Source organism: Pseudochrobactrum algeriensis, from assembly GCF_018436245.1.
GTDB lineage: Bacteria > Pseudomonadota > Alphaproteobacteria > Rhizobiales > Rhizobiaceae > Pseudochrobactrum > Pseudochrobactrum saccharolyticum.
Genome location: NZ_CP075360.1, coordinates 173,015 through 403,700 on the forward strand (window position 1 = coordinate 173,015; position 230,686 = coordinate 403,700).

Here is a 230,686-nt window from a genome sequence, read left to right on the forward strand (position 1 = left end):
CTTATCATGTGGAGCGCGCAAAGGCGGGCGTGGCGCTGACCATGACTGCCGGTTCGGCAACTGTCTCGCGCGATAGTCCGCCGGTCTTCAATAATGTGCTCGCCTATAAGGACGAGGTGGTGCCGTGGATGAAAGCACTGGCTGATGAATGTCATGAGCACGGTGCAGCGGTGATGATCCAGCTCACCCATCTCGGCCGCCGTACGCGCTGGGACAAAGGCGACTGGTTGCCAGCTGTCACCTCGTCTCATGAGCGGGAAGGGGCACACCGTGCTTTTCCAAAACGTCTTGAAGACTGGGACATTGAGCGGATTATCAAAGACTTCGGCGATGCGGCAGAGCGTATGCAGGCGGCCGGTCTCGACGGGATAGAGTTGCAGGCCTATGGCCATCTGATCCAGCAATTTTGGTCACCGGTGACCAATGATCTCGATAATGCCTATGGCGGTTCGCTGGATAATCGTCTGCGCTTTACCTTTGATGTGCTGGCAGAAATCCGCAAACGGGTGGGGCCGGAATTTATTGTCGGTATCCGTTATACCGGCGATGAAATGATGGAAGGCGGCCATGATAAGGAGGAGGGGATCGAAATTTCCCGCCGTCTTAAAGACAGTGGCATGATTGACTTCCTGAATGTGGTGCGCGGCCATATTGATACTGACCCGGCAATGACAGACCTTATTCCTATTCAGGGTATGGCGAATTCACCACATCTCGATTTTGCAGGAGAAATCCGCGCAGCCACGAATTTTCCGACTTTCCATGCGGCGAAGATTCCGGATGTGGCAACTGCCCGCCATGCCATTGCCTCCGGCAAGCTCGATATGGTGGGGATGACCCGCGCACATATGACCGATCCGCATATTGTGCGTAAAATTATTGAGGGAAGAGAAGAAGATATCCGTCCTTGTGTTGGTGCGAATTATTGCCTCGACAGGATTTATCAGGGCGGTGCCGCCTATTGCATCCATAATCCGGCAACTGGGCGTGAACTGACCATGCCGCACACGATAAGCAAAGCGCCGGTGAAAAAGAAAATTGTAGTTGTCGGCGCGGGGCCTGCCGGTATGGAAGCCGCCCGTGTTGCCGGTGAACGCGGCCATAAAGTCGTGGTTTTTGAAGCCGCGGACAGGGCAGGCGGGCAAATCCGTCTCACCGCACAATCACCGCGCCGTCGTGAGATGATCAGCATTATCGACTGGCGTATGGCACAATGCGAACGCTTTGGCGTACAATTCCGTTTCAATACATGGGCAGAGCAGGCGGAAATTGGTGCCGAAAACCCTGATATCGTGATTATTGCCACTGGTGGTATGCCACATGTTGAAATGCTTCCCGAGGGCAATGATCTTGTTGTTTCCGCATGGGATATTCTCTCCGGTGATGTCAAAGCGGGCAGCAATGTGCTGATTTTTGATGATGCGGGCGACCATGCGGCTTTGCAGGCGGCAGAAGTGCTGGCAAAAGCAGGAGCAAAAGTTGAACTCATGACACCTGACCGCAGTTTTGCGCCGGAAATCATGGCGATGAACCTTGTGCCTTATATGCGGAGTCTGCAGAAAGACGGTGTAACTTTCACGGTGACCTATCGTCTTGATAGAGTTTCCCGAAACGGCAATAGCCTCACGGCACATATCGGGAGCGATTATGGCGGCGTGGATAAACAGCAAGATCATGATCAGATTGTGATTAATCACGGTACAAGACCGCTGGATGATCTGTATTTTGAACTCAAGCCGCAGTCCAGAAATCTCGGTGCGGTCAATTATGATGATCTGATCGCCGGGCAGGCACAGCAGGTTAATAAAAATGAGAGCGGCCGCTATCAGCTTTATCGTATCGGCGATGCTGTTGCCGCGCGTAATACCCATGCAGCGATTTATGATGCGCTGCGTCTGATGAAAGATATCTAGCCCTTAAACAGGGGAGGGCTTTGATAAAAGATGCCCTTAAAAAACTTACCCCCTCCCCTTCCGGTCAGAAGGGGAGGGGGTAATTATTAAGCCGGATAAAGACAGATCAGCCTTTTTGAGCAGCCAGAGCCTGCTCACGCATCGCGCTCAGGCTCATTTTCGGTGTAATCGCTTCCTGATCAATTCGGATTTCAATCAGTGCAGGCTTGCCTGAAGCTACGCAACGTTCAAAAGCCGGTACAAATTCATCCGTTGCTGCAACTGTTTCACCATGCAGGCCATAGGCTTGTGCCAGCGCTGCAAAATCCGGATTAGCGAGACCGGTGCCGGAAACGCGACCCGGATAGGTGCGTTCCTGATGCATACGGATGGTGCCATACATGCCGTTATTGACAACGATGAACACGACACGGGCATCATATTGCATGGCTGTTGCCAGTTCCTGACCATTCATCAGGAAACAACCGTCACCGGCAAAAGCAATGACAGTGCGGTCACGGTCGGTCAGTTTGGCAGCAATCGCCGCCGGTACACCATAGCCCATGGAGCCGTTGGTTGCGCCGAGCTGGGTGCGGAAGGTCTTGTACTGATAAAAACGATGTGGCCATGCAGTGTAGTTACCTGCACCGGTGGTCATAATCGTATCTTCAGGCAGATTTGCACGCATCCACTGCATGATTTCGCCCATCTGCACATCACCCGGAATTGGCGCATGTTGCAGATTATCATTGTAATTCTTGTTCAGCTCAGCTGTCCATGATGCCCATTTATCAGAACCGATCTTGCCAAGACCGCGCAACTGCTTGGCAAAAGCAGCCATTGTCGCATTGATCGGCAGGGTAGGGTAATAGACGCGTCCCAGTTCTTCAGCGCCGCTATGCACATGGATCAGTTTCTGGTTTGGCACCGGAATATTGACCATTGTATAGCCGGCACTGGTCATTTCACCAATCCGCGCGCCGATGACCAGCAGCAAATCGCTGTCTTTAATGCTTTGCAGCAGTTTCGGGCTTGCGGATGTGCCAAGCTCGCCGGCATAATTAGCCAGCGCATTATTATAGAGATCCTGACAGCGGAATGATGTGGCAACAGGCAGATTATTCGCAACGCAGAAGGCTTCCGCATCGGCCACGGCCTGTTTATTCCAGCCGCTGCCGCCGAGCATGACTACAGGGCGCTCTGCTTGTTTCAACAGATCAGCCAGTTCCTGCAATTGCTCTGCACCGGCAGAGATTTCGATCTTTTTATGTGCCGGAACGTCAGCAACACTGGCATGGGCGGTCAGCATATCTTCCGGCAGTGCCACAACAACAGGGCCCGGACGACCATTCACTGCGCGGTGAAATGCCTGAGATACCAGTTCCGGAATACGGGCGACATCATCAATCTGCACAACCCATTTGGCCATCTGGCCGAACATGCGGCGATAATCCACTTCCTGAAAGGCTTCACGCTCAACCTGATCGCTGGCAACCTGTCCGATAAACAGGATCATCGGGGTGGAATCCTGAAATGCCGTGTGCACACCGACAGATGCGTTGGTTGCGCCCGGCCCGCGGGTGACAAAAGCAATTCCCGGCTTGCCGGTGAGCTTGCCATAGGCTTCCGCCATATAAGTCGCACCGCCCTCCTGACGGCAGACAATCAGCTCAATATCCTCTTTTGCATCATGCAATGCATCCAGAGCCGCCAGATAGCTTTCACCCGGTACGCAGAAAGCTCTGTCCACGCCATTGATGCGCAAAGCATCAATCAGGATCTCTCCGCCTGTCCGGTGATTATTTTTATGATTCATAGCCGACATTTCCTCAATAATGTTCGCCTGCAGTGACTGTAACCGCACCGGTATCCCCCCGGATAACCTTGTTTGCGGTTAACTGCCGTCCGGAGCATAGCGTGCTCCGGTTTTGTTTTGCATGCCGGTGCCGAATAACCATGTTCCGGTTTTTCGCAGCATGCTCCTAATCCGTCTCCCACGGATATAAGATCACAGAAATACAGTTTGAAAATTGAGCTTAGTCAACAACAAGCACAATCATTTGTGATGAATAGTAATCACATTGTGCTGCTTATTCATCATTTGGCCGGAGAGCGGCTGCAAAATGACGGATGAAGCGGAAATTTAGCGATTTAACGGGCTTTGACGCGAGCATGAAGGCGCAGGGCAAAAACCGCCGCCAGCAGCGAAAACCAGACCTGTCCGCGCGGAGCAAAGAACGGCGATTCCAGAGAGGCATAGAGCATCATAAAAACCCAGATGCGCAGATACATGACTGCGAGTGCCGGATCATTGCCGGATTTCTGGGAGCGATGATAATCCAGAAGCGGACAAAACAGCATCCAGACAATGAAAAGCGTGATGCCGATCAGTCCTGTTGTCATCATCAGGTTAATATAACCGTTATGCGCATGACCGGCTCTTGATGCCCAGGTCTCTATTTCATAGCCGCCATTGATCAAATGGGACATATTCCAGAATGTATCAAAGCCGAAACCGACCCACGGATGCGCACGCAATTGCTCCAGTGCGAATTTCCAAATTTCGGTGCGCCCTGTAAATGTCGGGTCCGAAATCAGGCCTGTAACAAAATCCTGCACAGGCAGGCTCACAACCGTGCCGACTGTGAGCAGCAGCATCAGCCCGACAGGTATGATCGCAGCGAGATATTGCAGCGGCAGCAATCGCACAAAACGAATAGTCTCGGCCACGAGAAGAGCGATAACAATCAGACCGATGGAGGTTTTATTGTTTGAAAAAATCAGGAAAATCGTAGCCAGAACAATATTCAGAGCCGGTATCAGATAATCATCTTTGCGCAGCAGATACAGATTATAGATGATCAGCACGATCATCGCAGGACCTGCAATATTCTTATGAGAGAAATGCCCGCGCCACGAACCGGCATTAATCAGTTCCAGCACCTCAGCTTCATTATGAATGGAGACTTCCGGCATGAATATCACGCCGAAATAAGACAATCCCAGAATAAACAAGCTTAGATATTTCAACATGCGCTGAAAATGCTGCTGGTTCTCAGGCAGAATGACCCAAGCCATTGCGGTCACAATCACCGTTATACTGTAGACATAACGGCGGAAGGATATACCGGAATAATCAGACGTGAAGACTGTAATGAACTGCCAGAACAGCAGGATAATCAGCAATGGCGACAGCATTTTGAGGGCAATTTGCCAATTTGCCAGCAAATAAAGCGCAGAGATAAAGAACAGTGACAAAGACACAAGCTGCTGGAGCGCATTGCCCTGTTCCTGTGCGAGCAGCACCGACGGATCACGTAAATCCATAAAAGGTGTCAGCGTGACCCAGAACAAAAGAAAAATCAGTACAAACAGGAGCGTCTTACCTGTCCGGTTCACTAATTTTTCCTTTCAAAATCATTATCTATTTAAATAGCACTAATATAGTTCATTTTGAACTTATTTCATTCTAGCACTTATGTATTTAAACTTCTATAATCTTGAAATTATGTCTGATTTTTGACTGCACTTTATATCCAGCGCAGCTCGGCCTCCATACCCATACGATCTTTCCGGTTGCGCAAGTTGAAAAGCACACCGACACGTTTAGCGGCCGTTTCCACAATGGTCAGCCCCAGTCCGGTGCCGGTCTGGCTCTTATTGCTGCCGCGATAAAAACGTGTGGTCAGCAACGGGATTTCTTCCTCCGCCACGCCGGGCCCGCAATCTTTGACGACAATGCCGCTGCCGGTTGGCAGGCTTTCCCAGCTGATAGTTTCGTTCTGCGGTGAATAATGCGTGGCGTTTTCATAAATATTGCGCAGCATCAGTGTGAGATTATGCCGGTCAGTCTGTATCACTTGTTCATAAAGAGCCGGATCAATGTGGTTCTCGATTTTTCGTCCGCTGACCGGATTTTGAGCAATGATTTCCTCAGCCAACTGACCGAGATTGACCTTCTCACTCACTACGGGAGAGGCATCGGCATCCAGCTTGGCCAAAGCCAGCAATTGGCGGACAAGACGGGTTGTCCGGTCAACGGACAACAGAATTTGCTGCAGTGCGCCTTCTTTAATAGCCGGATCGGTTGCCGCCAGTGCAATTTGTGCCTGTGTTTTCAAACCGGCGAGGGGGGTGCGCAATTCATGGGCGGCAAAAGCCGTTACCTCCCGTTCATGGCGCCGTGCGGCTTCCACTTTGATAAACAGCCCGTTCAGAGCATCGGCCAGCGGCCGGACTTCGGAAGGGATATTCGCTGCCTGCAACGGCCGCATATCATCCGCATCTTTTTGCCGGACTTTATCCGCCAGTTCATGCAATGGCCGCAGGCCACGGCCGAGACTGACCCAGATCAGGAAGCCAAGCAGCGGCAGGATCAGAATAACCGGAGCGAGAAGCCCTTTAACCAGATCGCTGACGAGACGGTCACGCAAAGCCAACCGGTCTGCAACGATAATTCTTACGCCTTTTGCAGGATCAACGATTGTATAGACACGCCATAATTCACCCTCAACCACCTCATCGGAAAAGCCGGTGCTGTTGCCTGCTATTTTAATGTCCGGTGCGCCGGTTGAACTGCCGACGAGTTCGCCGTCCAGTGACCAGATCTGGCAGGAAAGATAGCGTTCATAGCTGCCATGCTCATGCGGGAGACTGATGGCTTTGGTTGTGTTCATGCCGGTGGAAGCATTGCCCAGCAGCGAATGCACCATGCGTGCGGCTTCCTGCAGACGTGTGTCGAGTACTTTTTCCAACTCATTGCGGCTGTTGAAATAGGTCCATGCGACAGCACAGGCCCAGATAATGCCTGTGGCTGTGACGAGGATAATAAACAGTCTTTTATGCAGAGAAGTCATTATGTTACCCGCATCCGGTAGCCGAGGCCGCGCACGGTTTCAATGGCATCCCGCCCGACTTTATTGCGCAGATTATGGATATGCACTTCGACAGTATTGCTTTCCACTTCTTCCTGCCAGCCATAGAGCCTTTCTTCAATATCACTCTTGGAGCGGATAATTCCGGGTCTTTCCATTAAAGCAGCCAATACGGCAAATTCTCTGCGTGACAGCGGAACCCGTTCGCCTTTGACTTTTGCATTGAGGCTGGAAGGATCAAGCTCTACATGACCGGCAATCATGACTGCGCGGGCGCGTCCGGCACCGCGGCGGGCGATGGCTCTGACCCGCGCCGCCAGTTCATCGAGATCAAAAGGTTTGCCCATATAATCATCGGCACCGCTGTCCAGACCCGTAATTCGGTCTGCGGTTTCATCCAGCGCAGTCAGCAATAAAACCGGTGTCTGATCTTTATCAGCGCGTATTTTCTTCAAAACATCAAGGCCGGAACCGTCCGGCAGCATCAGATCCAGCACAATCGCGTCAAAGCGTGTGCACGCCAATGCGGCCAGCGCATCTGCACAGGTAGCAACCTGATCCACGGTTGCGCCGGTCAGACCCAGCCCGACCTTCAGGCCGTTGGACAAAACCGGATCATCTTCCACTACCAAAACACGCATCTTATTCTCCGGAACATTCTTGCTTTCGGGCCCTCTTTCAGGCCGCTTAGGAATGCACTTTAACCATCAATATTGTTCCGCTTAACTTTTGCGGTCTATTATCTGCAAGACTGGCTTTTCTGCCTTAAGGCTGACTTAAGGTCATAAGATAGTATGGACATTATAACAGGCATCCGCCTATCTGTGTGATATTCGGGCGTCTTATTAGGGTATCGCATACAAAATTCTAGTTCTCGCAGGATAATATGATCCGACATTTTTACCGACAGCTTTTCAGTCTGCTCTTTTTCAGCATTGTATTATCTGCTGCTTTTACACCTGTGACCGGTATTCAGGCTGTTGCGCAAACCATGCGCAGCGCTGAAGAAGTTATGCAATTGAGTGTCACGCGCGATGAGAAAAACGCGCTGCAATTTCAATGGAATATTGCGCCTAAAATTTACATGTATCGCGACAAGATACAGGTCGAAAAACCGGACGGTACAGTACTTCCTGCCGATGTCAGTGAAGGTGTCATCAAGGATGACATGAATTTCGGCCGTACTGAAGTTTTGTATAACCGCGCTTTTGCACAGGTGCCTGAAAATGCGCTGCCGAAAGAGGGGCATGTTCTGGTGCGCTGGCAGGGATGTGAGGAAGACAGTATCTGCTATCCGCCGGTAACACGCTCGCTTGATCTGCAAACACTGGAGCTTTCCAAAGTGGCGCTGGGTCTGGGAGGTCTGTCACAGACGGAACTTGCTGCCCCAGATTTATCACTGACCGATGATACTGCGCCTGCACAGGAACCCGCAGCACCGGCTGAAACCGGTCTGATTGCAAGCCTCACCGATGTCAGCACGGAAGAAGTAACGGCGTGGCTTGGCTCCAATTTCGCTTTCATGCTGGCCGGATTTTTTGGCTTCGGTCTGTTGCTGGCACTGACACCCTGCGTTTTCCCGATGATTCCGATCCTGTCGGGAATGCTGGCAAAATCCGGTGAAAAACTGTCATCCGGCCGCGGCTTTGTCTTGTCATCGGCTTATGTGGTGGCGATGGCTGCAGCCTATGCCGTGCTTGGCTTTGCCGCATCCTGGTCGGGCTATAATTTGCAAGCCGCATTGCAAACACCCTATGCGCTTGGGTTTATGGCATTGGTGTTTGTCGCGCTCGCTTTGTCGATGTTCGGCTATTATGAATTGCAACTACCGCAAGGCTGGACAAATTTCTTCAGCCGCAACACATCCGGCAAAGGCGGTGCAATCAGCGGCGCTCTGATACTGGGTTTTGGTTCCGCGCTGATTGTCGGGCCTTGTGTGACCCCGCCGCTTGCCGCTGCATTACTCTATGTTGCGCAGACCGGCGATGCCGTGCGCGGTGCCTCTGCTCTGTTCGCTCTGGGACTGGGTATGGGTGTGCCGCTGATTATTTTCGGCACATTTGGTGCAAAATATCTGCCGAAATCCGGCCCGTGGCTCAATACAATCAAACAGATTTTCGGCGTCGTCTTTCTGGGACTGGCAATCTATATGATCCTGCGCCTGCTCTCCGATGAGAATGCGATGCTGTTGCTGGCGCTCACAGCACTGGCTTGTGGTGTTTTCCTCGGTGTGTTTGACCGCCTGAGTGCTAAAAGCACCGCATGGATGCGCCTTGAAAAAACCACCGGTATTGCCGCACTGATTTACGGAATATTGCTGATGGTCGGTTTTGCAGGCGGTTCAACGGATCCGTGGCAACCATTGGGCTTTTTACAGGGCAGCACCCAACAGATTGCACAGACGGCTACAACCCAGCCGGTCAGAATTGTAAAAACTTCAGCTGAATATGATCAGGTGCTCAATCAGGCAATTGCGACAGGTAAGCCGGTGCTGGTGGACTTCACCGCAGACTGGTGCACAACCTGTAAGAGCAATGAAAAAGTGATGAAAAATCCGGAATATGCAGGCCGTCTGGGCAATCTCACGCTGATTAAAGCGGATATCACTGATTATAATGATGCCAGCCGTGATCTGATGCAGCGTTTTAATGTTGTCGGGCCGCCAACGCTGATGTTCCTTGAAGCACAAACAGCCAAAGAACAGACGCAAAATCGTATCATTGGCGAGCTGACACCGGACAAGCTGGACAATCGTCTTCAGGCACTCGGCCTCTGAGCCGCGCCAACCTTATTTACCTATTGCATTGCAGGAGAACCATATGCAACGCCGCCAGTTCCTTCAACTCTCATCCGGTATTGCGCTGAGCACTGCTTTTCTGTTGAACAGCCAGCAGGTTGCTTTTGCACAGGAGGTTGATGTCAACGGGATTCTCTATGATCCGGAAGCGCCTGCCGGCGGCAATCCCAAAGGTGATCTGACTATTGTCGTCTTCACCGATTATAATTGTATTTACTGCAAAAAATCCGGTGTTGATCTGGCGCGTATCGTTAAGGAAGACGGAAATATCCGCCTTGTTTATAAAGAATGGCCGATCCTGACGGAATCTTCAGTCTATGGTTCCCAGCTGGCACTGGCAGCGCAATATCAGGGCAAATATGAAATCGTTCATAAAGCACTGATGTCCATTCCGGGCGGCAAAGTGTCTAAAAAGGCGATGCTTGATGCGGTTAAAGCCTCCGGCATTGATATGCAGCAATTGCAGGCTGATCTGAACAAAAACAACGGTAAAATCACTGCGCAGCTGAAGCGTGTCATGGCGCAGGCGGAATCGATCGGCGTTGAAGGCACTCCAACGCATCTGATCGGCCCGTTCCGTGCGATGGCACTGGATTATAACGGTTTCAAAATGGCGGTGGCTGATGCCCGTGCCCGTGAGAAGGCGGCGAAATAACAAGACAGGGCGGTAATGCCAATATTACCTGTAACACGATCGACTTGAAGGTCGTCGTTCTCTGACCGGAGTTTTATGATGAATGATCCGCTGACCCATAATCGTTATAGCAAGTCCGGTGAACAGCGGGTCGTTTATCATAATAATGGTGCTTATATAAATGCCACAGCGGCTGAGGCAAAAGCTTATATGGCGGCATTGCTCACATCCCTGACCAATCATGTGCAGGCATTATCTGCAGGATGTGAATCAAAACTGGCTTTTACCATCCGTGTGGTTTGCCACGGCGCGGGTCTGGATTTGTTTCAGATTGCGGAAGCCGACGATATTCTGAAAAAACGTTTTGATAATTTATGCGAACAGGGCGTTCGTTTTCTGGCTTGCGCCAATACAATGCGCGCACGTAATCTCGAGATTAAAAATCTGTATCGTCTTTCAGAGGATGATGTGGTGCCAAGCGGCGTTGCAGAACTTGCATATCTGCAAATACAGGGCTTTGCCTATATCCATCTTTGAGTGTTGAAGACCAAAAACTGGTTGCCGAAAAAGTAAACGCCCGACGCTGGGAGGAGCATCGGGCGTTACAATGAATGACCGGTTGGGAGGAGGGAGACCGGTCTTCGATCAAACCTGAGTTGGGAGGAGGAGGGAGGCTCAGGTTTGATATCTCTGTAATTCTTATTAGCGCTGAGCTGCCTTGCGAGCTACAAACGGAATTTCTGCAGGCAGGATGCCGAGATCGTTCAGTTCGCGGGTTGAGAGGCGGTTCAGTTCGTTTACTGTGCTGCGGTAACGGCGCCAGTTGTTGTAAGAGCGGATCAGGTTCATGTTTCTCACCTAGAAAATTTTATGTCGTTGTTTGTTGAGTTGTATATAGCCCTAATGATCTGAAATGAGCAGAGACAAATTTGCATAGCTGCGTTGCTTATTCGGATTGGGAAAACGCTCCGTCAGGCATTAAATTGTCATAATCATCATTTTAAGTAAAAAACTTGCCGCAAAAGCGCTCAGCGCAGCCCTGAAGCGGCCACAATCCCCCTGAAATTCGGATAAGACCTGATTTTTCTCGGAAAGACGCGCATAGCTATGCAGAGCTGGTGGGAAACTGATCCAGTTTAATGGGGCTGAAAAGACTTTACCGCTCGATGCGGGTGGAGAGAATAATAGAAGACATGGTGCGTTCAACACCTTCCAGTGCGCCGATCTGATCGAGCACACTGTCGAGTTCGCCGATTGACGGTGCCTCAACAATAACAATCATATCAAAATTGCCGCTGATCGAATGAACAGATCGCACGGACATCATGGTTTTGAGGCCGACTTCAACCTTTGGTGAAAATTTCGGCAGGGCTGTAACCAGCACATGCGCACGCACCAGATGGCTTTCATGTTCTGAAGACAGTTTAACGGTATAGCCGGTAATGATGCCGCGTTTTTCCAGCCGGTCGATACGGCTCTGAACCGTTGTACGGGAAACGCCGAGCCGTCTGGCAAGTGTTGCTGTCGATGCGCGGGCATTCTCGCGTAAAAGAGCAATCAGGGCCATATCGGCTTTCGTCGTCATTTTGAACCTCGCTAGCGTCACTTCGTTCAAATATATAGCGTCATTCCGTCATTTTAGATACTTCTTTTTGACGAAAATTCTGCGACTCTATGCCATCATTTCCTGAGGCTGAATCAAGTCCTCGGGAAATAATACAGTATTATTAAAGTGTTACATTTTCCTTGTTGCGCAGGCACAGGCAGTGGCACTCAGGCAATATAATAAAGGGTCAGTCATGAAAGACGTCGTCGTCGTTGGTGCCGGTAAGATCGGTGTAACAATTGCACAGCTTCTGGGTAACACCGGTGATTATAATGTAACGGTAACAGACCGTGCGGAAGAGCAGCTGAAAGCGCTTGCCGGCAAAAAGAACATCACAACTAAAGTTGTTGATATTGCTGATGAAGCCGCTCTGGCAGCCGTTCTGGCCGGTAAATTTGCTGTTCTCAGCGCTGCGCCTTACCAGATGACAATCCGTATTGCTGATGCAGCTGCAAAAGCAGGCGTTCACTATCTCGACCTGACCGAAGACGTTGCAAGCACACGCCATGTTAAAGAACTGGCGAAAACCGCTAAAACCGCCTTCATTCCACAGTGCGGTCTGGCTCCTGGCTTTATTTCGATCGTTGCTTACGATCTGGCCAAGAAATTCGACAAGCTGGAATCCATCGGCATGCGCGTCGGCGCTCTGCCACAGTTCCCGACCAACTCCATCACCTATAACCTGACATGGAGCACGGACGGCGTTATCAACGAATATATTGAACCATGTGAAGCCATCGTCAACGGCAAGCTGACACTGGTTCCTGCTATGGAAGAGCGCGAAGAATTCTCGCTCGAAGGCGTTCAGTACGAAGCGTTCAACACTTCCGGCGGTCTCGGCACTCTGGCTGAAACCCTTGAAGGCAAAGTTCGCACCCTGAACTACCGCACCATCCGTTACCCTGGCCATTGCGACATCTTCAAGACCCTGCTGAACGACCTCGGCCTGCGTCATCGCCGCGATGTATTCAAGGACATTCTTGAAACTGCAGTTCCGGGCACCCAGCAGGACGTTATCGTTATCTTCGTAACCGTAACCGGCTACAAAGACGGTCGTCTGACTCAGGAAACTTATGCGAATAAGGTTTACAACCAGACTCAGGATGGTCTGGAAATGACCGGTATTCAGGTTACCACTGCTTCCGCTATCTGCGCTGTTGTTGATATGCTTGCTGATGGCAGCATCCCTGCACAGGGCTTCATGAAGCAGGAAGATATTGCGCTGGATAAGTTCCTCGCAAACCGCTTCGGTAAAGTTTACGCTTAATGGCGGGATGAATACGTATCTACATGATGCGTATTCAGAATATCTTGATGAAATGAGAAACGGGGCAAGGGCTTTCCTTTGCCCCGTTTTTCTGTTTAGCTGCCCTCGGAGAATGATTTTCACGACATAATGAGGGAACTATGCGTAAATCAGTTTTATTTGCAGGTATGGTACTGGCTGCTATTGCGACATCGGCGGGCGCAAAAGAATGGAAAGAAATCCGTATTGCCACAGAAGGTGCTTATCCTCCGTTCAACTTTGTTGATGCTGACGGTTCGCTGAAGGGCTTTGACGTTGATATCGCCAATGCTCTTTGCGAGGAAATGAAAGCCAAATGCACCCTCGTTGCCAATGATTGGGACGGTATGATTCCGGGCTTGCAGGCGGGCAAATTTGATGCGGTTATCGCATCGATGAGCATTACCGAAGAGCGCAAGAAACAGATCGACTTCACCAATAAATATTACTCCACGCCTCTGGCGATTGCTGTGCCGAAAGACAGCCCGATTAAAGATGTGAAACCGGAAAGCTTCTCCGGCAAAACAATCGGTGCGCAGGGCGGCACAACACAGGCGATTTATGCGGAAGATGTGCTGGCTAAAGCCGGTGCTGAGGTCAAACTCTATGTGAGCGCCGACGAAGCCAATGCGGATCTGAAGACCGGCCGTCTGGATGCAATGATCTCCGACAAATTTCCTGTCGTTGACTGGCTGAAGACGGAAGCCGGAAGCTGCTGCCATATTCTTGAAGACGTGCCGGGCACACAGACAGAAACCGGTATTGCTTTGAAACAGGGCAATGATGATCTGAAAGCCCAGTTCAATGCGGCGATTGACGGTATCCGCAAGAACGGCACCTATGACAAGATCATGAAGAAGTATTTCGACTTCGATATTTATTGATCGTAACGGCTGTTAAAACCGTTTGATGAGCGCGCAACTTTGCGCGCTCATTGTCTTAATCCTGTAATTTCAGTCCTTCGTGGCAAACTGCCGGCCGGAATTTTTCTGCCTGTAGTCATGACCCGTATTTTCCGGCCATACCATGCGTAAATTCGATACAATCATTCTGGGTGCAGGCATTATCGGTGTCAGCACTGCTCTTCACTTGCAGGCACGCGGCCATGCCGTTTGTCTGATCGACAAAAAAGATCCGGGTGAGGGGACGAGTTATGGCAATGCCGGTCTGATTGAGCGCTCAAGCGTTATTCCTTATTCATTTCCGCGCGGGCTCGCCAATCTGATTAAATATGGTCTGAATAACCGTACGGATGTGCGTTATGATCTGGCCTATATGCCAAAACTGGCACCATGGCTGTTTCAGTTCTGGCGTCATTCTTCCGCGGACGGATTGGCAAAAGCAACAAAAGCCATGCTGCCGCTTGTGGAGGCCAGTGTGACCGAACATAATTTTCTGATTGATCAGGCCGGTTGCCAGAATCTGGTGCAGGACAAAGGCTGGCTGGAAGCGTTTTGCAGTGAACAGGCTTTTGATGCTTTTGTGAAAACTCTGCCGTCGCTGGATCGCTTCGGTCTGAATTATAAAGTGCTCGACAACACCGGTTTTGCGGCAACGGAACCATCCATGCGCAATATTGCCGGTGCCGTTCATTGGCTCGACCCGAAAACCGTGAGTGATCCTTCGGCTCTGGTCAAAGCCTATGCTTCTCTCTTCACACAACGCGACGGCGTGTTCCTGCACGGCGATGCTTCGACCTTGCAACAGCAAAGTGATGGCTGGTCGGTGCGCGCAAGTGAACCTGTGACGGCACGTAATGTTGTGGCCGCGCTCGGACCTCAGTCCCATCTCATCTATGACAAGGCCGGAATGAAACTGCCGATGGCAGTCAAACGCGGTACGCATCTGCATTTCTCGCTTGATGATGGTGCAGCGCTCAATCATCCCGTGGTTGAAGTAGAAGGTGGCTATGTGCTGGCACCGATGCGTCAGGGCATGCGTCTGACAACCGGTATTGAATTTGCAGCGCCGGATGCACCGGCTAATCGTATCCTGCTCGATCGGGCAGAAAAACGTGCGCGTAAAGTATTGCCGTCATTGGGTAAACCGGTTGAGGCACAGCCATGGCTGGGTCTGCGCCCTTGCATGCCGGATATGCGTCCGGTTATCGGTCAGGTGCCAAACAAGCCGGGCTTGTGGATGAATTTTGGTCATGCCCATCATGGTTTGACGCTGGGACCTGCATCCGGCCGGTTGCTGGCAGAGCTGATGACGGGAGAGAAACCGTTCATTCCCGCAGAGCCATATTCTGCAAGTCGCTTCATGTAAGATGCAACTTCGTCAACTTTGACAACAATAGCAAGCTTGACAACCAGTCTGTGCAGTATCATCTTTAAGTTCAGGAGATGAAAATGGTACAGACAACGCAGAATACACCGAAGGCTGAGAAAGCACGGCAGTCCCCTGCAGCAAAGGCAAAGCCGCGCGGCAATACAAATGCGCGTGCCATTGCGAAACGTCAGCCTGTCCATAAAACTGCTGCAACGGCTGTTGCCAAAGAGGCCTATCAGCCGGATGCGCGCGCTCTGGCTTTGCTGCGTGGTGTTGAAATCGCCCAGCAGGATCTGCGCGAGGCAGGTGGCGCCTATACGCTGGAGCAGGTGCGCCTGTTATTGCAGGGTATTTCCCGTCAGGCCGTTGATAAACGTGTGCAGGATGGCTCATTGCTTGCAGTTCCGGGCCCCGGCAACCGCCGCGCCTATCCGACGATCCAGTTTCTCAATGACGGCAGTATTGTTGCCGGACTGAAAGCTGTGCGTCAGGCACTTGGCAGCGCTAATCCGTGGTTCCTGCTGAATTTTCTGAGCAGACCGGATGAACGTCTCAACGGCAAAAAGCCGATTGAACTGCTGCGTCGTGGTGAAACAGACGCAGTGCTGGAAGCAGCACGACTCAATGGTCTGCAAGGCGCGTGAGCGGGCCGCAACCACCAGAAAATTTGGCTTCCCGACAGCCTGAGCTGATCACTCTGGCTGCGGGAAGCAAATTATATCGTTTTTATACAGCTGCTTTTGAACCCGTCTATTTCGACCGCTCCGATATGGGCAGGCTGAATGCGCCGGATGCATCCTATGGTGTGCTTTATACAGCCGCTGCACGGGAGGGTGCTTTTGCTGAAACATTCTTACGTGAACCCGGTCGCAGCCTGATTGATTTGGGGCTTTTACAGAAGAAAGCGCATGTGGTGCTGGAGCTGACGGCTCCGTTAAAATTGGCCAAACTTGCAGGGCGCGGACTTGCTGTCGTTGGTGCAACGGCAGAGGTTCTGCATAGCGGTCTGCCTTATGACACTGCACAACACTGGTCACGAGCATTGCATAATCATCCGGAAAATTTTGATGGCATTGCCTATTATGCCCGCCATGATGACGAGCAGCTTTGTTATGCGTTGTTCGATCATTGTTCTGAGCATATCAGTATTGCCGAACGACAGACTGATCTTGATGCAGACTGGTTCTGGCAAATTGCCAATCACTATAATCTGGGTATTGCCCCGTACTAAATAATTATAAGGGAACTGAAATCATGCCGGACAAAACTGCCAAAATCCTGATTACGGATCATCTGGAGTTGCGTCTTGATGCGCAAGGTAAGCATCAATGGCATGAAATCCGCCATTATATTGAAGAAAAAGGCGGGGTCTTTCACAGTCATGGTTTAAAAACAGGGCAGGAACTCGCAGCCGGTAAGCTGCATTTCTTCTATTGCCCTGATCTTAGCACTGAAGAAGAGCTGATAGGCGTTGCGGGGCAGGGGCAATATGATGCGGTGATTGCAGCCGCCACCCGTATCCCGCCGCAATGCCTGTTCGCCGAGGGTGGTGTGCGTATCGGTGCAGGCACTGGCAATATGCAATCGCAATCATGGGTTTCCGGCACAGCGCCTTTGATGAATACACCGGGCATTAATAGCCGTATTACCGCGCAAATGGTGCAGAAAGCGCTGTTACAGTTTCGTCCTGATCTGGATACGGCAACACTTTATACGCAGGTGCTGGAGGGTAAATTTGATACCGGCCGCGATCTGGCGCGTTTTCCAAGCACTGGTCTTGAAGGGCGTAAGTTTGCAATTCTCGGTAGCGGTAATATCGGCATGGAAGTGGCAAAGCTAGCCAAAGCCTTTGCTATGGATGTGGTGATCTATGCGCGCGAACATCATCGCTCATGGATTGAAAGCCAAGGTTATACTTACGCGGCGACACCGCAAGAGGCAGCACAAAATGCTGATATATTGAGTGTGCATATCGGGCTTGGCGCGCTGAACAGCGAGACAGGACGCTATAGCAATCAGGGTCTTGTCGGTCACGATGTTCTGTCGGCAATGGCGACAAGCGCAATGGTCATCAATTACGATCGCGGCGAGCTGGTGGATGTTGCCATGCTTGAACCGCTGATGCAGAGCGGACATATCCGCAATGTTGCAGTGGATGCCGACCTGTTTGAAAAAGACGGCACTCTGTCTGGGCCGCTGGCGCCTTATTTGCCATTGGCAAAAAAATATCCGCAACGCATGCTACTGCTACCTCATGCAGCAGCTGATACCGATCATCCGTCACGCCTAGTTGGGGCAAAACAGGCCGTTGACCAGATATTTGCAGCGATTACGGAGCGCCGTGTCATTAATGTGGTAGGGGACGTTCCTGACGGTTACAGCGATGGTGGCAGCCAGCTGCCGCAGGGTATCGGGCGCCCGCAGGCGAAACTCAAAAAAGGGCAGGAGCGGCAATTCCTCAAATCCTTGTTTGAAACAGCCGTGCAGGCAGCTGATCCGCTGCATTGTCTCAAACCATATTTACCGCCAGCACCAAAGGGCAAGACAATCGTGATCGGTGCAGGCAAAGGCGCTGCGCAAATGGCGCAGGCTTTTGAGACTTTATGGGTTGAGGCGGGCAATCCTGCGCCGCAAGGTGTGGTTGTCACACGCTATGGCTATGGCGCGGAATGCCGTTTTATCAAAGTGCTGGAAGCCGCGCATCCGGTGCCGGATGCAGTCGGACTGGAAGCAGCAAAACAGTTGAAAGCTGCGTTGAAAGACTTGCATGAAGACGATCTGGTGGTGGCATTGATCTGCGGTGGCGGCTCGGCTCTGTTGCCTGCGCCACCGGAGGGGCTGACACTGGCCGACGAGCAGGCAGTCAATGCGGTGCTGCTCGCCAGTGGTGCGCCAATTAGTGTCATGAATGCCATCCGCAAACATGTCTCCACGATTAAAGGCGGCAGATTGGCTGCCCTCGCAGGATCTGCCCGTATGGTCAGCCTGATTGTCTCGGACATTCCGGGTGATGATCCGGCACTGATCGCTTCAGGGCCGACAATTGCCGACCGTGCAACCCGCCATGATGCGCTGAAATATATTGAACATTACAAAATGCAGTTGCCGGAAAAGGTGATGGCGCATTTACGAAGTAAAGCAGCCGATGCGCCGCTGCCTGATGATGCGGTGTTTGCGCGGCACAGTCACCATATTATTGCCAGCGCAGCGCAATCCCTGAAGGCGGCTGCAAAACTGGCTGAGGAGCAGGGCGTTGAAACGCTCATTCTCTCGGATTCCATTGAAGGGGAGGCGAAAGATATTGCGCTGATGCATGGGGCATTGGCGCAATATCAGGCACGCAACCGCACATCCGGCCAGCCGCTTCTGTTACTTTCCGGCGGTGAGACAACGGTAACGCTCGGTTCCGGTTCAAAAACAGGCAAAGGCGGGCGTAACAGCGAATTTATGCTGGCGCTGGCGCTGAATATTGCAGTTAATGCTAATATTCACGCTTTAGCTGCGGATACGGACGGTATTGATGGTTCGGAGAATAATGCCGGTGCTTTTGCTGACGGCAACACAATTCAGCACATGACGGAGCTTGGTCTTGATGCGAAACAGTTTCTCGCAGGCCATGACAGCTGGAGTGCATTTAATGCCAGTGGTGATCTGTTTGTAACGGGACCGACCGGTACAAATGTCAATGATTTCCGTGCCATATTAATCAGCTGAACACGCCCAAGTGGTGGACAGCTGCATTTCGCTCTGCCATAATGATGATGAGAGACAGGGGCGCCCGGATCATACCGGCTGAGAAGTACCCTTTGAACCTGAACCGGATAATGCCGGCGGAGGGAGTCAGATCAAAGGGCGGCTTTTCGCAACAGCGACGATAACGGCACCCCGCGTCAGACCCTCACCGTTGCGGAGGGCTGATATGAAAGATCTACCGGATTTCGGCGTGATGCTGGAAACCATGCGACAGCGCAAACCCCTCATACAATGCATCACAAATTTTGTGGCGATGAATACGGCTGCCAATGTGGTTTTGGCTGCCGGTGCATCTCCGGCTATGCTGCATGCGCAAGAAGAAGCGGGGGAGTTTGCCAAGCTCTGCGGCGCGGTCACAATCAATATCGGCACACTATCGCCGCTCTGGGTGCAGGGCATGATCGCTGCGGTTACATCTGCCAATGCGCATAATATTCCGTGGGTTTTTGATCCCGTTGCGCATTTTGCCTCAACATTTCGCCGTGACGCTGCGCAAAAATTGCTGGCACTGAAACCAACAATTATTCGCGGCAATGCATCGGAAATTCTGACGCTTGCGGGCTTTTCCGCGCGCGGACAGGGTGCAGACAGTGGTGATGATGCCGGTAGCGCGCACCACGCGGCTCAAAAACTGGCGCGGGAGCATCAATGTACGGTCGCAGTCACCGGCGCTTATGACCTTGTCACCGATGGTCAGATAACTTTGCGCGTTGACGGCGGCTCGCCACTGATGCCGCAAGTCACAGCTTTGGGCTGTGCATTGACATGTCTGACCGGTGCTTTTGTCGCCGCACATAAAGTCTCTGCTCTCGAAGCCTCTGCCGCAGCTCTGGCTATGTATGCCGTGGCCGGAGAGCAGGCGGCCTTGCAGGCAAAAGGTCCTGCCAGCTTCCAGATAGATTTTATTGATGCGCTTTATGCGCTCTCTCCCGCACAATTCCAGTCTCAGGCAAAGGTACAATTTTATGAAACAGTTTGATCTGTCGCTCTATCTCGTTCTCGACCGCGAGCTTTGCGGTAGTTTGGGTATGGTGGAAACCGCAATCGCAGCGGTGCGTGGCGGTGCCACAATGGTGCAGTTGCGTGACAAAGATGCTAACCAGCAGGAGATGCTTGAAACTGCCAAAGCATTGAAAGCGGCGCTTGAAGGCACTAATGCCAAGCTGATTATCAATGACAATATTGAGGTTGCCATTGCTATCAATGCTGATGGTTTGCATATCGGCCAGCATGATGGCTCACCGGAACAGGTGCGGACAAAAATCGGGGCGGATATGATCCTCGGTCTGTCGGTGCAGACCGCGGAAATGGCCACTAAAGCGGATAGTGCTGTGGTCGATTATCTCGGCATCGGCCCAGTTTTCCCGACCGCTACCAAAAAGAACTGCGCACCTTCCATCGGTTTTGACGGGTTGAAACGGGTTTACTCGCACAACGGCCTGCCAGCTGTGGCAATCGGCGGCATTAAGCTGCCGCATGTGGAGGATGTGCTGGCGACCGGTGTTGATGGTCTGGCTGTGGTGTCTGCAATTTGCGGTCAGGAGAGTCCTGAACAGGAAGCGCGTGCCTTCAATGCGGCGATTGCTCATTTCCGCGCTTCAAAGGGCTAAGCGATGAAGAATGTTCTTTCTCTTGCCGGCTCTGATCCGTCCGGTGGTGCCGGTATTCAGGCTGATCTGAAAACCTTTGCTGCGCGCGGCACTTACGGCATGGCGGCGCTGACTGCGTTGACCGCACAAAATACACAAGGCGTTTCCGGTGTTTTTCCCGTACCGGCAGATTTTGTTGCCCAGCAGCTAAGCATGATTTTCAGTGATGTGCGGGTCGATGCGGTTAAGATCGGCATGATCGTCAATGCGCAAATTTCTGACCGCGTGGCGCAAGTTTTGCAGGAGCAGCTTGTCAAACAACCGGATTTGCAGATTGTGCTTGATCCGGTTATGATTGCCAAAGGTGGTGCAGCATTGCTCGACCCGCAGGCGGTGGAAAGCCTGACGCAGAAATTGCTGCCGCTGGCAACTTTGTTGACACCGAACCTGCCGGAAGCGGCAGCATTGCTCGGACAACCGGTCGCGGAAAACCGCGAGGAGATGGAGCGACAAGGCCGTGCTTTGCTGGCTAAAGGTTGCAAAGCTGTGCTGATGAAGGGCGGGCATATGGCAGGCGAATTCTGCCCCGATCTTTTGCTGAGCAACACGCATACAGAATGGTTTGAGGCCGCGCGAATTGAAACGCCGGATACCCACGGCACCGGCTGCACGCTCTCCAGCGCTTTGGCGGCGGAACTGGCAAAAGGCAATATATTGCCGGATGCAGTGCGCGAGGCCAAAGCCTATCTGTTACGGGCGATTGGTGCTGCACATCAACTTGAAGTCGGCATGAAAGACGGAAATGGCCGATCAGTAGGCCACGGCCCTGTGTTTCATTCGATTGATCAAATCAGAGCGCCGTGAGCCATATTTGGCTCACAAAGGTCGCTCTGACACTTTAAAATAGCTGATGGCGAGGGCTTCCTGAAAAATCAGGAAGCCCTCACTTTGCGGGCGATCAGCATGCCGACTATCATGGCCGGTACAAAGATCAATGTTCCGGTTGCGGCTAAACCTACTGTGGTAATCGCAGGCCCCGGACAAATGCCGCCAAGCCCCCAGCCGATGCCGAACAGGATTGCCCCTGTCATCAGGGATTTGTCGGCTTTACGGTTTGCAGGCACATCAAAATCAATGGCGCAGAGCGGTTTCTTACGGGCAAAAACCACGCGATAACCGATGAAAGTTGTAACCACTGCCGCACCCATCACCAGAGCCAATGACGGATCCCAGTTTCCGGTAATATCGAGAAAATTCAGCACTTTCTCAGGATCGGCCAGACCGGAAACCACCAGTCCCAGCCCGAAGATCAGACCGATAATAAGATTAATCAGAAATGACATGATCGACCTCCTTTAGAGCGCCGTGTGCCAGACTTGGCACACAAAGGTCGCTCTAACACTTTAAAATTAGAGCATAATTTTATCTTAAACTTATCCAAGTTTTAGGAATTATGCTCTATCCGACGAGATGGCGCATGATGAAGACGGTGATGAAACCGGCTGCCATGAACAATGTTGTCGCTAGCAATGAGCGGGGCGAGAGGCGGGAAATGCCGCATACACCGTGACCGGATGTGCAACCGCTGCCCAAGACCGCGCCAAAACCAACCAGCAGACCGGCACTCATCATTAGGACCGGATCGGATGCGACTGTGATTGCAGGCAGTGCACCGGTGAAGAGCAGATAGAGAAAAGGCGCAGCCAGTAATCCCAGCACAAAACCGGCGCGGGATAAAAAACGACTGTCGCTATAGGGCGGGAATAGTCTGCTGACGATACCGCTGATACCGGCAATCCGGCCTTCAAACAACATCAGCAAGACCGCAGAAAGCCCGATCAGCAATCCGCCGCCAAGAGCAGACCATGGGGTGAAATTTTCCATGATGTTATGTCCTTATATCCGGTGCACAAAACAGTTGATGCATGGTGGCGATGAAGATTTTCACCCGCTCATCGGCCAGAGAATAAAACACGGCTTTGCCTTCTTTACGGGCGCTGATCAGTCCGGCAGCGCGCAATTCTGCCAGCTGCTGTGACAGGCCGGGCTGGCGGATGCCGAGCATATCTTCAAGCTGGCGCACCGACAGTTCACCCTCAACCAAAGCGCAGATCACCTGCAAGCGGTCGGGATTGGACATTTTTTTCAGAAAGGCGGAAGCCTCATTCACCCGTGCGCGCAGCTCATTGGCGTCAGGTGCTGTGACTTCAGTTGGCATCATATCAGACATTGTTCACTCCCACGGCGCGCCGTCAAAACGCCCGAGCGGGATTTTGATATAGCGCTGTCCGTTATCTTCCGGCTCCGGCAAACGTCCGCCGCGAATATTCACCTGCAAGGCATGGAGCATCAGTTTAGGGATCGGCAAAGTCGCATCCCGTGCCTGACGAGCGGCCACGAAACTCGCCTCATCACAGTAGCGGCTGAGATGAATATTATCTTGCAATTGTTCACCAATGCGGGATTCCCAACGGGCTTCGCGGCCGTTCGGCCGGTAATCATGACCGGTAAACAGACGCGTATCTTCCGGCAATTGCAGAATGGCCTGAATACTGTTCCACAGTGCCGTGGCATTGCCGCCCGGAAAATCGGCGCGCGCTGTGCCGCCGTCTGGCATGAATAATGTATCATGGATGAAAGCGGCATCGCCGATCACATAAGTGACCGAGGCCAGCGTGTGGCCGGGGGAATGGATCACGCGGGCATCGAGATTGCCGACTTTAAATGTCTCACCATCTTCAAACAAATGATCCCATTGCGAACCGTCACAGGCCAGATCCGGCCAGTTATACAGCTCAGACCAGATTTTCTGCACTTGTCTGACTTCTGCACCGATAGCAGTCGGTGCACCGGTGCGGGTGTGCAGATAATGGGCGGCAGAAAGATGATCGGCATGGGGATGCGTGTCGAGAATCCGCACCAGCCGATAGCTGCGGCGTGCAATATAATCCAGCATCTTATCAGCATGGTTGGTGGCAGTCTGGCCGGATTTTTCATCATATTCCAGCACGGGATCAATAATCACGCAGTCCAGTGTTTCAGGGTCTGCAACAACATATTGAACGGAACCGGTACGCTGATCGTAAAATGCGGCAATGTCTGGTTTCTGCATTTTCTACCTGCTTTCATTATCTTTTTAATTAAATATATTCGATTGCAAAAAAATGCAATCATTAAAGTATAAATATTTAAAGGTAATAAAAAAAGCCGCCCTGAAATTCAGAGCGGCTTTTCTTAGTTCATCAATTAGAGCGCTTATGCTGCCTGAATTGCAGAAAGTTTCCACTCTTCAATGCGGCCATTGGCAGGACGAACAAAAGTCCAGACTTCGGTGCTTTCCGAAATCTCCATGCTTTCGCCTTCAGCCAGTTCGCCGGTATTGCGGTCTGCAAGATAGTCGATGCTTTCATAACGAATGGCAACGGTGGCGTAATCTTTGCCTTCTTCGCTCCAGCCTTCCGACACATCGCCCTGCAGCAATTTCACATCGCTGACATGGTTGCGCAGGCCGTTGGTAGCGTTTTCGCCCAGTTCTTCGGCCAGATAAGACATAGCTTCCGGTGTTGTCAGCTGACGCAGCGTACCGTAATTTTCCTGACCATAGGCTGTCTGGACTTCGGTCAGCATTTTTTCAAAATGCTCCAGATCTTCCTGCGTAACGGTCAGTGGCTTTTCTTCTACAGCAGGCTGCATCATGCTTGCAGCTGCACCCGAACTTGTATTGGCGCCAAAACCGGCTGATGGTACAGAGGTTGAAGACCGTGCATGTGTGTTGTTATCGCGCTTGCCAAACTGCGCACCCAGATTCTGCATCGGGTTCGCACGGTTCGCGCCAGCATTACCGGCTCCGGCAGCAGCCGTTGCAGGCTTATTACGGTTGGCGAAAAAGCGCATGGCCAGCATGGCCAGACCTGCGAACAGGGCAACCTGCAGGATCAGGCCGAGGAAACCGGCCATACCGCCGAGACCATTGCCCAGCAGCATACCGATCAGACCGCCGACCAGCAGGCCACCCAGCATGGAACGGCCGAAATTATTGAAGAAACCAGGCTTTGCTGCATTGGCAGCCGCCGCACCCTGTGCAGGGCGTGTCTGCGCACCGGTATTCGGGGTCATGGAGCGTTCAATCGGCGCAGCAGTATTTGGCGCAGTCTGCGTTGGTGCAGGTGCCTGATAGGTCTTGCTGCCGCGGCTGCCGAAGCTGCTGCCACCACCCGCACGTCTGGCATCGGCAATATCCATCGCCGAAAGCGATACAACGAGCGCCAGTCCCAATGCGACTGTGAACTGACTTAAACGTGAGGTGGCACGCAACATATGTGTCTCCTGAAAAAAGTGCTTTGGCTGCATATAGGAACGGGATTTTTCAATTGTAAGTGTTTGCCATAAGAAAATCCTATGATTTACAAGAATTTATTCAGTCAGGTGAACACAGGCAGCTATGCACTTTTAAAATGCGGTGCTGCATTGATTTTTGTAACCGGCCCGTCGCATAGTCAGCGCAAAGACTTTAACCTGACTTTTCAGGAGCTGATTTGACCTATCGCTTCATTCACGCGGCGGATATCCATCTGGATTCACCGCTGCGCTCATTGGCCTTGCGCAATCAGGAACTCGCGGTGCTGATCGGCAATGCGACCCGCCGTGCTTTTGAACGCATTATCGATCTGGCGTTGAGTGAACGCGTGAATGCACTGCTGATTGCCGGTGATCTTTATGACGGCGACCAGACTTCGATGAAAACTGCACGTTTTCTGGCAGAACAGCTGCGCCGTCTGGATCAGGCGGGGATTGATGTTTTCATCATTCGCGGCAATCACGATGCGCTGTCGAAAATTACCAAAGAGCTGACCCTGCCGGAGCGGGTGCAGATTTTTGACCGCAAAGCCCGCGCGATAACTGTTTCAGCGCCGGATTATGCTCAGCCGGTGGTTATTCACGGGTTGAGTTTTGCCAAACCCCAAGCGGAAAACAGTCTGCTGCCCAATTACGGATTGCCGGTCAGCGGTGCGGTGAATATCGGGCTGATGCATACCAGTCTCAATGGCGCTGAAGGGCATGACCTTTATGCGCCGGTCAGCGTTAATGATCTGCAATCGCATGGTTTTCATTATTGGGCACTTGGTCATATTCATAAGCGGGCGGTCTATGCACCGACCAGTCATTATAACAGCACGGTAGTAATGGCGGGTAATCCGCAAGGGCGCGATATTAATGAGGCCGGTGCGAAATCCGTAACGCTTGTCACGGTGAATGATGATGGCACTGTGCAGACAGAAGAGCGACTGACGTCAATCGCGCAATTTGAGCGAGTGAATGTTGATGTCTCGGCTTGCGAGGATTGGCGTGCTGTGATTGCGGCAGTGCATGAGGCGCTGGAAGCTAAGCGCGAAGCGACGGCCAGCGAACAGCTTGTCGCCCGTCTGCATCTGACCGGCACCACGCCTCTGGCATGGCAGATGCGCCGTGACCATGATCTGCTGCTGACTGAGGCCGAGGACAGGGCAGCACAAACCGGTGATTGCTGGATTGAAAAGCTCGAGCTTGAATGCACCCCGCCACGCAAAATACAGAAAAGCGAAGGTGCTCTGACCGTTGATCCGCTGTTGGAACTGGGCAGGCTGATTGCCGATGAGCTGGCCGCCTCTAACCATTTCCAAAGCGGTCTTGCAGAGCAGATGGATGCTCTGGTGAGAAGACTGCCTGCTGAGATGCGCAATGTTTTCGGTGGCGATGAAGCACAGGCGCAGGCACTGATTGCTGATTTATTGCAAAAAGGCAGTGAGGATGTGCTGGCAGAATTGAGTGCGGCCGCACAGGCAGAGGAACAGGCATAATGCGGATTAATCGTCTGGATCTCACCCGCTATGGCCGTTTTACCGATCATGTGCTGGATTTTGGTGCAGCAGATCAGGGCAAACCTGATTTGCATATTATTTACGGGCCGAATGAAGCGGGAAAATCAACCACGTTTTCGGCGCTGCTCGATCTGCTCTTCGGTATTGAGCATAAGAGCCGCTATGATTTTCTGCATTCTTATTCAGCAATGAAAATCGGCGCTTCTCTGCAATTGCAGGGCGCAACGCAGGAACTGGTGCGTATCAAAGCGCGTAATAACAACCTGAGTGATCCGGCTGGCAGCGTTCTGCCGGAAACGCTGATTTCCGACGAATTAGGCGATATTGATCGCAATGCCTATCGCATGATGTTCTCGCTGGACGATGACACATTGGAAGAAGGCGGCGATGCGATCCTTGCCAGCAAGGGTAATCTCGGTGAATTGCTGTTTTCGGCCAGTGCCGGTCTTGCGGGTATCAGCCAGAATCTCAACTTGCTGCGCAGCCGCGCAGATCAGTTCTATCGTTCCGGTGCGCGTACAGGCGGGCTGGTTGATCTCAATGTGCAATTGAAAGAGCTTGAAACCGCGAAAGCCGAGCTGGATGCGAAAAGCTCGGCGCAAAGCTATGGCAAATTGAGCGACAGTTTCCGGCAGGCCGAGGCGGAATATCAGCAGGCGCTGACTGCGCATGGGCAGATAAGAGGCCGCATTGCTGAGATTGAGGCCATGCTCAATGCATTGCCGCATTATCACCGGCTGCATCGCCTGCGTGAAGACCTGACTGCTTTTGCAGATATTCCGGCGGTGCCTGCCGGTTTTGCCGATGAACAGCCGCGATTGATGATCGATGATGCGGAGCTGCGCGTTCGGGTTGAAAATCAGTCGGCAGAGATCGCGCGGCTTGAACGGGAAATTGCTGAAATTCACCCTGATGAAAATGCGCTGAATCTCGCCACTTCTGCCGGACAGTTACAAGCATTACAGGCACGATTTGTAACAGCAGAGAAGGATTTGCCGGAGCGGGAAGCTGCGCTACGTGCTGAGCAACATAAAATTGAGGCGCTGCTGATCCGTCTGGGACGGGATATCAAAACTGATCCGCGCACATTGCTTATCAATATTCAGACAGAAACGGCATTGCGCAGCCTGATTGAGCAGCGCTCCGGTATTACGGCAGCTTTGCAAATGACTGGCAAGGAATTGGCTGTTGCGGAAGAACGGCTGAAACTTGCGCAGGATAAGTTGAAGCAAAGCGGCATCACGCAGGCACATTACGATCCTGTATCAATGCGTTACCTGCATGATCTGCTGAACCGTTTACGCAGTGAGGATTTGAGCAATTCTTTGCGACTGGCCGATCAGGCTGCACGGGAAGAAGAAGCACAACTGCATGAAATCTGGCAGGTACTGCCTTATCGTCAGGATGATTTTGAGACTGATCTGAAACTACTCGCCACCTTGGCGGTGCCTGATGTTGCGGAAGTGGAAGCAGCAGGGCGGGATATACAAACTCTGCAAAACCGCTGGCAACAAACACAGGATAATCAGGCCAAAAACACCGATGAAATGGTGCAATTGCGCGCGCAATTGCAGGCTGTGCAGCAAAATAGTCTGGTTATCACGCAGGAACAGGCCGCGGAACTGCGCCAAAATCGCAATGCCGCATGGCAGCAGCATCGTAAGAGCCTGAGCAGTGAAAGTGCAGATGCGTTTGAGCAATATCTGACGCAAGACGATCAGGCCGTGCATAACAGGCTGACACAAGCGGCGGAATTTGCCCGCGTCATGCAATTGCGGGAACGGCTTGCTGTGCTTGAGGCACAGAACCTGCATCTTAAAAATTCTGGTGCCGCGGCGCAAGCGGATTTGCAGGCGGTGGAAGCGCGTCTCGCTATATGGCAGCAACAGCTTGTACCAGCCTGCAAAGAGAAATTATCTGCAGGTAGTTTATTGCGTTGGATGGAGAGACGCGAAGCTTTACTGCAAAAGCGTCAGCTTTGGCTGCGAGCCTGCCGGTCACGTGATGAGAAGCTGGCACAAATCAGACAGGCGGAAACTGATCTGACCTCTGCATTACAACAGGTCGGTGTAGCTGCTGCGGAAACTGGCTTAAGCGCACTCCAAACGCAAGCCGTCACTCTGCATGACAGTTTTCAGCTGTATGCCGGTTTGCAGGCAGAACTGGCGGAGCGGGAGCAGGAACTGCGCCGTCGTCGCAAAGATGCCGACGAGATTCAGGCGCAGGATGCGCAGTGGCAACAAGACTGGGCAAGCACTTGTCAGGCTACATGGCTGGGGCAGGCAGATGTTGTTCCGGCGCTGGATGAGGTGCGTGAAATTCTGAACCTTACCGCAGAGCTGGCTCCGGCGCTGGAGCGCAGTCATGATCTGGCGCAACGTATCCATGCGATGCACGATGATCAGGCAGCCTATCGTCGTGAGACGGAAGCTTTAGCGAAGCGTCTTGGTCTGCCAGTGCAGAAATCGGCGGGTGAGGGGATACCGGTCGCCGAGCTTGCTATGTATAGCGCGCAGCGCATTCGCAAAGCAGAGGAAGAACACAAAAAACTGCAAGAGCTGCAAGGTCGTCTGGCGGAAGCGGAACAGCACAGGCTGCAACTGAACCAGAAAACCAGTGAGCTGAATGCCAGAAAGCAGGCAATGCTCACGCAATTGCAGGCGGATACGCTGGAAGATGCCGGTTTTAAAATTCAGGCGGGTGCTAAAAAAGCGCAGCTGGAACAAGTGCTTGCGGATGAAGAGCAAACGATTATTCATTTGCTGAAACTTGCACATCCGGCAGAAGCTGAAGACCTGATGGCGCAAACCGATAGTGGTGAGCTCAAAGAACAATTGCTGGTTCTGCGTGAACAGGATGAAGCACAGGACCGGCATAAGCAGGAACAATATCGCCTGAAAATGCAGGCTGAGCAGCTTTTGCGTGAGGCGCAGGCCGGTGATGACAGTGCTGCAAAGCTGGATGAACAGCGCCGTACCTTATTGCTGGAGATTGAAGAAAAATCGAAACAATATTTGCGTCTGCGTTTTGGTATCAGCGCGGCGGAACAGGCTTTGCGCCTTTATCGCGATCAGCATCGCTCATCCATGATGGCGCAGGCATCGGCGGCTTTTGCCGCGATCAGTCAGGGCAGTTATCGCCAGCTGACAACGCAGACCGACAAGGACAGTGAAATTCTGATTGCAGTGGCTGCCGATGGCAGTTCAAAAACGGCAGATCAATTGTCTAAGGGCACACGGTTCCAGCTTTATCTGGCTTTGCGTATCGCCGGTTATTATGAATTTGTATCGCGCCGTCCGATGCCGTTTATCGCCGATGATATTATGGAAACATTTGATGATGACCGTGCGCGGGAAACTTTCCGGCTTTTCACACAAATGGCCGGTCAGGGGCAGGTGATCTATCTGACCCATCACCAGCATTTATGCGAGATCGCGCAGGATGTGTATCCGGATGTGCGTCTGCATCAGCTCTGATGTGTAATGAAGATACAAAAAAAGCCTGCATCCGGAGATGCAGGCTTTTTGTTTGATATGTATTTTATTTGTTGGCTTCGACTTTAACGCCAAGCACTGACCAGAGTTTTTTCGGCTCAGCCATACCAACTGCTGTCAGAATGCCGAAGGTCACCGGATTTTCAGGCTGGATTTTCAGGCTGAGGGATTTCGGTGCGTCCAAATATTCACCCAGAGCTTTCACAGCGTCGACTACAAGCGGCTCATTCTCAAAATAAACAACGCCGAATTGCAGCTGGTCTTTCATTTCTTTTACGAGTTCTTCACGGGTGATACCGCGTTCTTTTGCCTGATAGTCCAGCACTTTGCCGAAGAAATTCGCATCATCATAACGCATCTCCATATTTTTGATGGAGAGGTTCTGCAACATGCCCACGGCTGCAATCTGCATGGAAGTGTTGTCGCCGCCGTCTTCCATCACACTGGTCAGCAGATCCTGCACAGCTTTGATGAATTTCAGATTATAACCGCCCATTGCGAGCTTATAATTATAAGTACCGATATTCTGACCGCTAATGGTCATCTGATCGACAGTATATTCGCCGCTATAAGGTGACCAGGTGCCTTTGCCATCCATGGTCAGGTGAATTTTTTCCAGTCCGAGCGCACGGATTGCGTCCATGTCGAGGTCACTGGTATCTTCTGCCAGTTCTTCCGCGTCGCCGCTGTCTTCAATCGCCTCGTCAGTATTGTCGGTGGCAATATCTGTATTCGCATCGGCTTCAACTGCAGCATCAGCCTTGTCAGCAGGGGCTGCATCATCGGTTGCCGGTGCAGCATTTTCAGTGGTCGCTTCCGCAGCATCTGCTGATTCCTGTGCAGCTTCTTCTGCCGCCTTCGTGGCTTCCTCTACAGATTTCTGAAACTCAGCGGCTTCTTTTTTCTTCTTTTCCTGATCGATGCGGTTCGCTTCTTCAAGATCAACCTTCAGCGCCTCAATGCCCCAGCTATAATTGCTGGCTTTTTCTTTGCTAAAAGGTTCCTGCGCGAAATGTACGCCGTTCAGTTCAAAAACCGGCTTGCCTTCGACCGTGACACTGATGGCACCGAGATGAAAGCTTTCGGCATATTGCATACGGCCGAGCAGATCGACTTTCGGGTCTTTGGTCAATTTGACATTGTTGAAGCGGATATCAGAGGTGGTGAAAACGCTGTTGTCTTCAACGATTTTGACATCATCAAATGCGGCTTTTTCAACGAGATAAACATCGCCTTCGCCCTCGGTAATATTGCTCAGCGTAATCTTGCCGAGGTTTACAGGAGCGTTGTCTTTCTCGTCCTTTTCCACTTCTTCTGTTTCGTCAGCCGAAGTTTTTGGCATAGCAATCTGTGCTTTTGCATCATGCAGAATGACATTTTTGCCATCGGTTTCTGCTTTGGAGAATGTCAGTTCCACCATCTGTTCTTTGAGCAGAGCCTGCAGACGCTTTGCAACATCATCACCTGTCCATGCCAGTGCAGTGCCAGCCCAAAGCGGCGCGATCACAGCAGTCAGAACGAAAGTTTTGGCAAAAGCAGAGCGGGACATATTCAATGGCATGAGAAACCTCAGTAAAAAGAACGGACAATATTAATTTTGACCGCAGGATGATTGCTGCCGAACTTATTAAAAAACAGAACGACCTGAAGCGTAATAATTTTGTAAATCCCTATAACAATTCAGAGCCAATTCCAATAAACATAATCTCACAAATCAAGGGGAATGAAATGCAAAGCGCTTCTGTCCGGCAGTTACTGCTGGAAAAACTATCCGGTCTTCTCGGTAAAGACATTCAAACCGGTTCTGATCTTGATATTTCGCATCTGAGTGACTGGAGCGATGAACAGGGCGGCACACCGCTGGCTCTGGTTCTGCCACGGGATACACAAACTGTTTCTGAAATTCTGAAACTCTGCAATGAATACCGTATCGCTGTTGTTCCGCAGGGCGGACTGACCGGCCTTGCCGGCGGCGCAGTGCCGGTACAGGATTGTGTGTTGTTGTCGCTGCGCAATATGAACCGCATTGAGACGATCAATGCGCAGGCCGGAACGATGATTGTCGAAGCCGGTGCCATTCTGCAGAATATTCAGGACGCAGCGCGCAATGCAGGCATGAATTTTGCGCTGGATCTGGGCGCGCGCGGTTCCTGCCAGATCGGCGGCAATATCTCCACCAATGCGGGCGGCAATCGTGTAATCCGCTATGGTATGACCCGTGATCTGGTGCTGGGTCTGGAAGCGGTGCTGGCAGACGGCACAATTCTCAGCATGATGAATGAAATGCCGAAAAACAATGCGGCGCTGGATATGAAGCATCTGTTTATCGGTGCGGAAGGCACAATGGGCGTTGTGACCCGTGCCGTGCTGCGTCTGCGTCCGGGGATTGGCGGTGCCAATGCCGCAGTCGTTGCGCTTGAGAATTTTGAGAATGCCCTGAATTTGCTGAATTATGCGCAAAAGCGTCTTTCCGGCCGTGTCAGTGCTTTTGAAGCCATGTGGGGCGACTATTACAATATGGCTGCGAAATATGCCCGCGCACCGCTTGAAGGCAGCTATCCGCTTTATGTGCTGATGGATATGCAGGGCGCTGAACCGGATGCGGAAGCGGATTTGTTCCAGTCGGTTCTGGAACATGCCTTGGAAGAGGGCTGGATTGCCGATGCTGCCATTGCGCAGTCCCATCGTGAAGCCGAAGAATTCTGGACAATGCGCGATGCCATTGCAGAAATCATGACCCATGAAGGCCCGTGTATCGGTTTTGATGTCTCAGTCCCGCAAACACAGATTGGTGCGGCAGTAGATGCTATTCAGGCAGCATTGCAGAACCGCTATCCGGGTATGACCAGCCTGTTTTTCGGCCATGTCGGTGATTGTAATTTTCATATTGATATTACGAAATACACGGATTTCACCGAAGATGACCGCGCGGTTGAAGATATTGTCTATGACATTATCCGCACATTTAAAGGCTCGGTTTCAGCGGAACACGGTATCGGCCTGCATAAAAAACCGTGGCTGCATTACAGCCGCAGCGCTGCCGAATTACAGACTCTGAAAACACTGAAAGCGGCGCTTGATCCGCATAATATTCTTAATCCCGGTAAAGTACTGGATTAAAAATAAAAGGCCGGACTTTAAGCTCCGGCCTTTTTGATCTTTACGCTCCGAAGCGTTTTTCGCTCATGGAAGCCTGCATCAGCGCTTTGGTATAATCCTCACGCGGTGCATCGAAAATCTGCTCGGTCTGACCTTCTTCGACGACCTTACCGGTTTTCATCACCAGAATATAATCGGAAAGCGCACGCACCACTGCCAGATCATGGCTGATGAAGAGATAGGACAGGCCGTATTTTTCCTGCAGATCACGCAGCAAAGTCACCACCTGTTTTTGCACCGAGCGGTCAAGCGCACTGGTTGGTTCATCCAGCACAATGACTTTCGGCTTCAGGATCATGGTACGTGCAATCGCAATACGCTGACGCTGGCCGCCGGAAAATTCATGCGGATAGCGGTTGCGCATTGAAGGCTCAAGGCCAACCTCTTTCAGTGCTTCACCCGCACGGATATCCCGCTCTTTGGCGGAGAGTTCCGGCTCATGGATCAGCAGGCCTTCGGTGATAATCCGCCCGACAGTCATGCGCGGGCTGAGCGAACCGAACGGATCCTGAAACACCAGCTGTAATTCGCGCCGTTTCGGGCGCATTTCCTGCGGGTCTGTCGGTAGCTCTTTGCCCAGATAGGCGATACGCCCGTCCGATTTCAGCAGGCGCAGAATAGCACGGCCGAGTGTGGATTTGCCCGAACCGGATTCCCCGACAATGCCGATGGTCTGCCCCTGTTTGAGGTTGAGCGAAATACCATCCACCGCGCGCAGATAGGTTTGCGGTTTCAGCCAGCCTTTTGCCAGATTGAACGTGACAGACACATCATCTGCCTCAATCAGCAAAGGGGCGGTCGCCGGTGGCGCGGCTTTGGTGCCTTCCGGCTCTGCATCAAGCAGCATCTTGGTATAGGCATGCTCGGGAGAGGAAAAAATTTTCTCCGTTGCACCGCTTTCAACCACTTCACCGGAGCGCATGACGCAAACCTGATCGGCAAAACGTTTCACAATCCCCAGATCATGGGTAATGAAAACGATAGCCATGCCAAGACGCTTCTGCAAATCGGCCAGCAGTTCCAGAATTTGCGCCTGAATAGTCACATCCAGCGCCGTTGTCGGCTCATCGGCTATCAGGATATCCGGATCATTCGCCAATGCCATGGCAATCATCACACGCTGGCGCTGACCACCTGATAACTCATAAGGATAGCTGTCGATGCGGCGTTCCGGTTCGGGAATGCCGACCAGTTTCAGCAGTTCCAGAATGCGCGGACGTGCCTGCGCCTTGCTCATGCCACGGTGAAAACGCAAAGGCTCGGCCAACTGATCGCCGATTTTATAGAGCGGATCAAGCGAGGTCATCGGTTCCTGAAAAATCATGGTGATTTTGGCACCACGGATTTTATTCAGCTCTTTGTCGGACATGCCGACCAGATCCTGACCGCGATAAAGCGCCTGACCGGTCGCTTTACCATTCGACGATAGCAATCCCATGATCGCCATGGTTGTCTGGCTTTTGCCGGAACCGGATTCACCGACAATAGCGACGGTCTCGCCGGACTTCACATCAAGGCTGATACCGCGTACCGCATGAACCGGCCCGTCATTGGTTTCAAATGTCACGCGCAGGTTGCGTACAGATAAGACTGTTTCTGCTGTCATCTTAACGGTCCTTCGGATCAAGGCTGTCACGCAGGCCGTCGCCCAGGAAGTTCAGCGCAAAGAGAATGAGTGTCAGGGTGACTGCAGGGAAAATCAGCTGCCATGAAGCACCGCGCATATTCTGCGCCCCTTCAGAGATCAGCAGGCCGAGCGATGTCATCGGATCCTGAACACCAAGACCGAGGAAGGACAGCAAGCTTTCGAGCAGAATGGCTTTCGGTACCAACAGGGTAACGAAAACAATCACCGGCCCCAGAGCATTCGGAATAATATGACGGGTGATGATACCTCGTCGTGTTGCACCGAGCGCTTCTGCCGCCTGCACAAATTCCTGCCGTTTGAGGCTCAGGGTCTGACCGCGCACAATACGCGCCATATCCAGCCATTCCGTTGCACCGATGGCGATGAAGATGATGATAATCGACCGCCCGAAAAACACCAGCATCAGAATGACGAAGAAGATGAAGGGCAGAGAATAGAGAATATCGACAATACGCATCATAATATTGTCAGCACGCCCGCCGAGATAGCCGGAAATAGCGCCATAGCTGACGCCAAGAACAAGCGCCATAACGGAAGCCAGTAGGCCGATCGCGAGAGAAATACGCACACCGATAAAGGTACGGGTCATCATATCGCGGCCGAGATTATCGGTGCCGAAGAAGAAGTAATTCCGTGCCACATCCAGCGAGAGCTTGCCGCTCAGCTTGTCTGCAGCCAGTTCAAGGCTCGGATTACTGAACAGATCGGAACGTTCGAAATAACGCAGAACGCGCTGATCCAGTTCACGTCCCGCACTTGAGGTCACGTCAACTGTGAGCTTTGAACCGGCAAGTTCCGGTTCTCCGCCTTTCAGGCGGGCACGTGCCATTTCCCGCTCAAGGCCGGGAATAATCGTATCCGCACGCGGGTAAGCTTCAAGGCTTGGTGCCACGCGCACAAATTGCGGATAGATTTTTTCATAAGGATGCGGGCTGACCATCGGCCCGAAAATACCGACGAGCGACAGGAAAATCAGCACAACGGCACTGGCAACAGCGGCGCGGTTACGGCGCAGTCTGATCCATGCATCCTGCCAGAGGGAACGGCCGGCAACGGCTGTGTTGCCTTCCGGTGCGCCGTGAGACGGCATATTTGTTGAGATATCAGTCATAGCGCACCCGCGGATCAAGATAAGCATAGATCAGGTCAACAACGAGGTTGAACAGCACGACAAAGACCGAGATGACGACAACTGTGCCCATCACCAATGTATAGTCGCGCCCTAATGCGCCCTGTACGAAATAACGCCCGATGCCCGGAATACCGAAAATGGTTTCCACAACGACCGAACCGGTGAGCAAAGCTGCAGCTGTCGGCCCCAGATAGGAGACAGCAGGCAGAAGAGCGGCACGCAATGCATGAACACCGACGACGATGCGGGCAGGCAGACCATACGCACGGGCGGTGCGCACATGGTTGGCACGCAGGGCTTCAATGGTTGAACCGCGAACCAAACGGGCAATCACCGCTACCTGCGGGAGCGCCAGTGTGGTGATCGGCAAAATCCAGTAGGTGAAATTGGCGGAAGACCAGCCACCGGCAGGCACCCAGCCAAGAATAACGCCGAAGAACAGGCTGAGCAGCGGTGCGACAACGAAATTGGGGGTGGTGATGCCGAATGTTGCAACCGCAACAATGGTATAATCCAGCCATGAATTCTGGCGCAGGGCTGCAAGTGCACCGAGCAATGTGCCGAGAATGGCGGCAAGTGTGAGGGCCAGACCACCAAGCATGATGGAAACCGGCAGACCGGAAGCGAACAGATCATTGACCGTAAAGTCACGGCGGGCAAAGCTCGGGCCCAGATCACCCTGAAGCAGATTGCCTAAATAAATCAGATATTGCTGCCATAAAGGCGCATCCATATTATAGGCTTTTTTCAGGTTTTCGAGGATCAGCGGATCAATCGGGCGCTCAAGATCAAACGGGCCGCCCGGAACAAGCCGGATCATGAAGAAGGTCAGCGTGATGATGATAAATATCGTCGGGATCGCGCTGGCCAGCCGCCGCAGCGTATAGCTCAACATATAATTTTCCTGACTGCAGCCTTCATAAAAATAATGGCTGCGGCAAAGTTAAAATAGTTTGATATGCAACAGGCTGCATAGGTGAATATGCAGCCTGCCAGTAAAAATACTTACTGTTTGAGCGACAGCCAGCGGGTTGCGTGTGCATCCATCAGGTTGTCATACCAGCCTTCGATATTTTCGGAGACCAGAGCGCGTGATGAATAATACAGCACCGGAATAACGGCTGTTTCTTTGAGCAACAGACGTTCCGCATCGGCAAGAATTTCCGCACGGGCTTTAAGATCTGTTGTTGCTTCAGCTTTAGCCATCAGAGCATCGTAGTCTTTGTTTTTCCACTTGGAATAGTTAAAGCTAACGTCGCTCTGGGTCAGGAACAGGAAGTTCTGCGGATCATTATAATCGCCGATCCAGCCTGCGCGGGCGATGTCAAAAGGACCGTCTTCACGCAGGAAGTTGAAATAGGTTGCGCCTTCGGTTTCATTGAGCGTGGCTTTGATGCCGATATTGCTCAGCATATCCGCAATCGCAGCCATCGTGTTCTTGTGGTTTTCGGATGTGTTATAAAGCAGCTCGATTGAGAGGCTGCCTGGCTCAACACCGGCTTCTTTCAAAAGCTCTTTAGCTTTATCTTCACGTTCCAGCATGTCTTTGTCGGCATATTCAGCCTTCACACCGCCTTCAACATAATTGGCAATGCCCGGAGGAACGACGGAATAGGCCGGAAGCATAGTGCCCTGCCAAACCTGTTCTGCCATGAATTCACGGTCAATCGCCATCGAAATGGCTTCACGAACACGCGGGTCTTTCAGTTTACTGTCGGCAACTTTACCTTTAACCGGCAGATAATAGGAGCCGAGATAAGGGGCAATACGGAATTCTTTAGCCAGTTTGCTCTTCACATAGTCCATCTGTTCGGACGGAACGTCGGAGCAGACCTGCACTTCTTTGGCTTCAAAGCGGCGCATGCAGCTGGCACGGTCTTCGAAAGGAATCCAGTTAACAACGTCGATCTGGACTTTATCCGCGTCATAGAAGTTTGGATTCTTCTTCATGACGATTTTGTCGTTTGGTGTAAAGCTGACCAGCTGATAGGCACCATTGGTTACCATTTTGCCCGGCGTTGTGAATTTATCGCCGTTTTCTTCAACGCTTTTCTTGTTCATCGGCAGACCGGTCTGGTGGGTCAGCAGCTCAAGAAAATACGGTGTCGGGCCTTTAAGGGTGATTTTGAGGGTTAGATCATCGACCGCTTCAACGCCCAGATCTTCAAGCGGTTTTTTGCCGGCAACGACATCTTCAGCATTTTTGATCGGGAACAGCATGCTGGCATAACCGGCAGCAGTTTTAGGATCCATAATACGGCGGAATGTGAACAGGAAATCACCGGCAGTTACCGGATCGCCATTCGACCATTTGGCATCATCGCGCAGGTGGAATGTGTAAACCAGACCGTCTTCGGAAATATCCCAGGACTTGGCGGTGGCAGCAACAGCTTCGCCTTTGGCGCTCTGACGGACAAGACCGTCATAGAGATCGGCCATGATACGGCCTTCGGAAACGGTGGATGTGCGGTGATGATCCAGTGTTGCCGGATCGGTGTCGTTACCACGGTTCAGAACGACTTCAGCGGCAGCAGCACCGGCAAAAGCGCCGGTCAGTGTGAGTGCGCAGACACCTGCGAGCAAAATTTTACGATACATATAACCCTCCCTGTTAAAGTACAGAGCCGGATTCTAGTATGTGTTTTTCAGGCAGAGTCAAATATCTATTTTCAGTTCTCAGCCATACGCCTTTAGTCGAAGGAGATTATTTTAAAACAAAAGAGAAACTTTGTTATTTTTAGCAATATTATTGGCTAATTCTAAAATTTTATTACAAAGAACGAAACTAAAACAAATTGCCAGAAAATCATATTATTCAATGGGATAAAATATTTTATCAACACTGATAATTTAAGTAAAATACAATAAATATGGCTGATGAAAAAAATTTGTCTTTATGTGGGTAAAAACCCCGCCATTTTAGCGGGCAAGACCTTCATTCTGAAGGCAAATCAGCCAAATCACGAGTCAGTTTTGTAACAGCAATATGCCGGCATCTGATTTATCATATAATCAGCCAACAAAAAGGCCGCTGAAAACGGCCTTCTGAAGTGCAGTTTTTGGTTATTTTTCAGAGTTCAATTCTGCCAGAATTTCTTCCGTATGTTCTCCGAGACGCGGTGAACGCAGGCCGGTTTTCAGTTCTGCATTGGAGAATTTCAGCGGCGTGCGCAGTCCCGGAACACCTTGATTGTCCACGCGCATCTGGCGGGCAATAAATTGCGGGTCGCTGAACACATCGGCAATGGTATTGATCGGTCCTGCCGGTACAGCGAGCTTTTCCAGTGCGGCCAACAGATCATCGCGCAACCATGCAGATGTTTTTGCTTCAAGCTGAGCTGTCAGTTCATCACGGTTTTGTACGCGAGCCGCATTGGTGCGGAATTTCTCATCCTCAGCCAGTTCCGACAGCTCCAGCAAACCTGCCAGTTTGGCGAATTGTCCGTCATTGCCGCAGGCGATGATGAAATAACCGTCTTGCACTGGCAATGTCTGATAAGGCGCAATATTCGGATGCGCATTGCCGAGACGTTTCGGCGCTACGCCGGAAGCGAGGAAATTCATTGCCTGATTGGCGAGAACGCCGGTCATGCAATCAAACAGCGACATATCAATATGCTGGCCGAGGCCGGTCACTTGGCGATGCAGCAATGCCGACTGGATACCGATGACACCGTAAAGACCGGTGATAATATCGACCAGTGCCACGCCGATTTTCTGCGGCTCACCTTTTGGATCGCCGGTAATATCCATAATGCCGCTCATGCCCTGAATCATGAAATCATAACCGGCACGGGCTGCATAAGGCCCGTCATGGCCGAAGCCGGTGACGGAGCAATAGATCAGACGCGGATTGATTTCTTTCAGGGTTTCATAATCAAGGCCGTATTTTTTCAGGCCACCGAGTTTGAAATTCTCGATGACAATATCGGCATCTTTGATGAGTTTGAGAACGGTCTCACGCCCTGCATCTTCACGAAAATCGCAAGTGATTGAGCGTTTGCCGCGATTGCAGGCATGGTAATAGGCGGCTGACTGTTCCGCACCGTCGTCAATATAAGGCGGGCCCCATTTGCGGGTATCATCGCCCTCAGGGCTTTCTACCTTAATGACATCGGCACCGAGATCCGCCAATGTCTGGCCGATCCACGGCCCTGCAAGAATACGTGCCAGTTCAACGACTTTAATGCCTTCCAACGGCGCCTGCATCAGATTTGCTCCGGATATGAAAAACCCGCTTCCATCAGTTATGCCGCTGAAAAATCAGCGCCATACAGAGGGAAGCGGGCGATTATCAGTTATTAAAAGAATGCCTGAAGACCGGTCTGCGCACGGCCGAGGATCAGCGCGTGAACGTCATGGGTACCTTCATAGGTATTCACTGTTTCCAGATTCTGCGAATGACGCATCACGTGATATTCGATCTGAATACCGTTGCCGCCATGCATGTCGCGAGCCTGACGGGCGATGTCGAGCGCTTTACCGCAATTGTTGCGCTTCATCAGCGAAATCATTTCCGGTGCGAATTTGTGATCGTCCATCAGACGGCCAACACGCAGCGAGCCCTGAAGGCCGAGCGTGATTTCTGTCTGCATATCGGCCAGTTTCTTCTGGAAAAGCTGTGTCTGCGCCAGAGGACGGTTGAACTGCTTGCGATCCAGACCATATTGCAGCGCACGGTGCCAGCAATCTTCTGCCGCACCGAGAACACCCCAGGAAATACCATAGCGGGCGCGGTTGAGGCAGCCGAACGGACCTTTAAGACCGGAAACATTTGGCAGCAGCGCATCTTCGCCGACTTCCACGCCGTCCATTACGATTTCACCGGTGACGGATGCACGCAGGGAAAGCTTGCCGCCGATTTTCGGTGCGCTCAGACCTTTCATGCCTTTTTCAAGCACAAAGCCACGGATCTGGTTGTCATGGGCAACAGACTTCGCCCAAACGACGAAAACATCGGCGATCGGGGAGTTGGAAATCCACATTTTCGAGCCGTGCAGCTTGTAGCCGGTCGCGGTTTTTTCCGCGCGGGTTTTCATGCCTGCAGGATCAGAACCGGCATCAGGCTCGGTCAGACCAAAGCAGCCGATCAGCTCGCCGGATACCAGACCCGGCAGATATTTGTCTTTCTGCTCTTCCGAACCATAAGCAAAAATCGGGTAGATCACGAGTGAGGACTGTACGCTCATCATCGAACGATAGCCGGAGTCGATGCGCTCTACTTCGCGCGCCACCAGACCGTAGGAAACATAATTGGCTTCAGCCGCGCCGTATTTTTCCGGCAATGTCACGCCGAGCAGACCGGCCTGACCCATCAGGCGGAACAGCTCAGGCTGCACAGCTTCTTCAAGATAGGCTTCTTCAATGCGCGGCAGCAATTCGCTCTTGGCAAAAGCCGCAGCGGAATCGCGGATCATGCGTTCATCATCAGACAACTGATCATCGAGCAGGAACGGATCGCTCCATGAAAATTTTGTCATGTCACTCATTTACTATCTCCCGAAAAATTTGGCTCATTCTCAGACGACTACCCCAAAACTGCAAACCCTTATTTGCACTTTAGTCATGAATTCTACGCATCAACTCGGCAATGCCCAGCTTTGATATGTGCGGTTTCATCAGGCTGTTCGGGAGAAACGAGCCTGAATTTCCTGACAATAATGCCTGCCAGCCCTTATCAGTGCTGAAAACGCGCTGCCAGTTCCAGCCATGCACGCGCGGCATGAGGCAGATAAGCGCCACGCCGCCAGACCCATGCCATGTCCCATGAAAGATCCGGCTCACTGAGGGTAATATGGCGGACACCGTCGCGCACCCGTTGTTCAGCAATCAGACGCGGGAGAAAGCCGATACCAAGCCCTGCATAAACCAGCTCGATGATGAAATTAATCTGGCTGGAGCGTGCGGCAATGGAGGGCGTGAAGCCCTGACTGCGGCAGGCATTCAGAATAATCGGATTGAGCGCAAAGGCACTGTCAAACAGGATAAACGGCATATCCTGTAATTGTTTCAAGGGAATAAAAGGTTGATCGGCCAGCGGGTGCGAAGCGGGGATCAGCACATCAATCGGCTCTTTGCGGACATTCTGCCAGTCAAATTCATCAGGCGCAGGCAAGAGGGAGGCACCAAGATCGACTTCACCGTCGCGCACCATATCTTCGAGTTTTTTACTACCATGTTCAACAAGATGAATATCAATACCGGGATAAAGACGACGGTAAATCGCAAACATCGGTGCGAACAGCGCGTCACTGCCGATTGGCGGTAATCCGAGCCGTAGCACACCTTTGGTCAGCCCCTGTAATTCTGCCAGTTCGGTTTTCAGATCATCCTGTTCTGCCAGCATACGTAAGGCGCGCTGGAATACCACTTCTCCGGCATCGGTCATCACCGATTTATGACCGTTGCGGTCAAGCAGGGTCACGCCGAGTTCGTCTTCAAGCTGACGCACGGCTTTGCTGACAGCTGACTGAGTAAGGAAAACAGTTTTGGCAGCCTGTGTGAAACCGCCTTGGCGGACAACCTCGGCGAATATCCGTAATGTACGCAGTTCCATTACTATTCCATTTGGGACTTAATTCTATTCAATCAATTCATTTTTATCATGAATACGGATGGCGTATAAAGGAGAAAATTAATTTGCATGAAAAGAGTGCCATAAAATGTCTCCAGCTCAAATGTCGGGAGGAGTCCGCCATTGGGTACAAAACAGCCGGATCGGCCAGATCGCTTTGATCGCCGGTTTCTGGGCTTTGGGGGAGGGTATCGCCAGACTAACGCATCTGCCGGTGCCGGGCAGTGTCATCGGCTTGTTCCTGTTATTCATACTTTTGATGACCGGCGGTATGAACCTGCTGACCGTGCGCCGTGGTGCGCAATGGTATCTGGCAGAGATGCTGCTGTTCTTTATCCCTGCGGTTCTTGCCGTACTCGATCACCATGAGTTTTTCGGTCTGCTGGGCTTGAAAATTCTCGCGGTTATTCTGCTCGGGACGGTCATTGTTATGATCTCCACCGCATTGGCAGTTGAAGCAGGTTTGCGTCTGAGCCGTCATTTGCAGAAAATGAGACATTCATCATGAGCGGGTTAGAAGGTTATTTAACGCCTGCGCTTTGGATGATGTTGCTCTGGTCTGCGGCAACAATCCTGTTTTATGTGCTGGCGAAAAAGCTTTACCGCCGCTGGCCGCGGGTATGGTTTTCACCACTCATTGCCGCGCCGGTTTTGCTGATTGCAGCGGTTCTGCTGATGCGCACCAGCTATGCGGAATATAATAGTGCAACACATTGGCTGGTGATGCTGCTCGGCCCTGCAACCGTTGCCTTTGCTGTGCCGATTTATGAGCAGAGAGCGACAATCCGGCAATATTGGCCGGTTTTGTTGTTCGGTGTGCTGGTCGGCAGCAGTGTTGCCATTCTCTCGGCATGGGGGCTGGCTTCGCTGCTCAGTCTTGACGGGAGTCTGCGCCTCAGTCTGATCCCGCGTTATGTGACCTCGCCTTTTGCCATGGCTTTGTCGGAAGATATTGGCGGCATTCCTAATCTGACGGCTTTGTTTGTCGTGGTGACCGGTGTGATTGGCGCCGCACTCGGCGATACAATCTTGCGTTTTCTGCCGTTGAAATCCGGCCTTGCCCGCGGTGCCCTGTTCGGCATGGGCGCGCATGGAGCAGGCGTGGCCAAAGCCCAGCAACTGGGTAAAGAAGAAGGCACCATTGCCGGTTTGGTGATGGTGCTGGTCGGACTGGTCAATGTCTTTGCCGCACCGCTGATACGCTGGATTTTGTTGTAATAAAAAAGGCCACTCCGACGAGTGGCCTTTTCAGTTTTTATGCGCTTTTTTTGCGCATGAAGAAATAGATCACGCCGAGCAGGACAAACCATACCGGTGTAATCAGCAGTGCCTGTGCTGTGTCAGCCTGCTGTGCCAATGCCCAGAGGATGAAAGCAAAGAACGCAAACACCATAATGATGGCTGCATAACCGCCCGGCATTTTGAAGTTTGATTTTGCATGGAGATCAGGGCGCTTACGGCGATATTGCACATAAGATGCCAGAATGATCGACCAGACAAAGATAAACAGCAGAGCCGAAATCGTGGTCACAATGGTGAAAGCTTCAATAATGCTCTGCCCTGCGTAAAGCAGCACAACACCTGCAAGCAGGAATGTGCAGGAGAAGAACAGCGCATTCACCGGCACATGACGGTGGTTCAGCTTGCCCAGTGTTTTTGGTGCCAGAGCATAGCTTGCCAGACCAAAAATCATACGCGATGTCGAGTAAATACCGGAATTGGCGCTGGAAGCCGCAGAGGTCAGTACCACGAAATTCACCACATGCGCGGCAATGCCGAGGCCTGCGAGCGAGAACATGGCGACAAACGGACTGCTCGACGGGTCAACCTGGTTCCAAGGCATCACAGTCATGATGACAAAGAGCGATCCGAGATAGAACAGCACAATACGCACAGGGATCGAGTTGATCGCCTTTGGCAGATTGCGCTCCGGATTTTCGGTTTCAGCAGCGGCTGTACCAACAAGCTCAATACCGACAAAAGCGAAAACCGCGATCTGGAAACCGGCAACAAAACCGAAGAAGCCATTCGGGAAAAAGCCGCCCTGATCCCACAAATGGGTAATGGAAGCCGCAGTACCGTTTGGTGATACATAGCCGGAGCTGAGCATGACAACGCCGGTAATAATCAGCGCAACAATGGCAACAATCTTAATCAGCGCGAACCAGAATTCGATTTCACCGAAATTGCGTACATTCGGCAAGTTCAGCGCAACCAAAACCACGATCAGGCCAAGGGCGGGAATCCACAAGGCCAACTCAGGGAACCAGAACGACATATAACCGGCAACGGCCACAACATCGGCAATACCGGTAACAATCCAGCACAGCCAATAGGTCCAACCGGTAAAAAACTGAGCCCATGATCCGAGATAATCACCGGCAAAATCAGCAAAAGAGCGATAATTCAGATTGGACAGTAACAGCTCGCCCAAAGCGCGCATCACGAAAAATAGCATGAAGCCGATAATCGCATAGACCAGCAGGATTGACGGGCCTGCGAGCGAGATTGTTTTGCCCGAGCCCATGAAAAGGCCGGTACCAATAGCGCCGCCGATGGCGATCAGCTGTAAATGGCGGTTTTTGAGATTACGGGCAAGATGTGGCTCTTCCTCTTGGGAATGCGGGTGCCCCGATGCAGTATCCATTCAGTATGCCTCACAATTCATCTGCCAGCGGATTTTCCCTCCTGAAATCCAAGAAAATACACTGGTTAGTTTTCTGCATGCTTCGCCGGTGCAGGATGATTCCACAGCACTGGCAAACACCCTGAGCGCTTACTCCCCCGCTTTAAGAGGGAAAGTAAAATTTGCATGAGGTTAGACTAATGTCGCATAAGGCGGTGCCGTGGTTTGTCGGGCAAAAGAAAAAGGCCCTGATTTTCATCAGGGCCTTTTTGATTGTTTTAGTCTGTGTAAGCATCCATCGGCGGGCAGGAGCAGACCAGATTGCGGTCGCCGCCTACGTTGTCGATACGCGATACCGGAGCCCAATATTTGGAAGCCGGATCCATATTTTTCGCAGGGAAGGCTGCTTCCTTACGCGAATACGGATGTTTCCAGTCGTCGAGCATGGTGTCTGCAACAGTATGCGGTGCATTCGCCAGCGGATTGTCATCCTGCGGCCATTCACCGGCTTCAACCTTAGCCGCTTCCTTGGCGATGGAGATCATGGCGTCGCAAAGACGATCCACTTCAGCCTTGGATTCGGATTCAGTCGGCTCAACCATCAGCGTACCGGCAACCGGCCATGACATGGTCGGCGCGTGGAAGCCGTAATCGATCAGACGCTTGGCAACATCTTCAACGGTCACACCGGCTTTGTCTTTCAACACGCGGGTGTCAACGATGCATTCATGCGCAACGCGATTATTCGCACCGGTATAAAGGATCGGATAATGATCCTTCAGGCGCTCAGCAATGTAGTTGGCATTGAGAATGGCCACTTCTGTTGCATTTTTCAGACCGGCGCCGCCCATCATACGGATATACATCCATGTGATAACGAGGATAGACGCACTGCCGAATGGTGCAGCGGAAACCGCATTGTCGCTGCCTGCATTGACATGACCTGGCAGGAATGGTGCCAGATGTGCGCCAACGCCGATCGGACCAATGCCCGGGCCGCCGCCGCCATGCGGAATGCAGAAAGTTTTATGCAGGTTCATGTGGCAAACGTCAGCACCGATATCGGCCGGACGTGCCAGACCAACGAGCGCATTGAGGTTTGCACCGTCGAAGTAAACCTGACCGCCATTCGCGTGAATGATTGTGCAGATTTCACGGATGGTTTCTTCAAACACACCGTGTGTGGACGGATAGGTAATCATCAGCGCCGACAGCGTATCGCGATACTGTTCTGCCTTGGCTTTCAGATCGGCCACATCAATGTCACCGTCTTCGAGACAGTTGACGACAACCACTTTCATGCCTGCCATCTGCGCACTGGCCGGATTGGTGCCGTGTGCGGAAGACGGGATAAGGCAGATATTGCGGTTCTCGTCACCATTGGCGCGGTGATAGCGGCGGATTGCCAGAAGACCGGCATATTCGCCCTGACTACCGGCATTCGGCTGCAGGGATACAGCGTCAAAACCGGTCACTTCGCAAAGCCATGCTTCGAGATTGTCGGTCAGAACTTTGTAGCCTTCCAGATGCGCCTGTGGTGCAAAAGGATGCAGACCGCCGACTGTCGGCCATGAGACCGGCATCATTTCGGCAGCAGCGTTCAGCTTCATGGTGCAGGAGCCGAGCGGAATCATCGCACGGTCAAGCGCCAGATCCTTGTCTGCCAGCTTACGCAGGAAACGCATCATTTCGGTTTCTGAACGATAGCTGTGGAATGCAGCCTGCGTCAGGAAATGTTCGTCACGCGGCGCATCCGGCAACAGACGGGCAGCTTTTTCAACAGGCTTCGCACCAAACAATGCAACCAGAGCCAGATAATCATCTTCCAGCGAGGTTTCATCGAAAGTGACAGACACAGTATCAGCATCAATGACGCGGATCAGGCGGTCGCCTGCCAGAGCTTTGTCAGCATAATCCTGTGCTTTGCCTTTGACCGTTACGGTCACTGTATCAAACAGCTGTTCACCGGCGAGTTCAAAACCGGCAGCTTTCAATGAGGCTGCAAAGCGGGCAGTGATCGCATGAACGGCATCAGCAATAGCCTGAAGGCCTTTCGGGCCGTGCCAGATTGCATAAGATGCAGCCATATTGGCCAGCAGTGCCTGAGCGGTACAGATATTCGATGTCGCTTTATCACGACGAATATGCTGTTCGCGGGTTTGCAGCGCCAGACGATAGGCCGGACGGCCATGCGCATCGAACGACTGACCGACGATACGGCCCGGAATGATACGGGTGAGGTTTTCTTTCACGCCGAGATAAGCAGCGTGAGGACCACCATTGCCCATTGGCACGCCGTAGCGCTGCATGGAACCGACAGCAATATCGGCACCCCATGAGCCCGGAGACTGGGTGATGGTCAGTGCCAGAGGATCGGCAACGGCTACAACCAGAGCGCCGGTCTGTTTGGCGCTGGCGATAATACGGGTGAAATCACCGTAAACGCCGCGTGTATCCGGCCAAGGAATGATCACAGCAGCGGTTGTGGTATCCACTTCGCCGCCAACTTCAATGATCATGCCATGCGGTTCTGCACGGGTGTTCAAAACATCCAGAGTCTGCGGGTGCAATTCACCGGCAATCACCATTTTCGGACGTTTTTCGCGGTGATGGCGGTAAGCAATGCCAACAGCTTCAGCAACAGCAGTTGCTTCATCCAACAGCGATGCACAGGCAACCGGCAGGCCGGTCAGTTCTGTCACCAGTGTCTGGAAGTTAAACAGCAGTTCAAGACGACCCTGACTGATTTCAGCCTGATACGGTGTATAGGCTGTGTACCAAGCCGGATTTTCAAACAGGTTGCGCTGAATAACCGGCGGCACATGGGTACCGTGATAGCCCGCACCGTAGAAGCTTTTGGCAACCACGTTGCGACCCATAATGCCGGACAGTTCACTGAGAGCTGCGGCTTCATCGAGCGGAGCAGGCAGGTTGAGTGCGCGCTCAAGACGAATTGACTGCGGCACTGCCTGACTGATGAGAGCGTCCAGCGACGGCAGACCAAGCGCCGACAGCATTTCCTGCTGTTCACTGGCGCGAGGGCCGATATGGCGCTCTACAAACGGAAGAGATGATGATGCCATGATTTAGCCAACCAGTGCCTGATAGCCGGCAGCGTCGAGCAGACCTTCGAGCTGAGCTGCATCGGAGATTTTCATCTTCCACAGCCAGCCTTCGCCTTCTGCCGCGCTGTTGACGAGCGCAGGATTGCCATTCAGTTCTTCATTGATTTCAATGACTTCACCGTTAAGCGGTGCATACACATCGGATGCAGCTTTCACAGACTCAACCACAACAATGGCTTCGCCTTTTTCCACGACGCGTTCAACTTCAGGCAGTTCTACGAAAACGAGGTCGCCGAGCTGTTCCTGAGCGTGGTTGGTGATGCCGACAGTTGCAATGTCGCCTTCAACGCTGAGCCATTCATGATCTTCGGTAAAAAAGATTTTAGGCATGCGATTATCCTTTGTGATAGCGAGGTTGGGTAAATGGAAGTGTATGGACGTCTACAGGCACTTTATTGCCGCGGACTTCCGCAAAAAGACGTGTGCCCGGCTCTTTCAGATCGGCTCTGACATAACCCATGGCAACAGGGAAACCGGCTGAAGGGCCGAAGCCGCCGGACGTGATTTCACCGACTTCGCTGCCGGCTTCATCAAACAGTTTGGTACCGGCACGAACCGGCTGGCGGCCTTCCGGCTTGATGCCGACGCGGCGCTTTTCAGGGCCGTTGGCAATCAGTTCCAGAACTTTAGCGGCGGCAGGGAATGCGGCGGTTTCGCGCACAGCTTTGGTGATTGCCCATGTCAGACCGGCAGAAACCGGATCGATGGTTTCAGTGATGTCCTGACCATGCAGGCAAAGACCGGCTTCAAGGCGCAGACTGTCGCGGGCGGCAAGGCCGATCCATGCAACGCGGGAATCGCCCAGCAGAGATTTCGCCAGTGCCTGTGCATCGCTGAGCGGTGCGGCAATTTCAAAACCGTCTTCACCGGTATAGCCGGAGCGGGTAACGAACCAACCCTGTTTAGGCTCAAAACCATGCATGAATTTCAGCTCTTCAACGCTGAAACCGAGATCAGATGCGAGGCTCTTCATTACATCAGCAGCCTGCGGGCCCTGAATGGCAAGCAGAACGCGGTCAAGCGGGGTTACTGTGCAGTTGAGACCTGCAGCACCTTTTTGGAAATGCGCAATATCAATATCGGCATTACCGGCGTTGGCAACGATCATGAAACGCTCGTCACCCAGACGGGTCACGATCAGGTCATCAATGATGCCTGCGTCATCATTCATCAGGAATGTATATTTCGACTGGCCTTCATTGAGTTTGGTGACATCAATCGGGCACAGCTTTGCAAACAAAGCGGCAGCATCGCTGCCTGAAACTTCGATGAGTTTCATATGCGAGATGTCGAACAGACCAGCCTGTTCACGTGTATGAACATGCTCTTTCATCACGCCAAGCGGATAAGTCAGCGGCATGTTCCAACCGGCAAAGCCGCCGAAACGGGCACCGGATGCAATATGTAGTTCTTCCAGCGGAAGCGTTTTTAAAGAAGATGTATCGCCCATTTTTCACTCCAGAGACACACGTCCGCCTTCCGCAAAAGCGGAAAGCCATGATGTACCCCTCTGTCGGAAGCCTGAGAGACTCGCAAGCCTGTTGAGGCTTACTTACACCTTCGGCGCGGGGTTTCCCCCGACTTTCCAGAGTTGCCTTGCTTTTCTGCGGTTCTTGGTACCTGAGAGATTTCGGGCGATTTCCCCTTCGGTGGCCGTTACCGGCACTCTCCCGCAGACAAACAGGAATCAGGATATGATCCTCTCCTCGACATGCGTGCCTTTTATCGCAGCTGACTGGTGAAGTCATCTGGAATTATTATAATGCGGCTCTTTGCGCAGTGATTGAATGTCGCGTCTTTGGAAAACGCGGTTTTGGCAGCGATACAGAATGCACAATATAAGACGTACGAATTTTTCTATGCTGTCAAAACCGCGGGTGAGAATTTTCAACATACGGATTCGGGTGATTCACATCTGTTTTTCATCTGCGAAGCAGCGGATTTGTGTGATTTTGAGTTGAGTGCGGGAGTTTTCAAAAGAAAATATCCTTTAAAAATCAAGGAAAATCGGGCTTTTTGAAAATAATTGCCGGTTCGCTGCATAATTTCTGTTCAGGGTGCTGGACAGGCAAAAATTTAATGCTATAAAGCGCTCACATCAGACGGACACCAACACCGTCACGCTGGCCAGACAGGCTCGCAGGGATGCCCGGATAGCTCAGTTGGTAGAGCAGCGGATTGAAAATCCGCGTGTCGGCGGTTCAAATCCGTCTCCGGGCACCACTTAAAAATCAAATAAAATCAAATATTTATAGCAATAACAACAGCGATGATCGTACTGTTTACGTGTTGCATTGTGTTACATGCCAAAACGCGCATTTCTAGGGTTTTCAACATGTTACAAATTACTCCATGCAACACGGATGCAACATATTGAAGCGTTAAAGCCGCCTATCATGGCGGCTTTGTTATTTTGTTAGGTCAGCTATTTTGGTTGACATGAATCACACTGCTTCTTGTTGAGCGATCCAGTTAATAATTGTGGATTTTCGCGCGCAGAGTAAGTCACCGGCTTTAAAGTGGGGGAATGAGCCCTTCGCACATAGATGATAAATTGTTCGCTCAGGAAAGCCGCTGAACTTACTAATCGACTTTGCGCCAATTAAAATGTCGTTTGATAGATTTTCAGTCAATCCTTCCCTCCTTCCGGTGCAAGTGGTGAGGCGTTGAAAACTTGGCGCTTCAACTCTCGGATTTTCCGCCTTAGCCGGATGATATTCGTTTCATCGGTTGCAATTTTGAATTGCTCTTGTTTGTCTTCAGCCTTCAATAGTCCTATCTGAACAATCAGCTCATCCCTTGTCATACGGCTGTGCCCCCCCCAATAGCCGGATCTGATAATGATTGCGCTGTAGGATTCTTATTTTTGAGGTGCTTCCTGTGTCTGAAAGCCGATATGATATGAAGCAAGATGTGAATGGTACTTGGGCTATTATTGATAGAGCTACCGGATTCATAACCATGGTCGATGGCTCTCTGCAGGTTGGTCTTGATAGAGACGCCGCCGACGGTATGGTTGATTTGCTTAATAAGCTTGATCGGGAGCTGATGGGCAGCAGTAAACATTAAACTATCTGTCATTGCATGCGCTCCTGTGGCTGGATTGGCTCGTATAGTGAGCGACGCTTCTGAACGATTTTTGTGAGTGCTGGCCTTGGTTGCTTCCGGCCTGCCAGTGCAGACTTTGCTCGTAGAGCGCCGCTGGCCTTGTCACGCTGCCGATCAGATTTTCTGACGCGCCGAATATCGTCAGCCGTCTTTTCAAGATGGCAGACACGGCAGAGCAGGCGGCCATTGGCTACGGTTGCCTCGCCACCAAGAGCGCAAGGTAAAATGTGATCGACTTCGCCTTCACTGGCTTTTAGTTTGGCCGAGCAATTTTCACATTTGCCGTCTGCACGGGCTTTGATCAGTCCTTTGATCTTGCGGGTGAATTCTATGCGCTTCGTCATTTTTAACACCACAAAAATTGGAACGTATTTGTCTTTTGTGGGTTGAGTTTTTGAGAAGGAGCAAATTTATGACTCACCCAAAAACTACTGGTAAGAACAAAACTACGAATCTGAATATTGAGACCGTGGAAGAGCCTGCAAATAGTACTTTGAATAAGGAGGGGCAAATTCCTCCCAAAGGACCAAAGGTTGAGAAGCGACTGAAAGAAGCGGTGAATGCCCTTGATGCCCCGACGAAGAAGTAGGTGTTTGCTCATAGCATCACCTCGGTTTCATCAATCTGGGCGATGTCACAGGCATGCTTGATCGCATCCGCAACTTCCATTTCTTGCTTGCACACTGCTTTAAAGTGCATGGCGATTGTTCCCGCTTTCTTATTGGCATACTCAGAAAGAGGATATCCGCCTGCTAGAAAAGCGTTGCATGTCATGCCGATTACAGCCGGGTCATCACCGACGGCGGCCTTTAAGCGAGTAATCAGCTCCCGCAGTGAAGCCTTGTCGTGATCGGTTAAATGATCAATTACGCTGGAATTGTCGAGGGTGGTGGCTGATGGGGACTGCTCACCACCCTCTGTACCGGCATCGGACAGGGGAGTATCTGCCGGTATTTCTTGTTCTGTTCTTTCATTGAGTATTTCACCATCAACAGTAGTTGTTTCTGCTGTGGCGATTGGTTCGTCCGACAGCGGGTCTGCAATCACTGTTTTGACCTGCGGGGATACATCTTTCATTCGGTCGTACTCGTCCGGTTCCATGATGCCGGAAAAGCCGAATGCATATCGTGCTGCTTGAATTGCAGCTTTGTGGCGCAGCATTCGGTTAGGCCATTTCTTCCACGGATCAGTTTGGCGGAAGCATTCAGACATGTATTCGATTACGGATACCGGTCGTGCACGGTCTTTACGGTAAATGCGGCATTCAACTGAGTACAGTTTCCCATCATCGCCGTTGCTGTCCTGAAACTCCATGCCGTCGAATTGCGGGTGCGAATTGATCAGGTTCATCCAGCCGTCAATCGAAACGATAGGCTGAATGCCGCCGCGATCAGGAAAGGCGTAAATCTCTTTGGTGAGAGGGTTGAGCTTATATTCCTTCGCAACCATAAGGAAGGCTGCAAATTGCTCGTTTGAGCAATCGCCTTTGATTACCGTTGCTTTAATGGCCGAGACGAACGCCGCAGGCTCCATGTCGTAACGGGATGCCATGCTGTCCACGAGGGAACGTTTTTGTGCTGGTACGAGCTGGTTCATAATTACGATCCCGTCATAAGGCGCTGCTGGTACCAAACCGGCAGGTCAGTTTCGTCTAATTCTTCAAGTGGAGTGGACGGCACCCATGCTGTTTCAGTGCCGAATTCGGCCAGATAGGTGCGGTAATTATCGACTGCCTGCGAAATCATGCTTCGGGCATAGCTGAATAGAGGATTGCCGGGGGAAAGCTTGATGCCGTGCGAGATAGGAGCGCCGTCTTTCTGCCAAAAGACAAAAACAAAGGCGAAAACCTCGTTTGCTGCGACCTTTGCCAGCCACTCCGGATCATGAGAGCCGAACACGCGACCTTCATTCAGTAGGCGTTTAAGCTGGCGGCGGCCTTCGGTGTAATGCTCTGCGGAAATGATGTAATCATAACTCGCAACAGCATCGCAGCAGGCTTTGGTGAATTCCTTGTCGGTGCGATTGGCAATGGATTTCAGGTCGGTAATCGCATTCAGCTTGAGATAGTCAAACCGCGCTTTGAACCGTACACCGTCAGCAGTCCAGAATACGGACACTTCGGGCTGACCACCTTCAAAGGCATTGGACAGTGTTGTGTTCGCCTTGATGAAAGCCGATGCAGCAAGGATTTTTGCATAGTCCTTAAACTTGATAAGCTCTTTGCCGGATTTTTGTGCGAGAATGAGTACTTCATCAAATATCGCAGGGCAGTCAGGAAATTGTTTGGCTCGAGCTATTAACTCTGCTTTTGAGCCTGATTTGGATGCCTTTTTTTTAGATAGAAAATCGCGCAGATCATCGGCAGTTTTCAAGCAGCCCTGATAATTGTCAAAGATTGGTTCTGGTGCGTATTTAGCAATAAACTTATCTCGACCTTCCAAAACACATAGGTGCAACTGACGGCCGAAGACTTTAGCAGGCGTATCGTCGTTTTCTTCACGTGCCGGGTTCATCCAGCTTTCCCACCAGAAGTCAGGCGCATTGCCGACAAGCTTTTTCAGGCCTGTGGAACCGAGAGCCTTATCCGCATGATAAACCGCATCGGACATGCCAAAGTAAATTCCATCCGGATGCTCAATGAAGCCTGCTTTTTCAGCGGCTTTCTGCACGACCTTGACAGACAGGTCACTAATCGACTGAAACTCGTCACAATCAATCTTGATATCCATCACGCGGCCTCCAATCGGCGCGAATCTGCGGCTTGCAATTCGGCTTCAAGTTCAGCGCAGAGCTGCGTCAGGCGTTCGATTTCGACATGAGCGGTAATCAGAGCCTGCTTGGAATCTTCCTGAACAACCTCGACAACGCGCTCCAGTGCAAGTTTGGTGTTGCCCTGATCCCAATAGGCGTCCCAGACGCGATCCATGATTGGTGCGGTCATAGTCACCACCTCACAGAGCTACTTGAGCGAATGAGCGCTCATGGGCTGCAAATTCACGGTTTGAACGGCGCTCAGCTGCAACGATGTTCCCGAAGCTGACGGAATGGCGAAGCCACAACGGCGGGTTGTCCAGAACATCGCCAATGAAATGCAAAGACACTTCATCGGTAATGTCAGACACGCGCATTGTCTGCTCGTCGAACCGGTAAATCTCAATGGCATCGTAGTCACCAGCCGCCTTGATAACGTCCGCATAGGTTGCGCCATTGATCAGACGGGGATCGGCATATTCGTAACCGGAGAATGTCGGGACTTTGAGCATGATGCGCTCGGCGGCATTCAGAGCAATCTTGTTCATTTCATAAAACCCCATCGTGAAAAGCAGATCAGCCTGTGGGCTTCTTCGTGCTGTTGATAGGGTTATGAAAGCATAACTTTCAATTTCATGCAAGTGAAAAGAAAGTATTGCTTTCAATTCGGATGAGAGGTATGCCTTTGATGCTTTCAATGAAAGTGGCGACAAGGGTGCAATTCCCTTTTCTGGTGCAGCCACAAGCGCGGGGGTCGAAAGTCCTACGGTGCTGCCAGAAACTGAGGACGGATTACTGAGAGGTGTCCTGCCAGAACGACCGACCGCGATGACGGATCAAGTCTGTGGCATACGATCTCCCACCTTTAGGAGGACTTTTGTCTTTCTGGGGTAGGGGGGTCTTTGCTTTCCTCCCTCCCTTAAATCTAGATCAATATCAGTAAAAACAATAGGTTAGATATGTAATACAAATCCTTAATTTGTCTATTTTATAGTTTACACTAGATTACTCAGGAGCAAGTTTCATGGCTGAAACATCGATCGAATGGACAGACGCAACGTGGAATCCGGTTGCAGGTTGCAAGATTTATTCTGCAGGCTGTACCAATTGCTATGCGATGCGAATGGCTGCTCGGCTTGAGGCTATGGGCGTTGAAAAATATGCCGGCTTAACTCGAAAATCCGGTGGCCGTGCGAAGTGGACTGGCAAAATCACGCTGGATTATAAGTCGCTTGATATTCCGACAAAGTGGGCGAAGCCACGCCGCGTGTTTGTAAACTCAATGTCAGACTTGTTCCATGATGATATACCTGTCGATTTCATCAAGGATGTTTGGAATGTGATGGCGCAAACAAAACGCCATACCTATCAAATTTTGACCAAGCGTCCGGATAGAATGGCTGACGTTCTCTCGAACAATGACATCGCTGTTTTGCCAAATGTGTGGCTGGGAACTAGTGTTGAGGACGCAAGGGTAATTCATCGATTGGATGAGTTACGTAAAGTTCCAGCGGCTATCCGTTTTGTTTCCTATGAACCGCTTATCGGTTCTGTAGCTGGTGCAAGCTTGAAAGATATTCACTGGGCAATTGTTGGTGGTGAATCAGGACCAAATGCAAGGCCATTAGATCCGAAATGGGTCGACGAGATATTTGACCAATGTACAGATGCAGATGCGGCTTTTTTCTTTAAGCAGTGGGGCGGCAAGAATAAAAAGGCAACCGGGCGCGTTTATAGACAGCAAACATGGAATCAAATGCCCTTACATATTTGAGTTATTTTTGGTGGAAAGCTGGATGAGGTCAGAGTCAATCGGCGTCCGCCTTTTTGATTTATTGGCTTTCCAAGATTCAATTATTTGGCCAGATTTACCCAATTGAGCACATATATCTTTCACGTCAGTTATTCGAAGAGTATGCTCTTGAAGAATGGCAGGCCAGAGGTCTCCAAATCGAATTGGTTTTCCCATGCGCGCAAGTTCCGCACATAGCCATTCTGTGACTCTCTTTTTTGTCGTATCAATCTGGTGTTCGAATGAAATATTGGATAGCTCAGCGGCCATGAAGAGATTTGATTGCCCAGTTGCCTCCATTAGTTTGGATGCCTTGGCTTCAATGCGGCGCATGCCATGCTCTTTTAGAGCTGAGTATTCAACATTTCTATAGGTCTCAAGTCCTTTAAGACTTCTCGTGCCATAAACGATATAAAAGTGGGTTCTCTTATCAGATATTTTTTCAATAGGAGTGTGTAGTACCCATTCGAAGTCTGCAGTCTGTTGAAACTCAGTAGAAAATAACCGAAGAATTTCGTTTTCCCGATTTGCTGTGACATCCATACGGGATTGCCAGTTTTGTCCCAATATCCCATCAAATGATTTCAGTATTCGCTCGTCACTCGATGCCGTGAACCTATTGATGAAGTTGAACATAAAGTTGACAAGTACCTCACTTGGTGTGTGTTCCAAGATGGGTTTTATTTTAGCAAATTCGTAACCTGTCCATCCGGTTGGGTCGATAAATGTCAATGCAAATGTTCCACGCACAAAGCTCTGGATCTGTGCGGTTGCATCTTCAAAGCGTCCGTTAAATGTTTCAATATGAAAATCATTCTTTGGGTCATGGTGTTGCATAACGGTTGCATGTAACTCGGCGTAGGATGTGGGGTTTTGCTCTACAAAAAAACACTTGATCCTATGGCGTCGCCCTTGCAATCGTAGATTTTCTTGAACACTTTTAAGTGCTTTAATTGCTATCATAAATGAGGAGTCAGAGTGATCACCTGTACGGGTTTCCCAAGGCCCTGAAAACCCATCAATATAAGTAAGCGTTGAATAGCCTCCTAAAAGTAATTTAAAGGCCAGAGTTTCAAGATAGCGCTTTAGTATGAAGTGTTTTGCTGCCGTTTGCTCACGGTCTATATATACATCCAAATCGCCCCCTCTTACCCGCCCCCCGGGTTACTCTTTGGTTTTTACAAATTCTTCCAGCGTTAGAGCCGCTTCCAATACTATTTTAGCGTGATCAAGATAGGTCTTCTACATTGTTCGACCATCGAATTGAGTATCCTCAGCTGCGCCTTGTGCCGGCAAAAGCTCTTGCTCTACGTTCAGGTGGTGGTTTCGACTTTGGTATGCTGACTCATCAAACCAACCCAGCGTTATGATATGCACTGACACAACGCTCTCACAAGCCGCTAAAATAGCTGACTTCAAGAGTACATAGTTTGACGCGCTTCTCTAATATCAATCTTTGCATTGTAACCATGCTTCTCAAGAAGATGTAGTAAGTTTGAGCCTGATAGAAGTGTAATAGGTTTTTCTGATGCAAATTTATACGCGTCCGGTCCATAGTCGGCAGTGGTTACAAGAATGCCTCGGGAGGCGCCTTCATGTTGCATGGTTCCGAATAAGTCTCGTACGGCAGAAACACCGACTGTTCTGGTGTAGCGCTTTGCTTGTATGACAAATTTACCGCCAGTGATCGGATCGGGATCAAAGGCTACCGCGTCGACACCCCCATCACTGCTTGACTGTGTAACTTTGACTTCACCGCCACGGGATGCGAACTCTTTTTCGAATAGCTCGCGTACAAGATGCTCAAAATCACCCCAATCCATCGCAGCCAAATTGGTTGCATAATCAATTGCATCAATTGTGTTGCGGCCTTCAATAAAGCGGCGATCATCTCTATTCATTTCAATTACTGGCGGGATTGCAGCGAGGGCAGCTAGTGATGCAGCTGAAACGCCCTTTAAATTTTTGAAGCAGGCCTTTGGATCAATTCTGCCCAAATCGATGCTCATAAATTTTTCACGATCAACAAGTACAGACATAATGCAGGCGGTTGCATCTTGGCCGGTCGTTCGATCTATATAACTAGTTGTTCCATTAAACAGAATTTTTTGAATGTTCTCATTCTCGTCTGCTTCAAACAACTCATGAATTGTACGTAAGCAGATTTGATAGCAGACAGCATCAAAATTATTTTTTTTCTCGCGATCAGAAATGTGTGTTTCTTTCATTTCGCCGGTGCTGGCGACAAATCGAACTTGTTTTAAAGTTGGTATTTTATCTGGCGAAGGAAGCTCGTATTGTACAAGAAGTATTTTGTCTTCTGGCTGATACTCAATTTGATATGATTTCTCAAAAAGATCGTCGTAGTCAGAAAGCTCAAGAACAAGAGAAGCATGCTCAATTACAGAGTTAGTATCACCTTTTGATACTCCATCAGCCAGCTGATCGATCTTAGCGTTATATGCTTGTTGTTCTTTGTCGAAATTATTTTTGGCAAGCGTTTCAGCTGCTTCAAATTGGTCTTTTAATTGCATCCAATTATTAGTTTCAGCTTCATGCTTTTTGAATGCAGATAAATTTATCTCCTCCCAGTTATTGAGAGCAGCGATATGTTGTTCATTGGCCTCAGCTAATTTTTTCTTAGCTTTACCGAAAATACGATCCCAAATGCTAATGATCGGCCATTGCTTTGAGGGTTTATTATATTCAACCAGTTTTGGAGATGGTGTTGAATAGGATTTTCTTTTGTAGGTCTCTTTCTTCTTTAATGAGTCCCAATTTATTCGATCATCAACGTTTAGCGTGTGACTAAGAATTTGACTCAGCCGATCTAGCTGAGATTGTGCTTCGACTGTAGCAGTTTCAGCTTCCTCTTTGCTGGCAACAAGCTTTGTTTTTGTCAGGTATGCTTCATACTTTTTGTCCCAGTCGGACATTAAAGCATCTACTTTACCCTGTAGCAAATAGAGCTCCGGCGCACTAAGATCCTTGTGAAGGTTTAATTCATTGTGCCAAAAATTCACATAATAACGAAGTATTCTACTTCCGTCAGCACTACTCTTAGCTTCGATCTGACCGAGCTTTATAGATTTCAAATACTTCGAACTAACTTGTATTGTTGACATTATAATGCCTTCCCCCACACCAATATTCTTACCTATTTGCGCGCTATATGCCCGCAGATACGGCCGATAATCGTCAGTTTGTCCAGTTCCACAGAGAAAGTCTCAAGGATTGGGTTATCCGAGATAATCTTCACCTGTTTAGGATCGCTAAACGGTACTTTTTGCAGCCGTTTGATCTGTGGCGGTTCATCGTCATAGCTGATTGCATAGACGGTATCCGTGCTCATCGTATCCTGTGAAAGATCAACAATCACACGATCACCGGGCAGATATGTCGGCTGCATTGAATCGCCGATCACTTCCATAATGGTGCTGTGGCGCGGTGATGCTTTGATTTCATCCTGTAGGTAATCAACCGGAATAAGCCATTCGCGGATCACCTTGTGGCCGGATACACTGTTATCGCCAACAGGCAGATTTATTACTTCACCAATCGTACCATTTCCAGCACCGAGCTTTACATCAAGCTCAGGTATCGCGCCCGAGGTGTGCGGTTTCCAGTGTTCACGGGTATAGCCGTTACCGGACTGCACATCATCATCTGGGTCAAAGCTGGAGACGAGGCGAGGCTTGGATGGTTTGTCCTCTGAAGGCTCTGCCTTGGAACTATTGCTCGGCAATTGGCCGCGTCCTGTAGCAATCCACTCTACTGGTTGATTGAGAATGACTGCCATTTTTTGAATGTTTTCGAACTTGATACCTTTGCCGAGTTCCCAGTTGCCAACTGCGCCTCTTGTTACGCCTAAGAGGCGCGCAAAAGCTTCCTGTGAAAGTCCTAAACTTTCACTTCGTAGGGCTTTGATGCGCTGACCTATCGCGGTGGAATCTAAGTGTTCTTCTTTCATCTGGAGACTATGCCTTTCGAAAGAATAACTTTCATCGAAAGAAATGCTTGCAATTATATGAAAGAAATGCTTTCATATATGTATGGAACAGATTTGTGAATTTGCGAAACAAAAGGCTGGCGGCTCAACGGCATTAGCGAAGGCTCTTGGTGGGATAACTCCGCAGGCCGTTTCGCAATGGAAGCGCGTTCCCGCTGATAGAACCATTGAAGTCGAGAAAATTACGGGTGTTAGCCGTCATGATCTTCGGCCGGATATATTTGGTTGTGCAGCCGCTTAACACAGATTCCATGTCTAATTTGCTTCCCCCGCTTAACTGACATGGAAAAGGGCTGGCGCGACAACTCCTCCCATCGCACCAGCCCGACACATTACCCGCCTCAATTCTGGTCTGAAAAATTATCGTCCAGTGCGAACGGGTCATTAGAATTGGCGGGTTTCAGGCGATTACCGTCACCTTTCTCCCACCAGTACATCCCGCAGTCCAGGAGCGTAGTGTCACCTGAAAGCGGTAGTTCGAGTTGCACCGGCAATTTGTTTCTCAAGCGTTTCACCGGTGCTTTCATTTCATTCGGTTCCTTTCTGACACCTCCGGACAAACCGGCGTTTCCCGAGATCAACGTAGCAAGGGAATTCGTGCATGTGGTGCAAAGAAAGTAAGCAGAAGGTGCATGAAGTTATGTGTAGCGCCGATTTAGCGAACCGGTACGTCCGGAAGATAGTTGCGAAAGAAACGAGAGGTTGGGGTGATCAAGAAAACGCTATGCGGCGCATTGGTAGCCGTTACGGGATTTCTTTCTGGTCGCTGAACAACATCCGAATAGGCAGAGCAAAGACGGTGGATGCCAGTCTCTTTGCTCGTATCAGGGCGGCGTATGTCGATGTTTGTGAAGAACAACTGAGACGGCTGCAGCATGAAATCGCAGTCGAGAAAGCGATTAATCCGCATGTTTCTCTGGAGGATATTGAGAGCGAGGCTGAGACTTTGGCTGCACTCTTTAAAGCAAAAAAGGACGCAAAAGCATGACAGCAAAAACAGGACATAATTCCCAACTTACACAGAATGATCGTAAGGCATTATTCTTCAATCATATGCGTAAACGTATGGTTCACAATGCGAAACTGGCAGAAGTGAACAAGGCCAAAAAAGAAGATGGTAAAATTGCTCAGTCCGAAGGCGTTGTTCTTGGTGATCTAGACTTTGCAATCAAAGCACTGAATGCCGACGACAAAGCCACAGTGACGGATCGCTATCTCAATCAGGGCACTATCCTGACATGGCTTAATCTTGTTCCCGGCTTTCAGTCGGATTTGCTGCGTGACCGTGCACCAGCAATCGAACGGATTGAAGGTGAGGGCGAACTGGCTGGCCTTGCAGGCAAAGACCCGAAAAGCCCACACGATGCCGGTTCTGATGAAGATGCGGCATGGCTGCGTGGTTGGGACAAGGGGCAGAAATTTATGCGCGATAATCTCCAGTCTGCCATGGAAAAAATCAATTCGAAATCTGACGAAGATGCCGATCCGGACTTTCCGGATCAGGAGGCGGCGTGAAAGAGCAGCCTTCTGTTGCTGAGCTGATCATGCTGGCGGCGGCCTGTTATTTCGTGGCCGCTGCTCTGATCGTAGCTCCATTATATCTCTGGATAATTGGGTAAATAATGACAACCGCGCCAGCCTTACAGCAAGATAATGAGACTCGTGATTATCGCCTGCGCGTCTACATGCGCGCAAATTCAGGCAGTTGGATTGCCCGTGGCAACATCATGCATGCTTGCGGTTTTGATAATCCGAAATCACAGCCGGTCGGCGCTTATGTCCAGTTCCAAAATAGTCTGATCCGCGTGAACCAGCAGCTTAAAGCTGAGGGTTTGAAGATTGCCCGATCTGAGGATGGCGCGGAAATCTATTCTCTTATTTCAATCGTGGAGGCTAAGTGATGGCGCTTATTCTTGGGCTTGATGTGGCAACGCAGACCGGATTTGCATGGTTAGACACGAACGCATCGCTATCCACTGTAAGGACTGGTGTTATAAAGGCGGAGGGTAAATCATCTGATGAAAAGGCCGCCTCTCTGGCAACGCAGTTGATTGCTGAGCTCCATGAATATGTTGATGAAGAGCGTGTTGATGAAGATGGCCGCAAATATTTTACGAAAGTCCGCCGTCGTAAGCCACTTGATTATGTAGCGATAGAGCGTCCGCTCCCAAACATCATGCAGTTTGAGAAATACAACAGCGACCTTATCGATGGTGATGCTGTTACCTCTACAGTGAATCCCAACCAAATGTTGCTACCAACCTATATCGGAGCGGTTATCGCTATCGTGGCTGCGTATCGCATTCCGTTTGAGACGATTGCCCCGCAGACCTGGCATAAAGCTTATTACGGTAGCGGATTTAAGCCGCCTAAAAAGTTCATCAAAATAAAGCGCCACCCTCAAGGCGGGAAGTGGCAGAACGATTGGAAAACGCCAGCAATTGAGAGAGCGAGAGCGCTGCGCATTGGTGTGAAGACTGCGGATGCTGCGGAAGCGGTGGGCATCGCCTTTGCAGCCTCAAATACTCAGGCGTTTAAGATGCTCAGCATGAGGGCGGCGGCATGATTATTTCAATCTCTAATTCGGAGGTTCGCGAATCTATTAAACGCAGCGTCGATGACCGTCCCCTGCAGTCTTACAATTTCCTCAAGAACATTATGAAATATGCGCGCTTCCATTCTGCGTTGCAGTTCATTTTCAATCAGAATGTCATCTTTTTGGCGGGTAATGCCGCCATTACACATCTGAATAGCAGTATTCAGTGTGCTGCACGTCTTTTGGTGGAGAAAGCTAATTTGCCTATCATCAATAGCCTGAAGACGCTCGAATACCGGGTCGTTCAAAAGCCCGTGAAGTTCATTGTAAACGCTCAGACAAAAAGGCCCATAGAGGCTATATATATCTTCATTCTCTGTTTGGTCTCTCAGCTGTTCGTTAAGTGCACGAGCAAGGTTATGAGCTACTCTAAGATGTCCGATAGCCTTTTCGGCTGCGACTTTATGAGGTGCTTCTTGCTGGTTAACGTTCTCTCTATGTATGGACGCAGCCATTTTGATCTGCATGTAGATAAAACGCAAAGTTATCAATGTTGCAATGGCAGCCGCCCACCCGCTCAAAGCGCTCAACCAGTCACGCAAGCAAACTGTTTCAGCACCACTACACCAATTCGTTCTAATGAGTGCAAAGTCGAGCAGCCATATGGCTACAAACATTCCCATGCCAGCCGCTGCAAAGCAGGTAACAAGGCCACTGTATTTACCCGGAATCATTTCGATACATCCCCCGATTACTGCCCGTTGAATAGCACAGCTGGTTCAAATTTGGAGAGGGCTGCGGCATGACCTATCATCAGCCAAACATAGAGCCAAAGCTGCCCGATGCCATTGAGCATGAGCAGTATCTGCTGGGCAGTATTTTTTTGGATAATGCATCGTATTGGCGTGTCGCCGGATTCTTGAAACCCGAGCATTTTTCAAATGAGCATCATGCTGATGTTTACGCCAAAGCAGCGAAGATGATCAGCGAGGGGCGCGTTGCCAATCCGGTGACACTCAAACCTTACATCAATGCAGAATTGAAAATCAGTGATGATCTGAACCTGTATCAATACCTTATCAGATTGGCTGGCGAAGCCGTTGGCAATATGAGTGTCTATGACTGGGGACGAGGTATTCTGGAAGTCTGGTCTCGCCGTCAGATTTATATGGCGTGTCAGGCGGCTATTGATCAAACATTATCTATGCCGATTGATACAACCCCTGCGAAATTGATTGCTTCGCTGGCCGACCGGTTGACTGAAATTTCCCGTGAAGGTGATGAACGTGCCGGTTCCATGAAATACGGTGTGTTGTTGCCAAAGGCGATTGAGCGGGTTGCAAAGGCCAGTCTTGAACAGAACACGCTTATCCCTTGGTTCCTGCCTGAGATTACGCAGGTCGCCGGAGAAATACGCCGCGGCAACCTGATCGGCTTCATGTCTGATAGTGGTGGAGGCAAAACCAGCTTTAGCCTGCAACAGTGTCGACATGCGGCAACAGCCGGTTTTAAGTCTGCATTCTTCTCTATCGAAATCACGGATGAAGAAGCGGCATTACAGGCTGCAGCGCAAGCAAGCCGGATCAGTCTTGGTCGATTGGATTCCTATTCACTGAACACGAAAGAGCAGGGCAGCATTGAGGCTGAGCTTATGAAGTCCATGAACTTGCCATTCGATATCGTGGCGTTCTCTGACTGCACCCTGTCTGACATTCGTATCAAGATGGAAGCAATGAAGCGCTCTGCCGGTCTGGATCTGGTCATTATCGACCATGCCAAGATGATTAATCTTCCGGGTAAATCGAATGAGCTTTTCGCTGAACGCGTGAATGCATTGTATCGCGGGCTTAAGGCACTGGCCAAGTCGCTCGATGTGGCAATCGTTATCCTGATCCAGCGTAATGAAGAATGGAAAGGCCGCTGGAAGGCTAAAGGCAATATCCGGCCAATGATAGGTGATGCCTATGGCGGTGGTGGTGTAAAACAGAACCTTGATGTGTGGTTTTCTCTCTATCGGCCGGAACCGCTCTACAAAGAGCTTATCCCGCAGGAGACGCATCAGGAGCGCCGCGACGAGTTAGTCAGGAAGTATGATGCCAGTCGTGGCAAAGCTGCTGTGATCAATCACAAACGCCGCCGTGGCGAACCCAATCAGGATGCACAAATTCTGTTCGATGCGGAATATACGGTGTTCCGCTCACCGCAGGAAGAAACTGCGCAAGCCTCTTTCGATGCAATGTTCTGATGGTGGTGCATGGCAAAAGGGAAACTTGATACGCTTCTGGATGGTCTGGGTATTAAGCTGGTGCCGATCTACCGCCGCCGAGCTGCTGCACAGAGCCACGCCAGAGGTACAATGCATGAAATCCGTAACAGCTATGGTGATGGTCACCTGATCTTTGTTTTGCGGTGTATCCGGCAGACCAACAATAACCGTGACGAGTTATGGTCGGAAACCATCGGGGCAATCTCTGATGTGCTTATCCAGCGCCCAGATTGGGCGGAACGAGCCGGCGACGCGCTTGATGCCTTTGATCAGATTCCACTAGGTGTTTTGCGCGGTGAAGCTGTAGCGCGACGGCCTTGGCCAGTCCGGCCGACATTGAGAACTTTAATTTACAAGCAATTGGAGGTCATACTTGATGAGCCAGAAATCCGCCTTGACCTTTAATCAGCTGAATGAAAACGCTGCACTCATTATGGAGCTATCATTTGTGGTTCGTGCACGGATCATTGAAGCGGCAGACACGATGCTGCATTTGAATGTTGGTATGATCCGGCCATCTGCAGTTCGGACATTCTGGCCTAACTATCAGGATGAAACTATCGGCGGGCATTCTTTAGGTTATGGAAACAACGGAAGCAATATAAGATATGTGCCATCCAGCAAGGCAATTAGCAGAGCTGAGGAAGTGTTATACTATTGGGTGCCGGATTATGTGCACGATATCGAGCGCCGATTGATCCTTTCACAGTATGCCATGTGTATGGCGGCGCCGAAAAAGGTGGGGTCATTCCGGTCATTCTGCGAAAAAACGGGTCGTGTTCGTAGGACTGCAGAGCGACGCTTAGATGCTCAGATAATTGATTTAGCCGCGATCATTTGGAAAAAAGCCCAATCCTTACAATGCCCTGACTGGTCAAGGGTGTCGCCAATGCTGCCAAAATCAGGTATAGATTTAGGTAAGATGGCAACAGTCATGCATTGGATGAGTGAAGGGGCAAAACCAATTCATAATCCGGAAATGCAAGAGGCAGCTTAAAGGCTGCCTTTTTGTTTTTCGTTTGCAGCTAAAGGAACTCCACCCAGTTAGATGCGTTCATTTTATAACTGACAGGAGTTTGTTATGAACGCAAAAAAGCTATTATTGGCCGCAGTGGGTTTGTTCGCAGGATATAAGCTATATAAAGCTTCCCACCCTGAAATTCCCGAAAATGTGTCCCCGGTTACTGGTTTCGAGCTTGATCGATATCTAGGTAAGTGGTTTGAAGTCGCGCGCGTTGATAACAGATTTGAAAAAGGTCTGATTAAAACAACCGCTGAATACACGCTTAATGGTGATGGCACAGTGAATGTGCTTAACAGCGGTGTTGATGAAAATTCTGGTAGATATAAGCGTGCATCGGGAACGGCTGAATTCGTGCGCGATAAATATGAAGGCGCTCTTAAAGTCTCGTTCTTTGGCCCATTTTATGGTGGCTATAACATTGTGGCACTTGATGAAGATTATCGTTGGGCAATTATTGTTGGTTCAAGTCCAAAATATTTTTGGGTTCTATCACGCACAGCAGAGGTTCCTAAGGAGTTGAAGGAGCGAGCAATTAAGGTTGCATCAGAGGTAGGAGTTACCCCTGACAAACTTAACTGGGTACAGCAGAATTAAAAAAATCGTTTGTATCCTTGTTTAGAACACAATCGCTATCTATGTAGGTTTCATAGACGTTGCTATGCAGCGCGTTTCTCACAGCGCTCACAAACGTCTTCATCAATTTAAACCTTTGACCACGGATGTACTGGCACTGGTAATTAAATGGTGAGTAGGAAGGTCGGTGCAGAGTTGCCCCGGCCTTTTTTATTGCCTTAATTTATACTAATAAATTTAAATATAATTGAGTAAAATCATAAGTTTAACTGGTTATATTGACGGCATAGAAATGAATGATAATGATTATCATGCTCGGTTTTTATGAGCTATGACAGCATTAAACGAACCCTGACAGTTTACCCCCTGTCGGGGTTTTTTATTGTCCAAACATGGAGAGAGTGAATAGTTATGTCCGGTGATATCGTCATCACAAAGGACGGCATTTATGATAACTTTGGCAAAGCCCTGAACGTCGCAGGTGATGGAAAAGCTAAACGTATATTTGCAAATGCTCTTAACCGAGGCGGCGACATGGCGCGGACACAGGTCAAGCGTTCCCTCGTCAGCCAGACCGGAATTAAATACGGCTTAATTAATAAGGCCGTTGAAACAAAACGGGCTAATCCGAATAAACTTTCTTATTCCCTTGAAGCGACTGGTAATGAGATGAACCTCAACCTCTTCGCAGCAAGGCAAGGTAAGAAAGGCGTAAGCGCTGCGCCTTGGAAACAGCGCCGAGTTTTCAAATCCACATTCATCGTGCCTGCTTATGATGGCAAGGTTTATAAACGTACCAGTCCAGAACGCGGGCCAGTCGAACCGCTGTTCGGTCCCAACATTGCGAGAGAGATCACCAAAGATCCAACCGTAGCTAAGTGGAAGCAAGTCGACGGGTTTACCATGAAGCGCGTCGAGCACGAGCTCATACGCCTGTTCAAGTGGTAGGCGATGCGCCAGTGGGAAAGTCACATAGAGGGCCGCAGACGAGCAAGGTGTAACGAGCTTCATCAAAGTCATTAGTTTGCTTCCGCCGCTCTGTGCGCCTCTGCATTGCAACGTCAAGGGGCAAAGAAAAGGTACCTTACCCCATAGGCAAGCTGTGCGGTCACGCTGCACCCCCATAAATGAGCGTTTTTCAAATTTGGAAAATCGGGGTTGGTGTTGGTGTTCCCACGGTCAAAGAAGGTTCGAAACCGGCATGTCTGACTTAAAAGATTTTACCGTCAATGCCTCGCAAATAGCAGTGCTGCTTATGCTCTCCACTGAGCGTATCCGGCAGCTTGTAAACGCCGGTTACATACCCAAGATTGGTAAAGGCAAGTACGCTGTTATCGACGCGGTTCAAGGCTACATCCGCTTTTTGAGAGACGAAGAAAAGCAAGCATCAAAATCAGCTGCCGACAGCGGACTCAAGGCCGCGCGGCAAAGAGAGGTGGAGCTGCGGATTGCACGCGAGGAAGGTCGCCTCGTCGATATGGAAGACGTTGAAGCCGTCGTCTCAAATGTTTTTGCAACACTACGCGCAGAACTTACCGGCATCCCCGCAGCGGTAACGCGCGATGTGAAATTGCGCGCGGAGATTGAGAAGGGATTAAATGGGGCGTTTGCTCGATCACAAGGCAAGTTCAGAGAAGCGGGTGAGGCTTTACGATCTGGCAGCGATCCTTTGGGAGCCGACGGAGAAAACGACTCCTGACAAATGGGGGGCGGATAACCGAGTTTACCCACCGACGTCCGGAAAGCCGGGTCAACGTGACCCTTTACTTACACCTTACATTGTCCCTTATGCGCGGGGTTTTGATGATAACCGTTATACCCGGAACGTCCTTGTCACCGGTGCGCAGAGCGGTAAGACCGAGACGATCCTTGACGTAATCGGGTACCGCTGTGATACGCGGCCAGTTCCTATTCTTTACGTGGGTCCGTCGCGTGAATTCCTCACTGACCAGTTTGAGCCACGCCTGATGGGGCTTTTTGACGAGGCTCCGAAACTAAAGCGCAAGCTGGCGCGCGGTAAGCGTATGAAAAAGACCTTGAAGCGTGTCGCGGGTGTTACCGTTCGCCTGGCTCATGCCGGTTCTTCAACGGCTCTTAAATCCGACCCTGCCGGTTTGGCACTGGTCGATGAATACGACGAAATGCTCTCGAACATTAAAGGACAAGGCGACCCACTCGGTCTTGTCGAAGCTCGCGGTATTACATATGCGGACTTCATGACTGGCATAACTTCAACGCCGTCGCAGGGGATGGTCGAAACTGAGATGGATCACGAAAGCGGCCTTGAATTTTGGGGGGTTGTTGCACCTGAGGATGTAACCTCGCCGATCTGGCGACTTTGGCAGGAGGGCACGCGGCATCATTGGACATGGCGCTGCCCGCATTGTCGCGAATGGTTTGTTCCTCGGTTCAAGTGCTTATCATGGCCGAAAACCGCGACGCCCGCACAGGCGCGTCGCGAAGCCTTTATCGAATGTCCTCGTAACGGGTGCGTTATCGAGGAGGTCCACAAAGAGGCCATGAACGCCGAGGGCATTTATGTTGCGCCGGGGCAAACAGTTAATGTGGACGGGAGCGTACTCGGCGATCCTCCCGATACGACGACGCTATCGTTCTGGGTATCCGGCCTCGCTTCACCTTTCGTTTCTTTCGGAGAGAGGGCGGAAACGTATCTAAAAGCACTCGCATCGGGTGAAACCGACAAGGTTCAGACTGCTGTCAACGCCGGTTTCGGTGAGGTTTATACGCCGGGCGGTGGTGATGTTCCAGAGTGGCAGGAAGTTGCAAAGCTTAAAGCACCGTACCTTCCCCGAACCCTTCCGGATCAAGCCCTGTTCTTAACGGCTGGTATTGACGTTCAGAAAAACCGCCTCCCGTTCGTTATCCGAGCGTGGGGCGCGCGTGCCACCTCTTGGCTGATCGATAGCGGTGACCTGTGGGGAGATACCTCTCAACAAGAAGTATGGGATGATCTGGCCGATCTCATTACGCAGCCGATTGATGGTCTGCAGATCCGTCTTGTGTTCGTGGATAGTGGTTTCCGCCCGGGCAAGAAATTTGCCGTGCCTGAACATCGTGTTTACTCGTTCGCACGGCGTTTCCCTCGGTTCGTATTCCCGACGAAAGGGCGGAGGACACAAACACGTCCGATTATTCAGTCAAAGATCGAAGTAAAGGCCGACGGTAAGACATCTAAATACGGTCTTACCCTGCACTTGCTCGATACTGATCACTGGAAAAGTTGGGTTCATGAGCGTCTGCGGTACCCGCATATCAGGGAAGACGGCGAGGCCTCTCTCGGAGCTTGGTATCTTCATGGGGAAACGGCGGATGATTACTGCCAACAGATCGTAAGTGAAGCTCGAACAACCTCGCCGACTGGTGCTCCGGTCTGGGTTCAGCGTTCCCGCGAGAACCATTATCTTGACTGCGAGGCATTGGCGGCGGCGGCTGGCTACCAACTAAACGCGCATCGGATTAGTCCCGGTTCGCGTCGAAAGGACGACGACAAAACTGAGCCAAAAATCTCAGTTCCTGATGCAAACGGCGCGCCAAAAGCGGAGGCAGAGTCGAAATTCGACCGTATTGCTCGGCTTGCTGCTGGATTTAATGGGTTGTGACAATGGGTTTACTCTCTCGCGCTTCTGATATCTTACGAAATGCCGTTGGAGGCGCGGGGCATAACCTTCCGGCGTCTTCCCCGCAGCACTCCGCGCAGTATTTCCGGTCGCCTGGCAGCGGCGGGGCTGCTGCGCTCTTCGCGTGGCGTCCTGCTCTTCGAGATACCCGCGAAGATGTGCTTTCTGCCTATATCGAAGCTGCCGCCCGCGCGATCGACGCACTGCAAAATTCTGGCTGGATTGCCGGAGCGGTTAATCAGGCTGTTGCGAGTACCATCGGCACCGGCCTGCGCCTCAACCCGACACCGGATCATACCGTCCTCGGATGGGATGAAAAACAAACAGAGGAATGGATCAGTAAAGTCGAACGCCGCTGGATACTCTGGTCTGAAAATCCGGTTGAGTGCGACGCAGCCGGAAAGCACTCGATGGGGCAGCTCACAGGGATGGTTCTCAAAACCGCTTTCGCCTATGGCGAGGCTGTTAGCCTCCTCCCGTCGATCCGACGCGACGTTTCGACAACGCGAACAAAGGTTCAACTCGTTTTGCCGCACCGTCTTGTTCAAGATACGGACGCCATGACCCGAATGTATCAGGGTATTCGGACAGACGATTTCGGGTTCCCGCTTTCGTATCGCTTTACAAGAGACAGTGTTTTTCGTGAGCAGATCGATATTGCAGCCCGCGACGGCGCAGGGCGGCCGCAGGTTGTGCATGTCTTCGAAGGCTCGCCGGGACAGGTTCGGGGTATTACGCCGCTTGCTCCTGTTCTGCGCGTTCTTCGCCAGTATGACCAACTTGCCGACGCGACGCTGACGGCCGCGCTTATTCAGGCTGTCTTTGCCGCGACAATCGAAAGCGAGGCACCGACCGAAGCTCTCTTGAACGCTTTGCAAGATCAAAACGAACAGGACGCGAGTGCAGGCTCACAGGCCGAGACGCTGTTCGGCTTTAAACAAGCTTGGTATCAGCAGACGAAAATTGACCTCGGATCAGGCGGGCGCATTGCTCACTTGTTCCCCGGCGAGAAGCTGACGATGAACCGGTCGGAGCATCCGAACGATACCTATGAGGCATTCAGCAAGTTCCTCCTCCGTGAGATTGCGACCTGCCTCGGCATGACGGTCGAAACGCTGACCGGTGATTACACCGGTGCGACTTACTCGTCCGTTCGCATGGCGACTGCCGAGAAATGGCCTCTCGTTCTCGCACGCCGTAAAAATATCTGCGGCCGCTTTCTTCAACACGTTTACGAGGCATGGCTTGAGGAGGAGATAGAGGCGGGGAATATCCCGTTCCCTAACGGTTTGATGGGGTTCATTGCGAACCGCTCCGCAGCCTGTTCGGCTGACTGGCGCGGGCCTGCCCGACCGCAGGCCGATGACCTCAAAGCCGCAAAGGCTCACGAAGTTTACAAACGTATGGGCGTCATGTCCGACGAAATGATTTGCAACGATCTCGGCGTCGATTGGGAGGATGTTTATGAACAGCGCTCCCGTGAAGCCAAGAAACGTGCCACTCTCTACCTTCCGGAGGGCGATACAATGACGCCTGACCCTGTAGGCGACAAACTGATTACGGAGGACGAAACGAAATGACGGACGACGTAATCGGTCACCCTGACGAGGTTGCGGTTAATTGGGATAACCCATGTGAACGCGCGAGAGCGTTGAAAGACGCTTACTATGACCGGCTTGCGGGCGGCTCTGCGCAGCGCGTCCGCTTCCGGCATGGCGATAACGAGCAGGAGGTACAAACGTCCATCCTGCAAGGAAACCTTTTGATCCTCCGTCGAGAGTTTCAGGACGCCGAGGATGAGTGCCGCAAACTACAAGGATTGCCGCCCGTTAATCGGCGCTTTGCGATCCGAGGCGGCTCGCGCCGGTACTAACCTAAAGGAAGATTCTATGCCTGAAACGCGTGCCTTACAGGCGGCGCTTGCGGAGCCGTGGGCGATCACAGCCGAAGGGCTGGAACTCGTTCTCTCCGTCGCTGCCCGCGAAAACAATGTCTCAATCGAAGCACTTGAGGCGTATCGGTCGAAGCACGTACCGACGGCCGAGCGCCTGCAGGAGCGGGGCACGGTCGCAATCATCGAAGCGCGCGGCCCTCTTTTCCGCCGCGCGAATATCTTTACGTCGATTTCGGGTGCGACCTCTTACGACATTATGGCGCGTGATCTGCAAGCCGCCCTCGATAACCCGTCGTACCGGTCGATTGTTCTCAATTTCGATACGCCGGGCGGTGAAGTGACCGGCGTTGATGAACTGGCGAAGGCAATCCGCGCAGGCAAGGCAATCAAGCCGATTGTCGCTTATGTCGGCGGGTCTGCGGCTTCGGCCGGCTACTGGCTTGCATCGCAGGCAACGGAGATCGTGATCGCCGACACAGCGATCCTTGGCTCTATCGGTGTCCGTGCTGCCTTTCAGGACACGAGCAAGAAAGATGCGGAAGCGGGTCGGCGCGAATTTATCTCCTCGCAGTCGCCCAGCAAGAGGACAGACCTTTCGAGTGACGAGGGCAGAGCTCGTATTCAAAACACGATTGATGCACTCGCAGACGTATTTATCGCGACGGTCGCTCAAGGCCGTCGCGTGAAGCCCGACGACGTGATCGCCAAGTTTGGCGGCGGCGACGTGCTTATCGGATCGGCCGCCGTCGCGGCTGGGATGGCAGATCGCATCGGCACATTCGAGGCGGTTGTCGCAGAACTGGCAGGGCGCGGCCCAACGCCACCAAACAGCAAGAGGATTGCAAAAATGAATAATGAAGAGATTGAAGCCGCGCGCAAGGAAGGCGAGAAGATCGGCGCAACGGCGGAACGTACCCGTATTCAGGCGATTTTGAATTTGCCGGAAGCAAAAGGGCGCGAAGCTTCGGCAATGCACCTCGCATTTACGACCGACTTGTCGGCTGATGTTGTGAAAGGCACTCTCGCTGGCCTTTCTGCTTCGACATCCGAGCAGGCACCGGAAAGAGAACAGAAGCAGCCGCAGCCGACAGGTCAGCGCTCAAGCGAAGCTCCGAGTGGTCTTGTCACATTCGACCCGAAGGCCGACCAGCCTCAGACCCCTGTCGAAAAGACAAAAGCGTCGTGGGGCAAAGTCACAGACAAACTTAACGCAAGCATGTGATCGCCAGAGCGCTTTCAGGCGCACGCGATCCGCAGCGATTGAACCCTCTCATTGGAGAATTTGAACAATGTCTAAAGTGTTCAACGAACCGCGCCATGCGGGAGAATTTATTTTGAGCGAGGCTAACGGCCAGCGCTCCCGCGAAGGCGTCACCATCGGAGCAAGCCAGAATATCGAGGCCGGTACGGTCTTGGCTCTGCTCGCGCAGGCCGGCGGCGTAACGACCTCCGTTGTTGCCGCTTCCGGCAATACCGGCGACGGTACCCTTGCTATGGCCTCCCCTGCGGTATCTTCGAAAGCGAAGAACGGCACCTATACGGCGACAGCTACCTCCGCGACTGTTTTCGCGATTGAAAGCCCGTCAGGCGCAAGCCTCGGCAACGCCACCGTCGGTGCAGCGTTCAACAAAGAAATTAAGTTCACGATCACTGCGGGGACAGCAGCGTTTGTGGCCGGTGACAGCTTTAAAATCGCGGTCGGTGTTGAAACCCCCGGCGATTACCACGCGGTCTCGTATGACCCTGACGGTCAGGACGGCAGTGAAAAGGCGGCTGCTATCGCGATTTATCCGGCCGTTACCGGTGCGAGTGAAACCGTTAAGATCGCTGCAATCTTCCGTGACGCCGAAATTAACGGCCAGTGCATCGCATGGCCTGAAGACGTAACCGCCGAGCAGAAGGCAGCGGCAACTGCCGATCTCGCCTCCGTTGGCATTCTCGTTCGCTGACGCCCAACGTCTCGACGTAACTTAATAATTTTTGGAGATTTCGCAGATGTTGGACATTTTCAATAACGATGCGTTTTCGGTTACCAATCTGACCGACGCAATCAACGAACTGAAATACAAGCCAGGTCGCATTGGCGAAATGGGTCTTTTCACCGCCAGCGGCGTCGATACGACGACAATCGCCATTGAAAAGAAGGGCGATATTCTGACCATCGTACCGCCGACACCGCGCGGTGCGCCGGGTACGACAATCGGCAAAGAGAAGCGCGATATGCGCTCCCTGATTATCCCGCATTTCGAAATCAACGATGCGGTTTATGCGGAAGAAGTTCAGGGCGTTCGCGCCTTTGGAACCGAGCGCCAGCTTGAAACCGTCATGATGAAAGTCGGCCAGCGCCAGCAGACCCACGTCATCAACTTCGCTGTAACCGAAGAACATGCCCGCCTCGGCGCGGTAAAGGGTATCGTCACCTATGCCGACGGTTCAACGCTCAACCTCTTTACCGAGTTCGGCGTTACGCAGGGAAACGAGATCGATTTCGCTCTCGGTGCCTCAAATCCTGTTGACGGTGAACTCCGCAAGAAATGCGCGGCAGTCGTCCGCAAAATGTCCGACATTCTGGGCGGCGTTCCGTTTAACGGTATTCATGCCTTTGTCGGTGACAATTTCTTTGATGCTCTGCTCTCGCATCCGGAGGTTCGCGAAACTTTCAAGGGCTGGTCGGAAGCTCAAATTCTGCGCGAGGGCTATATCGGCCCGAACCGCTCAAGCTATGGTATCTTTGAATTTGGCGGCATTGTCTGGGAAAACTATCGCGGCGGCGTAATCGATGGGAAAACCTTCATCGAAAGCGACAAAGCGAACTTCTTCCCGACGGGTGTTCCGGGGCTGTTCAAAACCGCGTTCGCACCTGCCGATTACATTGACACTGTGAACACAATCGGTCAGCGCCTTTATACCAAGCAGTATAAAATGCCGAACGATAAGGGTATTCATCTCGATACCCAGATGAACGCCCTGCAATACTGCACACGTCCTAAGGTTCTTATGCTTGGCAAGAAGTAAGTGCCATGCGGTTGAACAGTCTCGCAGTACGCACCGCCTTCATGGCGGTGCAACGCGAGTTTGGTGAGGTCGTACAGATAGAGCCGCTTAAACAGGGCGACTTTTCCGACGACCTTTCCGACCCGTCCCGCATAATCCTTAGAGTTTACACTGTCGTCGCGCTCACGCCGAAGACGGACATTCTCGACGGATCGCGGCAAGGATCGAAGATCAACACGACCGTACGCTTATCGCAGAGGGATGCGGCCATATGGCTACGCCCCGAAGTGTTCGCAGCGATCCCGTATGAGCTTCGGGAGGGTGATCGCGTTCGAATGATACAGCGGCCGAATGAGCCGCCTTACAAGTTATCCCGCGCGCCGGAAAGTTCCGACCGTGGCGATATCGTCGTCTCTCTTGTTCTGGATGGTAACCGATGAGCCTCACAGCCCTCGCTGTTCGCTTCGCGACAATCCGAGCCCTTCAAGGCCGGACGTTCGCCGAGGATCGTGTTTTCGACAGCAAGATTAATCCGGTCAACCTCGTTGCGAGCAAAGAGAGCAAGCCGGTGATTATCGTGACCACTGACGACGACAATATCGACATAACGGGAAAGGGCTTGCGCGCGGGCAATCATAAGCTTGAGCTTGTGATCGAAATTGCCGTCACGCAAAAGGTAACGGTCGAAGTTGAGAACGGCGACACAACGGAAGTTATTACTATCCCGTCAAGTGACGCAGGGCTTGAGGCGACGGTCGGCCTGATCGGCTGGCAGATTGCGAAAGCCCTTTCCGCAGACGGCGGGCATTGGGGTGACATTTGGCGCACACTGGTTACGAACGTTCACTCGATTTCAAGCCGCCGTGGCGCCGACGATGAAAACGGCGTTCGGTACGCTGCGCGTCAGTATATTTATTCACTTGACCACGTTGAAGAACCGACGCCGGGGGAAACACCTTGTGTAGGCAGCGCGTGGGATAAGGTCTTAACAGCTATGAAGGCCGACGCTGATTATGCGGGCGTCGCAAAGCTGATCGAAGCCGAGATAACGGGCGGCGATTATTTGCCGTGGCAAATCGCTCGCGGTCACCTCGGAGTTGCTGACGACGTTGCCGTTATCATCGGAACCAAGCCGGTGAAGATTGACGAAATTGTCCAGCTCGCTGCCGTTGACATTACCGATGGCTTTACGATTGCCGAGCAACGGTCAGGTGAAATTGAGGTGCCGGAGAATGAGGCTTGACCAATTCCTCGCCGACCTTCTCCGGCGAACGTCTGAGATCGAGCGTCGTTTCGACGGGATGGTTTCGCAGGGCACTGTTCACGAGGTTGACCCGAAAGGCGGAACCGTCCGTCTCCGCATTGGCGGGACGGACGACGAACCGTTTCTCTCTCCTCCGATCCCGTATGCTCAAGTAGCAGGTGCTTTGAAGGTTCACGCTCCCCCATCAAGGGGGCAGCAAATGACGGTACTAAACGGATCGGGCGATTTCCGCCAAGGTCTGGCGCTGCCTATGACGTGGAGCGACGCGAACAAATCTCCGAGTGATAAGGGCGACGAAAATGTCATGACCTTCGGCTCTGCGACCGTTGTGGTGCGCGGTGACGAAATTGTCGTCAAAGTTCCGCGCCTCCTGATCGAGTGTGACGGAACGACTCTTGAACTATCGGGCAACGGCATTCGCGCCGTTGCATCTGACTTTGATTTTTCACAGGGGTAAATCATGCCGGGAATTGCGCTCGTCGGTGTCGATGCTGCCGGAGGGACGCAACTCGGCTTGCAAGTGCCGTGGTTTCGCGTGAACGGCCAGCCGGTCGCGGTCAAAGGCGACAGTGTTGCGGGGCACGGCTTCCCGCCGCACGACAGCCCTATCATGGCAGAGGGAACGCCCTCGTTCCGCGTCGACGGCATCCCCGTTTGTCGGGAAGGCCACCTTGCAACGTGCGGGCACGTAACGACAGGGCGATCATTCTTTCGCATCCCATAGAGAGGCAGCTATGAAAAAGACCTATCTCATTACCGAACGCGCCGGTCGCTATGTGGCAGGCCAGCGCAAGCCGGACAGCGGCAGGATTGAGCTATCGGACAATCAGGCGGCTTACGAATTGGCGCTCGGAACTCTCGTTCTCGCGCCAGATGATACTGCTGTCGGTGCGGGTCAAGAGGAAAAGATCAAGCGGCGTAAAGCGGGAGAAACCTCGGAGAAACCGGCATGGAACAAAATGCAGCCCTCGGCGTCGACCTTAACCGAGTAACTGGAGAGCTGATCTTCGGCTGGGAACACGTTGAACAATGTATAGGTGACTTTCTTACCACCTTCTTTGGAGAACGTATCATGCGTGAATGGTATGGCTCTGTAGTACCGAAGCTCATGGGTGAAAATCTTACAACGGATACAATCGTTACTTTTTTTGCTGCGGTCACTTCTGCAATTGAACAATGGGAACCACGTTACAAGGTTACCAAAATCACGCCAATTTCTGTAAGCCGAAGCGGTGAATTCCACGTTCGTATTGAAGGCGATTACCGCCCCTTGGCGTTGATCGGTAACTTCACTTCCGGCAGTCCAAAACATTTAACAATAAGCGGCGCCGCTGGCCGAGGGTTGGTATTGATATGACCATTAATCTTGATAGCTATCCATCGCCAGATGTAATTGAAACAATCTCATTCGAGCAAAGTCTTGCTGAAATGCAAGAGGAACTAATTCGTTTATTCCCAACTATTGAGCCGACACTCGTTCTGGAAAGCTCACTTGCTAACAAGTTACTTCAAGTTGGCAGTTACAGGGAAATACTCCTAAGAGCGCGGATCAATGATGCGGCTAAGGCCAATCTGCTGGCGTTTGCTACAGGGTCAGACCTTGAGCACCTTGCAGCATTTTACGATGTTGTCCGATTGGGGGGTGAGGGTGATGAAGCGTTGCGAAGCCGCACCGTTCTCAATATTCAGGCGCGATCACCAGCAGGCGGAGCTAATTGGTATAAGGCTGCAGCTCGTCGGGCAGACGTGCGCATCCGTGATGTTGCTGTTTTCCGTGAAGAATTTTGGCCGATCATTCATGTTGCAATTCTCTCGCACGAAAACGACGGCATTCCGGATGCTGCAATGCTCGACGCTGTGCGGGACATTGTCATGAGAGATGATGTACGCCCACTCAACGATACAGTAATTGTTGAGGCAGCGGTTACAAGCACGACGGAAATTGAAGCCAATGTTTGGTTACTCCCGTCGGCTCCGTTAACTGATCTAGCCCCGCTTGAAACTGCTTTGCGTAAGGCTTGGAGTATTGAGACTGCAATTGGTTTTGATCTAACCCCGTCTTGGATCGAGGCACGCCTTCATCTGTCCGGCGTACAGCGTATAGAAATGGTTTCCCCGACAGTCCCGCTTGTTGCTGCTGCCGGTACCGCGATTGCAATTGGTAATATCAAACTCAATTACATGGGGCGCGATTACTGATGAAAGAGCGATCCGCATTGTTACCGAGCAATATGACTTTCTTAGAGAAGTCATTTTCGGATGCACTTGATCGTTCTCCGGAAATTTCTCCCGGCATTGTGGAGTTGCGCGGGTTGAAGTTTCACCCGATTGATAGGGTGATACCTTATCTTGTCGCTGAATACGGCCTCTCAGAAATTGCCGAATATCTTCCTGACCTGCGTACTGTGATTAGTGACGGGATCAAATGGCAGCGATTAATCGGTACACCTGCTGCAATTCACAAGGCGCTGGGCTGGATCAATCATGACGGGGATATTGAAGAGTTCCCCGCCAAAGCAAGCAAATGGTGGTGGTTTCAGATTCACTTACCATTTGAGGTGCGTAATACCGATTTTGTTACGCCAATCACGCATCTTGTCAAAGCATCGAAACCGCTTCGATCAGAATTTGCGCGTCTTACTGCCGGTTATGATGTTCGGGCATTTCGTCTCAATAAGCACCGACTGAATGGCGATGCAGGCTTGAACAATTGGTCCGGTATCAAGCGTTCGAATGCTGAGCCTGTGCTGTCACTCCGAGTAAACAGGCGTCAGCCTGTATTTGCTCTGCTTGACGGCGGCGTAGTTAAACGCACTCAGCATATCAGCATGATCCGTCCGGTAGTTCTCGGAATGCCGATGAGACAGCAAGGGGCAATACTGCTCAGCGGATCAGCGCGCCATATTGATCTAAACAATCAGGCGACCACTCCATTCCGCAATGCGCCGTTCAATAATCAGCCATTCGGCAAACCATCACTTATAGTTCAAAGAGGCCAATAATGCCTGTATTTACGCAAAACGGACGTGTGTTTCTCGCACGCGCTTTGTACGACAGCGTCATGTTCCTGGCCGTTGGTCAGGGTGATGCGGCATGGGATAACCTGCCTCCTCCGGCAAATGCCGAGGAACAAATGCAGTTAGATGCCGAGATGTCTGCGCAAACCGGTTTGGTTGCTCAGGTGGGCGTAACCCGGCTGCGTGAGAAATATTACGTCAAACCTGATCCGGCCGGTACCATTATTATGGCGGATGGTGCTGCTTACAGCAAAAGCGTTGACCCCACAGCGCATGTATTCGTGCGTTTCCAATTGGATTTATCCGATGCTGTAGGAACAACGCTTCGCGAAGCGGGCATCATGATCGGCACTGCTTTCGCTGCCGGTGTGCCAGAGGGGCAAATGTTTATGCCCAACATCGAGATCACCAATATTGGCACGATGATTCAGGCCGACCGTTTTCAGCCTATTGTGCGTGACGGGTCTATCAGCCAATCCCTGACATTCGTCATAACCGTCTGAGAGGCGACATGAACAGCATTATCAAGCGCCCTGGCTATGGTGATCGACATGACCGTAGCCGGCGACAGCACGCTATTGCGTTTCCAGATCTTGGGCGTGATCATCAGGGCATCTATCTTCAGTCAACTGACATGAATGAACTGCAGTCACGCGCGCTGGATCAGGTGCGTCGTGTCGGTGATTACATCATTCAAGACGGCCGTATCATGGACGGCCAATATCCTATTGTGGATGCACCGGACGCGGACCATATTCGTGTCCGACTTCCTGCCTGCCCAATCTATATGCGTGGTCTGGTACATGATGTTGATGAGACTGTTTTCGTACTGCCCAACACAGGTGAATTGGTAATTGGTGTCCGGTCACAGGAAAACCTTGTAACCGATATCGAAGACAGCAGCCTGAAAGGCTCTGTACCCGGCACTGAAGCCTTTATGGAAGAAGGCGCTGCACGCGTTGAGATCATTCTGACGTGGGGGCACTCGCTCGAAACTGACCCACGACCTTTGCAGTCAGTATTTCAGGTGCGGGATGGTAAAATTCTAACCGTTGAAACCAATACCGATCAGTCAGAAATCTACAAAAGTTTGGAAAAATATTCGCGAGAGAGCAATGGCTCCTTTGTGAATACCGGCTTTGATGTGACAGCTGTCGGTTTGAATGGTGCTGGTAAACAGGTGTTGTCCATTGCCGAAGGTGTGGCCTATGTCAGCGGTCGCCGGATTGTACGTCAGCAGTCAATGCGTGTTGAGGTCACTGAAGAACCTGATCTGCGCAATGTTGATGCCGAGCCGCACCCTTTCACAGAAGCGACTGGCGGAAAGCAGATTTTCAAGGTTTCCAAAACACCGATTGAAAGTGTCCGCCGTGTTGTGGTTGAAAAGGAAACGACAGAAACGGTTCTTCATGGTCCTTTCTCGGGTGCGGTTGATCCTCTGCAGCATCCGTCAGTCACAGCCATTCTTGAAATTAAACAGGGTGGCACTGTTTATACATCACCGGCCAGCTGGATACTGTCGCAAGGCCAGATCGACTGGTCACCGAACGGCGCCGAGCCGTCCCCCGGTTCAAATTACACGGTAAAATACCGTTACAATGAAAACATTCAGCCGGACGCTGTTACCCGTGACACAGTCACAGTGACGGGCGCGGCGAACGGTACCAATGTTCTGCTGGACTATGCCTACAAACTGCCCCGCATTGATGCCCTCTGCCTCGATATGGCAGGCGCACCAGTCTATATCAAAGGTGTGTCGGCTGTATCCCGTCCGCGTCGGCCAGTTATTCCGGAAAGCATGATCGAACTGGCACGTCTCCATAACGATTGGGGGCGTCCGCCAGCTGTTCAACCCTCAGGTGTACGTAACGTGCCATATGATGAGATCACGGACATGCGCACAGCAATCGTTGATCTTTATGATCTGGTTGCTCAGGAGCGTCTCAAGAATGACGTCACTGGCCGTGATGTCGGCGCAAAACGCGGCCTGTTTGTTGATCCGCTCCGTAATGATGCGATGCGGGATCAGGGTATTCCGCAAACAGCAGCGGTGTTCGGTGGGAAAATGACGCTGCCGATTATACCACGGCTGCATGAGTTCCCGTCGTTTGTCGGCATCCGATGTCTTGCTTACACGGAATACCCGATCATCACACAGCCACGTCGTAGCAGCTCAAAGAAGATCAACCCGTATCAGACATTCACACGAATGCCCGGTCGTGCAAGCGTCGAGCCTTCGACCGATATTTTTACGGATCTGCAGACGGGCTGGACTTCACCGCAAACGCAATCCTTTGAAGCCCCTGAGGGTGAATATATCTCAGGAATTTCTCTGGAGCAGCGCGTTGAGAAAATCGGTGAGCGTATCGTGCAGGCAGAGTTTGTTCGTCAGCGCGATGTTAATTTCAGACTGGAAGGCTTCATTGAAAATGAAAAGCTGACTGCTCTGGAGTTCGACGGTATTGCACTTCCGGTTACTGCCTACGCTCCGGCAAACGCAGATGGTGTTATTTCAGGGATATTCGCTATCCCTGCAAATGTACCATCAGGTTCAAAGACGGTGTTCTTTGAAGGGTCTGCGAATACTCGCGCATCCTGCACCTATGTTGGCCGTGGGGAGATCACCATTGAAGAATACCGGCTTGCATCAGCCTTGGAGACTTCATCCAAGACAATGCCGCAGCCGGTGATCAACAACACGGTGATTAACAACATCACCAACGTCAACAACGTCAGCGAACGAGGTGGCGATGGTGGCCGTGGTGAAGGCCGCGATCCTCTGGCACAGACATTTACTCTCGTGAATGCAAGGTGTCTCTCTGCGATCCGTTTGTGGTGCGCAAAGAAAGGATCAAATACCAATGCTGTGCTCGTACAGATCAGAACGTGTGAAGTGGGTATGCCAACTTCTATCGTTCTTGCAGAAGCATTTGTTCCTGCCACTGATCTGACTGAGGGCGAACAGTTTGTCGCGCGCTTCCGTTTTCCGGTTTATCTGGAAGCCGGGCGTGAATATGCATTTGTTGTCCTGACAGATGATGCTGAGCATTCGCTCTATACAGCGGAAATCGGCAAGATCGATATCGACACGGACGAGGTGATCACCGGTCAGCCGTTCACGGTTGGCGTGCTGTTGTCATCCTCCAATGCATCGACATGGACTGTTCACAACGAGGCAGACCTTTGGTTTGACATGTTGGCCTGCAAGTTTGATCCGGTCGAGCGGGTGATCCCTATCGGCAGTTTCAAAACCTTGAAAATGTCAGACATGATCGTTCGTGCCGGCGTTGAAATCCCTGATCCGGAAGCCGAGGTGCTAATTCGCCTGACCCGTTCAGCGCGTAATGAGATCATCACCTCTGCCCCTTCACAAATTCACCAGTTCGCGGATTACATCCAGAACGAAGATATTGTGGTGGAAGCGGTACTTCGTGGATCAGAGCATGTAACCCCGTTCCTGTTCCCTGATGTTCAGATTGTGGAAGGGGAATTACAGCCAACGGCTGACTATTACACCCGCGCTATTGATGCCACTGACACCAATAAAGTGTTGGTGACATTCGATGCGTTCCTGCCAGCAGGATCGGGCGCACAGGTCAGCATCGGTGCTCCGGGCAGTTATGTTCAGGTCAATGTATCCAGTGCAACGCCCTTGGGCGACGGTGTGGTTGAGCAGACTTATATCCGCGCTTCCTATCCCGCAAACAACCTTGATGCGCAAACAAAGGTCGTAATCACCGGCACGCCAGCGGCTCGGCCGGAAATCAAAAGCATGCGCATGTTGCTTTCAAAGGTGTAAAATATGGCAAATGAGAAGACGCCAAATTATCATTGGGATATCCCAAACCCATACGGGTTACAGATCGTTGAGATGATTAAGGTGGCGTCCACATTCGGAGCCATCGACAGCCGGTTCAAGGCTTTTGAGGATGCTTATATAAGCCATAAGCATTCCTTTGCGGATATCACTGACAGACCGACCACGCTCAATGGTTATGGCATTACGGATGCCATCACCACAGATCAGGTGAGAAGCGAGATTGAGACATCACAAGCTGCTCAGCAATCAGTTATTGATCAAAGCATTCAGTCACTCACTAACAGTACGGCTGATGCTCTCGCACTAAGAGTGCGTGTTGATTCTGTGCAGGCCTTTACCCTTGCTCAAAAATCGCGGGCGCGTCAAAATATTGATGCGCTCGGTACCGTTGACAGAGGTGTTCCAAACGGTGTGGCAACACTTGATGCCGCGGGTAAAATTCCATCGTCTCAGCTGCCACCGGTAGCAATTGCCGATACGTTTGTTGTCAATTCGCAACCCTCCATGCTGGCCTTGGTTGCTGAACGTGGTGATGTTGCTGTACGGACTGACTTGAAGAAGACGTTCATCCTACGCTTAGAGCCGGCTACAGTGTTGGCTAACTGGCAGGAAATGCTTACGCCGACGGATCAAGTGCTATCTGTTAATGGGCAGACAGGTGTCATCAACCTGTCTGCGGAAGATGTTGGAGCTGCTACTCCCGCACAGGTTGCGGCTAAGTTGGATCGCAATAACCCTAACTTTACAGGACGTGGAATTGGAACGCATCTTTCTCTGAGAAATGGGAATAGCGACGTCAATCGAAACCTTTTGGGCTTTGGTTTTACAGGTGATGCCGACGATACCCAGAAATGGATACTTCGGTCAGACGGTGTTCTCGTACTCTGCAAGATGAACCCTGCAACGGGGGCTTGGGAACGTGACCTCTTGCAGGTTCATCCGACCGGAGTGGTACAAGCAGCCAACACCTTAAAAGTTTCTGGAGCGGAGGTTCACACTAACGGTAACGTTTCGGGGGCGATGTGGGATTTAACCGGCACTCTGGATCTCTGGAACTACATCAATAAAATGACGTGGGGCAAAACCTCTGTTGAGATTGGCTTTGCCGTCTTCAATAATGAGGACTGGCCATGGCGAGAAACTGTCGCACCTTGGACTAAATGCTTAGCCTTCTGCGTTTCAAAAACTGATGGTGGCTCAACAGATAACCGAAGACGCCCACGCAATTTGGAGGGGCAACATGATTGGGGATGGGAAACTTGGGCGCAGATGATTGGCGGCGCGGATCAGTCGGGTGTTCCTGTAGATAAAAACGATCCTCACGTTCGGTCAAGCCTTACAGTGGCCTATACCACTATGGGAAGGTTTAGAGTGAACGCAGGTTGGGGGCGAACCTCCGAACGCATAGTGTTTCTGCGTGTTGCCTAAGGGATAAGATATGAAAATTTTCTATAATCCGACAGACGGTGTTTACACGTCAGCGACGGACACCCCGATCAACGAAGATGACATTGTTGTTCCGGCACGGCCACCAGAGAAATCAACCTATCATCCGGAAACTAATAGCTGGACGATTGATCCGGTTGAGCCGGAAATACCTCTGACACCCGAAGAGCAGCGCGCCCTGATGCCGCCACTTGAAAAATGGCGTTTCGATACGATTATCGATAGCCGCCCCGGACTGCGTGACAAAATCGAATCTGCGATTGACCGCAATATTTCTGACCTGCTCCAGAGAGTGACGGTACGGAATAAGTTTCGCAGTGTAACGCAGTTTTCCCGATTGGATCCTATGTTCCCGTTTCTTGCCTCAGACCCTGATATCAATATCAGCGATCTGGAAATTGATGAAATGTGGCGGCAAGGCTTGGCTCTGACATAGCCAACAATGATCACAAGTCACTGAACACACCGCCCTTGAGGCGGTTTTTTATTATTTAAACATAACAGAAAGGCACGCTTCGGCGCGCCTTTTTTATTGCTCGGCGGGGTTCCCGCCTCAACAGGAGAAGAGGAATGAGCGATCCAGTCTTCGGCTTGTCGATTACCCAAATCGATAACGAGCCGCGCCCGGCGATTGTTACGAATATGTCGATTGTCGGCCTTGTGTTTACTGCACCGGCCGCCGATGCAACTGAGTTTCCGCTTAATGAGCCGGTTCTTTTTTACTCGTCAGACGATGCAAAGCTCGCAAAATGGGTAAAACCGGCACCGGCTACAACGCCGTAAAACTCATTAACCAGCAGCTTGGTCAGTTACAGGCGGCGGCGACTATTGTCGGCGTTCGCGTAACTGAAGGCGCTGCTCCGGATGAAACTATCGCCAACCTGCTTGGCGATATCAACGCACGCACCGGTATGTATGCACTTCTCAATGCAGGTGCGGAGCTTGGCATTACGCCTCGTCTTATCTGCGTGCCCGGATATACATCACAACTTGCGCCTGCGGCGGATGCAAATGCGATAATTGCAGGCCTTCCGACTTTGCTTGACCGCCTACTTGCTGTGGCTGTGGTTGACGGTCCCGCAACGGACGAAACAGCGGCTAGCGTATGGCGTGCTACAATCCAGTCGAAGCGCATAATCCCTGTCGATGTGGCGGCTAAGGTTATCGATGATGTCGGCGACGTTGTGACCGTCCCAGCATCCCCAGCAATTATTGGTATTGCGGTGCGCCGCGACCATGAGTTTCAAGGACGTCCGTTCCATTCGTGGGCGAACCAGCCGGTTCATGGAATTGTTGGCCCGTCCCGTCCAATCGAATTCTCAATCCTCGATGGCGCGACCGAAGGGCAACAGTTTTTGTCGAAAAACATCGGCATTATCGTACGGGGCGAGAGCACCGACGGCGCCCTTGCTGACGGCGGGTTCCTCTATGTCGGTACGGACACTTGTTCCGAAGATACGCTTTGGCAGTTCTATAATCAGGTGCGAGGCCGCGATTACATTCATCTGATGTTTATCAAGACCCTCCGCTTTTTCCTCGGCCGTCGCAATATTGACCGTGGGACAATTGAGGACATTCTCGCCACCATGAAAGGCGGGCTTCGCGATATCCAAGCAACGGGCGATCTCCTCGGCTTCCGTGTGAATTTCACGCGCGCCACCAATAGTCCTGAGCAACTGCGCCTGGGCCGGTTTACCGTCGCCTTTCAGGCGGAGGAGCCGCCAGTCCTGCGCTATCTCGGTATCCAGTCAGCGCATTATCGCCCTGCGCTCGATGCGCTCCTCGACGACCTGCTCACCAGCCTCGACGCTTAATCAGGTTCGTGCGGTGGTCTAGCGCCACCGTTAACGTTTCTCGATTTTTAGGGAAAAATCGTCATGTCAAATATCTATATTATGGAAGCGGCGAACCTTTTCGTTGGCGACCACGATCCCCAGAACTCAAAGTTTTTGACGCTGGAAGAATTAAAGCTTCCAGATTTGCAGGAAACACTTGTTGATCACAATCCGGGCGGCGGCAAAGTTTCCGTCGAATTTGGGGTCGGCGTTGAAAAGCTCGAACCGACCTTCAAGCTGAAGGGTTGGGATATGCCGCTCCTGCGCTCGTTCGGCCTCGGCAGCACGATCCGGAAAAACTTCACCGCGTATGGTGTTATTCGCAATAAAAAGAATGGCAAGGCTCTTGAAGCGAAAGCAATTATGGAAGGGCGTCTTTCCCGTGTTGCGCCGGATGCGTTTACGCGCGGCGAAACGATGGGGCACGAATACGCGATCAATGAAGTTCTGCACTATGAACTTTTCTTTGATGGCTCCGAAGAACTCTATTGGGATTTCTTCACCAACACGCTCCGCCTAGGTGGTGTCGATCCCGATCCGGATTTCAACAACATTCTTCGGATCAGCAACGGCAGTTAATCGTTTATATCTCCATAAGTCCGCCGCAAAGGCGGGCATTTTCAGGGCAAGAAAATGAATAAGCACGATCTCAAGTATCCTATTACGGTGAACGGGGCGACGATCTCCTCCGTCACGATCCGTCGTCCGAATGGCGGGGACATGGTTGCCATTGGCGATCAGGTTGCGGAACTGATGAAGTTCTATTCGTCTAACGCGAAAGCCTCGCAAGAGTACGTCCTCGCCGAAGCGGCTGCAAAGCTGTCCGGAACGGGAACAGATCTTGAGGCTATCGCGGCGAAAATGACCCCGCCGACGAGCGCCGTTTTCTCTGCAATGGTTGATATTGCCAGTCGCTTGGCTGGCCTTGGCGAGGCAGCCGCAGAGCTGGATGTTACAGACCTGCAAGACATTGCAGGGAAGGCACTCAACACGGGGGAAGCTCCGGGGCGTGGGACAGTGGAGACTGGCGACGCGTAATCGCGCTTGCTGCTGCAAACACCAACACGCCCCTAAGTTTCTTTCTCGATCTGCCGATCAAAGAACTTGTTGATTGGCTCGAAACAGCTTCGAAAATTCCGCAGAGGCGTATCTAAATGGCTAACCTTACCTCAATCCTTACCGTCCGCTTGATCGATGCCGTTACGGCTCCGGCGCGTGCGGCCGCGAATTCGATCCGCGGGATCGGGACGGCGGTCGATAGCACGAACGCACGCCGTCTCGCTATCGGCGGCGCGATTAATACGATGGTGACGGACGTTGGTAAGGCTACGGATCGCCTTCGCCGGAACTTTAATAATATGACTAGCGGGCTTTCTATGCCCGCTAGTTTCCTCACGTTCTTCGGTGCCCGCTCGGTTTATGACTTTGAGAAAACGTCGAACGCCTTGCAGGCCGTCACCAACGTAACCGACGTGCAGCGCAAATCGATCCAGAGTTACGCGAAAGAGCTAAACGAGCTTTTCCCCGCGACAAACTCCGAGATCATGAAGGGCACTTTTGAACTCGGCCGCGCCGGTTTTAAGTACGAACAGATTATGGGTTCCATGAAAGGAATGCTTAATCTCGCGCTGGCCGGTGACATTGAAATTAAAGAAAGCGCGGATATTGCTACGAACGTCCTGACAGCGATGCGTCTGCCTATGAAGACGGTTGAGCAGGCTTCGGAAAGCCTGACCCGCGTAAACGACGCTCTCGCCTATGCCGCGTCAAACTCGAATACCGACGTGCGCATGATGGGCGAAACCTTCAAGTATGTCGGCCCTATGGCTGCGGCTGCGGGTATGTCCATTGAGGAAGTATCCGCCGCGTCAATGGTTATGGCGCGAAATGGTATCCGTGCGAGTGAGGCCGGTGTCGCAATGCGATCCGCTCTCGTTCGTATGGTTCGCCCGACAAAACCAATGCTCGCCGCTCTTGAGCGTTTGAACATCAACGTCAACGACTTTGTAAAAGGCGGACGTCAGATCAGCGCACAAGATATTGTCTCCTCGCTCGCTGTGGACGGTATTGATGCGACTTCATACGCAAAGCAGATTGAGCAGGTTCTCAATGACCCTTCGCTCAAAAAATCATTGAGCAAACTTACCGAGAAGCTGACGAACGTTATCGGCGGCGACGGCTCCGTTATGGATAAGTCGAAGCTCGCCGAAACGATTACTGAGGCTTTGACGGCCGCAGGCTCCGAGGTCGATTTCTTCGGGTTTATCCGTACCCTTCGCGAGAAGGGTGCCGACCTCGGCGATATCGCTCGCGTCTTCGACGCTCGGCAGGGTTCGCGCTTGATTACGCTCCTCGCTGGCGATCTCGATAAAGCTCTGTCTGATGTTGAGAATGGAGCTAAAGGCGCGACCGACCGCATGGCTAAAATCATGATGAAAGGTATCGTCGGAGATTGGGCGGCGTTCACTGCATCAATCGAAAACCTGTTCGTAACGCTTGGTGAAAGCGGCGTTCTCAAGACCGCCTCGGAGGCTATCAAGTGGGCGGCAGACGGGTTAAAATCTCTATCTGAGAGCAATCCTAAACTGCTAGAGTTCGGGACGTATGCGATCATGATTATGGCCGCTCTCGGCCCGATTGCTATCATCGGCGGCGGCGTGATCTCATTCTTCCTGTCGCTTGTCTCGCTGATGATGCTCGCCACCAAGTTCGGGCGTGGAGCGCTTGCTGTTGCCGCTGCAACAATGGGTGTTACGGGGGCGACAGCAGCGGGCGCTGCGGGCACGGCTGCGGCAAGCGCTACGGTTGCCGGTGCAGCAACAAAAGGAACCTCTCTTTTTGGTAAAGTCATCAAGGGAGCAGGCGTCGTTGGTACAGCGTACACGATTAACGAAATACTCGGTGCTATAGACCCAGAGGGCAATCTATGGGGGCTTACGAGCGGAATTGATGCGTGGATGAAAGAAAAGACGGGCATCGACCCGTCAAAGATCGGCGCAAGCGAACGCGTCGCCCCGCAAGTATCACCTGAGGAAGGTCGCGCCCATGATCTTGCCGAATGGCAGGCTCGACAGGCCGCGATTGATACTCGCCTCTCGCAGATCGAAAAGAATACTCACCCGTCTATGCGCGACATGCCAAACATGGAGCGCGAGAATTTGCAGGCAGAGCGGACAATGCTCGACCAGCAAATTAATGACATGACGCCGCAAGGCGACGCGGCGGGCGGTGCTTCGGCAGCAAACGAGACAATGGGGGCGTTCAACGCGGCTTTTGATGTTCAAGCGGCCGAGGCAAGGGCGAAAGCCGTTGCTCTCGCGCGAGAACTTCAAGCGATCCTCTCGACCACGATAAGCCCGACCATACGGCCAAAAATGGATATGTCGGCAATTTCAGGCGTCCATGCGGATATAGGAGTTGAATAATGCTTATGAACTTCGGAGCCTTAAAATTCGAGGTCTGGCCGTTCAACCCGACTGCAACAAGTAGCGAGAGCGGCGGTGAATATGTCGAAAAACCAATAATGGGTCGACGTCCGCCGCTCGAATTTGTTGGAGAAGCGGCTGAGAATTTTACGATCTCAGTAAAATTATTCCCTGCCAAGCTCGGTGGCCTTGGATCATTAGAGCAACTTCATACAATCCGCAGAAGCGGTATGCCCCAATATCTCATGCGTGGCGACGGTGTTCCTCTCGGATGGTTCGTGGTGACGAGCGTTGGGGCTGAAAGCTCCTACCTCGATGCGAAGGGCGTCGGGCAAGTGATCGACGTTGACATATCTCTGCGGCGCGCAGATGCGCCGCAGGATGCCGACTTCTTTGCAACAGTGATAGGAATGCTCGGATGATTTACACCGGCAACACGGAAACCGTCGTCGTAAAGGGTGAGGCAATTACCCTTTCCCTGCTGGTCTGGCGTCGGTTCAAGCGGCAAAGCATGGGTTTTGTCGAGCGCGTCCTCGATATGAACCCCGGCCTTGCCGATATCGGCCCGATTATTCCGGTCGGAACCTCTATTCGCTTCCCGATTGACGCTCCTGAATTGAAAAACAAAGAGCGAAACGTCGTCCATCTTTGGGATTGATCTATGAATACAACGGTTCGCAAGACGACCTGCATCGTCATGGTTGACGGGCAGGATATTTCAAGCGCGCTCCTCCCCCGTCTGATAAATCTAAGCATTACAGATAAGGCGGGGGTGTCGAGCGACACGATACGGATTGAGCTTGATGATGGAGTGGGCGCGATCCTTTTGCCAAGCGAGGGGGCAATTCTGAGCGTTTCCCTCGGCTCAAATGACACCGGTGCCGCCGTGGTCTTTCGTGGCGTCGTCGATGAAGTCCGCTCCTCCGGCTCCCGCTCTGCCGGTCGTGTGCTCTCAATCTCCGGAAAGGGATTTGACGCGCAGGGCAAGGCAAAGCAGCAACAGCAAAAGCATTGGGACGGTACGAACCTCGGCGATGTATTCTCGGAGGCAGCAAAGCTCGGCGGGATTGAAAACGTCCGCGTCGATGAAGAACTGAAATCTATCATCCGCCCTTATTGGGCGATGCAAGGCGAGAGCTTTATCCATTTCGGAGAGCGGGTCGCCCGCGAGATCGGCGCGACATTCAAGATTTCGAATGACGTTGCAATCCTCGCGAAACGAAACGGCGGGCGCTCGGCTGGAGGCCAGCAGCTTGCCGTTGTTCAGGCTGTTTACGGCGAAAATCTTATCTCGTGGGATATCGCACCCGTGACCGGTCGCCCTCGTTACTCGAAGGCTAGAACACGATGGTACGATAAAAAAACAGGGACGTGGAAAACCGAGGAAGTCGAGATCGAGGACGAAAAAGCCAATGCCGAATTTACGAGCCGCTATCCGGCCGGAGACGCGGACGAGGCAAAGCGCAACTCGGAGAGCCGGAAGGCCGACAGCGAACGCGGCAAGGGAGAAGGGTCAATCACGATTGATGGCAATTCGGAAGCACAGCCAGAGGGAACGGTCGTTCTTACTGGCGCTCGCCCAGGTATCGATGGGACATATCGAACTGAAACCGTCCAACATGATTTTTCCCGCAATACAGGTTGGATAACGCGTATTGATCTAAAGCAACCTAGTGGGGATGCCGGCAAGGATAAACGGAAAACCTCTGGCTAATCAACATCTCTTTAATAAAGAATATTCTTACAGCCTCTAGCAATAACATTAAGCCCGAATGCATCGTTTCGGGCTTAATGCTTAACAACTAAACTCGTAATTGGTCGTTATTTGAAAGTGCAGAAGCCGACCAAGGAATTGGAGGATTAGGTATATCTAGTATGTCACGTTTACTGGCGAATCCCTTTATCGCGTTTCGTGCCGCTATTACTGGTTTTACCCCGTCATAGGCATCACAACATGCCTTCCAGGCAGTTTCATAAATGAGGTCGCGATCGTCTTCGGGCCATTCATGTAAGAACATAAGTGCATCGTAAACGTTGGTAAGTTCTAATGTCAGATAACGTCCTTTTTTAATGTAAACTGGTTTGTCAAACAAACGGTCGCTCACAGAAACCTCCTATTCTGAACGAAGAGTTGGGATGACGGTTTCGATTTAGTGATAGAAATCATTTTTTCAAGACAGATCTTGATAGAGCGATATACCTGCCTTGGTTTAATCAGTTTCAATGCGGCTGTTGACCATGGAACATTCTTCCTTTGCCTCTGTTGTATTAATAGGAGGAAGTAAAATGGATGGCCAAGAGTATATCTCAGTATATTATTTATTAATTTCAATATTAGTGATCGCTGTTTTTATGTTGGTGTTTTCTATGTGGCAAATGCGAAAAAATTGCTGGCGCGATAAGGATAAAAAATAACATAAGAAACCTGATCGGAACTTTCCTAGCCTCCGCCAGTTTACAATACAGGAGGCAGATTATGAAAGTTTATGAGTATATTTCTATCTATAATGGTGCAGTCGCATTAACTACAATAACAGTTGTGATGATTGTCTTTTTGACATGGCAAATGCGTAAGCGACGCAACAAAAAACAACTGACATCAAAAGAATAAATCATACCCCGCTTATGCGGGGTTTTTCTTTTAGGAAGGAACGCTATGCGTGAGACCTTAACGACCGCGCTTGACTTGATCTTTGGTCATGAGGGCGGATATGTGAATAATCCGAAAGACCCGGGCGGCGCTACAAAGTACGGCATAACACATAGGACGTTGGCAGCACACCGCGGCGTACAAAGTGTTACGCCTGCGGAAGTGAAAACACTGACCAAAGAAGAAGCTATCGTGATTTACCGGCGCTCTTATTGGGTGCAATCCGGCGGCGATCTGCTTCCGGTTGGTATTGATTTTATGGCTTTTGATTATGGTGTGAACAGCGGTCCCGCACAGGCGGTTAAATCGCTGCAGCGCGTGGTTGGTGTGACTGCGGACGGCATTGTTGGCGGCCAGACTGTCGCTGCGGTTAAAGCTTATAAGGGCGATCTGATCGGCGCTTATGCGGCTGAGCGTCTTCGGTTCATGCGGACGTTGAAAACATGGCCGGTGTTCGGTAGGGGCTGGCGCGAGCGGGTGGTGAGCGTGGAAGCGCAAGCACGTCAGCTCGTCAAAGGCAAAGTGACAATTACTGACGCGTATACTGCTTCAGCCAAGGCCAACCCCAAAGACCAATCTCTCACAGAAACCTTAAAAAAACCAGAGGCGTGGGCATCGATTGGCGGTCTTTTATCCGGTCTTGGCGGCATGGCTTCCGGATCGGGGCCGATCCAGTGGGCGCTTGCAATCATCATGGTTGGAGCGTTCGCTACAGGTGCATATTTCCTTATTAAGCGCATGCAGGATCAGGCGGCATGAGGATCAGTCTTCAACACATCACAGGTGCGGTCATCGGAGGGGCAGTTTCAGGCCTCTTTTTTTATGCGCTCGGACAACATGACGGCAAGCAGGATGCAGCACTCAAAGTTGCACAGGCCGTCACACAAGCAAATCAGAACAGGGCAGGGATTAATGAGGAAGTTGGGAACATGGACAGCTACAGCCTTTGCCGTGAGCTTGGCGGGGTGCGCGACGAGTGCGAGCAATTGCGCAGGCTGGCAGAAGATTAACCTTAAACCGGAAACGGCGGTTTATCTGGCGGGCAATGACATGAATGCAGGCAAAAGCATTGCCGGTCACAACGCCTATGGGAAGAAAGCGGGGTGCTGGTAATGGAGGATCCATTAACTTCATATGGGCTTAAGGCGTCGGTTGTTATTGCAGGGTTCGCTGGCGGAGTACTTCGCGCTTTATCACACCAAAACTATACCTTTCGTGAGGCTGTAGCATCACCTGTATGTGGTGCCCTCGCGGCTGGCTATCTCACCAGCCCGCTAGTTCACTATCTCAATGCTATTCATTTCCCACTACCGCCCGATGATGGTACCAATGTGACAATTCATGCTGGAGCATTTCTTGTAGGCATCTGCGCAATGTGGATAAGCGATGCTATTTTTGAGCTCATCAGCAGGTGGATTAAAAAACAATAGGTACAGGTATAGCAGGTCGTAAGTTTAACCTTCTGCTTTGAATTTTAATGCTTCCTTCAGCAGCGTTTTTCTATCTCGCCCAAATTTTTTAATGAGCTCTTTCGCTTGTAAAGGGGAGACGTCAGTATTTTCAGCTAAAAATTTGACGTCCTCATCTTCAGTTAAAGGTGTAGTATTTTTATCATCGGTCATAATTTATTCCTTTAATATCATTCACCTAATTGAGTATTTTTAGCTTATATTCACTCAAGGGTCTTTGCAGCTCTTTTGCAATTTCCCATGGCGCTGTCATCCACATATTGAATTCTTCCAGCTCAGTCAGAATGACTGGCATAGCTTTTGGGTGGATAGGGGCGACGACTGAATTCGGTTCACTGGTCAGGAATGCAAACAGGGTGTGATTTTGCTTGCCCTCTGATGGCTTTCTAACACCAATCCATTCTGTCCAGATGCCTGCGAAGAAAAACAGTGGTTCCGTTTCATCAATTGCAAACCAGTGCAGCGGCTTCTTTCCTGTCTTCGGGGCAGGCTCCTGTGCATACTCGCTGAATGATGTCGCCGGAATAAGGCACCGATTTGCAATGGTCAGCCATTGCTGCCAATGACGTGACGAGATATTGCGCACATTGGTAATACCTTTGTCAGCTGCGCCTTTGACATACATTTGTGGGGTTGGCATGCCCCATCTGCTTAATGCTAACTCTGGTCCATCCAGATTGTTGCGCAATATTGGCGCCGGATAATCAGGGTAGATATTTTCATCAAATGATGCGCCGTTTGTTAGATCAATATATGACCCGACGGCCTGCTTCAGCTGAGCACTATGCATTTTAATATTATAGATATTGCACATTTCACCCTCCGCTTCTTTAGAAACGCAGAAACGTACTTTTGGTTCAAATCGCGAATATCAACGGCACATCAAATGATAGATTAAGGTTGTGAAACGCGCTGATGAGGTTCGTTTTGCATAATTTGATTGTTCTGTAATTTTTAAAAAAACAGGAACCCAACGCTTGCGAATGCATTTACTTACACGAACACCAAAGCATGGTCATCACAGAATCGCAGGAAAATCAGAGTGCATAAAGATTATTGAAAAGAACTATCATGGAAAATAAATCAAAAAAGCTAAAAATATGGGAGACTGCAGCTTTCAGCCCAGATCAAGGCATAGGAACAAAGTTGCGGTCACTATACAACTCTCTAAGAGATGAGGAAATACCTGAGAACTTAATGAAGTTACTAAATGAATTGGATAAAGCAGAAAAATCTAAATAAAGATTTAAGTGGTATTGCTGGGAGATGTTTAACTATGAGTGACAATCCGTCGTGTTTTAAAAAGAGCCTAATAGAGTCGCTGCCGGATTTGCGCGCTTTTGCAAGATCTCTTATTAGAAATGCGGATAAGGCTGATGATTTGGTACAGGATACAATTTTAAAGGCGTGGGCAAAACAAGATTCCTTTGAAGTTGGCACGAACATTAAAGCTTGGCTTGTCACAATACTGCGCAATGAGTTTTATAGCCAGATGAGGAAGCGTGGACGTGAAGTGCAAGATAGTGAAGGCACTTATAGTAACGCCATGGCAATACATCCCGCTCAATATGGTTCACTGGATTTAAAGGATTTTCGAAAAGCGCTTGATCTACTCCCTGACGATCAGCGTGAGGCGATCATCTTAATAGGCGCATCAGGTTTTTCTTATGAAGAGGCCGCTGAAATCTGTGATTGTGCAATCGGAACCATAAAAAGTCGTGTTTCAAGAGCAAGGTCACGATTACAAGAGTTACTTGAGATCGAGAGCCTCGGACATTTTGGCCCGGATTTATCGTCCGCTCATGTAGCTCTTAGGAGTTTTGTATAAGGACTCCTTAAAAAATAATATTAAAGTCGCCCTGCAGTGTTTTTAAGAGACATTCGTATCAGTTGATGCTTAAAAGCAAGTTATGCAACTGCCTCTTAAGCCTTTTGGTGATTCCTTTGAATAATGTTCAATACTTTTTATCTGAGGTTGGAATATCAGCGGATGAAATAAGGGCTTTTGATTGGTCGAAAACACCACTCGGTGATCCTGAAAAATGGCCAGTGCAGTTAAAGACGACTGTCCAGCTTATGCTCGCATCACGCTTCCCAAAAGCCATTGTCTGGGGTGAAGAGTATACAACCCTCTATAACGATGCATTCAGAAATATCCTTGGTGCCAAGCAAAATTGCATGGGACAATCTTTCAGAGATATATGGAGTGAAGCTTGGCCAAATATTGAGCCAATGATACTTGATGCCTATCAGGGTAAGGCGACATTTATCGAAGATTTCCCGTTAGTTATTAATCGTCACGGTTATCCAGAAAAATGCTATTTTACATTTTGTTATAGCCCGATCATTGATGAAACGGGGCGTGTTTTGGGCATGATTGATACCGTCATTGAAATGACGGAAAAAGTCGAAGCTGTTCAGAACGCCGTCGTCATTAATGCTGAATTATCCCACAGAATTAAAAATACATTCAGTGTGGTTCAAGCGCTAGTAAATCAAACATTTCGTAAAGCTGATTTAAAAGAGGCGGTTCCAGTGTTTTCACGAAGGCTTCACGCTTTAGCAAAAGGACATGAAATTTTACGCTTGGGCGGCACCTCTAATGGAACAATTGAGCAAGTTATCACGTCGGTTTTTGAATCTTTAGCTAGTAAAAGCAAAATAGTTTTAGAAGGGCCTCAAATTCTGATCGGTCCTAAAGGTGTAATGTCGACTTCACTACTAATAAATGAACTGACTACGAATGCTATCAAATACGGTGCTTTATCAGTCCCTGATGGCTCCATATTAGTTAATTGGAGAGTCAGCAATGAAGGTGATACTTCCACATTAATTTTAGAGTGGCGTGAGCGAAATGGGCCGATAGTCAAAGTTCCGACTACAAAAGGTTTTGGCTCACGTTTAATTAAAATGGGGCTTATGGGGATTGGCGCTTCAAATGTTTATTATAATGAAGATGGTTTGCATGCCGTCTTTACCGCGCCATTCCAACAAATCCAAGAAGAAGGTAGGCTATACAGCTCTGGAAGCCGTTTGACACGATAGTCGGGCATTAACGGAGAAGAGAATGATCTCAGTCAGGTCTCAGTTATCTGGTATTCACATCTCATGAGGTGTGAACATCATAACTTTTGAGATTTTATGTATTTCGGGATAATGAACCGCACCGGGTTTGCCGGAGACCCCAACTCGTGAGAAGTAGGGTCTATGACAAGCAAAACGACGAACAAATTCTCTCCTGAAGTCCGTGCCCGCGCGGTTCGAATGGTGACGGAGCATGAAGCCGAACATCCCTCCCGCTGGGCGGCGGTATCATCGATAGCGGCCAAGATCGGCTGCTCGGCGCATACGCTCCATGAATGGGTGAAGAAGGCCGAGGTCGACAGCGGCAAGCGTGCAGGTTTGCCGAGCGACGTCGCGGAGAAGATGAAGGCTTTGGAGCGGGAGAACCGCGAGCTTCGTCAGGCGAATGAGATTTTACGCAAAGCCTCTGCGTATTTTGCCCAGGCGGAGCTCGACCGCCCACTGAAGCGATGATTGCTTTCATCGACGAACACCGCTCAAGGCTCGGGGTCGAGCCGATCTGCAGGCTGCTGCCGATTGCCCCGTCCACCTATTATGAGGTCGCCGCCAAGCGCGCGGACGTGGATCGCCTGTCGGCCCGCGCCCGGAGCGACATGGCCATGAAGATCGAGATACGCCGTGTGTTCAACGAGAACTTCCAGGTCTATGGTGCGCGCAAGGTCTGGCGGCAGTTGCAACGAGAAGGCTTCGACATCGCCCGCTGCACCGTCGCTCGGCTTATGAGAATGATGGGGCTTCAAGGCGTCATTCGCGGCAAGCCAGTCAGAACCACTGTGCCGGACAAAGCAACTCCATGCCCGCTTGATCGCGTGAACCGACACTTCTTCGCACCCGCACCAAACATGCTGTGGCTTTCTGATTTCACGTATGTGGCCACTTGGCAGGGTTTCGTCTACGTCGCTTTCGTGATCGATGCCTTCGCTCGCCGTATCGTCGGTTGGCGGGCAAGTCGGACTGCCCATGCAGGCTTTGTGCTCGATGCTCTTGACCAGGCGCTTCATGATCGGCGGCCCGCCCATCGTGGCGGACTTATTCATCATTCCGACAGGGGCTCGCAATACGTGTCCATTCGCTATTCCGAGCGACTGGCGGAAGCAGGCATTGAGCCTTCTGTCGGAAGCGTTGGCGACAGTTACGACAACGCTCTGGCCGAAACGATCAACGGTCTTTACAAGGCCGAGGTCATCCATCGACGGGGACCGTGGCGCAACTTCGAAGCCGTGGAGTTCGCCACGCTCGAATGGGTCGATTGGTTTAACAACCGCCGCCTTCTGGAGCCCATCGGAAACATTCCGCCCGCCGAGGCCGAAGAACGATACTATGCCATGCTGGACGCGCCAGCTATGGCCGCATAACTTAAACCAAACGGTCTCCGGCAAATACGGTGCGGTTCATAATTTCCTATACCATTCATTGATCTGCTCTCTTACCTGTTCAGGTGTTAGATTGTAGCGCTGTTGTATTTTATGCTCCAAAGCATTCTGTTCGCCAGCTATTTCGTCTAGTTCCTCAGATGTTATGTTGCCCCATTGTTCACGGATGTTTACTTTATAACGCCGCCAGTCCGCTTTGATTTCATTCCAGTCCATTCATCTCTCCCAAGCTCTTTTGTAACATGTGCTGAACAAGGCATATGGCTCCTTCCGAAATTTTAATCGGGCATGCTATGTTCATTGGTTGTATTTGAATCCATGATGCTCTCACTTTCAGAAATATAGCTTCCATAAATTTCTGCGCCGAACCAAACCAAAGCAACAATAATCATGCTTGAGATTAAGACGATGAGAACAGGCCGGCCTTTTTGACCCTGCCGAGCTTTTTGCGGTGGAATTTCTTTCATGGGACACTCCTTCGGTTAGAACCTTTGATTGGTTAACTAACGGAAGGAGGGTTCTGTTCCCAAAAAAGAAAATCGGAAACTGCTATTTTGAAGCGTTCTGTGGTATAATATTGCTTCAATAGCCTAAGTTGAACGCATATGTGGAACATGTAAATAACGAAGGGCTCAGCCTATGCACATCGCAATTCGCCAAGATAATTCGCACACCAATGATTGATATCATTTTCCTGCAGGTGCTTAATCATAGAAGAATAACGATATTGTCGTTCATTCTGGGACATGTTCAATGCATGACGAATAGCCTGCGAAACGGACTCTTTGTCGTAAGGGTTGACCAGCAGAGCGCCGTCCAGTTCGCGTGATGCGCCTGCAAATCGAGAAAGCACTAATACACCAGGGTCGTTTTTATCTTGTGCTGCAACATATTCTTTCGCAACCAAATTCATACCATCCCGAAGCGGTGTTACTAATCCGACCTTTGCGTGACGATACAGGCCTGCGAGAATATTGCGATTTAATGAGCGGGTAATGTAACGGATAGGCGTCCAATCTACAGCAGCAAGTGCGCCATTGACGCGACCGGCATATTCAGCCACCATACTTTGCATCTCAGCATATTCCGGTACTTCTGAACGGGACTTTGGTGTCACCTGCAGAAAAGTTACTTTGCTTTTATACTCGGGATTGTTCTGTACGAAATGCTCAAATGCTTCTATTCGGTTTGTTATTCCCTTTGAATAATCAAGACGGTCGACCCCGATAATGAGGTCTCGTCCTGTCATGCTTTCGCGCATACGCCGGACGAGGGCACTCTTTTCTGACCGTTGGGCAGTGTCAGTGAATTTATCTGTTTCAATACCAATCCCGAATTTCCCGACTTTAAATTCATGACTGCCGGTTTTGAACCGGTTTTCGCCTAAGGGAATAGCAATATTTTCCCGCGAGATGCAGCCGGTGAAGTTTTCAAGGTCATAATCTGTTTGAAAGCCAATCAAATCATAGGACACTAACCCCCGCATAATGGTTTCATGAACAGGGAGTGTGAAGACGATATCTGCCGAAGGCCAAGGGATATGGAGGAAAAAACCGATCCTGTTTTTAACACCTAAACGGCGTAGTTCCGCAGCCAGAGGGATGAGATGGTAGTCGTGAACCCAAATAATATCATCAGGCTGAATAAGTGATTGTAACTGTTCAGCAAAAAGACGATTGACGCGGAAATAACCAGCCATATCTTTTCGCTCATAATCAATGAGATCCAGCCGGTAATGACACAGAGGCCATAGCATACGGTTAGCGAAACCGGCATAATACTCATCAACATCGGTGCTGGCTAAATCCAACAGCGCATATTCAGTATTATCGTGTTTTTGAATGTTTAGCTGAGGTTGCTGTAGGTTATCGGATATTACCTTTCCGGACCAGCCCATCCAGAGGCCGCCCTTTTCCTCCAGTGCAGCTTGCAGAGCAACAGCAAGACCTCCGGCCGGCGCATTCCCATGTTTATCCGGCAAAGAAACCCGGTTCGATATGATAATTAGTTTTCCCATTTTAATGGCTCCTGACTGTTTATACTTTATTTGTAGGATGATTGATGGCGGGGTCGGGAACTCTCAGGGTTCCTTGTGCTGCAATGACTTCGGTGAGCCAGTTTCTGAGCGCGGAAGGCGACGATATAAGGCTCATTGCACAACTTTGTTGGAGTGATGCGCCGATTTTCACAGATGCGCCTGAATATTTGTGCGCTGCAGCAAACATAGCTTCATCGGTTAAATCATCACCAAAAGCGATTGGTATGCGAGACTGGAAAGCCGGTTTAGCCATGAAGTGATCTAAAGCTGAACCCTTGTCAGAACCGGCAGGCCGTAATTCAGCAACCATTTTTCCATGTTGCACAGTCCAGTTCTCGTCTGTTATTGAAGCTGCTTTATTGATTATATCCGTGGTCGTTTTCTGCAGGCGGGGATTGCTTCGATAATGCAACGCCAGAGCGACTTCTTTATCTTCCACTTTTATATCCGGATAATCAGTAAGCGTATCTTCGATATAGCGTTTCGCTGTGCGAAAACTATCGTCGATTTTAAGCCCTCTTATACTCCCGTCGCTGTTACGAATTTGAGCGCCATGCAGGCCTGCAATTTCAAAGCTATGGGAGGGAAATATTGTATCAACAAAGCTGACCGGACGTCCTGTTATGAGAGCTAATGCGCCGTCAAGATGCCAGTGCAAGTGAGATAGAATGTCATATAATTGTTGCGGAAGTTGTATTTTATCCGGTGCTGCGGCGATATCCAGCAGCGTTCCGTCTAAGTCAAAGAAAAATGCATGCTTTGATAGTGAGCCTTTATCATTTTTCAAATGGCTTAACTCAGGGATTAAACCTTGATTGTATTCAATGTTTTCCCTTGTTAGGGTAGTACTCATTGTCTGTGTTACCTTTACTGAAAAAGAAACAGCGACCAATTTTATAAATAGATCAGTTTTTGCTCATCCAAAGGACGATGGAGCTGCTTGGCAGTGTCCCAAGGAGCCGTCATCCAGACATCCAGCTCATCTGTGTTGGTCAGTATAACCGGTAGCGAAACGGGAGTGTCTTGATCTCTGAGAGAGGATGCCTCTGTCGTAAGAAAAGCAAAAAAACTATGGCTTTTCTCACCCTCTTGCGGGTCGCGGGTGCCAACCCATTCTGTCCATATGCCGGCAAAGAACAGTAGGTTTCCGGTCGTGTGTAGTGACAGCCATCGGGCATTATTGCCGGATAAAGGGGTGGACTTATGTGTTTGTATGCCAAAGGCTATGGCCGGTATCAGGCAGCGATGAGCAACAGTCTGCCATTCCTGCCAGTGAGCTGCGTTACTGTGCCGGATGTGTGTGATCCCTTTATCATTTTTGTGTTTTACGGCTTTGTCGGGAGAGGGCATGCCCCAGCGACTAATTCCGAGTTCAGGACCATCTAAATTATTACGCAAAACAGGGGCAGGAAAATCCGGATAAATAACTTCGTTAAAGGACCTTCCGTCTGTCAGATCAATATAAAAGCCTACAGACATTTTTAAATCTGCAGGAGTGAACCGGGTAGCATAAATATCAGACATAACTCCTCCTCTCAGAGATGTTTGATGATATGTTGCGATGCAGGAGCAAAAGCTGCGGCATAAATGAAAAAGCTCCCTGACGGGAGCTTTTGCGGGTTACCACGTCTGTCGGTTGTACCAATCATCAATGTCTTCTTTGACACGATTTTTTTCAATTCCGTACCGCTCTTGAATTTTTCCTTCAAGCTGTTCACGGCGTCCGTTTACTTGATCCAGATCATCGTCAGTCAGCTTTCCCCACTGCTCTTTGATCTTACCTTTGATCTGCTTCCAATTCCCTTCAACTCTGTTCCAATCCATCAGGATTCTCCTTCGTTTAATGGTTTTGATACAATGAACTAACGAAGCACAACGAGAATGGTTCAATAAAAGCTGATAAAATGTACATATTTAACATCGTCTACTAAGTGCTGGAGTTTTTGAATTTATGTAGTTGCTGCCCAAAAACAGGGTGCTGGTCTGTAATGTTGGCGCTTTAAATTAATTTCGGAACCAAGATAGCCCTGTAACATTCCTTTTATGAGCGGTGGTCGTGTCAACCGAACATGATGGTAATGAAAAACACTTTGATTTTTTCGGTTTCTCATTGTGGCCAACGAAATGGCAGACGAGTTTCTATCCCATCCGGCTATCGTTCACATAATTATTTTATGGGAGAGAGCCGTGTCACAATCTTCAAAAAATTCAAATAAAGCAAAAATTACTGCCTCCCGACAAAGGAAGCTGCAAGCACAGGTTTCTGATAAGAAAACGGAACATTCATACGAATCTGAAACTGGTGCACGTGAATATCCGGTTCCACCTTTTCCGAAGCAAAATATAGCTAAGCCAGGGTCTGAAGCAGTTTTGAAACCCGAGCCCTTGTACGATGCGCCGTACTACTCAGGATCAGGAAAACTACAGGATAAGGTAGCACTTATTACTGGTGGAGATTCCGGTATTGGGAGAGCCGTGGCAGTTTTATATGCGCGTGAAGGTGCAACCATTGTAGTTTTATATCTCGAGGAGAAAAAGGACGCCGAGCTTACAAAGCAAATGATCGAGAAAGAGGGGCGTGAATGCCTCTTAATTCAGGGAGATGTGCGGGATCTGGCATTTTGTGAAAAAGCTGCTTCAGATGCTGTAAAAACCTTTGGCAGGCTTGATGTCCTGGTTAATAACGCAGCTTTTCAATTACATGCTAACCGCTTTCAGGATTTGTTGCCGGAGCATTTCGATGAGACAATACAGACCAACTTGTATGGTTATTATAATATGACAAAAGCTGCATTGCCTTTTTTGAAAAAAGGAGCGGCGATTGTTAATACCGGTTCCGTCACAGGATTGAGAGGAAGCAAGAAGCTCGTTGATTATTCAATGACTAAAGGTGGTATTCATGCTTTTACACGTGCTCTTGCCGCAAACTTGCTATCAGACGGCATTCGCGTAAATGCGGTAGCTCCCGGGCCTGTATGGACCCCGCTCAATCCAGCCGATAAAGAGGCTGCTGATGTTGCTGAGTTTGGGGCTGACACCCCAATGAAAAGACCCGCGCAGCCGGAAGAACTTGCACCCGCTTACGTGTTTTTAGCTTCTGAGCAAACAGCGAGCTACATAACGGGAGAGATTTTACCTGTAATAGGTGGATATTGATAAAATAATGGCCTTGGGCTGACGCGCCAAGGCTCTCAACTTCAAAAAATAAACGGCTAATTCTCCGGAGCCGTTTGTAATGAGTGAGGCGCTTCCTGAGTGCCTACAGTTGGTTTGCTGGGTTTGTTTACTACCCATACTAAAAGCATCAACAGCACCACTATTAAAATCAGGTAGCCATATTTCATAGTGCATAGCTCCTTTCAAGCATTAATGACTGCCCGGTACCAAGCCGGACAGTCATCATAAATATGTGTGCGTTATGGCGTGGTATTGGTTTGCGGAGTAGCCGGAGCGGGGGATGCCGGCATTTCAGTTGGGCTCTCTTTGTTTGCAGCTGCGGGATCAGCTACACCTTCCGGGAAAAGCGATGAACGATCGAAAGTCGGCGCAGCATTCAGCTCTTCTTTGGTTGTTTTAATGACTAGCCATTTCTTACCATCGCTACGCATAGCAAGCTGTAATTGATCTGGGCTTACCGCTACATCTTTTTCACCTACACCCAAAAAACCACCAACACCGATTACAGCAGCTTCAATCTGACCTTCGGGACTCGTAATAAGGTCATTCAATTTACCGACAGACTGTGCGCCATTTTCCGAGCTATCATAAACGGATTGTCCGATGAATGATGAGACAAGAAGCTGCCCTGGCTTTGCTTCCAAAAAGCCAACCTTATTGGTTTCAGCAGCTGTATCCGAAGGTTGATTTCCGAACATGTTCTGCGTTTTAACGGTGGTTTGAAGCTGCTGCTCCATTGGCGCACTTGGCGTGGTAGTGGTGTCGCTAGTCTGAGCATAGGCCGCACTACCAATAAACAAGGCACACGACGTTGCCAGAAGTTTAGCTCTCAACATAACTATCTCCTTTGCACGTATGTTACAATTTTCTAACATTCGAGCGGCGGAATAGTTCCAAAATATAATTTCAGTTTTTTTCAGATTGGCTTTTTAGAGCTGCATGATGTTCGATTTTATCTCTTAATTTTTTGAGTTCCTCCAATGGCAGATGCTCAATTCCAATGACCCTTTCATCGGCATTTTTTAGCGCGTCAATCAACTCATCAACCTTTGTGTGAAGAGCGCATGAGTCTCTATTTTGTGAGTTTTGAATAAGAAAAACCATTAAGAAAGTTATTATTGTTGTAGTTGTGTTTACAATTAATTGCCATGTATCAGAATAATTAAAGAATGGACCTGATAGTGACCATATAATTATAAATGTAATCGCTATTAAAAATGAGCCATAGTGCCCAGTAATTTTGGATATTTCCTCGCTTAGATCAGAGAAATATTTACCCATTTCGATCTCCCATATTATTTTCATTTATTACATTATGTTATCGCTTGATTGATGCTGAATTTTGGAACAATCAGATTTCCTCTTCGTTAGTAAAATATCAACAGGAGGTTATATGATGAAACTCAAACTGATCACTTTGACATCTGCGTGTATTTTTATGACTGCAAGTGCGTTTGCTCAATCAGGGGCTAATCCACAAAGCACGCAGACTGACACTACTAAGACACCAGCAATTGTCACGCCGGATTCAACCAATCCTGCGGCACCGGTCAAAGGTGAGAACAGCTTCACAGAAGATCAGGCAAAAGAAAAAATTGAATCTGCCGGATTTACTGAAGTCAAAATGCAAAATCTGGATACTGACGGCATTTGGCATGCAACAGCTCAGAAAGCCGGTGCGAGTGTGAATGTTCTTATGGATTATCAGGGTAACGTTACAACAGCCAATCCATAATATCACAATCGAATTGCTTTATATAAAAGGGAGAAGATTATGAAAAATATTTCAGCGCTATTTGATGACTACTCAACCGCCAAACAGGCCGTTCGTGATTTGGAAGCAGCAGGTATCCCTTCAGATGATATCAGTATTGTCACTCATGACGCGAACAAAGAATCCGGAGCCGCTGAAGGAGCTGGAGTAGGTGCAGGTATTGGTGCGGCAGTAGGTGGCGCGGGTGGCTTGCTGGCGGGGCTGGGGCTGTTGGCAATTCCGGGTGTTGGACCAGTTGTTGCTGCGGGCTGGTTGGCTGCGACAGCCGCTGGCGCGGCTGGAGGTGCGGTAGTTGGTGCTGCTGCTGGCGGTTTGGTTGGAGCTCTGGCGGAAGCAGGTGTATCCGATGACGATGCGCAAATGTATGCAGAGGGTGTGCGTCGAGGTGGTACCTTGGTAAGTGCCCATGTAGCAGATGAAAAATATGGTATCGCGCAGCAAATTCTGACGCGTGCAAACATGGTCAATCTGGAAGAACGCCGTCGCAGATATACTGAAGAGGGCTGGGAGCGTTTTGATCCGGATGCACGACCATATAGTGTGGATGAAATCGATGCGGAGAGATTACGTTATCGATAAATAATTATTAAAGGCAGAGTAATCTGCCTTTAATTTTTTCCGAGAAATTTTAGTTATGTGTATGATTATTAAGAAAAATATTTTTTTCTGAATCGCTAAATTGATGCTCGGAACTTAAATCTCTTCATATCGTTGTACTCAATTAACAGGAGGAGACAAGATGAAAACTCTAGCTGATATTTTTCTGCATACCCTAAAAGATGTTTACTATGCAGAGAATGCAATAGTTAAAGCTTTGCCTAATGTAGCTAAGGCTGCACAGGATGCTAAACTCAAAGAAGCGGCAGAGAAGCACTTGGAGGAAACCAAAGGTCAGATCGAGACTTTGAAAAAGGTTTTCAAGTCTATCGGTAAATCCGCGGAGGGCGAAAAGTGCGATGCTATAGAAGGTCTTATTAAAGAGACTGATGGGTTGATAAAAGAGGCTTCAGGAACAGCCTTAAATGCCGGATTGTTGGCAGCATGTCAGGCTGTCGAGCATTATGAGATTTCCCGTTATGGGTCCTTGCGGGAATGGGCCAAGCAATTAGGTCATGAGGAAGCCCATACCTTACTTAGTGAAATTTTGGATCAGGAAAAAGCCACTAATAATAAACTAACTAACTTGGCTATCTCCTCAATCAATAAGCCGTAACGAATGATATATGCAAATATGAGAACATCGGAATTATTCGATGTTCTCATATAGTTTGGAATAAATTTTAGAATAGATACTCTTCAATTTCGGAAATTAATTTTGCAATATTCTGCGGGTCTTTTTCTCCGCTTTTATAAATATTTATCACGGCTCTTGCCAAAACATCCTTGTTCTCATCGGATGTAGGACACCGGCCAAGAATATTGCAAACCTCATCATAGGCTTGTTGCAGCATATGTAATTGCTCTGGTGTATAGGCACCAACGATATCAGCTTTTTTAAAAGGCATTTTTCTTATCCCGCTCATAATCATCAAGATAGATTGATTGCAGCGGATGAAATTGTCATATCAAGATTTGTGAAGAGATATGACCAGATGGATAAAAAACCATAAAAGGCTAATAAATATAAAACCAAGCAAATTTTGCGTTTTGCATACGCTTATAAATTACTTAGTCTCTTTATTCCTTTTACGTGTTTGAGCTGCTTTTTTTGCCGAAGCGGATCGTTCGCTCGCACTCCTTGATGCGGCTACCTCACCACCCTTTTTGCCACCTTCTTTCGAGGCGGGGTGATCGGTTTTCTTGCCTCTTCCAGAGCCGCCGGGCATTTTACCGCCTCCATCATCTTTATTTACGGTTGCCCATGCGCGGCTTTCGGCTTCATCTTCAGGGATACCTTTTTTCTCATAACTTTCAGCGATGTGTTGTGCTTTTCTCTTCTGTTTGTCTGTATACTTAGATTTATCGCCACGGGGCATGATTGCTCCTTTCTACCATTTGAGTGAATACCAGGTTCACACTGATATGTTGGTCAACGGTATAGAATTGGAGATGTTCCATATTTAGGAACTTTGGCTCAACGAAATTTGAATAAATTCTCGACGGGATCTGATTGTCCCTTTAATTTGGCGGAGATTATATCTGCAGCTATCTTGCTAAAAGTTATGCCGTTGCCTCCATATCCCATAACTGCAAATACGTTTTTATGATCAGGCACTTCACCGATCATCGGTATACCAAGTTTGGTATCTCCAAAGGCAGCGGCCCAACGAAATGCCGGCGTCCCAATATTTATATTCAAAAGAGTGCTGATTTTTTCCGCAATAGTGTTTGTTTTCTCAGCTAATAATTGAGGATCTTTGTATGCTTCCGGACTTTCCGTGTCCTCACCGCCAGCAATTAGGCGGCCGTCATAACCGGTGCGGAAATATAAGTATGGATCTGAACCTTCCCAGACTAAAAAATCATTCAGCCAATGCGGTAATCTGATATTTTTCCGGCTTGCTAAAGCCCAGGTCGAAATAATTTGATGATTTTTGTTTTTTAGCGATTGTAAAAATTCGTACCCAGTACAAAAGATTACGAACTTTGCTGAATAAATTTCGCCTGCAGAAGTTGCCAGTACCACTTGGTCATTTAAAGATACAAAGTCTGTTATCTCTATGCCTTCAATGATTTCTGCTCCTTGCTTTTGAACGAGGCGTAGTAGACCCGCTGTCATTTGAGCCGGATTTGCAGACGCAGAGTATGAGCTTACAATTCCTGCAGTGCGGTTGATATTGAATTCGGTTTTTAGAGATTTTTGATCCAGATATTTGGCATTAATCTGGGCAGAATTACGAGCTTTGGCCTCTGTCAGTAGGGCACGTTTTCCGTATTTATCACCCGCCAAATACAGCGCAGATTTGTGCTGCATCTGACAGTGAATTCCATGTTTTTTGATAAGTTTATGTAAATCGCTGACGGCATTTACAGAGCGTTGCCATATTGTTTCTGCCTGGAGTGTTCCGGTGTGCTGGACCATTTTGTGGAGAGGCAGATCAATTTCATGCTGCAACATAGCAGTACTGGCCATAGTACTCCCATGCACAGGTGTTCTTTTATCCATGATGGCAATTTTACGCTTATGACCGGTTAGTGCTTCGGCAACCAATGCACCGCTAATTCCCGCACCAACAATAATGATATCAAAGTTACGTGTTGAAGCTGTTTTTCTCGTTCTTACAGATATATGGGGTGTAGTCTGCCAGTAAGGCAGCGATACTCGGAGTTTTTTCTCAACTGTTACACCCGTCTTTTTCATATCCAGATCCTTTGTGAGTCAATCACAAGGCTAACTTTTCAAAAGTGAAATGGTTCAACATCACCTTAGGAGATTTGAACAAATGGAATACGCAGAACTGCCAATGCTCGGCATTCTGTGAGTGTTAAGGATATGCTGGCGATTTCACTCATCCTGATTATCGTTGAAGTTTTTGATCGACGATAAAGAAAAATATGGGTCAATAAAAAAGGCCAGACAAAATGTCTGACCTCTCGCGGTAATGTTTTCAACTGTGCCAGTACATCCGTGGTCAAAGTCGAGTTATACCAAATTATACAGCCTGAAGATTGGTGGCTGACATTTTGCCGGAACGGTTATCACGCTCTAAGTCGTAACCGATTTTCTGGCCTTCTGCGAGTTCACGCATGCCAGCACGCTCAACAGCTGAAATGTGAACGAACACATCTGCGCTGCCTTCATCAGGCTGAATGAAGCCGAAGCCTTTTGTAGAATTAAACCATTTAACTGTGCCAGTGGCCATAACGAACCCTTTCATAGCAATAATAGAAAACCACAGCGTATGAACGCCGTGAAAGTGATAGCGATTTTTTGAAGGAAGGTTCGTCAGAGGCGCATAGTGTGCGCTAAAAGCAAAGCTAAACAAGCAAATATCGATATCAAAAATATAGGTACTTAGCTGTCCTGTGTCAACCTTTGGTTTTTATTTTATAAAAATCTACTTTTGGTTGTTTGTTGATTTGGTAGTTGCTGGAACGATCATGTGCTAACGCCGCCGGTAAATCCCTCTTTATCAACTACTCCTAATCTTGTTTATTTTTATCGGTGAACTACTCTTATTTATTCCATTGGAGATAATGATATGAGTGGTTTGCTGGCGCTTTTAGATGATGTGGCTGCCATCGCGAAGGTAGCTGCAGCTTCTGTCGATGATATTGCTGCCAATGCAACGCGTGCCGGCACAAAAACCCTTGGTGTTATTATTGATGATGCTGCAGTAACGCCAAATTATGTTGTCGGAATAACTGCGGCTCGCGAACTTCCTATGATCGCCCGAATAGCTATGGGGAGTTTGCGAAATAAGGCCTTTCTCATACCAGGTTTATTAGCATTGGATTATTATTTTCCGGTTGCGGTGACTGGGCTTCTAATGATTGGCGGTGCGTATCTTTGCTACGAAGGCGCAGAAAAAATCTGGCATAAGCTAATTTCCTCAAATTCTCACGAAAGCGGTGAGACTGATGAAGCTCAGGATCCTACAGCGCTTGAAGAAAGTCGTGTCTCAGGCGCAGTGAAGACGGATTTCATATTATCTGCCGAGATTATGACGTTAGCTCTCTCAATGATTGAATCCCGATCTTTATGGATTGAGTTAGTAACATTATGCTTGGTTGGTCTTATGGTAACACTGCTTGTGTATGGAGTCGTCGCTGTAATCGTTAAACTTGATGACTTTGGTGTGCTTCTAGCCAAAAAAGGCAGATTGTCTTGGACGCGTGCTTTTGGTCATTGGACGGTTCGTTCTGTTCCCAAATTATTGTGGCTACTGACCGTAATCGGCACCGCAGCGATGCTTTGGGTCGGTGGGAATATTTTCATTCACGGAATGCATGAATTGGGGATGCATCAGCCGAATGGATTCATAGAGTATCTGGCGACATTAGCATCAAGCAAGGTTTCAGAAGCCTTTGCTGCTGTGGCTAACTGGTTAGTGACTGCATTTTCCGATGGTATATTCGGCTTTATACTTGGTTCACTTTTAATCCCTGTTGTCGGAAAAATATTCTTTCCGACTTGGAACTTAGTGATGAACAAAACAAATCAATGAGCATTTCCATAAATTTGTTTAAGATACAGGATTGAACCGTTGGTTCATTTCGGCATGTATAATCCATCGTCCTTATGCTCGAAACAAAACCACTCTGTGCCGAAGCGACCTTTGAAGCCGTAGGCTCCCCAGTTCTTGCACCCTTTATGTAAGCAATAATGGATATAAATACCTTTGGATGTGCGGAATTTGATATCGTCGCTCATGCCAGCCCTCCGGTGAAGCCGGACATCTCATCCAGCCGAACCATGGCCATACGCATCTGACCTTTGCAGCCCCGTGCCTTGCATCGTGCGCGTTTCTCAATCTCATCCAGGTAGAGCTGCTCACGACCTTTGGCTGTGCAGATTGTGGCCTTATTAATGTAAACAAGCCTGCTGCATTTCTTGCAGATCATTTCCAGCTTTTGAGTGTCAGATAAATCACTGACCCTGTAGTTTGTTTTCCAGTTGCCCATTAGTAGAAGTCCTCCGCAGAGGGGATGCGCACATAACTGATCTTACCGCCGACATGGCCACCCGCTGGCGGCTTCCATTCACCCATGTGAACAATCGTGCTGGAATATTTGGAATTGAGCGCATCCATAGCGCCATTGGCTCTTTCCCATTTCTGCCGCATCGCATCATCATTGTTGAAGATATCCAGCTGACGGGCATTGGCCTCGCTCAAATCCATCAGGGTAACACCGACACGGAAAATGGTTGTGCGTCTCGGCAGTTCTCTCCGTGCGCATTCCCAAAGCGCTGTATGCGCCGTCATAATGGCTTGCTCATCATTCACGGTCGGCATTTTGATCGTGCGGAACCATGAGCCGCCATCAATTGCCATCCAGAGCCACAAGCCGCTGGCATAGTATTCCTCGCGCCGCAATCGCCTGCCAGCCTTGACCAAGAGCAAACGGGCAATCTCATAGGCTCCGTTGATACTACGGCTCTCCGGCGGCAATACACGAGCATGGCCATACATGCCACGCTTCTGCGGCATGGCCTGAATGTCGTAGCCGTGCAGCGCCATCCACAGCCGTTCACCATTCACACTTCGCCAGATTTTGCGCATATGTTTTGGCTGCAGATTGTAGAGCTGCTCAGTTGTGATCACTTGACTATGAGCAAGCCGCATTTTCATGCTGTGGCCAACGCCCGGAACATCTTCCAACTTCACCTTAAACAGCGGCTCCGGCATCATATGCGGGTGCCAGATTGCTAAACCATTGCCATACTGACCAACCTTCTTGCTGGCGTCCTTACCAGCTTTACAGGCCATCTTTGCCAGCTGCCGGTTGGCTGCGAAGCCGATTGAACTTGTGATGTATGGCCCGATATTCTGTCCAATTCTCTGCTTGATCTGAAGTGCCAAGCCTTCCGGATCTCTCCGCCCGCGCTCATCCAAAATGCAGGTTAACTCATCAATGCTCTTAGCCGTATCAATCGGGATAACCGTTTCAATCTCGCAGAGCAGGGCGTTATGGGCGCGGCGATACAGGTCTGGTTTCTGCCCGACCAAAATCAGGTCCGGACAGAGTGCTTTGGCATCCTTAATCTTCATGACGTTTTTGACGCCATAGGCTTTCGCTTCTTTTGAACAGGCGATTACGGCCGTACGATCTGTGCCTTCGAATGGCACAACGCCAACAGGCCGACCACGCAGGCGCTTATCGCATTGCTGTTCTACACTCGCAAAAAAGCCGTCAAAGTCGAGGTAGAGACGTTCAATTGTTTCTGGCTTACGCATGGCACAACAAATCCGTGGCGCAAACGAGTGCGCAAAAGGTCGGTAAGTTTTTAAAAATTCAATTCTGTTCTACAAATGTTCTCAATCTTAAGAAGAGTCAAGACAGATTCTAAACAGCTAATAGACGTTGTGAATTACGGGAGTAACGTCTGTTTAAGCGTCCCATATTCGAATTGATAGGCGCCTTCTGTTGCATACATTCTGCGTGTCAAATAGCGTGTAACCATGGCTTTACGAAAACGAACATTACCATCCGGGAAGAACGCCTGGCTTGCCGAGTACCGCGACGGTGAAGGCAAGCGGAGGTTTAAGCAATTCACTCGGAAAAAGGATGCCGATGACTTCCTTTTGACCGTTCGTGGTGAGGTTCGTCATGGTACGCACGTTGCTGAATCTGAAAGTGTTACTGTTCAGAAGGCTGGCGAATTATGGCTGTCTGCAGTTGATGCGCGCGGGCTTGAGCGCTCTACGGCTAATCAGTATGCGCAGCATGTAAATCTGCATATTTCTCCATTTATCGGCGCTACCAAACTTTCGAAATTAAATATCGCTGCGGTACGCGCATTCGAAGATAGATTGCGTGATGAGGGTCGTTCTCCTGCAATGGTTCGAAAGATATTGGTGAGCCTCGGCTCATTGTTGTCAGACGCACAGGATCGGGGTTTAGTTGCTCGCAATGTTGTGCGTGAAAAATCAAAAACTCGTAGTTCCGGTACGGATCGCCGTATTGAAAAACGAAAGAAAGGCAAGCTGAAGGTCGGGGTGGACATTCCAACCACAGAGGAGATCCGGTCAATCGTCATGGCACTTGAAGGCAGGTGGCGACCTTTGTTTTTGATGGCAATCTTCACTGGGTTGCGAGCGTCTGAGTTGCGAGGCTTACGGTGGAGTGATGTTAATCTGAAGAAAGGTGAGGTGCATGTAAGCCAACGTGCAGACCGGTTTAATGAAATCGGTGCTCCCAAATCTGAGGCAGGTGAACGAACCATTCCTGTGCCACCAATTGTAATTGATGCAATGAAAGAATGGAAAAAAGAATGCCCGCACGGAGCATTAAATCTATGCTTCCCAACGGGGGCTGGAACGGTCGAAAGTTTAGCGAACATTCGTCGACGCGGCTGGGCGCCAACGCAAATTAAGGCTGGCGTTGTTCTTAACACCGGTAAACTCGATGAGGATGGGCGGCCGATATTGGAAGCAAAATATTCTGGTCTGCATAGCACGCGTCATTTCTTTGCTTCATGGCTGATCAATCGCAAAGAGGATGGCGGCCTTGGTATGCCGTTAAAAGTGGTTCAATCACGAATGGGGCATGCAACAATCAATGTTACGGCTGACGTATATGGACACCTATTCCCATCTGATAACGCAACTGACGAACTGGCATTAGCTCAAAATGCATTGCTAAGAGATGCAACATAACGTAACATATTTATAAAATTATTGTTTAAAAACAATGATTCAAATAGGATTGAAAATCCGCGTGTCGGCGGTTCAAATCCGTCTCCGGGCACCACTCTTATTTCTCATTACTTAGCTTTGAACTTCTTTATTTACCGCTTTTCCGTTTGTTTTGGCTTTCTGTGAAAATCAGTGCGGTACTTTTCCGCTGAGTGATTTGTAACAGGCGGTCAGCTCCTGCATGGCTGCTTCCGGTTGTGCAGATGCAAAATCATAAGGGCCGATTTCCAGCTTTTTTGCTGTTGAGATCAGTTTGATCCAGTCCGCTTCCCCGTTTAGCTCAACCGTTAATGTACCGGCGAGGGGTATGGCTTCGGCTTTGATTTCGCGGTCATTGATAAAAACCGGATAGCGGCCGGTATTTTCCGGAAACTCCTGAACAACCGACAGCATTGCTGATAACAGCGGCACCGTTTGGTCTGGTGTTGCTTTGACAACCACCATTGAAAACTCGCTCTGCTCTATGCCTTTCAGAGAGAGAAAGCAGGAGCATTTTGCTGTCTGCAACGTCCAAGCTTCTATCTGCTTTTCAGACAAAGCATGATCCCCGTCTTCTGCGCTGCACATTTCCGGTTCTGGCGGTTTGGGAACCGAGAAATATAATGTCCACAGAATGATGACAGAGAATGTTGAGAGCATCACTTATCCGAAAATATTCCGCTGATGTGTTTGAAGCGGCAGGAACAATTCAAGCCGTCAGCAGCAGCGTAATCATCGCAATTGCGGCCAGAGGAATAACCGCCCAATAATATTCTCTGCGCAATTTTCCTGTACTGACCGACAGGGCAATAAGTATCGCGACAACAATCGGAATAACGATAAACACAATATCAGTCAGTGACATGAGATACTCTTCAAAGGATTTGCAATTGCCGGAGCAAGCCAATCCGTAACATAAAAAAGTGACAAAGCCTTATGAAAATGAAGAGGGGGAGCAAATCTGCTCCCCCTCTTGTTGTTCTGAAGCTGCGTAATCAGGCGACATCGGCAGCAAGGCGTTTTTTCTGGCGTGCCCTGCGGGCGAGAACCGCCGGAATAATTGCCACGGCTGCGGCCAGTATCCAGAGGATCAGCGAGATTTTACTCTGGAACAGGATGGAGATATCTCCGCCGCTGATGGCCAGTGCATTGCGCAGATTCACTTCCATCATATTGCCGAGCACAAAGCCCAGAATAATCGGCGCCATATCGAAGCCCGCTTTACGCAGCAGCCAGCCGACCATGCCGATGGCAAGCATCAGCAGCACTGCAAAGACAGATGCATGACTGGAATAGACACCGATAATTGAGAGGATGAGGATACCCGGTACCAGAATCCAATTCGGCAGAGTCAGAAGACGCGCAAATATATTGACAAGCGGCAGGTTGAGTAACAGCAGCAGAATATTACCGATGAACAGGGAGGCAATCAGACCGCCCACAATTTCAGGGCGTTCGGCAATCAGCATCGGGCCCGGCTGAATATTATAGAGCATCAACGCGCCGAGCATAACGGCAGTGGTGCCTGATCCCGGAACACCCAGCGTCAGCATTGGCACAAAGGCACCGCAGGCTGTTGCATTATTCGCCGCTTCCGGTGCCGCAAGGCCGCGGACATCGCCTTTACCGAAAGTACCCTCCGTGTCGGAGATACGTTTTTCAGTTGTATAGGAAACAGCACTGGAAACGGATGCGCCGGTTCCGGGCAAAACGCCGACGATGAAGCCGATGAAAGAGCCACGCAATGTTGCGCCGGTTGAGCGAACAACATCACTCCAGCGGGCAAACATACGTCCCATATTGCGGATGACAGTATGGCCTTTGGCCTGATTTTCCAGAATGAGCAATGCTTCGGAGATCGAGAAGAGACCAATCACCAGCACAACAAATTCAATACCATCGCCGAGTTCGGGTTCATTGAAGGTGAAGCGATAGGCACCGGAGGTTGCATCGAGACCGACAGTTGCCAGCATCAGACCAAGTACACAGCCGATCAGTGTTTTGGCAGGTTGTGAACCGACCATGGAGCCGAGTGTGGCAAAGGCAAACACCATCAGTACAAAATATTCGGCCGGACCAAAGCCGATCGCAATACCGGATAGCAGCGGTGCAAAAAGTGCCAGCCCTGTTGCGCCGATCATACCACCGACGAATGAGGCCAGTCCGGACAGCATCAGCGCTTCACCGGCACGTCCCTGACGCGCCATCGGGTTTCCGTCCAGCGCAGTCATCACCGCACCGGCATCACCCGGGACATTGAGCAGGATTGAGGAAATACGACCACCATATTCTGCACCGCAATAAATGGCTGCCAGCAGGATCATCGTACTTTCCGGCGGCAGACCCATTGTATAGGCAATCGGCAGTAGCAGAGCGATGCCGTTAATGGGGCCGATGGCGGGCAGGGCGCCGACTATAGTGCCGATAAAAGCACCGATCAGGCCGATGAGAAGATTTTGTGTTGTGAGGGCAACGGCAAAACCGTTCCAGAGATAATCAAGATTCATGTGAGAAATTCCTTTCGGCGGAAAAATGGCCGGCTGAGATACGGCCAATCAGCCAAAAACAATGCCCTTGGGCAGATAGACTTCGAGCAAATAGGAGAACACAAACCACCAGAGCAGGGCTTGTACTGCGCCACCTGCCAGTGCGAATTTCAGCGGTGCGCCAAACAGGGCTGCAATTACGGTAACGATGAAGAATACGGTCAGCAGAAAACCTGCGGTTTCAAGCATCAGCACGGCCACAACCAGTGTCAGGGGCACGGCCAGTACCCGCAACAATGTGGCTCCGCGCGGAAAATCTTCAGCCTCACCCGGATTTCTGAGATAAAAGAAACACAGCAACCCGAGAATGACTGCCAGCATCACCGGCACGACCCGCGGTCCGAGAGGATCTGACGCAAAAGCATAGTCAATGCGACTGCCACCGATACCGTAAACCACGGCCAGCACCAGAAAACAGGCCGCATAAATAAGTCCTGTACGTTTTGAATTGACTGAGTTTTCGGACATAAATTGCCTCCTGCATCGCCGCTGGTAAGGCGGTTGCCGCATAATTTGTTCATGGCTTTGCGAAGATGCTGATGCATATCCGGACACAACCAGAGAAGTTTAGAAGTGAAACAGATTGGTCCTGCAATACTGGCAAAGACACAGGATGCGGGATCAGTCAGGGTGCGGAGCCGCTATGCAGGCGGCACGGAATGGAGGCCGCGCCACCCGCAAGGCTGCGTTTACATACCTGCTTCTTTGGCCAGTGTTTTAAAGCGTGCTACGTCAGCTTTAACCTGATCGTCAAAAGCCTGCCCGATCTGGGTATAGGCATAAAGGCCGCGGGCTTCACGCTCTTGCGCAAATTCCGGCGTTTCTGCCATTTTGGCAAAAGCATCGACCCACCATTTATAATCAGCATCGGAAACATCTTTGCCGACATAGTAACCGCGCCAGACCGGCCAGTCGATTTCAACGCCCTGTTCGCGGGCAGTTGCCACATCTTTGAGATCACCCGGCAGACGCTCCGGTGCCATCACCGCAAGAATACGCACTTTGCCTGCGGCATGATGTTTTGACATTTCCGCAGCATCACCGGCGCCGACTTTGACATGACCGCCTTCCAGAGCTGTCAGTACCGCGCCGCCGCCTTCAAGCGCGACATAGCGCATTTGTTTCGGATCCTGACCGGCATTTTTGGCCAACAGCGAACCCTTCATCCAGTCCTGCGAGCCGACTGCGCCACCGCCTGCAATGGCGAAGTCAGATGGGTTTTCTTTATAGGCGGCAATCAGTTCCTGAAGGTTTTTGTAAGGGGAATCTGCCGCCACAACCAGCACGCCGTAATCTGTGCCGAGCGCACCAAGCCAGCGGACGGCACTTTCATCATATTTACCAAATTTGCTCTGTGCGATCAGCAGTGCCGAGCCGGTGGAGGCTGCTGCGATCATATTATTATCGGCTGCGCGTTTGCCGATGACATGATTATAAGCAACTGCGCCGACGCCGCCTTCCATATAGGTGACAGCCATTGGTTTATTGATTGTTTTTGTCGCCAGCAGTGCATTTGCTGCCAGACGGCAGGTCAGATCAAAACCGCCGCCTGGCTTCGCCCCCGCGAGACATTCCGGTTTTGACGGTTCAGCCTGAGCACCTGCTCCCGCAGTGAAAGCCACTCCGGCAACGGCCAATACACCGATAAATAGATGTTTCATATGCGCTCCCTCTCATCCGCTCTGCTGGCGGTTCCTCGCAATATCTGAACGACAACCGGCAGTTTTACATTGCGGTATGAAGACCGCAGCAGCCGGCATCACAGACATTCCTCCCAGTCTGTGATCGGGCGAAACTTCCATATGAACCTGTCATGAGACTGTCACCGAAAATAGATTTTCTCGTTCTTGTGCGCTGCGCTTTTCTCATGTTAACTCGGCACCATGCGCATTCTTTTGGTGGAAGACACAACTGATGTCGGGGAGGCAATCAGCCAGCGCCTGCAAAAAACCGGTCACCTGATTGACTGGCAAACAGACGGCGCTGTGGCTGCGGAAATTCTCGGCTTTACCGAATATGATCTGGTTATTCTCGACGTTATGCTGCCCGGCATGAACGGTTTCGAGATACTGAAACATATCCGTAAGACCGGTAATATGACGCCGGTGCTGATTTTGACGGCGCGTTCCGAGGTTGAAGACCGTGTTGGAGCGCTGGATATCGGCGCGGATGATTATCTGGTGAAGCCCTTTGATTTTCGTGAGCTTGAGGCTCGTATCAGGGTGCTGTTACGTCGTAAAAACGGCGGTGCCACCAATCTCATCACCTGTGGCGATCTTATTCTTGACCGGCAAAGCCGTTCGGTATCGGTCGGTACAAAAGAAATTCAGCTGAAAAGGCGTGAAATCGCAATATTAGAATTGCTGCTCTCAAGGCCGGGGCGGTTGTTCAGCAAGGGTGAGCTGATGGATCATCTCTACGGTTTTGATGAAGAGGTAAACAGCAATGCTGTTGAGCTTTATATCAGCCGTCTGAGAAAAAAGATTGAGGGAGCGCGCGTCAGGATCATTACGCAGCGTGGCATCGGCTACCAGATGGTTGCAGATAATGGCACGTGAACATTCGCTTTTTGGCAGGCTGGTTCTGCGGGTCACGATCATTCTGACTATCGGCGCGGCCTTGCTTATCACAGCTGCATGGTATTACGGACGCAGTGCTGCCAGCCAGACCTATGATCGTCTGCTGCTCGGTGCTGCTTTGCAAATGGCAGGCAGCCTGTCCATCGAGGATGGCAAGCTGAATGCCAGTCTGCCGGTTTCGGCCTTTGAATTGCTGGGATTTTCACAGGAAGACCGTATCTTTTACCGCCTGATTGATACGGAAGGGCAGACCCTGACGGGTTATCGCGATCTGGCCGGTTATATTGATTATACTGCGGCGCGGACAGGGCCGGTTTTTCTTAATGATGTTTATCGCGACACGCCTGTGCGTCTGGTGGTTGTCTCCCGTGTTTTGTCAGATCCGCCTTTATCCGGCTGGGCCTATGTGCTGGTGGCGCAAACAACCGAAGCCAGAAATGCGCTGACACAGGAGATTACCAGCCGTGCGATTTTGCTTGTTATTCTGATGAGTTTTTTGGCACTGATTGCCGGAATTCTGGCGATACGTTATTCGCTGCAACCCGTGGGGGCGCTTGGCAGCGCGCTGCATAAACGTGATCCGCAGGATCTGACCCCACTTGATCTTGATATACCGACCGAGATGAAGCCGTTTATCGGTTCGATCAATCATTTTATGAACCGGCTCGATCAGAGGGTGATGCTGCTACAGCGCTTTATTGCTGATGCGGCACATCAGATACGCACGCCGCTGACAGCTTTGGCCGCGCAGGCAGATATGCTGGAAACCGAAACCCTACCTGCGAATGCGCAACATTCCCTGCAACGTATGCGCGTTCGCATCGCGGAATTATCAAGGCTGACGGGGCAGTTGCTCAATCATGCCATGGTCATTCACAGGGCAGGAACTGTTCATCTGGAAAAGACAGATCTGGTCATTGTTGCCAGACAGGCTTTCCGCATGGCTGTGCCGGTGACAGTTAATCCTGATATTGTTGTGTCATTTGAGGCTGCGCAAAAGCAAGTGCCGGTAGCGGGGGATATTGTCAGTCTGCGCGAGGCAATTGCCAATATTATCGACAATGCCCTGCGCCATGGCAGTAAGGCCGAACTTGCGGTCAGGGTTTCCGCAGAAAACGGCCGTGCTTTGGTGGAAGTCTCTGATGACGGGGATGGTATCCCGCCTGAAAAATGGCATCATGTTGTTGAGCGCTTCATAACGTCGAAACCGCATGAGGGTAATTCCGGTCTGGGCTTTGCCATCGCTTCGGAAGTTGCAACCGCCCATAGCGGTCTGATCCGCTTCAGGGAGAAAACCGCGCATAGCAATTTCTGTGTCATTCTCGATATTCCGCTGGGGCAGGACGCATGATGCGCAAATATCAAGCTCTGAATTTATCTGTACTGGCAGTTTGGTTTGCGACAAGTGTTGCATCTCCTGCCAGTTCGTCTGAAGGGACATTCAGCCTGTTTCCTGCGCTGAAACCGGAAACAGAGCGCCTGCAAATCAGCGGAGCGATGGATACAGCTGCGATTGCGCCTTTAATTAGGGACTTTCAAAAGCAAAGACCGGATATAGCTGTTGCCTATAATGATCGTGTAACCAATGATCTTTACGAGGATGCGGATGCGGCCTGTATGGCTAAAACATCTTTTGCTGATGTTATTTTATCATCCTCTGTCGATCATCTGGTCAAACTCGCCAATGACGGATGCGCCCGATCCTATCAGTCGCAATATACAGTCAATGTTCCTGAGTGGACGCAGTGGCGCAATGAAGTTTACGGCTTCACTTTTGAACCGGCCGTTCTGGTCTATAACAGCGATTATGTGGCACCGGATGAAATGGCTGCAACACATGGCGAACTTGCCGATCTGCTGCGCAGGAAAAATGATTATTATTTCCGCCGTGTCGGAACCTATGATTTGCGGACATCCGGCATAGGTTATTTACTTGCTTTTCTTGATGCCCAGCAGGCATCCGCGACCTACGGGCGGTTGCTGGAAAGCATGAGCCGGACAGAGAGTGCATTATATTGTTGCAATAATGATGTGCTTCGCAGGCTGGAAAGCGGCGAGCTCTATATCGGTTATAATATTCTGGGCTCTTATGCCTATGCCGCGCAAAAGCGGAATCCCAAATTACGCATCACGATGATGCGGGATTATACGCATATTCTCAGCAGGGGTATCTTATTGCCACGTTACGCAAAAAACTACCGCCTCGGGGAAAGTTTTCTGGATTATCTGCTTTCACCGCAAGGAAAAGCGGTTGCGTTGCAGGAAGGGATATCATTCCCATGGGATGGTGTGCCGCCGTCAGACATTAATGCACCGGGATCTTTGCTGACATCGGGCATTGGCAGGCCGATACGGATCGGACCTTCCTTGCTGGCAGCGCAGGATCAGATGCGCAGACAGCGTTTTATCGGTGACTGGCAGGATGCAATGCTGCCAGCATCGCTGGAGCCGTGAGGGTAGCAGAATAATAAATCTCCGGAATATTGATTGAGTATTCCGGAGATGCTGTTTTGAGAGCTGAGGTCTTAGAATTTATAGGCTATACCCAGCCGTATATTGTTGGTGGTGAGTTTTGCTTCCACCAGATCATTATCGTCGATACCTTTTTTACCATAGTCGCTGTAGCGATATTCCGCACGCAGCAACAGATTATTGGTCAGCGCATAATCAACACCCGCACCGAGTGTGAAGCCGACATTGGTATTGGATGTTGTGCCGAGATCGGTGTTTCCGGTTGTCAGATTATGTTTAATACCTGCAAAAGCCACACCACCGGCGACATAAGGCAGCCAGCGTTCATAATTGATACCAAAACGGGCGCGGAGCGCGCCTTCCCATTCAACGCGACTGTTCCAGACATAATTACGTGTGCCGATGAGAATATCGCTATCTTTGCTCAGATCAGAATAATTAATGTCGCCTTCAAGGCCGAATAAATAAGCATTTGAAAACTCCCAGTTATAACCGGCATAAAGACCGCCCATAAAGCCGTTTGAGTTTGCAGATAGATCGCTATTATAGCCGTATAGCTTTGTCTTTGCCCAATTATACCCGACCTGACCGCCGATATAGGCACCACCCCAGATTGAGGATTCATCATAGGCAGGTGCTTCAGGGCTATTGTAAACGACATCAGCTGCATGAGAAATATTGATATTCGAAATAAAAAACGCAGCCGTTAAAAGTAAAAATTTATTTTTCACGCAATGACTCCTTATGAAAGCATGAGCCATAAGCATATTTTCAAGTTAATAAAAATAATGTAGTAAAAATGCAACTCAAATTTTTGATTTAATTTGATTATTATAGAGCAATAAATTCAATGTTTGAGCAAAAATTCTCTAATTATATGTTTTTATTCTATGGGGATTATCTCTGTGGAATAGGCGTTATTTATTTATCGGGCAGAAAATTCTGTGAAAATTTTTGACAATTGAATTTATGGTAAAAGAAAGATAATTGCAGCGCCACTTTTACAACCAAAAGTGGCGCTCTGCGAAAAATCAGTCGCGGGCAAGAGCTGCCACAGGGTCAAGCTTGGAGGCATTGCGCGCGGGCAGGAAGCCGAAACAAATCCCGATCAGGCTTGAGCAGATAAATGCGGCGATGATTGAGAATGGCGAATAGATCAGTTCAAATGGTGTATTGAATTGTCTGAACAGCCAGCCGAAGCCCATTGCCACCATAATACCGAGAAAGCCGCCGATCAGACAGACAAGTACGGCTTCGATCAAGAATTGCTGCAATATATCGCTGCGTCTTGCGCCGACAGCCATCCGCACACCGATTTCATTGATCCGCTCGGAAACGGAAACCAGCATAATATTCATCACGCCGATACCGCCGACCAGCAGCGAAATCAGCGCAATCGCTGAGACCAGCAGGGTGAGTGCCTGCGTTGTGCTGGTGATGGTTTTGCGGATATCATTGGTATTCAGGATCGTGAAATCCTCTTCACCATGTCGCTGGATCAGAAAAGCGGTGACGGCTTTTTCGGCCAATTCAGGAGACGTATCATCGCTGATGCGCAATGTGAGGCTGCGCAAAACGCGTGAACCGGTCATACGGGTCTGCACTGTGGTATAGGGCAGATAGATGGACAGGTTTTCGCTGGAGCCGAACCCGCCTTGCTCCGGCTGCATGATGCCGACAATTCTGACAGGTACATTTTTGAGAATGATAATCTGGCCGACCGGACTGCCGTGGAAATTCGCGAACAGGGTTTTGCGCGTATTCTCGTCAATTACTGCATCCAGCGCGATATCCTGAACGCTTTGCTCGTCAAAAAAGCGTCCTTCAGCAATCTTACTGCCGCGGGTGACAAAATACTGGTCGCTGACACCATTAATCAGGGCATTTGCTTCCACGCCGCCAAAACGTGCTGTCGCCGGTGTGGAAACCGTAGGCGTTGCGGCCATAATATAGGGCTGTTTGGCAAGCTGATTGGCATCATCAATCGTCAAAGTGGTGATGCGGGCAGACATACGGTCGCCAAAGCCGCGTCCGGGGAAAATCTCCAGCGTATTGGTACCGAGACTGCTGATCTGGTCGAGCACCTGCTTTTGTGAGCCTTTACCGAGTGCCACAACACAGACAACCGAAGCAATGCCGATAATAATACCGAGCATTGTCAGAAAAGTGCGCAGCCGGTGCGCATTCATCGAGCGCAGTGCCATCAGAAAAGCTTCGCTGAAACGGTCGGCCAATGTGCCCAGCGATGAGTGCCCGCCTTTGCCTGCACTCGTTGTGGCGGCAATGTCGCTCTCAGGTGCCTGCGCTGTTGCAGCCTTCTCGTCGCGGGTAGTGTCGGAGATGATTTCCCCGTCGCTGATCTCAATGATCCGTTGCGCCCGCTCGGCGACATTGCGGTCATGGGTCACGATGATGATCGTTTTGCCTTCGCGGTGCAGCTCTTCAAGGATTTTCAGAACTTCTTCACCGCTATGGCTGTCCAGAGCGCCGGTCGGCTCATCGGCAAGAATAACATCGGCATTATTGATCAGTGCACGGGCGATGGAAACGCGTTGCTGCTGACCGCCGGAAAGCTGGCCGGGGCGGTGATGAGTCCGGTCTCCCATGCCGAGCCGGGCGAGTATATGAACGGCCTGTTGTTGCCGGTCTTCACGGTTTTGACCGGCATAAATTGCGGGGATTTCCACATTGCCGACAGCGCTCAGCTCGTTAAGCAGATGATAGCGTTGAAAAATAAAGCCGAAATGCTCGCGCCGCAGCTGGGCGAGTTCATCGGCATCAAGATCGGAAGTTTCCCGTCCGGAGATGAAATATTTGCCCTCGGAAGGTCTGTCGAGACAGCCCAGAATATTCATCAAAGTGGATTTGCCGGAGCCGGAGGCACCGACAATTGCCACCATTTCACCATGGCCGATTGTCAGATTGACATCTTTCAGCACAGTGGTGAAACCGTCGCCAGAAGGGTAATGACGATAAAGATGCTCGAGGGTAATCAGCGGCTTATCCATCATCAGAACCTTATGGAACGGCCGCGGCGGCTGCGCGGAACTGCCGGTCCGCCGGCACTGTCGCCGGTGACGATTTTCTCGCCTTCTTTCAGGCCGGAGACAATCTCAACCAGAACCTTGTCATTCAGGCCGGTTTCGACCGGTTTTTCGCTGATAGTCCCGTTTGGCTCCATCACCCGCACCGTGACTTTGCCTTTTTCGTCAGCCTCAGACAGTGCGGTGGAAGGGATCAGCAAAACATTATCAGCCTGCCCCAGAATGATATGAATTTCAGCAGTCATATAGGTTTTCAGCACACCGTCAGGATTGGCAATGTCAAAAATACCCTTGTAGTAAATGGCTGAGGCTGTGCTGGTACTGCTGCTCGCCGCACTGGTGCCGCCAAAACTCTTATCACTGACGATGGATTGCGGCGCGGGTTCCAGAATCTGCAATTCGGCTGTGTAACGCTTGTTACTTTGGCCGGGGATTGTGAAATAAAGATCCTGCCCTTCTTTGACATTCACCACATCGGCTTCAGAAATATCGGCCTCAACAGTCATGGTGTCGAGCTGGCCGATAATGGCAATGGTTGGTGCCGATTGCACAGCGTTCACCGTCTGGCCTTCCTGTACAACAGTGGCCAGAATTGTGCCATCAATCGGCGCACGGATTTGCGTATAGCCGAGATTGGCTTCAGCCGTTTCAACTGCGATTTTAGACACTACAATTTGCGCATCGCTTAATGCGATCTGCGCTTCGGCGGATTTAACGGCTTTGACGGCTTTGTCATAATCGGCGCGCGAAATGGCATTGCGCGATACCATCTGCTGCTGACGGGTCAGATCCTGTTTGGCCAGTTCCAGCTGGGCAATTTTATCTTCACGGTCTGCCTGATTGCGAACTTCTTCCGCTTTTGCCTTCCGCAGATCATTCTGCTGGGTGGTGGCGTCAATCTGAGCAATCAGATCGTCTTTTTTCACCAGCTGTCCGGCTTTAACATTGAGGCTCAGCACACGGCCGGAAGCCTGTGCACCCACAGCCACCAGTCGTGCAGGTTTGAGAATGCCGGTGGCAAGGACTGTGGTTTCAATATCACCCTTGCGCACCGTATAAGTCATAATCTGCGGGGTTGCAGTCTTGAAATAATCCGCAGTGAAGTAATAGAGAACAGCAGCTAGTCCTGCGATTGCAAGCAACCAGAAGAGCCATTTTTTAGCAAAACTGCGTTTCTTTTTGGAACTACCGTTCATCTATACCTCATCAGCCTGAAACTTCATTTCAGGGTATTCTTTTTTTGGTTACCAGATGCGGCCCTGTATAGCCGTCCTGAATTTCAGCTTTGTCTGTTATAATGGTGCCGTTCCAGCCGCCACCCAGAGCTTTTTGCAGATTGATATAATCCTGCAACAGGCTGACCCTGAGTTGAATCAGGCTGCCTTCATTTGAATAAAGCGAACGCTCGGATGTCAGAAGATCAAGGAAACTCGTGGAGCCGCTCTCATAGAGCGCACGGGAAAGCTCCGTTGCCCGCCGGTAAGACTGTACAGCTTTTTGTGTCTTGGCATATTGAATACGCCGCTGATTAAGCGACACGCTGGCATTTTCAACTTCTTCCAAAGCGGTCAGAATAGCCTTGCGATAGCTGATAAAGGCCTGATCGCGGCTGGCTTTTGCAACATCGACTGCGGCATTGAGCTGACCGCCTTTAAACAACGGAACGGTCAGGCTCGGACCAAAACCCCAGCTGATTGTGGAGCCTTTTCCAAGATCGCCGATCCGCGCTCCCGCAGTGCTGATATTACCGGTGAGGCTGACACTCGGATAGAGAGCCGCCTGTCTCTGACCGATGACCGCAGTGGAGCGTGCATAATTGCGCTCTGCAACCCGCAAATCAGGACGGTTCAGCAATAAATCGGCGGGGATACCGGCCGTCACGATTGCCGGAACCGCAGGAACAGGCTTCGTTTTTTCAAGCATAGCGGTCAGTGCAGTCGGCGCTTGACCGGTCAATACCGACAGGCGATGCAGGCTCTTCGCATAGGCGGTTTTCAGTTCCGGAATTTGCGCTTCCGTACTGCTTGTCTGTCCTTCTGCATTGGCCAGATCAACTTCGGAAATATCGCCGGCATTAAATCGTGCACGGGTCAGTTCAGCGGTTTTGCGCTGAGATTTTACGGTGCGTTCAGTCAATGCAATGCGTGCCTGCAATCCGCGCAACTCCGCATAATTGCTGGCAATGTCACCGATCATGGTCACCAGAACCGCATGCATATTTTCCTGCTCGGCATCCAGACCATAGCGCGCGGCTTCCACGGAGCGGAGATTGGCGCCGAAGAGATCAAGCTCCCAGCTGGTGTTCAAACCGGCAGTGAGACCGGTGCTTTCACCGCTATCGCCGCTCTTGGAGCGCTTCGCACTGCCTGAACCGTCAAGCACAGGGTATAAAGCGCCGCCGGCCTGCTGATAGGAGGCACGGGCTTCGCGGATTTTGGCTTTTGCCAGCGCAACATCATTATTGCCTTGCACAGCCTGACCGATCAGATTGTCCAGCACCGGATCATTGAAACGTTTCCACCATTGTGCAAGTTGCGCCGGTTTGGCTGGTGCAGATTTTTGTCCGCTCCAGGAAGCGGGCAATAAAGTGGACGGGGTCTGATAGTCGGGGCCGACAGCGACACAGGACGCGAGAGCCGGAAGCGTTATGCTCAACGTTGCCAGACGCAAAAACAGCACAGTCATGAAATGGCAATATCCCTGAAATATAAATAACAGCCGGAGCATTGCCGCACCCGCCCGGTATTCTCACCGGATGCGCGCAACAATGCGATAAAATCAAGACACCGGAGAGATAAAACATACTCCTGACAAACACCGGCTGTCATGCCGTGCTTGCAGTCTTGTCACAGCTTGGCGATGAAAAAAAGCAAGAAAACTGTTTTTTTACCAAGCTTAACGATTTGTAATGATAAATCCGCTGACTGTGCATAACAGGCAAATGAATTGTCAGGATTTTGTCAGGGCAAACCGTTCAGCCTGAAAAAGATTGTGGATCAGCTGTCCGGACTGTGCAAGCGGATGCGGCTGATAATCAGATCGCTGGCTGTCAGAATATCATGAGCGATTGCTGCCTCCGCAGCATCCGCATCGCGATTTTCAATCGCTTCCACGATTTTATAATGGTCATCAATCATTGCCCGTCCGCCATGTTTATAGGCATCGGCAATCAGTGGCCCCATTTGCAGCCATAGCCGGTTGATGATGGAATTGAGCACCGGCATGTCGGCGACTTCCACCAAGGCCGAATGGAAAATATGGTTCATTGCCAGTGCATCGCCCCAGAGCTGCTTTTTCATTGCCTTGTCATTATCTTCGACCAGTTTCCAGAGGCGGGCTATGTCTTTTTTACTGGCCTGCTGTGCCGCCTGTCTGGCGGCAAGTCCTTCAAGGCGCACGCGGATGGAACGGATTTCCTCATATTTTTTCTGATCCAACACCGGCACGCGAATATCCCGCGGTGTTTTCTGAATCAGCGCTTCGTCTTGAATGAGCCGCAGCAATGCATCGCGTACGGGCGTAACACTGGTCCCCAGTGATGCCGCCAATTCACGGATTGTCAGTCTTGTGTCCGGCGCGAATTGTCCGCGCATCAGCGCCTGAGAGAGTTTGCGATAGACGATTTCGCCGAGATTATGGTGTTCAAGTGTCTGAAGTTCTGAAATGCCATTCATGCAAGATATGTCCCCCGCAGTGAGCGAACTGTTCTGTTTTTATGATCTCACCCCATATCCGGCCCTGTTTTGCCGGAAATGTTCCGAATAAAATGACTCATCATAACCATGAATAAAATCACGGCAATGTTATTGATTACGCTGTTTATCAGGCCTGTCGCAACAATAAATTGGGCTCTGCGATATGCTTGACAAACTATTATATAAAAAACATGATGCATCAAATGGGAGGCGGGATTTTATTTCAGATCATCGCTTCAGCGGAGAAATTTCAGAGCAATTTTAAGCCAAAAGCGGAACCGGTTTTAGCTTAGAACTGCGCCGAGCAAAGCGATGAACGGTTTCCGGTTCGGAAAACAAAAACCGTTCTGAAATAAACCAGGTAGGGAACTATGGATAAGCAGCCGAATTCACCTGAAGCGCGTGATATTCAGTATCACCTTCATTCCTATACGAATGCGCGTCGTCATCAGGAAATCGGACCGATGATCCTTGAAAAAGGTGACGGGATCTATGTCGAGGACAATAACGGCAAGCGCTATATTGAAGGTCTGGCCGGTCTGTGGAGCGTGGGCGTAGGCTTCTCGGAACAGCGTCTCGTGGATGCTGCCACCAAACAGATGCAGAAACTGCCTTATTATCACAATTTCGGCCATAAATCCCACGGCCCTGTGATTGATCTGGCGGAGAAGCTGGTGACCATGGCGCCGGTGCCGATGAGCAAGGCGTTTTTCACCAATTCCGGCTCCGAGGCCAATGATACCGCGATTAAAATGCTGTGGTACCGTTCCAATGCACTCGGCCAGCCGCAGCGCAAAAAGATCATCAGCCGCAAGCGCGGTTACCATGGTGTGACCATTGCTGCTGCAAGCCTCACCGGCCTGCCTGCAAACCAGATGTCTTTCGATCTGCCGATTGCCAATATTCTGCACACATCCTGCCCGCACTACTGGCGCGAGGCGCTGCCGGGTGAAACGGAAGAACAATTCACCGACCGCATGGCTGCTGATCTGGAAGCAATGATTCTGGCAGAAGGCCCTGATACCATTGCTGCATTTATCGGTGAGCCGATCATGGGTGCCGGTGGTGTTGTGGTACCGCCGGACAGCTACTGGGGTAAAATTCAGGCTGTTCTGAAAAAATATGACATTCTGCTGATTGCGGATGAAGTGATTTGCGGTTTCGGCCGTACCGGCAATATGTTCGGTTCCGAGACCTTCAAAATGCAGCCGGATATTATGGTCTTTTCCAAGCAGCTTTCATCTTCTTATCTGCCGATCTCGGCACTTGTAGTGAATGAAAAAGTCTTTGCACCACTGGCTGACGAGAGCAATCGTATCGGTACTTTCGGCCATGGTTATACCGGCGGTGCGCATCCGGTTGCCGCAGCTGTTGCCAATGAAAATATCAAGATTATTGAAGAAAATAATCTGGTTGATAATGCCCGTGAAGTCGGCGCGCATATGCAGAAGCGTCTGCGTGAACTGGCAGACCATCCGCTTGTGGGTGAAGTACGCGGCAAGGGCCTGATCGCAGCGGTTGAACTGGTTGCTGACAAGCAGACCAAAGAACCGCTTGAAAAAGCTGGTAATCTTGGCCTGATGGCAAATGCTGCGCTGCTGAACAATGGTGTTATCTGCCGCAATATGCTGGACACTGTCGCATTCTGCCCGCCGCTGATCATCAATGAAAAGCAGGTTGATGAAATGGTCGGCGCTTTTGCCAAGGCACTGGATACAGTGGCTGCTGAAGTGAAGAAGTAATTTCTTCTGAAATTTGGAATGAAACGGCGCATGTGAGCAATCATATGCGCCGTTTTTATTTATACCCTTTCAAACGACTGCAATATGTGCTTAATCTCGCGCATCCACAGGGGGGCTCCGTAGTGCCGGGGCTGAGATGCTAGTGTCAAACTGGCGGACCCTAAAGCTGATCTGGGTAATACTAGCGGAGCGAGGCGGACCATGTTTTCTGGCGCACAAATTTCCCTTAATACTGTCACGGCAATTCCGGCGGGCTATCTCCGGCTGACCTGAAGAATTCACTGCAAGTTTCACCCGTATTCTTGTCACCGGAATTCTGTCATGTCTGTTTATCAAGCTGCCGCTGCAGATTGCTCGCAATCTGCACGCAAATCGTCTGATTATATCGTTACATTTCTGCCCGCCATCTTGTCGGTCAGTGCGATCTTTCTGTTCTGGGAAAGCTATGTCGCGCTGTCAGGCATCGCACCTTCCGTCTTGCCTGCACCAAGCCGGATTCTGCAGCAGATGTTTTTGCATCGTCAGGCTTTGTGGGACAATACGCTGCCGACAATCCGCGCAACGCTGATCGGCTTCAGCTGTTCTGTCATCACCGCCTGTCTGCTCTCTGTGCTGATCGACCGGTATATTCTGTTGCGGCGGGCACTGTTTCCGGTTTTCATTATCAGCCAGACCCTGCCGCTGATCGCCATTGCGCCTTTGATTGTGCTGTGGTTCGGCTTTGGTTTACTGCCGAAAATTCTGCTGGTCTCTCTGGTTACGTTTTTTCCGATGCTGGTGGCACTGGTGCAGGGCTATGCCGCGACGGATAAAGAGATAGAGCATTTGCTGGCCTCAATGGGCGCAGGCAGATGGACGATTTTCCGCTTAGCGCGCATTCCTTCGGCTTTGCCTTACTTCTTCGCCGGCTTACGCATCTCGATTACCTATGCGGTTGTCGGTGCGATATTTGCTGAATATGCGGGCGCGCTGAAAGGGCTGGGCATCTATATTCTCAATGCCAAAAACAACTTCCGGCCTGATCTCGTGCTGGCTGCCGTATTTATCAGTGCTACGCTGACTTTGAGCCTGTTTGGTCTGACATTGCTGATGCAGAAATGGGTCGCCCCGTGGCTGAAAACAGAGCGGGGGGCAGGGCAATGACACGTCTGCAATTGCAATCCGTCGCCAAGTCCTTTGGCTCTCTGGAAGTTCTGCGCAATATTTCCCTTCATGTGGCTGAAGGGGAATTTGTCTCGGTTTTAGGACCGTCCGGTGCCGGAAAATCGACGATTTTCAATCTGCTGACCGGTGCGGAACAGCTCTCGCAAGGGCGCATCATGTTTGACGGGGCACCATTGGCACAGGCACGCGATGCTTTCGCTTTCATGCCACAGCGCGATGCGCTGATGCCGTGGCGACGGATGATAGATAATGCCACGCTGGGGCTGGAAGTGCAGGGCATGAGCCGCAAGGATGCCCGCCAATTAGCTGAGCCATTGTTTGAGGAATTTGGCCTTGCCGGTTTTGAGCAGGCCTATCCGGCGGAGTTGTCAGGCGGTATGCGCCAGCGGGCAGCTTTGCTGCGCACAGTTGTCCAGCAACGCAAAATGCTGCTGCTGGACGAGCCTTTCGGTGCGCTGGATGCTCTGACCCGCGCTTCGATGCAGCACTGGCTGGAGAGTATGTGGCAGAGCCATCGCTGGACGGCATTGCTGATTACCCATGATGTGCGTGAAGCCGTTTATCTCTCCGACCGGATTTATGTGTTGTCGGCACGCCCCAGCAGGGTTGTGCATGAGGTGACTGTCGATCTGCCGCGCCCGAGACGGGACTCTATGCACAAAACCGCATTGGAAAAAGCTGCCGTGCTGGAAGCTGAAATCTTAGATCTCCTCCTGAATTTGTAAGGAAATAATCATGGCAATTCTCAATCGCCGCCGCCTGTTATCCGCACTGGCTCTGTCCGGTGCAATGAGCCTGCTGCCGGTCACATCTTTCGCCAAAGATCCGGCGAAAGTGACTGTCGCCCTCGACTGGACAGTGAACACCAATCATATCGGCATGTTCATTGCCCGCGATCAGGGTTTTTATAAAGAAGCGGGGCTTGATGTAACGATCCTGCCTTATTCCGATACATCAGCGGGTGTGCTGGTCGCCAGTGGTGCGGCGGATTTCGGTATTGTCGGCTCTACCGGCCTGTTTGCGCAGCGCACTGCGGGTGCTGATCTTGTCGGTACCTATGCGGTCGTGCAGCATGAAACCGGCCGTCTGGTCTTTATGGATGACCGGCAGGATATTCAATCTCCGAAAGACCTCGACGGCAAAACCTATGCCGGTTTTGGTTCCAACTGGGAGCGCAGGATGATTGCCAGTATGATCCGCGCTGATGGTGGTAAAGGTGAGTTTGAAATTGTGACACTCGGCACCTCGGCCTATGAGGCGCTGGCCAATGGTGCGGTGGATTTCACGCTGGAAATCGTGACATGGGAAGGCGTGAAAAACGAGCTTGAAGGTGTGAAACAGCGGGCATTCCGCTATTCTGATTATGGGGTTCCGGATCAGCATACGACATTGTTGGTCTCATCAGGCAAATATCTCAGTGAAAATTCGGATGCGGCAAAAGCCTTCCTGAGTGCCACACAGCGCGGCTATGCCTTTGCTGCCGATCATCCGGATGAAGCGGCGGATATTCTCATTCGCGGTAATCAGGATGTGCTGACCGATGACAAGCTGATCCGCGCCTCGCTGAAGGCTCTCAATGACGGGCATTTCCTGCGTGACAGTGATGGTACAATCGGCAAAATGCACCCTGAAACCATGAATGCTATGGGCGAGTTTTTATTTAAAGCACAGATTCTCTATGATAAAGAAGGTGTTGTTGTGCAGGAAAAACCGGATTTCTCCGCGTATTTTACCAATGATTTCCTGCCGTAAATAACGGAACAATGAATGAGCAAGCAGGAACCGGTGCGTATTATTGTGATGGGCGTCTCCGGTTCCGGCAAGTCTACTCTGGCCGGTGCTCTGGCGCAGACATTGGCACTGGTTTTTATTGAAGGCGACGATCTGCATCCGACTGCCAATATAGCGAAAATGCAGGCGGGTGAGCCGTTGGATGATGCTGACCGCCTGCCTTGGCTTCAGGCGATTTCCGAGCAGATTTTAACATTACCTGAAGGTGCGGTGGCGAGTTGTTCTGCGCTGAAAAAATCCTATCGGGATTTGCTGCGTGAGCAGATCGGCCAGCCTTTATATTTCATTTGCCTGACCTGCGATCCCGCCATGATTGCTGCGCGTTTGCAGGCGAGACACGGGCACTTCATGCCCGCATCTTTACTCATTTCACAGCTGGCCAGTTTTGAAAACCCGCAAGGCGAACCGGCGACACTGATGCTGTCCTGCGATCAGCCTGTGAACACCATGATTGCGACTTGCAAAACATGGCTGGCTGATCAGGCTGGATTAAGCGCAATCACAAAGACTGTGCCGCTACCGGAAAGCTGAAGCTCTGCATTGCTGCATTGCTCACACCGCAGACAATCATTGACTTCAAGCTGTATCTCACCGGCCTGCACTGTACCGCTGCTGCAAAAGACCAGCACGGTTGCGCCGGAAAGGGACACAGCTGTCTCAGCTGAAATCTGATGACGACTGACCTGATGTGTAAACCGCCCGCGCCGTGTCATCACATTCAGATCGGCGATGGCAGAGCCGAGCAATTTCGCACTGGTCGGACTGTCGGCAGGGAAGGAAAAGGGCGGTGTTTCACCTTTCAGTTCCTGATCGTCCAGCCCTTCAACAGACAGGATAATCCCGTCGCCTTCCAGTACGGACAGAGTGCGGTCGATGCCGGTAAAAACCGAAAACGGTCCGTCACTGGCCACGGTTGCGGTACTGATACGCCAGTCGAAATTATCGACTGACGCATCTGCAGGGAAAACCGCGATTTCAACGGTAACACCGCCACCGTTTTTCCACGGCATCCGGCGGTGTTGATGATTTTTGAGAAGCTGCATTTACTGTAACCAGCCGTTGGAAACCGCCCAAAGAGCTACAGGCGCTGTCAGCAGAATGCTGAGTGCCGTGCGGATATACCAGATCACAATCAGATCACGGAATTTGAGCGGGATTGAAGTTGCAAGAACACAAGGGATAGAGGCCGAGAGAAACAATACCTGCGAGACGGAAACCACCGCGGCCACAAATTTCAGCGTCACATCGGCATCTTTCAGCAGGATGGCAGGCAGGAACATTTCAGCCAGACCTGAAGCCATGGATTTCGCCGCCAGCATTGGTTCTGACAATTGGGCAATCCATGTGAACGGATAGAGCGCGAGCCCCAGCACATCAAAGACCGGTGTATATTTGGAGGCCAGCAGGCCGAGCAGGCCAACAGCCATAATGCTTGGCAGGATCATCGAGGCCATACGCAAGCCGTCGAGGAAAGTTGCACGCAGCATCGGCAGAATGTGAGGCGCTTTTTCTGCCTGTTCCAGACCCGCATCAATCGCGGTTGCGATGCGGGATTTACCTTCCGGCAGCGGTGTGTCGCGGGTGGCCGGATGATCCATTTTGGCCAGCGGCCACAGGCGCGCAACAATTGCCGAAACGATGAAAGTCACGAAGAAGGTTGTCCAGAAATACAGGTTCCACGCATCCATCAGATTAAGTGTCTTGGCGACAATAATCATGAAAGTTGCTGAAACAGTCGAAAAGCCGGTGGCAACAATCGCCGCTTCACGCGCGGTATATTTGCCCTCGCGGTAAACGCGGTCGGTAATCAGCAAAGCCAGCGAATAGCTGCCGACAAAAGAAGCCACCGCATCAATAGCCGACCAGCCTGGTGTGCGCCAGATCGGGCGCATTACCGGCTGCACAATCACGCCGGTAAATTCCAGCAATCCGTAACCGATCAGAAATGCCAGTGCCAAGGCGCCAATCGGCACAATCAGACCGACGGAGAGCACCAGCTTGTCAAAAAGAAACGGCAGCATATCCGGCGTAAACAGCAATGCCGGTCCGATACCGGCGAGATACATGATTGTGAGCACCAGACCCAGCACACGCAAAACGGAGAAAATCGTCTCGGTCAGGTTCTTGTTCCATGTGCCGCGGACAAACGGGCTGAGCGCGCCATAGGCAATCAGCAGGCAGACAAAAGTCAGCGCCGCAGGCCGTAATTGTGTGGCGATAGCGGTCGCTGCATGGTCGAGCAGAATGGTGGATTTGCCGCCGATCGTCACCGGCACAAAGAAAAAGAAAATGCCGATAAAACTGAAAAAGATGAGTTTGAGAGCAGCCCCGCCGCGTGAGCCGCCGCTGCTGCCGATTGTTGTATCTGTCATGATTACCCCTGATTATTATTATTCATGCAGAAGGAGATTCCGTGATCTCAGAAGCTGTTTTGCCCTTGTCTGTTACGGCCTCTCCCAAAGCCGGAAATGTGAAAGATAAAGGCAGCCCCCTCAAAGGCTGCCTTTCTTTAAGTCTTTAGTTGCCGAGAATGCCCGGCAGGCGCAGGCCCTGTTCCTTGGCGCAGTCGACTGCAATGTCATAACCGGCATCGGCATGACGCATCACGCCAGTGGCAGGGTCATTCCACAGCACGCGCTCAAGACGACGGGCGGTATCTTCAGTACCGTCAGCACAGATCACCATGCCTGCATGCTGGCTGAAGCCCATGCCAACGCCGCCGCCGTGATGCAGCGATACCCATGTGGCACCGGATGCGGTGTTGAGCAGCGCATTGAGCAGCGGCCAGTCGGACACAGCATCGGAGCCGTCTTTCATCGCTTCCGTTTCGCGGTTTGGCGACGCCACAGAACCGGAATCCAGATGATCGCGGCCGATCACAACCGGTGCTTTCAGCTCGCCGTTTTTGACCATTTCGTTGAAGGCAAGGCCGAGACGATGGCGGTCACCCAGACCAACCCAGCAAATACGGGCAGGCAGACCCTGAAACTCAATGCGCTCACGCGCCATATCCAGCCAGTTATGCAGGTGCTTATTATCCGGCAGCAGTTCTTTGACCTTGGCATCAGTCTTGTAAATATCTTCCGGATCACCGGAGAGTGCTGCCCAGCGGAATGGGCCGATACCACGGCAGAACAGCGGACGGATATAGGCAGGCACAAAGCCCGGGAAGGCAAATGCGTCTTCCAGACCTTCTTCCAGTGCCATCTGACGGATATTATTGCCGTAATCGAGGGTCGGAATACCCATATTCCAGAAATCAACCATCGCAGCGACCTGAATTTTCATCGAAGCGCGCGCTGCCTTTGCAACGCCTTTCGGGTCGCTTTCTTGTTTTGCGCGCCATTCGGCAACGCTCCAGCCGATCGGCAGATAGCCGTGTACCGGATCATGTGCGGATGTCTGGTCGGTGACGATATCCGGCTTAACGCCGCGCTTCACCAGTTCAGGGAAAATCTCTGCCGCATTGCCGATCAGGGCAATCGATTTGGCTTCACCGGCTTTTGTCCATGCATCAATACGTGCCAGCGCTTCATCAAGGCTGTGGGTCTTTTCATCGACATAGCGGGTACGCAGGCGGAAATCCGCGCGGGTTTCATCGCATTCAACAGCAAGACAGCAGGCCCCGGCCATGACAGCGGCCAGTGGCTGTGCGCCGCCCATACCGCCTAAGCCGCCGGTGAGAATCCATTTGCCTTTGAGGTTGCCGCCGAAATGCTGACGACCGGCTTCGACAAAGGTTTCATAAGTGCCCTGCACAATGCCCTGCGCACCGATATAAATCCACGAACCGGCGGTCATCTGGCCATACATAGCCAGTCCCTTTTTATCCAGTTCGTTGAAATGATCCCAGTTTGCCCAATGCGGCACCAGATTGGAATTGGCGATCAGAACGCGCGGCGCATCTTTATGGGTGCGGAAAATACCGACCGGCTTGCCGGATTGTACCAGCAATGTTTCATCGCCTTCCAGATCTTTCAGGCTGGCAACAATCTTGTCAAAATCTGCCCAGGTGCGCGCGGCGCGACCGATACCGCCATAGACCACCAGCTCATGCGGGCGCTCGGCAACATCGGGATGCAGATTGTTCATCAACATGCGCATCGGCGCTTCGGTGAGCCAGCTTTTGGCGGTGATTTCCGTGCCGGTTGCAGGACGGATTTCACGTTCATTATGGCGTGGATTAGTCATCGAATGTTCCCTTATTTAGATTTGAGATTGGCAGCGGCGGCTTCAAGCTGCTGCAAAATGTTTTTGAGATGGCTGCGCAATTTAGCTGCCTTAGCCTCGTCATAGGCAAATGGCACGGCTTCAGTTGCCAGATGTGTCGATTGCGCGAGTTCCATCTGAATGGCGTGCACACCCGTTTCCGGTTGGCCGTAATAGCGCGTTGTCCAGCCGCCTTTGAAACGGCCGTTGAGGATGGACGTGTAACCTTCAGCCTGCTTCGCTACACCGAAGACTGCTGCTTCAATGACCGGCGCACAGGTCTTGCCATTGTCCGTTCCGATATTGAAATCCGGCAATGTGCCTTCAAACAGAAACGGAATATGGGAGCGGATCGAGTGGCAGTCATAGAGAATGGCTATGCCGTGAATGGCCTTAACGCGTTCGATCTCTGCCGCCAGTGCTTCATGATAGGGCTTGTGAAAACGGCTGATGCGATCTGCAATATCGGCCTCAGCCGGTTGCTCACCGTCTTTCCAGATAGCCAAACCATCAAAATCCGTTTCCGGTATCAGCGTGGTTGTATTCTGCCCCGGATAGAGGCTCACACCCGCCGGATCACGATTGGCATCAATGCAATAGCGGTGGAATGTGGCGCGCACTGTCGTCACATTATCCAGCAGCCCGTCATAGAGCTTGTGAATATGCCAGTCCGTATCGGCAAGAATGCGACCATTCTCATTGAGGCGTGCCCAAATATCCTCCGGCACTTCCGTGCCGGTATGGGGGAGGCCAAGAATGACCGGCGAGGTTCCCTGATGAACTTCAAATGCGCTCATTTAGGCCTCCAAAACAGGGAGAATACCACTCGTGATCGCTGCATTCAGCGAGCCGTCAGCCACGATTTCCGCAGCGGCAGCCAGATCATCAGCCATATAGCGGTCAACTTCGAGCGTCGGCACTTTGGTGCGCAGCACGGCGATTGCCGCTTTCAGCTCAGGGCTGGTTTCCAGCGGGCCGCGCAGTTCCACGCCGAGGGCACCGGTCAGGGCTTCAATGCCGATAATTGCATTGAGATTGTCGGTCATTTGCAGCAGACGGCGGGCGCCGTGGCAGGCCATCGACACATGGTCTTCCTGATTGGCAGAAGTCGGTGTTGAATCGACCGAGGCCGGATGGGACATTTGTTTGTTTTCCGACATCAGAGCTGCGGAAGTGACTTCTGCAATCATCAGACCGGAATTGAGACCCGGCTTTTTCGCCAGAAACGCAGGCAGGCCGAAGGAGAGGGCAGGGTCAACCAGCAGTGCAATACGACGCTGGGCAATGGCCCCGATTTCACAAATTGCGAGAGCAATCTGGTCGGCTGCAAAAGCCACCGGTTCGGCATGGAAATTACCGCCGGAGACCACTGTATCATCGGAAAGCACCAGCGGATTATCGGTGACCGCATTGGCTTCAATTTCAAGCGTAACCGCGACCTGACGCAGCAGATCAAGACAGGCACCATCGACCTGCGGCTGGCAGCGGATGCAATACGGATCCTGCACGCGCTGATCGCCTTCCAGATGGCTGTCACGGATGACGGAGCCTTCAAGCAATTTGCGCAGAGCCGCGCCGGTATCGATCTGACCTTTATGGCCGCGCAATGTGTGGATGTCTGCGTGGAACGGTGCGGTGGAGCCCATAGCGGCATCGGTCGACAGAGCGCCGGTAATCAGCGCTGCCTGCAACGCGCGATGGGCGCGGAACAGGCCGGCCAGTGCAAGCGCGGTAGAAGTCTGCGTGCCGTTGATCAGGGCGAGACCTTCTTTAGCGGCCAGAACAACCGGTGTCAGACCGACTTTGCTCAATGCGGCAGCGGCAGAAATCCGTGCACCTTGATAGAAAACCTCACCTTCGCCGATCATCGCCGCAGCCATATGCGCCAGCGGTGCCAGATCGCCGGATGCACCGACGGAACCTTTTTCCGGAATGACCGGAATGACGCCTTTTTCAAGCATGGCTTCGATGAGCGCAATGATCTCAGGACGCACACCAGACGCTCCGCGACCAAGCGAAATCAGCTTGAGCGACATGATGAGACGCACAATATTTTCCGCCAGAGGCGCGCCTACACCGCAGCAATGCGACAGGATAAGATTACGCTGGAGTGTTGCCACATCTTCCGGAGCAATGCGGATGGAAGCCAGTTTGCCGAAACCGGTATTGATGCCGTAGACCGGAGCATCGCCTGCGGCGATTTCCGCAATGCGGGCGGCGGATTTGGCAATACCTGCATGGAAAGACGGATCAAGACAGGCAACTGTGCCGTTGCGATAAATATCTTCAAGTGTGGCGAGTGATACAGAACCTGGTTTCAGAATAATGCTCATGGCGGGTACTTTCTTCAAAGCGCATTCATCACATGCGCAGATATTCGGATCTTTTAGTTGCCGCGGAAAACCCGCTTCCAGAGCGGGTTAAAGCCGATGCGATAGACAAGCTCTGCAGGGCGCTGCACATCCCAGATTGCCAGATCGGCATATTTGCCGGTCTCGATTGTGCCGGTTTCAGCCAGAATGCCGAGCGCACGGGCGGCCTCGCGGGTTACACCGGCAATGCATTCATCGACAGTGAGGCGGAACAGGGTTGCACCCATATTCATGGTCAAAAGCAGGGAGGTCAGCGGGGATGTACCGGGATTATTATCGGTCGCCAGCGCCATTTTTGTGCCTGCTGCGCGGAAGGCTTCAACCGGCGGTTTTTGCGTTTCGCGGATAAAATAATAGGCACCGGGCAACAGCACTGCGACTGTGCCGGCCTTGGCCATGGCCTGTGCGCCTTCACTGTCGGTATATTCCACATGATCGGCGGACAGCGCATGATAAGAGGCGGCTAATTTGGCACCATGCAGGTTGGACAACTGATCGGCGTGGAGTTTGACCGGCAGGTCATGCGTCTTTGCAGCATCAAAAACACGGGCGATTTCATCGGGCAGGAAAGCGATCCCTTCACAGAAACCATCGACTGCATCGGCGAGCTTATCAGCGGCGATGGCAGGCAGCATCTCATTGATAATCACATCAATATAGGCTGACTTGTCGCCGTTCATTTCCGGCGGTAGCGCATGGGCACCGAGGAAAGTGGTGCGGATCGCAACATTACGTTCCTGTGCCAGACGTCTGGCTGCTTTCAGAGATTTGATTTCATTTTCTGTATCGAGACCGTAACCGGACTTGACCTCAACTGTTGTTGCGCCTTCAGCAATCAGGGCATCGAGGCGCGGCAGGCTTTCGCGTACCAGATCGTCTTCACTGGCGGCACGCAGCGCCTTTACGGAAGAGACAATGCCACCGCCCGCTTTAGCCACTTCCTCATAGGACGCGCCTTCGAGGCGCAGCTCAAATTCATGGGCACGGTTGCCCGCGTGAATCAGATGCGTATGGCAGTCGATCAGACCGGGGGTAATCAACCGGTTTTCGCAGTCGGTTGTCGGGTAATCCGCATAATGCTCCGGCAACTCGGACTGTAGTCCGACATAGGCGATTCTGCCTTGTTCCACCACGATTGCCGCATCTTCAATCAGGCCGAGACCATCTGCATTTTCACACAGTGTAGCAACGCGCGCATGGGTGAAAATATGGCCTTTGTCGTTCAGCGTATCTTTTGTCATGAATGTTTTCCCGCTTCCCCTCTCCAGCAATAATGTATATACATATTAAAAAATGGCAAAGGAAATTTTTAGCCGAATATTTCAGGAGGAGAGAACCGTGCTTCAGCAAAAACATGTCATCCATGCGCAACAGGCTTTATTGGAAAGCGGCTGGGCTGAGAATGTCCGCCTGACGGTTGAAGCCGGAACAATCACGGCGATTGAAAGCGGAGCAGACGCACAATCCGGCGATGAGCGCCATGAAGTTATCATTGCGGGGATGCCAAATTTGCACAGCCATGCGTTCCAATATGGCATGGCGGGGCTGGCAGAAAAGCGCGGCCCTTCAGCCGATAGTTTCTGGAGCTGGCGCGATGTGATGTATCGTTTTGCCCTGACCATGTCGCCGGAGCAGGCGGAGGCCGTAGCGCTGCGGCTCTATGTGGATATGCTGGAAAATGGCTTCACCCGCGTAGGTGAATTCCATTATTTGCATCATGACCGTGACGGTGCGCCTTATGCGGATGTGGCCGAGATGGGCAAACGTATTGCCAGCGCTGCCAATAAAAGTGGTATCGGCCTCACACTGTTGCCGGTTTTCTACGCTCACTCCACATTTGGCGGTGCTGTGCCAAATGAAGGGCAACGTCGTTTTATCAATAGCATAGATCAATATCAGCGCCTGCTGGACGGCTGCGGCACTGCACTGAAAAATATGGATGGCGCAGTGCTGGGCGTTGCCCCGCATAGTCTGCGGGCTGTGACGCCAGATGAGTTGAAAATCGTCACGCAAATGCTGCCGGAGACGCCGGTGCATATTCATGTGGCCGAGCAGGTTAAAGAAGTTGAAGACTGTATTGCATGGTCTGGCAAACGACCTGTTGAGTGGCTGTTGGACAATGTTGGTTTGAGCGATCGTTGGTGTCTGATCCACGCCACCCACATGACCGAGGACGAGACGACACGTATGGCGCAAGCCGGTGCGATCGCCGGTCTTTGTCCGGTGACCGAGGCTAATCTTGGTGACGGCACGTTCAATGCCGGTGTCTTCACACAGGCAGGCGGTAAATTTGGTGTCGGCTCGGATTCCAACGTGCTGATTGGGATGGGGGATGAATTGCGCCAGCTTGAATATTCGCAGCGCCTGCAACATCGCGCCCGTAATGTGCTGGCGGTTGCGGAAGGTTCAACCGGTCGCGCTTTGTTTGACGGCGCGCTTGCTGGTGGTCATATCGCTATGGGCGTGCGCGGGCAGGGGCTGAAAACCGGTGCATCAGCAGATTTTGTAGCACTGGATGTCAGCCGACTTCCCCATGCAAAAGGCGATATGGTGCTGGATGGTATGATTTTTGCCAACCGCGCCAAACCGGCGCATGTCTGGGTGCGCGGCGTAAAACAGGTTGAAAACGGCCGTCATCACCTGCATGAACAGGCAGAGACCGGTTTCCGTAAAGTTTTACATGAACTTCTGGAAAGCTGAGCCAGTCAATATTGATGAAAAGCGGGTAAAACTGAGTATGCAGGATATTCCATCCGGAGACAGTGAACAGGCTTCATCCCTGCATCAGCGGATTCTGGATGATATTGAAAGCCGGATTCTCTCCGGCGAGTGGCAGCCCGGCTATCGTATTCCTTTTGAACACGAGCTGACTGAACAATATTCCTGCTCCCGCATGACCGTCAATAAGGCGCTGACGCAACTGGCCAAGGCCGGAATGATTGAGCGGAAGCGCCGTTCCGGCAGTTTTGTTTCCAAGCCGCAATCACAGGCGGCAATATTGGAAATTCACGATATCCGCGATGAGGTGGAGCAGTTAGGTCTGCCTTATCGCTATGAGTTGCAAAAATCGATTAATCGGAAAAGCACAGCAGCAGACGGAAAGAAGCTCGAGATCGAGCGCAATACGCCGCTGATAGAGCTGACCTGCCGTCATTATGCCGGAAAACGGGTTTTTGCACTGGAAGAGCGTATCATCAATCTGCGTGCTGTTCCTGATGCTGCGCAGACGGATTTCTCCAAACAATCGCCCAGTCCGTGGCTGGTTGCCTATGTGCCGTGGAGCAATGCGCAACATGCTATCCGCGCAGTAGCAGCGGATGAAAATGTAGCCGCTATTCTTGGTATTCCGGCAGGCGCGGCTTGTCTGGTAATCGAGCGCCAGACCTGGAATGCCGGACAACCGGTGACCTATGTACGCCTGACCTATAGCGGCGACAGCCATGCCTTGGTTGCCCGTTTTGCGCCATCACAGGGGTAGTAACGGCGGGCTTTCACCCGCCGTCAGTTATCAGAAGCTGCGCTGGAAGCGGATCATACCCTGAACCGCATCTTTGCCGTTCTGAATGGATTTTTCATCCTTCCATTTGGTGTAGGAGAGCTCCGGTGTGATTGCGAAACCCGGCACTACTTCGTAAGATAGGTTTGCTGTTGCGGCAAAGGTCTTGGATGCATCATAGGCAAGCTGGGCATTCAGCACTGCCTGCGGCGTTAGTTTGTAGGCCGCACCACCCCAAACAGCCCAATCACCGCCCCATGTGCCGTAGAAACTGCTGACAGCGCGGATCTGGCCGATGACTTGATCATCATTGTTCAGGACACTGACATAGTTGTCTTTATTGGATTTATAACCACCCATTGCCCAGACGGAGAACTGGTCGGAGACATTCAGATCGCCACGGACTTTACCTGCCCATTCTTTATTATAGGCATCATAGGCGGCAACAGCGGTGAGCGAACCCCAGCCTTGTGCGTAGCGTAGGCCGCCAACGACATGGGGGGTGTAGTCTTTAATTGTGGCGCCCCATGGTTTACCGGTCCAGTCAAACGGCACATTATCGATGTCTCCATTGCCGCCCTGTTCAAGCGACAGGATGGCAGACAGGCCGTTATCTCCTGTGAAAGTATAGCTGATCAGGCCGGTTCGACTACCACCCGCGAGGATTACGTCATCATTGATGACATTACCAAGCCCGCCGGTGAAGGTTTTGAATGCCGAATCATCCAGACCGATCCGCAGGCCGCCAAGCTCTATATAGCCATAACGCAATGTGCCGGAAGACTTGTCATCACTGCCGTCTTTCCACTGAAAGCGCAGAGCGGCATAGGTTTTCAATGTGCCAAGTTCGGTTTCAGATGCGGTGCTGAACTTCAGACTGAAGCGGGCCAGACCTTCATAGGTGTCTCGCTTGTTGCTCTTTGCATAGAATGTGTCGTCTTCTGCTTTAAAACCGCGGCCATAGACATCAGCGCCACCGGTAATGTCATAACGGACATAGCCGTGTATCCGCAGGCAGGTTTCCGTGCCTGGAATGTAGAAATAGCCTGCGCCATAAGCATCGCAGACGCGGACATATTCAACGGCTTCAGGTTCCGGTGCAATAACCGGATCAGCAGCAAATGCTGCTGCGCTTGTGAAAAGAGTTGCAGCGGAACTGAGTAAAATTAATTTTGTTTTCATTTATATCTCCAGAATTAGACCTGAAGATATTCATCGAAACCGCCCCTGTTCCCAACGCAGAAATAGGGAGATTAGTCTATAAAAATCAATATGTTGTATAATTGTATCAAGGCAATTTATTGCCTGATATTTCAGGTTCAAAACTTTGTAAAGGCGCAGAAAACCAACGCTATCAATCTATGCCTGTATGCAGAAATAAAAAGAGCCTGATACAGATTTCACTATATCAGGCTCTTTTGAATGAGCTTCAGTTAAGCGTGCTCTTTACAATTACCACTTCATCTTAAAGCCGACAGTGCCTTTGACAATATAGTTGTCTGCAAAGTGGTTGAGGGAGGTATTGACCGAACCCTCACCATAGATCGCATAGGCATTATCGCCCCAGGCATAGGTACCGCCGGCACCAAGACCAGCCCATGTTCTGTCTTCATCATTGGCAAGCTTCACATCCGCAACATTGATTTTGCTGCTGCCGGAGAGTTCCTGATAGATATTGGCAATGCCATAGAACTGCGTGTTGACAGTGCGTCCGTCATGGCCTTTCCAGTCATTGCGGTAGTTCGCAGCAAGACCGAGGCGTGCAGTCAGATTGTCGCCATCGTTTTTGTCGACCTGTGTGCCATAGCTGTCGCTGAAGCTGTTAAAGTCGAGCGAAGACCACATCAGCTGTGCCTGCGGTGTCAGCGACCAGTTGTTATTAACGGTATAGTTCTGGCCGGCTTCAACACTCAGCGCATAACCGAAAGCATTATGACCGTTGGTAAGACTGTTGGCATTGTCAATTTTCAGATCACTGTCATACCAGTTAGCCTGTGCCTGCCCGTCAACATAGAAACCGCTATTGCCATACCATGTGAGCGTGCCGCCCAGACCCCAGCTCTGTGTTTTGATCGTACCGTCACCGGCAAAAGCTGTGACATTGTTCTGTGCATTGCCATATTGGCCGGTGATGCCGCCGATCAGCTTGCCATTGTCACTTTCATAGAACTGACCATCAACGCCGCTTTGCATGACATATGTATTGATATCCTGCTGCAGGCGACCTGATGAGCTGTTGTTTTTGAGATGGCTGTGCGCGCCTTCAATACGACCCCAGATAGCACGGTTTTCGCCACCGTTTTGGCCTTGGGCTGCATTTGATGAACCATCCTGATAACGCTCGCCGACACGCTGCTGCAAAGTCGGCAGTTTATTCAGCGATTGCAGGGTGCTCATATAGCCCTGATAGACGGGAACAGCAGCGCTGTAACGCGGCGTGGTTTCGTTGCCACCAGTATTATTGCCGTTGCCGCTGTCGACAGGGTCGGTCTTATAAATCTCGCTGACCAGATACCAATCGCCATCAGCGGGATCGGATTTAGCGTTTTTGAGCAGTTCATAGGCATAGGCACCGCCGATGACGACCTTTTTGCCGTCTTTCGACGTGTAATCGCTGACGAGCGAGAAAGTACCGTCAGACTGACCGCCGACTTCAATAATCTTGATGCCTTTGTCTGTCTGCGCACCAAGACCGTTGCGGTTGATCACTTTTACATCTGTATCGCCGGAACTGTTGCCGGTAATAACGAGCTTGTCGGTTGCAGATGTATCGTCGCCGAGCACGGTCTCGATTTCGAGCAAGCCGCCTTTGCCGGTATAGTCGCCGTCAATTGTCAGCGTGCCGAGGGATGCATTGCCTGCTGCAATCACACCGCCTTTGGACAGAACAGTATCGCCGATTGTGCCGATGCCCTGTAAGCGCCCGCCGGAAACATCCATTGTGCCGCCGAGGGTGTGATCCACAGCAAGAATACCCGATTTTACAAGAGTTTTACCGGTGAAAGCTGTCTGATCTGTTGTCAGCGTGGTTTTACCGGAACCGATCTGGCTGAGAGTGCCGTTGCCTTCCAGTGCTGTGCCGAAGTCATAGCTGCTGTCTGTATGGTTGAAATTGAGAGCACCATTCCCCGCACCGAACTTGATGGTGCCAGCTTCAATCGTGCCTGCTTGCGTTGCTGCCTGACCGGTTTCGCCGCCAATATTGATTGTGCCGGTACTGCCTGCAGTAGTTGCGACATTGATTATGCCTGCGCCGGATGCAGCACTCACTTTACCTTGGTTAGCAACTGTGAGTGTTCCGTTTTTTACACCACTCCCGTTGCCGCCACCGACAATAAACGAATTAGCTGTGGTTTGTGTTGTATTGAGTGCCGAGCCCGCGCCAGAAACCAGAATAGTGCCGATAGCATCATTGGTGACAGCGCGATCATATGATCCGACACGCATCCCGCCTGCTGTCACCACGCCACCGTTCAGAATGCTCAGCGAGCCGCGCGTTAGCAGAAACGGATTGGTAACGGTCATGACCGATCCCACATCTGAAACCAGAATGTCGGCCGATCCACCTAAATCTTGTAAGCCATTGGCCGCAGCGTTTGTGGATGCAAATACACCGATCTGCATAACACCCGCAGTCAGGGAGCCGCCATCTGTCACATTAATTGTAGCGTGACCACGCGATATCCGAAATAAATTTGTTTCATATGCGGAATTTGCACCGGTGACATTGATCGCGGCTTTGGTTCCGGCAGTAAAGGCCAGATTGGTGCCGACTGTGGAAACGAACTTCCCGCCATTCTCGACATTCAAGGTTGCGCCTTCGGTATCTTCAATTAAGACGCCGCCTTTTTCTGTGACGACGGTTCCGGTTCCGGTAACTGTGACGGTTCGACCACCATCAAACAATGAAGTGCTCAATGCACCTGCGCCAGAGCCCTTTGACGTATCATAGGTGAACTGAGCACCATCCTTGAAAATGAGATCACCATCGGTTGTTTTCAACGACCAGAAAATGTTGCTGGGGCCACCTGTTATGCTGAGTGTCCCACCACCATTTTTGATAATCGCACCACTAAAGCCATTCACACCGTTGGTGGTTATAGATCCATTAATCGTGAGTGCTGAGCCGGTCGCGACATTGAGTGCCAGATTGCCGGCCGAAGAGGTAAGCGTATTGCCTGCGGTTTCAATACGCAGATTTGTAGTCACTTGTGGCAAAGAAGTTGGGGAAATTGTGAAGCTGCCGACCATAGTGATGGTTGAACTCGCATCCCCGCTGGCATTGGCCTGATTGATAGCCGCCACCAGTTCAGTCTCGTTCGATGCAGTGAAATTCGCTGCATTCGCGGTGCCGGTCAGGCCGAGAGCAAGAGCCGCGCCTGCCAAAGCCAGAGTGCGGTAAGAGACACTGGATCGGAAATGACCCGACCATGTGCAAAGCGATGCGCGAGACAGATTTGAGAACACAAAACCTCCTTCCGGCGCTTCATAAAAACGCCGGTTCCTGACCATTAAGAATGAGCTTCGCAATTGAGATGAATGGCAGCGTGACGCTGCTGATTTCCCCGTTTTTGAATTGTCTAAATTTATAATATTATGAGATTAAAAATATCAACTTAAATTATTGATTTAACGGCATGTTTCAAAAAAATTTCATGTCTTTATTACGAATATCATTAATATAAATGTACGAATTACATTTGCTTTTAGATCAAAGGGATTTTTGTGCTTGATGCACCGGTTGAAAGCTCCAAAAAACAAACAGCAATGAATGCCGCCGCCGGAGCTTATGCCAGCTGGTTTGGATAAATAAAATTGAGGATGGCTCAATGCACAGAAGTGGAGAAAATGGCCATCAGCTTGTATGGCAAAGCCAGCAAAGAAATTGCTTTTGAAATATTCCGGAGAAGCAAAATGAGTTTGGCTTCTCCGGATCAGCGTTTTTTTAAAACGCTTCTTTCGACAGGGTTACTGTTTCAAGGAAATCATAGTCCAGAGTAACGCCGATACCTGCACCGTTTGACGGAACCGGCATAATGCCGTTTTCAGTTTCCAGCTTCTCACAGACAATATCCCGTTCGAAATAACGCGAAGAAGAGGATGTATCGCCCGGACGCTTGAATTGTTCCAGCGTCGAGAGATGAATATTATGGGCACGCCCGATACCGGATTCCAGCATGCCGCCGCACCAGACCGGCACATCATGCGCCTGACAAATATCGTGAATCTGACGTGCACTGGCATGACCGCCGACACGGCCGACTTTGATGTTAATGACGCGGCCTGCATCAATCGCCAATGCTTTACGGCAAAGCTCCGGTGTGCGGATACATTCGTCCAGACAAATGGCTGTGCGCATCATGGATTGCAGTTTTGCGTGATCCTGCAGATCATCCCATGCCAAAGGTTGTTCGATATAATCCAGACCGAAATCATCGAATTGACGCAGCAAAGCGAGATCAGCCAGCGTATAGGCGCAGTTGGCATCAACGGTCAGGTGAATATCAGGGAAACGATTGCGCACTTTTTCCAGCAGTTTCAGATCATGACCCGGCATGACTTTCAGCTTAATGCGGCGATAGCCCTGCTGTACATGACGTTCAACATCCATCAAGGATTCCGGAATTTCCTTAATGCCGAGAGAGACACCGACTTCAACTTCTTTGCGGGTGCCGCCAAGCGCATGGGACAGCGACAGGCCGAGCGATTTCGACCACAAATCCCAATAGGCCATTTCCACACAGGCTTTGGCCATCTGGTGATCGCGCCAATGGCGCATCATCTGGCTCAGTTCATAAGGCGTTGAGAATTCCTTGCCGATAATCTGCGGCAGAAAAACATCCCGCATCATCATCATGGATGACACCGTGGTTTCCGGCAGATAATCGGGCAGGGTATCACAGACACCTTCCGCATAGCCTTCGATATTGCCGCTGCGCAGGATGAGCAGCGGGAAAGTCTTTTTCGTAGCCACACCGGTAGAAATGCGAAACGGATTGAGAAGTTTCAGCTCTACAAGACGTAATTCTGCGCTATCAATCCGGAGTTTCGGACGGAGTTGCGACGGGGCTTGGAACAACATGATTGGTCTCTGTAATTTCTGTATGCGCTGTCAATCAGCGTGCCTGCAGTGAGGATCGTGAAATAGGGTGAGGCCGCAGCAAGTGCCGCGGCCCCGCTTTGATTAGTTCCAGCTCATGTCATAGAAGCGCACGAACTCATCCGGTGTCGGAGTGAAGTTCAGGTCTTTCGCCATCACATAATTGGTTGTGTAGGTCCAGAGCGGCACCCAATAGGCCTGATCTGCGATCTGGCGCAGCGCTTTGCTGTAGGATTCTTTGCGTTTTTCCGGATCAGTGGTGGTGTCAGCCTGTTTGAGCGTTGCTGTCAGCTCAGCATTTTTGACATCATCAATATCCGAACCGTCAAAGAATTTGGATGTCGAAGCGGAGGCATCAGCCACGGAACCGGAGCCCCATGTGACAAAGCCCATCGGGATTTCACCTTTGAGCTGTTTGTCCGCGAGTGCTGCATATTTCAGCATCTGCAGATCAACCTTTACGCCGACATTGCCCAACATCTGCGCCATAGCTTCGGTGGCTGCTTTATCACGATAGAAATACATCGTGGTGGTAAAGCCGTTTTCATAGCCTGCTTCTTTCAGCAGTTCTTTGGCCTTGGCCGGGTCAAAGTTGTAGGACGTCACATCCTGCTCACAACCAAATTGCAGCGGGCTGCAGATGGAATCGATGATTTGCGAGGAAGGCGCGAAGAAAGCATCGCGCACGGCTTTACGGTCAATCGCATGATTGATTGCCTGACGAACACGCAGATCTTTCAGCGGAGTGTCGGCGCTGGAACGGCCGGACACATCCATGGAAATATAGCCGAAGCGTAGCGTTTCACCCTGAACAACGTTGAAACTGTCGCGGGTTTTGAGTTTCTGTGTGAGGTCTTCAGGCACCTGCCAGATGAAATCCACGGAACCGGACATCATTTCCGCGATCTGCGTATTGGTATCCGGAATGCTGCGCACTTCCACATTTTTGATCTGTGGTTTCTGACGCGGGCCGCCATCGTGATAGTCAGGGAAAGCCTTCAGCGTATAGCCGCTCCCCGGTTCGATCTTATCCACCATATAAGGACCGGTGCCGACCGGATTTTTGGAGAAGCCTGCATCGCCGACTTCCTGATAATATTTTGCCGGATAAATCTGAATGGCGCTTTCAAGAAAATCGAGCGCAGCAGGGAATGGTGCTTTCAGATGCACGAGAACGGTCTGGTCATCAACCTTCTCGGCATTTTTGATCCATGCCACTGTATTCGGCATAGCAACCGGAGTTTTAGGGTCGGAGAAATGGTTCAGCGTGAACACAACATCATCCGCACCGAAAGCATCGCCGTTATGGAACTTCACGCCCTGACGCAGCTTGAATTCAAGGGTGATATCATCAACCCATTTGAAACTTTCGGCCAGATTGCCGACCCATTCACGGGTTTTCGGATCGCGTTCAACCAGTGTGTCCCACACGGCATAGCCGAAAATGGTGCTTTCGCGGGCGGAACTGAAATAGGTGTTCGGATTGTCCAGCTCTTTGGCAAATGCGATATTGACGGTGTCATCTGACTTATCGGCCAGTGCTGCACCGGATACGCCCAGATACAGGCTGGCGGTAAGGGTAGCCAGAATTGCAAAATTCTTACGAAAGCTCATGTGTCGCTCCACTTCGACGCAAGGTTAAAAAGGGTCAGGCAGTTTTTTGTTGTTATCGGGTTGAAGGCTGCGGGCTTTTGCCCTCAGCAATGTCGGCAAATATCCCTGCCATGCAGCGCAATGCATCACGGCAAGTGCTTTTCAGAACATGTTCATCAGGTGCATGTTGCGAACAGGCGCGGTAGGAATGCGGCACCCAGACGGTCGGCAGGCCCAGTGTCTCCGAGAAACACTCATTAGGCAGCGAGCCGCCGAGATTAGGCAGAATATGTGGTGGGTTACCGGAGGTATTTGTCAGTGATTGCGTGACAAAGCGTGCCCACGGATGATCCGGATCGAGGCGGGTCGCGGTAAAATCATCATCCTCGCGGCGGGTGATTTTGACATCCGTATAACCATGCTGATCGAGATGACGGCGTAGCGCGGGTATAATGTCGTTCGCATTCGTGCCGACAACATAACGCAGCTGGCAGGTTGCCCGTGCCTCGCCGGAGATGGCATTGACCGGTGCCTCAGGCACGCCGGATGTCATGGCGAGAATGGCAAAACTGTTCCAGCCATAGACCCGCTCGGCTGGGGTTAAACCGGCTTCGCCCCAGTCTTTATCAACGCTCGGTCCGGTTTCCATGTCCACCGGCAAATCACGGAGTGCCGCGCGGATATTATCGGTCAGGCTGGTTGGCCGCCATTCCGGAATACGGATCTGACCGCGTTCATCGGTGATTGTCGCCAGTGCCTGCACGAGCCGCATTGCCGGATCGGCAAGCAAGCCGCCCCAATTACCGGAATGATGCGCGCCATCGCGTTTTTCTACAATCAGATCGACGGTGACTGCACCGCGTGCGCCCATGAAAACCGTGGCTCTGTCCGGTTGCAATCGCGGGCCGTCAGAGGCGATCAGCACATCAGCCGCGAGTTCTTGTTTGTGTGATGCGCAGAAGGCTTGCAAACCCGGAGAGCCGTTTTCTTCGGCCATTTCCAGCAGAATGGTGGCGTTGAAACCAAGCTTCCCATGCACGGCAATCAGCGCTTCAAGTGCAGCAATATTGATCAGATGCTGCACTTTATTATCGGCTGTGCCGCGCCCGTACCAACGGTCACCTTCTTCTTTCAAAACAAAAGGTGACAGGCCTTCTCGCCATTGCTCGGTCTGCGCATGAATGACATCGCCATGGCCATAGATCAGCACAGTCGGCAGGGCAGCGTCTTCTATGCGACGGGCAATCATCAGTGGGCCGCCTTCGGCCACCGGATTGTCATAGATTTTGATCTCAAATCCTGCAGCCTGCAAACGCGGCGTAATAGCCGTGTCCAGATAGTCTGCCAGCACCGGTTTTCTCTCCGGTACCTGACTTTCTGTCGGATAGCTCACCAAAGCGGCCAGTTCGGATTTCATCGTGCCGCTGTCGAAATAGGTTTCGATTTGGCTGATGACAGTCTCACGCAAAGTCATGACTGTCCTCCTCGGTTACTGCATCACCCCATGGCGACATAATCTCGGTGCAACCTGAGTTCAGATCACCTTCACGCATCACACCGGCAGGGCATGCAAAGGCAAACGGCCAGACGGTGCGGCGGGTGGTGACGGTTCTGGCGACTTTATTCAGTTCCGCAATTGTATCCGCTGGCAGGCTGTCATCGGCGATAATGACATCGGCGGCAGACATATCGAGACGCGGTTGATGGAAAGCACCTTCAATATCCATGCCGGAATCGACGATGAAAGAGGAAAGCTGGGCAACGGCCGAGACAATCTTACGCCCGCCTGACGCACCAATGGCGAAACGGCGTTCGCCTTGCTCACCAAGTGCAGGGCAGACATTCATCAGGCACTGACGTCCCGGTTGCAGGGAGTTTGGTTTCCCTTGCACAGGATCGAACCACATAATGCCGTTATTGAGCAAAAAGCCGGTGGAAGGCGAGACAACTTTTGAGCCGAACAGCGACAGCAAAGTCTGTGTCATTGAGACCATATTGCCGTGGCGATCCACGACGGAAAAATGCGTTGTGCAGCCCGGTGCTTTTGGCACTTCGCCGTCATCACCCATATTCTCCAGCCGCTGCTGATAGGCATGACGCAGCGCTTTGGCGTAGCCGGTATAGGCATCAGCATCCGGCTGACCTTTGCCGATTTCCGGCAGGGCTTCAAAGGCTTGTCTCATGGTCGGACCGGCGGTCAGATGCGGTGTGACATAGAATGTCGCATCGCCGCGCTTAAAGCTCAGCGGATCAGCAATGGTTGCACGGTAATCACGCAAATCCTGCATGGATAATGAGCCGCCTTTAGCGCGGACATCTTTGACCAGTGCCTGTGCCAGATCACCTTCATAGAATGTGCGATAGCCCTGTTCTGCCAGCTCGGTCAGGGAAGGTGCATAACCGGACATGTCAACGCGCTTGTCGGACAGGCTCGTCCAGCCATTGATCATCGGCCATTGGCCGTCTTCCAGAAACAGCGCTGCGGCATCAGGATCTTTGGCCAATTCACGGGTTGCGCCTGCGATAACAAGTGCTGCATACCAGTCAACTGGCAGGCCTTCTTTTGCGAGTTTAATCGCCGGAGCCAGCAGATCCGCCCAAGGCATGGTGCCCCAGCGTGCATGTGCCTGACCGATACCGTCGACCACACCCGGTACTGCAACGGCAGTCGCGCCCATAATATTACGGTCATCGACCACGGCTTCCCACGGGAAAAGATCGGAGTTTTTACCGGCACCGGAGAGCGGATAATCGGCAGGGTTCAGTTCCACAGGCGCACGCATGGCATAGGTCACGGCATGGGCTTTACCGGAAGCTGCATCCCAAACCATCATCGCGCCGCCACCGGCAGGGCCTGACATCCACGGCTCAAGCACACCAATGGCGAAAGAAACGGCCGTTGCGGCATCCATCGCATTGCCGCCTGCTGCAAGCACTGCCGCACCGATTTGTGCTGCGCGGCTGTTTTGTGCTGCTACGACACCGCCTTTAGTGCGGATGACATTCTTGCGAGTAACTTGCGTACGGGAAAGACTGGTTTGCATTTCAGTTCCTTAATCAGTTCAGGCAGGCAGTGCAGTGGCATTGGTATAAAGGTGGCAAGCGACACAACCGCTGCCGCTTTCCCGCAAGACAGGACGGGACTGATCGCAGGGGGTAAAGCGGTCAGGGCAACGCGGATGGAAGGCACAACCTGCAGGCGGATTGATCGGATTTGGATATTCTGTGCCGAGCTGTGTATCCGGCACGCCGAGTTCCGGTTCCGGTGTCAGCACAGAATCCAGCAAAGCCCGTGAATAAGGGTGGCGGGCATTGCGGAAAATGTCTTCAGTTTCGCGCTCTTCAACAATGCGTCCGAGATACATCACCGCAACGCGTGTCGCGAGATATTCAACAACCGCCAGATTGTGGCTGATGAACAGATAAGTCAGACCGAGCTCACGCTGCAGGTCACCCAGCAGATTAAGGATCTGGCTCTGCACGGATACATCGAGTGCGGATGTCGGTTCGTCGCAGATAACAATTTCCGGCTTCATAATCAGAGCACGGGCAATAGCAACACGCTGGCGCTGACCGCCGGACATCTGGTTCGGATAAGCGTTAAGCATACGCGAAGGCAGCCCGACGACATCCATGATTTCCTTCACCTTCTTTTCGCGCGATGCCTGATCGCCGACACTATGCACCACGAGTGGCGCCATAATAATCTGACGGATGGTTTTACGCGGATTGAGTGAGGAATAAGGGTCCTGAAAGATCGGCTGAATACGGCGCGACAATTCAAAGCGGTTTTGCTGGGTGATATCTTCGCCGTTAATTTCGACACGTCCACTGGTCGGTTTTTCCAATCCGAGCAGGATTTTAGCCAGCGTTGATTTTCCGCAACCGGATTCGCCGACAAGGCCAAGAACCGAGCCGCGCTCTACCGTCAGAGAAACATCGCTGACCGCTGCCAGCGGCTTTTTACCGGAGAAAAAGCCCTGCCGTACCTGATAGATTTTGGAGACATTGTGAAGTTGTAGAACTGGCTGGCTCATAGCAAAGCCTCCGCAGGCTGACGCATGCCGTTTGCATGGATGCATTGTAATTTATGATGAGCGGAGAGATCGCGCTGCGGGATGGTACCGGTACAGGCTTCAATCGCTTCAGGGCAGCGGTCGCGGAAGATGCAGCCGGTATGACGACCGACCAGATTTGGCACGATGCCCGGAATTGTACCCAACCGTTCTCCGCGTTTAATGCGTCCCGGTATCGGAATGCAGTCCAGAAGCCCACGCGTATAAGGATGTGCAGGATTGCGGAAGATTTCGCTGACAGAACCGGCTTCAACCAGCTCACCGGCATACATCACAGCAACTTTGTCAGCGATACGCGCAACGACGCCGAGATCATGGGTGATCAGGATCATCGCCATGCCCATTTTCTGCTGCAGGTCTTTGAGGAGACGTAAAATCTGAGCCTGAATGGTCACGTCCAGAGCGGTTGTCGGCTCATCGGCGATCAGCAATTCCGGCTCACACATCAGCGCCATTGCAATCATGATACGCTGACGCAAACCACCGGAAAGCTGATGCGGATATTGGTTGAGACGGCTTTCTGCGGCGGTAATCCCGACCATACGCAGAAGATCTGCGGCGCGTTTCAGCGCTTCAGCTTTGCTGACAGATTTATGCAGACGCAATGCTTCTGCCAGCTGACTGCCGATCGTATAGGCAGGATTCAGGCTGGTCATCGGCTCCTGAAAAATCATCGCCATACGGTTACCGCGCAGCGCACGCATTTCCCGCGCTGTGGCCTTTTGCAGGTCAATGCCGTCAAAGCTCATTTCAGCCGCATTGCGCTGAATACCCGGTGACAAAAGCCCCATCACCGCAAGCGAGGTCAGCGATTTGCCGGAGCCGCTTTCACCGACAATGCAGAGGGTTTCGCCCGGTTTAACCTCGAGATTGATATTGCGCACGGCATGAAGAGTGCCCGCGGCGGTGGGGATGTCCAGTGTCAGGCCCTGAACTTTAAGAATAGGAGCAGTCATTGGTTTTCCCCTCAGTTCCGTCCGCCCGGCGCGGTAATGTCGCGCAGGCCGTCGCCCATGAGATTGATCGCCAGCACCAGCACAAACAGCGCAACACCGGGGATCATCACAAGCCATGGCTCGAACAGCATCATGTCTTTGCCCTCGGAGATCATCAGACCCCAGCTGGCTGTCGGCGGCTGCACACCAAGTCCGAGAAAGGACAAGGCGGCTTCCAGCAAAATGGCATGCGCCATTTCCAGCGTGGCAACGACAATCAGATTGTTCATCAGATTAGGCAGGATTTCGGAGATCAGAATGCGCGGGGTGGATGTGCCGATGGCATAGGATGCCGCTACATATTCCCGTCGCGCGATCTGTAATGTTGAAGCGCGCATGACCACCGCATAGCGATCCCACAGTAACAGGCCGAGAACAGTGGCAACAACGGTCAGCGATCCGCCAAACAAGGCGACAACAGCCAGCGCGACCAGAACAACCGGCATTGCGAGGCGCACATTGATCAGGAATGTCACCACAGCATCAACACGGCCGCCGAAATAACCGGCCGCAACGCCCATAGCCGTGCCGATAATGCCGGAGATCAGTGCTGCCGAGAGGCCTATAAATAATGAAACGCGTGCACCGTGCAGCAAACGGGCGAGATAATCGCGGCCAAGCTGGTCAGTTCCCAGAACGTGATCGGATTTACCACCTAAGAATTCCGGCGGCACCATACGGTTCAGCAGATCCTGCGTATAGGGATCATATTTGAGAAGCATCGGAGCAAAGATTGCAACCAGTGCAATCACTGCCACGATGATCGTACCGATCATGAAACCGCTATGACCGAAAATACGGCGGCGCAAAATCGCAGACGGGGACGGTTCCAGAATTTGTTCTGCGGTCGGTATAGAAGAAAAAGTGGTCATGAGGTCCTCATGCGTGGATCAAGCCAGGCATTCATGATGTCGGCGAGCAGTGTGAAGACGATGTAAAACATGGAGAAAAGCAGGATCAGCGCCTGAACGGTCGGCAGATCGTTGCGGGTAATTGACTCCCATGCGAGCAGTCCGGCACCCGGCAAAGCGAAGACAGATTCAACCACAATTGAACCGCCGAGCATGAAGCCCATCTGCACGGCTGACAGCGAGACAACAGGGATAATCGCATTGCGCAACGCATGGGTGAACAGCACCCGCCATTCCGATGAGCCTTTGGCACGGGCAGTGCGGATATAGTCCGACGATAAAACTTCCAGCATACCGGCGCGGGTGAGGCGCATAATTGCAGGCATGGCATAATAGCCGAGTACAATGGTTGGCAGGATAAAGTGCTGCCATGTCTTGGCACCGGATGCAGGCAGCCAGCCGAGATCAATGGAGAAAACCGAGATCAGCACAAGCGCAAACCAGAAACTCGGCATTGCCTGTCCGGCGACAGAAATAAACAGCGCCAGCTTGTCGGTCAGTGAGTTGGGACGTTTGGCAGCAAGCACGCCAAGGGGTACGGCTACGAGCAGCGCAAATACGATAGCGGTCAGACCAAGGCGCATTGTCACGCCAAGCCGGCTGGAAATGAGATCTGCAACCGGAAGTTTGAAATAATAGCTCTGGCCGAAATTGAAATGTGCGGCATTCCACAGCCAGTCCGCATATTGCAGCAGCATCGGGCGGTCAAAGCCGTAAAATTCGCGGATTGTCTGAATGTCCTGCGCACTCGCGCCTTCTCCGGCGATGGCAGTCGCAGGGTCGCCGCTCAGGTAAAGCAGACAAAAACTGATAAAAGACACGGTCAGCGCAACCAGTAAGGCAAGGCCGAGCCGCTTGAGGATGAAACCAAGCAAGTTTTGCTCCGTCAAAATCGTTTTAGGATATGAGGGGTGTGGCCGGAGGTGACAGTGCAGAACGCATCAGCTGGGTACTGCGGGATTTCACCTGTTAACGGATTGCCGGTTTATGCGTCATCAAAGCGGAATGATGCAGACGCGATACCGTGCAAACCGGAAATATTCTTCAGCCGTTTACTGCCAAAGCTGAATTAAAAAATATCGGCTACCGGCTTATTTGGCGTGCTGAAAACCACGGCAAAGATTTTTTGATTTTTCATTGGCATTCCCCTTTTGTATTGTATTGCAATACTTGTGATCGCATGTTAATATCGAACCATAGTTTTCCCTTCTGCGTCAAGAGTTTTTTGCGACTGGAGTGTGCCCCATTGAGTGAAAGCGAAAGAAATCCCTTAATTATCAGTTCGCTAATAAAAGCGATGACCCTGTTGAAAGCCTTCGGGGAGGGAAATGCTGTTTTGGGTATTTCTGATCTTGTGCGCATAACGGGCATTGAGAAAAGCAGTGTTCAGCGCATCCTCGCCACGCTCTATGCGGAAGGCATGCTGAACCGTGATAATCATAGCCGCCGTTACCGGCTATCAAATCAATGGCTGCATATGGCCTATGCCCATTACATTGCAGAGCCGCTGACGTCGCAGGTTATGCCGCGTCTTTTCGCCTTGCAGCAGCAAATCGGGCAGTCGTTCAATCTGGCAGAAATATGTGACACATCAATTATTTACTCGGTGCGCCTTCCGGTGCAACGTACCAATTTTGAAGGTACATTGATCGGACGTACTCATCCGGCGCTGAATACATCGGGTGGCCGTGCCATTCTCGCCACATGGGACGCAGATGCACGGCAAGAAGCTGTAAAAAACTGGCCGGTGACGGAATATACGCCACGCACAACAGTTGACCGCGGGGAAATTTCAGACCTTGTTGAGCAGGCGCGACAGGATGGTTTTGCTGTATCTGTTGAGGAAATCCTGCTCAATGAAATTGGTATTGCAGCGCCAATAAAATCGTCCAGCGGTAAAGCGCGTGCAGCAATTCACTGTTCTGTTTCGATGGCTGACTGGTCGGTAGATCGTGTGCGTAAAGAAATTGCGCCATTACTGGTCGATACAGCACGAACATTTTTTGATCCGCGGACAGAAGAATAGTCTGCCGCATATTTGAGCTGTATAGCTATATGATGCATATGAAAACGGGGCCTGACGGCCCCGCTTATTTATTCAGGAAGGACATCTTCCAGTCCTTTGGTCAGTTCCAGTGCCTGCCGTTCAAACAGCCGGCGGTAAATGCCGCCCGGCTTGCGGATAAGCGCATCATGATCGCCCTCCTCAAGGACCTTACCTTTGTCAAAGACCAGCAGTCTGTCCAGCGCACGCACCGTTGAAAGCCGGTGTGCAATGACCAATGTTGTACGGCCGATCATTAGCCGTTCCATTGCCTGCTGGATCAGCACTTCCGATTCTGAGTCGAGGCTGGAAGTTGCCTCATCCAGAATAAGGATCGGTGCATTGGCCAAAAACGCACGGGCAATCGCCACACGTTGACGCTCACCGCCGGAGAGTTTCACACCACGCTCACCAACAAGGGTCGCATAGCCTTTTGGCAGACGGCTGATGAAGTCATGGGCGCTGGCAAGACGTGCTGCTTCCTCAACTTCCGCCTGTGTCGCACCGGGGCGGGCATAGGCGATATTCTCGGCCAGTGTCCGGTGAAACAGGATCGGTTCCTGTTGCACAATGGCGATCTGTGAACGCAACGATGCCTGCGTAACATGAGCAATATTCTGCCCGTCAATCTTAATGGCGCCGCCGCTGACATCATAGAGACGCTGGATCAGCTTGACGAAAGTCGTCTTACCCGAGCCGGAATGGCCAACCAGACCAACCCGTTCACCGGCTTCAATCTTCACCGAAAAATCACGGTAGAGTGCTGCTTCATGATTGCCGTAATGGAAAGTCACCTTGTCAAAGCGGATTTCACCATTGCTGATCTGAATGGCCGGTGCATTCGGCTTGTCGGCAATGCCGTAAGGCTCTGCCTCAATCTGCACCAGTTCTTCCATATCATTCACCGAGCGTTGCAGATTGCGGATATGCATGCCGACATCACGCAAATAACCCTGCAGCATGAAGAATGCTGTCAGAACAAAGGTGATATCACCGGCCGTTGCTTTGCCCTGGCTCCACAAGTAAAGCGCAAAAGCAATGACAACACCGCGCATTATCAGCAGATTGGCACCCTGAATAAAACCGTTCAGAGTTCCGATCAGCCATGTGCGGCGTGTACGGCTGCGCCATTTGGTGACAACTTTTGCAAGTCGTGCATCTTCACGCTTTTCAGCACCAAAGGCTTTCACAACAGCATTGCACGAAATGGCATCGGCCAGCGCGCCGCCCATGCGTGTATCCCAGCTATTAGCCAAGGTTGCCGCAGGCGCGACAAAACCGAGCGAAATCACAATCGTGCAGACAATGAACAGCACAGAGCCGATTGCAACCAGCACGCCCATGAGCGGCCAGTACCAGGCCAGCAGCGCAACCGAACCGACCAGCATCAGCAGCGATGGCAGTAATGCGATAATCAGCGTATCATTCAGCAAATCCATCGCCCACATTGCACGCGAGACTTTGCGCACGGTTGATCCGGCAAAGGCATTGGCGTGCCAGTCGGTGGAAAAGCGCTGCAATTTACGGAACGAACTGGCCGCCATGTCACTCATGATTTTCAGCGTGAAATCGGTGATAACATAGAAGGTCAGCTGACGTGTAATCAGGGCCAGTGCGCCAAGCGCCAGCAGAACGATAAGTGCCTCAATTGCCGCAGACCACGCGCTGTCGCCACTCAGCGAAAGCGCGTCAACCAGCCGTCCGGAATAGAGCGGCGTCAGAACATCTGCGGTCGTTGCAAGCAGCATACCGATTATCATCAGTGTCAGCCGCAGAGGCTGACTTCGCCAGTGGCCGAAAGTGTAGCCGAGGACATTGCGGAAGGCAGGCCCACGGAAATTTATGCGAAACCGGGTCATATGAAACATACCAGACCGCGCAGAGTCGGATTCTGGTTCCTTTAAAAACATTTTCAGCAAAAGTGCGAAGCGGCTATGCAGGGAAATCAGTTCACCGGATTGATTTCTGACCCTGCTTCGATGCATCGGACAATGCTTGAAAACGAAGACAAAACAAACAACAGCTGAGTGTTGCGGCAAAGCGGAAAATTTTAGGAAAGCGCCCTTTCAGGGAGGGCGGACAGGCCTTGGCCTGTAGCGGGGGCCAAAGACTTAAAGTCTGGGAGCGCCCGCGCGAACACCGGGCACCGACGGAAATGGATAGACACGCATCTCATACCTCTTGCCAGTGTTTCAGATATTTGCACAATAAATGAGCAATCGGTTTTGCCAAGTGCAAAAATGTATAATTTGTTTCACAAAGTCCTGAGTGTGGCAAAAAAGTTCTGCTTTACAATTTCAGCAGATTTTGCCTCACACAGGCTTCGGAATATTTTAAGAACGCCGGAATGGCCAGTCAGATGTAATTAAGTCTTCAAGGCTGGCTGAGCAGCATGGAGATGCCCTGACCGACACCCACACACATGGTCGCCAGAGCGTGATTTATACCTCGTGTCTGCAACTCAATGGCAGAAGTTAAAGCCAGCCTTGCACCGGACATGCCCAGCGGATGACCAAGTGCAATTGCGCCGCCATTCGGATTGACATGCGCTGCATCATCATCCAGCCCGAGCTGACGCATACAGGCCAGAGCCTGCGCGGCAAAAGCCTCATTCAGTTCAATCAGACCGATATCGGTCATGGTAAGGCCATGACGATGCAGCAGTTTTTGTGTGGCAGGCACAGGGCCGATGCCCATAATGCGTGGCGCAACACCTGCGGTCGCCATGCCGCTGATCCGTGCCAGCGGTGTCAGGCCGTAGCGCTCAACCGCTTGTTTGGAGGCGATAACAACCGCTGCCGCACCGTCATTTACGCTTGAGGCATTGCCTGCGGTGATCGTGCCGCCGCGTCGAAACGGCGTATCAAGCGCGGCCAGTTTTTCCAAGGAGGTTTCGCGTGGCTGCTCATCTTGAGCAACAATCGTACTGGTGCCTTTGCGCCCTGCAATTGTGTAAGGTGCAATTTCTTGTGCCAGACGCCCGCTTTGTATGACTGCTGCCGCACGTTGCTGGCTTCGCAATGCGAATGCATCCTGATCTGCGCGGCTGATATTATAATCAGCACTGAGATTTTCTGCGGTTTCCGGCATGGATTCACTGCCGTAATTTTTGTCGAGTTTTGGATTGATAAAGCGCCAGCCGATAGTCGTGTCATAGACCGCATTTTGCCGTTGAAACGCGGCATCGGCTTTGGGCATCACAAATGGCGCGCGTGACATGCTCTCAACACCACCGGCGATGATAATATCGGCCTCACCGAGCTTAACGGCGCGCGCTGCATAGCCCACTGCATCAAGGCCGGAGCCGCAAAGACGGTTGAGCGTTGTTGCAGGCACTGTTTCACCAAGGCCGGACAGCAAGACTGCCATGCGCGCGACATTGCGGTTGTCTTCACCAGCCTGATTGGCGCAGCCGAACACCACTTCATCAATCACCTCTGCGCTCAAAGACGGGAAACGCGCCAGCGCCTCACGGATAGTATGCGCTGCCATATCATCAGGTCGCACTGCTGAGAGTGCACCGCCATAACGGCCGATTGGCGTGCGCACACCACCGATAATATAGGCTTCGCTCATATTACTGTTCCTTATGATTTTGTGCGGCAAACATCGGCCCGCCTTTATGCGCGGGAAAGCCATAGCCGTTAATCAGCACCAGATCGATATCGCTGCCGCGCGCTGCAATACCCTCACACAACAGTTGTTCACCTTCATTGGCCATTGCCTTTAAAAGCTGACGGATGATTTCATCCTGCGTGAAGGGGCGCGGCGTAATGTTTTTTTCAAGCCTTGCCGCTTCGATAATCGCGGTGACATCCGGATCGGTCTGTCGCTTGCCATCACTATAAATATACCAGCCTTTACCGCTCTTTTGCCCGAAACGGCCCGCCTCGCAAAGACGGTCGGGAATGTTGCAATAGGGCTCATCAGGGGTGCGCGTTGCCGCCTGACGCTTACGCTTTGCCCAGGCAATCTCCAGCCCCGCCATATCGCAGACCGCAAACAGCCCCATGGGAAAGCCGTAATGCTCCAGCGCCGCATCAATCTCATGCGGCCATGCGCCTTGCTCGAGCATGAACTCGGCCTCGCGGCGATAGGCAGAGAAAATCCGGTTGCCGATAAACCCCTCGCAAACGCCGCAGACAATAGCCAGCTTGTTCAGTTTTTTGGCAAATTCAAGCGTGGTTGTCAGCACATCGGGCGCTGTTTCTGCACAATTGACCACTTCCAGCAGACGCATAATATGCGCCGGTGAGAAGAAATGCATGCCGACAATCCGTGACGGATTGCTGATCTTAAGTGCTAATTCATCGGGATTGAGATAGCTGGTATTGGTGGCGACAATAGCATCGTCACGCACAACGCCGGACAGACGGCGAAACAGCTCTGATTTAACATCAAAATCATCAAACACCGCTTCAATCACCAGATCAGCACCGGTAAGCGCGCTGATATCAGCGCTGACTGTGCAACTGGCACGCTGCTGTTCTAGCGCCTGTTCACTGAGGCGGCCGGACTGAAACTGCTTGTCCAGCAGTGCTGTGATGCGGGCAAGACCGGCATCTGCTGCTTCCTGTGTCGGCTCATAACCGATAAGTTGATAGCCAGCGGCAAGGGCAGCAACCGCGATTGCCGAGCCCATCATACCAGTGCCGGCAATACCGATTGTAGCAACCGGTCGTGGTACCGTACCGGCAGGCAGATCATGCTTTCCGGCTTCGCGTTCGGCGAAAAACACATGCCGCAAGGCTTTGGCCTCATCGCTCTCACGAAGGCGCAGAAATGTGGCGCGTTCTTCGGCCAAAGCTTGTTCAGCAGAGGGCGTGGCTGCCAGTGATACCAGACGCACCGCCTCGGTAGGGGCGAGACGCCCGCGCGCTTTGGTAAGAATTTTTGCCGCTGTCTGTTCAGTGTTTGCAGACTGAACGCTCAAAGTCAGCGTGCGGCGCGGGCCTTTGCCCATATGGTGTAGCGCTGCCTTTTGTGCGGCAGCAGTCAGGTTCTCAGCTGCTGCGATTTCATCGATCAGGCCATATTGCAGCGCGTCCTGTGCGGAAATAGTTTTGCCCGATGCGATCATGTCGATTGCAACCTCAAGGCCGGTCAGTCGTGGCAGACGCTGGGTGCCACCCGCACCCGGCACAAGTCCGAGTTTTACTTCCGGCAGGCCGAATTTGGCTTTCTCAACAGCCAACCGGTAATGGCAGGCAAGGATAATCTCGCAACCGCCGCCAAGGGCTGAACCGTTAATGGCGGCAATCACCGGCTTAGCGGATGCTTCAATCCGTGCTGTCACCTGCGGCAGTGTCGGCTCGCTCGGCGGCAGATCAAACTCTTTGATATCCGCACCGGCGGCAAAGAATTTACCTGCACCGCGCAGGGTCAGGGCTTGGATTTCGGCAGAGCTCTCTGCCAAATCCAGCGCCTGCATCAGCCCTTCGCGGATGGCTGCTGAAATCGCATTCACCGGTGGATTTGCCAGTGTGAGATGCAACACACCATCCTGCACCACACCGGTAACGGCAGATGAAAAACTGATCGGCTGCTGCGTGTCAGAAGGGCTGTGCATCATATGTCCTGTCCGGATTTTCAGTCGCTTATTCAATCGGGCACAACAGCTGTGGCCTGAATCTCGATCTTGGCACGATCTTCAATCAATCCTGCAACTTGCATTGCTGCCATTGCCGGAAAATGCTTGCCGATCACATCGCGATAGGCCTGACCAAGACCGCGCATATTGGCTTTATATTCCTGCTTGTCGGTGAAATACCAGGTCATGCTGGTGATATGTTCAGGCCCCGCACCATCTACCGCGAGAATGGCGACGATGTTTTTCAGGGTCTGATGAACCTGCTCGACAAAGTCATCGGTTTCGAATTCGCATTGTTCATTCCAGCCGATCTGCCCACCGATAAAAATGGTGCGTCCGTGTGCCGAGATGCCGTTGGAATAACCGATCGGGGCAACCCAGTTATCCGGCTGTAAAATCTTATGCATGAACTGTCTCCAGATGATTGAGAAGCGCGGCGCGGATATCATCGGGCCATGCGCGGGCTTTATGAGTTGTGCTTGAGGTGGCGACGAGCTTGTGTTTCGCCGTCCATAACAGATCGCCATTGGCGCGCACTTCATGGTCGAGCGACAGCGAACTGCCGCCAACCGCAGTGACTTTAAGTGTGAAGTCCAGCAGGTCGGCATGGAAGCCGGGTTTTACAAAAGTCAGATCAAGCCGCACTGTTGGTGTTGCGATCTGCCGGTCACGATTGAGGCTTTTCCAGTCAGCTCCGATCGAGGCGAAAAAGTCTTCCAGAACCCCGATCAGAATATTCAGATAAGACGGAAAATAAGCGATGCCCGAAGGATCACAATCGCCGAACCGCAAAGGTCTTGTGGTGAGAAAAGCCATGATCCTCCCTTTAAACCGTTTTCAGCAATTCGCGGGCGATAATCAGTTTCTGAACCTCTGTCGCCCCTTCATAAATGCGCAGGCTACGGATTTCCCGATAGAGCTTTTCGGTGATTGCTCCGCTTTGCACACCACGTCCGCCAAACATCTGTAAAGCGCGGTCAATAATCATCTGGGCAGATTCCGTCGCAGCCATTTTCGCCATTGCTGCCTGCTGGGTGGTTGGCAGTTTCTGCACATCGCGACGCCATGCGGCGCGGTAGGTGAGCAGAGTTGCGGCCTCCAGTTCTGTCGCCATATCGCCAAGCGCTGCCTGTGTCAGTTGCAGATCACTGAGTGTTGCGCCAAATATCTGCCGGTTACGCGCATGGTTGAGCGCCTCATCCAAGGCGCGGCGGGCAAAGCCAAGCGCGGCGGCTGCCACGGAGGCACGGAAAATATCCAGCGTGCGCATAGCAATTTTAAAACCTTCGCCGCCTGCGCCTAAACGACGGGAAGCAGGGATACGGCAATTGTCAAAACGGATTGTAGCGAGCGGATGCGGCGCAATCACTTCAAGCCGCTCGGCAATAGAAAAGCCCGGATCAGTCGCATAGACCACAAAGGCCGAGATGCCGCGTGTACCCGCAGCCTCACCTGTGCGGGCAAAGACGGTGTAAACATCGGCGATGCCGCCATTGGAAATCCAGGTTTTCTCGCCGTTGAGAACATACTCATCGCCGTCCTGTGTCGCGGCGCATTGCATGGCGGCGACATCGGAACCGGCTTCTTTCTCCGACAGGGCAAAGGCAGAAAGCCATTCGCCGGAAGAGATTTTTGGCAGAATATGCTGTTTTAATTCATCCGATCCGGCAAGACCGATAGCACCGGTGCCAAGCCCCTGCATGGCAAAGGCAAAATCCGCCAATCCGTCATGCCATGCCAGTGTTTCGCGCGCCAGACAGACCGAGCGGGAGTCGATTTCGGTTTTGCCGCTGTTGCCGGTGACACTATCGAGCAATCCTGCTTGCCCAAGCAGTTTCACCAGTTTACGGCAGGCAGAATCTGTGTCGTGATGATCGATGTTTTTTAAAACACCGGATGCGGCAAATTCATTGAGTTTTCGTGCGAAGTCGCGTTGCTGTTGCTCAAAAAACGGCAGTTCCAGATGTTCATGAACGGGGGCTTCGCGGCAGGCTGTATCTGACATGGTTCAGTTCCCTTCAAATTCAGGGCGGCGTTTGGCGGCAAAGGCTTCAAATGCACGGCGGAAATCCTGTGTCGCCATGCAAATGGCCTGCGCCTGCGCTTCCGATTCAATCATTTCATCAATACCCATCGCCCATTCCTGAGCCAGCATGGTTTTGGTAATGCCATGTGCAAAATAAGGGCCGTCAGCGAGGGTTTTGGCGAGCTTTTGCGCCTCTGCCAGAAGGTTCTCACTATCATGCAGATGGTTGTAGAAGCCCCAGTCTTTGCCTTCGGTAGCAGACATGAAACGACCGGTATAAAGCAGTTCTGCCGCACGACCCTGACCGATAATGCGGGGCAAAATTCCGCAAGCGCCCATATCCGCACCGGCAAGCCCGACACGGGTAAACAGGAATGCGGTTTTCGCCTCATGGGTGGCAAGGCGTAAATCGGAGGCCATTGCCAGAATGGCACCGGCACCGGCGCAAATACCGTCTACAGCCGCGATCACTGGCTGCGGGCATTTGCGCATGGCTTTCACCACATCACCGGTCATACGGGTGAAGGCCAGCAGTTCCGGCATCGGCATTTTGGTCAAAGGCTCGATGATCTCGAAAACATCGCCGCCGGAAGAGAAATTACCACCGGCTCCGATGACAACCACGGCACGAATATCCGATGCATAGGTCAAATCGCGGAACAGATCGCGCAGCTCCGCATAGCTTTCAAAGGTCAGCGGGTTTTTACGATCAGGGCGGTTGAGGGTAAGGGTGGCAACGCGACCGTCTTCACTCACCTCCCACAGAAAATGCTGTGCCTGATAATTTTTAAAAGCTTTCAGATGACTGTTCATGCTGATGGTTTGTTCGCTCATCCTGCTAATACCTCGCCACCGGCAATTGCAATTGCCTGTCCGTTGATTGAGGCGGCATCAGGAGATGCCAGCCATAAGACTGTGTGTGCCACTTCCTCCGGTTTAATGAGCCGGTTTTGCGGATTGGCTTTTACAAAATGTGACAGCGCTTCTTCTTCAGAGCGTCCGGTTTTCTGCATGATTTGTGCAATGGCTTCACGGATAATCGGTGTATCGGTAAAACCCGGACACACGGCATTGACGGTAATGCCCTTTGTTGCGAGCTCCAGCGCCAAAGCACGGGTGAGGCCGATTACACCATGTTTTGCAGCGCAATAGGCCGAGACATAGGCATAGCCGGTCAGCCCTGCGGTGGACGCGATATTGATGATACGCGCATGAGTGCCATAGGTTTTCAGATCCGGCAGCACGGCCTGTGTCACCTGAAAAACACCGGTCAGATCAACCGTAAGTACCTGCGACCACATCTCAAGACTGGTTTTTTCAAAGGGTGCGGAAGGCGCTTCACCGGCATTATTGACCAGAATACTCACCGGCCCGAAAGCCGTTTGTGCCGCCTGCAAACCTGTGCTGATCGCCTGCGCATCCGTCACGTCAAAACCGCTGGCGACAAAACAGGCTTTGCGTCCCGCAGCCTGATCGAGCTCTGCGGCCAGTGCCGCCAGAGGCTCATGACGCCTGCCTGACAAAGTGACATTGGCACCGGACAAAGCAAAGTCACGGGTAATGGCCGCACCGATACCGCTGCCCGCGCCGGTGATTAAAACATGTCTGCCGTGGAATTTATTATTGCTCATATCCGGTCTCATTCTGGTTATTTCAGTGCGGCAGCCGCAGCGGCTTCACGAGCCAGATTGGTTTCATACTGGGTTTTGCCGGAGTAATATTGCTTCGGCCAAGGCACGGAGGTCAGCCCGATTTTTGCCGCCTCATGCAATACCCACGCGGGATCTGCGAGATGCGGGCGGGCCACGGCGCAAAGATCGGCACGTCCCGCGGAGATTACCGAATTGGCGTGATCGGCTTCCGATATCGCACCCACAGCAATCGTCGGGATACCGACTTCATTACGGATTTTGTCTGAAAACGGGGTCTGGAACAGACGGCCGTAAACCGGTTTTTCATGTTTAACGACCTGTCCCGATGAACAGTCGATGAGATCGGCACCGGCATTTTTAAACATTTGCGCAAAAATCGCTGCATCATCAGGCGTATTGCCGCCTTCCGCCCAGTCATGGCAGGAGAGACGCACCGAAATCGGCTTATCCTGCGGCCAGACCGCGCGAATGGCCTTGAACACTTCCAGCGGAAAACGCGCACGATTGGCGTGGCTGCCGCCATATTCATCTTCGCGCTGATTGGTCAGCGGCGAGAGGAAACTGGAGAGCAGATAACCATGCGCGGCATGGAGCTCCAGCCAGTCTGCACCGGTACTTGCGGCAAGCTCAGTCGCGCGCACAAAATCAGCAATTACCCGATCCATATCTTCGCGCGTCATAGGCTTCGGCTTCTGGCTATTGACCAGATAAGGCTCTGCCGAGGCAGAAATCAGCGGCCAGCCGCTCGCTTCATCAACCGGCTGGTCAATACCCTCCCATGCGGGTTTGGTTGCGCCTTTGCGCCCTGCATGCCCCAGCTGAATGGCCACTTTGGCATCACTGTTTTGATGCACGAAATCGACCAGACGTTTCCAGCCGTCGCGCTGTTCTTCGTTCCATAGTCCCAGACAATTCGGGGTGATGCGGGCATCGGGGGAAACGCAGGTCATTTCCGCAAAGATCAGACCGGCGCCGCCGAGCGCACGGGAACCGAGATGCACCATATGGAAATCATTGATCAGACCATCGGTTGCCGAATACATCGCCATCGGCGACATGACGATACGGTTTGCCAAGGTCACGCCGCGCAACTGATAGGGCGTGAACATCGGCGGCACATGACGTGTGCTGCTGTTGCTCTCTACCGGCAGGCCTGACTTTTTGGCAAACCAGTTTTCATAGCCCTGCAACCAGTTTTTATCGCGCAGACGCAGGTTTTCATGGCTGATACGCTGTGAGCGCGTCAGCATGGAATACATGAATTGCTCCGGCTCAAAATGATCCGCATAGCGCTGGCCAACCACCTCAAACCATTCCATCGCATTGCGTGCGGCATTCTGAATGCGCGCCACATCCACACGGCGGATTTCCTCATAGGATTCCAGCGCTGCAGGAATATGACTGTTGTCATGACCGTGCAGGTTAAACTGGTTGGTCAGTTCAATCGCATCATCAATCGCCAGTTTGGTGCCGGAGCCGATGGCAAAATGAGCGGTATGGGCGGCATCGCCCATCAGCACCACATGGGAATTACCATTGTAATGGCTCCATTTGCCGCAGATCAGCCGGTTGAAATTCAGCCATGCCGAGCCGCGCAAATGGCGCGCATTGGTCATCAGCGGTGCGCCTCCCAGCACTTCCGAGAAAAGATTTTCGCAGAAAGAAATGGAATCCTGCTGTGACATCTCGTCTAGACCATGCGCCTGATAGGCTTCTTCCGTGGTCTCGATAATGAAAGTCGAGGTCTTGTCGTCGAATTTGTAAATATGCGCCTGAAACCAGCCGTGATCCGTCTTGCGGAAATCAAAGGTAAAGGCATCGAAGAGCTTATTGGTACCAAGCCAGATATAACGGTTTGGCCGCACGATCATATCCGGCTCGAAAATATCGGCATAGCGGTGACGGATTTTGGAATTCAGCCCGTCAGAGGCGATAATCAGATCGGCATCGGGATATTGCGTATCTGCATCCACATCGGTTTCAAATATCAGCTCAACGCCCAGATCTTCGCAGCGTTTTTGCAGAATATTCAGCAGTTTTTTGCGACCGATACCGACAAAACCATGACCGCTTGTGCGCTGACGCGTGCCTTTGAACAGCACTTCAATATCGTCCCAATGGTTAAACGCATCCTGAATTTCCGCCGCACTGGTTTCATCCCAGACCTTCATCGCTTCCATTGTCGCATCGGAAAACACAACGCCCCAGCCGAATGTGTCATAGGGTTTGTTGCGCTCGACCACGCGGATGTGATGCTCAGGATGCTTCTTTTTCATCAGCAGGGCAAAATACAGTCCGGCCGGACCGCCACCGATACAAACGATACGCATGGTCAAATTCTCCCCTTGAATGCTCTGTTTCCCGCTATACGGCCACAGTCATTTTTATGATGTGCGGTGGTATCAGGTATCGGCGCACAATTTATTTTATGCTTAAAACATATGGATGGAATGGATTTGGTCAAGTGATAAATTTGCATGATGCGCTCAGCCTTGCTTACGCAGCATGAAACGCTGGATTTTGCCGGTAACGGTTTTCGGCAGCGCATCGACAAAACGGACAGAGCGGGGATATTTATAGGGCGCGATCAGCTTTTTAACGTGATCCTGCAAGGCTTTGACCGTTTCAGGAGATGGCTGAGCACCATTGCGCAGCACAATATGCGCCTCAACAATCTGGCCGCGTTCTTCATCATTGACGCCGATGACCGCGCATTCCTGCACATCTGCATGGGCGAGGAGGGCGGCCTCAACTTCGGGGCCTGCGATATTATAACCTGCAGAAATAATCATATCATCTGCACGGGCGGCAAAGTGGAAATAGCCGTCCGCATCCTGAAAGAAACTGTCGCCGGTCAGGTTCCAGCCATCGCGCACATAGGCCTTTTGGCGTGTATCCGCGAGGTAACGGCAGCCGGTCGGGCCGCGCACTGCCAGACGGCCAATTTCCCCGCGCGGCACTTCCTGCATATTCTCATCAACGATTTTGGCCTGATAGCCGGTAACGGGCTTGCCTGTGCGGCCGGGGCCGGAATCGCCTAAACGGTTGCTGATAAAAATATGCAGCATTTCGGTCGCGCCGATCCCGTCCAGCATCGGTTTGCCGGTCTTCTCTACCCATGCGTCATAAATCGGGGCGGGCAGGGTTTCACCTGCCGAAACCGCAATGCGCAAGGATGACAGGTCGGCACCTTCATTCATTGCCTGCAACATCACCCGATAGGCTGTCGGAGCTGTAAAGCTGATGGTCGCCTTATAGGTTTCAATCAGCTCGATCATCTTAGGCGGTGTTGCCTGTTCAAGCAGCGCTGCTGCTGCCCCGAAGCGCAGCGGGAAAATGGCCAGTCCGCCCAGACCAAAGGTGAAAGCAAGTGGCGGTGAGCCGACAAAAATATCGTCCGGCTGCACATTCAGCACTTCCCTTGCATAGGTATCGGCAATCAGCAGCAGATCACGGTGAAAATGCATGGTGGCCTTCGGCTCACCGGTTGTGCCGGAGGTAAAACCCAGCAGTGCCACATCATCGCGTCCGGTTTTTACCGCATCAAAACGCACCGGCTTGTTGAGAGCCGCATGGTCAAGTTCCGCATCATGATTGGCGGTGCCGTCAAAGCCGATTACTGTTTTAAGAAAAGGGCTTTTTGCCGCGCAAATCTGCAAATCTTCCAGCAGTCGCGTGTCACACAGCGCCAGCGAGATTTCTGCTTTATTGACGATTTTTGTCAGTTCATCTGGGCGCAGCATCGGCATGGAATTGACCACGACCGCACCTGCTTTGGTAGCTGCCAGCCAGCAGGCAACCATTGCCGGATTATTGGCAGAGCGGATCAATATGCGATTGCCCGGCTGCACACCATAATCTTCAACCAGCACATGGGCAATGCGGTTGCTCCAGTCGGTGAGTTCCTTATAAGTGCGCCGCCGTCCGTTGCCGATCAGGGCTGTATGGTCGCCGAACCCTTTCTCCACCATAGCATCGGAAAGTTCATATCCGGCATTGAGCCATTCGGGATAGGTGATGTCGCCGGATGACAGTTCCGGCCAGTCCTCAACCGGAGGCAGGTTATTTCTGGTAAAATGGTCTGTATGCGCCGTTGGTCCAAGCATTTTTTGTTCCCCTGCGAGCTTTTGCCCGCGTCGTTATTTTTTAAAAAATGGCGGCAGATGATGTGTGTTTTTCGTAACGGATATCCTGATTTTTCGAATGTGCTGATGCCGGTTAAGTCAGATGGTCGTGCTCGTCCTGCAAGGCCAGCGCATGTTCGATTGTGTCGATCACAGTAACCAGTTCTGCCGATTGTGCCGGTGACAGCACGCTGAAAATCTCGCTGATCCACTGCTCATGGGCTGCGGCCATGGCTTCAAACTCTTCGCGCCCCTTCTGGGTAAGGCGCACCAGCATGGCACGTTTGTCGCCCGCAACCGGAACCCGCAAAACGGAACCGTCGCTGACCAGCCGCTCGACAATGCCGGTGACATTGCCGTTGGAAACCCGCAGAGCCGCAGACAATTCAGTCATTTTGAGACCGCTTTCAAACCGGTACAGCGCTGCCATCACGTCGAAACGGGGCAGGGTTGTATCAAATTCCTGACGCAGTTTTTCGCGGATGACTGCTTCAACATGCTTTGTCGATTTGAGAAGCTTCAGCCAGTTGCGCAAACTCTGCTTATCGGAAGCACGCTCGCCTGCCACTGTTTGCTGCTGATTTTCGGCACTTTTCATGGTCTCACTCCGTTGCCGCCTGCAAAGATTTTCTGCATTCGCAGGGCGGCTGATTTCTTTTATGGTGTCACTTACAAAAATAATTTCAAGTATGAAATTTCATGCTTGAAATTATTTTTTATTTATGGAGATATTTGAGAGGCAGTCATGACGGAGGAACGGGGAATGCAGATCAGAGCGGCAGAACCGGTTTTAAAAACCGCGCCCGCTGAACCGGATAGCCCAGCTATGAAAGACTGGGATCTGGCCTATTCGAATGTGCTGCATGTTCAAAATTCTGCGCAATTTCCTCCGCAATGGCAGCAAAAATCACAAAGTTTTCGTGAGCAGATGCAGGCGCAGAACCGGTTGATCGCTGATGTGCGCTATGGGTCGGAAGAGCGCAATCTTCTGGATGTTGTGATGCCGCAGGGGCAGCCGCGCGGGCTGGTTGTGTTTGTGCATGGCGGCTATTGGGTGCGCTTTGATAAATCCTATTTCACTTGGCTGGCTGCCGGTGCCGTTGCGCATGGTTTTGCCGTAGCGATCCCGTCTTATACACTTTGCCCGCAAGCGAAGATCAGCGACATTACCGCTGAAATTGGTATGGCAATTGTGCAGGCGGCATCAATGGTTGCAGGCCCGTTACATCTGACAGGGCATTCAGCGGGCGGGCATCTGGTTGCGCGGATGGGAACGGTTACAACACCCCTGAGCCGCAGTCTGCAACAGCGTTTGCGCAAAATCGTGCCGATTTCGGCGCTGAGTGATTTGCGACCTTTGCTGAATCTGAAAATGAATGATGATTTCAGGCTTGATCTGGAGCAGGCGCGCAAGGAAAGTCCGGCTTTGCTTGAGCCTCTGAACGGTATTGATGTAACAGCATGGGTCGGCTCGGCGGAATTGCCGGAATTTATCCGGCAAAATCAGGCGCTGGCTAATTTGTGGAGCGGTTTTGATCTCTCAATCGATGAAGTGGCGGAACCGGACAAACATCATATGGATATCATTGACGGTCTGGCAGACGCAGACCATGTGCTGACGCGCAGATTACTCTGTTTATAAGGATACAGGCTTAATTTTGCTTCGGAAATGGCAAAAGCGGAGGGAGAAGCAAAAGCGGGCTTGTAAGTAATGGCATTTTATTATTGAACTGCATAATAACAATAATCGCGAGGGAACACTGATGAAACGAATTACTCTTGGCTTATCAACGGCCTGTCTTGGTCTGGGGCTGGCATTTTCCGGTTCTGCAATGGCAGAACCTCTGAAAATCGGCATGATTACAACGCTTTCCGGCGGCGGTGCCGGACTCGGCATTGATATCCGTGACGGCTTTCTGCTGGCGGTCAAACAATCCGGCAATAAAGATGTCAGCGTTATCGTTGAAGATGATGCGCAAAAGCCGGAACTGGCTGTGCAGATCGCCGATAAAATGGTGCAGAGTGATAAGGTTGATATTCTGACCGGTATTGTCTGGTCCAATCTTGCAATGGCCGTAGTGCCAAGCGTTGTCGCGCAGGATAAAATCTACGTTTCCACCAATGCGGGACCGTCTGCGCTGGCCGGTGCCAAATGCAATGCCAATTACTTTAATGCCGCCTATCAGAACGATAATCTGCATGAAGCTGTCGGCAACTATGCCAATACTGCAGGCTACAAAAACAGCTTTATTCTGGCACCGAACTATCCGGCAGGCACCGATGCTCTAACCGGTTACAAGCGTTTCTACAAAGGCAAACTGGCCGGTGAAATTTACACCAAAGTCGGCCAGACCGATTATGCTGCCGAGATTGCCCAGATCCGTGCTTCCGGCGCTGATTCCGTATATTTCTTCCTGCCGGGCGGCATGGGTATTGCTTTCATGAAGCAATATTCACAATCGGGCATGACCATTCCGGTAACCGGTCCCGGCTTCTCCTTCGATCAGGATGTGCTCGGCGCAATCGGTGATGCGGCGGTGGGTGTGAAGAACTCTTCCCACTGGTCAAAAGATCTCGATAATCAAGCCAATAAAGCCTATGTCGAGGCTTTCAAAAAAGAATATGGCCGCCTGCCTTCGCTCTATGCAACACAGGGCTATGACGCAGCCAATCTGATCCTGTCGGCAGCCGCCAAAGCGAGTGTGAATGACAAAGATGCTTTCCGCGCAGCAATGAAAGCGGCTGATTTTAAATCTGTTCGCGGTAAGTTCAAATTCGGCAATAATAATCATCCTATTCAGGATATTTATATGCGCGAAGTAATCAAAGAAGACGGCGTCCTGACCAATAAGATCGTAGCAACAAGCTTCACCGATCATCAGGACAACTATGCAAAAGACTGCAAGCTCTGATGCAACCGGATGCAGCGACAGTGTGAACTGTCGCTGCTTTTAGCTCAGACTGTCTTCAGCACCGGCCGGACTGTTGCCATAACAGGTCTTCGGGCGGCATAGACGACTTTTTTCAAAGATATTTTTATGAGAACCAATCAACAGATCGGACGCGGTTTTGTCTTCTGCACTTTTAATTGAGCAGTTACTCAACGGGTTACAATTCGGCGTTATGCTGTTTTTGATGGCCGCCGGCCTGACCCTGATTTTCGGGGTTATGGGGGTTATCAATCTGGCGCATGGATCATTATTTATGGTCGGCGCATTTGCCTGTGCCGTTGTGGCTGCGGCAACCGGCTCTTTCTGGCTCGGGCTCATCGCCAGCCTGATTGCCGCCGCTGCTGCCGGTGCAATCATGGAAATGGTGCTGATCCGCAGATTATATAATCGCAGTCACCTCGATCAGGTTCTGGCCACCTTTGCTCTGATCCTGATTTTTTCCGATGCGACACGCTGGATCTTTGGTTCATTCCCGCTTTATCTGGATATTCCGCCGCTTTTACAGGGGTCTGTTACGCTGCCCGGCGGCTCACAATATCAGCTATACCGGTTGGCGATTATCGGTGCCGGTATTGTTGTTGCAGTCGGGTTGTATTTTCTCATTGCAAAAACCCGTCTTGGCATGCGCATCCGCGCCGGTGAGGCAGACCGTGAAATGATCGGCGCATTGGGCGTTGATATTGCAAAGCTCAACACGATTGTTTTTGCTCTTGGTGCGGCACTGGCCGGTCTTGCCGGTGCATTGGTCGGGGCTCTGCAATCCGTACAGGTCGGTATGGGCGAACCGGTACTGATCCTCGCTTTTGTGGTGATTGTGATCGGCGGTATCGGCTCGGTTAAAGGCGCGCTGGCCGGAGCAGTTCTGGTTGGTGTTGTGGATACGATGGGGCGCTTTTTGCTGCCCAAACTGTTCGCAGTCTTTATGGAGCCGTCACAGGCGGCAACAGCGGGAACCGCGCTGGCATCCATGTTGATTTACATCGTGATGGCAATCATTCTTACGGTGCGCCCACAGGGATTGTTTGCAGCCAATGGATAATTTCACAATGTTTTCTTCATGCTGTGATGCAGTTCGAATGCTGGCAGGTAAGACATGTCAGGAGCAGGCACAATGACACGCGAAACATTGATAAGTCTGGTTTTTGCGCTGGCATTGCCAATCATTGCATTGATTGCCAATCAGATGGGTGAGATATTTTATATCTCACTGGTGACGCGTATTGCCATTCTGGCACTGGCAGCCACAGGACTTAATCTGGTGCTTGGTCTTGGCGGTATGGTGTCTTTCGGCCATGCCGCATTTTTTGGCATCGGCGGCTATATTACCGGTATTCTGGCCAGCCATGCTGCTGACGGGTCGGCGCTGATGAGCTGGCCAATGACGATTTCAGGCAGTGACCAGATGCTGATTATCTGGCCTGTTGCTATGCTGGTTGCCGGTCTTGTTGCGCTGCCAATCGGCATTATCAGCCTGCGTACATCGGGTGTGTATTTCATTATGATTACACTGGCATTCGCGCAGATGATTTATTACTTCGCGATTTCATGGCCGGCCTATGGCGGTGAGGACGGTTTGTCCCTCGCATTGCGTAATAATTTCCCTGGTGTGAATACGCTCAAACCGCTGAGCTTTTTCCTGATCGCTTACGGCGTTTTGATGGTGGCGCTGTTTCTGTTCTCACGCATCCGCAATTCCCGTTTTGGCGCGGCATTGGAAGGTGCGCGGCAGAATGAATTGCGGCTGGCTTCCGTTGGCATTGGCCCCTTGCGTATCAGACTGGTCGCCTTCGTATTGTCCGCGATGCTTACGGCACTTGCCGGTGCTTTATTTGTCGATCTCAATCGTTTTGTCAGTCCGTCCATGCTGTCATGGCATATGTCGGGCGAACTGATCGTGCTGATTATTCTTGGCGGCACGGGGCGTTTGTTTGGCCCTCTGATTGGCGCAGTGCTTTATGTATTGTTTGAATTCGCACTTGGCGGCATGGTTGAACACTGGCAGCTCTTCTTCGGGTTGATTTTGCTCGGTGTTGTCATGTTTGCACGTGGCGGCATTATTGGGCTTGTTGCAGGGAAAATCCGTTATGGCTGAGACTGTTCTCGACATTAAAAACCTGCGTAAAAGCTTTGGCGGGCTGAAAGCGACCGATGATGTCAGTCTGGATTTACGTAAAGGAGAAATCCATGCGCTGATCGGGCCGAACGGAGCCGGAAAATCCACCCTGATCGGCCAGATTGCCGGTACGATTAAGCATGATAGCGGTACAATCCGTTTCGACGGGCAGGATATAGGCACGCTTGGTGTGACACAGCGTGCGCAGCTGGGGCTGGGGCGGACATTTCAGGTGTCTTCGCTGATGCCGGAATTTTCCGCCTTGCGAAATGTCATGCTGGCTTTGCAGGCATGTCAGGGTTCCAGTTTCCGTTTCTGGAAACCGGTAATGCAGGATGCGGTTTTAAAAGATGAGGCTGCGGCCATTCTGGATCGGGTGCATCTCGGATCGCGGATGCTGGTGTCCAGCGCCGAACTTTCTCATGGTGAACGCCGCCAGCTTGAAATTGCAATTGCATTGGCTCTGCGCTCCAAAGCGCTGTTGCTGGATGAACCGATGGCCGGAATGGGGCCTGAAGGCTCAAAGCAGCTGACAGCATTTCTGGACAAGTTGCGCCATGAAGTGCCGGTGCTGCTGGTTGAGCATGATATGGATGCGGTTTTTGCTTTGGCTGATCGGATTTCCGTATTGGTTTATGGCCGTGTTGTTGCGACCGGTACCGTGGCTGAAATCCGCAGCAATGCGTTGGTGCGGGAAGCCTATCTCGGGGAGGCGGTTTGATGTTGCTGGAACTCAATCAGGTCGAGACATTTTACGGCGCTTCACAGGCATTGTTCGGCATTGATCTGCATGTGGAAAAAGGTGAAGTCGTCGCGCTGATGGGGCGCAACGGCATGGGAAAAACCACCACTATCCGCTCGGTTTTCGGCTTGACACCCCTGCGTCAGGGTAAAGTCAGCTTCATGGGGCGCAATATTTCCGCGATGCAGCCCTATCGTATTGCGCGGCTGGGGCTGGGGCTGGTGCCGGAAGGACGGCGCTGTTTTCCAAATCTGACAGTTACGGAAAATCTGCTGGCTTCTGCCCGCAAAGGGGAATGGACGCTAGAGGCGGTGAATGAGCTGTTTCCCCGACTGAAAGAACGCAGCCAGCAACAGGCGAATACTTTGTCCGGCGGTGAGCAGCAGATGCTGGCTGTTGGTCGGGCGCTGATGACCAATCCGGAATTGATCGTGCTGGATGAGGCGACCGAGGGGCTCGCACCGGTGATCCGGCTGGAAATCTGGAAGGCTGTGCGGGAACTGAAACGGCGTGGTCAGTCCATTCTGGTCGTCGATAAAACGCTGTCGGAATTACTGCCGGTAGCGGATCGTTGTGTTGTGCTGGAACGGGGGCGTACGGTCTGGCAAGGCACATCCGGTGAAATGACGGCCGATATTCAGGACAGATATCTCGGCGTGTAATGTGTAGTGCAAGAACGGGTCTCTTCCCGAACATATTTGTTCAGGGAGAGATATGTGAAAATTATCAGCCAGTGAGAATGCAGTTTAACGATCATATTCATCGTGACGCCGGTTCCAGACATATGGCTCCGTCTGCGGCCATCCGTCGGGTGAATCTTCCCAAAATTCCTGACGACCATAAGGGGTCAGATCCAGATAGGTCCAAAGACTGCCGAGATACTCAACCCCGCGTGCGCCGTTAAAATAGGTACGGTAGATATTCTCGCCATCGCGCAGGAAAACACTGACACCATGTATTTCCTGCATGATGTCCGGCGTGGCCGGATCACTCCGTGTAGCGCCCATATCCTGATTAAAATCGCTATGCTGCGAGGAGTACCAGTTCGGATACTGCCAGCCCATACGCTTCTGATAGTTTTGCAGTTTTTCCAGCGGGGCGCGTGAGATGAGTACGAGCGATGTATCCCGTGCATTAAGATGTGCGGGATGGGTCATTGCATCTACAACCCATGAGCAGCCGTCGCAACCCGCCCGCCATTCGGGTGCAAACATAAAGTGATAGACAATCAGCTGCCGACGCCCCTCGAAGAGATCTGCCAGACTGACTTCTCCCGATGGACCGGTAAAGGAATATGGCTTGTCGATTTTAACCATCGGCAGAAGTCGGCGTTGTGCATTCAGCTGGTCGCGCGCGCGGGTAAAGGCTTTTTCCCTATCGATTTGCTCTTCGAGTGCGGTTTGCCATTCATTCATCGAAACAATTTCAGGCAGCATTGAAATAAGCTCCTATTGTTGATTGTATCGCTTAAACTATTCTCTGATGCTGCGAGACAGGGCTGACAGCACTGTGTTTAAAGCTGCATCAGAGATCAGGACGTCTGTTGTACCGGAAATGCGGACGGTTCACCACTTTCTTAACAAAGATGGTGTTGGCACCGGAGAATCCGGCTCAATATTCCGGCTGTTAAACAGCTTTAATGAGCACGCTTCGCTGTTTTCTGGAGTTCATTAATGTTCTGCAATAACGCAAGAGTGGCCGCTCTACGAACCAATATAGCAAACATCCGGCAATAATCGTTGCACTGAAGACAGCGAGGTAAATTAAATACGGGCTCAATGGTATATATGCAGATATTTTAATCATCACTTTAGCGATCAGGCCGAGAAATGCCAGATGCGTCAGGTAAATCGTGTAGGAAGCATCACCAATGAGGCTGAGAATTTTAAATCTCGCAGTCCCGAACCCGCTTTTCTCGTAAGACACTGCACCCAAAATGAGCAGGCCGAAGCTGACAGCATAAATGATTTGGAGATACTGATAGCTGATGCCGCGGCTTTCCAGAATATAAACGAGAATAAACAAGGCAAGACCGGTCAGAAAAGCCGGTTTCAAATTGATCTTCGTGAAATGATGGAAGGCATAAAAGGCTGCCATTCCGATAAGAAAATTAAAATTTAACGGGGAAAAATAAGTGGTTAAAGCCGATCTTGAGCCTTCTTCAGCATATTGAAACACTATGCCACCGGTCATCAGCCATGCAGCCAAGATAATTATACCGAATGTTCTGTTCAGAATAAGCGTTGCAAAAATCAGGTAAAATGCAAGTTCGTGAATAAGCGTCCATGCAGGCGTGATCGGTAGTTCGAAACTATCGAGGCGTACTAAAAATATTGTCGATATCCAGTTGCTGAAGCTTTCCGGCACAATGCTTGCGCTGCCAAATCCCAACGCCACTAAACCACAGAAGATCGCTGTATAAAGCCAATAGACGGGAAAAAGCCGTGTGAAACGTTTCAGCAGATATTCCGGGGCACGTTCCGGCTGATTGATATCTTTGTAATGTGCAAAAACGATGATGAAACCTGAAAGCACGAAGAAGAAATCTACGCCTAAATTTCCGCGATGTGTAAAATCTAAAAAAACTGCATCATTGAGATAGCGGGAACTGCCAAGCAGCAGAGATAGATGGAAAGCAACAACAGCCATCGCAGCCAAACCACGACCTTGCTGTAAAGACTTAAGCTGAAGCTGCGTACTCATAGAGAATCCTCAAAACGGAAAAATTTTTACGTTCTGAGATATCTTTTATAGTACAAACAGGATTATGAAAAGTTTTTCAAAGTTAGCATGAAATGTTTATCTCCTGAATTTTATGTGAATACTTGTTCGCCATGTAAATTTAAGCAGTTAATTAATATTAGAATATCTTAATTATTCGTTCATTTAGTAAAATCTCGAACCGGAACATCAGGCAAGAGAGCGACTAACGGCTTTTAAAGCGATCCTGTGCTGTCAGCCTGATGGATAGCGGTTCAGCATCTTTCCAGTGATAGATTTCCGTTTGAAGATAGTGCAACTCGTCGGCATAGTTGTCCTCGTCAACTTCAACCCACCATGCTTTGGGGCGGCCGTCATTACCGTCTGACCACCGGTAGCCCCGCTTTTTGAGGTGATCTTTCATGTCAAAGGGGCTGTTTTCCGCGTAAATTCTGACACGGGCTTTGCGGCTGGATTTGAGCAGCTCAGTGAAAGGAACAGTTGCGTCCGCGCCTGCGGGCCGGATCAATACTTCTAGTAATGCGTGGCAATCATCTGTCGCGCGGTGTCCGTTATGGAAGAGCCCGCTTTGGCCGACCAGATAGCCCAGTTTGCTGCCTTCAAAACCAAACCCCGCCCATTGCACTTCCGCAACGGAACATGCCCATGCTTTGGACGCGAATAATGGGGAAAGCTTTTCGCAGAACGGCCTGTCAAATCCGGCATTATGGGCAATGATGAGATCAGCAGGTTCGATCATCGCTTCCAGCGACCGGAGGTCAAGTGTCTGACCCTGCACCATTGCATCAGTAATACCGGTCAGCCGTGTAATCTCCGCCGGAATTGGAATTGTTGGCTGCTGCATTCCGCTGAAGACGCCAACCACATCACCAAAAGCACCTTCATCATTATAGGTAAAGGCAACGGCACCAACCTCGATGATCTGGTCGGTCACATGGCTCAGTCCGGTTGTTTCCGTATCAATAAGAACAGCAAGCCGCTCAAACGGACTGTCCTCCCGCCTGACAATCGGGCGTGGTGTCAGTTTGCGCAGAATGCGGAACCGTCCCGTTTCTTCCAGTTGCCGCGCTAAGGCTTCTTCATTGTCCGGCACAGATTTGCGGGTGGTGGCAACAGGCGTCACGTCAACCGGATGGCTGGTTTTCGTGTCAAACATATCAAACTGGACTGATTTTAAATTCATACCGCAAATCTTACTACTGAGACTTTAGAATGCGCATATTCTAATTAATCTTGGCAAATAAAGTCAAAGTCCATTTGTCGGATAGCGATGCCAGTGTTTTTTTGAATGAAGCCTGACAGGGATAAAGCGTAATGCTTAGCTCTTTTCTCTGTCAGGGAAGCAGAGATTTCCACAGAATGCAGTGCATTGATGATATTGCATGGCTGCTATGCAAAAATGGCAGGCATTGGAAAGCCGGCAAAATTTCGATCTAACTTATTGTTTTAATTGTATTTATAGAAATTTTATGTGGCGATAGTTAAAATCTATCAATTTTATATGATTAATTGACTTTATAAATTACGTCTTAGCCTCTATACGGAGCCCAGACAACATTCTGACAGGAGTGCACAATGGCAACCGTAAACACACAGATCAAACCTTTTATCGCGCAGGCTTACCGTCAGGGTAAATTCATCTCCGTGACTGAAGAAGACGTATTGGGCAAATGGGCCGTATTTTTCTTCTATCCTGCTGACTTTACCTTCGTATGCCCGACAGAACTGGGTGACCTTGCAGATCATTATGAAGAACTGCAGAAAATGGGTGTTGAGGTTTATTCGGTTTCTACCGATACGCATTTCACACACAAAGCCTGGCACGATTCATCCGACACAATCGGCAAGATCAACTACACCATGCTCGGCGACCCGAGCGGTGTTGTAACCAATAATTTCGGTGTTATGCGCGAAGGTCAGGGTCTTGCAGACCGCGCAACTTTCATCGTTGATCCGGACGGTATCATTCAGGCCATGGAAATCACTGCTGAAGGCATTGGCCGTGATGCTTCTGATCTCGTACGCAAGATCAAAGCTGCTCAGTATGTACGTTCGCATCCGGGTGAAGTTTGCCCTGCAAAATGGCAGGAAGGCGAAGCGACCCTTGCTCCTTCGCTCGATCTCGTCGGCAAAATCTGACGCGCCGTAAATAATAAAACGGGCGGCTGTTTCCGCAGCTGCCCGATTATCTGTGACAGTTTAGCAAGAGGAACACAGTATGCTCGATACGAACTTGAAAACCCAGCTGAAGGGCTATCTGGAACGTCTGGTGCGGCCGGTTGAAATCATCGCCTATGCCGGAGATGATGCTAAATCGCATGAGCTGCTGCAACTTCTTGAACAAATCCGCGAACAGTCAGACAAGATTACGATTAAGCGCGGCGATGTGGCCGGTGCACGTGTGCCGTCTTTCGCACTGACCTCACCGGGTGAAGACATTCATCTGGTTTTTGCGGGCCTTCCGCTTGGTCATGAATTTACTTCTCTGGTGCTGGCTCTTTTGCAGGCCGGTGGTTATCCGCCAAAGGTCGAGCAGGCACTGATCGACCAAATTCGTGGCATCAAGGGTAATTTCCGTTTCGAAACTTATTATTCTCTTTCCTGCCAGAACTGCCCTGATGTTGTGCAGGCGCTGAACCTGATGGCCGTACTTAATCCGGGTATTGAACATGTCGCGATCGACGGCGCGCTGTTTCAGGATGAAGTTGCCGAGCGTCAGGTGATGTCGGTGCCTTCTATTTTCCTGAACGGCGAGGCTTTCGGTTCCGGCCGTATGGGCGCAGAGGAAATTCTGGCGAAGATTGACACCGGCGCAGGTGAACGTGCTGCCGAAGCGATTAACGCACAGGCACCTTTTGATGTACTGGTTGTGGGCGGTGGTCCTGCCGGTGCAGCGGCAGCGGTTTATGCCGCGCGCAAAGGCATCCGTACCGGTGTTGTTGCTGACCGTTTTGGCGGTCAGGTGCTGGATACAATGTCGATTGAGAATTTCATTTCGGTGACGCATACAGAAGGGCCAAAACTGGCCCGCGCTCTGGAAGCACATGTGCGTGATTATGATGCCGAAATCATCAATGGTCAGCAGGCCGTTAAACTGGAGCGGATTTCTGAAGGCTTTAAGGTGACGCTGGCGTCGGGCGCATCCCTTACCAGTACTTCTGTTGTGTTGTCGACCGGTGCACGCTGGCGCAAAATGGGCGTGTCGGGTGAACAGCAATATATCAATAAGGGCGTTGCTTTCTGCCCGCATTGCGATGGCCCGTTGTTTAAAGGCAAGCGCATTGCCGTGATTGGCGGCGGGAACTCCGGTGTGGAAGCCGCAATTGATCTGGCCGGTCTGGTCAGTCACGTAACGCTTATCGAGTTTGACAAGGCACTTCGCGCTGATGAGGTGTTGCAGCGCAAACTGAAAAGCCTGCCGAATGTGACTGTTCTCACATCGGCCAAAACCACAGAAGTGACCGGCGACGGCAAGCGTGTCACCGGTCTTACCTATGAAGACCGGATCAGCGGTGAAACCCGTTCGCTCACACTGGAAGGCATTTTTGTGCAGATCGGTCTTGTGCCGAATACTGAATGGCTGAAGGATACAGTGTCGCTGAATGCCCGTGGTGAAATCATCACGGATCTTTACGGTGCAACCTCGGTTCCGGGTGTGTTTGCGGCAGGTGATTGTACAACTGCACCTTATAAGCAGATTGTGATTGCGATGGGCGAAGGAGCACGGGCATCGCTTGCAGCTTTTGACTATCTGATCCGTCTGCCTGCTGAGGAGCAGGCGGCTTAATGCGCGGTCTCGCATGAATCTCCGCGAGCTCGAATATCTGGTTGCGCTGGCTGAACAGCGCAACTTTCATCGTGCGGCTGAAGTCTGCAATGCCAGTCAGCCGACCCTTTCTGCGCAGATCCGCAAGCTTGAAGAAGAGCTGGGCGTCACATTATTTGAGCGCTCATCACGCGGACTTATTCTTACGCAAGCCGGTGAAGCAGCAGTCAGACGCGCACGCATAATTCTTCATGAAGTGACACAATTGCGCGATGAAGCTGCCGGACATTGTGCCGATGGTGCACGGCGCTTGCATCTGGGTGTATTCCCGACACTCGGTCCCTATCTTTTGCCGCATATTGTGCCGCAATTTATGCGTCATTTTCCGTCCATGGAAATTTTACTGACGGAAGAAAAAAGCACCATCTTATTGCAGCGACTGATCGACGGGCAGATTGATGCCGCATTGCTGGCATTGCCGGTTGAAGACCCGCAGGTCACCGGACAAAAACTATTCTGTGAGCCTTTCCATCTGGCCGTACCTTCCGGTCATGTTCTGGCGGGGCAAGACCGCTTATCGGCAGATGCACTTTCCGGTCAGCGTCTGATGCTGCTCGAAGAGGGGCATTGTCTGCGCGATCAGGCGCTTACATTGTGCCGGCGTTATGGTGCACATGAATATGACGGTTTTCGCGGTACCAGTCTCGAGACTTTACGGCAGATGGTTGTGGCGGGTATGGGGCTTACTTTATTGCCGCAATTGGCTTGCATCGGCGCGAATGCGCAAAATCACATCGCTTTTTTACCTCTCGAGGCCGATGGGTTTCAGAGAAATATTGGCCTTTACTGGCGCAGATCAAGTAATTCCGGTGAGTTGATGGAAAAACTCTCATCCATCATCGCCGGTGTTGTAGCTGAACTTATGCCGCAACAGGCCTGAGATGGGCTGAACATATTGCGCTTCAGCAGAATCATTCCGCGTCAGTGAATATGCGCTTGTGTAAAAAACTGAGAACATCGCGCGTGCGATGAAGTTCTGTGTGTGTCCATAAGGCTGGTTCAGGCAAGTCTCGACACGATGTTACTGCTCGCAAAGCATTAACAATAATAACAATGCGTTACATAAAAATGCGCTGCGCTCGCTCTCACATCTTAATAGCTGCTTGTGCAGGTTTGGCTAAGCTCTGGTCTTCAATACATTGAGATGCAGAGAATGACGCTTGCACATGGAAAATATTTCATTAATAATTTGACATTCGCAATCTGTATATCTTGTTGCCGTATCGCATCATGAAATTTATCTATGACAGAAAACGCATACATTTTGCTGAGTATTTTTATAATAAACGACAATATACTTTATTAGACTTTAGTTTGACTGCAACTTGGAGTGCAACAGAAAAACAGCATCATAATTCAATATAAATCGGCTTGCTATGGGAGGAAATGGTTTGAGCGCGATGATACTTATACTTGTCGGCCTTGCCGCATTTGCAGGGGGCTATTTCGTTTATTCGAAATACATTGCTGAACGCATCTATGCACTTGATCCGGAATATAAAACACCCGCTCATGCCATGAAAGATGGCGTAGATTATGTGCCAACCAACAAGTTTGTGCTGTGGGGGCATCACTTTACTTCTGTTGCCGGCGCGGCACCTATCGTTGGTCCTGCCATTGCGGTGATCTGGGGTTGGGCGCCGGCCTTTATCTGGGTTGTGCTCGGTACTGTTTTCTTTGCAGGTGTTCATGATTTCGGTGCGCTATGGGCAAGTGTCCGCAACCGCGGCCGTTCAATCGGTGCACTCACGGAGAATGTTCTTGGCACCCGTGCCCGCTCCATTTTCATGACTGTTATTTTCCTGCTGCTGCTGATGGTTAACGCCGTTTTCGCAGTGGTCATTGCAGGTCTGCTGATTAATTTCCCGACATCGGTGATCCCGATCTGGGGCGCAATTGCCGTGGCAATCGTTATCGGGCAGCTGATTTATCGCCATGGCGTCGGGCTGCTGTGGCCGTCCGTGATTGGCGTGATCGTGCTTTATGCGCTTATCTTTGTCGGACAGGCTTATCCGATTACTTTGCCGGAATCCTTTCTCGGCATGAGCCCGATGGTGCAGTGGATTCTGTATCTCTTCATCTATGCGGGTATTGCTTCACAATTGCCGGTCTGGGTTCTTCTTCAGCCACGCGATTATATTAACGGACTTCAGCTCTTTGTCGGTCTGTTACTGCTCTATGGTGCAACTCTGATTGCGCAGCCGCAGATCGTGGTACCGGCATTCAATCCGGATGTTCCGGCAGGAACACCGAGCATTGTGCCACTGTTGTTCGTGACCATCGCCTGCGGTGCGATTTCCGGCTTCCACGGGCTTGTCTCGTCGGGCACATCATCCAAACAGCTCGACAAGGAAACCGATGCCCGTTTCGTCGGTTATTTCGGTGCTGTCGGTGAGGGTATGCTTGCGCTCGCTGCGATTATCGCCTGTACGGCTGGTTTTGCATCTTATGAAGCCTGGCAGGGCGTATATACGCAGTTCTCTGCCGGTGGTGTTAAAGCCTTTGTTGAAGGTGGTGCAAATATCTTGTCAGCAGGTACAGGGCTTGGTGTCGGTATTGCCGCAACCATCCTGACTGTTATGGCCGCATTGTTCGCCGGAACAACGATGGATACGGGGCTGCGTTTGCAGCGCTATGTTATTCAGGAAGTTGGCGAAATCACCAATATCAAGCCATTGCAGGGCGGCACCGTGGCGACTTTGGTCGCGCTTGCAAGCTGTCTTGCTCTTGCCTTCGGTGCCGGTACAGGCGGCAGCGGCGGTATGCTGATCTGGCCGTTGTTTGGGACAACTAACCAGTTGCTCGCCGGACTAACACTTGCGATTGTTGCAGTGATGTTGCTGCGTATGAAGCGTCCGGTTCTGCCGGTTTTGATCCCGCTGGCCTTTGTGCTGGTTATGGCGATCCTTGCGCTTTTCATACAGCTCGGAACATTCTTTGCGAACAAACAATGGCTCCTGTTCGGACTGGGACTGGTTGTGCTTGGTGCGGCGCTCTTTGTTGCACTGGAGGCAATCCGGACAATGCGCAGGGAATATAGCGCGCAAGCGGCTGCCGGACTGGCGGATTGACCTGATGTCCAGACGGCAGAATAAAGAAAAACTGGCGGCGCTGTTTAGCGCCGTCTCTCAAGGTCTGGGGGAGTTCTATGCTGCGCCCTACAGACGTACTTTTGCAAAAGCCAGACGTGAGGAGGACGATCTTTTCATGATGCTCGTTTTCTCGGAAAGTCTGGGTATTCCCAATCCCGCTACCTATTACACTCTGGAATTGATGCCCGAGCTCTATGATCGTTTTCACGACTGGCACATCCGAATGGGTATGGAACACTCGCCGCTTGATGGTTTCCGATGCTGCTGAATATTTTAAAAGATCGCCGGGTTCTGTTCTTCGGGGGCAAGGGCGGGGTCGGCAAGACAACTCTGGCCAGCGCGACAGCCGCAGGACTTGCTCAGGAAGGTCGCCGCATATTAGTGGTTTCAACCGATCCGGCGCATAATCTCGGCCATTTATGGGAACGTGAGATCGGCGCCAAGCCGGTTTCGCTGATGGCCGGTCTGGATGGTATTGAACTTGACCCAAGCAGCACTGTCGATGAGCATCTTAAAACAGTCGAAAATTCACTGCGAAAACTGATGCCGGAAAGGTTGCATAAGGAAGTCAAACGGCATCTGGAGCAGGCGCGTGAAGCACCGGGTATGGTTGAAGCCGCCTTGCTGGAGCGGATTGCCGTGACTTTGGAAACAGGGCTTGCGCACTATGACACCGTTATTTTTGACACCGCGCCAACCGGACATACGACCAGACTTCTCGAATTGCCGGAACTGATGGCGGCATGGACGGACGGCTTGCTCAAAAACCGCGAACGCTCGGGCAATTTCACACGCGCGCTTGGCCAGTTTAAAGCCGTTGATGCCGATAATGATGTTGCCAGTAACCTTTTTGAGGATGAACCAACCCGCGATCATGAAATGCGGGCGGTTTTGATGCGGCGTCAGGATCGTTTTCGTAAGTTGCGTGAAATCCTGACAGATAGTGAAACAACGGCTTTCATGATTGTTCTGACCGCTGAGCGGTTGCCGGTTCTCGAAACAATAGAGCTTTGTCAGCGTTTGCATGATTTGCAGGTATCTGTCGGCGGTCTTTTTGTGAACCGTCGTTCGCCGCGGGGCGAAAGTGCATTGCTCGATCAGCGTGCAAAGAATGAAGATGCGCATCTGGCGAAATTAATCAAAGCGTTGCAGCCCAAAGTGCCGGAGATTAAACAAATTCCTCTGTCTGCCAATGAGATCATCGGCGGTCAGGAGCTTGTGCATTTTTCTTCCGCCTATCTCGGCTGATTTTTAAAAATGACAGGATATGCTCAAACTCACATGTCAGATTTCAGGGCAGGCGGCAGGCCAGCCCTATACATGACTTATCCTTGATGCCATGATAGTAACTTCTTCGACTGCGCCTGGGGAGGAGCGTTTCGTATGAACGGGAAGACATGGTCAAAATAAGCACCGTTAACATTCTCAATATGTTGGTGTTTTTCGCCTTTTCAATGGCGCTGTCTGTTGTTCCTGTGCGTTCTTCAGAGCAGGGCGAATTATCGATTATAACGTCATATCCGCCATCGTTTTTTGAGCCGTTTCGCCTCGCATTCGAAAAGCAATATCCTGATATTCGTGTGTCTATCGCGCAAAGAAACACGGCGAGTGCGAACCGTTTCATCATGGAGAAACCGGATATCACGCCGGATATTTTCTGGGCGTCCGCCGCAGATGCTTTTGAATTATTAAAACGCAAACAAGCGTTGCGTCCGATCCGCAGCAGGCCGACCGGAGCACCGCAATATGTTCTTGGCTATCCGGTGAATGATCCTGAAGGATATTATTTAGGGTTCGCTCTGTCGGGCTACGGCATTGTGTACAGCCCGTCCTATCTGCTGCAACATAATCTGCCGGTCCCGCGCAATTGGGATGATCTGTTAAAGCCGGTCTATTCGGGGCATATCGGTATTACTTCGCCTTCGCGCTCCGGCACAACGCATCTGATTGTGGAAGTCTTTCTGCAAACCTATGGCTGGGATAAAGGCTGGGCGATGCTCTCCAAACTTGGCGGCAACTTGTCAACAGTAACAGCACGCAGTTTTGGCGTTGCATCCGGTGTTGCGCAGAAGCGCTTCGGCATCGGCATTACGATTGATTTTCTGGCGCAACCTCTCGACGATGCGCATACGGATAATGTTTTCATCATGCCGCCCGATGCGATTTATACGCCAGCCAATATTGCTATTTTGCGGGGTGCTAAAAACATCACCAATGCTGAGCGTTTTGTGGATTTTCTGCTTTCAGAACAAGGGCAGAAAATCTTGCGCTATCCCGGCATTAACCGCATTCCTGTGCTGAGCAAGCTGAATAAAGACCTGTTACCGGCACCGGACAGGCGCGGCCTGATGAATACGGCAGAATTTGACCCGCATTTGTCTGCCGAGAGATATGGTTTGGTCAATCTCATCTTTGATAGTTTCATTATCCGCCGCAGAGCAACACTTGGCCGACTTTGGCGGAAAGTGAATGAGCTGGAAGCGGCTAAATTTGAAAATACAGAAACTCTGAGCACTCTGGCGCGCGCACGGCAGTTGCTCAGCACACCGCCCCTGTCGGCACATGAAGCCAATATTTTGAGTGAAGATCTGAAAACAGAATGGCCGCGAAGTGTGGCACGCACAGCAGAACAGGAGCAATTCTCCGGTGAAATCCGCCGTATCGTTGAACACAATCTGGCAATGATTGAGACCCTGCTTTCATCAGTGTCTCCTGTCACCAATGACAAGAGATGGTACCGGTAATTTGATGGCAGGATTTATGAGAAGAATTGCTACGCCAATCACCCAATGGCGCATTGGTATCGGTGCACGGCTCGGTGCTGCATTTGTTGTGATTGTCGGTCTGGCTGTCGGTGCCTGTATTGTCGGCTGGCTGTCCTATTACCGGCTGTCCGGTGAATTGTCTCATATTGCTGAACAGCAAATGCCACGACTGGCTTTTGCGTCCCGCCTGTCAAAAGCAGGTGCGGATATAGGTTCACTGACAGCCGCACTGGCAGGGGCTGAAAGCAGAAGTGAATATACTGCGATGCGGCGTATTTATGCTGCACGGCTTACGGCATTGGAAAACTTGCTGGAAAAAAGTGACCTCAGCGCGACGGTGAATACGATCTTGCCGCTGGCGCGCGCTATTGAACGCAATTTGCAGCAGATTGATCTGACATCGGGTAAGCGTTTCACCTTACTGGAAGCAATACATGCAGATATTGATGAATTGCGCTGGGTGCAGGCTGATCTGATCGATGAAGCCGCACCCTTGGTTGATGATACCCGTTTTAATATTGAAACCGAAATGCGCAATGGCCGTAATGCGGCGGCGCTCAGTGAGCAGCGCAAGAGTGAGGCATTGCTGACACTTGTTGCACAAGCGAGTCTGTCGACAGGTCTGATCGCCCGTCTTGCCAATGCTTCAACATCGGAAGAAATTCAGGAGGCGAATGCCTTTCTCGGTGATAGTGCCGATGAGCTGGCAAACCATCTTGGAACACTCAATAGCTGGCCGGACAGTATAACTGTGCGCCAGCTGGCCAAACGTATTCTACAAAAGTCTGATCCGGCAACCGGCACGCCAAACCGCAAGCGCTCGCAAATGCGCGAAACTGTACGCCTCGGGGAACTGGCCGTAATGAACGGCCAGCTCGTCAGTGATCTTGGCCGCAATATTGAGACGGAGGTTGTGGCAATCGAAGCAAGTGCGGCGGCAGCGGCCGAACGCGCAGCATCAGCGATTAGCACCGGCAGAAAATTGCTGGCAGTCATTGCTCTGCTTTCTGTGGTTTTGGCCACTGCCATTGGCGTGCTTTATGTTCATAAAAATCTGCTGTTCCGCATCCGGCAACTGGCAACAGCAGCCAGTGCAATCAGTGCGGGGCGACCGGAGATAGAGATACCGGCAAAAGGCACGGACGAGCTTGCTGATCTGGCGGGGGCATTATTGCTTTTCCGCCAGACGCGCGACGAGCTTATTCAATCAGCAAAACTTGCGGCGCTCGGGCAAATGGCGGCGGGTATCGGGCATGAACTCAATCAGCCGCTTGCAGCAATTCGTGCGCATATACACAGCGGTTCAACTTTGATTACGCGTGGCAAAGGGGAGCAGGCTCTGGTCAATTTTGACAAGATCCGTCAACTGACCACACGAATGGCCGACCAGATCAGTCATATCCGGCGTTTTGCACGGCGACCGGATGTCAAGCAACAGGCCGTTGATCTGTGCAAGAGTGTGCGGGAAGCGCTTAGCCTACTGGAACACCGTTTTGAAGATGATGATGTGCGCCTGAAACTCGAACTGCCGGTATCGGACTGCCCGCTTGTCATGGCTGAACCAGTGCGTCTGGAGCAGGTGATTGTCAATCTCATTGCCAATGCTCTGGATGCGGTCAAAGATCAGGCTGTCCGCCAAGTCTCCGTTACTGTTGAGGCGACTGAGCATGGTGCAAGTCTGATTATTGCAGATACCGGAACAGGGATTGAGAGCGATCATCTGAAAGCAGTGTTTGATCCGTTTTTCACGACCAAGCCGGTCGGATCGGGATTAGGGCTTGGCCTTTCAATTTCTTATAATATTGTCAAAGACTTCGGTGCCAGCATTGCGGTGCTGGATACAGGACCGCATGGAACGCGGTTTATAGTTTTGCTGAAAGGGCCGGAATGACCTTGCAACCGGATGTTATTCTTATCGACGATGATGCAAGCGTGCTTGAGGCATGCCGTGAAGTGCTGGAGCTTGAAGATTATAGGGTTGCGGCGCATAGCTCGGTTGCATCTGCGCTGCGTGATATGCGTGTTGATAGCGGTGCGATTGTCGTTTCCGATGTACGCATGCCGGAGCATGACGGATTCGATCTCCTCAAAGCCGTGCAGTCCATTGATGCGGAAATACCGATTGTGCTGATGTCCGGTCATGGCGATATTCCTATGGCTCTGCGTGCTATGCGTGATGGTGCATGGGACTTTCTGGAAAAACCGGCCGATCCGCTGATCCTGATCGAAACCATCCGCCGTGCGCGTAATCACCGTCAACTCCTGCTTGAAAATCGCCGGTTGCGGCAGGCTGTAGCGGTTGATGGTTGGGAAGCCCGTCTGATCGGCCATTCAGCGCCGATCGTACAATTGCGGGAGCGGTTAAAACGTATTTGCGGCGTGGCCACGGATATTTTGCTCATTGGTAAAACCGGCACCGGCAAGGAAGTCACTGCCCGTGCGCTGCATGATTTCAGCAATCGAAAGGGGCATTTTGTAGCCGTTAATTGCGGTGCAATCCCTGAAACAATGCTGGAATCTGAACTTTTCGGCCATGAAGCCGGCGCTTTTACCGGTGCACGGGAAAAACGCATCGGCAAGATAGAATATGCCAATAATGGCACGCTGTTTCTTGATGAAATAGAATCCATGCCGCTGAGTGCGCAGGTGCGGCTTTTGCGTGTTTTGCAGGAGCGCAAGCTGGAACGCCTTGGCTCGAACACCGAACTTAAAGTAGATATTCAGGTGATTGCAGCCAGTAAAACAGATTTACATAAGCTGGTCGTGCAGGGCAGTTTTCGCGAAGATCTTGCGTACCGGCTTGATATAGCCCGCGTTGAAATTCCGCCTTTGTCAGCCCGCAAAGGCGATGTCGGACTGCTGTTCAAGCTGTTTCTTGATCTTGCAGCAAAAAGGCAGGGGCGTGCTGCTCCGCGTGTGGATGCAACATTTGTCGCCGATCTTGATGGCCGAAGCTGGCCCGGCAATGTTCGCGAATTACGCAATGTGGCGGAACGATATGTGCTGGGGCTGGAGAATAATGCATTAACCGATCTGTCTTTAGACAAAGTGCAAACGCTCGAAGCACAAATGGACAAGCTGGAGCGCGCTATCCTGCTTGATACCTTGTCCAATCACGACGGGCGCATTGGCGCTTCGGCGACCGCCTTGGGAATTTCCCGCAAAACGCTTTATCTGAAAATGCGCAAATTCGACATCGCCGCACAGAATGAAGAGGAGGAATGATACCCTTATGACCCCGCGCAGGCCGGCCATGTTACCTTTATGACCCATTTGTGTTTGCGAAAACCCGCATTTCCGGCGTTTTTAAATTTGGCATGATACTTGCTTCTTTAAAGGTATCGCTTGGTCTCAGGCGATACTCTAGGGAGGAGAGTTCTATGTTGAAATCGATTGCAGCCACCATGCTGATGTCAGCGGCTATGATTATGACTGCTTCTGCGCAAAATGGCGGAAAAGTAACTGTTGTCACGTCTTTCTCAAAAGATGTGACAGACCCGTTTAAGGCCGGTTTTGAAGCCAATAATCCGGGCTTCACGCTTGATGTTCAAAACAAGAGCACCAGCTCCGGCGTAAAATATGTTGATGAAACAAAATCCAACAATCAGGTTGATCTGTTCTGGGCTTCCGCACCGGATGCTTTTGAAGTGCTCAAAGGCCGTAACCTGCTGAGCAAATTTACCCCGTCGGTCACAGGCCTGCCGGATAAGGTCGGATCCTATCCGGTGAATGATCCGGATTCTTATTATTTCGGTTTTGCGGCATCCGGTTATGGCATTATGTCCAATGACCGCTATCTGGAAGCAAACAATCTGACGAAACCTGTTGAGTGGTCTGATCTGGCCAAGCCGGAATATTATGATCATGTCGCTATTGCGGCTCCGTCACGTTCCGGTACCACTCATCTGACCATTGAAACTATTTTGCAGGGTGAGGGCTGGGATCAGGGCTGGGCAACGCTCAAGAATATTGGCGGCAATCTTCAGCAGGTGACAGAACGCTCTTACGGCGTTCCTGATGCGGTGAATTCCGGCCAGACAGGGATTGGCATTGTCATTGACTTCTTTGCCTTCTCGGCACAGGCAAGCGGTTTTCCGGTCAGCTTCTCTTACCCGTCAGTAACAACTGTTGTACCTGCCAATATTGGTGTTGTAGCCAATGCGCCTAATCAGGCGGGGGCGGAAGCCTTTGTTAATTACTTGCTTTCAGAAAAAGGGCAGGCCGTCTTGCTTGAACCGGCAATCCGCCGTCTTCCGATCAATCCGGCCAGTTATGCAAATGCACCGGAAGGATTCCCAAATCCGTTCAAGGATGCCCGTTTTCAGACCATGCTTGTCTTTGACTCTGAAACTTCCAAGAACCGTACCGATGCTGTTGATGCATTATATGACCAGCTGATCTCGTTTCAGCTTGATAATCTGAAAGCGGCTACTCGCGCCATTCATGCAGCAGAAAAAGCGCTTGCTGCCAATGAACAGGCACCGGCACGCGCGCTCGTCAATGAAGCCCGTGCACTGGTTGCCGCTATGCCGGTCAGTGCTGATGAGGCCGTGAGCCAGCAGCTTCGCGATGCTTTTTCCGGTGGCAAAGAAAAGACAGCCCGTCAGGCCGAGCTTGAACAGCAATGGGCTGCTTTTGCCAAGGAAAAATATTCAGCCGCAAAAGCAAAGGCTGAAGAGGCACTTGCGCTTGTCAACTAAAGTCTGAGCTTCTCACGGTCAGACTGTCCGGTTTGACCGTGCGATGCTCCGGCGCATGACAGACCGCCTGCGAAAGCAGGCGGCTCCATCCGATTATCCGCTTTCGTTTGCTCTGGCGCCCTGTGGCTTGCCGGAACAGCCGACTTCATACCGGAGACTGCCGCAATGGCTTTCACATTATCCATTCCAAGAAAACGCAACTCGGCCAGCCCCGGCCAGATCGTAACAGCGCTGATTATTGCCCTGTTTCTTGCCGTTTTCCTGCTCATTCCCACCGGAACGGTTATCTATACGGCGTTTACGGAAAAGGGCACCGGCGCACTTACAGCCATCAATTTTATTGATTTTTTTAACACCGAGCTGTTCCGTCGCTCATTCTTCAATTCGGTCTATGTTGCAGGCATGTCGGTTGTCTGGGCGACGGTCATTGCATTGCCGCTGGCCGTTCTGACCACCCGCTTTGATTTTCGCGGGTCAATGATTATCCAGACCCTCGGCTTTATTCCGCTCATCATGCCACCCTTTGTGGGCGCGGTGGCGATGCAGTTGCTGTTTGGTCGCAATGGTACGGTCAATCTCCTGCTGAATGACTGGTTCGGTTTCCGTATTCCCTTCATGGAGGGGCTGAACGGCGTTATTTTTGTGCAGTCACTGCATTATTTCCCATTCATTCTCATCAATCTTTCTGCGAGCTTGCGTAATATCGACCGCTCGATGGAAGAAGCCGCGCAAAATCTTGGCTCGTCGGGTTTCCGCTTGTTCCGGCGTATTGTTTTCCCGCTGGCAATGCCGGGTTATCTTGCCGGTGCCTCGCTTGTTTTCGTCAAAGTTTTTGATGATCTGGCGACACCGTTGCTTCTCAATGTCAAGGATATGCTGGCACCGCAGGCTTATCTGCGCGTGACTTCGGTCGGGCTGACTGATCCGATGGGTTATGTGATTGCGGTTATTCTGATTGTTGTGTCTATTTTTGCCATGTGGTTGTCCGCAGTCGCGATGCGCGGCAAAGACTATTCCACGGTACAACGTGGCGGCGGCGGGCTGACAAAGCGCAAGCTCACCAGACGCGAAAGCCTTGTGGCTTATGCCACGGTCGGTTTCATCCTGCTGCTGGTTCTCTCACCGCATATCGGATTGCTGCTCTTGTCTTTTGCTACGGTCTGGTCATACAGCCCGCTGCCGGACGGTTATACAGTGGCGCATTACACCCGCGTGTTCGGTGAAAGCTCGCTCTATATTAAAAACACGCTGATCTATGTCAGCCTTGCCGGTTTGATTGATGTCATCGTGGGTAGTGCCATTGCCTATCTCGTATTGCGTACAAAGCTGATCGGGCGTCGCTGGCTGGATTGGGCAGCAACCTCGGCTCTTGCCATTCCCGGTGTTGTGCTTGGTATTGGTTACCTGCGCACCTTCTACAATATCCCGCTGCCGGACGGCACACCGCTGGCAACGCTTTGGGTTATGCTGGTGCTGGCACTTGCTATCCGTCGCCTGCCTTATGCGCTGCGGGCTTGCTATGCCGCACTTCAGCAGGTGTCCATCTCGCTTGAAGAAGCCGCTGAAAATCTCGGGGCAACAAAGCAGAGAACAATCCGCCGTATTGTATTGCCATTGATGACAGGCGGTCTGCTTGCCGGATTTGTCACCAGCTTTGCAACGGCGGCGGTCGAGCTTTCCGCAACGCTGATGCTCATCCAAAGCAATTCTGACGCGCCGATTGCCTATGGGCTTTATGTCTTCATGCAATCACCCGCCGGACGCGGGCCAGGTGCCGCACTCGGGGTTATCGCAGTGATACTGGTCGGGCTTTGCACGTTTTTATCACATTACGTTATTGAACGCCGGCAAAAGACGCTTGGGGCGGCCAAGTAAGATTGGGGAGAAAAAATATGACATTAGACACAAATAGCGCCGCCTTGCCGACAACACCGGCAAAAGCAATCAGTATCCGCGATGTGAACCTGTCTTATGGTGCGGTTCATGTGCTGAAGGATATTTGTCTGGATATTAAACCCGGCGAATTCTTCGCCTTTCTGGGGCCGTCCGGTTGCGGGAAAACAACATTGCTGCGCCTGATCGCCGGATTTAACATTGCACAACAGGGCAAGGTGGAAATTGGCGGTGCGGACGTGCTCGACATGCCGCCGTGGAAACGTGACGTTGGCATGGTGTTCCAGTCTTATGCGCTATGGCCGCATATGACCGTTGCTCGCAATGTTGCTTTTGGTCTGGAAGAGCGCAAACTGCCGCGCAAAGAAGTTGATAAGCGGGTTAAGGCGGCTCTGGAACTGGTGGGGCTGACCCATCTTGCTGATCGTCGTCCTGCCCAGCTTTCCGGTGGACAGCAGCAACGTGTGGCGCTCGCCCGCACAATTGCCATCGAGCCCAAAGTTCTGCTTCTCGATGAACCGCTGTCAAATCTGGATGCGAAAATGCGTGTCGAGGTTCGCCGTGAATTACGCGATTTGCAGCAACGTCTGAAGCTGACGACCATTTTTGTGACCCACGATCAGGAAGAAGCCAATACGGTTTGTGATCGTATCGCAGTCTTCAATGAGGGGCGTATTCAGCAGGTCGGAACACCGATGAGCCTGTATGAAAAGCCAGCTAATCTGTTTGTCGCCAGCTTTCTCGGAACTGCCAATATTCTCGACGGTCATGTGGAGGATACACCGGACGGTCGTGTTTTTGTGGTGGAAGGGGCGGGGTCTATCCCTGTGCCCGATGGTACGAAGGTTGTGCAAGGGGCTAAGCTGGTATTCCGCCCGCAATATGCAACCATTGGTCATACAGAAGAGGGTGCCGTGGCGCTTGAAGGCACCATCGCGCATCGTGAATTCCTCGGTGCAATCATCCGCTATGGTGTTCAGGTTGGCACTGCGACGGTGCTGATTGATGTGCCGTTTTATACCGGTGACACATTGCTGGTACCGGGAACTGCAACAGTGCTTGGTTTGCAGCCTTCTGCAGCACTCTGGCTGACGGAGTGATAGTGACATCCGCCGGTTATCAACCGGCGGATGCTCCCCCGAACACGACCATAACCGATTACCCCAGCTATTAATTGAGTATATTATGCAGGAACTGCCTGATCTCATTGTTATCCGTCATGGTGAAACCCAGTGGAATGTTGCCGGACGATTACAGGGCCGGAAAGATACACCTTTAACGAATAATGGTGTGCGGCAGGCGCGCGCCGTCGGGGTGCGGCTTGCTGATACAATCGCCTCTCATCAATGTTTGAAATTCTGGAGTAGTCCGCTGCCCCGCGCTTTGCAAACGGCATCAATCCTTGCCGGTATCTGGACTGTCCCTTTTGAGAAATTCACACAGGCTCCGCTTCTTATGGAGCGGTCATTCGGTGTGTGGGAGGGACAAACATCCGATGAAATCAAACGGGATTTGTCTGATCAATATCGGGCACAGCAAACTGATCCGTGGGATTATACGATGCCTAACGGGGAAAGCCGCAATGATCTGAAACAACGGATGCAGACATGGCTGGCTACACTTGAGAAGCAAACAACACATGTTGTGGTAACGCATAGCGGATGCCTGCGGGCGCTGCGCGGTATTTATACAAAAGCATCCGCTGAAGTGATGCTTGCCTATAGCGAGCCGCAGACGGCATCGTTTTTGCTCACTTCCGGCCGTGAAACCATGCTGGAAATTCCGGCAGGCATTTTGCGTGCGTTTGGCTGCGAGGGCGCCGGAACCACAGTGCGCCTTTGATTGATTACCATCATGTTCTGATGACATTGCAGTGCAGGATTAATCCGACAAATGAAACAATATAAAAAAGTTAAGATACTCGCGACACTCGGACCGGCTTCTTCTGAAGAGCATATTATCCGGCAGTTGCACGCGGCAGGTGCAGATCTGTTTCGGATCAATATGAGTCATGCCAGCCATGACATGATGCGCCAACTAATCCGGCATATTCGCGCTGTTGAATTACAAAGTGGCCGCCCGATCGGCATTCTTGCTGATTTACAGGGGCCAAAACTGCGTATTGGCAGATTTGCACAAGGCACCGTGGAACTGAGAGTCGGGCAGAGTTTTACGTTGGACAACAGGGATGAGCCGGGTGACAACAGTCGTGTTTTTCTTCCACATCCGGAGATATTTGCAGCGGTGAAGGCGGGGCACCGCCTGCTGATCGATGATGGAAAACTGCATCTGCGCGTGGAAAAAGCTGACAATGAGAGCATGACCACCACTGTTGTAGCCGGTACAAAAATCTCTGACCGCAAGGGTGTCAGCCTGCCTGATACATTATTGACCGTGGGTGTTTTGACCGACAAGGATCGGGCAGATCTTGATGCGTTACTTGCAACCGGCGAAATTGACTGGGTTGCTTTGTCTTTCGTGCAAAGGCCGGAAGACTTGATTGAAGTGCGTAAGATTGCCGGTGATCGCGTAGGACTGATGTCCAAGATCGAGAAGCCTCAGGCTCTGGATCATATTGACGAGATTATCAGGCTTTCGGATGCACTGATGGTGGCTCGCGGAGATTTGGGCGTGGAAATGCCGCTTGAATCTGTTCCCGGATTACAAAAACAACTGACACGGGCGTGCAGACGCGCAGGCAAACCCGTGGTGATTGCCACGCAAATGCTGGAATCTATGATTAGCGCTCCGGTGCCAACGCGTGCAGAAGTTTCGGATGTGGCAACTGCGGTTTTCGAAGGCGCAGACGCCATCATGCTTTCGGCAGAATCCGCTTCAGGTGATTATCCGGTTGAAGCTGTGGCAACAATGGCGTCTATCGCCCGCAATGTGGAACTTGATCCGCTTTATGCGGGTATTATCAACAAGCAGGGCGCTGCCCCTGAGGCAACCGGTGCTGACGCAATTTCTCTGGCGGCACACCAGATCGCAGTCACGCTAGGGCTTGCTGCCATTGTTTGTTACACCTCGTCGGGTACGACAGGTTTGCGTGCCGCGCGGGAACGCCCTCCGGTGCCGATTATTGCGCTTTCGCCTGTGGTGCAAACCGCGCGACGGCTGTCTCTGGTCTGGGGTCTTTATTGTGTCACCACGGATGACACCGCAGATATAGATGAAACTGTGAAACGTGCCTGTGCCATTGTGGAAGCGGAAGGGTTCGGCGGGCAGGGAGATAGTATTATCATTTCTGCAGGCGTGCCTTTTGGAATACCGGGCAGCACGAATATGCTGCGTATTGCTGAATTATAGCATGACGTGATTAATCGGATTATGGTGATGAGGTCATTCTGTTCCGGCCAATTAAGCTATCATTTTAGTGTTGCTTTGTTTCATTGTAAACGGCGATCCACAGCACCGCGGCGCGGATAGATAGACAGATCTTCATCTTCCGGATCGGTTTCAAGGCGTTTCAGGATCGGGCAATGCGGCCGGTGATCCCCCTGACAGGCATTGACCAGCATTGTTAGTGTGTTGGACATATCCTGCAGCGCTTTGATTTTGATGGCCAGTTCGTCGATATGGCCTTGCGCCATTTGTTTGACTTCTGCGCTTTTGCGTGAATCATCCCGCCACAGGCTGAGAAGATCGCTGATTTCGGCAACGGAAAATCCCAGATCGCGTGCCCGCCGGATGAAGCGGAGCATATGCACATCGGTGTTGGAATAATCACGATAGCCGGCGGATGTGCGGTCAGCGACCGGCACAAGCCCGATTTGCTCATAATAGCGGATCATTTTGGCTGATACGCCGGATGCTTTTGCTGCCTGACCAATATTCATCGAGGTTCTCCTTCCAAGAATGTGCAGCCAGTCCGCATAAAAAGACCGGCTGCAAGACTTTGTCAGTTGGCGATTTTGAATGAACGCAAGCGCAGGGCGTTGCCCAGTACAAACACACTGGACAGTGCCATCGCACCGGCGGCAAAAACCGGAGACAGCAGAATGCCATAGACCGGATAAAGCAGACCGGCTGCAACCGGAACCAGAGCGGCATTATAGATAAATGCCCAGAACAGGTTTTGCCGGATATTGCGGATAGTTGCTTTTGACAGGGCAATTGCATTCGGCACGCCCTGCAAACTACCGGACATCAGCACGACATCTGCCGCTTCAATGGCAATATCTGTACCTGTGCCGATGGCCAGACCCACATCCGCCTCAGCCAGTGCCGGTGCATCATTAATGCCATCGCCGACGAAAGCAGTCTGACCATATTGAGCCTTCAGGCGGCGGATAGCTTCAACTTTGCCATCCGGCAGAACTTCAGCCACCACTTCATCAATGCCCAGACGTGCTGCAATCGCTTTGGCTGTGCGGGCATTGTCACCGGTAATCATTGCCACTTTGAGGCCGAGATTATGCATGGCTTTAATGGCCGCAGGTGTGGTTTTCTTGATCGGATCGGCAACAGCAATGATGGCTGCCAGCTTGCCGTCGATTGCCGCATAAAGCGGGGATTTGCCTTCATTACCAAGACGTTCAGCAATTTTGGCAAAAGCAGATACATCATGGCCGAGTTCGGTCATATAACGATCTGCACCAATCTTAATGCGTTTGCTATCCACTACCGCTTTGACACCGAAACCTGTAACCGATTCAAAATCGGATACGGGTGACAATGAAAGCCCTTCATGTGCTGCCGCATCGACAATGGCACGGGCAATCGGATGTTCCGACTTGGCTTCGACTGCTGCAACAAGTGCCAGCACATTGGCACGATCAAAGCCGTTTGCCAGTTCCAGATCCGTCAGAGCAGGTTTGCCTTCAGTCAGCGTGCCTGTTTTATCAAGAGCGACAACCTTGGCATCTTTGAGCAATTGCAGCGCTTCGCCTTTACGGAAGAGGACGCCGAGTTCTGCACCGCGACCGGTGCCGACCATGATTGAGGTTGGTGTTGCCAAACCCATGGCACACGGGCAGGCGATAATCAGCACGGCAACGGCATTCACCAATGCGAAAGTCAGCGCCGGTGACGGACCAAGGATGAGCCATGCGGCAAATGTCAGAGCAGCAACTGCAAAGACAGCCGGTACAAACCACATGGTCACTTTGTCGACCAGTGCCTGAATTGGCAGTTTGGAACCCTGAGCCTCTTCAACCATACGGATGATCTGGAACAGAACAGTGTTGCCGCCGACAGCGGTTGCGCGATAGGCGAATGCACCCTTCTGATTGACGGTGCCGCCGACAATCTCGCTGCCAACGGATTTTGCCAAAGGGATCGGCTCACCGGTGATCATGGATTCATCGACATAGCTGGTGCCTTCGACGACTTCGCCATCGACCGGCAGGCGCTCACCCGGACGAACCTCAACAATATCACCGGACACAACATCATCAATCGGCAGATCGACGGCCTGACCATTCCTGCGCACCCGTGCGGTTTTTGCCTGAAGACCGGCCAGACGTTTGATCGCCTCGGAGGTGCGCCCTTTAGCGCGTGCTTCCAATAAACGGCCAAGCAGGATCAGCGTGACAATAACGGCTGCCGCTTCATAATAGACATTGATGGTACCGGCAGGCAGAAGGCCGGGGGCGAAGGTCGCAACCAGCGAATAGCCGTAAGCTGCCAGTGTTCCGACAGCCACCAGTGAGTTCATATCCGGTGCAAAACGCATAAGCGCCGGAAGTCCTTTTTCATAAAACCGGATACCCGGAATGAAGAGCACCAAAGTCGTCAAAGCAAACTGGATATACCAGTTCCACTGCATACCGATGGTTGATTCAATCAGCCCGTGCACACCCGGAATAATATGCGATCCCATTTCCATCAGGAAAACAGGAAGCGTCAGAACCCCCGCTATGGTGAAATCGCGGGTCAGCTCACGGCGTTCGGTTTCTTTTCTCTCTGCCCGTGCGTCATCTTCATTGCTGCTTTTACTGCCGGAGCCTGCAATCAGTTTGGCTTCATAACCGGCATCAGCAATTGCGGCGATCAGGTCTGCGGTATTCGCTGTGCCGTGAATAGTTGCGCGTTCTGTTGCCAGATTGACCACAGCATTTGTAACGCCTGAAATAGCTTTCAATGCGCGTTCAACACGACCGACACAGGATGCGCAGGTCATGCCTTCAACGGAGAGTTCTACAGGGCCGGTTGCAACAGGCATTTGCGCAGGTACAGAGTAGCCGGCCTTTTCGATGGCTTCGATTAATCTCACACGAGGGACAGTTGAATCGGTTGTGATATTCGCGCGCTCTGTTGCCAGATTAACGGATACGATTTCAACACCCGGCACAGCTTTGAGTGCACGTTCAATACTGCCGACGCAGGATGCGCAGGTCATCCCCTCAACAGGTAAGGACACAGTTTCAGATAAGTCTTTTGCTCGAACGGGGGCATTCATAGCCGCCTCCTTTTCTTTCCGAAAATTTAAATTCGGTGCGAGCATGAGGCTTCCAACAATTGGAAGGTCAAGAGCAAAAATTTCTTTGTTTTCACCCTTGACCTTTCCATGGTTGGAAACCCCATCTTGACTTCATGAGAGCCAAATAAAGGAGAAGTCTCATGGAACTGAAGATCGAAAATATGACCTGCGGCGGCTGTGCTAAATCCGTGACCAAAGCCATTCAGTCGGTGGATGCTAATGCGAAGATTGAAACCGATCCGGCAACACGGCTGGTAAGAATTGAAACTGCAGTCAGTTCCGATGCACTGCAGAAAGTTCTCGAAGAGGCAGGTTATCCCGCAGCTGTAAACTAAACAGGGGAATGATTATGAACAAGCTGAGCCTCATTCTTATTGCAGGCGCACTTGCTGTGAGTGTCGGGCTGGTATTTGTACAAAACCGGCTGGAAATGAAAGGCGGGATGCAAGGGCATTCCATGCAGGGCATGACAATGCCGGATCATGCAATGCGGACAGAAGAGGCATCTTCTGAACCAAAACCGGTTCCGTGACAATAAGCTGGTAGTGTGTTGAGAGTTCGCTATACCCGCATCATGAAGAACCCGCTGCGATTATCTCGCAGCGGGTTTTGTTTTATTCGGCTACAGCCACGATTGGTAATGTTTCCGGCGTGAAGAAGATATCTGCATGCATATCTTCTTTTTGTAATCCGCGGGCAAAAGTAACCGCCATTGCTGCATCCACCATCAATTGTGGCCCCGCGACATAGGCTTTCCAGCCGTTGAAATCAGAAATGTCCTGTGCAACCGCGCGGGTCACAAAACCGCTCCGGTAAAGTTCAGAGCGTGCTTCTGATAAGACCGGTGTGAAAGACAGGTTCGGGTGCTTTTCTGTCAGACTGCGAAAATGCTCAGTGAGGTAAAGATCACGTTCGGAACGTACACCGAAATAGACATGAATCTGCTGTTTCATGCCATGAGCAAGAGCGGTTTCTACAATGGATTTAATCGGCGCCAGCCCTGAGCCTCCGGCGATACACAAGATCGGCTCGTTGTGATGTTGCCGCAGAAATGAAGCCCCTAACGCGACTTCCATCTTTACGGCGTCACCGGTTTTCAGGGTCTTATGCACATAGCCGGATGTAATGCCTCTGGGCACATGACGGATGTGAAATTCAAGGTAGCTTTCACCGGAGCGGTTCGCCATGGAATAGCTGCGGGAAGGTACGCCGTGAAAGCTGAGTTCAGCATATTGTCCCGCCGAAAAATGCAGCGGCAAACCATTTTCAGGCGTGACCTGCACCAGTTTGATATCATGGGTGAGATCTTCAATACGGGTAACAATACCTTTTACCTGCTGCGCAGGTTGCAGTTCTTCATGCTCTGCGCCCAGCCACGCCACAGTTGCATCTGTCAGCGGTACAGAACGGCATGCGAGAATTAAACCTTCGGCTTTTTCCTCGTCCGAGAGGGCGAAACGGGAGTGCTGAAGCATTTCTACATCTCCCTCTATGAGGCGGGATTTGCAGGAGCCGCAACGGCCGGATTTGCAACCGTGAGGATAGGAAATACCTGCTGCAAGAGCTGCTTCCAGCAGAGTTTGTCCGCCAGCACAGGTAATGCTGCTGCGGGTCTGGCGGATATCAATGTGTTTTGAGGTCATGGCTGCGCCTCGGATGTTTTCAGCTGTGCATCTGACAAACCAAGTGCCTTCATCAAGCCGGGTTTCTGGCTCAAAAATGTGCCGTAAAAAACCTGATCGCCGACAATGCTGATCGGTGCAACACGCACACCTGTCCGTGTTTTGGCTTCTTCTGCGATCAGCGGATCGGTGAGATCGCGTTCCTCATAGGCAATCTTTTGCTGGGCGAGCCAGCGCTTGAGTGCATGGCAATCGGGGCAGGTCGGAGTTGTATAGATGAGGAGTTGCGGTGTACCGGCATTCATCTTTTTGCCTTTCTCTGTATCGGACAAAATTGCTCTGAAAACAGCGACGGAATTGTGCTGGCAGAACAACATTGCAGGCAGAGTGCGGCTTCCAGCGCTTGTAAGGTCAAGAGCTGTTTCCGGCGGGAAAAGCGGAACGTCGTAAAGCGGGGAAGGATGTTTTCGGAGTGAGACAGAAATTCTTTGTTCTGCTTTTAAGGCTCTTGACCTTTCCAGCGTTGGAAACGCCACCTTCATAAAAATTGAGCGTGGCATCTCCTGAAGATGCCTTTATGAAGGTAAACTGAAATGAAAAAGAAAATCACGGCACTGTACTTGACCGGTGTCGTTATTATCGGCGGGGCATTATTTTATCCCGATAAAGCAGAGCTGTATGTCAGCCGTTTCCTCACATTTCTCTCGTCGGCCGCGCTTCCTTATGCTGCCGCGCAATCAGGAGAAATGCCCGCACCGCAGGTGCCTGTAGCAGAGGTCGTAACACGTAAGGTTGCTCTGTCTACAGAATTTACCGGCCATCTGGAGGCAAGCAAGCTCGTAGAGCTCCGTCCACGTGTTGGCGGTGCAATTGAGACAGTGAGTGTTCCAGAAGGAGAACTGGTTCAATCGGGGCAAGCTTTGTTTGAAATTGATGCCAGACCGTTTCAGGTCGTTCTTGATGCTGCCAAGGCAGAGTTGCAGCAGGCAGAAGTTTTGCTGGAGCAGGCGGAAACCAATTTCAAGCGCACGGCCAGTCTTGCGCCAAACGGCACAGTCTCCCGAAAAACTTTTGACGATGCTCAGGCTGCGCGCAGTCAGCGTCAAGCTCAGCTTGCTATCGCTAAAGCTGCGGTTGCCGCTGCCGAGCTTGATCTGTCCTTTACCCGCGTGACTGCCCCTGTTGACGGGCGCGTTGACCGCGTTTTGGTGCATGAAGGCAATCTGGTAGCAGGGGGAAATGCGGGCAATGCGACATTGCTTACGACTATCGTGAGCACCGATCCGCTCTATGTGTATTTCGACATTGATGAGGCGACTTATCTCAGCTTTGTCGCGCGTGCCTGGGCTCAGGAACATAGCAAAGTTAACGCTGCATTGCCGGTGCAGATCGCACTGATGACGGATAAAGGGTTCACCTATAACGGGGCTCTGGATTTTATCAGTAATCGTATAGACAGAAGCACCGGCACCATTCGTGCCCGTGCTGTCGTTGAAAATCCTGAAGGCATACTGGCCCCCGGACTTTTTGCACGTATAAAACTGGCGACCTCAGAGCCGCTGCAAACAGTTTTGATTGATGATCAGGCTATCGGTACAGATCAGGGGCGTCGTTATGTGCTGGTTTTAGGTGAGGGCAATAAAGCCGAATTTCGTCCGGTTGAAATCGGGACGATGGTCGATGGTTTGCGCGTTATTTCTTCCGGTCTTCAGGCCGGCGAAAAAATCATCGTGAAGGGGCTTGTCGGCCCCGGCATGCAGGTCACACCACAGATGATTTCAATGGTACCGGAGCGGGTTTCTGACAGCGCTCAGGCAGAAGCTTCTCAACAGGAGGCGCGTCGATGAATATCCCGCGCTTCTTTGTCGACCGCCCGATTTTTGCGGTCGTGCTTTCTGTCCTGATGCTGATTGCAGGCGGCCTGACCCTGCTGAAACTGCCGCTGAGTGAATATCCTCAGGTCACACCGCCGACGGTACAGGTCACGGCCAGCTATCCGGGGGCTAATCCGGAAGTGATTGCTGAAACCGTCGCTGCGCCATTGGAACAGGCGATCAACGGCGTTGAGAATATGCTCTATATGGGTTCGCAAGCTGCAACTGACGGGCGTATGACGCTGACAATTGCGTTCCAGCAGGGCACAGATCCTGATATGGCGCAAATTCAGGTGCAAAACCGTGTTGCCCGTGTGTTGCCGCGCCTGCCGCAGGAAGTGCAGCGCATCGGCGTGGTTACGCAAAAAACCTCGCCGGATATTCTGATGGTGGTGCATCTGGTGTCACCGGATCAGCGTTATGATCCGCTGTATTTGTCGAACTATGCACTGCTACAGGTGCGTGATCAGCTGGCGCGCGTGCCGGGAGTTGGCGATGTGCTGGTCTGGGGCGCCGGCGAATATTCGATGCGGGTCTGGCTTGACCCGAATAAGGTTGCGGCACGCGGTCTGACCGCGTCCGATGTGATTGCAGCAATTCAGGAGCAGAATGTGCAGGTCGCCGCCGGTTCGGTAGGTCAGCAACCGGATGCTTCCTCAGCATTTCAGGTGACAGTCAACACGCTGGGCAGATTATCCAATGAGGAGCAGTTCGGCGATATTGTTGTTAAAACCGGTTCTGAGGGACAGGTAACACGCTTACGGGATGTTGCCCGTATCGAACTTGGTGCGGATGCTTATGCGCTGCGCAGTCTGTTGGACGGTAAACCGGCACTGGCAATTCAGATTATTCAAAGTCCGGGCGCGAATGCGCTGGATGTATCAGCAGCTATCCGCGATGCAATGAATGTTCTGGAGAAAGATTTTCCTGAAGGTATAGAATATCGTATTGCCTATGATCCGACAGTCTTCGTTAAGGCCTCTCTGGAAGCCGTGGTCGTGACATTACTTGAGGCCATCGTACTGGTGGTTCTTGTCGTCGTGCTGTTTTTGCAGACATGGCGCGCTTCGATTATTCCGCTTGTTGCCGTGCCGGTATCACTGGTCGGCACATTCGCCCTGATGTATCTGTTCGGCTTCTCGCTGAATACATTGTCGCTGTTCGGGCTGGTGCTTTCTATCGGTATTGTGGTCGATGATGCGATTGTGGTTGTGGAAAATGCAGAGCGCCATATTGCCTTGGGAGAAACGCCCAAAGAAGCTGCGCGTAAAGCTATGGATGAAGTGACAGGGCCGATTATCGCCATTACCTCGGTGCTGTCAGCAGTGTTTATTCCTTCGGCTTTCCTTACCGGATTGCAGGGGGAGTTCTACAGGCAATTCGCCCTGACGATTGCTATTTCAACCATTCTTTCCGCAATCAATTCTTTGACATTGTCTCCGGCGCTGGCTGGTGTTTTGCTGAAACCGCATCATGGCGAAGTGAAACGCGACAGGCTTACTATTATCATTGACCGGCTGTTTGGCTGGTTTTTCCGGCGCTTCAATCTGTTCTTTGACCGTGCGTCCAATGCCTATGTCTGGTCGGTGCGCCGTGCCATTCGCCTGAGCGGGTTTGTCCTGTTAGTTTATGCTGCTTTGGTCGGCACAACATGGCTTGGTTTTCAGACTGTGCCGATTGGCTTCGTGCCTGCACAGGATAAATATTATCTGGTCGGCATAGCGCAACTGCCTACAGGCGCATCGCTTGACCGTACAGAAGCTATGATCAAAACCATGTCTGAAATTGCTCTGGCAGAGCCGGGGGTAGAAAGCGTTGTCGCATTTCCGGGGCTTTCAGTGAATGGCATGGTCAATATCCCCAATGCTGCCGTGATGTTTACAATGCTCAAGCCATTTGATGAGCGTAAAGATCCGTCTTTGTCTGCCTTTGCGATTGCAGGGCGGTTGATGGGTAAATTCAGTCAGATACCGGATGGTTTCGCGGGTATTTTCCCGCCGCCGCCTGTGCCGGGTCTTGGCTCTACCGGTGGTTTTAAAATTCAGCTGGAGGACCGGACGGGGCTTGGTTTTGAAGCACTGGCAAAAGCGCAGAGTGAGATCATGGCTAAGGCGATGCAGACACCGGAACTGGCAGGTATGCTGGCCAGTTTTCAGGTGAACGCGCCGCAGGTGCAGGTTGATATCGACCGCGTCAAAGCGAAAATACAAGGCGTGCCGCTCAATACAATATTTGAAACATTGCAGGTCTATCTCGGCTCGCTCTATGCCAATGATTTCAACCGTTTTGGCCGTACCTATCGTGTGATGGTGCAAGCCGATGCTCCCTTCCGTATGCAGCCGCAGGATATCGGACGCCTGAAAGTGCGTAATGCCGCCGGAGATATGATCCCGCTATCAGCTTTGCTGACAGTGAAGGATAGTTCGGGACCGGATCGTATCATGCATTATAACGGTTTCCCTTCGGCGGATATCAGCGGCAGTCCTGCACCCGGCTATTCTTTCGGACAGGCAACCGCCGCGATAGAGCGCATAGCTCTGGAAATAATGCCGGCCGGTATGGCTTTTGAATGGACGGAACTTGCCTATCAGGAAAAACAGGCAGGCAATGCAGCCATGTATGTTTTCCCGCTGTCTGTATTGCTCGCTTTTCTCATTCTGGCCGCACAATATAACAGCTGGTCGTTGCCTTTTTCGGTTCTGCTGATTGCGCCAATGGCATTGTTGTCAGCAATTGCCGGTGTCTGGCTCACAGGCGGTGACAATAATATTTTCACACAGATCGGCTTCGTGGTTCTGGTGGGGCTTGCCGCTAAAAACGCTATTCTGATCGTGGAATTTGCCAGAGCAAAAGAGGATGAGGGCTTCGATCCGCTCAATGCCGTTCTGGAAGCTGCAAGATTGCGTTTACGACCGATCCTGATGACGTCGCTTGCCTTCATCGCCGGTGTTGTTCCTCTGATGCTGGCGACAGGAGCGGGAGCAGAGATGCGTCATGTCATGGGTATTGCTGTTTTTGCCGGTATGCTGGGGGTGACGTTGTTTGGTCTGGTGCTGACACCGGTCTTCTATGTTCTGGTGCGGCGTATGGCACTTGCCCGTGAACAGTCTAAAATTAAAGCTGAAGTTCAGGTCAATGAGAAAAGCGGCACAGCGTGATCGCAGGGCGTACCGATTTTCGAGTAAATTTAAATGGTGATCATTGGAGGTGCGTGGAAACGCGCCTCCGCAATTTTATTTGTAAATTACCTCTGCTTTAAAATACATAATACGTATTATGGAACTAATTGATGCGTAAAGAAGCGTTGGAAATGCCTGTTTCCGAGTTCTTCAAGCGTATCAAACACATGCTCAGCAGACCGCTATTCCCTGAACCAAGCATCATAAAATGTTCAAATAGTTTTAAAAAAATCACAAGAAACCGTCACTGAACTGTTATCTGCCGCTGTTAGGTGCCTGCTCGAATAACCCGATGAGATGAAATTCATCTTGAACAGGAGAGCGCCTGATGGCCTTTGATAATAAGACATCCACCCGCACTGCATTCCCGCTCAGCCGCCGCACATTTCTGCGTGGCACAGCCGCAACTGCCCTGAGCATGCCGTTTGTTCTGCGTGCCGGTGACGCTCTGTCCTCCTCGGGCACACTGCGTATTGCTGCCTGGGCGGGTTATGTCTCGCCGGAAATGCTTGCTGCTTTTGAAAAAGCCACAGGCATCAAAGCCACTTATACCGCTTATGGTACCAATGATGAAATCCTCAACCTGATGAAAGTCAATCAGGGTCAGGGTTTTGACGTCATCTGGCCGGCGCTCGACCGCGTACCGAATTACGTGGAATCCTCGCTGATCGCGCCAATTGATGAAAGCAAGGTTGAATGGGATCGCTGTATCGACAGCGCTTTGAAGAGCTCCGAAAAACTCGGCGCGGTTGTTGATGGCAAGCGTTATCAGGTGCCAACTGATTGGGGCACAGAAGCCATTGCCTTCAACACGGAAAAATCGCCGCTTGTTTATGGTGAAGCTTCTTATAGCGATCTGTGGAAGCCGGAAATGGCCGGTAAGGCCACTGTTCGCGGCCATTCGGCACTTGTTGGTCTCGGTCTGTGGCTGGAAGCGGAAGGCAAATTGCCACGCCCGCTGCTGGAAAGCTTTGCCAGCGAAGAAGCGATGCGCGCCAATTATGATGTGATCCTCAAAGAAGCGATTGCCCGCAAAGGTAATATTGCGCAGTTCTGGGCAAACCAGAATGAAGCACAGGGCGCTTTCCTCACCAATGGTTGCATTATCGGTCAGACATGGGATTCAACCGCTGCCGGTCTGAAAGAACAGGGGCAACCGGTCAGCTATATCTCGCCAAAAGAAGGCGCGCTGGCATGGATGGAAGGTGTTTCTCTGCCGGTCGGTGCCGAGAATATCGATCAGGCCTATGCCTTTATGAACTGGATGCTCACACCGGAAGCCGGTGCGATGTATGCAAGCCATGCCAAGGTCAACACCACTGCTAAAGGTGCTGAAGCACTGCTGCCGGAAGCCGACAAAGCATTCTTTGCCGCGGCCTATCCTAAAGACGCACTCGACAAGCTGTGGTGGTGGCCAATTCAGGAAAGCTGGTTTGTCGAACTGCGCTCTGAATATCAGGATCAGTTCCTAGGCGCATAAACCGGATAACAGATACGGTTTTGCCTGTATCTGTGAAAATCTTCCCGCCTTTCTGCCAAACGCCGGTTTGCACATAAAACTGCAAACCGGCGTCATTTAAAAATGAGAATCCCCCATGACAGACGCAGTCAGCCTTCAGAATGTCGAGATGCGATTTGCAGCTACAACGGCCGTGAAATCTATGTCTCTGGATGTTCGTTCCGGCGAGTTTTTTTCCATTCTGGGGCCTTCCGGCTGCGGAAAAACGACCCTGCTGCGTATGGTTTCTGGCTTTTTGCAACCAAGTTCCGGTAAAATTCTGATTAACGGGCAGGACATGACCAATGTTCCGGCCAATCGTCGCCCGACTGCGATGATCTTTCAGTCTCTTGCACTGTTCCCGCTGATGCCGGTCTGGGAAAACATCGCCTTTGGTCTTGAAGTGCGCGGCGTCAGCAAAGCGCAGCGCCGCCGTGAGGCAGACCGTCTTCTGGAGCTGATTGCTCTGCCCGGCTACGGTGATCGTATGCCCCATGAATTATCAGGTGGCCAGCGCCAGCGCGTTGCTATTGCCCGCGCTCTGGCTATTGAGCCGCAGGTATTGCTGCTGGATGAACCGTTGTCAGCGCTTGATCTGAAACTCCGTCAACATATGCGTGCCGAGCTTCGTGAGTTGCAAAAACGCACCGGCGTGACTTTCATTTATATCACCCATGACCAGTCTGAAGCGTTGGCGATGTCAGATCGCATTGCGGTGATGAATGCCGGTCGCCTACAGCAGGTTGGTGCGCCGATCGATCTTTACACCAAGCCTGCCACTTCATTTGTCGCTGAATTTGTGGGCGAGAATAATATTGTCTCCGGTACTGTCGTTGATACTTTTGACGATTTTGTTGTGCTGGAAGGTATCCATGGCCGCTTTATCGGCCGTCGCGGCGCCGTCTTGCAGCGCAACCAGAAAGCACGCCTCTATGTGCGCCCTGAAGCGCTGACTTTGGACGCCGCAGAAGAAGATAACAAGCTCACGGTTGTCTCAAAGCGCTTTGATTTTGAAGGTTCTTTTGCCACTGCGCATACGGTTATGCATCATGAACAATCCCCGCTGAATATGCAGGTCACGATACCGCATAAGAAACTGCATCAGGTGCCGGAAATCGGTAGCAGTTTTACGACCGGTTTCTCCAAACAGGACGCGGTGGTGCTGGCACATGACTGAGATCTATCAACGCTTTGGCAAAATACTCGGCACTATTTTCATCGCCATTGTTACTTTCTGGCTGCTGTGTCTGGTGCTGATCCCCAATCTGACGATGCTGGATTTTGCGCTGCGCCCTAACCTGCCGCCCTCACAACTGGGCGGAGAAAAAGACGTCTATTCCGCAGATAATTTTCTCTATTTGTGGAACCACCGCAGTCATAGCGCTATCTTTCTGAAAACAATCTGGTCGAGCGCTTTTGTGACCCTGACCACTTTTGTGCTGTGCTATCCGCTGGCCTATTGGCTGGCGCAGGTTGCGAGCATGCGCAAAACAGCCTTTGTGCTCGTTGTTCTCATGATCCCTTATATGATGAATGAAGTGCTGCGTGGTCTGGCATGGTTTATCATTCTGGCTTTTGAAGGCCCGCTGAACGCGATTCTGCTTAACCTCGGTCTGCTTGATGAGCCCGTGCGTTGGTATGGTGACGGCGGCGTGCTGGCCGGTATGGCCTATGCCTATCTGCTGTTCATGCTGTTCCCGATGTATAATTTGATCAGCACACTCGACCATGCCCAGATTGATGCTGCTCATGATATGGGGGCAAGTGCATGGCGCATCCATCGCCGCATTGTCCTGCCCCATGCCAAGGTCGGAATTGCAACAGGCTGTGTCTTCACCTTCATGCTGTCTGCAGGCAGCTATATGGCACCGGCACTTCTGGGTGCACCCGGCAGCCGTTGGTTTACCCAGCTGATTTATGACTGGTTCTTTGAAAGCGGCAATTGGAACCGCGGCGCGGCCTATGCGGTCACTTTGCTGGTTCTATGTATGTTTGTAGTACTGGGCACATTGCGCCTGTTCCGCGTCAACCTTGCGAGTGCCGTTAAATGAGTAATTTTCAGTCTATTTCGGGTCAGGCCGCAAGCTATAATCAGCGCTTTTATCAGCCGACATGGCTGCAACGTCTCAGCGACAGGCTGCCGCGCATTGGTTTTGCGCTCTATATGCTGTTGTTTTTCACCTATCTGATGTTGCCGCTTGGTATTCTTGCGGCGGCTACATTTAACAGCAGCAGCTTTCCCACGATTACGCCATGGCTTGGCACCACCCTTCAATGGGTTGATGCCATGTTCAAAGACACGCAAATGTGGACTGCACTAAGCAAGTCCCTACTGATTGCAGCGGGCGTGATTGCGATTTCTCTGCCAGTCGGCACTGCCGCCGCTCTTCTTCTGACCAGCCTGCACGGGCGTTCGCGTAATTTCCTTTATGCTTTGATGGTCTCGCCCCTGCTCACACCGGGGGTCGTGATTGGCATTGCCACATTATTGTTCTGGCGCAAAACAGGGATCAGCGGCGGTCTTTTCCTGACCATTTTGGCACAATCCAGTTTCATTATTTCTTTTGTGATGCTGATGATTGCCGCACGGTTGCAGCGCTTTGACCGCACGATGGAAGATGCCGCGCTCAGTCTTGGTGCTTCCCGTGCCTATGTGTTCCGCCGCATTCTGCTGCCCTATCTGCGTCCGTCTTTGCTGGCAGCTTCATGTATCGCATTTCTGCAATCCTTTGAGAATTATAACACAACACTGTTTGTGCGCGGCACCGAAACGCCCCTCACCATCTTTATCGCCGCCAAAGTCCGTGCAGGTCTTACGCCTGCAGTGAATGCTCTCGGCTTAACGATGATGATACTTACCATTGCCGGTGCAATCGTTTGGGAGATTGCCCGCCGCAGAAAACGCTCATAGGCTGTTGATACGGGGCGTGGTCCAAAAAATATGCTGCGCCTCTGCTCCTACTTTCCATAATCTGCTGTATGTTTTTCCGTTTCTGATCAGCAACGGAGAAAGGTTGCAGAAAAACCGGGACTATCCATAAAACCTGTGATGCGATAGAAACGCGGAAGAGCGCGGTTTTCAAAAACAGACAGGGATCAGTTATGAACAATAAAAGCTATTTTACCGGCGGAGTGTTCAATGTATTCTGATATTGAGATTGCCCGCGCAGCCCAAAAGCGCCCGATCATTGAAATTGCCGCGAAACTGAATCTCGGGTCTGATGATCTGTTGCCTTATGGCCATGATAAAGCAAAACTGACCCATAATGTGGTGAACAGGCTTAAATCCGGCCGCAAGGGCAAGCTTATTCTGGTCACTTCGATCAATCCTACACCAGCCGGAGAAGGCAAAACCACAACCTCTGTGGGGCTGGGCGATGCACTGAACAAAATCGGCAAGAAAGCGGTCATTTGTCTGCGTGAGCCAAGCCTCGGGCCAAATTTTGGCATGAAAGGCGGCGCGGCAGGCGGCGGAAAATCACAAGTTATTCCGATGGAAGATATTAATCTTCATTTTACCGGCGATTTTCACGCAATCAGCAGTGCTAATAATCTGCTCGCCGCAATGATCGACAACCATATTCATTGGGGCAACAGCTTAAGATTTGATACACGTCGTATCAGCTGGCGGCGCGTGGTTGATATGAATGACCGCGCCTTGCGGGATATAACAATTGCACTCGGCGGCCCTTCCAACGGTTATCCGCGCGAATCCGGATTTGATATTTCGGTTGCTTCCGAGGTTATGGCGATCCTCTGCCTTGCGGAGGATCTGACTGATCTGAAAGCACGTCTGGCGCGGATCATTGTCGGTTATAATCTTGATAAACAACCGATTACAGCCGCTGATCTGAAGGCCGACGGTGCCATGACGGCGCTGCTGAAAGATGCATTGCAACCGAACTTGGTTCAAACAATCGAAAACAATCCCGTGCTTATTCACGGCGGGCCATTTGCCAATATTGCGCATGGTTGCAACAGTGTTATCGCGACTAAAACAGCACTGGCACTTGGTGATTATGTTGTGACCGAAGCCGGATTTGGTGCTGATTTGGGTGCTGAAAAGTTTTTCAATATCAAATGCCGTAAAGCCGGATTGAGCCCTGATGCCGTTGTTGTTGTTGCAACGATCCGTGCATTGAAGATGAATGGCGGCGTACCGAAAAGTGAGCTTGGTACCGGCAATGCAGAAGCATTGAAAAAAGGCTCCAGCAATCTCATCCGGCATATCCGTAATGTTCAGAAATTTGGCCTGCCGGTTGTGGTCGCGATCAACCATTTCGCTACCGACACGCATGAAGAAATCGCTGTACTCAATGATGTTTGCAACGAGGCCGGTGTTAAAGCAATTCTTTGCCGGCATTGGTCAGAAGGCGGTGCGGGTGCAGAAGACCTCGCTTATGAAGTAGCAAAACTTGCCGATAATAATGATGCCGAGTTGCAGCTGCTTTATGAGGACAGCCTTCCTTTGTGGGAGAAAATCCAGAAAGTAGCGCGTGAAATCTATGGTGCAGAACAGGCCAGAGCAGAACCGGCAGTTCTGAAACAGCTTGAGCAATGGGAGCGCGACGGGTTTGGGCATTTGCCTGTCTGCATGGCGAAAACGCAGTATAGTTTTTCTGTCGATCCGACCGCTTTAGGCGCACCTTCAGGCCATATTGTGCCTGTCCGTGAAGTCAAACTCTCTGCCGGAGCCGGTTTCATTGTCGCTATTTGCGGGAACATTATGACCATGCCTGGCCTGCCGAGAACACCGGCGGCCGAACATATCGGGCTTAATCACAATAATGAAATTCAGGGATTATTCTAAATTTCTGTCTGCATAAAATCCAACGTCTGCCGGTGGAAACACACCGGCAGACATTGCTAATTATAAGTCAGATATCACACATTACGGTATCTGATAACAAACCTATTTATTACGCAATTTATATCCAAGCAGTTCACCTTGTAAAACCCTATGCGCCGGTCAGGCCGTGCTGCTCTTCGATATTTTGTTTATGTCGGCTCAATTTCTTCAAAAATCCGGAGCCCTTGCCCAATCGGACTGGGGGCAATTTGACCTTCGTTAAAACCGGAAAAAGAGCAGACACAATACACACAGACAGCTTGTATCCCGCATAAAACTTACGCAATCGCAGCACGCTTAAGAGCCGGAAAGGCTGCACTCAGCGTCACGTTCAAAATTATATTCACCTGTATTTAAGAGAGATATGAGGATGTCTGAGAACTACAATATATCTCTCAAATTTATAGAAACCTGTGATAAATACAGTGAAAACCTGTTCTATTCTGACAGGTCAGCAGATTTAACCTATGGCGAAATGCGCACCATGGTCATCAATCTGGCTGGTTTTATTTCTCAGAGAAACAATCTCAAAAAAGTTGGCATCCTCGGCACAAAAAGTCCGGAAGCTTATGCAGGTATTCTCGCAGCCGGTTATGCAGGCGCTACTTATGTGCCGCTTAATCTGAAATGGACAGAGCACAGAATTGTGCAATTGCTCGAAGCATTGCAGCTCGACGCGCTCATTGTGGACAAGCAAGGGTTTGTCCTGCTTACTCCGGCGGTTTTAAGCGTTGCTCCAGATATGATCCTTGTAGCAAGTGATGAGAATATTACCCCTGCCCGCCCCATGCAAAACATCACTGCATTCTCCGGTCTTAAAGCGGCTCAACTTCCGGAACCTGCCTTCGTCAGCAAACAAGATCTGGCCTATATTATCTTCACTTCCGGCACGACGGGACTGCCGAAAGGCGTTATGATCTCAGCCGGAGCGCTTGAGAGTTATATTGAGCAGGCCAGACTGTGGACACAACTGACCCCTCAGGACAGGCTTGCCGAAACATGCGATGTGACATTTGATTTAAGCGTCCATAATCTCTTTTTATGTGTTGATGCGGGTGCGTCTCTGCATATTCTTTCGTCACTGGAGATGCTGGCACCAAGCCGCTTTATCCGTGAGCGTTCTATTACAGTCTGGATGTCTGTCCCCACTCTGGCAGCGATGATGCGCAAAAGCGGGGCTCTCAAACCGGATAGTTTACCGACACTCCGCTCATCAATTTTCTGCGGGGAACCTTTGCCGGTCGCAACTGTTGAGGCATGGTCGAAAGCAGCGCCTGACAGCACAATCGATAATATTTACGGTCCGACCGAAGGAACTGTCATCTGTCTGCGTTATCGGGTGCAGTCTGATCCGGTCATAACCCCCGGCCGTGATATTATTGCGATCGGCACACCTTATCCGTCCATGCAAGTGGCTGTTCTTGACGCTCAGCAGCGCCCTCTTCCAAACGGGCAGACCGGTGAAATTGCGCTCTGTGGCCCCCAGCTCGCTGAAGGCTATTTCAATTATGCCAATACCAGTCAAACAGACCGTTTTCGTGAGATTGAAGGCCAGCGTTGGTATCTGACCGGAGACTTGGGGATGCGTGATGACAACGGTATTTATCACCATCTTGGCCGCACGGATAACCAGATCAAGCTCAAGGGTAATCGCATTGAGCTGGAAGAAGTTGAAGCACATCTCAGACATGCGGCACAAAGCGAAATGGTTGCAGTTATCGCCTGGCCGGTTATCGAGAATTCCGTTCAGGGATTGGTTGCGTTCTGCACCAGCCCGCTAAAAGAAAACGAGATAAAATCTGCGCTGCTGAAAAATCTGCCCCGCTATATGGTGCCGGAAAATATTCACATACGGGATGCACTCCCCGTGAATAACAACGGCAAAGTTGACCGCAAACAACTCCTTGAACAAATGTAATCTTTTCCTGCAATTAAATACGGAAATTAAAATGTCTTCCTTGGATATTCAAAATATTAAAGAGCATATTACCGGCATTCTTTCGGGCTATAATATTCATCAGATTGCAGAAGATCAGCCGCTATTTTCTTCCGGATTGCTGGATTCTCTTGCTGCGGTTCAGATCCTGACGCAGTTAGAAACCGATTTTGATATTGATCTCGCCGATGAAGACTTTGATATCAATCATATAGACAGTCTTCAGTCGCTTGAGAGCTATTTAATGACACGGAAAAGCTGAACGCTTTCGTTCATTTAACATACCCGTTTCCCCTGCTTTTTAAGATTGAACGATGAAGCTGCGCCCTTTAACCATTGACCAGCTGGATTACGCCTCAGAACTGCTGAATGAAGGTTTTCATAAGCGCACAGCTGCGACCTGGAAGGCAAATCTGCTTGACATATTTAATCATGCAGAAAAGCTTGGTCACTCGACAATCGGCTATATCGCTTTTAACAAGAACGGTGATATTGGCATCTGCCTGACAATTCCGTTGGTTCGCTCGGTCTATGAGCAAAAGCCTGTCGCAGCGGCCAATCTGGCGGCATTCTACCTCAAGCCGGACTATCAGTGGATGGCAGCCTTGTTCCTGCGACGTATCATATCGGTCGCTGATATTGATTATGTTGATGTTACAGCGATTGCCACGATGCGAAAAATCAATACGCATCTGGGCTTTTCAACATCTGCCATTGCTACACTCGTCGTGCCGTTGACGATTGCAGCTTTTCGTCCTTCTAACGGAGCATCAATACAGGCTTATGACCCGCTCGCGTCAGAAAATTTTTCAGAAGACACAGCACAAATACTCAGCGATCACATCAGTCTGGGTTGTCTGGTTCTCATGGTCGAAGTGAATGGTGAACGTCATCCTGTTATTTTGAAACCTAAGAAAAGGGGCAGCCTTCGTAGTGCCAGAGTTATTCTGGTGAAAGACCGGTCGTTGATTTACGATAGTCTTGGCACGCTTGCCCGATATCTGATGTTGCGCGGCTATTTTTTCCTTGAGATGGATGTAACCAAAAAGCCTGATCTGTGGGGATGTTCGTTGCGCAAGAGATCTGCGCCTGTTCAGTCAACACTGCCACGGCTGAATAGTGCAATCGATCATACCTATACTGAACTCGTGTTCATTTTGTAATTGAGAGCGGCACGGACACGGTAAGAAACACAGCATCACCTTCGACCCTGTTTTCCGCTGCAAATTCATGAAAATATTTAATGCGTGTGGAAACGGGAAGTTTATTCACCTCGAAATTCCAGCCAATTGTTGCGCCGACCGAGGCCACGCGGCCTTTAAACGGACGTGCTGCCCCCTCACCGCTGTCGCCCGAAAGCTGCTGATAATAATAGCCGATCAGCCCTATATCGAATTTTTCATTAAGATGCTGCACTGCAGCCCATTCAAAATGAAATTCATTACCGGTTTTGTAATTGGTCACCGGATTTTCGGCATTGAACGTGACCCCGACAGCAGCAGAAAGATCTAGTCCGATATTCGGATCGAGCCATGTCGTTGCTGCAAAAGCATCTGCTCCCCAATGATGAAAGGCGATATTCGATATCTCACCCTCCTGATAATTTCCAATAGGGACATTCACCATTGTTCCCACCTGATAATGGAAATTGCCCTTCTGCCAGCCGAGAAAACCGCTGACCACCGGGTCGCCGATCGTAAAAATATCATCCTTTACATTGCCGGAAACATCACCAAAACGCGACGCGCTTAATACCAAATCGGCTTTTGTTCTTTTCAATCCGAACGGAATTGTTGCACCGATGCCTAAATGTCCGCCAGCTATTTCTTCCGGCAAAACCCATATGACGGACGACAGATTTATCAGCGCAGCGCCATTGACACCGGCTGCCAGTTTGCCACCGGTTGGCAACTGCTTGCTGCCACCGATTTTTCCTGAATAATAATAAATGTCGTTTTGGAAGAAAACACCGGGAGGGGGAGTAATAGCAGCACCGGCGCCCTTGGAGCCTAAGAGATAAAAGCCCACCCCTCCTTCTGCCGCGGATACGGCTGAAGACATAGCAGCGAGAAAAGCAACAGATAAAGATAACCGGCTGGCTGATCGGACTTTCATTGCACGCCTCCCCTTGCACAATTTGATCCGAAACTTTGATGGAGCGGCCGGAATATTCAAGAACGTTACGGTAAATCGGGGTAAACGAACGCAATGTCCGGCAGTCTTTTAGTGCCGTAAATCGTGAATTTCAGAGAGGTTGTCAGGGTAATCTATGCCGTCAGCACGGACATTTCTGCTGCGCCAGATTTGCTGCCATTGTTTCAAAAACTTCAGGGGTAACCCGCACCTGTTTTTGCTGACGGCGGCATGGTTCTTGTCAAAGTTGCCAAATGAAAGCCGACAATCCTGTTTGCATGTACAGGCAATCCGTCCGCACGTAATTTGGCTTCCTGCCGGTTGCCACGACGAAGAGCATCGAGCAAAAGCACAAGTTGTCCTGTGACAGGTAAGGTTTTAAACCGGCGTTCATCATCCGCCAAAAGCTGGTGAGCCTGCCCCCAGTTGCCATTGGTGAAATAGGCCAGTGCAACAGCCGATTTCAGCTCCCTGTTATTCGGATTGAGCGCAATTCCCCGCTCGCCTTTTCGCAATGCCAGATCAATATGACCTGCAATCAAATGCGTTTGCATCAGCGAGAATAAGACCCTGTCCGATGCAGGAGCGAGTATAGCGGCTTTATGTGCCAGCCTCAGACTGCGTTCGCTTTTCTCAATATCCGGAATATCTCCTGTATTGCTAATCAGCACACGCGCCAGTGCGGCCATTGCATCGCTGTCTGTCGGACGGATTTTAAGTGTGCGCTCCAGACAGTGTTCATCCTCGCTGAGAGGTAATCCGTTCGCCAGATTAATTTCAGCTTTGACGACGCAGCTATTTCCAAAAACGGCAAGATTATTTTCATTCACAAGTCTGGTATTGATGATGCCATTGCTGGCTGCAATCTTATAAGAAAGCTCCGATGCGAGATATTGCTCAATCTGATTATGTGTCAAATCCGCTGCTGAGACTTGCTCGACACCGGAGCCAATAATCTCATTTTTTGAACTGTCTTTAATCCGCCATGACAAATAATGCGTGTCACCTTCAGTCCGGTATTTCATACGGATGAGAAATGCCGGAATGCTTTCATTTGGATTATGCGCAACACCATTATTTATTTTAAGTATGAGCGTGTTAAAATTATTAACCGCGTTAACAATGGTGTCTCTCACTGTTTCCGATTCATGATTGCTGACTGAGTCATCATTCTTAAAATCAATAACAACAACCGGTTTTTCTGTGTCGATACCACCGTGAGAAAATAAAGAAATAGAGAATATTGATACTAATGGAATTATTATTGAGACTATAAATATAAACCATTTCTTATGCGCAGAATATCCGCTTTCTGTTTCACCCGGATAAAACCCATTATCACCGCCAGACCTTGTTACAGCTCTGTTCCTGCACCGGTTGAAAGTTAAAATATAGCGGCCTTTCGGTAGTCCGATCTCAATCCGCTTCTCGCGGCCGAAAGCCTGATAATATTGCACCAGTGCAGACCGAAGCCGGCTAAGTTCAATTCGTACAATCGGATCTGTTGAAGGGTCAAAACTTGTTGGGCGTCCCAACACATCAATTGCAATAGAGTAGCCTTTAATCGCTTCTGGTTTTCCGGAAAAATGATGCTCAGCAATATAGCGCAAAATGGCCTTTCCGCGCTCAGTAATGTGAAATCGCTCGTCAGAGAGCAATTCCTCAAGAACGGACCGCGCTTCAAGGACAGGTATGTCAATTGTGTCCAATGCATATCTATTCTGGGTCATTATCCGTACACGGGTTAGGACATGTTATTGCATATGAACGGGCTATAAATTCACATAGTCTCTATTGTTCGTCAACCAGTGTATCCTTTATTTTAGCATTTATTAATATAAAGAATTTTGATGCTTTGAGTAATTTCATCAAACTACTGAAAATACAGTGTTTTCCCGCCAAAACCTCATAGCTATTTCGGAAACAGAAAAGTGATATTGGCGCGGTAACCCCAGCCCTCAGGGCCATTATCAGGCGATGCCGCCCAATATCTGGCTCCGGCCTGAAAACTCACCGGTTGAGTGCCGAATTTTACAACTTTGGAAACAGAAAAATTAATGGGCACACTCCATTGATCACTGTTCCAGTCATAGGTGCTTTCGGTGTTCAATGCGAAAGTCCACGCATCATCAGTCGTATATGAAACAAAGGGCTGAAACATCGACGAGCTGATATCTGAACGGTCACGATCGCCTGCGAAAGACCAGATATGATTTGCCAGTGCCCCGACAGTCCATGAGCCTTCCTGTTTCAATGCTACAGCTGTCGGACCTGCTCCCCACTTTTCACTACCCAAAAGCTCATGCGTGCCGGTCGGCAAGAGAAAAACCGGCCCCATGCCCCAGATAAGTCCTCCGGGACCAGGCTTTTTTGGGGAAAAAAAGAAGCTTTGCACCGTGTCACCAAGACCGAACTGACTGCCGGATTTACCGGCAATATCTGATTGCCAGATAACGGGCACGATGGTGCGGGAAACAAGGGTCCAGTCTTCATTGAGGGAAAAAGGTATGACGGGTTGAATATTGAGCGTCGTTCTGTTCCCATCCTCGGGCCCGTAACCGCGGTCATAATTCACCTGAAACGGCACGCTGATTAATGAAGACACCGGATTGGATAATTGCTTGGCCAGATCCGTGTCTTGCGTAAGTGCCGGTAATGAGATGCAGGAAGTCAGAGCTATAATTGTCAAATACTGGAATCGGCATCCAATCATGATCGTTCCACTTCTGTTGAATAGCGTCAATTCTGTCTGTCACAGACGGAGTTAGCTCAATTGATTTTCACAGCGATCATCAAATGTGCCCTTACCCGCCACACAAGAGTGAATGACGGGTTCGGGGAACGGGTCGTTCTAAGGATTGTTGGCCTGCATCAATTGCTGAATCATGGCGTCAATATTGGCTTCCATACTTGGCTGACGCGGCGGATATTTTTTGAATGAGACAAAAAATTCCTGAACTTTTGCAATGGCAGGTGCAATCGTCCACGACCGGTTTTCCTGCCACTCATCAAAGCCGCGCGCCTGCTGGAAACGCTCAAACGGATCGAGCCTCAGATTGGTTATCACCGGCGAGGTCAGGTTGTCCTGAACGCCGTTGAACCATCTGTCCTGCTTCGTGAACAGGAATTTCCAGTCACCATGGCGCATGCCGTGGAATTTTGTTTCAGTGAAATAGAAGAATTCCTTCCGCTGACTTTCTCCCTCAGCTTTAATCATTGCAGACTGATCATAACCGTCGAGATGAACCTTATAGGTCTTGCCGCCGATCTCTTTACCGTCGAGTAGTTCCTTTTTAAGGTTTGGCTGCCCGAGTTGTGACATGATCGTCGGGATCCAGTCTTCCATCGTCATGAACTCGCCAGTCGTTTTTCCGGCGGGAATAACACCCGGCCATTTGACAGCAACCGGCACCCTGAAACCGCCTTCATAGCCGCCCAGACCCTTCTGCCCTCTGAAAGGTGTGTTGCCGCCATCCGGCCAGCTGTTGGAAGCTGCACCATTATCGGTTGAGAACATAATCAGGGTATTATCGGCAACGCCCAGCTCGTCGAGCAATTTCATCAACTCGCCGACATCATCGTCCATTTCCATTATGCCGTCGGCATAGAGACCGTAACCGCTTTTCCCTTCATATTCCGGCGAGAGATTGGTGCGGTAATGCATACGGGTAGTATTATGCCAGACGAAAAACGGCTTCTTCGCCTCTACCGCATCACTGATAAAACGCTTGGACTCTTTCAGCACATCGGCATCAAGTGTGCGTTGACGCTCGCGTCCGAAGGGGCCTTTGTCTTCAATCTTCTGCGTTCCGTCCGCATTTGCCCATGAATGAATAATACCACGTTGCGCAAATTGCTTGGCAACCTCCGGAACCTTTGGGAAATCATATTCTTCTTGATATTCACCGGCATTGAGGTGGTAGAGGATACCATAAAATTCATCAAAACCATGCGCCGTTGGCAGATGGTCGTCACGGTCACCGAGATGGTTTTTACCAAACTGACCGGTAGCGTAACCAAGCGGTTTCAGCATTTCAGCGAGAGTGGGATCTTCTTTGCTGATACCCTGAGGCGTACCCGGCAATCCGACAGTTGCCAGCCCTACCCGTAGCGGATATTGCCCGGTGATAAATGCCGCACGGCCTGCAGTACAGGAGGCCTGAGCATAATGATCCATGAACAGCATGCCTTCATCGGCAATCCGGTCGATATTCGGCGTAGAGCCACCCATCATGCCTCTGTGATATGCGCTGAGATTCCAGATCCCGACATCATCGCCCCAGATGATGAGAATATTGGGCCTTGCCTGTTTTTCCTGTGCCTTTGCCTCCGAGACAAGGCTTAAAGACCGTGGCACAGCAAATTGTGCAGCTCCGGCCAGAGCAGATGTTGCGAGCAATGCACTGAATGACAAAAAGGTACGACGCTGCATGCTTATTCCCTCCTTGACTTGTGTTCGTGATGCAATTTCGTCGGGGCAGCAGGCGTTCACCATTTTACTCAACCGTTCAAAGCTTCCCCGTGCTTTCGCGATTGGCATCGGCCTTGACTGATGGTGTGCCCCATAAAATATTTTCGTAAATTACAAATTTGGCTGTAAATCCAGAAGTACGTAACAGTAAATCCGGCGTTTTATGGCGTATGCATATGGGCGGGAAATGAGGACAAAAGAGCTGTTTTCTTCAGTCTGAGGGACGCTTCACACAGCGGAAACCCACATGGCTTGTCGACGTGTCTTCCGGCTCTGCATGCCGTGCAGCGGGACGATAGCGGCGGCAATAATTCGGCGCACAAAGATGGGAGCCACCCTTGATAACGCGTCTGGCAATCCGGATATTTGGTTGTTGCGGGTCATAGCTTAAAGCCGCCTCGCCACCGCGCGGATTATAGGGAAGGCAGCAGGGGCTGGGCGCAGGTTCAGGATGCCTGTCGCTCCAATAGTCGCTTGTCCACTCCCACACATTGCCGATCATGTCATAGGCACCATATCCGTTTGCAGGAAATGACCTGACAGGCGATGTCCGCTCATGCCCTGCTGGTTTGGTGCTGCTCGTCGGGAAGATGCCTTGCCATGTATTGGCCATTGCGATGCCATCAGGCATCAATTCATCGCCCCATGCATATTCTGTATCTTCAAGGCCACCTCTGGCTGCAAATTCAAATTCTGCCTCGGTCGGCAAATCAAGCCCTGCCCAGTCAGCATAGGCACACGCATCACAATAAGCGACATGAACCACGGGGTGATCCAGCTTGTCGCGGATATCACTCAGGTCGCCCAGAGGTTTGCGCCAGTTTGCACCGAATTTGAACTGCCACCATTGGCTGATGTCACGTCCTGCAACCGTTGCCGGCGGAGTGAAAACGAGGGAACCCGCCCGCAACATTTCCGGAAGCGCTCCCGGATAATCCCGCGCATCCGGCACTTTTTCTGCCAAAGTCACATGGCCTGTTTCTTCAACAAAACGCGCAAATTGCCTGTTGGTTACAGGTGTTTGACTGATCCAAAAACCGTCAATTTTTACCGGATGCTTTGGTGCTTCTTCAGGATAGTGATCGTCTGACCCCATCACAAAAGTTCCGCCCGGTATCCAGATCATCTCCTCCAGAACCTCATCGATATTGAATTTTTTTGAGACTTCCAGACCCATTGCCACCCTCCGGAAAACATCACTCAAAACTACAGTTTTGATTATGCTTTCAGAAGTACGTAACGGTAAATCTCTTGATGAAACGGCAGACAATCAGAAATTAATTATGCCCGATAAACGGCATCTGCCGGACAAATGTCCTGTTTTCCAAACTATCCAGAATAAAAGCGGCAACCTCTTCAACTGTTATGAACCGAAGCTGCACATTGCGCGGTGTCCGGGTCAAAATATGTAATGGTTCTTTCGTCGTGCGGGAGCGGAAAGGTGCCGGACGAATGATTGTCCAATCGAGGCTGCTTTGCCCGATTATCGCTTCCTGAATGTCTTTATCTGCATATTGATGACGAGTAATGAACGGATAAATGAGGTAATTATAAAACCATCCGCCATGACCTTTGGTATCTCCTGCGCCAATCCCCGTTATTACAACAAGCCGGTTCACTCCTGCAGCCTGCATCACATCCACAAGCTCTCTGGTCACATCAGAAAAAAGCGTCGTTCTTCCGGTGTGATCAACACCAAGACATACAACCACGGCATCATGACCGGTAATATTTTGCTCTAAAAATGCTTTATCCGCAGGCGCTCCGACGGCTATATCGAGATTGAATCCCGCGACAAGTTTGCGGGCATCCCGTGTCTGCGCTGTCACTTTGTGACCACGCGCAACACATCGCTGAACGAGTATTGAGCCTACTTTGCCCGAAGCTCCCAAAATAAACACCCGAAGCTTTTCCGGTTTTGTAACAGAGCTGCTCTTCATAGCTTACTATTCATCCTGACTTCAGTCCCCAACACGCAAAGCCGGCATGTTGCGCCCGTTCTGATGCAGGGTCAGCTTTGTGGCTTTTCCGTCTTCCACAGTGAAACTGATTTGTGCATCAACTTCGCGCAGAAAGAATTTCGTATCGCTCTCCGGATAGGCTGCAAAACGCTGCTGACCGGTCAGTTGCAGAAATAACTGCCCCTTTTCTTCGGTTATGCTCATAATTGCACCGGGGGCGAGCAGATACTGCCCGACATAAGCGGGCAGTTTTGCGGTATCAATCGCAACAGCAATGCGTATCGGAGGCTGGGGCAGCAGTTCTTGCCGCGCGTCCAGCAAATGAGCGCCGATATCATCAATACCCGTAATGCTCAGGCGATTGGACAAGACAACAACGCCATTGCCATTCTCACGGTCGAAACCGGCGAAACTTTCAAAACCGCCTGTCCGGCCATTGTGCCAGACAATCGTACGGCGGGCGAGTTTGGAAATGACCGGACCAAGGCCGATCTTTTGTGCCTTTCCACCGGCAGATCGGCTATGTTCCGTCAGCAAGGCAAAGGCAGGTTTAAGCGGGGTTTCCGTTTGTCCTGAAGCTGCAGCTATAAATTTGGCAAGATCACCAGCCGACGTGATGAGCGCGCCAGCCGGTGCGAATGCATCAAAGTCCCAATGGCTCACCGGTTCCCCGCCCCGCCCATGACCTGTTGCCATATCCGGCTGCGGATTACCGGTCAAAGCCAGCACGCTTTGTTTCATGCCCAGCGGATCAAGAATTTCCTGCTGCACCATCTGGGCATAAGAACGGCCATCAATATGGGTAACCACCAGTCCCAGCAGTGCGGTACCGGCATTAGAATAGGAAAAATCCTTACCGATCGACCGGTTCAGACGATATGTCGCCAGCCAGTTGAAAAGACCCTGACTGCCATAGCCGGCATAGGGGTTATTTATATCCGCAGTCATCAGATCATCCGGCAGGCTTGGTAAACCGGATGTATGCGTAGCAAGATCAAACGCTGTAATTGCCTTGCCCTTATAGGTTGGCAGAACAGTATTTGCAGGCAGATAATTGGCAATCGGGGCGTTGAGATCCATCCGCCCGTCCAGTACCAGTTGCGCCAGCAGCAGATTGGTGAAAACCTTGGTAATCGAACCGGCTTCAAACAGAGTATTCTCGTCAACCGGTCGCGGATCATTACGGCCAAACTGACCATGTGATACAAAGCGGGATCTGCCATTCTCGATCAAGGCAACAACAATGCCGGTCTGACTTCCATCAATTCGGTCGGTCAGAATTTTCTTAACGTCATCATCAGAAGGCAGTGTCACTTCTTCAGCAAAGACCGGCACCAGCATCAGAGCTGTGGCCATAAATGCAGACAGAACGCGCTTCATATTTATCTCCAGTCACTGGTGTTCAAATCTGGAATAAAACTGCGAAGATATGGCGGGGAATTTACCCAAATCGGTCTTATAGAAGATGATTTTCACAGGGCTGTTTTTCCGCCACTATGTTAGAGCATAATTCCTTAAGCTTGGATCAGTTTGAAGTAAAATTATGCTCTCATTTTAAAGTGTTAGAGCGACCTTTGTGTGCCAAGTCTGGCACACGGCGCTCTAGTTCAGATGTTTTCAATAAAAAAGGCCGGAGCCGTGTATGACAACACCGCTCCGGCTTTCCTCGTTAATATCACACTGCGATGCTTTAGAAATCAAACGAAGCGGAAAGCATGAATGTACGCGGTGCACCGGCCGAGATAAAACCACGGGCTGACGATGCCCAGTAATTTTCGTTGAGAACATTCTCAACGGTTGCTCTGAACTCTACCGGCTTGCCATTCTCACGGAGCATTGTGTAACGCGCGCCCAGATCAACGCGTGTCCAGTCTGGTACTTTCTGCAGGTTTTTCTGGTCATAATAAGTGCTGCCCGTATGCACAACACGGCCGGTCAGCGTCAGCCCCTCAACCCACGGCGTGTCATACTCACCATAGAGACTGATGGCTGTTTTCGGAACACCCGGAACTCTGTTACCGTTCGTTTCGGGATTTCCTGTTTTATCCAGCTCGGCATCCATAAATGTAATACCACCCAGCAAACGAATACCGTCAACCGGCTCGCCGAACACAGAGAGTTCCAGCCCGCGATTGACCTGAAGACCGTTCACCGCAAAATTGTTTTTCGCATCAGTAAAACCATTCGGCTGTCTGATCTCAAACAGAGCTGCACTCAGCATCAGATCACCAAGATCATATTTGACCCCGATTTCCTTCTGCTTATTCACCACAGGAGGAAAACTCTCTGTATTATTGGCTGCGCGGGACGGTGGTGTCGGACCTTCTGTCAGCGCTTCTGCATAATTTGCATAGACCGACAGGCTGTCGGTCACATGCGCAACAGCAGCGACGGCAGGGCTGAATTTAGATTCCGAATAATGATAAATCTGCGCACCAAACGGTACATCCGGATTTGGGCGTGTGTTGAAGGTACGTGTACGCATATGCTGATAACGCCCGCCAAGCGTTAACTGGAACCGGTCATCCGCGAAAGAGAGTGTGTCAGAAATCGCGATGCTGTTAGCGACCAGCTCAGAGAACGGATAGAGATTATCCGAGCGTGGCAGCCCGCTTATATCCACCCAGTTATCAGGCACATAGGCCGGATTGTAGATATTGATTGGGTATTTTCTGAAGCCCAGTTTTCCCGGATGGAAGCGACCGCGATGGTTCTCGTTTTTCGCGCCACTCACCGAAATATTGAACTTATGGCCGACAGGCCCGGTATCAAATTCGGAGCGCACACCAACCTCACCCGACAGCCCCTGAATCTGCTGCGGATTATAGCCAAATTCAGCTTCTGCATCGCCGTTGGAATTGAGAATTGTGTATGATGTAGACAGGAAATCCTCACGATAACGGCTGATGCCACCGGCGGCATAGACAGTCGTATTATCCAGAACATCAACCTCGACACGGGCCGCGGCCATATTGTGCTTGCTGTCGTGATATTCGAACGGATTGGCTGTGTTAATCCGGCCATTCGGTGCATCCGGAATTACAACACCTTCTTTTACCGCATTAAACAGCGAAGTCGGCGCATCGATATTCTGTCGGGAATGATTGAGATCAAGCGAGGCACGTACCCGTTCACCGCGATAATCAAGCCCAAGCGACAAGACACCAACCTGAATGTCATTATGCTTCATCGCAGTCTCACCGCCACGATAAGAGCCGTTGAAGCGAATGCCCCATTCCCCGTCCGGTCCGAAACGACGACCAACATCAACATGCGACCATAATTGGGCATCGGACATATAGGTCGTTGTCAGGCGTGTCAGCGGTTCATCCGCAGCACGTTTTGGCACCAGATTGATTGTACCCCCGACGCGACCGACACCGCCATTGACCAGAGCGCTTGGCCCTTTGAGCACCTCAACGCGTTCAATGCCTTCAAGATAGCTGCGGCGCGGATTGGCAAGGTAGAAAAGTCCGTCATATGCAACATCCAGATTAGTCACCGAGAAACCACGGATGAAGAAAGAATCGCGCTCACTGAAAGTCGGTGCATCCTGACGCACGGACGGATCATTGAGTGTAATATCAGCGATCGATTTTGCCTGCTGGTTGCGGATCAGCCTATCTGTATATCCGGTCAAGCTGAATGGTGTATCGCGAACAGACCGGTTTCCGAGTGTTCCGAGTTGCGCACCGGTGGCAACCTGCCCGCCGGTATATTCAGCCGGTGGTTGGCCTATAGTGCCGGTAGAAGGATGTCCCTGCCCCACCACCACAATTGTATCCAGCACTGTTGCACCAGTGGTATCGGAAACCTGTTGAGCCTGCTTTTGGCGCGGCACGCGATCAGTCTTGCCTGTTTCCTGAGCAAAAGCCGCCACAGCACTGATAGCAAGCAATGAGACACCGGCTAAAGCGGCACAGCCGCGCTCATAGGTAACCAATTGATATCTGCCCCTCATTCCAATCCCCAAGTTTTCAAAAAATGTAAAAATTCAATGGTCATCATTACTTGTCAGCAAAACCGACATGTCATAAGAACGCGTGCATTCGGTTTTGGGGTGTCATCACATCTGCCCAAACTTAGCCGTCTTAAGAACAATAATATTATCTGCGATATTAAACATGATTATATAAGTCAAGTTTATGCGCCCGTCTTGTGC

The 230,686-nt window shown here is 51.2% G+C and carries 220 protein-coding genes, 1 tRNA gene, 1 pseudogene, 3 riboswitches and 1 other annotated feature (1 of these 226 only partly in view); of the genes and pseudogenes, 118 read left to right on the forward strand and 104 right to left on the reverse strand.

Annotation, left to right across the window (positions count from 1 at the left end; genetic code table 11):
* A protein-coding gene (locus KHQ09_RS01035; protein ID WP_213600116.1) for an NADH:flavin oxidoreductase crosses the window boundary here: on the forward strand, positions 1–1,913 show its 3' portion. Its footprint begins 124 nt before the window's first position; the window shows 1,913 of its 2,037 coding nt (coding positions 125–2,037); its start codon lies beyond the left edge, outside the window; the stop codon is at positions 1,911–1,913.
* A gap of 106 nt (positions 1,914–2,019) precedes the next feature.
* On the opposite strand, the gene KHQ09_RS01040 is transcribed toward KHQ09_RS01035, so the two are convergent.
* The 4 genes from KHQ09_RS01040 to KHQ09_RS01055 form a co-directional block, all read right to left on the reverse strand.
* Entirely contained in the window at positions 2,020–3,708 is a 1,689-nt protein-coding gene (locus KHQ09_RS01040; protein WP_213600117.1) for a thiamine pyrophosphate-binding protein, read from the reverse strand.
* A 335-nt stretch (positions 3,709–4,043) separates the two neighbouring features.
* Positions 4,044–5,291 (reverse strand): O-antigen ligase family protein, encoded by a 1,248-nt coding sequence (locus KHQ09_RS01045; protein WP_213600118.1) that lies wholly within the window; start codon positions 5,289–5,291, stop codon positions 4,044–4,046.
* Positions 5,292–5,422: 131 nt separating this feature from the next.
* On the reverse strand, positions 5,423–6,748 hold the full coding sequence (locus KHQ09_RS01050; RefSeq protein WP_213600119.1) for a sensor histidine kinase N-terminal domain-containing protein: 1,326 nt from the start codon (positions 6,746–6,748) through the stop codon (positions 5,423–5,425).
* Positions 6,748–7,407, reverse strand: coding sequence for a response regulator (locus KHQ09_RS01055; RefSeq protein WP_213600120.1), 660 nt, complete (start codon positions 7,405–7,407; stop codon positions 6,748–6,750). The genes KHQ09_RS01050 and KHQ09_RS01055 overlap by 1 nt, the downstream gene beginning before the upstream one ends.
* A 245-nt stretch (positions 7,408–7,652) precedes the next feature.
* Here KHQ09_RS01055 and dsbD point away from each other — a divergent pair, with 245 nt between their 5' ends.
* From dsbD to KHQ09_RS01070, 3 genes are all read left to right on the forward strand, one after another.
* Positions 7,653–9,542, forward strand: a complete 1,890-nt coding sequence (gene dsbD, locus KHQ09_RS01060; RefSeq protein ID WP_213600121.1) for a protein-disulfide reductase DsbD — start codon at positions 7,653–7,655, stop codon at positions 9,540–9,542.
* 43 nt (positions 9,543–9,585) lie between these two features.
* Complete coding sequence (locus KHQ09_RS01065; protein ID WP_213600122.1) at positions 9,586–10,218, forward strand: DsbA family protein; 633 nt, start codon at positions 9,586–9,588, stop codon at positions 10,216–10,218.
* Positions 10,219–10,293: 75 nt separating this feature from the next.
* Entirely contained in the window at positions 10,294–10,734 is a 441-nt protein-coding gene (locus KHQ09_RS01070) for a DsrE family protein (protein ID WP_213600123.1), read from the forward strand.
* Between the two features lie 165 nt (positions 10,735–10,899).
* Here the strand turns inward: KHQ09_RS01070 and KHQ09_RS01075 are convergent, their stop codons facing one another.
* Together KHQ09_RS01075 and KHQ09_RS01080 are read right to left on the reverse strand one after the other, a co-directional pair.
* A complete protein-coding gene (locus tag KHQ09_RS01075; protein WP_075656864.1) occupies positions 10,900–11,046 on the reverse strand; it encodes a DUF1127 domain-containing protein in 147 nt (48 codons plus the stop codon).
* 307 nt (positions 11,047–11,353) lie between these two features.
* The gene (locus KHQ09_RS01080; protein ID WP_022711566.1) at positions 11,354–11,782 is read right to left on the reverse strand and encodes an Lrp/AsnC family transcriptional regulator; all 429 of its coding nucleotides are present in this window, start codon (positions 11,780–11,782) and stop codon (positions 11,354–11,356) included.
* Positions 11,783–11,996: 214 nt separating this feature from the next.
* On the opposite strand from KHQ09_RS01080, the gene KHQ09_RS01085 reads away from it, so the two are divergent.
* From KHQ09_RS01085 to thiD, 10 genes and pseudogenes are all read left to right on the forward strand, one after another.
* Positions 11,997–13,070, forward strand: a complete 1,074-nt coding sequence (locus KHQ09_RS01085; RefSeq protein WP_022711567.1) for a saccharopine dehydrogenase family protein — start codon at positions 11,997–11,999, stop codon at positions 13,068–13,070.
* Positions 13,071–13,210: 140 nt separating this feature from the next.
* Entirely contained in the window at positions 13,211–13,972 is a 762-nt protein-coding gene (locus tag KHQ09_RS01090; protein WP_022711568.1) for an ABC transporter substrate-binding protein, read from the forward strand.
* A gap of 142 nt (positions 13,973–14,114) precedes the next feature.
* Positions 14,115–15,356: an NAD(P)/FAD-dependent oxidoreductase gene (locus KHQ09_RS01095; protein ID WP_213600124.1), complete on the forward strand. Its 1,242-nt coding sequence runs from the start codon at positions 14,115–14,117 to the stop codon at positions 15,354–15,356.
* Between the two features lie 83 nt (positions 15,357–15,439).
* Positions 15,440–16,003 (forward strand): hypothetical protein, encoded by a 564-nt coding sequence (locus KHQ09_RS01100; protein ID WP_022711570.1) that lies wholly within the window; start codon positions 15,440–15,442, stop codon positions 16,001–16,003.
* 23 nt (positions 16,004–16,026) lie between these two features.
* Positions 16,027–16,590, forward strand: coding sequence for an RES family NAD+ phosphorylase (locus KHQ09_RS01105; protein ID WP_238481512.1), 564 nt, complete (start codon positions 16,027–16,029; stop codon positions 16,588–16,590).
* A 425-nt stretch (positions 16,591–17,015) separates the two neighbouring features.
* Positions 17,016–17,561: pseudogene (locus KHQ09_RS18425) on the forward strand (NAD(P)-dependent oxidoreductase); the annotation flags it as partial.
* Between the two features lie 207 nt (positions 17,562–17,768).
* A complete protein-coding gene (locus KHQ09_RS18430) occupies positions 17,769–19,073 on the forward strand; it encodes a glycerate kinase type-2 family protein (protein ID WP_238481538.1) in 1,305 nt (434 codons plus the stop codon).
* A 46-nt stretch (positions 19,074–19,119) separates the two neighbouring features.
* A riboswitch (TPP riboswitch) is annotated at positions 19,120–19,215 on the forward strand.
* A 63-nt stretch (positions 19,216–19,278) separates the two neighbouring features.
* Positions 19,279–20,091, forward strand: a complete 813-nt coding sequence (gene thiM / locus KHQ09_RS01115) for a hydroxyethylthiazole kinase (protein WP_238481513.1) — start codon at positions 19,279–19,281, stop codon at positions 20,089–20,091.
* Entirely contained in the window at positions 20,078–20,722 is a 645-nt protein-coding gene (gene thiE, locus KHQ09_RS01120) for a thiamine phosphate synthase (protein ID WP_213600126.1), read from the forward strand. Before thiM ends, thiE begins: the two co-directional genes overlap by 14 nt.
* Before the next feature lie 3 nt (positions 20,723–20,725).
* Complete coding sequence (gene thiD / locus KHQ09_RS01125) at positions 20,726–21,565, forward strand: bifunctional hydroxymethylpyrimidine kinase/phosphomethylpyrimidine kinase (protein WP_213600127.1); 840 nt, start codon at positions 20,726–20,728, stop codon at positions 21,563–21,565.
* A 68-nt stretch (positions 21,566–21,633) separates the two neighbouring features.
* Here the strand turns inward: thiD and KHQ09_RS01130 are convergent, their stop codons facing one another.
* The 5 genes from KHQ09_RS01130 to KHQ09_RS01150 all read right to left on the reverse strand — a co-directional run bounded on the left by KHQ09_RS01130 (position 21,634) and on the right by KHQ09_RS01150 (position 25,018).
* Complete coding sequence (locus KHQ09_RS01130; RefSeq protein WP_213600128.1) at positions 21,634–22,044, reverse strand: DUF6691 family protein; 411 nt, start codon at positions 22,042–22,044, stop codon at positions 21,634–21,636.
* Between the two features lie 115 nt (positions 22,045–22,159).
* Complete coding sequence (locus KHQ09_RS01135) at positions 22,160–22,585, reverse strand: YeeE/YedE family protein (protein WP_213600129.1); 426 nt, start codon at positions 22,583–22,585, stop codon at positions 22,160–22,162.
* A gap of 4 nt (positions 22,586–22,589) precedes the next feature.
* A complete protein-coding gene (locus tag KHQ09_RS01140) occupies positions 22,590–22,931 on the reverse strand; it encodes an ArsR/SmtB family transcription factor (protein WP_420832825.1) in 342 nt (113 codons plus the stop codon).
* A gap of 3 nt (positions 22,932–22,934) precedes the next feature.
* The gene (locus tag KHQ09_RS01145; RefSeq protein ID WP_213600130.1) at positions 22,935–23,813 is read right to left on the reverse strand and encodes an MBL fold metallo-hydrolase; all 879 of its coding nucleotides are present in this window, start codon (positions 23,811–23,813) and stop codon (positions 22,935–22,937) included.
* 143 nt (positions 23,814–23,956) lie between these two features.
* Positions 23,957–25,018: a Tim44 domain-containing protein gene (locus KHQ09_RS01150; protein ID WP_213600131.1), complete on the reverse strand. Its 1,062-nt coding sequence runs from the start codon at positions 25,016–25,018 to the stop codon at positions 23,957–23,959.
* An 81-nt stretch (positions 25,019–25,099) separates the two neighbouring features.
* Here KHQ09_RS01150 and KHQ09_RS01155 point away from each other — a divergent pair, with 81 nt between their 5' ends.
* From KHQ09_RS01155 to KHQ09_RS01165, 3 genes are read left to right on the forward strand one after another with little or no spacing between them, the layout of a single operon-like run.
* On the forward strand, positions 25,100–25,240 hold the full coding sequence (locus KHQ09_RS01155) for a hypothetical protein (RefSeq protein ID WP_022711580.1): 141 nt from the start codon (positions 25,100–25,102) through the stop codon (positions 25,238–25,240).
* Positions 25,237–26,538 (forward strand): metallophosphoesterase family protein, encoded by a 1,302-nt coding sequence (locus tag KHQ09_RS01160; RefSeq protein ID WP_213600132.1) that lies wholly within the window; start codon positions 25,237–25,239, stop codon positions 26,536–26,538. The genes KHQ09_RS01155 and KHQ09_RS01160 overlap by 4 nt, the downstream gene beginning before the upstream one ends.
* Complete coding sequence (locus KHQ09_RS01165; RefSeq protein WP_213600133.1) at positions 26,538–30,035, forward strand: ATP-binding protein; 3,498 nt, start codon at positions 26,538–26,540, stop codon at positions 30,033–30,035. The genes KHQ09_RS01160 and KHQ09_RS01165 overlap by 1 nt, the downstream gene beginning before the upstream one ends.
* Before the next feature lie 64 nt (positions 30,036–30,099).
* On the opposite strand, the gene KHQ09_RS01170 is transcribed toward KHQ09_RS01165, so the two are convergent.
* Positions 30,100–31,614, reverse strand: coding sequence for a hypothetical protein (locus KHQ09_RS01170; protein WP_213600134.1), 1,515 nt, complete (start codon positions 31,612–31,614; stop codon positions 30,100–30,102).
* 167 nt (positions 31,615–31,781) lie between these two features.
* Here KHQ09_RS01170 and KHQ09_RS01175 point away from each other — a divergent pair, with 167 nt between their 5' ends.
* Positions 31,782–33,173, forward strand: a complete 1,392-nt coding sequence (locus tag KHQ09_RS01175; protein WP_213600135.1) for an FAD-binding oxidoreductase — start codon at positions 31,782–31,784, stop codon at positions 33,171–33,173.
* Positions 33,174–33,213: 40 nt separating this feature from the next.
* On the opposite strand, the gene KHQ09_RS01180 is transcribed toward KHQ09_RS01175, so the two are convergent.
* The 7 genes from KHQ09_RS01180 to KHQ09_RS01210 form a co-directional block, all read right to left on the reverse strand.
* A complete protein-coding gene (locus KHQ09_RS01180) occupies positions 33,214–34,818 on the reverse strand; it encodes an ABC transporter ATP-binding protein (RefSeq protein WP_213600136.1) in 1,605 nt (534 codons plus the stop codon).
* 1 nt (position 34,819) lies between these two features.
* On the reverse strand, positions 34,820–35,950 hold the full coding sequence (locus KHQ09_RS01185) for an ABC transporter permease (RefSeq protein ID WP_420801492.1): 1,131 nt from the start codon (positions 35,948–35,950) through the stop codon (positions 34,820–34,822).
* A 13-nt stretch (positions 35,951–35,963) separates the two neighbouring features.
* The gene (locus tag KHQ09_RS01190) at positions 35,964–36,887 is read right to left on the reverse strand and encodes an ABC transporter permease subunit (RefSeq protein ID WP_022711586.1); all 924 of its coding nucleotides are present in this window, start codon (positions 36,885–36,887) and stop codon (positions 35,964–35,966) included.
* A gap of 110 nt (positions 36,888–36,997) precedes the next feature.
* The gene (locus KHQ09_RS01195) at positions 36,998–38,590 is read right to left on the reverse strand and encodes a peptide ABC transporter substrate-binding protein (protein ID WP_213600138.1); all 1,593 of its coding nucleotides are present in this window, start codon (positions 38,588–38,590) and stop codon (positions 36,998–37,000) included.
* A 465-nt stretch (positions 38,591–39,055) separates the two neighbouring features.
* Complete coding sequence (locus KHQ09_RS01200; RefSeq protein ID WP_420801489.1) at positions 39,056–40,201, reverse strand: CaiB/BaiF CoA transferase family protein; 1,146 nt, start codon at positions 40,199–40,201, stop codon at positions 39,056–39,058.
* Between the two features lie 92 nt (positions 40,202–40,293).
* Positions 40,294–41,472: an acyl-CoA dehydrogenase gene (locus KHQ09_RS01205; protein WP_370637861.1), complete on the reverse strand. Its 1,179-nt coding sequence runs from the start codon at positions 41,470–41,472 to the stop codon at positions 40,294–40,296.
* Between the two features lie 197 nt (positions 41,473–41,669).
* Entirely contained in the window at positions 41,670–42,548 is an 879-nt protein-coding gene (locus KHQ09_RS01210; RefSeq protein WP_213600139.1) for a LysR family transcriptional regulator, read from the reverse strand.
* A gap of 106 nt (positions 42,549–42,654) precedes the next feature.
* On the opposite strand from KHQ09_RS01210, the gene KHQ09_RS01215 reads away from it, so the two are divergent.
* Both KHQ09_RS01215 and KHQ09_RS01220 read left to right on the forward strand, forming a co-directional pair.
* The gene (locus KHQ09_RS01215) at positions 42,655–43,074 is read left to right on the forward strand and encodes a CidA/LrgA family protein (RefSeq protein WP_213906446.1); all 420 of its coding nucleotides are present in this window, start codon (positions 42,655–42,657) and stop codon (positions 43,072–43,074) included.
* A complete protein-coding gene (locus KHQ09_RS01220) occupies positions 43,071–43,784 on the forward strand; it encodes an LrgB family protein (protein ID WP_238481514.1) in 714 nt (237 codons plus the stop codon). Before KHQ09_RS01215 ends, KHQ09_RS01220 begins: the two co-directional genes overlap by 4 nt.
* Before the next feature lie 37 nt (positions 43,785–43,821).
* Here the strand turns inward: KHQ09_RS01220 and KHQ09_RS01225 are convergent, their stop codons facing one another.
* From KHQ09_RS01225 to gcvT, 4 genes are all read right to left on the reverse strand, one after another.
* The gene (locus KHQ09_RS01225; RefSeq protein ID WP_151159475.1) at positions 43,822–45,213 is read right to left on the reverse strand and encodes an amino acid permease; all 1,392 of its coding nucleotides are present in this window, start codon (positions 45,211–45,213) and stop codon (positions 43,822–43,824) included.
* 257 nt (positions 45,214–45,470) lie between these two features.
* Positions 45,471–48,275 (reverse strand): aminomethyl-transferring glycine dehydrogenase, encoded by a 2,805-nt coding sequence (gene gcvP, locus KHQ09_RS01230; RefSeq protein ID WP_213600140.1) that lies wholly within the window; start codon positions 48,273–48,275, stop codon positions 45,471–45,473.
* Between the two features lie 3 nt (positions 48,276–48,278).
* Positions 48,279–48,647, reverse strand: coding sequence for a glycine cleavage system protein GcvH (gene gcvH / locus KHQ09_RS01235; RefSeq protein WP_022711596.1), 369 nt, complete (start codon positions 48,645–48,647; stop codon positions 48,279–48,281).
* Between the two features lie 4 nt (positions 48,648–48,651).
* Positions 48,652–49,767, reverse strand: a complete 1,116-nt coding sequence (gene gcvT, locus KHQ09_RS01240) for a glycine cleavage system aminomethyltransferase GcvT (protein WP_213600141.1) — start codon at positions 49,765–49,767, stop codon at positions 48,652–48,654.
* Positions 49,768–49,914: 147 nt separating this feature from the next.
* A riboswitch (glycine riboswitch) is annotated at positions 49,915–50,000 on the reverse strand.
* A 464-nt stretch (positions 50,001–50,464) separates the two neighbouring features.
* Between gcvT and KHQ09_RS01245 the strand changes: the two genes are divergently transcribed.
* Positions 50,465–50,540, forward strand: a tRNA-Phe gene (locus KHQ09_RS01245).
* Positions 50,541–51,119: 579 nt separating this feature from the next.
* Here KHQ09_RS01245 and KHQ09_RS01250 read toward each other — a convergent pair.
* The gene (locus KHQ09_RS01250; protein WP_213630804.1) at positions 51,120–51,398 is read right to left on the reverse strand and encodes a hypothetical protein; all 279 of its coding nucleotides are present in this window, start codon (positions 51,396–51,398) and stop codon (positions 51,120–51,122) included.
* On the reverse strand, positions 51,395–51,769 hold the full coding sequence (locus tag KHQ09_RS01255; protein ID WP_213600143.1) for an HNH endonuclease: 375 nt from the start codon (positions 51,767–51,769) through the stop codon (positions 51,395–51,397). Before KHQ09_RS01255 ends, KHQ09_RS01250 begins: the two co-directional genes overlap by 4 nt.
* Before the next feature lie 68 nt (positions 51,770–51,837).
* Here KHQ09_RS01255 and KHQ09_RS01260 point away from each other — a divergent pair, with 68 nt between their 5' ends.
* A complete protein-coding gene (locus tag KHQ09_RS01260) occupies positions 51,838–52,014 on the forward strand; it encodes a hypothetical protein (RefSeq protein ID WP_213600144.1) in 177 nt (58 codons plus the stop codon).
* A gap of 8 nt (positions 52,015–52,022) precedes the next feature.
* Here the strand turns inward: KHQ09_RS01260 and KHQ09_RS01265 are convergent, their stop codons facing one another.
* From KHQ09_RS01265 to KHQ09_RS01280, 4 genes are read right to left on the reverse strand one after another with little or no spacing between them, the layout of a single operon-like run.
* Positions 52,023–53,021 carry a RecT family recombinase gene (locus KHQ09_RS01265; RefSeq protein ID WP_213600145.1) on the reverse strand — a complete coding sequence of 333 codons (999 nt, stop codon included), beginning with the start codon at positions 53,019–53,021 and terminating at the stop codon, positions 52,023–52,025.
* 2 nt (positions 53,022–53,023) lie between these two features.
* Positions 53,024–54,154: a PD-(D/E)XK nuclease-like domain-containing protein gene (locus tag KHQ09_RS01270; protein WP_213600146.1), complete on the reverse strand. Its 1,131-nt coding sequence runs from the start codon at positions 54,152–54,154 to the stop codon at positions 53,024–53,026.
* A complete protein-coding gene (locus tag KHQ09_RS01275; protein WP_022711604.1) occupies positions 54,154–54,366 on the reverse strand; it encodes a hypothetical protein in 213 nt (70 codons plus the stop codon). Before KHQ09_RS01275 ends, KHQ09_RS01270 begins: the two co-directional genes overlap by 1 nt.
* A gap of 10 nt (positions 54,367–54,376) precedes the next feature.
* Positions 54,377–54,724, reverse strand: a complete 348-nt coding sequence (locus KHQ09_RS01280; RefSeq protein ID WP_151159482.1) for a hypothetical protein — start codon at positions 54,722–54,724, stop codon at positions 54,377–54,379.
* 476 nt (positions 54,725–55,200) lie between these two features.
* On the opposite strand from KHQ09_RS01280, the gene KHQ09_RS01285 reads away from it, so the two are divergent.
* Positions 55,201–55,950, forward strand: a complete 750-nt coding sequence (locus KHQ09_RS01285; RefSeq protein WP_213600147.1) for a DUF5131 family protein — start codon at positions 55,201–55,203, stop codon at positions 55,948–55,950.
* Here KHQ09_RS01285 and tcmP read toward each other — a convergent pair.
* From tcmP to KHQ09_RS01300, 3 genes are all read right to left on the reverse strand, one after another.
* A complete protein-coding gene (tcmP, locus tag KHQ09_RS01290; protein ID WP_213600148.1) occupies positions 55,939–57,105 on the reverse strand; it encodes a three-Cys-motif partner protein TcmP in 1,167 nt (388 codons plus the stop codon). The genes KHQ09_RS01285 and tcmP overlap by 12 nt on opposite strands.
* Positions 57,106–57,383: 278 nt before the next feature.
* Complete coding sequence (locus tag KHQ09_RS01295; RefSeq protein WP_213600149.1) at positions 57,384–59,093, reverse strand: restriction endonuclease; 1,710 nt, start codon at positions 59,091–59,093, stop codon at positions 57,384–57,386.
* 32 nt (positions 59,094–59,125) lie between these two features.
* Positions 59,126–59,938: a LexA family transcriptional regulator gene (locus KHQ09_RS01300; RefSeq protein ID WP_213600150.1), complete on the reverse strand. Its 813-nt coding sequence runs from the start codon at positions 59,936–59,938 to the stop codon at positions 59,126–59,128.
* An 82-nt stretch (positions 59,939–60,020) separates the two neighbouring features.
* Between KHQ09_RS01300 and KHQ09_RS01305 the strand changes: the two genes are divergently transcribed.
* Complete coding sequence (locus KHQ09_RS01305) at positions 60,021–60,218, forward strand: transcriptional regulator (protein WP_151159484.1); 198 nt, start codon at positions 60,021–60,023, stop codon at positions 60,216–60,218.
* 100 nt (positions 60,219–60,318) lie between these two features.
* Here KHQ09_RS01305 and KHQ09_RS01310 read toward each other — a convergent pair whose 3' ends face one another.
* A complete protein-coding gene (locus KHQ09_RS01310; RefSeq protein ID WP_213600151.1) occupies positions 60,319–60,504 on the reverse strand; it encodes a hypothetical protein in 186 nt (61 codons plus the stop codon).
* 74 nt (positions 60,505–60,578) lie between these two features.
* Here KHQ09_RS01310 and KHQ09_RS01315 point away from each other — a divergent pair, with 74 nt between their 5' ends.
* The 4 genes from KHQ09_RS01315 to KHQ09_RS01330 all read left to right on the forward strand — a co-directional run bounded on the left by KHQ09_RS01315 (position 60,579) and on the right by KHQ09_RS01330 (position 62,543).
* Complete coding sequence (locus tag KHQ09_RS01315) at positions 60,579–60,965, forward strand: hypothetical protein (protein WP_213600152.1); 387 nt, start codon at positions 60,579–60,581, stop codon at positions 60,963–60,965.
* On the forward strand, positions 60,962–61,492 hold the full coding sequence (locus KHQ09_RS01320; RefSeq protein WP_213600153.1) for a hypothetical protein: 531 nt from the start codon (positions 60,962–60,964) through the stop codon (positions 61,490–61,492). Before KHQ09_RS01315 ends, KHQ09_RS01320 begins: the two co-directional genes overlap by 4 nt.
* Positions 61,493–61,599: 107 nt before the next feature.
* Entirely contained in the window at positions 61,600–61,878 is a 279-nt protein-coding gene (locus KHQ09_RS01325; protein WP_213630805.1) for a hypothetical protein, read from the forward strand.
* A complete protein-coding gene (locus KHQ09_RS01330) occupies positions 61,878–62,543 on the forward strand; it encodes a hypothetical protein (protein ID WP_213600155.1) in 666 nt (221 codons plus the stop codon). Before KHQ09_RS01325 ends, KHQ09_RS01330 begins: the two co-directional genes overlap by 1 nt.
* 5 nt (positions 62,544–62,548) lie before the next feature.
* Here KHQ09_RS01330 and KHQ09_RS01335 read toward each other — a convergent pair whose 3' ends face one another.
* Positions 62,549–63,247 (reverse strand): hypothetical protein, encoded by a 699-nt coding sequence (locus tag KHQ09_RS01335; protein ID WP_213600156.1) that lies wholly within the window; start codon positions 63,245–63,247, stop codon positions 62,549–62,551.
* 68 nt (positions 63,248–63,315) lie between these two features.
* On the opposite strand from KHQ09_RS01335, the gene KHQ09_RS01340 reads away from it, so the two are divergent.
* The 32 genes from KHQ09_RS01340 to KHQ09_RS01490 all read left to right on the forward strand — a co-directional run bounded on the left by KHQ09_RS01340 (position 63,316) and on the right by KHQ09_RS01490 (position 91,423).
* Positions 63,316–64,758: a DnaB-like helicase C-terminal domain-containing protein gene (locus KHQ09_RS01340; protein ID WP_213600157.1), complete on the forward strand. Its 1,443-nt coding sequence runs from the start codon at positions 63,316–63,318 to the stop codon at positions 64,756–64,758.
* Between the two features lie 9 nt (positions 64,759–64,767).
* Positions 64,768–65,184, forward strand: coding sequence for a hypothetical protein (locus KHQ09_RS01345; protein ID WP_151159490.1), 417 nt, complete (start codon positions 64,768–64,770; stop codon positions 65,182–65,184).
* Complete coding sequence (locus KHQ09_RS01350; RefSeq protein ID WP_213600158.1) at positions 65,156–65,776, forward strand: hypothetical protein; 621 nt, start codon at positions 65,156–65,158, stop codon at positions 65,774–65,776. The genes KHQ09_RS01345 and KHQ09_RS01350 overlap by 29 nt, the downstream gene beginning before the upstream one ends.
* Before the next feature lie 84 nt (positions 65,777–65,860).
* Positions 65,861–66,397 (forward strand): lipocalin family protein, encoded by a 537-nt coding sequence (locus tag KHQ09_RS01355; RefSeq protein WP_213600159.1) that lies wholly within the window; start codon positions 65,861–65,863, stop codon positions 66,395–66,397.
* Between the two features lie 390 nt (positions 66,398–66,787).
* Complete coding sequence (locus KHQ09_RS01360; RefSeq protein ID WP_213600160.1) at positions 66,788–67,324, forward strand: hypothetical protein; 537 nt, start codon at positions 66,788–66,790, stop codon at positions 67,322–67,324.
* A gap of 253 nt (positions 67,325–67,577) precedes the next feature.
* Positions 67,578–68,075 (forward strand): terminase small subunit, encoded by a 498-nt coding sequence (locus tag KHQ09_RS01365; protein WP_213600161.1) that lies wholly within the window; start codon positions 67,578–67,580, stop codon positions 68,073–68,075.
* Complete coding sequence (locus KHQ09_RS01370; protein WP_238481515.1) at positions 67,975–69,996, forward strand: terminase gpA endonuclease subunit; 2,022 nt, start codon at positions 67,975–67,977, stop codon at positions 69,994–69,996. Before KHQ09_RS01365 ends, KHQ09_RS01370 begins: the two co-directional genes overlap by 101 nt.
* Before the next feature lie 2 nt (positions 69,997–69,998).
* Positions 69,999–71,594, forward strand: a complete 1,596-nt coding sequence (locus tag KHQ09_RS01375; RefSeq protein ID WP_151159495.1) for a phage portal protein — start codon at positions 69,999–70,001, stop codon at positions 71,592–71,594.
* Positions 71,591–71,887: a hypothetical protein gene (locus KHQ09_RS01380; RefSeq protein ID WP_151159496.1), complete on the forward strand. Its 297-nt coding sequence runs from the start codon at positions 71,591–71,593 to the stop codon at positions 71,885–71,887. Before KHQ09_RS01375 ends, KHQ09_RS01380 begins: the two co-directional genes overlap by 4 nt.
* A gap of 16 nt (positions 71,888–71,903) precedes the next feature.
* A complete protein-coding gene (locus KHQ09_RS01385; RefSeq protein ID WP_213600162.1) occupies positions 71,904–73,130 on the forward strand; it encodes a S49 family peptidase in 1,227 nt (408 codons plus the stop codon).
* A 67-nt stretch (positions 73,131–73,197) separates the two neighbouring features.
* A complete protein-coding gene (locus KHQ09_RS01390) occupies positions 73,198–73,857 on the forward strand; it encodes a head decoration protein (protein ID WP_213600163.1) in 660 nt (219 codons plus the stop codon).
* Between the two features lie 46 nt (positions 73,858–73,903).
* On the forward strand, positions 73,904–74,923 hold the full coding sequence (locus KHQ09_RS01395) for a major capsid protein (protein WP_151159499.1): 1,020 nt from the start codon (positions 73,904–73,906) through the stop codon (positions 74,921–74,923).
* A 5-nt stretch (positions 74,924–74,928) separates the two neighbouring features.
* Positions 74,929–75,342 carry a hypothetical protein gene (locus KHQ09_RS01400; protein ID WP_213600164.1) on the forward strand — a complete coding sequence of 138 codons (414 nt, stop codon included), beginning with the start codon at positions 74,929–74,931 and terminating at the stop codon, positions 75,340–75,342.
* Positions 75,339–76,145, forward strand: a complete 807-nt coding sequence (locus KHQ09_RS01405) for a hypothetical protein (RefSeq protein WP_213600165.1) — start codon at positions 75,339–75,341, stop codon at positions 76,143–76,145. Before KHQ09_RS01400 ends, KHQ09_RS01405 begins: the two co-directional genes overlap by 4 nt.
* Complete coding sequence (locus tag KHQ09_RS01410) at positions 76,135–76,623, forward strand: phage baseplate assembly protein V (protein ID WP_213600166.1); 489 nt, start codon at positions 76,135–76,137, stop codon at positions 76,621–76,623. The genes KHQ09_RS01405 and KHQ09_RS01410 overlap by 11 nt, the downstream gene beginning before the upstream one ends.
* A 3-nt stretch (positions 76,624–76,626) precedes the next feature.
* Complete coding sequence (locus KHQ09_RS18575) at positions 76,627–76,890, forward strand: PAAR domain-containing protein (RefSeq protein WP_213600167.1); 264 nt, start codon at positions 76,627–76,629, stop codon at positions 76,888–76,890.
* 10 nt (positions 76,891–76,900) lie between these two features.
* The gene (locus KHQ09_RS01420; RefSeq protein ID WP_151159504.1) at positions 76,901–77,158 is read left to right on the forward strand and encodes a hypothetical protein; all 258 of its coding nucleotides are present in this window, start codon (positions 76,901–76,903) and stop codon (positions 77,156–77,158) included.
* Positions 77,116–77,523, forward strand: a complete 408-nt coding sequence (locus tag KHQ09_RS01425; RefSeq protein ID WP_151159505.1) for a GPW/gp25 family protein — start codon at positions 77,116–77,118, stop codon at positions 77,521–77,523. The genes KHQ09_RS01420 and KHQ09_RS01425 overlap by 43 nt, the downstream gene beginning before the upstream one ends.
* Complete coding sequence (locus tag KHQ09_RS01430; protein WP_213600168.1) at positions 77,520–78,365, forward strand: baseplate assembly protein; 846 nt, start codon at positions 77,520–77,522, stop codon at positions 78,363–78,365. Before KHQ09_RS01425 ends, KHQ09_RS01430 begins: the two co-directional genes overlap by 4 nt.
* Positions 78,365–79,168: a phage tail protein gene (locus KHQ09_RS01435; protein ID WP_213600169.1), complete on the forward strand. Its 804-nt coding sequence runs from the start codon at positions 78,365–78,367 to the stop codon at positions 79,166–79,168. Before KHQ09_RS01430 ends, KHQ09_RS01435 begins: the two co-directional genes overlap by 1 nt.
* A complete protein-coding gene (locus KHQ09_RS01440; RefSeq protein ID WP_213600170.1) occupies positions 79,168–79,686 on the forward strand; it encodes a hypothetical protein in 519 nt (172 codons plus the stop codon). Before KHQ09_RS01435 ends, KHQ09_RS01440 begins: the two co-directional genes overlap by 1 nt.
* Before the next feature lie 8 nt (positions 79,687–79,694).
* Positions 79,695–82,982 carry a DUF4815 domain-containing protein gene (locus KHQ09_RS01445; RefSeq protein WP_213600171.1) on the forward strand — a complete coding sequence of 1,096 codons (3,288 nt, stop codon included), beginning with the start codon at positions 79,695–79,697 and terminating at the stop codon, positions 82,980–82,982.
* Between the two features lie 3 nt (positions 82,983–82,985).
* Positions 82,986–84,431, forward strand: a complete 1,446-nt coding sequence (locus KHQ09_RS01450) for a hypothetical protein (RefSeq protein WP_213600172.1) — start codon at positions 82,986–82,988, stop codon at positions 84,429–84,431.
* A gap of 10 nt (positions 84,432–84,441) precedes the next feature.
* Positions 84,442–84,885 (forward strand): hypothetical protein, encoded by a 444-nt coding sequence (locus KHQ09_RS01455; protein ID WP_213600173.1) that lies wholly within the window; start codon positions 84,442–84,444, stop codon positions 84,883–84,885.
* A 134-nt stretch (positions 84,886–85,019) separates the two neighbouring features.
* A complete protein-coding gene (locus tag KHQ09_RS18435) occupies positions 85,020–85,232 on the forward strand; it encodes a hypothetical protein (protein ID WP_238481517.1) in 213 nt (70 codons plus the stop codon).
* Entirely contained in the window at positions 85,199–86,263 is a 1,065-nt protein-coding gene (locus tag KHQ09_RS01460) for a phage tail sheath family protein (RefSeq protein WP_238481518.1), read from the forward strand. Before KHQ09_RS18435 ends, KHQ09_RS01460 begins: the two co-directional genes overlap by 34 nt.
* A 63-nt stretch (positions 86,264–86,326) precedes the next feature.
* Entirely contained in the window at positions 86,327–86,863 is a 537-nt protein-coding gene (locus KHQ09_RS01465) for a phage major tail tube protein (RefSeq protein WP_151159513.1), read from the forward strand.
* Between the two features lie 54 nt (positions 86,864–86,917).
* Positions 86,918–87,322 carry a phage tail assembly protein gene (locus tag KHQ09_RS01470; RefSeq protein ID WP_151159514.1) on the forward strand — a complete coding sequence of 135 codons (405 nt, stop codon included), beginning with the start codon at positions 86,918–86,920 and terminating at the stop codon, positions 87,320–87,322.
* A gap of 116 nt (positions 87,323–87,438) precedes the next feature.
* Positions 87,439–89,709, forward strand: a complete 2,271-nt coding sequence (locus tag KHQ09_RS01475) for a phage tail tape measure protein (RefSeq protein ID WP_213600174.1) — start codon at positions 87,439–87,441, stop codon at positions 89,707–89,709.
* The gene (locus tag KHQ09_RS01480) at positions 89,709–90,131 is read left to right on the forward strand and encodes a phage tail protein (protein ID WP_116088426.1); all 423 of its coding nucleotides are present in this window, start codon (positions 89,709–89,711) and stop codon (positions 90,129–90,131) included. The genes KHQ09_RS01475 and KHQ09_RS01480 overlap by 1 nt, the downstream gene beginning before the upstream one ends.
* The gene (locus tag KHQ09_RS01485; protein ID WP_213600175.1) at positions 90,128–90,367 is read left to right on the forward strand and encodes a tail protein X; all 240 of its coding nucleotides are present in this window, start codon (positions 90,128–90,130) and stop codon (positions 90,365–90,367) included. The genes KHQ09_RS01480 and KHQ09_RS01485 overlap by 4 nt, the downstream gene beginning before the upstream one ends.
* Positions 90,368–90,370: 3 nt before the next feature.
* Positions 90,371–91,423, forward strand: a complete 1,053-nt coding sequence (locus KHQ09_RS01490) for a phage late control D family protein (protein ID WP_213600176.1) — start codon at positions 90,371–90,373, stop codon at positions 91,421–91,423.
* Positions 91,424–91,511: 88 nt separating this feature from the next.
* Here KHQ09_RS01490 and KHQ09_RS01495 read toward each other — a convergent pair whose 3' ends face one another.
* The gene (locus KHQ09_RS01495) at positions 91,512–91,814 is read right to left on the reverse strand and encodes a DUF982 domain-containing protein (protein WP_075656829.1); all 303 of its coding nucleotides are present in this window, start codon (positions 91,812–91,814) and stop codon (positions 91,512–91,514) included.
* 133 nt (positions 91,815–91,947) lie between these two features.
* Between KHQ09_RS01495 and KHQ09_RS01500 the strand changes: the two genes are divergently transcribed.
* From KHQ09_RS01500 to KHQ09_RS01515, 5 genes are all read left to right on the forward strand, one after another.
* Positions 91,948–92,124: a hypothetical protein gene (locus KHQ09_RS01500; RefSeq protein ID WP_170265251.1), complete on the forward strand. Its 177-nt coding sequence runs from the start codon at positions 91,948–91,950 to the stop codon at positions 92,122–92,124.
* 61 nt (positions 92,125–92,185) lie between these two features.
* Positions 92,186–92,320 carry a hypothetical protein gene (locus KHQ09_RS18500; protein WP_272491729.1) on the forward strand — a complete coding sequence of 45 codons (135 nt, stop codon included), beginning with the start codon at positions 92,186–92,188 and terminating at the stop codon, positions 92,318–92,320.
* A gap of 45 nt (positions 92,321–92,365) precedes the next feature.
* Positions 92,366–93,118: a glycoside hydrolase family 108 protein gene (locus tag KHQ09_RS01505; protein WP_213600177.1), complete on the forward strand. Its 753-nt coding sequence runs from the start codon at positions 92,366–92,368 to the stop codon at positions 93,116–93,118.
* Positions 93,115–93,369 carry a hypothetical protein gene (locus tag KHQ09_RS01510; RefSeq protein WP_083647139.1) on the forward strand — a complete coding sequence of 85 codons (255 nt, stop codon included), beginning with the start codon at positions 93,115–93,117 and terminating at the stop codon, positions 93,367–93,369. The genes KHQ09_RS01505 and KHQ09_RS01510 overlap by 4 nt, the downstream gene beginning before the upstream one ends.
* A gap of 102 nt (positions 93,370–93,471) precedes the next feature.
* Positions 93,472–93,789 (forward strand): hypothetical protein, encoded by a 318-nt coding sequence (locus KHQ09_RS01515; protein ID WP_151159518.1) that lies wholly within the window; start codon positions 93,472–93,474, stop codon positions 93,787–93,789.
* Between the two features lie 24 nt (positions 93,790–93,813).
* Here KHQ09_RS01515 and KHQ09_RS01520 read toward each other — a convergent pair whose 3' ends face one another.
* Entirely contained in the window at positions 93,814–93,981 is a 168-nt protein-coding gene (locus KHQ09_RS01520) for a hypothetical protein (RefSeq protein WP_170265252.1), read from the reverse strand.
* 25 nt (positions 93,982–94,006) lie between these two features.
* Positions 94,007–94,642, reverse strand: a complete 636-nt coding sequence (locus KHQ09_RS01525) for an SOS response-associated peptidase (RefSeq protein ID WP_151159519.1) — start codon at positions 94,640–94,642, stop codon at positions 94,007–94,009.
* A 257-nt stretch (positions 94,643–94,899) separates the two neighbouring features.
* Between KHQ09_RS01525 and KHQ09_RS01530 the strand changes: the two genes are divergently transcribed.
* The 4 genes from KHQ09_RS01530 (at position 94,900) to KHQ09_RS01545 (ending at position 98,267) form a co-directional block, all read left to right on the forward strand.
* On the forward strand, positions 94,900–95,070 hold the full coding sequence (locus tag KHQ09_RS01530) for a NepR family anti-sigma factor (RefSeq protein ID WP_170265253.1): 171 nt from the start codon (positions 94,900–94,902) through the stop codon (positions 95,068–95,070).
* 34 nt (positions 95,071–95,104) lie between these two features.
* Entirely contained in the window at positions 95,105–95,656 is a 552-nt protein-coding gene (locus KHQ09_RS01535; protein WP_116088542.1) for a sigma-70 family RNA polymerase sigma factor, read from the forward strand.
* 116 nt (positions 95,657–95,772) lie between these two features.
* On the forward strand, positions 95,773–96,873 hold the full coding sequence (locus KHQ09_RS01540; RefSeq protein WP_238481519.1) for a PAS domain-containing sensor histidine kinase: 1,101 nt from the start codon (positions 95,773–95,775) through the stop codon (positions 96,871–96,873).
* Between the two features lie 162 nt (positions 96,874–97,035).
* Positions 97,036–98,267, forward strand: a protein-coding gene (locus KHQ09_RS01545) for an IS3 family transposase (RefSeq protein ID WP_213598922.1) whose coding sequence is annotated in 2 segments (ribosomal slippage) — positions 97,036–97,327 and positions 97,327–98,267 — 1,233 coding nt in all. Because the reading frame shifts where the segments join, the coding sequence is not laid out codon by codon here.
* Positions 97,320–97,436, forward strand: a sequence feature (AL1L pseudoknot). (Overlaps the previous gene by 117 nt.)
* Positions 98,268–98,303: 36 nt before the next feature.
* Here KHQ09_RS01545 and KHQ09_RS01550 read toward each other — a convergent pair.
* From KHQ09_RS01550 to KHQ09_RS01575, 6 genes are all read right to left on the reverse strand, one after another.
* Positions 98,304–98,501, reverse strand: coding sequence for a CsbD family protein (locus KHQ09_RS01550; RefSeq protein ID WP_213600178.1), 198 nt, complete (start codon positions 98,499–98,501; stop codon positions 98,304–98,306).
* A 62-nt stretch (positions 98,502–98,563) separates the two neighbouring features.
* Positions 98,564–98,752, reverse strand: a complete 189-nt coding sequence (locus tag KHQ09_RS01555; protein ID WP_022709810.1) for a hypothetical protein — start codon at positions 98,750–98,752, stop codon at positions 98,564–98,566.
* A gap of 170 nt (positions 98,753–98,922) precedes the next feature.
* Positions 98,923–100,302, reverse strand: coding sequence for an alpha,alpha-trehalose-phosphate synthase (UDP-forming) (gene otsA / locus KHQ09_RS01560; protein ID WP_213600179.1), 1,380 nt, complete (start codon positions 100,300–100,302; stop codon positions 98,923–98,925).
* Positions 100,303–100,321: 19 nt separating this feature from the next.
* Positions 100,322–101,176: a trehalose-phosphatase gene (otsB, locus tag KHQ09_RS01565; RefSeq protein WP_151159521.1), complete on the reverse strand. Its 855-nt coding sequence runs from the start codon at positions 101,174–101,176 to the stop codon at positions 100,322–100,324.
* A gap of 41 nt (positions 101,177–101,217) precedes the next feature.
* Positions 101,218–101,847, reverse strand: coding sequence for an SOS response-associated peptidase family protein (locus KHQ09_RS01570; RefSeq protein ID WP_213600180.1), 630 nt, complete (start codon positions 101,845–101,847; stop codon positions 101,218–101,220).
* A gap of 96 nt (positions 101,848–101,943) precedes the next feature.
* Entirely contained in the window at positions 101,944–102,147 is a 204-nt protein-coding gene (locus KHQ09_RS01575; protein WP_213600181.1) for a CsbD family protein, read from the reverse strand.
* 288 nt (positions 102,148–102,435) lie between these two features.
* Here KHQ09_RS01575 and KHQ09_RS01580 point away from each other — a divergent pair, with 288 nt between their 5' ends.
* The gene (locus tag KHQ09_RS01580; RefSeq protein WP_238481520.1) at positions 102,436–103,479 is read left to right on the forward strand and encodes an SDR family oxidoreductase; all 1,044 of its coding nucleotides are present in this window, start codon (positions 102,436–102,438) and stop codon (positions 103,477–103,479) included.
* A 260-nt stretch (positions 103,480–103,739) separates the two neighbouring features.
* Here KHQ09_RS01580 and KHQ09_RS01585 read toward each other — a convergent pair whose 3' ends face one another.
* Together KHQ09_RS01585 and KHQ09_RS01590 are read right to left on the reverse strand one after the other, a co-directional pair.
* The gene (locus tag KHQ09_RS01585; RefSeq protein WP_116088436.1) at positions 103,740–104,336 is read right to left on the reverse strand and encodes a PRC-barrel domain-containing protein; all 597 of its coding nucleotides are present in this window, start codon (positions 104,334–104,336) and stop codon (positions 103,740–103,742) included.
* Between the two features lie 70 nt (positions 104,337–104,406).
* Positions 104,407–104,781: a low affinity iron permease family protein gene (locus KHQ09_RS01590; RefSeq protein ID WP_116088543.1), complete on the reverse strand. Its 375-nt coding sequence runs from the start codon at positions 104,779–104,781 to the stop codon at positions 104,407–104,409.
* A gap of 115 nt (positions 104,782–104,896) precedes the next feature.
* Between KHQ09_RS01590 and KHQ09_RS01595 the strand changes: the two genes are divergently transcribed.
* The 3 genes from KHQ09_RS01595 to KHQ09_RS01605 all read left to right on the forward strand — a co-directional run bounded on the left by KHQ09_RS01595 (position 104,897) and on the right by KHQ09_RS01605 (position 106,487).
* Complete coding sequence (locus tag KHQ09_RS01595) at positions 104,897–105,235, forward strand: hypothetical protein (RefSeq protein WP_028233360.1); 339 nt, start codon at positions 104,897–104,899, stop codon at positions 105,233–105,235.
* A 39-nt stretch (positions 105,236–105,274) separates the two neighbouring features.
* A complete protein-coding gene (locus KHQ09_RS01600) occupies positions 105,275–105,853 on the forward strand; it encodes a general stress protein (RefSeq protein WP_213600182.1) in 579 nt (192 codons plus the stop codon).
* A 160-nt stretch (positions 105,854–106,013) separates the two neighbouring features.
* Positions 106,014–106,487, forward strand: a complete 474-nt coding sequence (locus tag KHQ09_RS01605; RefSeq protein ID WP_022709367.1) for a YciE/YciF ferroxidase family protein — start codon at positions 106,014–106,016, stop codon at positions 106,485–106,487.
* Between the two features lie 67 nt (positions 106,488–106,554).
* On the opposite strand, the gene KHQ09_RS01610 is transcribed toward KHQ09_RS01605, so the two are convergent.
* The 4 genes from KHQ09_RS01610 to KHQ09_RS01625 all read right to left on the reverse strand — a co-directional run bounded on the left by KHQ09_RS01610 (position 106,555) and on the right by KHQ09_RS01625 (position 109,092).
* Positions 106,555–106,779 carry a hypothetical protein gene (locus tag KHQ09_RS01610; protein WP_022709368.1) on the reverse strand — a complete coding sequence of 75 codons (225 nt, stop codon included), beginning with the start codon at positions 106,777–106,779 and terminating at the stop codon, positions 106,555–106,557.
* A gap of 159 nt (positions 106,780–106,938) precedes the next feature.
* Positions 106,939–107,250, reverse strand: a complete 312-nt coding sequence (locus KHQ09_RS01615; protein WP_213600183.1) for a plasmid stabilization protein — start codon at positions 107,248–107,250, stop codon at positions 106,939–106,941.
* Positions 107,251–107,348: 98 nt separating this feature from the next.
* Positions 107,349–108,575, reverse strand: coding sequence for an NAD(P)/FAD-dependent oxidoreductase (locus KHQ09_RS01620; protein WP_213600184.1), 1,227 nt, complete (start codon positions 108,573–108,575; stop codon positions 107,349–107,351).
* Positions 108,576–108,867: 292 nt separating this feature from the next.
* The gene (locus KHQ09_RS01625; protein ID WP_075656816.1) at positions 108,868–109,092 is read right to left on the reverse strand and encodes a cold-shock protein; all 225 of its coding nucleotides are present in this window, start codon (positions 109,090–109,092) and stop codon (positions 108,868–108,870) included.
* 324 nt (positions 109,093–109,416) lie between these two features.
* On the opposite strand from KHQ09_RS01625, the gene KHQ09_RS01630 reads away from it, so the two are divergent.
* The gene (locus tag KHQ09_RS01630; protein WP_075656815.1) at positions 109,417–110,382 is read left to right on the forward strand and encodes a DUF808 domain-containing protein; all 966 of its coding nucleotides are present in this window, start codon (positions 109,417–109,419) and stop codon (positions 110,380–110,382) included.
* A gap of 44 nt (positions 110,383–110,426) precedes the next feature.
* Here the strand turns inward: KHQ09_RS01630 and KHQ09_RS01635 are convergent, their stop codons facing one another.
* The 3 genes from KHQ09_RS01635 to KHQ09_RS01645 are packed head-to-tail and all read right to left on the reverse strand — an operon-like array spanning position 110,427 to position 112,113.
* Positions 110,427–110,588 carry a hypothetical protein gene (locus KHQ09_RS01635; protein WP_170265255.1) on the reverse strand — a complete coding sequence of 54 codons (162 nt, stop codon included), beginning with the start codon at positions 110,586–110,588 and terminating at the stop codon, positions 110,427–110,429.
* On the reverse strand, positions 110,585–110,839 hold the full coding sequence (locus tag KHQ09_RS01640; protein WP_075656814.1) for a hypothetical protein: 255 nt from the start codon (positions 110,837–110,839) through the stop codon (positions 110,585–110,587). Before KHQ09_RS01640 ends, KHQ09_RS01635 begins: the two co-directional genes overlap by 4 nt.
* Positions 110,839–112,113 carry a Y-family DNA polymerase gene (locus tag KHQ09_RS01645; protein WP_213600185.1) on the reverse strand — a complete coding sequence of 425 codons (1,275 nt, stop codon included), beginning with the start codon at positions 112,111–112,113 and terminating at the stop codon, positions 110,839–110,841. The genes KHQ09_RS01640 and KHQ09_RS01645 overlap by 1 nt, the downstream gene beginning before the upstream one ends.
* Before the next feature lie 225 nt (positions 112,114–112,338).
* Between KHQ09_RS01645 and KHQ09_RS01650 the strand changes: the two genes are divergently transcribed.
* A complete protein-coding gene (locus KHQ09_RS01650; protein ID WP_213600186.1) occupies positions 112,339–113,535 on the forward strand; it encodes a tyrosine-type recombinase/integrase in 1,197 nt (398 codons plus the stop codon).
* A 168-nt stretch (positions 113,536–113,703) separates the two neighbouring features.
* Here KHQ09_RS01650 and KHQ09_RS01655 read toward each other — a convergent pair whose 3' ends face one another.
* From KHQ09_RS01655 to KHQ09_RS01675, 5 genes are all read right to left on the reverse strand, one after another.
* Complete coding sequence (locus KHQ09_RS01655) at positions 113,704–114,213, reverse strand: hypothetical protein (RefSeq protein ID WP_213600187.1); 510 nt, start codon at positions 114,211–114,213, stop codon at positions 113,704–113,706.
* 49 nt (positions 114,214–114,262) lie between these two features.
* Positions 114,263–114,418, reverse strand: coding sequence for a hypothetical protein (locus tag KHQ09_RS01660; RefSeq protein WP_213600188.1), 156 nt, complete (start codon positions 114,416–114,418; stop codon positions 114,263–114,265).
* 130 nt (positions 114,419–114,548) lie between these two features.
* Positions 114,549–116,060: a tripartite tricarboxylate transporter permease gene (locus KHQ09_RS01665; protein WP_213600189.1), complete on the reverse strand. Its 1,512-nt coding sequence runs from the start codon at positions 116,058–116,060 to the stop codon at positions 114,549–114,551.
* A 48-nt stretch (positions 116,061–116,108) separates the two neighbouring features.
* The gene (locus KHQ09_RS01670) at positions 116,109–116,567 is read right to left on the reverse strand and encodes a tripartite tricarboxylate transporter TctB family protein (protein WP_213600190.1); all 459 of its coding nucleotides are present in this window, start codon (positions 116,565–116,567) and stop codon (positions 116,109–116,111) included.
* Positions 116,568–116,788: 221 nt separating this feature from the next.
* Entirely contained in the window at positions 116,789–117,760 is a 972-nt protein-coding gene (locus KHQ09_RS01675) for a Bug family tripartite tricarboxylate transporter substrate binding protein (RefSeq protein WP_213600191.1), read from the reverse strand.
* A gap of 222 nt (positions 117,761–117,982) precedes the next feature.
* Here KHQ09_RS01675 and KHQ09_RS01680 point away from each other — a divergent pair, with 222 nt between their 5' ends.
* The 3 genes from KHQ09_RS01680 to KHQ09_RS01690 are packed head-to-tail and all read left to right on the forward strand — an operon-like array spanning position 117,983 to position 121,132.
* The gene (locus KHQ09_RS01680; protein ID WP_151159535.1) at positions 117,983–118,657 is read left to right on the forward strand and encodes a response regulator transcription factor; all 675 of its coding nucleotides are present in this window, start codon (positions 117,983–117,985) and stop codon (positions 118,655–118,657) included.
* Positions 118,647–120,029 carry a sensor histidine kinase gene (locus KHQ09_RS01685; RefSeq protein ID WP_213600192.1) on the forward strand — a complete coding sequence of 461 codons (1,383 nt, stop codon included), beginning with the start codon at positions 118,647–118,649 and terminating at the stop codon, positions 120,027–120,029. The genes KHQ09_RS01680 and KHQ09_RS01685 overlap by 11 nt, the downstream gene beginning before the upstream one ends.
* A complete protein-coding gene (locus KHQ09_RS01690) occupies positions 120,026–121,132 on the forward strand; it encodes an ABC transporter substrate-binding protein (protein WP_238481521.1) in 1,107 nt (368 codons plus the stop codon). Before KHQ09_RS01685 ends, KHQ09_RS01690 begins: the two co-directional genes overlap by 4 nt.
* Positions 121,133–121,203: 71 nt before the next feature.
* Here KHQ09_RS01690 and KHQ09_RS01695 read toward each other — a convergent pair whose 3' ends face one another.
* The 5 genes from KHQ09_RS01695 to KHQ09_RS01715 all read right to left on the reverse strand — a co-directional run bounded on the left by KHQ09_RS01695 (position 121,204) and on the right by KHQ09_RS01715 (position 127,868).
* Positions 121,204–121,881: an outer membrane protein gene (locus KHQ09_RS01695; protein WP_022709602.1), complete on the reverse strand. Its 678-nt coding sequence runs from the start codon at positions 121,879–121,881 to the stop codon at positions 121,204–121,206.
* Between the two features lie 300 nt (positions 121,882–122,181).
* Positions 122,182–124,158, reverse strand: coding sequence for a MacB family efflux pump subunit (locus tag KHQ09_RS01700; protein ID WP_213600361.1), 1,977 nt, complete (start codon positions 124,156–124,158; stop codon positions 122,182–122,184).
* A gap of 2 nt (positions 124,159–124,160) precedes the next feature.
* A complete protein-coding gene (locus KHQ09_RS01705; protein WP_213600193.1) occupies positions 124,161–125,390 on the reverse strand; it encodes an efflux RND transporter periplasmic adaptor subunit in 1,230 nt (409 codons plus the stop codon).
* Positions 125,391–125,418: 28 nt separating this feature from the next.
* On the reverse strand, positions 125,419–126,879 hold the full coding sequence (locus KHQ09_RS01710) for an efflux transporter outer membrane subunit (RefSeq protein ID WP_213600194.1): 1,461 nt from the start codon (positions 126,877–126,879) through the stop codon (positions 125,419–125,421).
* 311 nt (positions 126,880–127,190) lie between these two features.
* Entirely contained in the window at positions 127,191–127,868 is a 678-nt protein-coding gene (locus KHQ09_RS01715) for a GntR family transcriptional regulator (RefSeq protein ID WP_116088453.1), read from the reverse strand.
* A 392-nt stretch (positions 127,869–128,260) separates the two neighbouring features.
* On the opposite strand from KHQ09_RS01715, the gene KHQ09_RS01720 reads away from it, so the two are divergent.
* The 5 genes from KHQ09_RS01720 to KHQ09_RS01740 all read left to right on the forward strand — a co-directional run bounded on the left by KHQ09_RS01720 (position 128,261) and on the right by KHQ09_RS01740 (position 133,117).
* A complete protein-coding gene (locus KHQ09_RS01720; RefSeq protein ID WP_213600195.1) occupies positions 128,261–129,631 on the forward strand; it encodes an aspartate aminotransferase family protein in 1,371 nt (456 codons plus the stop codon).
* A 98-nt stretch (positions 129,632–129,729) separates the two neighbouring features.
* Positions 129,730–129,842, forward strand: a riboswitch (TPP riboswitch).
* A gap of 110 nt (positions 129,843–129,952) precedes the next feature.
* Positions 129,953–130,774 (forward strand): ABC transporter permease, encoded by an 822-nt coding sequence (locus KHQ09_RS01725; RefSeq protein WP_213600196.1) that lies wholly within the window; start codon positions 129,953–129,955, stop codon positions 130,772–130,774.
* Entirely contained in the window at positions 130,771–131,520 is a 750-nt protein-coding gene (locus KHQ09_RS01730; RefSeq protein WP_213600197.1) for an ABC transporter ATP-binding protein, read from the forward strand. The genes KHQ09_RS01725 and KHQ09_RS01730 overlap by 4 nt, the downstream gene beginning before the upstream one ends.
* Before the next feature lie 10 nt (positions 131,521–131,530).
* Positions 131,531–132,547: an ABC transporter substrate-binding protein gene (locus tag KHQ09_RS01735; RefSeq protein ID WP_213600198.1), complete on the forward strand. Its 1,017-nt coding sequence runs from the start codon at positions 131,531–131,533 to the stop codon at positions 132,545–132,547.
* A 15-nt stretch (positions 132,548–132,562) separates the two neighbouring features.
* A complete protein-coding gene (locus KHQ09_RS01740) occupies positions 132,563–133,117 on the forward strand; it encodes a gluconokinase (RefSeq protein WP_213600199.1) in 555 nt (184 codons plus the stop codon).
* Here the strand turns inward: KHQ09_RS01740 and KHQ09_RS01745 are convergent.
* The 6 genes from KHQ09_RS01745 to hutI form a co-directional block, all read right to left on the reverse strand.
* On the reverse strand, positions 133,066–133,629 hold the full coding sequence (locus KHQ09_RS01745; protein ID WP_238481522.1) for a HutD/Ves family protein: 564 nt from the start codon (positions 133,627–133,629) through the stop codon (positions 133,066–133,068). The two genes, KHQ09_RS01740 and KHQ09_RS01745, sit on opposite strands and share 52 nt — an antisense overlap.
* Complete coding sequence (locus tag KHQ09_RS01750; protein WP_213600200.1) at positions 133,630–134,958, reverse strand: YjiH family protein; 1,329 nt, start codon at positions 134,956–134,958, stop codon at positions 133,630–133,632.
* 145 nt (positions 134,959–135,103) lie between these two features.
* Entirely contained in the window at positions 135,104–136,777 is a 1,674-nt protein-coding gene (gene hutU / locus KHQ09_RS01755) for a urocanate hydratase (RefSeq protein ID WP_213600201.1), read from the reverse strand.
* Positions 136,778–136,788: 11 nt separating this feature from the next.
* Entirely contained in the window at positions 136,789–137,592 is an 804-nt protein-coding gene (gene hutG / locus KHQ09_RS01760; RefSeq protein ID WP_213600202.1) for an N-formylglutamate deformylase, read from the reverse strand.
* Positions 137,593–139,128, reverse strand: coding sequence for a histidine ammonia-lyase (hutH, locus tag KHQ09_RS01765; protein WP_213600203.1), 1,536 nt, complete (start codon positions 139,126–139,128; stop codon positions 137,593–137,595).
* 53 nt (positions 139,129–139,181) lie between these two features.
* A complete protein-coding gene (hutI, locus tag KHQ09_RS01770; RefSeq protein ID WP_213600204.1) occupies positions 139,182–140,408 on the reverse strand; it encodes an imidazolonepropionase in 1,227 nt (408 codons plus the stop codon).
* Positions 140,409–140,505: 97 nt separating this feature from the next.
* On the opposite strand from hutI, the gene KHQ09_RS01775 reads away from it, so the two are divergent.
* A complete protein-coding gene (locus tag KHQ09_RS01775; RefSeq protein ID WP_238481523.1) occupies positions 140,506–141,867 on the forward strand; it encodes a formimidoylglutamate deiminase in 1,362 nt (453 codons plus the stop codon).
* A gap of 37 nt (positions 141,868–141,904) precedes the next feature.
* Positions 141,905–142,645: a histidine utilization repressor gene (gene hutC, locus KHQ09_RS01780; RefSeq protein ID WP_213600206.1), complete on the forward strand. Its 741-nt coding sequence runs from the start codon at positions 141,905–141,907 to the stop codon at positions 142,643–142,645.
* Between the two features lie 30 nt (positions 142,646–142,675).
* Here hutC and KHQ09_RS01785 read toward each other — a convergent pair whose 3' ends face one another.
* From KHQ09_RS01785 to KHQ09_RS01830, 10 genes are all read right to left on the reverse strand, one after another.
* Positions 142,676–143,845 carry a porin gene (locus KHQ09_RS01785; protein WP_213600207.1) on the reverse strand — a complete coding sequence of 390 codons (1,170 nt, stop codon included), beginning with the start codon at positions 143,843–143,845 and terminating at the stop codon, positions 142,676–142,678.
* Between the two features lie 270 nt (positions 143,846–144,115).
* On the reverse strand, positions 144,116–147,130 hold the full coding sequence (locus KHQ09_RS01790; RefSeq protein ID WP_213600208.1) for an autotransporter family protein: 3,015 nt from the start codon (positions 147,128–147,130) through the stop codon (positions 144,116–144,118).
* Between the two features lie 478 nt (positions 147,131–147,608).
* Entirely contained in the window at positions 147,609–148,745 is a 1,137-nt protein-coding gene (gene menC, locus KHQ09_RS01795; RefSeq protein WP_213600209.1) for an o-succinylbenzoate synthase, read from the reverse strand.
* 102 nt (positions 148,746–148,847) lie between these two features.
* Positions 148,848–150,377 carry an ABC transporter substrate-binding protein gene (locus KHQ09_RS01800; RefSeq protein ID WP_213600210.1) on the reverse strand — a complete coding sequence of 510 codons (1,530 nt, stop codon included), beginning with the start codon at positions 150,375–150,377 and terminating at the stop codon, positions 148,848–148,850.
* Positions 150,378–150,429: 52 nt separating this feature from the next.
* Positions 150,430–151,830 carry a M20 family metallopeptidase gene (locus KHQ09_RS01805; RefSeq protein ID WP_213600211.1) on the reverse strand — a complete coding sequence of 467 codons (1,401 nt, stop codon included), beginning with the start codon at positions 151,828–151,830 and terminating at the stop codon, positions 150,430–150,432.
* On the reverse strand, positions 151,817–153,400 hold the full coding sequence (locus tag KHQ09_RS01810) for a gamma-glutamyltransferase family protein (RefSeq protein WP_213600212.1): 1,584 nt from the start codon (positions 153,398–153,400) through the stop codon (positions 151,817–151,819). The genes KHQ09_RS01805 and KHQ09_RS01810 overlap by 14 nt, the downstream gene beginning before the upstream one ends.
* A gap of 18 nt (positions 153,401–153,418) precedes the next feature.
* Positions 153,419–154,393, reverse strand: a complete 975-nt coding sequence (locus KHQ09_RS01815) for an ABC transporter ATP-binding protein (protein ID WP_213600213.1) — start codon at positions 154,391–154,393, stop codon at positions 153,419–153,421.
* Positions 154,390–155,388, reverse strand: coding sequence for an ABC transporter ATP-binding protein (locus tag KHQ09_RS01820; RefSeq protein ID WP_213600214.1), 999 nt, complete (start codon positions 155,386–155,388; stop codon positions 154,390–154,392). The genes KHQ09_RS01815 and KHQ09_RS01820 overlap by 4 nt, the downstream gene beginning before the upstream one ends.
* A gap of 11 nt (positions 155,389–155,399) precedes the next feature.
* Positions 155,400–156,299, reverse strand: coding sequence for an ABC transporter permease (locus tag KHQ09_RS01825; protein ID WP_022709576.1), 900 nt, complete (start codon positions 156,297–156,299; stop codon positions 155,400–155,402).
* A complete protein-coding gene (locus tag KHQ09_RS01830) occupies positions 156,296–157,213 on the reverse strand; it encodes an ABC transporter permease (protein ID WP_075656749.1) in 918 nt (305 codons plus the stop codon). The genes KHQ09_RS01825 and KHQ09_RS01830 overlap by 4 nt, the downstream gene beginning before the upstream one ends.
* Positions 157,214–157,674: 461 nt before the next feature.
* Between KHQ09_RS01830 and KHQ09_RS01835 the strand changes: the two genes are divergently transcribed.
* Positions 157,675–158,364 carry an IclR family transcriptional regulator gene (locus tag KHQ09_RS01835; RefSeq protein ID WP_238481524.1) on the forward strand — a complete coding sequence of 230 codons (690 nt, stop codon included), beginning with the start codon at positions 157,675–157,677 and terminating at the stop codon, positions 158,362–158,364.
* Positions 158,365–158,432: 68 nt separating this feature from the next.
* On the opposite strand, the gene KHQ09_RS01840 is transcribed toward KHQ09_RS01835, so the two are convergent.
* From KHQ09_RS01840 to KHQ09_RS01890, 11 genes are all read right to left on the reverse strand, one after another.
* On the reverse strand, positions 158,433–160,241 hold the full coding sequence (locus KHQ09_RS01840) for an ABC transporter ATP-binding protein (RefSeq protein ID WP_213600216.1): 1,809 nt from the start codon (positions 160,239–160,241) through the stop codon (positions 158,433–158,435).
* A 514-nt stretch (positions 160,242–160,755) separates the two neighbouring features.
* Positions 160,756–161,958: a 3-oxoadipyl-CoA thiolase gene (gene pcaF / locus KHQ09_RS01845; protein ID WP_213600217.1), complete on the reverse strand. Its 1,203-nt coding sequence runs from the start codon at positions 161,956–161,958 to the stop codon at positions 160,756–160,758.
* Between the two features lies 1 nt (position 161,959).
* Entirely contained in the window at positions 161,960–163,954 is a 1,995-nt protein-coding gene (locus KHQ09_RS01850; protein WP_238481525.1) for a 3-hydroxyacyl-CoA dehydrogenase NAD-binding domain-containing protein, read from the reverse strand.
* A gap of 29 nt (positions 163,955–163,983) precedes the next feature.
* On the reverse strand, positions 163,984–164,379 hold the full coding sequence (locus KHQ09_RS01855; protein ID WP_213600218.1) for a RidA family protein: 396 nt from the start codon (positions 164,377–164,379) through the stop codon (positions 163,984–163,986).
* Entirely contained in the window at positions 164,372–164,788 is a 417-nt protein-coding gene (locus KHQ09_RS01860) for an acyl-CoA thioesterase (protein ID WP_213600219.1), read from the reverse strand. Before KHQ09_RS01860 ends, KHQ09_RS01855 begins: the two co-directional genes overlap by 8 nt.
* A 10-nt stretch (positions 164,789–164,798) precedes the next feature.
* Positions 164,799–165,977 carry an acyl-CoA dehydrogenase family protein gene (locus KHQ09_RS01865; RefSeq protein WP_213600220.1) on the reverse strand — a complete coding sequence of 393 codons (1,179 nt, stop codon included), beginning with the start codon at positions 165,975–165,977 and terminating at the stop codon, positions 164,799–164,801.
* Positions 165,978–165,980: 3 nt separating this feature from the next.
* On the reverse strand, positions 165,981–166,832 hold the full coding sequence (locus KHQ09_RS01870; RefSeq protein WP_213600221.1) for an enoyl-CoA hydratase family protein: 852 nt from the start codon (positions 166,830–166,832) through the stop codon (positions 165,981–165,983).
* On the reverse strand, positions 166,829–167,629 hold the full coding sequence (locus KHQ09_RS01875) for an SDR family NAD(P)-dependent oxidoreductase (protein WP_213600222.1): 801 nt from the start codon (positions 167,627–167,629) through the stop codon (positions 166,829–166,831). Before KHQ09_RS01875 ends, KHQ09_RS01870 begins: the two co-directional genes overlap by 4 nt.
* A 17-nt stretch (positions 167,630–167,646) precedes the next feature.
* Positions 167,647–169,980, reverse strand: coding sequence for a bifunctional salicylyl-CoA 5-hydroxylase/oxidoreductase (locus tag KHQ09_RS01880; protein ID WP_213600223.1), 2,334 nt, complete (start codon positions 169,978–169,980; stop codon positions 167,647–167,649).
* A gap of 156 nt (positions 169,981–170,136) precedes the next feature.
* Positions 170,137–171,756, reverse strand: coding sequence for an AMP-binding protein (locus tag KHQ09_RS01885; protein WP_213600224.1), 1,620 nt, complete (start codon positions 171,754–171,756; stop codon positions 170,137–170,139).
* Between the two features lie 112 nt (positions 171,757–171,868).
* Complete coding sequence (locus KHQ09_RS01890) at positions 171,869–172,372, reverse strand: MarR family winged helix-turn-helix transcriptional regulator (RefSeq protein ID WP_213600225.1); 504 nt, start codon at positions 172,370–172,372, stop codon at positions 171,869–171,871.
* 165 nt (positions 172,373–172,537) lie between these two features.
* On the opposite strand from KHQ09_RS01890, the gene KHQ09_RS01895 reads away from it, so the two are divergent.
* The 6 genes from KHQ09_RS01895 (at position 172,538) to KHQ09_RS01920 (ending at position 178,242) form a co-directional block, all read left to right on the forward strand.
* The gene (locus KHQ09_RS01895; RefSeq protein WP_238481526.1) at positions 172,538–173,416 is read left to right on the forward strand and encodes an alpha/beta hydrolase; all 879 of its coding nucleotides are present in this window, start codon (positions 172,538–172,540) and stop codon (positions 173,414–173,416) included.
* 121 nt (positions 173,417–173,537) lie between these two features.
* The gene (locus KHQ09_RS01900) at positions 173,538–174,686 is read left to right on the forward strand and encodes an ABC transporter substrate-binding protein (protein ID WP_213600226.1); all 1,149 of its coding nucleotides are present in this window, start codon (positions 173,538–173,540) and stop codon (positions 174,684–174,686) included.
* Positions 174,687–174,843: 157 nt separating this feature from the next.
* Positions 174,844–175,764 (forward strand): branched-chain amino acid ABC transporter permease, encoded by a 921-nt coding sequence (locus KHQ09_RS01905; RefSeq protein WP_121993208.1) that lies wholly within the window; start codon positions 174,844–174,846, stop codon positions 175,762–175,764.
* A gap of 72 nt (positions 175,765–175,836) precedes the next feature.
* Positions 175,837–176,817, forward strand: a complete 981-nt coding sequence (locus KHQ09_RS01910) for a branched-chain amino acid ABC transporter permease (protein ID WP_213600227.1) — start codon at positions 175,837–175,839, stop codon at positions 176,815–176,817.
* The gene (locus KHQ09_RS01915) at positions 176,810–177,559 is read left to right on the forward strand and encodes an ABC transporter ATP-binding protein (protein ID WP_213600228.1); all 750 of its coding nucleotides are present in this window, start codon (positions 176,810–176,812) and stop codon (positions 177,557–177,559) included. The genes KHQ09_RS01910 and KHQ09_RS01915 overlap by 8 nt, the downstream gene beginning before the upstream one ends.
* Positions 177,559–178,242: an ABC transporter ATP-binding protein gene (locus tag KHQ09_RS01920; RefSeq protein WP_370637854.1), complete on the forward strand. Its 684-nt coding sequence runs from the start codon at positions 177,559–177,561 to the stop codon at positions 178,240–178,242. Before KHQ09_RS01915 ends, KHQ09_RS01920 begins: the two co-directional genes overlap by 1 nt.
* Before the next feature lie 84 nt (positions 178,243–178,326).
* On the opposite strand, the gene KHQ09_RS01925 is transcribed toward KHQ09_RS01920, so the two are convergent.
* The 3 genes from KHQ09_RS01925 to KHQ09_RS01935 form a co-directional block, all read right to left on the reverse strand.
* Positions 178,327–179,016 (reverse strand): DUF899 domain-containing protein, encoded by a 690-nt coding sequence (locus KHQ09_RS01925; protein ID WP_213600229.1) that lies wholly within the window; start codon positions 179,014–179,016, stop codon positions 178,327–178,329.
* 190 nt (positions 179,017–179,206) lie between these two features.
* A complete protein-coding gene (locus tag KHQ09_RS01930; RefSeq protein ID WP_213600230.1) occupies positions 179,207–180,283 on the reverse strand; it encodes an acyltransferase family protein in 1,077 nt (358 codons plus the stop codon).
* A gap of 223 nt (positions 180,284–180,506) precedes the next feature.
* Positions 180,507–181,484 carry a 3'-5' exonuclease gene (locus tag KHQ09_RS01935; RefSeq protein ID WP_213600231.1) on the reverse strand — a complete coding sequence of 326 codons (978 nt, stop codon included), beginning with the start codon at positions 181,482–181,484 and terminating at the stop codon, positions 180,507–180,509.
* Between the two features lie 392 nt (positions 181,485–181,876).
* On the opposite strand from KHQ09_RS01935, the gene ahpC reads away from it, so the two are divergent.
* The 14 genes from ahpC to pyk all read left to right on the forward strand — a co-directional run bounded on the left by ahpC (position 181,877) and on the right by pyk (position 199,886).
* Positions 181,877–182,440, forward strand: coding sequence for an alkyl hydroperoxide reductase subunit C (ahpC, locus tag KHQ09_RS01940; RefSeq protein ID WP_022709552.1), 564 nt, complete (start codon positions 181,877–181,879; stop codon positions 182,438–182,440).
* A gap of 79 nt (positions 182,441–182,519) precedes the next feature.
* Positions 182,520–184,088 (forward strand): alkyl hydroperoxide reductase subunit F, encoded by a 1,569-nt coding sequence (gene ahpF / locus KHQ09_RS01945; RefSeq protein ID WP_213600232.1) that lies wholly within the window; start codon positions 182,520–182,522, stop codon positions 184,086–184,088.
* Between the two features lie 13 nt (positions 184,089–184,101).
* Positions 184,102–185,007, forward strand: a complete 906-nt coding sequence (locus KHQ09_RS01950; RefSeq protein WP_213600233.1) for a LysR substrate-binding domain-containing protein — start codon at positions 184,102–184,104, stop codon at positions 185,005–185,007.
* A 511-nt stretch (positions 185,008–185,518) separates the two neighbouring features.
* Positions 185,519–187,198: a carbon starvation CstA family protein gene (locus tag KHQ09_RS01955; protein WP_075656713.1), complete on the forward strand. Its 1,680-nt coding sequence runs from the start codon at positions 185,519–185,521 to the stop codon at positions 187,196–187,198.
* 4 nt (positions 187,199–187,202) lie between these two features.
* Positions 187,203–187,487, forward strand: a complete 285-nt coding sequence (locus tag KHQ09_RS01960; protein WP_213600234.1) for a cory-CC-star protein — start codon at positions 187,203–187,205, stop codon at positions 187,485–187,487.
* Complete coding sequence (locus tag KHQ09_RS01965) at positions 187,478–188,467, forward strand: ArsA family ATPase (RefSeq protein WP_213600235.1); 990 nt, start codon at positions 187,478–187,480, stop codon at positions 188,465–188,467. The genes KHQ09_RS01960 and KHQ09_RS01965 overlap by 10 nt, the downstream gene beginning before the upstream one ends.
* Before the next feature lie 149 nt (positions 188,468–188,616).
* Positions 188,617–189,963 carry an ABC transporter substrate-binding protein gene (locus KHQ09_RS01970; RefSeq protein ID WP_213600236.1) on the forward strand — a complete coding sequence of 449 codons (1,347 nt, stop codon included), beginning with the start codon at positions 188,617–188,619 and terminating at the stop codon, positions 189,961–189,963.
* Between the two features lie 16 nt (positions 189,964–189,979).
* Positions 189,980–191,875 (forward strand): ATP-binding protein, encoded by a 1,896-nt coding sequence (locus KHQ09_RS01975; protein WP_213600237.1) that lies wholly within the window; start codon positions 189,980–189,982, stop codon positions 191,873–191,875.
* Entirely contained in the window at positions 191,872–193,209 is a 1,338-nt protein-coding gene (locus KHQ09_RS01980) for a sigma-54-dependent transcriptional regulator (protein WP_213600238.1), read from the forward strand. Before KHQ09_RS01975 ends, KHQ09_RS01980 begins: the two co-directional genes overlap by 4 nt.
* A gap of 155 nt (positions 193,210–193,364) precedes the next feature.
* The gene (locus KHQ09_RS01985) at positions 193,365–194,684 is read left to right on the forward strand and encodes an ABC transporter substrate-binding protein (protein WP_213600239.1); all 1,320 of its coding nucleotides are present in this window, start codon (positions 193,365–193,367) and stop codon (positions 194,682–194,684) included.
* Between the two features lie 165 nt (positions 194,685–194,849).
* Positions 194,850–196,559, forward strand: a complete 1,710-nt coding sequence (locus KHQ09_RS01990; RefSeq protein ID WP_213600240.1) for an ABC transporter permease — start codon at positions 194,850–194,852, stop codon at positions 196,557–196,559.
* A 17-nt stretch (positions 196,560–196,576) separates the two neighbouring features.
* The gene (locus tag KHQ09_RS01995; protein ID WP_213600241.1) at positions 196,577–197,677 is read left to right on the forward strand and encodes an ABC transporter ATP-binding protein; all 1,101 of its coding nucleotides are present in this window, start codon (positions 196,577–196,579) and stop codon (positions 197,675–197,677) included.
* A gap of 85 nt (positions 197,678–197,762) precedes the next feature.
* A complete protein-coding gene (locus tag KHQ09_RS02000) occupies positions 197,763–198,419 on the forward strand; it encodes a histidine phosphatase family protein (RefSeq protein WP_238481527.1) in 657 nt (218 codons plus the stop codon).
* A 51-nt stretch (positions 198,420–198,470) separates the two neighbouring features.
* Complete coding sequence (gene pyk / locus KHQ09_RS02005) at positions 198,471–199,886, forward strand: pyruvate kinase (protein WP_213600242.1); 1,416 nt, start codon at positions 198,471–198,473, stop codon at positions 199,884–199,886.
* An 80-nt stretch (positions 199,887–199,966) separates the two neighbouring features.
* Here pyk and cueR read toward each other — a convergent pair whose 3' ends face one another.
* Positions 199,967–200,416: a Cu(I)-responsive transcriptional regulator gene (cueR, locus tag KHQ09_RS02010; RefSeq protein WP_213600243.1), complete on the reverse strand. Its 450-nt coding sequence runs from the start codon at positions 200,414–200,416 to the stop codon at positions 199,967–199,969.
* A 62-nt stretch (positions 200,417–200,478) separates the two neighbouring features.
* Positions 200,479–202,980, reverse strand: coding sequence for a heavy metal translocating P-type ATPase (locus KHQ09_RS02015; RefSeq protein ID WP_213630806.1), 2,502 nt, complete (start codon positions 202,978–202,980; stop codon positions 200,479–200,481).
* A 161-nt stretch (positions 202,981–203,141) separates the two neighbouring features.
* Here KHQ09_RS02015 and KHQ09_RS02020 point away from each other — a divergent pair, with 161 nt between their 5' ends.
* Together KHQ09_RS02020 and KHQ09_RS02025 are read left to right on the forward strand one after the other, a co-directional pair.
* Positions 203,142–203,336, forward strand: coding sequence for a heavy-metal-associated domain-containing protein (locus tag KHQ09_RS02020; RefSeq protein ID WP_121992388.1), 195 nt, complete (start codon positions 203,142–203,144; stop codon positions 203,334–203,336).
* 14 nt (positions 203,337–203,350) lie between these two features.
* Complete coding sequence (locus KHQ09_RS02025; protein ID WP_213600244.1) at positions 203,351–203,533, forward strand: hypothetical protein; 183 nt, start codon at positions 203,351–203,353, stop codon at positions 203,531–203,533.
* An 82-nt stretch (positions 203,534–203,615) separates the two neighbouring features.
* On the opposite strand, the gene KHQ09_RS02030 is transcribed toward KHQ09_RS02025, so the two are convergent.
* Complete coding sequence (locus KHQ09_RS02030; RefSeq protein ID WP_213600245.1) at positions 203,616–204,644, reverse strand: 2Fe-2S iron-sulfur cluster-binding protein; 1,029 nt, start codon at positions 204,642–204,644, stop codon at positions 203,616–203,618.
* Positions 204,641–204,928 carry a glutaredoxin family protein gene (locus KHQ09_RS02035; RefSeq protein ID WP_122006954.1) on the reverse strand — a complete coding sequence of 96 codons (288 nt, stop codon included), beginning with the start codon at positions 204,926–204,928 and terminating at the stop codon, positions 204,641–204,643. Before KHQ09_RS02035 ends, KHQ09_RS02030 begins: the two co-directional genes overlap by 4 nt.
* Before the next feature lie 288 nt (positions 204,929–205,216).
* Between KHQ09_RS02035 and KHQ09_RS02040 the strand changes: the two genes are divergently transcribed.
* The 10 genes from KHQ09_RS02040 to KHQ09_RS02085 all read left to right on the forward strand — a co-directional run bounded on the left by KHQ09_RS02040 (position 205,217) and on the right by KHQ09_RS02085 (position 219,122).
* A complete protein-coding gene (locus KHQ09_RS02040; RefSeq protein WP_213600246.1) occupies positions 205,217–206,470 on the forward strand; it encodes an efflux RND transporter periplasmic adaptor subunit in 1,254 nt (417 codons plus the stop codon).
* Positions 206,467–209,655 carry an efflux RND transporter permease subunit gene (locus KHQ09_RS02045; RefSeq protein ID WP_213600247.1) on the forward strand — a complete coding sequence of 1,063 codons (3,189 nt, stop codon included), beginning with the start codon at positions 206,467–206,469 and terminating at the stop codon, positions 209,653–209,655. The genes KHQ09_RS02040 and KHQ09_RS02045 overlap by 4 nt, the downstream gene beginning before the upstream one ends.
* A gap of 349 nt (positions 209,656–210,004) precedes the next feature.
* Positions 210,005–211,156: an extracellular solute-binding protein gene (locus KHQ09_RS02050; RefSeq protein ID WP_116088254.1), complete on the forward strand. Its 1,152-nt coding sequence runs from the start codon at positions 210,005–210,007 to the stop codon at positions 211,154–211,156.
* A 115-nt stretch (positions 211,157–211,271) separates the two neighbouring features.
* Positions 211,272–212,351 (forward strand): ABC transporter ATP-binding protein, encoded by a 1,080-nt coding sequence (locus KHQ09_RS02055; RefSeq protein WP_213600248.1) that lies wholly within the window; start codon positions 211,272–211,274, stop codon positions 212,349–212,351.
* Entirely contained in the window at positions 212,344–213,225 is an 882-nt protein-coding gene (locus tag KHQ09_RS02060; protein WP_213600249.1) for an ABC transporter permease, read from the forward strand. Before KHQ09_RS02055 ends, KHQ09_RS02060 begins: the two co-directional genes overlap by 8 nt.
* A 113-nt stretch (positions 213,226–213,338) precedes the next feature.
* On the forward strand, positions 213,339–214,085 hold the full coding sequence (locus tag KHQ09_RS02065; protein ID WP_238481790.1) for an ABC transporter permease: 747 nt from the start codon (positions 213,339–213,341) through the stop codon (positions 214,083–214,085).
* Between the two features lie 228 nt (positions 214,086–214,313).
* The gene (locus tag KHQ09_RS02070; protein ID WP_213600251.1) at positions 214,314–215,984 is read left to right on the forward strand and encodes a formate--tetrahydrofolate ligase; all 1,671 of its coding nucleotides are present in this window, start codon (positions 214,314–214,316) and stop codon (positions 215,982–215,984) included.
* A gap of 409 nt (positions 215,985–216,393) precedes the next feature.
* A complete protein-coding gene (locus tag KHQ09_RS02075; RefSeq protein ID WP_213600252.1) occupies positions 216,394–217,941 on the forward strand; it encodes an AMP-binding protein in 1,548 nt (515 codons plus the stop codon).
* Between the two features lie 40 nt (positions 217,942–217,981).
* Positions 217,982–218,221, forward strand: a complete 240-nt coding sequence (locus KHQ09_RS02080; protein WP_213600253.1) for an acyl carrier protein — start codon at positions 217,982–217,984, stop codon at positions 218,219–218,221.
* 52 nt (positions 218,222–218,273) lie between these two features.
* Positions 218,274–219,122 carry a hypothetical protein gene (locus tag KHQ09_RS02085; protein WP_213600254.1) on the forward strand — a complete coding sequence of 283 codons (849 nt, stop codon included), beginning with the start codon at positions 218,274–218,276 and terminating at the stop codon, positions 219,120–219,122.
* On the opposite strand, the gene KHQ09_RS02090 is transcribed toward KHQ09_RS02085, so the two are convergent.
* The 8 genes from KHQ09_RS02090 to KHQ09_RS02125 form a co-directional block, all read right to left on the reverse strand.
* Complete coding sequence (locus KHQ09_RS02090) at positions 219,112–220,020, reverse strand: SphA family protein (protein ID WP_238481540.1); 909 nt, start codon at positions 220,018–220,020, stop codon at positions 219,112–219,114. The two genes, KHQ09_RS02085 and KHQ09_RS02090, sit on opposite strands and share 11 nt — an antisense overlap.
* A gap of 266 nt (positions 220,021–220,286) precedes the next feature.
* On the reverse strand, positions 220,287–221,822 hold the full coding sequence (locus tag KHQ09_RS02095) for a tetratricopeptide repeat protein (protein WP_213630807.1): 1,536 nt from the start codon (positions 221,820–221,822) through the stop codon (positions 220,287–220,289).
* Between the two features lie 182 nt (positions 221,823–222,004).
* Positions 222,005–222,835 (reverse strand): transporter family protein, encoded by an 831-nt coding sequence (locus KHQ09_RS02100; protein ID WP_238481528.1) that lies wholly within the window; start codon positions 222,833–222,835, stop codon positions 222,005–222,007.
* Between the two features lie 108 nt (positions 222,836–222,943).
* Entirely contained in the window at positions 222,944–224,524 is a 1,581-nt protein-coding gene (locus tag KHQ09_RS02105) for an arylsulfatase (RefSeq protein WP_213906439.1), read from the reverse strand.
* Between the two features lie 250 nt (positions 224,525–224,774).
* Positions 224,775–225,740, reverse strand: coding sequence for a formylglycine-generating enzyme family protein (locus KHQ09_RS02110; RefSeq protein ID WP_213600257.1), 966 nt, complete (start codon positions 225,738–225,740; stop codon positions 224,775–224,777).
* 100 nt (positions 225,741–225,840) lie between these two features.
* Entirely contained in the window at positions 225,841–226,503 is a 663-nt protein-coding gene (locus KHQ09_RS02115) for an NAD(P)-dependent oxidoreductase (protein WP_213600258.1), read from the reverse strand.
* A gap of 21 nt (positions 226,504–226,524) precedes the next feature.
* Positions 226,525–227,904: a serine hydrolase gene (locus KHQ09_RS02120; protein ID WP_213600259.1), complete on the reverse strand. Its 1,380-nt coding sequence runs from the start codon at positions 227,902–227,904 to the stop codon at positions 226,525–226,527.
* 310 nt (positions 227,905–228,214) lie between these two features.
* Positions 228,215–230,485, reverse strand: coding sequence for a TonB-dependent receptor (locus tag KHQ09_RS02125; RefSeq protein WP_213600260.1), 2,271 nt, complete (start codon positions 230,483–230,485; stop codon positions 228,215–228,217).
* Positions 230,486–230,686 lie beyond the last annotated feature (201 nt).

Coding starts and splice junctions, on each gene's coding strand:
- KHQ09_RS01040 (WP_213600117.1), bottom strand. CDS start 3,708: ATGAATCATAAAAATAATCACCGGACAGGCGGAGAGATCCTGATTGAT.
- KHQ09_RS01050 (WP_213600119.1), bottom strand. CDS start 6,748: ATGACTTCTCTGCATAAAAGACTGTTTATTATCCTCGTCACAGCCACA.
- KHQ09_RS01055 (WP_213600120.1), bottom strand. CDS start 7,407: ATGCGTGTTTTGGTAGTGGAAGATGATCCGGTTTTGTCCAACGGCCTG.
- dsbD (WP_213600121.1), top strand. CDS start 7,653: ATGATCCGACATTTTTACCGACAGCTTTTCAGTCTGCTCTTTTTCAGC.
- KHQ09_RS01065 (WP_213600122.1), top strand. CDS start 9,586: ATGCAACGCCGCCAGTTCCTTCAACTCTCATCCGGTATTGCGCTGAGC.
- KHQ09_RS01070 (WP_213600123.1), top strand. CDS start 10,294: ATGATGAATGATCCGCTGACCCATAATCGTTATAGCAAGTCCGGTGAA.
- KHQ09_RS01075 (WP_075656864.1), bottom strand. CDS start 11,046: ATGAACCTGATCCGCTCTTACAACAACTGGCGCCGTTACCGCAGCACA.
- KHQ09_RS01080 (WP_022711566.1), bottom strand. CDS start 11,782: ATGACGACGAAAGCCGATATGGCCCTGATTGCTCTTTTACGCGAGAAT.
- KHQ09_RS01085 (WP_022711567.1), top strand. CDS start 11,997: ATGAAAGACGTCGTCGTCGTTGGTGCCGGTAAGATCGGTGTAACAATT.
- KHQ09_RS01090 (WP_022711568.1), top strand. CDS start 13,211: ATGCGTAAATCAGTTTTATTTGCAGGTATGGTACTGGCTGCTATTGCG.
- KHQ09_RS01095 (WP_213600124.1), top strand. CDS start 14,115: ATGCGTAAATTCGATACAATCATTCTGGGTGCAGGCATTATCGGTGTC.
- KHQ09_RS01100 (WP_022711570.1), top strand. CDS start 15,440: ATGGTACAGACAACGCAGAATACACCGAAGGCTGAGAAAGCACGGCAG.
- thiM (WP_238481513.1), top strand. CDS start 19,279: ATGAAAGATCTACCGGATTTCGGCGTGATGCTGGAAACCATGCGACAG.
- thiE (WP_213600126.1), top strand. CDS start 20,078: ATGAAACAGTTTGATCTGTCGCTCTATCTCGTTCTCGACCGCGAGCTT.
- thiD (WP_213600127.1), top strand. CDS start 20,726: ATGAAGAATGTTCTTTCTCTTGCCGGCTCTGATCCGTCCGGTGGTGCC.
- KHQ09_RS01130 (WP_213600128.1), bottom strand. CDS start 22,044: ATGTCATTTCTGATTAATCTTATTATCGGTCTGATCTTCGGGCTGGGA.
- KHQ09_RS01135 (WP_213600129.1), bottom strand. CDS start 22,585: ATGGAAAATTTCACCCCATGGTCTGCTCTTGGCGGCGGATTGCTGATC.
- KHQ09_RS01140 (WP_420832825.1), bottom strand. CDS start 22,931: ATGTCTGATATGATGCCAACTGAAGTCACAGCACCTGACGCCAATGAG.
- KHQ09_RS01145 (WP_213600130.1), bottom strand. CDS start 23,813: ATGCAGAAACCAGACATTGCCGCATTTTACGATCAGCGTACCGGTTCC.
- KHQ09_RS01150 (WP_213600131.1), bottom strand. CDS start 25,018: ATGTTGCGTGCCACCTCACGTTTAAGTCAGTTCACAGTCGCATTGGGA.
- KHQ09_RS01155 (WP_022711580.1), top strand. CDS start 25,100: ATGATTTACAAGAATTTATTCAGTCAGGTGAACACAGGCAGCTATGCA.
- KHQ09_RS01165 (WP_213600133.1), top strand. CDS start 26,538: ATGCGGATTAATCGTCTGGATCTCACCCGCTATGGCCGTTTTACCGAT.
- KHQ09_RS01170 (WP_213600134.1), bottom strand. CDS start 31,614: ATGCCATTGAATATGTCCCGCTCTGCTTTTGCCAAAACTTTCGTTCTG.
- KHQ09_RS01175 (WP_213600135.1), top strand. CDS start 31,782: ATGCAAAGCGCTTCTGTCCGGCAGTTACTGCTGGAAAAACTATCCGGT.
- KHQ09_RS01180 (WP_213600136.1), bottom strand. CDS start 34,818: ATGACAGCAGAAACAGTCTTATCTGTACGCAACCTGCGCGTGACATTT.
- KHQ09_RS01185 (WP_420801492.1), bottom strand. CDS start 35,950: ATGCCGTCTCACGGCGCACCGGAAGGCAACACAGCCGTTGCCGGCCGT.
- KHQ09_RS01190 (WP_022711586.1), bottom strand. CDS start 36,887: ATGTTGAGCTATACGCTGCGGCGGCTGGCCAGCGCGATCCCGACGATA.
- KHQ09_RS01195 (WP_213600138.1), bottom strand. CDS start 38,590: ATGTATCGTAAAATTTTGCTCGCAGGTGTCTGCGCACTCACACTGACC.
- KHQ09_RS01200 (WP_420801489.1), bottom strand. CDS start 40,201: ATGCAGGCGCCGTTGGAAGGCATTAAAGTCGTTGAACTGGCACGTATT.
- KHQ09_RS01205 (WP_370637861.1), bottom strand. CDS start 41,472: ATGACAAAATTTTCATGGAGCGATCCGTTCCTGCTCGATGATCAGTTG.
- KHQ09_RS01210 (WP_213600139.1), bottom strand. CDS start 42,548: ATGGAACTGCGTACATTACGGATATTCGCCGAGGTTGTCCGCCAAGGC.
- KHQ09_RS01215 (WP_213906446.1), top strand. CDS start 42,655: ATGTCTCCAGCTCAAATGTCGGGAGGAGTCCGCCATTGGGTACAAAAC.
- KHQ09_RS01220 (WP_238481514.1), top strand. CDS start 43,071: ATGAGCGGGTTAGAAGGTTATTTAACGCCTGCGCTTTGGATGATGTTG.
- KHQ09_RS01225 (WP_151159475.1), bottom strand. CDS start 45,213: ATGGATACTGCATCGGGGCACCCGCATTCCCAAGAGGAAGAGCCACAT.
- gcvP (WP_213600140.1), bottom strand. CDS start 48,275: ATGGCATCATCATCTCTTCCGTTTGTAGAGCGCCATATCGGCCCTCGC.
- gcvH (WP_022711596.1), bottom strand. CDS start 48,647: ATGCCTAAAATCTTTTTTACCGAAGATCATGAATGGCTCAGCGTTGAA.
- gcvT (WP_213600141.1), bottom strand. CDS start 49,767: ATGGGCGATACATCTTCTTTAAAAACGCTTCCGCTGGAAGAACTACAT.
- KHQ09_RS01250 (WP_213630804.1), bottom strand. CDS start 51,398: ATGACAGATAGTTTAATGTTTACTGCTGCCCATCAGCTCCCGATCAAG.
- KHQ09_RS01255 (WP_213600143.1), bottom strand. CDS start 51,769: ATGACGAAGCGCATAGAATTCACCCGCAAGATCAAAGGACTGATCAAA.
- KHQ09_RS01260 (WP_213600144.1), top strand. CDS start 51,838: ATGACTCACCCAAAAACTACTGGTAAGAACAAAACTACGAATCTGAAT.
- KHQ09_RS01265 (WP_213600145.1), bottom strand. CDS start 53,021: ATGAACCAGCTCGTACCAGCACAAAAACGTTCCCTCGTGGACAGCATG.
- KHQ09_RS01270 (WP_213600146.1), bottom strand. CDS start 54,154: ATGGATATCAAGATTGATTGTGACGAGTTTCAGTCGATTAGTGACCTG.
- KHQ09_RS01275 (WP_022711604.1), bottom strand. CDS start 54,366: ATGACCGCACCAATCATGGATCGCGTCTGGGACGCCTATTGGGATCAG.
- KHQ09_RS01280 (WP_151159482.1), bottom strand. CDS start 54,724: ATGAACAAGATTGCTCTGAATGCCGCCGAGCGCATCATGCTCAAAGTC.
- KHQ09_RS01285 (WP_213600147.1), top strand. CDS start 55,201: ATGGCTGAAACATCGATCGAATGGACAGACGCAACGTGGAATCCGGTT.
- KHQ09_RS01295 (WP_213600149.1), bottom strand. CDS start 59,093: ATGTCAACAATACAAGTTAGTTCGAAGTATTTGAAATCTATAAAGCTC.
- KHQ09_RS01300 (WP_213600150.1), bottom strand. CDS start 59,938: ATGAAAGAAGAACACTTAGATTCCACCGCGATAGGTCAGCGCATCAAA.
- KHQ09_RS01305 (WP_151159484.1), top strand. CDS start 60,021: ATGGAACAGATTTGTGAATTTGCGAAACAAAAGGCTGGCGGCTCAACG.
- KHQ09_RS01310 (WP_213600151.1), bottom strand. CDS start 60,504: ATGAAAGCACCGGTGAAACGCTTGAGAAACAAATTGCCGGTGCAACTC.
- KHQ09_RS01315 (WP_213600152.1), top strand. CDS start 60,579: ATGTGGTGCAAAGAAAGTAAGCAGAAGGTGCATGAAGTTATGTGTAGC.
- KHQ09_RS01320 (WP_213600153.1), top strand. CDS start 60,962: ATGACAGCAAAAACAGGACATAATTCCCAACTTACACAGAATGATCGT.
- KHQ09_RS01325 (WP_213630805.1), top strand. CDS start 61,600: ATGACAACCGCGCCAGCCTTACAGCAAGATAATGAGACTCGTGATTAT.
- KHQ09_RS01330 (WP_213600155.1), top strand. CDS start 61,878: ATGGCGCTTATTCTTGGGCTTGATGTGGCAACGCAGACCGGATTTGCA.
- KHQ09_RS01335 (WP_213600156.1), bottom strand. CDS start 63,247: ATGATTCCGGGTAAATACAGTGGCCTTGTTACCTGCTTTGCAGCGGCT.
- KHQ09_RS01340 (WP_213600157.1), top strand. CDS start 63,316: ATGACCTATCATCAGCCAAACATAGAGCCAAAGCTGCCCGATGCCATT.
- KHQ09_RS01345 (WP_151159490.1), top strand. CDS start 64,768: ATGGCAAAAGGGAAACTTGATACGCTTCTGGATGGTCTGGGTATTAAG.
- KHQ09_RS01350 (WP_213600158.1), top strand. CDS start 65,156: ATGAGCCAGAAATCCGCCTTGACCTTTAATCAGCTGAATGAAAACGCT.
- KHQ09_RS01355 (WP_213600159.1), top strand. CDS start 65,861: ATGAACGCAAAAAAGCTATTATTGGCCGCAGTGGGTTTGTTCGCAGGA.
- KHQ09_RS01360 (WP_213600160.1), top strand. CDS start 66,788: ATGTCCGGTGATATCGTCATCACAAAGGACGGCATTTATGATAACTTT.
- KHQ09_RS01365 (WP_213600161.1), top strand. CDS start 67,578: ATGTCTGACTTAAAAGATTTTACCGTCAATGCCTCGCAAATAGCAGTG.
- KHQ09_RS01370 (WP_238481515.1), top strand. CDS start 67,975: ATGGGGCGTTTGCTCGATCACAAGGCAAGTTCAGAGAAGCGGGTGAGG.
- KHQ09_RS01375 (WP_151159495.1), top strand. CDS start 69,999: ATGGGTTTACTCTCTCGCGCTTCTGATATCTTACGAAATGCCGTTGGA.
- KHQ09_RS01380 (WP_151159496.1), top strand. CDS start 71,591: ATGACGGACGACGTAATCGGTCACCCTGACGAGGTTGCGGTTAATTGG.
- KHQ09_RS01385 (WP_213600162.1), top strand. CDS start 71,904: ATGCCTGAAACGCGTGCCTTACAGGCGGCGCTTGCGGAGCCGTGGGCG.
- KHQ09_RS01390 (WP_213600163.1), top strand. CDS start 73,198: ATGTCTAAAGTGTTCAACGAACCGCGCCATGCGGGAGAATTTATTTTG.
- KHQ09_RS01395 (WP_151159499.1), top strand. CDS start 73,904: ATGTTGGACATTTTCAATAACGATGCGTTTTCGGTTACCAATCTGACC.
- KHQ09_RS01400 (WP_213600164.1), top strand. CDS start 74,929: ATGCGGTTGAACAGTCTCGCAGTACGCACCGCCTTCATGGCGGTGCAA.
- KHQ09_RS01405 (WP_213600165.1), top strand. CDS start 75,339: ATGAGCCTCACAGCCCTCGCTGTTCGCTTCGCGACAATCCGAGCCCTT.
- KHQ09_RS01410 (WP_213600166.1), top strand. CDS start 76,135: ATGAGGCTTGACCAATTCCTCGCCGACCTTCTCCGGCGAACGTCTGAG.
- KHQ09_RS18575 (WP_213600167.1), top strand. CDS start 76,627: ATGCCGGGAATTGCGCTCGTCGGTGTCGATGCTGCCGGAGGGACGCAA.
- KHQ09_RS01420 (WP_151159504.1), top strand. CDS start 76,901: ATGAAAAAGACCTATCTCATTACCGAACGCGCCGGTCGCTATGTGGCA.
- KHQ09_RS01425 (WP_151159505.1), top strand. CDS start 77,116: ATGGAACAAAATGCAGCCCTCGGCGTCGACCTTAACCGAGTAACTGGA.
- KHQ09_RS01430 (WP_213600168.1), top strand. CDS start 77,520: ATGACCATTAATCTTGATAGCTATCCATCGCCAGATGTAATTGAAACA.
- KHQ09_RS01435 (WP_213600169.1), top strand. CDS start 78,365: ATGAAAGAGCGATCCGCATTGTTACCGAGCAATATGACTTTCTTAGAG.
- KHQ09_RS01440 (WP_213600170.1), top strand. CDS start 79,168: ATGCCTGTATTTACGCAAAACGGACGTGTGTTTCTCGCACGCGCTTTG.
- KHQ09_RS01445 (WP_213600171.1), top strand. CDS start 79,695: ATGAACAGCATTATCAAGCGCCCTGGCTATGGTGATCGACATGACCGT.
- KHQ09_RS01450 (WP_213600172.1), top strand. CDS start 82,986: ATGGCAAATGAGAAGACGCCAAATTATCATTGGGATATCCCAAACCCA.
- KHQ09_RS01455 (WP_213600173.1), top strand. CDS start 84,442: ATGAAAATTTTCTATAATCCGACAGACGGTGTTTACACGTCAGCGACG.
- KHQ09_RS18435 (WP_238481517.1), top strand. CDS start 85,020: ATGAGCGATCCAGTCTTCGGCTTGTCGATTACCCAAATCGATAACGAG.
- KHQ09_RS01460 (WP_238481518.1), top strand. CDS start 85,199: ATGGGTAAAACCGGCACCGGCTACAACGCCGTAAAACTCATTAACCAG.
- KHQ09_RS01465 (WP_151159513.1), top strand. CDS start 86,327: ATGTCAAATATCTATATTATGGAAGCGGCGAACCTTTTCGTTGGCGAC.
- KHQ09_RS01470 (WP_151159514.1), top strand. CDS start 86,918: ATGAATAAGCACGATCTCAAGTATCCTATTACGGTGAACGGGGCGACG.
- KHQ09_RS01475 (WP_213600174.1), top strand. CDS start 87,439: ATGGCTAACCTTACCTCAATCCTTACCGTCCGCTTGATCGATGCCGTT.
- KHQ09_RS01480 (WP_116088426.1), top strand. CDS start 89,709: ATGCTTATGAACTTCGGAGCCTTAAAATTCGAGGTCTGGCCGTTCAAC.
- KHQ09_RS01485 (WP_213600175.1), top strand. CDS start 90,128: ATGATTTACACCGGCAACACGGAAACCGTCGTCGTAAAGGGTGAGGCA.
- KHQ09_RS01490 (WP_213600176.1), top strand. CDS start 90,371: ATGAATACAACGGTTCGCAAGACGACCTGCATCGTCATGGTTGACGGG.
- KHQ09_RS01500 (WP_170265251.1), top strand. CDS start 91,948: ATGGAACATTCTTCCTTTGCCTCTGTTGTATTAATAGGAGGAAGTAAA.
- KHQ09_RS18500 (WP_272491729.1), top strand. CDS start 92,186: ATGAAAGTTTATGAGTATATTTCTATCTATAATGGTGCAGTCGCATTA.
- KHQ09_RS01505 (WP_213600177.1), top strand. CDS start 92,366: ATGCGTGAGACCTTAACGACCGCGCTTGACTTGATCTTTGGTCATGAG.
- KHQ09_RS01510 (WP_083647139.1), top strand. CDS start 93,115: ATGAGGATCAGTCTTCAACACATCACAGGTGCGGTCATCGGAGGGGCA.
- KHQ09_RS01515 (WP_151159518.1), top strand. CDS start 93,472: ATGGAGGATCCATTAACTTCATATGGGCTTAAGGCGTCGGTTGTTATT.
- KHQ09_RS01520 (WP_170265252.1), bottom strand. CDS start 93,981: ATGACCGATGATAAAAATACTACACCTTTAACTGAAGATGAGGACGTC.
- KHQ09_RS01525 (WP_151159519.1), bottom strand. CDS start 94,642: ATGTGCAATATCTATAATATTAAAATGCATAGTGCTCAGCTGAAGCAG.
- KHQ09_RS01530 (WP_170265253.1), top strand. CDS start 94,900: ATGGAAAATAAATCAAAAAAGCTAAAAATATGGGAGACTGCAGCTTTC.
- KHQ09_RS01535 (WP_116088542.1), top strand. CDS start 95,105: ATGAGTGACAATCCGTCGTGTTTTAAAAAGAGCCTAATAGAGTCGCTG.
- KHQ09_RS01550 (WP_213600178.1), bottom strand. CDS start 98,501: ATGGACTGGAATGAAATCAAAGCGGACTGGCGGCGTTATAAAGTAAAC.
- KHQ09_RS01555 (WP_022709810.1), bottom strand. CDS start 98,752: ATGAAAGAAATTCCACCGCAAAAAGCTCGGCAGGGTCAAAAAGGCCGG.
- otsA (WP_213600179.1), bottom strand. CDS start 100,302: ATGGGAAAACTAATTATCATATCGAACCGGGTTTCTTTGCCGGATAAA.
- otsB (WP_151159521.1), bottom strand. CDS start 101,176: ATGAGTACTACCCTAACAAGGGAAAACATTGAATACAATCAAGGTTTA.
- KHQ09_RS01570 (WP_213600180.1), bottom strand. CDS start 101,847: ATGTCTGATATTTATGCTACCCGGTTCACTCCTGCAGATTTAAAAATG.
- KHQ09_RS01575 (WP_213600181.1), bottom strand. CDS start 102,147: ATGGATTGGAACAGAGTTGAAGGGAATTGGAAGCAGATCAAAGGTAAG.
- KHQ09_RS01585 (WP_116088436.1), bottom strand. CDS start 104,336: ATGTTGAGAGCTAAACTTCTGGCAACGTCGTGTGCCTTGTTTATTGGT.
- KHQ09_RS01590 (WP_116088543.1), bottom strand. CDS start 104,781: ATGGGTAAATATTTCTCTGATCTAAGCGAGGAAATATCCAAAATTACT.
- KHQ09_RS01595 (WP_028233360.1), top strand. CDS start 104,897: ATGAAACTCAAACTGATCACTTTGACATCTGCGTGTATTTTTATGACT.
- KHQ09_RS01600 (WP_213600182.1), top strand. CDS start 105,275: ATGAAAAATATTTCAGCGCTATTTGATGACTACTCAACCGCCAAACAG.
- KHQ09_RS01605 (WP_022709367.1), top strand. CDS start 106,014: ATGAAAACTCTAGCTGATATTTTTCTGCATACCCTAAAAGATGTTTAC.
- KHQ09_RS01610 (WP_022709368.1), bottom strand. CDS start 106,779: ATGCCTTTTAAAAAAGCTGATATCGTTGGTGCCTATACACCAGAGCAA.
- KHQ09_RS01615 (WP_213600183.1), bottom strand. CDS start 107,250: ATGCCCCGTGGCGATAAATCTAAGTATACAGACAAACAGAAGAGAAAA.
- KHQ09_RS01620 (WP_213600184.1), bottom strand. CDS start 108,575: ATGAAAAAGACGGGTGTAACAGTTGAGAAAAAACTCCGAGTATCGCTG.
- KHQ09_RS01625 (WP_075656816.1), bottom strand. CDS start 109,092: ATGAAAGGGTTCGTTATGGCCACTGGCACAGTTAAATGGTTTAATTCT.
- KHQ09_RS01630 (WP_075656815.1), top strand. CDS start 109,417: ATGAGTGGTTTGCTGGCGCTTTTAGATGATGTGGCTGCCATCGCGAAG.
- KHQ09_RS01635 (WP_170265255.1), bottom strand. CDS start 110,588: ATGAGCGACGATATCAAATTCCGCACATCCAAAGGTATTTATATCCAT.
- KHQ09_RS01640 (WP_075656814.1), bottom strand. CDS start 110,839: ATGGGCAACTGGAAAACAAACTACAGGGTCAGTGATTTATCTGACACT.
- KHQ09_RS01645 (WP_213600185.1), bottom strand. CDS start 112,113: ATGCGTAAGCCAGAAACAATTGAACGTCTCTACCTCGACTTTGACGGC.
- KHQ09_RS01650 (WP_213600186.1), top strand. CDS start 112,339: ATGGCTTTACGAAAACGAACATTACCATCCGGGAAGAACGCCTGGCTT.
- KHQ09_RS01655 (WP_213600187.1), bottom strand. CDS start 114,213: ATGCTCTCAACATTCTCTGTCATCATTCTGTGGACATTATATTTCTCG.
- KHQ09_RS01660 (WP_213600188.1), bottom strand. CDS start 114,418: ATGTCACTGACTGATATTGTGTTTATCGTTATTCCGATTGTTGTCGCG.
- KHQ09_RS01665 (WP_213600189.1), bottom strand. CDS start 116,060: ATGAATCTTGATTATCTCTGGAACGGTTTTGCCGTTGCCCTCACAACA.
- KHQ09_RS01670 (WP_213600190.1), bottom strand. CDS start 116,567: ATGTCCGAAAACTCAGTCAATTCAAAACGTACAGGACTTATTTATGCG.
- KHQ09_RS01675 (WP_213600191.1), bottom strand. CDS start 117,760: ATGAAACATCTATTTATCGGTGTATTGGCCGTTGCCGGAGTGGCTTTC.
- KHQ09_RS01680 (WP_151159535.1), top strand. CDS start 117,983: ATGCGCATTCTTTTGGTGGAAGACACAACTGATGTCGGGGAGGCAATC.
- KHQ09_RS01685 (WP_213600192.1), top strand. CDS start 118,647: ATGGCACGTGAACATTCGCTTTTTGGCAGGCTGGTTCTGCGGGTCACG.
- KHQ09_RS01690 (WP_238481521.1), top strand. CDS start 120,026: ATGATGCGCAAATATCAAGCTCTGAATTTATCTGTACTGGCAGTTTGG.
- KHQ09_RS01700 (WP_213600361.1), bottom strand. CDS start 124,158: ATGGATAAGCCGCTGATTACCCTCGAGCATCTTTATCGTCATTACCCT.
- KHQ09_RS01705 (WP_213600193.1), bottom strand. CDS start 125,390: ATGAACGGTAGTTCCAAAAAGAAACGCAGTTTTGCTAAAAAATGGCTC.
- KHQ09_RS01710 (WP_213600194.1), bottom strand. CDS start 126,879: ATGACTGTGCTGTTTTTGCGTCTGGCAACGTTGAGCATAACGCTTCCG.
- KHQ09_RS01715 (WP_116088453.1), bottom strand. CDS start 127,868: ATGAATGGCATTTCAGAACTTCAGACACTTGAACACCATAATCTCGGC.
- KHQ09_RS01720 (WP_213600195.1), top strand. CDS start 128,261: ATGGATAAGCAGCCGAATTCACCTGAAGCGCGTGATATTCAGTATCAC.
- KHQ09_RS01725 (WP_213600196.1), top strand. CDS start 129,953: ATGTCTGTTTATCAAGCTGCCGCTGCAGATTGCTCGCAATCTGCACGC.
- KHQ09_RS01730 (WP_213600197.1), top strand. CDS start 130,771: ATGACACGTCTGCAATTGCAATCCGTCGCCAAGTCCTTTGGCTCTCTG.
- KHQ09_RS01735 (WP_213600198.1), top strand. CDS start 131,531: ATGGCAATTCTCAATCGCCGCCGCCTGTTATCCGCACTGGCTCTGTCC.
- KHQ09_RS01740 (WP_213600199.1), top strand. CDS start 132,563: ATGAGCAAGCAGGAACCGGTGCGTATTATTGTGATGGGCGTCTCCGGT.
- KHQ09_RS01745 (WP_238481522.1), bottom strand. CDS start 133,629: ATGCAGCTTCTCAAAAATCATCAACACCGCCGGATGCCGTGGAAAAAC.
- KHQ09_RS01750 (WP_213600200.1), bottom strand. CDS start 134,958: ATGACAGATACAACAATCGGCAGCAGCGGCGGCTCACGCGGCGGGGCT.
- hutU (WP_213600201.1), bottom strand. CDS start 136,777: ATGACTAATCCACGCCATAATGAACGTGAAATCCGTCCTGCAACCGGC.
- hutG (WP_213600202.1), bottom strand. CDS start 137,592: ATGAGCGCATTTGAAGTTCATCAGGGAACCTCGCCGGTCATTCTTGGC.
- hutH (WP_213600203.1), bottom strand. CDS start 139,128: ATGAGCATTATTCTGAAACCAGGTTCTGTATCACTCGCCACACTTGAA.
- hutI (WP_213600204.1), bottom strand. CDS start 140,408: ATGACAAAAGATACGCTGAACGACAAAGGCCATATTTTCACCCATGCG.
- hutC (WP_213600206.1), top strand. CDS start 141,905: ATGCAGGATATTCCATCCGGAGACAGTGAACAGGCTTCATCCCTGCAT.
- KHQ09_RS01785 (WP_213600207.1), bottom strand. CDS start 143,845: ATGAAAACAAAATTAATTTTACTCAGTTCCGCTGCAACTCTTTTCACA.
- menC (WP_213600209.1), bottom strand. CDS start 148,745: ATGTTGTTCCAAGCCCCGTCGCAACTCCGTCCGAAACTCCGGATTGAT.
- KHQ09_RS01800 (WP_213600210.1), bottom strand. CDS start 150,377: ATGAGCTTTCGTAAGAATTTTGCAATTCTGGCTACCCTTACCGCCAGC.
- KHQ09_RS01805 (WP_213600211.1), bottom strand. CDS start 151,830: ATGACTTTGCGTGAGACTGTCATCAGCCAAATCGAAACCTATTTCGAC.
- KHQ09_RS01810 (WP_213600212.1), bottom strand. CDS start 153,400: ATGCAAACCAGTCTTTCCCGTACGCAAGTTACTCGCAAGAATGTCATC.
- KHQ09_RS01815 (WP_213600213.1), bottom strand. CDS start 154,393: ATGAGCCAGCCAGTTCTACAACTTCACAATGTCTCCAAAATCTATCAG.
- KHQ09_RS01820 (WP_213600214.1), bottom strand. CDS start 155,388: ATGACTGCTCCTATTCTTAAAGTTCAGGGCCTGACACTGGACATCCCC.
- KHQ09_RS01825 (WP_022709576.1), bottom strand. CDS start 156,299: ATGACCACTTTTTCTTCTATACCGACCGCAGAACAAATTCTGGAACCG.
- KHQ09_RS01840 (WP_213600216.1), bottom strand. CDS start 160,241: ATGACCCGGTTTCGCATAAATTTCCGTGGGCCTGCCTTCCGCAATGTC.
- pcaF (WP_213600217.1), bottom strand. CDS start 161,958: ATGAGCGAAGCCTATATTATCGGTGGTGTGCGCACGCCAATCGGCCGT.
- KHQ09_RS01850 (WP_238481525.1), bottom strand. CDS start 163,954: ATGATGCACAGCCCTTCTGACACGCAGCAGCCGATCAGTTTTTCATCT.
- KHQ09_RS01855 (WP_213600218.1), bottom strand. CDS start 164,379: ATGCATAAGATTTTACAGCCGGATAACTGGGTTGCCCCGATCGGTTAT.
- KHQ09_RS01860 (WP_213600219.1), bottom strand. CDS start 164,788: ATGGCTTTTCTCACCACAAGACCTTTGCGGTTCGGCGATTGTGATCCT.
- KHQ09_RS01865 (WP_213600220.1), bottom strand. CDS start 165,977: ATGTCAGATACAGCCTGCCGCGAAGCCCCCGTTCATGAACATCTGGAA.
- KHQ09_RS01870 (WP_213600221.1), bottom strand. CDS start 166,832: ATGAGCGAACAAACCATCAGCATGAACAGTCATCTGAAAGCTTTTAAA.
- KHQ09_RS01875 (WP_213600222.1), bottom strand. CDS start 167,629: ATGAGCAATAATAAATTCCACGGCAGACATGTTTTAATCACCGGCGCG.
- KHQ09_RS01880 (WP_213600223.1), bottom strand. CDS start 169,980: ATGCGTATCGTTTGTATCGGTGGCGGTCCGGCCGGACTGTATTTTGCC.
- KHQ09_RS01885 (WP_213600224.1), bottom strand. CDS start 171,756: ATGCTTGGACCAACGGCGCATACAGACCATTTTACCAGAAATAACCTG.
- KHQ09_RS01890 (WP_213600225.1), bottom strand. CDS start 172,372: ATGAAAAGTGCCGAAAATCAGCAGCAAACAGTGGCAGGCGAGCGTGCT.
- KHQ09_RS01895 (WP_238481526.1), top strand. CDS start 172,538: ATGCAGATCAGAGCGGCAGAACCGGTTTTAAAAACCGCGCCCGCTGAA.
- KHQ09_RS01900 (WP_213600226.1), top strand. CDS start 173,538: ATGAAACGAATTACTCTTGGCTTATCAACGGCCTGTCTTGGTCTGGGG.
- KHQ09_RS01910 (WP_213600227.1), top strand. CDS start 175,837: ATGACACGCGAAACATTGATAAGTCTGGTTTTTGCGCTGGCATTGCCA.
- KHQ09_RS01915 (WP_213600228.1), top strand. CDS start 176,810: ATGGCTGAGACTGTTCTCGACATTAAAAACCTGCGTAAAAGCTTTGGC.
- KHQ09_RS01920 (WP_370637854.1), top strand. CDS start 177,559: ATGTTGCTGGAACTCAATCAGGTCGAGACATTTTACGGCGCTTCACAG.
- KHQ09_RS01925 (WP_213600229.1), bottom strand. CDS start 179,016: ATGCTGCCTGAAATTGTTTCGATGAATGAATGGCAAACCGCACTCGAA.
- KHQ09_RS01930 (WP_213600230.1), bottom strand. CDS start 180,283: ATGAGTACGCAGCTTCAGCTTAAGTCTTTACAGCAAGGTCGTGGTTTG.
- KHQ09_RS01935 (WP_213600231.1), bottom strand. CDS start 181,484: ATGAATTTAAAATCAGTCCAGTTTGATATGTTTGACACGAAAACCAGC.
- ahpC (WP_022709552.1), top strand. CDS start 181,877: ATGGCAACCGTAAACACACAGATCAAACCTTTTATCGCGCAGGCTTAC.
- ahpF (WP_213600232.1), top strand. CDS start 182,520: ATGCTCGATACGAACTTGAAAACCCAGCTGAAGGGCTATCTGGAACGT.
- KHQ09_RS01950 (WP_213600233.1), top strand. CDS start 184,102: ATGAATCTCCGCGAGCTCGAATATCTGGTTGCGCTGGCTGAACAGCGC.
- KHQ09_RS01960 (WP_213600234.1), top strand. CDS start 187,203: ATGTCCAGACGGCAGAATAAAGAAAAACTGGCGGCGCTGTTTAGCGCC.
- KHQ09_RS01965 (WP_213600235.1), top strand. CDS start 187,478: ATGCTGCTGAATATTTTAAAAGATCGCCGGGTTCTGTTCTTCGGGGGC.
- KHQ09_RS01970 (WP_213600236.1), top strand. CDS start 188,617: ATGGTCAAAATAAGCACCGTTAACATTCTCAATATGTTGGTGTTTTTC.
- KHQ09_RS01975 (WP_213600237.1), top strand. CDS start 189,980: ATGAGAAGAATTGCTACGCCAATCACCCAATGGCGCATTGGTATCGGT.
- KHQ09_RS01980 (WP_213600238.1), top strand. CDS start 191,872: ATGACCTTGCAACCGGATGTTATTCTTATCGACGATGATGCAAGCGTG.
- KHQ09_RS01985 (WP_213600239.1), top strand. CDS start 193,365: ATGTTGAAATCGATTGCAGCCACCATGCTGATGTCAGCGGCTATGATT.
- KHQ09_RS01990 (WP_213600240.1), top strand. CDS start 194,850: ATGGCTTTCACATTATCCATTCCAAGAAAACGCAACTCGGCCAGCCCC.
- KHQ09_RS01995 (WP_213600241.1), top strand. CDS start 196,577: ATGACATTAGACACAAATAGCGCCGCCTTGCCGACAACACCGGCAAAA.
- KHQ09_RS02000 (WP_238481527.1), top strand. CDS start 197,763: ATGCAGGAACTGCCTGATCTCATTGTTATCCGTCATGGTGAAACCCAG.
- pyk (WP_213600242.1), top strand. CDS start 198,471: ATGAAACAATATAAAAAAGTTAAGATACTCGCGACACTCGGACCGGCT.
- cueR (WP_213600243.1), bottom strand. CDS start 200,416: ATGAATATTGGTCAGGCAGCAAAAGCATCCGGCGTATCAGCCAAAATG.
- KHQ09_RS02015 (WP_213630806.1), bottom strand. CDS start 202,980: ATGAATGCCCCCGTTCGAGCAAAAGACTTATCTGAAACTGTGTCCTTA.
- KHQ09_RS02020 (WP_121992388.1), top strand. CDS start 203,142: ATGGAACTGAAGATCGAAAATATGACCTGCGGCGGCTGTGCTAAATCC.
- KHQ09_RS02025 (WP_213600244.1), top strand. CDS start 203,351: ATGAACAAGCTGAGCCTCATTCTTATTGCAGGCGCACTTGCTGTGAGT.
- KHQ09_RS02030 (WP_213600245.1), bottom strand. CDS start 204,644: ATGACCTCAAAACACATTGATATCCGCCAGACCCGCAGCAGCATTACC.
- KHQ09_RS02035 (WP_122006954.1), bottom strand. CDS start 204,928: ATGAATGCCGGTACACCGCAACTCCTCATCTATACAACTCCGACCTGC.
- KHQ09_RS02040 (WP_213600246.1), top strand. CDS start 205,217: ATGAAAAAGAAAATCACGGCACTGTACTTGACCGGTGTCGTTATTATC.
- KHQ09_RS02045 (WP_213600247.1), top strand. CDS start 206,467: ATGAATATCCCGCGCTTCTTTGTCGACCGCCCGATTTTTGCGGTCGTG.
- KHQ09_RS02050 (WP_116088254.1), top strand. CDS start 210,005: ATGGCCTTTGATAATAAGACATCCACCCGCACTGCATTCCCGCTCAGC.
- KHQ09_RS02055 (WP_213600248.1), top strand. CDS start 211,272: ATGACAGACGCAGTCAGCCTTCAGAATGTCGAGATGCGATTTGCAGCT.
- KHQ09_RS02060 (WP_213600249.1), top strand. CDS start 212,344: ATGACTGAGATCTATCAACGCTTTGGCAAAATACTCGGCACTATTTTC.
- KHQ09_RS02065 (WP_238481790.1), top strand. CDS start 213,339: ATGCTGTTGTTTTTCACCTATCTGATGTTGCCGCTTGGTATTCTTGCG.
- KHQ09_RS02070 (WP_213600251.1), top strand. CDS start 214,314: ATGTATTCTGATATTGAGATTGCCCGCGCAGCCCAAAAGCGCCCGATC.
- KHQ09_RS02075 (WP_213600252.1), top strand. CDS start 216,394: ATGTCTGAGAACTACAATATATCTCTCAAATTTATAGAAACCTGTGAT.
- KHQ09_RS02085 (WP_213600254.1), top strand. CDS start 218,274: ATGAAGCTGCGCCCTTTAACCATTGACCAGCTGGATTACGCCTCAGAA.
- KHQ09_RS02090 (WP_238481540.1), bottom strand. CDS start 220,020: ATGTCTTCAGCCGTATCCGCGGCAGAAGGAGGGGTGGGCTTTTATCTC.
- KHQ09_RS02095 (WP_213630807.1), bottom strand. CDS start 221,822: ATGACCCAGAATAGATATGCATTGGACACAATTGACATACCTGTCCTT.
- KHQ09_RS02105 (WP_213906439.1), bottom strand. CDS start 224,524: ATGCAGCGTCGTACCTTTTTGTCATTCAGTGCATTGCTCGCAACATCT.
- KHQ09_RS02110 (WP_213600257.1), bottom strand. CDS start 225,740: ATGGGTCTGGAAGTCTCAAAAAAATTCAATATCGATGAGGTTCTGGAG.
- KHQ09_RS02115 (WP_213600258.1), bottom strand. CDS start 226,503: ATGAAGAGCAGCTCTGTTACAAAACCGGAAAAGCTTCGGGTGTTTATT.
- KHQ09_RS02120 (WP_213600259.1), bottom strand. CDS start 227,904: ATGAAGCGCGTTCTGTCTGCATTTATGGCCACAGCTCTGATGCTGGTG.
- KHQ09_RS02125 (WP_213600260.1), bottom strand. CDS start 230,485: ATGAGGGGCAGATATCAATTGGTTACCTATGAGCGCGGCTGTGCCGCT.